The 213,133-nt window shown below is 62.9% G+C and carries 170 protein-coding genes and 1 pseudogene (1 of these 171 running past the window's edge); 77 read left to right on the forward strand and 94 right to left on the reverse strand.

Features of this window, described 5'->3' with window-relative positions; translation table 11 throughout:
• Together KLP40_RS07285 and KLP40_RS07290 are read left to right on the forward strand one after the other, a co-directional pair.
• Positions 1 to 273 carry the 3' portion of a winged helix-turn-helix transcriptional regulator gene (locus tag KLP40_RS07285; RefSeq protein ID WP_215593112.1) on the forward strand. Its footprint begins 33 nt before the window's first position, so the window shows 273 of its 306 coding nt (coding positions 34–306); the start codon falls outside the window, past its left edge; its stop codon occupies positions 271 to 273.
• Between the two features lie 155 nt (positions 274 to 428).
• On the forward strand, positions 429 to 830 hold the full coding sequence (locus KLP40_RS07290) for a nuclear transport factor 2 family protein (RefSeq protein WP_215593113.1): 402 nt from the start codon (positions 429 to 431) through the stop codon (positions 828 to 830).
• Between the two features lie 307 nt (positions 831 to 1,137).
• Here the strand turns inward: KLP40_RS07290 and KLP40_RS07295 are convergent, their stop codons facing one another.
• The 7 genes from KLP40_RS07295 to KLP40_RS07325 all read right to left on the reverse strand — a co-directional run bounded on the left by KLP40_RS07295 (position 1,138) and on the right by KLP40_RS07325 (position 10,530).
• Positions 1,138 to 1,836: a hypothetical protein gene (locus KLP40_RS07295; protein WP_215593114.1), complete on the reverse strand. Its 699-nt coding sequence runs from the start codon at positions 1,834 to 1,836 to the stop codon at positions 1,138 to 1,140.
• A gap of 374 nt (positions 1,837 to 2,210) precedes the next feature.
• Complete coding sequence (gene dcd / locus KLP40_RS07300) at positions 2,211 to 2,813, reverse strand: dCTP deaminase (protein WP_215593115.1); 603 nt, start codon at positions 2,811 to 2,813, stop codon at positions 2,211 to 2,213.
• Positions 2,813 to 3,982: a hypothetical protein gene (locus KLP40_RS07305; RefSeq protein ID WP_215593116.1), complete on the reverse strand. Its 1,170-nt coding sequence runs from the start codon at positions 3,980 to 3,982 to the stop codon at positions 2,813 to 2,815. The genes dcd and KLP40_RS07305 overlap by 1 nt, the downstream gene beginning before the upstream one ends.
• Positions 3,964 to 4,278 (reverse strand): hypothetical protein, encoded by a 315-nt coding sequence (locus KLP40_RS07310; RefSeq protein WP_215593117.1) that lies wholly within the window; start codon positions 4,276 to 4,278, stop codon positions 3,964 to 3,966. The genes KLP40_RS07305 and KLP40_RS07310 overlap by 19 nt, the downstream gene beginning before the upstream one ends.
• Positions 4,279 to 4,421: 143 nt before the next feature.
• A complete protein-coding gene (locus KLP40_RS07315; protein WP_215593118.1) occupies positions 4,422 to 6,803 on the reverse strand; it encodes a ribonucleoside-diphosphate reductase subunit alpha in 2,382 nt (793 codons plus the stop codon).
• Between the two features lie 389 nt (positions 6,804 to 7,192).
• Positions 7,193 to 8,902 (reverse strand): CotH kinase family protein, encoded by a 1,710-nt coding sequence (locus KLP40_RS07320; RefSeq protein ID WP_215593119.1) that lies wholly within the window; start codon positions 8,900 to 8,902, stop codon positions 7,193 to 7,195.
• Positions 8,903 to 9,567: 665 nt separating this feature from the next.
• Complete coding sequence (locus KLP40_RS07325) at positions 9,568 to 10,530, reverse strand: ribonucleoside-diphosphate reductase small subunit (RefSeq protein ID WP_215593120.1); 963 nt, start codon at positions 10,528 to 10,530, stop codon at positions 9,568 to 9,570.
• Between the two features lie 456 nt (positions 10,531 to 10,986).
• Here KLP40_RS07325 and rplU point away from each other — a divergent pair, with 456 nt between their 5' ends.
• Both rplU and rpmA read left to right on the forward strand, forming a co-directional pair.
• Entirely contained in the window at positions 10,987 to 11,292 is a 306-nt protein-coding gene (rplU, locus tag KLP40_RS07330) for a 50S ribosomal protein L21 (RefSeq protein WP_092739757.1), read from the forward strand.
• Positions 11,293 to 11,400: 108 nt separating this feature from the next.
• On the forward strand, positions 11,401 to 11,706 hold the full coding sequence (gene rpmA / locus KLP40_RS07335; RefSeq protein WP_215593121.1) for a 50S ribosomal protein L27: 306 nt from the start codon (positions 11,401 to 11,403) through the stop codon (positions 11,704 to 11,706).
• A 120-nt stretch (positions 11,707 to 11,826) separates the two neighbouring features.
• On the opposite strand, the gene ribD is transcribed toward rpmA, so the two are convergent.
• Complete coding sequence (gene ribD / locus KLP40_RS07340; protein WP_215593122.1) at positions 11,827 to 12,873, reverse strand: bifunctional diaminohydroxyphosphoribosylaminopyrimidine deaminase/5-amino-6-(5-phosphoribosylamino)uracil reductase RibD; 1,047 nt, start codon at positions 12,871 to 12,873, stop codon at positions 11,827 to 11,829.
• 105 nt (positions 12,874 to 12,978) lie between these two features.
• Between ribD and prmC the strand changes: the two genes are divergently transcribed.
• The 7 genes from prmC to rfbA all read left to right on the forward strand — a co-directional run bounded on the left by prmC (position 12,979) and on the right by rfbA (position 20,385).
• Complete coding sequence (gene prmC / locus KLP40_RS07345; protein WP_215593123.1) at positions 12,979 to 13,854, forward strand: peptide chain release factor N(5)-glutamine methyltransferase; 876 nt, start codon at positions 12,979 to 12,981, stop codon at positions 13,852 to 13,854.
• Positions 13,855 to 13,986: 132 nt separating this feature from the next.
• Complete coding sequence (locus KLP40_RS07350; RefSeq protein ID WP_215593124.1) at positions 13,987 to 14,598, forward strand: acyltransferase; 612 nt, start codon at positions 13,987 to 13,989, stop codon at positions 14,596 to 14,598.
• A gap of 78 nt (positions 14,599 to 14,676) precedes the next feature.
• A complete protein-coding gene (locus KLP40_RS07355) occupies positions 14,677 to 15,975 on the forward strand; it encodes a nucleotide sugar dehydrogenase (RefSeq protein WP_215593125.1) in 1,299 nt (432 codons plus the stop codon).
• Positions 15,976 to 16,065: 90 nt separating this feature from the next.
• Positions 16,066 to 17,091 (forward strand): UDP-glucose 4-epimerase GalE, encoded by a 1,026-nt coding sequence (galE, locus tag KLP40_RS07360; RefSeq protein ID WP_215593126.1) that lies wholly within the window; start codon positions 16,066 to 16,068, stop codon positions 17,089 to 17,091.
• Positions 17,092 to 17,243: 152 nt separating this feature from the next.
• Positions 17,244 to 18,296, forward strand: a complete 1,053-nt coding sequence (gene rfbB / locus KLP40_RS07365) for a dTDP-glucose 4,6-dehydratase (protein WP_215593127.1) — start codon at positions 17,244 to 17,246, stop codon at positions 18,294 to 18,296.
• 107 nt (positions 18,297 to 18,403) lie between these two features.
• Positions 18,404 to 19,411, forward strand: a complete 1,008-nt coding sequence (locus tag KLP40_RS07370) for an SDR family oxidoreductase (RefSeq protein WP_215593128.1) — start codon at positions 18,404 to 18,406, stop codon at positions 19,409 to 19,411.
• 101 nt (positions 19,412 to 19,512) lie between these two features.
• Complete coding sequence (gene rfbA / locus KLP40_RS07375; RefSeq protein ID WP_215593129.1) at positions 19,513 to 20,385, forward strand: glucose-1-phosphate thymidylyltransferase RfbA; 873 nt, start codon at positions 19,513 to 19,515, stop codon at positions 20,383 to 20,385.
• 128 nt (positions 20,386 to 20,513) lie between these two features.
• Here rfbA and chrA read toward each other — a convergent pair whose 3' ends face one another.
• Both chrA and KLP40_RS07385 read right to left on the reverse strand, forming a co-directional pair.
• Entirely contained in the window at positions 20,514 to 21,746 is a 1,233-nt protein-coding gene (chrA, locus tag KLP40_RS07380; RefSeq protein ID WP_215593130.1) for a chromate efflux transporter, read from the reverse strand.
• A 157-nt stretch (positions 21,747 to 21,903) separates the two neighbouring features.
• Entirely contained in the window at positions 21,904 to 22,881 is a 978-nt protein-coding gene (locus tag KLP40_RS07385) for an isopenicillin N synthase family dioxygenase (RefSeq protein WP_215593131.1), read from the reverse strand.
• Positions 22,882 to 23,341: 460 nt separating this feature from the next.
• Between KLP40_RS07385 and KLP40_RS07390 the strand changes: the two genes are divergently transcribed.
• Positions 23,342 to 25,333: an OmpA family protein gene (locus tag KLP40_RS07390; RefSeq protein WP_215593132.1), complete on the forward strand. Its 1,992-nt coding sequence runs from the start codon at positions 23,342 to 23,344 to the stop codon at positions 25,331 to 25,333.
• A gap of 161 nt (positions 25,334 to 25,494) precedes the next feature.
• On the opposite strand, the gene floA is transcribed toward KLP40_RS07390, so the two are convergent.
• Together floA and KLP40_RS07400 are read right to left on the reverse strand one after the other, a co-directional pair.
• Positions 25,495 to 26,496: a flotillin-like protein FloA gene (floA, locus tag KLP40_RS07395; protein ID WP_215593133.1), complete on the reverse strand. Its 1,002-nt coding sequence runs from the start codon at positions 26,494 to 26,496 to the stop codon at positions 25,495 to 25,497.
• Between the two features lie 109 nt (positions 26,497 to 26,605).
• A complete protein-coding gene (locus tag KLP40_RS07400) occupies positions 26,606 to 27,106 on the reverse strand; it encodes an NfeD family protein (RefSeq protein ID WP_449555713.1) in 501 nt (166 codons plus the stop codon).
• A gap of 75 nt (positions 27,107 to 27,181) precedes the next feature.
• On the opposite strand from KLP40_RS07400, the gene KLP40_RS07405 reads away from it, so the two are divergent.
• Positions 27,182 to 27,691, forward strand: coding sequence for a GreA/GreB family elongation factor (locus KLP40_RS07405; RefSeq protein ID WP_215593135.1), 510 nt, complete (start codon positions 27,182 to 27,184; stop codon positions 27,689 to 27,691).
• Between the two features lie 178 nt (positions 27,692 to 27,869).
• Here KLP40_RS07405 and proS read toward each other — a convergent pair whose 3' ends face one another.
• A complete protein-coding gene (gene proS / locus KLP40_RS07410) occupies positions 27,870 to 29,345 on the reverse strand; it encodes a proline--tRNA ligase (RefSeq protein WP_215593136.1) in 1,476 nt (491 codons plus the stop codon).
• 187 nt (positions 29,346 to 29,532) lie between these two features.
• Between proS and KLP40_RS07415 the strand changes: the two genes are divergently transcribed.
• Both KLP40_RS07415 and KLP40_RS07420 read left to right on the forward strand, forming a co-directional pair.
• Positions 29,533 to 30,879, forward strand: a complete 1,347-nt coding sequence (locus KLP40_RS07415) for a hypothetical protein (RefSeq protein ID WP_215593137.1) — start codon at positions 29,533 to 29,535, stop codon at positions 30,877 to 30,879.
• Positions 30,880 to 30,978: 99 nt separating this feature from the next.
• Positions 30,979 to 32,460, forward strand: coding sequence for an OmpP1/FadL family transporter (locus KLP40_RS07420; protein ID WP_215593138.1), 1,482 nt, complete (start codon positions 30,979 to 30,981; stop codon positions 32,458 to 32,460).
• Between the two features lie 77 nt (positions 32,461 to 32,537).
• Here KLP40_RS07420 and KLP40_RS07425 read toward each other — a convergent pair whose 3' ends face one another.
• Entirely contained in the window at positions 32,538 to 33,464 is a 927-nt protein-coding gene (locus KLP40_RS07425) for a hypothetical protein (RefSeq protein ID WP_215593139.1), read from the reverse strand.
• Between the two features lie 114 nt (positions 33,465 to 33,578).
• Here KLP40_RS07425 and KLP40_RS07430 point away from each other — a divergent pair, with 114 nt between their 5' ends.
• Positions 33,579 to 35,792, forward strand: coding sequence for a S9 family peptidase (locus KLP40_RS07430; RefSeq protein WP_215593140.1), 2,214 nt, complete (start codon positions 33,579 to 33,581; stop codon positions 35,790 to 35,792).
• A 161-nt stretch (positions 35,793 to 35,953) separates the two neighbouring features.
• Here the strand turns inward: KLP40_RS07430 and KLP40_RS07435 are convergent, their stop codons facing one another.
• On the reverse strand, positions 35,954 to 36,262 hold the full coding sequence (locus KLP40_RS07435) for a hypothetical protein (RefSeq protein WP_215593141.1): 309 nt from the start codon (positions 36,260 to 36,262) through the stop codon (positions 35,954 to 35,956).
• 150 nt (positions 36,263 to 36,412) lie between these two features.
• Between KLP40_RS07435 and KLP40_RS07440 the strand changes: the two genes are divergently transcribed.
• Both KLP40_RS07440 and KLP40_RS07445 read left to right on the forward strand, forming a co-directional pair.
• A complete protein-coding gene (locus KLP40_RS07440) occupies positions 36,413 to 37,879 on the forward strand; it encodes an energy transducer TonB (RefSeq protein ID WP_215593142.1) in 1,467 nt (488 codons plus the stop codon).
• Positions 37,880 to 38,089: 210 nt separating this feature from the next.
• Entirely contained in the window at positions 38,090 to 39,973 is a 1,884-nt protein-coding gene (locus KLP40_RS07445; protein WP_215593143.1) for a hypothetical protein, read from the forward strand.
• Positions 39,974 to 39,979: 6 nt separating this feature from the next.
• Here KLP40_RS07445 and KLP40_RS07450 read toward each other — a convergent pair whose 3' ends face one another.
• The 4 genes from KLP40_RS07450 to KLP40_RS07465 all read right to left on the reverse strand — a co-directional run bounded on the left by KLP40_RS07450 (position 39,980) and on the right by KLP40_RS07465 (position 45,816).
• The gene (locus tag KLP40_RS07450; protein WP_215593144.1) at positions 39,980 to 40,723 is read right to left on the reverse strand and encodes a glycosyltransferase; all 744 of its coding nucleotides are present in this window, start codon (positions 40,721 to 40,723) and stop codon (positions 39,980 to 39,982) included.
• Positions 40,724 to 40,797: 74 nt separating this feature from the next.
• Complete coding sequence (locus tag KLP40_RS07455) at positions 40,798 to 42,243, reverse strand: aldehyde dehydrogenase (protein ID WP_215593145.1); 1,446 nt, start codon at positions 42,241 to 42,243, stop codon at positions 40,798 to 40,800.
• 214 nt (positions 42,244 to 42,457) lie between these two features.
• On the reverse strand, positions 42,458 to 43,399 hold the full coding sequence (locus tag KLP40_RS07460; protein ID WP_215593146.1) for a glycosyltransferase family 2 protein: 942 nt from the start codon (positions 43,397 to 43,399) through the stop codon (positions 42,458 to 42,460).
• Positions 43,400 to 43,503: 104 nt separating this feature from the next.
• On the reverse strand, positions 43,504 to 45,816 hold the full coding sequence (locus KLP40_RS07465) for a hypothetical protein (RefSeq protein ID WP_215593147.1): 2,313 nt from the start codon (positions 45,814 to 45,816) through the stop codon (positions 43,504 to 43,506).
• 226 nt (positions 45,817 to 46,042) lie between these two features.
• Between KLP40_RS07465 and KLP40_RS07470 the strand changes: the two genes are divergently transcribed.
• The gene (locus KLP40_RS07470; protein WP_215593148.1) at positions 46,043 to 46,591 is read left to right on the forward strand and encodes a carbohydrate binding domain-containing protein; all 549 of its coding nucleotides are present in this window, start codon (positions 46,043 to 46,045) and stop codon (positions 46,589 to 46,591) included.
• 80 nt (positions 46,592 to 46,671) lie between these two features.
• On the opposite strand, the gene KLP40_RS07475 is transcribed toward KLP40_RS07470, so the two are convergent.
• A complete protein-coding gene (locus KLP40_RS07475; RefSeq protein ID WP_215593149.1) occupies positions 46,672 to 47,457 on the reverse strand; it encodes an SDR family oxidoreductase in 786 nt (261 codons plus the stop codon).
• Positions 47,458 to 47,619: 162 nt separating this feature from the next.
• On the opposite strand from KLP40_RS07475, the gene KLP40_RS07480 reads away from it, so the two are divergent.
• The 5 genes from KLP40_RS07480 (at position 47,620) to KLP40_RS07500 (ending at position 52,205) form a co-directional block, all read left to right on the forward strand.
• Positions 47,620 to 48,150 (forward strand): 3-hydroxyanthranilate 3,4-dioxygenase, encoded by a 531-nt coding sequence (locus KLP40_RS07480; protein ID WP_215593150.1) that lies wholly within the window; start codon positions 47,620 to 47,622, stop codon positions 48,148 to 48,150.
• 233 nt (positions 48,151 to 48,383) lie between these two features.
• Positions 48,384 to 49,412, forward strand: a complete 1,029-nt coding sequence (locus KLP40_RS07485) for an amidohydrolase family protein (protein WP_215593151.1) — start codon at positions 48,384 to 48,386, stop codon at positions 49,410 to 49,412.
• 34 nt (positions 49,413 to 49,446) lie between these two features.
• Positions 49,447 to 50,727, forward strand: coding sequence for a kynureninase (kynU, locus tag KLP40_RS07490; RefSeq protein ID WP_215593152.1), 1,281 nt, complete (start codon positions 49,447 to 49,449; stop codon positions 50,725 to 50,727).
• 134 nt (positions 50,728 to 50,861) lie between these two features.
• The gene (locus tag KLP40_RS07495; protein WP_215593153.1) at positions 50,862 to 51,557 is read left to right on the forward strand and encodes a hypothetical protein; all 696 of its coding nucleotides are present in this window, start codon (positions 50,862 to 50,864) and stop codon (positions 51,555 to 51,557) included.
• 51 nt (positions 51,558 to 51,608) lie between these two features.
• Positions 51,609 to 52,205 carry an alpha-ketoglutarate-dependent dioxygenase AlkB family protein gene (locus KLP40_RS07500; protein WP_215593154.1) on the forward strand — a complete coding sequence of 199 codons (597 nt, stop codon included), beginning with the start codon at positions 51,609 to 51,611 and terminating at the stop codon, positions 52,203 to 52,205.
• A gap of 162 nt (positions 52,206 to 52,367) precedes the next feature.
• On the opposite strand, the gene KLP40_RS07505 is transcribed toward KLP40_RS07500, so the two are convergent.
• Complete coding sequence (locus tag KLP40_RS07505; RefSeq protein WP_215593155.1) at positions 52,368 to 54,998, reverse strand: TonB-dependent receptor; 2,631 nt, start codon at positions 54,996 to 54,998, stop codon at positions 52,368 to 52,370.
• Between the two features lie 627 nt (positions 54,999 to 55,625).
• Between KLP40_RS07505 and KLP40_RS07510 the strand changes: the two genes are divergently transcribed.
• A complete protein-coding gene (locus KLP40_RS07510; RefSeq protein WP_215593156.1) occupies positions 55,626 to 56,999 on the forward strand; it encodes an FAD-dependent oxidoreductase in 1,374 nt (457 codons plus the stop codon).
• 330 nt (positions 57,000 to 57,329) lie between these two features.
• Positions 57,330 to 58,064, forward strand: coding sequence for a LytR/AlgR family response regulator transcription factor (locus tag KLP40_RS07515; protein WP_215593157.1), 735 nt, complete (start codon positions 57,330 to 57,332; stop codon positions 58,062 to 58,064).
• 151 nt (positions 58,065 to 58,215) lie between these two features.
• On the opposite strand, the gene KLP40_RS07520 is transcribed toward KLP40_RS07515, so the two are convergent.
• The 4 genes from KLP40_RS07520 to rpoN all read right to left on the reverse strand — a co-directional run bounded on the left by KLP40_RS07520 (position 58,216) and on the right by rpoN (position 64,670).
• A complete protein-coding gene (locus KLP40_RS07520; protein WP_215593158.1) occupies positions 58,216 to 61,833 on the reverse strand; it encodes a PAS domain S-box protein in 3,618 nt (1,205 codons plus the stop codon).
• Between the two features lie 144 nt (positions 61,834 to 61,977).
• Complete coding sequence (locus KLP40_RS07525) at positions 61,978 to 62,607, reverse strand: hypothetical protein (protein WP_215593159.1); 630 nt, start codon at positions 62,605 to 62,607, stop codon at positions 61,978 to 61,980.
• 65 nt (positions 62,608 to 62,672) lie between these two features.
• A complete protein-coding gene (locus tag KLP40_RS07530; protein ID WP_215593160.1) occupies positions 62,673 to 62,870 on the reverse strand; it encodes a hypothetical protein in 198 nt (65 codons plus the stop codon).
• 216 nt (positions 62,871 to 63,086) lie between these two features.
• Positions 63,087 to 64,670 (reverse strand): RNA polymerase factor sigma-54, encoded by a 1,584-nt coding sequence (rpoN, locus tag KLP40_RS07535; protein WP_215593161.1) that lies wholly within the window; start codon positions 64,668 to 64,670, stop codon positions 63,087 to 63,089.
• Between the two features lie 249 nt (positions 64,671 to 64,919).
• On the opposite strand from rpoN, the gene asnS reads away from it, so the two are divergent.
• Entirely contained in the window at positions 64,920 to 66,326 is a 1,407-nt protein-coding gene (gene asnS, locus KLP40_RS07540; protein WP_215593162.1) for an asparagine--tRNA ligase, read from the forward strand.
• A gap of 55 nt (positions 66,327 to 66,381) precedes the next feature.
• Here the strand turns inward: asnS and KLP40_RS07545 are convergent, their stop codons facing one another.
• From KLP40_RS07545 to KLP40_RS07555, 3 genes are all read right to left on the reverse strand, one after another.
• Positions 66,382 to 66,858 (reverse strand): hypothetical protein, encoded by a 477-nt coding sequence (locus KLP40_RS07545; protein WP_215593163.1) that lies wholly within the window; start codon positions 66,856 to 66,858, stop codon positions 66,382 to 66,384.
• 40 nt (positions 66,859 to 66,898) lie between these two features.
• Entirely contained in the window at positions 66,899 to 67,147 is a 249-nt protein-coding gene (locus KLP40_RS07550; protein ID WP_215593164.1) for a hypothetical protein, read from the reverse strand.
• 74 nt (positions 67,148 to 67,221) lie between these two features.
• On the reverse strand, positions 67,222 to 67,461 hold the full coding sequence (locus tag KLP40_RS07555; protein ID WP_215593165.1) for a hypothetical protein: 240 nt from the start codon (positions 67,459 to 67,461) through the stop codon (positions 67,222 to 67,224).
• A 129-nt stretch (positions 67,462 to 67,590) separates the two neighbouring features.
• On the opposite strand from KLP40_RS07555, the gene KLP40_RS07560 reads away from it, so the two are divergent.
• Positions 67,591 to 69,210, forward strand: coding sequence for an FAD-dependent oxidoreductase (locus tag KLP40_RS07560; RefSeq protein ID WP_215593166.1), 1,620 nt, complete (start codon positions 67,591 to 67,593; stop codon positions 69,208 to 69,210).
• A gap of 113 nt (positions 69,211 to 69,323) precedes the next feature.
• On the opposite strand, the gene KLP40_RS07565 is transcribed toward KLP40_RS07560, so the two are convergent.
• Both KLP40_RS07565 and KLP40_RS07570 read right to left on the reverse strand, forming a co-directional pair.
• On the reverse strand, positions 69,324 to 69,779 hold the full coding sequence (locus KLP40_RS07565) for a YajG family lipoprotein (protein ID WP_215593167.1): 456 nt from the start codon (positions 69,777 to 69,779) through the stop codon (positions 69,324 to 69,326).
• A gap of 108 nt (positions 69,780 to 69,887) precedes the next feature.
• Entirely contained in the window at positions 69,888 to 70,628 is a 741-nt protein-coding gene (locus KLP40_RS07570) for a hypothetical protein (protein ID WP_215593168.1), read from the reverse strand.
• 259 nt (positions 70,629 to 70,887) lie between these two features.
• Here KLP40_RS07570 and uvrA point away from each other — a divergent pair, with 259 nt between their 5' ends.
• Positions 70,888 to 74,055 carry an excinuclease ABC subunit UvrA gene (uvrA, locus tag KLP40_RS07575; protein ID WP_246558701.1) on the forward strand — a complete coding sequence of 1,056 codons (3,168 nt, stop codon included), beginning with the start codon at positions 70,888 to 70,890 and terminating at the stop codon, positions 74,053 to 74,055.
• Positions 74,056 to 74,162: 107 nt separating this feature from the next.
• Positions 74,163 to 74,381: a hypothetical protein gene (locus KLP40_RS07580; protein WP_215593169.1), complete on the forward strand. Its 219-nt coding sequence runs from the start codon at positions 74,163 to 74,165 to the stop codon at positions 74,379 to 74,381.
• 221 nt (positions 74,382 to 74,602) lie between these two features.
• Here the strand turns inward: KLP40_RS07580 and KLP40_RS07585 are convergent, their stop codons facing one another.
• Positions 74,603 to 74,836, reverse strand: coding sequence for a hypothetical protein (locus KLP40_RS07585; protein ID WP_215593170.1), 234 nt, complete (start codon positions 74,834 to 74,836; stop codon positions 74,603 to 74,605).
• 33 nt (positions 74,837 to 74,869) lie between these two features.
• Positions 74,870 to 75,448: a DUF4142 domain-containing protein gene (locus KLP40_RS07590; RefSeq protein WP_215593171.1), complete on the reverse strand. Its 579-nt coding sequence runs from the start codon at positions 75,446 to 75,448 to the stop codon at positions 74,870 to 74,872.
• Between the two features lie 192 nt (positions 75,449 to 75,640).
• On the opposite strand from KLP40_RS07590, the gene KLP40_RS07595 reads away from it, so the two are divergent.
• Positions 75,641 to 76,498, forward strand: a complete 858-nt coding sequence (locus tag KLP40_RS07595; RefSeq protein WP_215593172.1) for a hypothetical protein — start codon at positions 75,641 to 75,643, stop codon at positions 76,496 to 76,498.
• Between the two features lie 95 nt (positions 76,499 to 76,593).
• Here the strand turns inward: KLP40_RS07595 and KLP40_RS07600 are convergent, their stop codons facing one another.
• The 3 genes from KLP40_RS07600 to queA form a co-directional block, all read right to left on the reverse strand.
• A complete protein-coding gene (locus tag KLP40_RS07600) occupies positions 76,594 to 77,391 on the reverse strand; it encodes an enoyl-CoA hydratase-related protein (protein WP_215593173.1) in 798 nt (265 codons plus the stop codon).
• Positions 77,392 to 77,624: 233 nt separating this feature from the next.
• Complete coding sequence (locus KLP40_RS07605; protein ID WP_215593174.1) at positions 77,625 to 78,374, reverse strand: 2-C-methyl-D-erythritol 4-phosphate cytidylyltransferase; 750 nt, start codon at positions 78,372 to 78,374, stop codon at positions 77,625 to 77,627.
• Between the two features lie 148 nt (positions 78,375 to 78,522).
• Positions 78,523 to 79,572 (reverse strand): tRNA preQ1(34) S-adenosylmethionine ribosyltransferase-isomerase QueA, encoded by a 1,050-nt coding sequence (gene queA, locus KLP40_RS07610; protein ID WP_215593175.1) that lies wholly within the window; start codon positions 79,570 to 79,572, stop codon positions 78,523 to 78,525.
• A 140-nt stretch (positions 79,573 to 79,712) separates the two neighbouring features.
• On the opposite strand from queA, the gene KLP40_RS07615 reads away from it, so the two are divergent.
• From KLP40_RS07615 to KLP40_RS07625, 3 genes are all read left to right on the forward strand, one after another.
• Positions 79,713 to 80,972 carry an ABC transporter permease gene (locus KLP40_RS07615; protein WP_215593176.1) on the forward strand — a complete coding sequence of 420 codons (1,260 nt, stop codon included), beginning with the start codon at positions 79,713 to 79,715 and terminating at the stop codon, positions 80,970 to 80,972.
• A 295-nt stretch (positions 80,973 to 81,267) separates the two neighbouring features.
• Positions 81,268 to 82,131, forward strand: coding sequence for an LOG family protein (locus KLP40_RS07620; protein ID WP_215593177.1), 864 nt, complete (start codon positions 81,268 to 81,270; stop codon positions 82,129 to 82,131).
• A gap of 195 nt (positions 82,132 to 82,326) precedes the next feature.
• The gene (locus KLP40_RS07625) at positions 82,327 to 83,511 is read left to right on the forward strand and encodes an FAD-dependent oxidoreductase (protein WP_215593178.1); all 1,185 of its coding nucleotides are present in this window, start codon (positions 82,327 to 82,329) and stop codon (positions 83,509 to 83,511) included.
• A gap of 129 nt (positions 83,512 to 83,640) precedes the next feature.
• Here the strand turns inward: KLP40_RS07625 and KLP40_RS07630 are convergent, their stop codons facing one another.
• The 3 genes from KLP40_RS07630 to KLP40_RS07640 all read right to left on the reverse strand — a co-directional run bounded on the left by KLP40_RS07630 (position 83,641) and on the right by KLP40_RS07640 (position 86,136).
• Complete coding sequence (locus KLP40_RS07630; protein ID WP_246558703.1) at positions 83,641 to 84,381, reverse strand: ABC transporter ATP-binding protein; 741 nt, start codon at positions 84,379 to 84,381, stop codon at positions 83,641 to 83,643.
• 79 nt (positions 84,382 to 84,460) lie between these two features.
• A complete protein-coding gene (locus tag KLP40_RS07635) occupies positions 84,461 to 84,682 on the reverse strand; it encodes a DUF2795 domain-containing protein (RefSeq protein WP_019948259.1) in 222 nt (73 codons plus the stop codon).
• A 146-nt stretch (positions 84,683 to 84,828) separates the two neighbouring features.
• Complete coding sequence (locus tag KLP40_RS07640; protein ID WP_215593179.1) at positions 84,829 to 86,136, reverse strand: DUF349 domain-containing protein; 1,308 nt, start codon at positions 86,134 to 86,136, stop codon at positions 84,829 to 84,831.
• Between the two features lie 338 nt (positions 86,137 to 86,474).
• Here KLP40_RS07640 and ettA point away from each other — a divergent pair, with 338 nt between their 5' ends.
• The 3 genes from ettA (at position 86,475) to KLP40_RS07655 (ending at position 90,994) form a co-directional block, all read left to right on the forward strand.
• Entirely contained in the window at positions 86,475 to 88,142 is a 1,668-nt protein-coding gene (gene ettA, locus KLP40_RS07645; RefSeq protein ID WP_215593180.1) for an energy-dependent translational throttle protein EttA, read from the forward strand.
• A gap of 160 nt (positions 88,143 to 88,302) precedes the next feature.
• The gene (locus KLP40_RS07650) at positions 88,303 to 89,790 is read left to right on the forward strand and encodes an amidase (protein ID WP_215593181.1); all 1,488 of its coding nucleotides are present in this window, start codon (positions 88,303 to 88,305) and stop codon (positions 89,788 to 89,790) included.
• Between the two features lie 217 nt (positions 89,791 to 90,007).
• Entirely contained in the window at positions 90,008 to 90,994 is a 987-nt protein-coding gene (locus tag KLP40_RS07655) for a CgeB family protein (RefSeq protein WP_215593182.1), read from the forward strand.
• A gap of 77 nt (positions 90,995 to 91,071) precedes the next feature.
• Here KLP40_RS07655 and KLP40_RS07660 read toward each other — a convergent pair whose 3' ends face one another.
• Entirely contained in the window at positions 91,072 to 92,013 is a 942-nt protein-coding gene (locus tag KLP40_RS07660; RefSeq protein ID WP_215593183.1) for an SMP-30/gluconolactonase/LRE family protein, read from the reverse strand.
• 214 nt (positions 92,014 to 92,227) lie between these two features.
• On the opposite strand from KLP40_RS07660, the gene KLP40_RS07665 reads away from it, so the two are divergent.
• On the forward strand, positions 92,228 to 93,361 hold the full coding sequence (locus KLP40_RS07665) for a PAS domain-containing sensor histidine kinase (protein ID WP_215593184.1): 1,134 nt from the start codon (positions 92,228 to 92,230) through the stop codon (positions 93,359 to 93,361).
• A gap of 119 nt (positions 93,362 to 93,480) precedes the next feature.
• Positions 93,481 to 95,097, forward strand: a complete 1,617-nt coding sequence (gene treF, locus KLP40_RS07670) for an alpha,alpha-trehalase TreF (protein ID WP_215593185.1) — start codon at positions 93,481 to 93,483, stop codon at positions 95,095 to 95,097.
• Between the two features lie 78 nt (positions 95,098 to 95,175).
• Here the strand turns inward: treF and KLP40_RS07675 are convergent, their stop codons facing one another.
• The 5 genes from KLP40_RS07675 to KLP40_RS07695 form a co-directional block, all read right to left on the reverse strand.
• Complete coding sequence (locus KLP40_RS07675) at positions 95,176 to 95,397, reverse strand: hypothetical protein (protein ID WP_215593186.1); 222 nt, start codon at positions 95,395 to 95,397, stop codon at positions 95,176 to 95,178.
• 52 nt (positions 95,398 to 95,449) lie between these two features.
• A complete protein-coding gene (locus KLP40_RS07680) occupies positions 95,450 to 95,665 on the reverse strand; it encodes a hypothetical protein (protein ID WP_215593187.1) in 216 nt (71 codons plus the stop codon).
• Between the two features lie 149 nt (positions 95,666 to 95,814).
• The gene (locus KLP40_RS07685) at positions 95,815 to 96,069 is read right to left on the reverse strand and encodes a hypothetical protein (RefSeq protein WP_215593188.1); all 255 of its coding nucleotides are present in this window, start codon (positions 96,067 to 96,069) and stop codon (positions 95,815 to 95,817) included.
• Between the two features lie 201 nt (positions 96,070 to 96,270).
• A complete protein-coding gene (locus KLP40_RS07690) occupies positions 96,271 to 97,488 on the reverse strand; it encodes a S1 family peptidase (RefSeq protein WP_215593189.1) in 1,218 nt (405 codons plus the stop codon).
• Positions 97,489 to 97,571: 83 nt separating this feature from the next.
• A complete protein-coding gene (locus KLP40_RS07695) occupies positions 97,572 to 98,153 on the reverse strand; it encodes an RNA polymerase sigma factor (RefSeq protein WP_215593190.1) in 582 nt (193 codons plus the stop codon).
• A 134-nt stretch (positions 98,154 to 98,287) separates the two neighbouring features.
• Here KLP40_RS07695 and KLP40_RS07700 point away from each other — a divergent pair, with 134 nt between their 5' ends.
• On the forward strand, positions 98,288 to 98,530 hold the full coding sequence (locus tag KLP40_RS07700) for a hypothetical protein (RefSeq protein ID WP_215593191.1): 243 nt from the start codon (positions 98,288 to 98,290) through the stop codon (positions 98,528 to 98,530).
• A gap of 257 nt (positions 98,531 to 98,787) precedes the next feature.
• Here the strand turns inward: KLP40_RS07700 and KLP40_RS07705 are convergent, their stop codons facing one another.
• From KLP40_RS07705 to KLP40_RS07760, 12 genes are all read right to left on the reverse strand, one after another.
• Entirely contained in the window at positions 98,788 to 100,569 is a 1,782-nt protein-coding gene (locus KLP40_RS07705) for a hypothetical protein (protein WP_215593192.1), read from the reverse strand.
• A gap of 63 nt (positions 100,570 to 100,632) precedes the next feature.
• Positions 100,633 to 102,933, reverse strand: a complete 2,301-nt coding sequence (locus KLP40_RS07710; protein WP_215593193.1) for a DUF4175 domain-containing protein — start codon at positions 102,931 to 102,933, stop codon at positions 100,633 to 100,635.
• Positions 102,930 to 104,495 carry a BatA domain-containing protein gene (locus KLP40_RS07715; protein ID WP_215593194.1) on the reverse strand — a complete coding sequence of 522 codons (1,566 nt, stop codon included), beginning with the start codon at positions 104,493 to 104,495 and terminating at the stop codon, positions 102,930 to 102,932. The genes KLP40_RS07710 and KLP40_RS07715 overlap by 4 nt, the downstream gene beginning before the upstream one ends.
• A gap of 261 nt (positions 104,496 to 104,756) precedes the next feature.
• Complete coding sequence (locus KLP40_RS07720; RefSeq protein WP_215593195.1) at positions 104,757 to 105,629, reverse strand: DUF58 domain-containing protein; 873 nt, start codon at positions 105,627 to 105,629, stop codon at positions 104,757 to 104,759.
• 115 nt (positions 105,630 to 105,744) lie between these two features.
• Complete coding sequence (locus KLP40_RS07725; RefSeq protein ID WP_215593196.1) at positions 105,745 to 106,722, reverse strand: AAA family ATPase; 978 nt, start codon at positions 106,720 to 106,722, stop codon at positions 105,745 to 105,747.
• A 47-nt stretch (positions 106,723 to 106,769) separates the two neighbouring features.
• Positions 106,770 to 107,393: a DUF4159 domain-containing protein gene (locus KLP40_RS07730; RefSeq protein WP_215593197.1), complete on the reverse strand. Its 624-nt coding sequence runs from the start codon at positions 107,391 to 107,393 to the stop codon at positions 106,770 to 106,772.
• Between the two features lie 159 nt (positions 107,394 to 107,552).
• On the reverse strand, positions 107,553 to 108,878 hold the full coding sequence (locus KLP40_RS07735) for a TldD/PmbA family protein (RefSeq protein ID WP_215593198.1): 1,326 nt from the start codon (positions 108,876 to 108,878) through the stop codon (positions 107,553 to 107,555).
• A gap of 141 nt (positions 108,879 to 109,019) precedes the next feature.
• Positions 109,020 to 109,385, reverse strand: a complete 366-nt coding sequence (locus KLP40_RS07740; protein ID WP_215593199.1) for a four helix bundle protein — start codon at positions 109,383 to 109,385, stop codon at positions 109,020 to 109,022.
• Positions 109,386 to 109,543: 158 nt separating this feature from the next.
• Complete coding sequence (locus KLP40_RS07745; protein ID WP_215593200.1) at positions 109,544 to 111,193, reverse strand: TldD/PmbA family protein; 1,650 nt, start codon at positions 111,191 to 111,193, stop codon at positions 109,544 to 109,546.
• 84 nt (positions 111,194 to 111,277) lie between these two features.
• Entirely contained in the window at positions 111,278 to 112,585 is a 1,308-nt protein-coding gene (locus KLP40_RS07750) for a carboxypeptidase-like regulatory domain-containing protein (protein WP_215593201.1), read from the reverse strand.
• Positions 112,586 to 112,602: 17 nt separating this feature from the next.
• Positions 112,603 to 113,937, reverse strand: a complete 1,335-nt coding sequence (locus tag KLP40_RS07755) for a TldD/PmbA family protein (RefSeq protein WP_215593202.1) — start codon at positions 113,935 to 113,937, stop codon at positions 112,603 to 112,605.
• Between the two features lie 121 nt (positions 113,938 to 114,058).
• Positions 114,059 to 115,708, reverse strand: a complete 1,650-nt coding sequence (locus tag KLP40_RS07760; RefSeq protein WP_215593203.1) for a TldD/PmbA family protein — start codon at positions 115,706 to 115,708, stop codon at positions 114,059 to 114,061.
• Positions 115,709 to 115,963: 255 nt separating this feature from the next.
• Here KLP40_RS07760 and KLP40_RS07765 point away from each other — a divergent pair, with 255 nt between their 5' ends.
• Positions 115,964 to 118,534: an erythromycin esterase family protein gene (locus tag KLP40_RS07765; protein ID WP_215593204.1), complete on the forward strand. Its 2,571-nt coding sequence runs from the start codon at positions 115,964 to 115,966 to the stop codon at positions 118,532 to 118,534.
• A gap of 85 nt (positions 118,535 to 118,619) precedes the next feature.
• Here KLP40_RS07765 and KLP40_RS07770 read toward each other — a convergent pair whose 3' ends face one another.
• The 3 genes from KLP40_RS07770 to KLP40_RS07780 form a co-directional block, all read right to left on the reverse strand.
• Entirely contained in the window at positions 118,620 to 119,690 is a 1,071-nt protein-coding gene (locus tag KLP40_RS07770; RefSeq protein ID WP_215593205.1) for a 5-methylcytosine restriction system specificity protein McrC, read from the reverse strand.
• Positions 119,691 to 120,043: 353 nt separating this feature from the next.
• Positions 120,044 to 121,372 carry an AAA family ATPase gene (locus KLP40_RS07775; RefSeq protein WP_215593206.1) on the reverse strand — a complete coding sequence of 443 codons (1,329 nt, stop codon included), beginning with the start codon at positions 121,370 to 121,372 and terminating at the stop codon, positions 120,044 to 120,046.
• Positions 121,373 to 121,568: 196 nt separating this feature from the next.
• Positions 121,569 to 123,671 carry a sigma-54-dependent Fis family transcriptional regulator gene (locus KLP40_RS07780; RefSeq protein WP_215593207.1) on the reverse strand — a complete coding sequence of 701 codons (2,103 nt, stop codon included), beginning with the start codon at positions 123,669 to 123,671 and terminating at the stop codon, positions 121,569 to 121,571.
• 247 nt (positions 123,672 to 123,918) lie between these two features.
• Here KLP40_RS07780 and KLP40_RS07785 point away from each other — a divergent pair, with 247 nt between their 5' ends.
• The 3 genes from KLP40_RS07785 to KLP40_RS07795 all read left to right on the forward strand — a co-directional run bounded on the left by KLP40_RS07785 (position 123,919) and on the right by KLP40_RS07795 (position 127,157).
• Positions 123,919 to 125,220: a TolC family protein gene (locus KLP40_RS07785; RefSeq protein ID WP_215593208.1), complete on the forward strand. Its 1,302-nt coding sequence runs from the start codon at positions 123,919 to 123,921 to the stop codon at positions 125,218 to 125,220.
• A 213-nt stretch (positions 125,221 to 125,433) separates the two neighbouring features.
• Positions 125,434 to 125,862 (forward strand): universal stress protein, encoded by a 429-nt coding sequence (locus tag KLP40_RS07790; RefSeq protein WP_215593209.1) that lies wholly within the window; start codon positions 125,434 to 125,436, stop codon positions 125,860 to 125,862.
• Between the two features lie 191 nt (positions 125,863 to 126,053).
• Positions 126,054 to 127,157 (forward strand): HlyD family secretion protein, encoded by a 1,104-nt coding sequence (locus KLP40_RS07795; protein WP_215593210.1) that lies wholly within the window; start codon positions 126,054 to 126,056, stop codon positions 127,155 to 127,157.
• A gap of 172 nt (positions 127,158 to 127,329) precedes the next feature.
• On the opposite strand, the gene KLP40_RS07800 is transcribed toward KLP40_RS07795, so the two are convergent.
• Positions 127,330 to 127,713 (reverse strand): four helix bundle protein, encoded by a 384-nt coding sequence (locus KLP40_RS07800; protein ID WP_246558705.1) that lies wholly within the window; start codon positions 127,711 to 127,713, stop codon positions 127,330 to 127,332.
• Between the two features lie 87 nt (positions 127,714 to 127,800).
• Here KLP40_RS07800 and KLP40_RS07805 point away from each other — a divergent pair, with 87 nt between their 5' ends.
• The gene (locus KLP40_RS07805; protein ID WP_215593211.1) at positions 127,801 to 129,372 is read left to right on the forward strand and encodes a DHA2 family efflux MFS transporter permease subunit; all 1,572 of its coding nucleotides are present in this window, start codon (positions 127,801 to 127,803) and stop codon (positions 129,370 to 129,372) included.
• A gap of 250 nt (positions 129,373 to 129,622) precedes the next feature.
• Here KLP40_RS07805 and KLP40_RS07810 read toward each other — a convergent pair whose 3' ends face one another.
• From KLP40_RS07810 to KLP40_RS07820, 3 genes are all read right to left on the reverse strand, one after another.
• Positions 129,623 to 130,660: a hypothetical protein gene (locus KLP40_RS07810; protein ID WP_215593212.1), complete on the reverse strand. Its 1,038-nt coding sequence runs from the start codon at positions 130,658 to 130,660 to the stop codon at positions 129,623 to 129,625.
• Positions 130,661 to 130,839: 179 nt separating this feature from the next.
• Positions 130,840 to 132,225 (reverse strand): M56 family metallopeptidase, encoded by a 1,386-nt coding sequence (locus KLP40_RS07815; RefSeq protein ID WP_215593213.1) that lies wholly within the window; start codon positions 132,223 to 132,225, stop codon positions 130,840 to 130,842.
• Positions 132,182 to 132,619, reverse strand: coding sequence for a BlaI/MecI/CopY family transcriptional regulator (locus KLP40_RS07820; protein WP_215593214.1), 438 nt, complete (start codon positions 132,617 to 132,619; stop codon positions 132,182 to 132,184). Before KLP40_RS07820 ends, KLP40_RS07815 begins: the two co-directional genes overlap by 44 nt.
• A 403-nt stretch (positions 132,620 to 133,022) precedes the next feature.
• Here KLP40_RS07820 and KLP40_RS07825 point away from each other — a divergent pair, with 403 nt between their 5' ends.
• The gene (locus KLP40_RS07825) at positions 133,023 to 134,249 is read left to right on the forward strand and encodes an alpha/beta fold hydrolase (RefSeq protein WP_215593215.1); all 1,227 of its coding nucleotides are present in this window, start codon (positions 133,023 to 133,025) and stop codon (positions 134,247 to 134,249) included.
• Positions 134,250 to 134,362: 113 nt separating this feature from the next.
• Here the strand turns inward: KLP40_RS07825 and KLP40_RS07830 are convergent, their stop codons facing one another.
• From KLP40_RS07830 to KLP40_RS07865, 8 genes are all read right to left on the reverse strand, one after another.
• On the reverse strand, positions 134,363 to 134,710 hold the full coding sequence (locus KLP40_RS07830; protein ID WP_215593216.1) for a hypothetical protein: 348 nt from the start codon (positions 134,708 to 134,710) through the stop codon (positions 134,363 to 134,365).
• A gap of 127 nt (positions 134,711 to 134,837) precedes the next feature.
• The gene (locus tag KLP40_RS07835) at positions 134,838 to 137,339 is read right to left on the reverse strand and encodes a penicillin acylase family protein (RefSeq protein ID WP_215593217.1); all 2,502 of its coding nucleotides are present in this window, start codon (positions 137,337 to 137,339) and stop codon (positions 134,838 to 134,840) included.
• A 57-nt stretch (positions 137,340 to 137,396) separates the two neighbouring features.
• Positions 137,397 to 137,990, reverse strand: coding sequence for a hypothetical protein (locus tag KLP40_RS07840; RefSeq protein WP_215593218.1), 594 nt, complete (start codon positions 137,988 to 137,990; stop codon positions 137,397 to 137,399).
• Between the two features lie 226 nt (positions 137,991 to 138,216).
• On the reverse strand, positions 138,217 to 138,804 hold the full coding sequence (locus KLP40_RS07845; protein WP_215593219.1) for a hypothetical protein: 588 nt from the start codon (positions 138,802 to 138,804) through the stop codon (positions 138,217 to 138,219).
• Positions 138,805 to 138,946: 142 nt separating this feature from the next.
• Positions 138,947 to 140,386 (reverse strand): TolC family protein, encoded by a 1,440-nt coding sequence (locus KLP40_RS07850; RefSeq protein WP_215593220.1) that lies wholly within the window; start codon positions 140,384 to 140,386, stop codon positions 138,947 to 138,949.
• Entirely contained in the window at positions 140,379 to 143,579 is a 3,201-nt protein-coding gene (locus KLP40_RS07855) for an efflux RND transporter permease subunit (RefSeq protein ID WP_215593221.1), read from the reverse strand. The genes KLP40_RS07850 and KLP40_RS07855 overlap by 8 nt, the downstream gene beginning before the upstream one ends.
• A gap of 94 nt (positions 143,580 to 143,673) precedes the next feature.
• A complete protein-coding gene (locus KLP40_RS07860; RefSeq protein WP_215593222.1) occupies positions 143,674 to 144,762 on the reverse strand; it encodes an efflux RND transporter periplasmic adaptor subunit in 1,089 nt (362 codons plus the stop codon).
• A 242-nt stretch (positions 144,763 to 145,004) separates the two neighbouring features.
• Positions 145,005 to 145,820, reverse strand: coding sequence for a septal ring lytic transglycosylase RlpA family protein (locus KLP40_RS07865; RefSeq protein WP_215593223.1), 816 nt, complete (start codon positions 145,818 to 145,820; stop codon positions 145,005 to 145,007).
• Between the two features lie 550 nt (positions 145,821 to 146,370).
• Between KLP40_RS07865 and KLP40_RS07870 the strand changes: the two genes are divergently transcribed.
• On the forward strand, positions 146,371 to 147,285 hold the full coding sequence (locus KLP40_RS07870; protein WP_215593224.1) for a DUF72 domain-containing protein: 915 nt from the start codon (positions 146,371 to 146,373) through the stop codon (positions 147,283 to 147,285).
• 11 nt (positions 147,286 to 147,296) lie between these two features.
• On the opposite strand, the gene KLP40_RS07875 is transcribed toward KLP40_RS07870, so the two are convergent.
• A complete protein-coding gene (locus KLP40_RS07875) occupies positions 147,297 to 147,944 on the reverse strand; it encodes a hypothetical protein (RefSeq protein ID WP_215593225.1) in 648 nt (215 codons plus the stop codon).
• A 162-nt stretch (positions 147,945 to 148,106) separates the two neighbouring features.
• Here KLP40_RS07875 and KLP40_RS07880 point away from each other — a divergent pair, with 162 nt between their 5' ends.
• Complete coding sequence (locus KLP40_RS07880; RefSeq protein ID WP_215593226.1) at positions 148,107 to 150,206, forward strand: matrixin family metalloprotease; 2,100 nt, start codon at positions 148,107 to 148,109, stop codon at positions 150,204 to 150,206.
• 134 nt (positions 150,207 to 150,340) lie between these two features.
• Here KLP40_RS07880 and KLP40_RS07885 read toward each other — a convergent pair whose 3' ends face one another.
• A complete protein-coding gene (locus tag KLP40_RS07885; protein ID WP_215593227.1) occupies positions 150,341 to 151,288 on the reverse strand; it encodes a 3-oxoacyl-ACP synthase III family protein in 948 nt (315 codons plus the stop codon).
• A 169-nt stretch (positions 151,289 to 151,457) separates the two neighbouring features.
• Here KLP40_RS07885 and KLP40_RS07890 point away from each other — a divergent pair, with 169 nt between their 5' ends.
• Positions 151,458 to 152,027 (forward strand): hypothetical protein, encoded by a 570-nt coding sequence (locus KLP40_RS07890; RefSeq protein ID WP_246558706.1) that lies wholly within the window; start codon positions 151,458 to 151,460, stop codon positions 152,025 to 152,027.
• Between the two features lie 269 nt (positions 152,028 to 152,296).
• Positions 152,297 to 155,191 carry a PA14 domain-containing protein gene (locus tag KLP40_RS07895; protein ID WP_215593229.1) on the forward strand — a complete coding sequence of 965 codons (2,895 nt, stop codon included), beginning with the start codon at positions 152,297 to 152,299 and terminating at the stop codon, positions 155,189 to 155,191.
• A 94-nt stretch (positions 155,192 to 155,285) separates the two neighbouring features.
• On the opposite strand, the gene KLP40_RS07900 is transcribed toward KLP40_RS07895, so the two are convergent.
• Complete coding sequence (locus KLP40_RS07900) at positions 155,286 to 155,993, reverse strand: head GIN domain-containing protein (RefSeq protein ID WP_215593230.1); 708 nt, start codon at positions 155,991 to 155,993, stop codon at positions 155,286 to 155,288.
• Between the two features lie 196 nt (positions 155,994 to 156,189).
• Here KLP40_RS07900 and KLP40_RS07905 point away from each other — a divergent pair, with 196 nt between their 5' ends.
• Positions 156,190 to 156,663: a nuclear transport factor 2 family protein gene (locus tag KLP40_RS07905; RefSeq protein ID WP_215593231.1), complete on the forward strand. Its 474-nt coding sequence runs from the start codon at positions 156,190 to 156,192 to the stop codon at positions 156,661 to 156,663.
• Positions 156,664 to 156,833: 170 nt separating this feature from the next.
• On the opposite strand, the gene KLP40_RS07910 is transcribed toward KLP40_RS07905, so the two are convergent.
• On the reverse strand, positions 156,834 to 158,897 hold the full coding sequence (locus tag KLP40_RS07910) for a M13 family metallopeptidase (protein WP_215593232.1): 2,064 nt from the start codon (positions 158,895 to 158,897) through the stop codon (positions 156,834 to 156,836).
• 128 nt (positions 158,898 to 159,025) lie between these two features.
• Here KLP40_RS07910 and KLP40_RS07915 point away from each other — a divergent pair, with 128 nt between their 5' ends.
• Entirely contained in the window at positions 159,026 to 159,457 is a 432-nt protein-coding gene (locus tag KLP40_RS07915; protein WP_215593233.1) for a hypothetical protein, read from the forward strand.
• A 149-nt stretch (positions 159,458 to 159,606) separates the two neighbouring features.
• Complete coding sequence (arfB, locus tag KLP40_RS07920; RefSeq protein WP_215593234.1) at positions 159,607 to 160,014, forward strand: alternative ribosome rescue aminoacyl-tRNA hydrolase ArfB; 408 nt, start codon at positions 159,607 to 159,609, stop codon at positions 160,012 to 160,014.
• A gap of 187 nt (positions 160,015 to 160,201) precedes the next feature.
• Here arfB and mgtE read toward each other — a convergent pair whose 3' ends face one another.
• Positions 160,202 to 161,587: a magnesium transporter gene (mgtE, locus tag KLP40_RS07925; RefSeq protein ID WP_215593235.1), complete on the reverse strand. Its 1,386-nt coding sequence runs from the start codon at positions 161,585 to 161,587 to the stop codon at positions 160,202 to 160,204.
• Positions 161,588 to 161,821: 234 nt separating this feature from the next.
• Here mgtE and KLP40_RS07930 point away from each other — a divergent pair, with 234 nt between their 5' ends.
• The 3 genes from KLP40_RS07930 to KLP40_RS07940 all read left to right on the forward strand — a co-directional run bounded on the left by KLP40_RS07930 (position 161,822) and on the right by KLP40_RS07940 (position 165,535).
• Complete coding sequence (locus tag KLP40_RS07930) at positions 161,822 to 162,640, forward strand: cyanophycinase (protein WP_215593236.1); 819 nt, start codon at positions 161,822 to 161,824, stop codon at positions 162,638 to 162,640.
• Between the two features lie 174 nt (positions 162,641 to 162,814).
• Positions 162,815 to 164,062, forward strand: a complete 1,248-nt coding sequence (locus KLP40_RS07935) for an OmpP1/FadL family transporter (protein ID WP_215593237.1) — start codon at positions 162,815 to 162,817, stop codon at positions 164,060 to 164,062.
• A 21-nt stretch (positions 164,063 to 164,083) separates the two neighbouring features.
• Positions 164,084 to 165,535 (forward strand): SGNH/GDSL hydrolase family protein, encoded by a 1,452-nt coding sequence (locus tag KLP40_RS07940; protein ID WP_215593238.1) that lies wholly within the window; start codon positions 164,084 to 164,086, stop codon positions 165,533 to 165,535.
• A 76-nt stretch (positions 165,536 to 165,611) separates the two neighbouring features.
• Here the strand turns inward: KLP40_RS07940 and KLP40_RS07945 are convergent, their stop codons facing one another.
• The gene (locus KLP40_RS07945; protein ID WP_215593239.1) at positions 165,612 to 166,625 is read right to left on the reverse strand and encodes a YpdA family putative bacillithiol disulfide reductase; all 1,014 of its coding nucleotides are present in this window, start codon (positions 166,623 to 166,625) and stop codon (positions 165,612 to 165,614) included.
• A gap of 251 nt (positions 166,626 to 166,876) precedes the next feature.
• On the opposite strand from KLP40_RS07945, the gene KLP40_RS07950 reads away from it, so the two are divergent.
• Positions 166,877 to 167,350 (forward strand): lipocalin-like domain-containing protein, encoded by a 474-nt coding sequence (locus KLP40_RS07950; protein WP_215593240.1) that lies wholly within the window; start codon positions 166,877 to 166,879, stop codon positions 167,348 to 167,350.
• Positions 167,351 to 167,398: 48 nt separating this feature from the next.
• Entirely contained in the window at positions 167,399 to 167,878 is a 480-nt protein-coding gene (locus tag KLP40_RS07955; RefSeq protein WP_215593241.1) for a lipocalin family protein, read from the forward strand.
• 75 nt (positions 167,879 to 167,953) lie between these two features.
• On the opposite strand, the gene KLP40_RS07960 is transcribed toward KLP40_RS07955, so the two are convergent.
• Positions 167,954 to 168,376, reverse strand: coding sequence for a DoxX family protein (locus KLP40_RS07960; protein WP_215593242.1), 423 nt, complete (start codon positions 168,374 to 168,376; stop codon positions 167,954 to 167,956).
• A 74-nt stretch (positions 168,377 to 168,450) separates the two neighbouring features.
• Positions 168,451 to 171,333 carry a DNA polymerase I gene (gene polA / locus KLP40_RS07965; protein WP_215593243.1) on the reverse strand — a complete coding sequence of 961 codons (2,883 nt, stop codon included), beginning with the start codon at positions 171,331 to 171,333 and terminating at the stop codon, positions 168,451 to 168,453.
• Here polA and KLP40_RS07970 point away from each other — a divergent pair.
• The 3 genes from KLP40_RS07970 (at position 171,301) to KLP40_RS07980 (ending at position 174,905) form a co-directional block, all read left to right on the forward strand.
• Positions 171,301 to 171,633, forward strand: coding sequence for a DUF1684 domain-containing protein (locus KLP40_RS07970; RefSeq protein ID WP_317196761.1), 333 nt, complete (start codon positions 171,301 to 171,303; stop codon positions 171,631 to 171,633). The genes polA and KLP40_RS07970 overlap by 33 nt on opposite strands.
• A gap of 93 nt (positions 171,634 to 171,726) precedes the next feature.
• Positions 171,727 to 174,234, forward strand: a complete 2,508-nt coding sequence (locus KLP40_RS07975) for a hypothetical protein (RefSeq protein WP_215593245.1) — start codon at positions 171,727 to 171,729, stop codon at positions 174,232 to 174,234.
• 74 nt (positions 174,235 to 174,308) lie between these two features.
• Entirely contained in the window at positions 174,309 to 174,905 is a 597-nt protein-coding gene (locus KLP40_RS07980) for a 3'-5' exonuclease family protein (protein ID WP_215593246.1), read from the forward strand.
• 216 nt (positions 174,906 to 175,121) lie between these two features.
• On the opposite strand, the gene KLP40_RS07985 is transcribed toward KLP40_RS07980, so the two are convergent.
• The 3 genes from KLP40_RS07985 to KLP40_RS07995 all read right to left on the reverse strand — a co-directional run bounded on the left by KLP40_RS07985 (position 175,122) and on the right by KLP40_RS07995 (position 177,099).
• Positions 175,122 to 175,940 (reverse strand): TPM domain-containing protein, encoded by an 819-nt coding sequence (locus KLP40_RS07985; RefSeq protein ID WP_215593247.1) that lies wholly within the window; start codon positions 175,938 to 175,940, stop codon positions 175,122 to 175,124.
• Positions 175,937 to 176,392, reverse strand: a complete 456-nt coding sequence (locus KLP40_RS07990) for a TPM domain-containing protein (RefSeq protein ID WP_215593248.1) — start codon at positions 176,390 to 176,392, stop codon at positions 175,937 to 175,939. The genes KLP40_RS07985 and KLP40_RS07990 overlap by 4 nt, the downstream gene beginning before the upstream one ends.
• A gap of 128 nt (positions 176,393 to 176,520) precedes the next feature.
• Positions 176,521 to 177,099 carry a LemA family protein gene (locus tag KLP40_RS07995; RefSeq protein WP_215593249.1) on the reverse strand — a complete coding sequence of 193 codons (579 nt, stop codon included), beginning with the start codon at positions 177,097 to 177,099 and terminating at the stop codon, positions 176,521 to 176,523.
• Positions 177,100 to 177,326: 227 nt separating this feature from the next.
• Here KLP40_RS07995 and KLP40_RS08000 point away from each other — a divergent pair, with 227 nt between their 5' ends.
• The 9 genes from KLP40_RS08000 (at position 177,327) to KLP40_RS08040 (ending at position 190,440) form a co-directional block, all read left to right on the forward strand.
• On the forward strand, positions 177,327 to 178,328 hold the full coding sequence (locus KLP40_RS08000; protein ID WP_215593250.1) for a sugar phosphate nucleotidyltransferase: 1,002 nt from the start codon (positions 177,327 to 177,329) through the stop codon (positions 178,326 to 178,328).
• Positions 178,329 to 178,423: 95 nt separating this feature from the next.
• The gene (locus KLP40_RS08005) at positions 178,424 to 179,767 is read left to right on the forward strand and encodes a hypothetical protein (protein WP_215593251.1); all 1,344 of its coding nucleotides are present in this window, start codon (positions 178,424 to 178,426) and stop codon (positions 179,765 to 179,767) included.
• 165 nt (positions 179,768 to 179,932) lie between these two features.
• A complete protein-coding gene (locus KLP40_RS08010) occupies positions 179,933 to 180,325 on the forward strand; it encodes a hypothetical protein (protein WP_215593252.1) in 393 nt (130 codons plus the stop codon).
• Positions 180,326 to 180,432: 107 nt separating this feature from the next.
• Positions 180,433 to 181,881: a hypothetical protein gene (locus KLP40_RS08015; RefSeq protein ID WP_215593253.1), complete on the forward strand. Its 1,449-nt coding sequence runs from the start codon at positions 180,433 to 180,435 to the stop codon at positions 181,879 to 181,881.
• A 128-nt stretch (positions 181,882 to 182,009) separates the two neighbouring features.
• A complete protein-coding gene (tnpA, locus tag KLP40_RS08020; RefSeq protein WP_215593254.1) occupies positions 182,010 to 182,438 on the forward strand; it encodes an IS200/IS605 family transposase in 429 nt (142 codons plus the stop codon).
• A 215-nt stretch (positions 182,439 to 182,653) separates the two neighbouring features.
• The gene (locus KLP40_RS08025; RefSeq protein WP_215593255.1) at positions 182,654 to 186,118 is read left to right on the forward strand and encodes an acetate and sugar kinases/Hsc70/actin family protein; all 3,465 of its coding nucleotides are present in this window, start codon (positions 182,654 to 182,656) and stop codon (positions 186,116 to 186,118) included.
• 134 nt (positions 186,119 to 186,252) lie between these two features.
• Complete coding sequence (locus KLP40_RS08030) at positions 186,253 to 187,701, forward strand: hypothetical protein (protein WP_215593256.1); 1,449 nt, start codon at positions 186,253 to 186,255, stop codon at positions 187,699 to 187,701.
• Positions 187,702 to 187,867: 166 nt separating this feature from the next.
• Positions 187,868 to 189,328, forward strand: a complete 1,461-nt coding sequence (locus KLP40_RS08035; RefSeq protein ID WP_215593257.1) for a hypothetical protein — start codon at positions 187,868 to 187,870, stop codon at positions 189,326 to 189,328.
• Positions 189,329 to 189,765: 437 nt separating this feature from the next.
• A complete protein-coding gene (locus tag KLP40_RS08040) occupies positions 189,766 to 190,440 on the forward strand; it encodes a hypothetical protein (RefSeq protein ID WP_215593258.1) in 675 nt (224 codons plus the stop codon).
• Positions 190,441 to 190,523: 83 nt separating this feature from the next.
• Here the strand turns inward: KLP40_RS08040 and KLP40_RS08045 are convergent, their stop codons facing one another.
• Both KLP40_RS08045 and KLP40_RS08050 read right to left on the reverse strand, forming a co-directional pair.
• Complete coding sequence (locus KLP40_RS08045; RefSeq protein WP_215593259.1) at positions 190,524 to 191,678, reverse strand: PepSY-associated TM helix domain-containing protein; 1,155 nt, start codon at positions 191,676 to 191,678, stop codon at positions 190,524 to 190,526.
• A gap of 135 nt (positions 191,679 to 191,813) precedes the next feature.
• Positions 191,814 to 194,288 carry a TonB-dependent receptor gene (locus tag KLP40_RS08050; protein WP_215593260.1) on the reverse strand — a complete coding sequence of 825 codons (2,475 nt, stop codon included), beginning with the start codon at positions 194,286 to 194,288 and terminating at the stop codon, positions 191,814 to 191,816.
• Positions 194,289 to 194,481: 193 nt separating this feature from the next.
• On the opposite strand from KLP40_RS08050, the gene KLP40_RS08055 reads away from it, so the two are divergent.
• The 3 genes from KLP40_RS08055 to KLP40_RS08065 all read left to right on the forward strand — a co-directional run bounded on the left by KLP40_RS08055 (position 194,482) and on the right by KLP40_RS08065 (position 197,737).
• Positions 194,482 to 196,659 (forward strand): prolyl oligopeptidase family serine peptidase, encoded by a 2,178-nt coding sequence (locus KLP40_RS08055; RefSeq protein ID WP_215593261.1) that lies wholly within the window; start codon positions 194,482 to 194,484, stop codon positions 196,657 to 196,659.
• A gap of 188 nt (positions 196,660 to 196,847) precedes the next feature.
• Positions 196,848 to 197,069, forward strand: coding sequence for a hypothetical protein (locus KLP40_RS08060; protein WP_215593262.1), 222 nt, complete (start codon positions 196,848 to 196,850; stop codon positions 197,067 to 197,069).
• A gap of 161 nt (positions 197,070 to 197,230) precedes the next feature.
• Entirely contained in the window at positions 197,231 to 197,737 is a 507-nt protein-coding gene (locus KLP40_RS08065) for a GNAT family N-acetyltransferase (protein WP_215593263.1), read from the forward strand.
• Positions 197,738 to 197,871: 134 nt separating this feature from the next.
• Here KLP40_RS08065 and KLP40_RS08070 read toward each other — a convergent pair whose 3' ends face one another.
• The 8 genes from KLP40_RS08070 to KLP40_RS08105 form a co-directional block, all read right to left on the reverse strand.
• Complete coding sequence (locus KLP40_RS08070; protein WP_215593264.1) at positions 197,872 to 198,174, reverse strand: DUF4286 family protein; 303 nt, start codon at positions 198,172 to 198,174, stop codon at positions 197,872 to 197,874.
• Between the two features lie 142 nt (positions 198,175 to 198,316).
• On the reverse strand, positions 198,317 to 198,766 hold the full coding sequence (locus KLP40_RS08075; RefSeq protein ID WP_215593265.1) for a DUF6526 family protein: 450 nt from the start codon (positions 198,764 to 198,766) through the stop codon (positions 198,317 to 198,319).
• A gap of 135 nt (positions 198,767 to 198,901) precedes the next feature.
• Positions 198,902 to 200,155, reverse strand: a complete 1,254-nt coding sequence (locus tag KLP40_RS08080; protein WP_215593266.1) for an MFS transporter — start codon at positions 200,153 to 200,155, stop codon at positions 198,902 to 198,904.
• A gap of 165 nt (positions 200,156 to 200,320) precedes the next feature.
• Positions 200,321 to 201,286, reverse strand: coding sequence for a cation diffusion facilitator family transporter (locus KLP40_RS08085; protein ID WP_215593267.1), 966 nt, complete (start codon positions 201,284 to 201,286; stop codon positions 200,321 to 200,323).
• 63 nt (positions 201,287 to 201,349) lie between these two features.
• Complete coding sequence (locus KLP40_RS08090; RefSeq protein ID WP_215593268.1) at positions 201,350 to 203,812, reverse strand: TonB-dependent receptor; 2,463 nt, start codon at positions 203,810 to 203,812, stop codon at positions 201,350 to 201,352.
• Positions 203,813 to 204,079: 267 nt separating this feature from the next.
• A complete protein-coding gene (locus tag KLP40_RS08095) occupies positions 204,080 to 204,649 on the reverse strand; it encodes a hypothetical protein (protein ID WP_215593269.1) in 570 nt (189 codons plus the stop codon).
• Between the two features lie 55 nt (positions 204,650 to 204,704).
• The gene (locus tag KLP40_RS08100; RefSeq protein WP_215593270.1) at positions 204,705 to 207,107 is read right to left on the reverse strand and encodes a TonB-dependent receptor; all 2,403 of its coding nucleotides are present in this window, start codon (positions 207,105 to 207,107) and stop codon (positions 204,705 to 204,707) included.
• 150 nt (positions 207,108 to 207,257) lie between these two features.
• Positions 207,258 to 207,593: a hypothetical protein gene (locus KLP40_RS08105; protein WP_215593271.1), complete on the reverse strand. Its 336-nt coding sequence runs from the start codon at positions 207,591 to 207,593 to the stop codon at positions 207,258 to 207,260.
• Between the two features lie 533 nt (positions 207,594 to 208,126).
• Here KLP40_RS08105 and KLP40_RS08110 point away from each other — a divergent pair.
• Together KLP40_RS08110 and KLP40_RS08115 are read left to right on the forward strand one after the other, a co-directional pair.
• A complete protein-coding gene (locus KLP40_RS08110; RefSeq protein WP_215593272.1) occupies positions 208,127 to 208,624 on the forward strand; it encodes a hypothetical protein in 498 nt (165 codons plus the stop codon).
• Between the two features lie 151 nt (positions 208,625 to 208,775).
• A complete protein-coding gene (locus KLP40_RS08115) occupies positions 208,776 to 209,243 on the forward strand; it encodes an STAS/SEC14 domain-containing protein (RefSeq protein WP_215593273.1) in 468 nt (155 codons plus the stop codon).
• A 36-nt stretch (positions 209,244 to 209,279) separates the two neighbouring features.
• Here the strand turns inward: KLP40_RS08115 and KLP40_RS08120 are convergent, their stop codons facing one another.
• Positions 209,280 to 209,576: a hypothetical protein gene (locus tag KLP40_RS08120; RefSeq protein ID WP_215593274.1), complete on the reverse strand. Its 297-nt coding sequence runs from the start codon at positions 209,574 to 209,576 to the stop codon at positions 209,280 to 209,282.
• Positions 209,577 to 209,774: 198 nt separating this feature from the next.
• Here KLP40_RS08120 and htpG point away from each other — a divergent pair, with 198 nt between their 5' ends.
• Both htpG and KLP40_RS08130 read left to right on the forward strand, forming a co-directional pair.
• A complete protein-coding gene (gene htpG / locus KLP40_RS08125; protein WP_215593275.1) occupies positions 209,775 to 211,619 on the forward strand; it encodes a molecular chaperone HtpG in 1,845 nt (614 codons plus the stop codon).
• Between the two features lie 273 nt (positions 211,620 to 211,892).
• A complete protein-coding gene (locus tag KLP40_RS08130) occupies positions 211,893 to 212,849 on the forward strand; it encodes a toxin-antitoxin system YwqK family antitoxin (RefSeq protein ID WP_215593276.1) in 957 nt (318 codons plus the stop codon).
• A 66-nt stretch (positions 212,850 to 212,915) separates the two neighbouring features.
• Here KLP40_RS08130 and KLP40_RS08135 read toward each other — a convergent pair.
• Positions 212,916 to 213,133: pseudogene (locus KLP40_RS08135) on the reverse strand (IS701 family transposase); the annotation flags it as partial.

Genomic DNA, 213,133 nt, shown 5'->3' on the forward strand with positions numbered 1-213,133 from the left:
ATGGACCTGATTGGCACCAAGTGGAAGCCGCTGCTGCTGTTTCACCTGCTGCCGGGTCCCCTGCGCTCGGGCGTGCTGCAACGCACGGTGCCCCAGATATCCAACAAGATGTTCACCCAGGCCATGCGGGAGCTGGAGCGCGACCAGCTCCTCACCCGCACGGTGCATCCGGTGGTGCCGCCCCACGTCGAGTACGCCCTCACCGACCGGGGCCGCTCCCTCGCACCCATTCTTCGCGCCCTGGATGCCTGGGGCCAGCAGCTGCCGGAATAACACCGCATAACGCCAAGCAAATGGTCCTGCAGCGGTTATCAGGTTGGGGGAGCGGTTTACCGACTTTCCGACTTTCTACATAGGTTCGGTAGTTTTACCGGGCTGCTGCCGGTGGCCGTTCAGATACCATTCGTTCTCCCTTCCCGTTTCCCGTTATGCCTACCCCGCTTGCCGTTGTTGAGGAATATTTCGCCCTAGTCGATGGGTTTGAAACCAAGGCGGCCGCCTATGCCGCCGTGCTCCACCCCGAGGTGGTGCAGACCGAGTATCCCAACAGCATCTACAAAACCGTGCAGACCCGCTCGCTCACCGATATTCTGGACAACCTGCGCCTGGGCCGCGAGCTGCTGGAGCAACCGCGCTTCGACGTGCACCACAGCCGGCTCTGCGACGATGGCAGCGTGCACGTGGAGGGCCAGTGGCAGGCCACGGCCACCAGTGATGCCGGCCCGCTGCTGCGCGGCCAGCGCGTGGTGGCCCACCTCTGCCTCATCTTCGAATTCAAGGACGGCCTGATTTTCCGGCAGCGCCGCTACCCCTGCTACGAAATCCTGTAGCCCCCCTGCGGGCAGATTCCGGCTGGATAATGCAATTGACGCCAGCAGAGGCACCGCCCGGAATTCAGCGGTCAAGCAAGCGGGTCATGCCGAAAAGGAAAGCACGTCATGCTGAGCCTGCCGAAGCATCTCGCGTGCTGACGTTGGGGTACTCTTCCGGTGTCAGCACGCGAGATGCTTCGGCAGGCTCAGCATGACGTGCTTTAGGTGTGTACTCTTCCGGTGTCAGCACGCGAGATGCTTCGGCAGGCTCAGCATGACGTGCTTTAGGTGTGTGCTCTTTCCAGCCGTTGCTCCCGGTCCGGCCCTAATAGCTCTCCTTCTGGAAGCCGAAGGCGCGGAGCTGGGCCTGGTAGGTATCGGGGTAGTTGGCTTTGAGGTGGTGGATGAGGGCGCGCAGGGCCCGGCGCACCTGGGCTTCGTGCTGGTCTTTGTTGCTCACCTTGGCGCTCCGCTGCCCGGCCGACTCGGTGCTGGCCTGCACCAGCTGGGTGTACTCCTGGGCCAGCGGCTGCCAGAAGGCGGTGCCGTACTTCTGCTTATCCAGGTTGTGGTTCACGAGGGCCAGCAGCAGTTTGTTCAGGGCTTTTACCCGCTCGGCGCGGGCGCGGGGCAGGCTGTAGGCTTTGTTTTCGCGCGTGATGCCGAACTCGGGGTAGTAGCTGCGGCCCTCGTCTTCGTCGTGGGCTTCGGCGAGGTAGCCTTTCACGTAGCGGAGGTGTTTGTCGAGCAGCTTATCCAGCTGCTGGAGGCGCTGGCTTTGCGGGGTACGCTGGTCGCCGGCGGCATCGGCGGCGTCGCGGCCCTGGGCGTAGGCGGCGGCCAGCGTGGTGAACTCGGCCTTGGAGAGCCACAGCAGCGGCGGCAGCGCCGAGGTAGTCCAGGCCTCGGCCGCTTTGGTGGCCAGCGCCGACAGCGCCACATCGGAGGCCGGCAGCTGGCTGGTGCGCTGAATGGTGGAGGGTTGGGGAGCCGCGTTCGGGCCCTCGGTAGTGGGGGTAAGCATAGAGTATGGGGTAAAGTGAATACTGCCCATAAGGTATTGATTCCGCGCAAGCTGCACTATACCTGCCCGCGCAAAATCAGTTGTTTTCAGGCCGGTAGGTCGCCTCACGCAGCAAACCCATTGGTTTCGGAGCCATGAGGCCGTCTCACTGCCCGAAACCATTTGGTTCGAAGCCCTGAGGCGGCCTCACGGCCCAAAACCAATCGGTTGGAAGCCCTGAGGCCGCCTCAGGGCTTCGAACCAAATGGTTTCGGGCAATGAGGCGGCCTCAGGGGATGGAAACATTCGTTTCGGTGCTCCGGCGGCTTCTTGGGGCTACCACTGGCGCGCAAGTTGTGCTATGCTAGACTTGCACCATCTAGGAATTATGTAATCTATACGTTGTTTTCAAGCCATATTTTATTCAGTTTATGCAAATCACTGTCGAAATTAGCTGCAGATGCCTCAGGCCTAACTTGGCAAATATATTTTCTTGGATTCTCAAAATAATTCGATGGCTCATCAAGCAATGTTAATCTGGCTTGAAATAATCTAGCGCCAACAGTCAAATTTATAGGGTTTATATTAGTGTTAGTTAGTTCTAATGAAATGCACCCACAATATCCTGGTTGTAATATGGTCGATATTGTTATTCCTAATCTAGCATATGAGCTTCTCATATTTAGTTCTGCTAAGACATTATTAGGTAATTTAATGAATTCAAGACTAGTAGCTAATACAGTTTGATTAGGGTATAGCATAAAAGTATCTCCTATTTTTCTTCTTGTTTCTTGAAAAAAGCTAGTAAGTGGTTTGTGTTTGAAGTTATTTAATGAAGCATTTATAAATGGCTCTCTACTTTGCACTGATACTAGGAAATCATATCCTAAGCGAAAGTCTATCGCAGTTTCATTTATTTGTTCATTTTCGAGAAGGGGTCTTATTATTAACTCGCCATCCTCGACTAGCTTTAGTATTTTTGATTTCTGTAGAAGCATTATTTTGTCGCTTTTTTCCAGCTGGTATGAACAATATAGTTTCCTATTGATTTTTCTATTAAATTATTTACGACGTCATAGACTTTTTCATCTTCTAAAGGAGTAACTATATTATTCTGAGTTGATATATTGGGAAAGTCTGTTTTCCATATCTTCCACCCCGTTGTGAATAAGTAGTGTAATTGCGATGGTTCTGAAATATCAGCTGGCAATAAGTTTATTAAATCATCTTCTTTAAACTTTGTGTATTTAGTAGAAATGGACCTGTTTGTAATAATTTGAGTGGCATTTATGATTGTTTTTAGAACATAGCTGTCATGATTTCCGCTTAGGAAAGAATTCGACATTTCTACTCTATGTGTTGTTGCAGGATGGTTTGGGCCTGGCTTATCTTGGTTTTTAGTTATGTATAATAGGTAATCGTTTAGTGAATTATCTATGTATTGACTTGCGAATATGTCGCAGAAATATTCGGCTATATGTGATTTAAACCTTGCGAAATTGTTCTGCGTAATATATTCGTATGAACCTGTGGGTTGTTGAATGAACGGAAAAAATTTAAGCACGTCCGCTAAATCGTCGTTTATGACAGTTTGGTTGTTTAGGCCAGCTGCCATATGCCCCGCAATCCTAAATGTTATTTCATGAAAATTATCTACAAAATGACCGAGTTCGTGATATAGTGCTACGCTCGCTAAATAATCACGAACTAAAAATCTGGGTATATTAATTTGTATTAGTCTATGCGTAAATTCTAATCCATATACAGTCTTTACTATAGGATAGTAAAAATCGATTGCGAGCATTGGATCGAAACTATACGACATTAGATTGTTGACTAATGAAGTAACTATTATATATGAATCTGGTGCGTCAAGCCAATCATGTAACGCATAGCGTAAACATTCTACAATCTCAAACGGTATAAGATTTAGCGTGCTGTTTTCTAAAAATTCTAAGTTCTTGAAAAAAAAATCGATGATATAGCTCCTTTGAGTTATATCATCGATATCAAGTTGTGAAAAGTCCTCTTGTTTTAACTTTTCATAAAGCTCTGATAATTGCTTTATGTGTTCTTGTTTTTTTTGATCAGCATAATTGTTGAATTTTGATTTAGCCCAAGATTTTGACAGTTGAGCAAAGTTTAAATCTAAAATGCGCCTATCCATTCTTTTGAAATGCTTTTGTTTAAAAGTTGGTATACATGCTCATAATCTTGATGCTTTATCTGATTAACCTCTATCTCCTTAAAAAATTCTGAATCATTCTGATTTAAAAAAACTACAATAGGTGCATTTTCCTTATTTATGTTGTATATATTCTTCCTTCCATTTGCGTAATTGTGGGTTTCCTCAAAGATAGCATCTACGAAGTTTTTGTATTCGTACTTTCCCTTTAAGAGGGTTGAAAGAAGTGAAGTAAACAAGTCAAACTTGCTAGCTTCCACGCTGTGGGAATAGAACATATAGATTTCTGGTTGGAAAAGCCGGAGGTCGCCAAAAGTAGTGATTATACCCAAAGTCGCTTCATATGTTATGTATCAGCTAGACATAGTAAACAAAAAAAGCCCTCTGCTTAAGAACAGAGGGCTTTTTTTTAAAAAAAAACTTACGACCCGCAGGCCTCGCAGGCGTCGGGGTTATCCAGGGAGCAGGCCATGTCGGAGGCATTCTGGGCCGATACGTTCAGCGGCTCCAGGGTCTCGGCGGCTTGCTTCTGCACCGTGAACTTGATGGCGTCGGCGGCGGCTTTGGTGCGCAGGTAGTACATGCCCGTTTTCAGGCCCTTCTTCCAGGAGTGGAAGTGCATGCTGGTGAGCTTGCCGAAGTTCACGTTCAGCACGTGCAGGTTCAGGCTCTGGCTCTGGCAGATGTAGGCGCCCCGGTCGGCCGACATATCAATGATGCGGCGCTGGGAAATCTCCCACACCGTTTTGTAGAGGTCCTTGATGTGCTGGGGGATGCTCGGAATGTCCTGCACCGAGCCGTTGGCGGCAATGATGGCCGTCTTCATCTGCTCGTTCCAGAGGCCGAGCTTGATGAGGTCCTTGAGCAGGTGCTTGTTCACCACCATGAACTCCCCGCTCAGCACCCGGCGTACGTAAATGTTGCTCGTGTAGGGTTCAAACGACTCGTTGTTGCCCAGAATCTGGGCCGTGGAGGCCGTGGGCATGGGGGCTACCAGCAGCGAGTTGCGCACGCCGTGCTCCATCACCTGCTCGCGCAGGGTGTTCCAGTCCCAGCGGCCCGAGTCGGGCGTCACGTTCCAGAGGTCGAACTGGAACTTGCCCTGGCTCAGGGGCGAGCCGGGGAAGGTTTCGTAGTGGCCGTCGCGGATGGCCAGGTCCTTGGAGGCCGTCATGGCCGCGAAGTAGAGCGTCTCGAAGATGTCCTTGTTGAGGCCCGCCGCTTCGTCGCTCTCGAAGGGCATGCGCAGGGCAATGAACGTATCGGCCAGGCCCTGCACGCCCAGCCCGATGGGGCGGTGGCGGCGGTTGCTGCGCTCGGCCTCGGGCACGGGGTAGTAGTTGATGTCGATGACCTTGTTGAGGTTCATCGTGGCGTGGTAGGTAACGTCGTAGAGCTTCTTATGGTCGAAGAACAGGTTCCCGGCCTCGTCGGGGCGCACGTAGCGGGGCAGGGCCAGCGAGGCGAGGTTGCAGACCGCAATTTCGTTCTCGTCGGTGTACTCCATAATCTCGGTGCAGAGGTTGGAGCTCTTGATGGTACCCAGGTTCTGCTGGTTGCTCTTGCCGTTGGCGGCGTCCTTGAACAGCATGTAGGGCGTGCCGGTCTCAGTCTGGCTTTCCAGGATGGCGAACCACAGCTCCTGGGCCTTGATGGTGCGGCGGCCCTTGCCTTCGCGCTCGTACTTCTGGTAGAGCTTCTCGAACTCGGCGCCGTGGCTGGTGTCGAGGCCGGGGCACTCGTGGGGGCACATCAGGGTCCAGTCGCCGTTGGCTTCCACGCGCTTCATGAACAGGTCGGGCGTCCAGAGGGCGAAAAACAGGTCGCGGGCGCGCATCTCCTCCTTGCCGTGGTTCTTTTTCAGGTCCAGGAAGTCGAAGATATCGGCGTGCCAGGGCTCCAGGTAAATGGCGAAGGCGCCCTTGCGCTTGCCGCCGCCCTGATCCACGTAGCGGGCCGTGTCGTTGAACACCTTGAGCATGGGCACCAGGCCGTTGGAGGTGCCGTTGGTGCCCTTGATGTAGGTGCCGGTGGCGCGCACGTTGTGCACGGCCAGGCCGATGCCGCCGGCGCTCTGCGAAATCAGGGCGCAGTTCTTGAGCGTGTCGTAGATGCCGTCGATGGAGTCGTCCTTCATCGTGAGCAGGAAGCAGGAACTGAGCTGGGGCTTGGGCGTGCCGGCGTTGAAGAGGGTAGGGGTGGCGTGGGTAAACCACCGCTCACTCATCAGCTCGTAGGTTTCGATGGCGGCGGCAATGTCGTGCTTGTGAATGCCCACGGCCACGCGCATGAGCATGTGCTGGGGCCGCTCCACCACCTTGCCATCGAGGCGCAGCAGGTAGCTGCGCTCCAGGGTTTTAAAGCCGAAGTAGTCGTAGTTGTAGTCGCGGTCGTAGATGATGGCCGAGTCGAGGGTGGCGGCGTGCTGGTGCACGATGTCCCACACGTCCTGGGCAATGAGGGAGGCGTTTTCGCCCGTTTTGGGGTCCTCGTAGGTGTGCAGCCGCTTCATGGTGCTGCTGAACGACTTGCTGGTGACCTTGTGCAGGTTGCTGACGGCAATGCGGGCGGCCAGGATGGCGTAGTCGGGGTGCTTGGTGGTGAGGGAGGCGGCGGTTTCGGCGGCCAGGTTGTCGAGCTCGATGGTGGTAACGCCGTCGTAGATGCCGTCAATTACCTTCTTGGCCACCTCAATCGGCGACACGAAATTCATGTTGAGCCCGTAGCAGAGCTTCTCGATGCGGGCCGTAACCTTATCGAACTTCACGGATTCGCGGCGGCCGTCGCGTTTGATTACCAACATAAGCGTGCGGGTTGAAAAGAAAGGGGAGAAAGAGGCCCCGGCTGGGCGTGGCAGGTGTCCGGCCGGGGCTCATATATCGGGTTCGAAGCGCGGGTCCAGGGACCCAGGCGCACTCATTGATACCGGAAGATATTTCTATCTGGCGTGTACGACAAACCTTGGGTTAAGAAGTTTTCCACATACGCCTAAAGCAGTGCAGTTCAGGCGGTTTTTTAGAATTTACCCGCCCCTATATAGGCCCGTGACTACCCGTAAAATCGGGTTGGCGGATTGCGGCGGAAGTGGTATTGTCAGAAACCAGGTGCCCTCTTGGCCAGGGACAAAAAAGCGGTCCGCTACAGGGCGTAGCGGACCACTTTTCAGTCGGTGGCCAAGAGGGGGGGCGGCGGTTAGCGCAGCAGCAGGCGGGCAGTTTGCACGGTGGCCTGGCCCTGCACGGTGGCTACGTACACGCCCCTGGTCAGGTGGCCCACAGCTACCTGGCTTTGAGGGCCGCGCACCACGGTTTGCAGTACCATGCGGCCGCTCAGGTCCCGGATGCTAAGCGCGTACGGGCCGGCCGGAATTTCCACGGTCAGGTAGTTGGTGGCCGGGTTGGGGTAGAGCTGGAGCCGGGCTGTTTGCGGGGCCGTGGTAGCCGTAACGGGGGAGCAGGGGGCCGCGAAGGTGTCGTCGAGTAGTTGCAGGCGGGCCGTCAGCCAGGTCGCTATGTAGGGCATCTGGGCGGCGGAGGGCCGGAAAGCGGGCCAGGCCAGCTGCTCGCGGGCGTACACGTTGTTGCGGCGCAGCGTAGCACTATTGGCCTGCAGCAGGTCGAGCAAATGCTGCTGGGTGAGCACGGTGCGGCGCAGCGCGGCCCAGCGGGCCCGCAGCCGGTCCCGGAATCCGTCGGGCGCGCAGTCGTTGAGCAGCCGGTCGTAGAGCCCGTTGGAGAGGATGCCGTCGGTGGCGCCGGTGTGGGTGCCGGTCCAGTCGGTCCCGAATACCCCATCCAGGTCCCAGGGCACGTAGTAATAGGGCTCGCCCTGCTTGTATTTGGCGATGTAGAGGTTTTTGCCCGTGTTGTCGCCGGCGCGCAGCAGATTCAGGAAAATGAAGTAGTCTACCGCGTTGTCCAGGTGAAACTGCTGCTGGTAGGTGCGGTAAAACTCCTCGTCGGGGCTATTGAGGACAAAGCCAACAAAGCGGTGCAGGGCCGTCCAGTCGATTTGCTCGTCGGGGTGCTTGTACTCAAACCCGCTCCAGATTTCGCTGGTATTATCGAAGGGTGGCCGGGCCGTGAAAGTCGAGCCTCCCCAGCCGGCCCCCTTGTACAGCTCGCCGGTAATGCCCTGGTTGTATTTCTTGAGCTTGAGCTGCTTGCGGTCAATGCGTTCGGTAAGGGCGTACAGGCCCAGGTAGCGGCCGTTCAGGAACACTTCCGCGTATTCCATGCTGATGCCGTTCTTGGCCTCGGGCTCGGCGGCTTTGTAGTAAATCTGGTGCACCTCCTGCCAGAGGGCGTTGGCCGTTTTGCTGCGGATGCGCAGGGGTTCATTGTAAAGGGCCTGCAGATTGTACTTGTTGTCGGTGCGCATGCCCAGCAGCTGCACATCGGCCGACTGCTGGCCGGTGCTGTCGTGCCAGAAGCTCAGTTCGTAGGACTTCTTGGGGTAGGTCTGCGAGAAGCCCCCCCGGATTTCAATGCCCAGTGCCGACTCGATGACGAGGCCGTCGGGCTCGGTGAGCTGAAGCCGGGCGTACACGCTGGGCGTATCGGCAATAACGTGGCGGGTGGTCAGGCGCACTACCGGCAGCTGGGTGAAATACACGGCGTAGGTGGTGTCGGCGTACCGGGCCTGATACACCGAATCGGTGGCCACGGCCGTGAGGGGGGCGGCCAGGGCGTAGGTGTGGTCCAGACGCAGGTAACGCCGGGTCTGCCGGGTTGATACCGGCAGATCGGCCGGCCGCTGGTTAATCAGCACCAGCCGCTGCTGATGGTCGACGTGGTAGAAGGGCGGGGCGATGGTCAGCGTATCATCGGCCAGGGCCGCGGGAGCAAAGCCCACCAGCATGCACAGCCATAAAAGCAGGGTACGGGTAAAGAATGAGGACATATGGAAAAGAAAGTAAGATGGAAAGGCGGGGGAGGAACGGAATAGAAATAGCTGCCCGGGCTGCGCAGATGGCAGCCGCCGGACCGGGACGCGGGCTTAAAAGAAAAACAGGCCTGAAGGTGGCGCCGGCAGCACGACCGGGGCCAGCGGGCAGTCAGCGCCCGACCGAGGTCGGAGCGACGGGAGGCCAGTAGCAGTGGAAATAAGACGAGAAGCCGGGAGACATAGACCTGGGATACTCAGCTGTACGGGGGCGATATTGCCGGCCGTAGTAGAATAGGTTGTGGTAGCAGGAATTCAGCGAAGCGGATGAGCCTCATAGCCACCCGAGGCGGTAGGTTTTTACTAACAGGCTGCGATTTACGCAGAAATGAGCGGCCTTTGCCTCTCCATGGGCGAAGTTCTGTTTGTCGTCCAACTTTTAGTTGCTCCTGTTTAAAAACGTGGCGGTAGCTCCTTTTTGCCGGCCGCGGGTTACGGCCCGGTCTGGGCCTGCGGGCCGCCGCCGATGGCCACGGGCGGCGCTTCGCCTTCCGCACCTGCCCCAGGCATCAAGCCCGATGGGGCCAGCCGCAGCGTGGGGCAGGTGCAGTGGCTGGGGGAAACGAAAAAAGTCGGAGCGTGAGGCTCCGACTTTGCTTTCAATATCCAGGGGGTGCGGCCGCTTAAAAGTCCTCGTCGAGGGAGAAGGCGTTTTCGGTCCGCTCGCTCATCACGCCGGCTTTCTGGTACTCGGCCACGCGCTTCTCGAAGAAGTTGGTTTTGCCCTGGAGCGAAATCATTTCCATGAAGTCGAAGGGGTTGGTGGCGTTGTAGATGCGGCTGTAGCCCAGGGACTCGAGCAGGCGGTCGGCCACGAACTCGATGTACTGGTTCATGCTCTTGGCATTCATGCCGATCAGGTTCACCGGCAGCGCGTCGGTCACGAATTCCTGCTCGATGCTCACCGCGTCGCGGATGATTTCCTGGACCCGGGCCTCGGGCAGCTTGTTCTGCAGGTGGTCTTTGTAGAGCAGGCAGGCGAAGTCGCAGTGCAGGCCCTCATCGCGCGAAATCAGCTCGTTGCTGAACGTGAGGCCGGGCATGAGGCCGCGCTTCTTGAGCCAGAAAATAGAGCAGAACGAGCCCGAAAAGAAGATGCCTTCCACGGCCGCAAAGGCAATGAGGCGCTCGGTGAAGTTCTCGGAATTGATCCATTTGAGGGCCCACTCGCCCTTTTTCTTCACGCAGGGCACCGTTTCGAGGGCGTTGAAGAGGTAGTCCTTCTGCTTGGGGTCCTTGATGTAGGTGTCAATCAGCAGCGAATACGTTTCGGAGTGGATGTTTTCCATCATCACCTGGAAGCCGTAGAAGCAGCGGGCCTCGGCCATCTGCACCTCCTGCATGAAGTTGATGGCCAGGTTCTCGTTCACGATGCCATCGGAGGCGGCGAAGAAGGCCAGCACGTGGGAGATGAAGTGCCGCTCCCCATCGTTGAGGTTGTCCCAGTCCTTCTGGTCCTGGCTCAGGTCAATTTCCTCGGCCGTCCAGAAGGAGGCCTCGGCCTTCTTGTAGAACTGCCACACGTCGTCGTGCTGAATGGGGAAAAGAACGAAACGGTTCGGGTTTTCGGTGAGTAGCGGTTCCATTGACAACAGGGGTAAAAAACGTAAGATCATCCGGCTTGGCGCCGCCGGGAGTAGTGCTAGGCTAACCCAGGTTCGCCGGCAAAGTTTGCGCCCGGATTTGGATCAGCCGAACGTCAAAGATAAACCGTGCCGCCGGGAACGAAGACCCTGGCGCGGCATTTTTTCTGTGGCAAAGTCTGTCTAGGCCGCTAAGCTGCTGACGATTGGGCCAACCGGCCGGAAATAGGCGGTGAGGCTGGGGAAAACGAAAAAATAAAAAAGTTATCCACATTTTGCGTGTGGACAATTGCAGTTATCCACAAAAAAATTATTCGCGTACCCGCTGGCGCGTTCCTGCATAAGGGCGTTCCGGGGCGCTAAAGGCAGGAGTGATGATGTTTAATGAGTTAGGGTTTGCATATGTGAAAGGATCCTTCTACTTTTGCCTTCCATTTTTCAGAAACCGCCAAGACGCCGATGTACGCAATTGTCAACATAGCCGGGAAGCAGACCAAGGTCGAAGCCAATAAATTTGTATACGCCCACCGTTTGGCTGGCAACGTCGGCGACGAGGTGCAGCTGGGCAAGGCCCTGCTGACCGATGATAACGGGACGCTCACCATCGGCTCGCCGCTGCTGGACGTAGCCGTAACCGGCACCATTCTCGCCCACGTGAAGGGTGATAAGGTGCTCGTATTCAAGAAGAAGCGCCGCAAGGGCTACAAGAAGCTGAACGGCCACCGTCAGCAGTTCACTAAAGTAATGATCAACAGCATCGGCTAGTTTTAGAGCTTGGTTGTTAGTGCGTAGTGCCTGGTCGAATGTGGCTTGGCGGGCGAGGCTGGCAACAAATTCTAAGCACTATCAACGAAGCACTAAGCACTAAATACCATGGCACACAAGAAAGGCGTAGGTAGCTCCAACAACGGCCGCGAATCAGAATCCAAGCGCTTGGGCGTGAAGATCTTCGGTGGTCAGTCTATCATTTCCGGCAACATCATCGTGCGTCAGCGCGGCACCAAGCACCACCCCGGCCAGAACGTGGGTATCGGCAAGGACCACACCCTGTTCGCCATGATCGACGGCACGGTGCAGTTCCGCAAGGGCCGCAAAGACCGTTCGTTCGTGTCGGTGGTACCCGCCGCCGTAGACGCTTCGGAGGTACACACCTCGGCCAACGCTTCGGCCGCCGAGTAGTCTCCCTACCGCCCCTGGCCGTCGGTCATGGAGTGGAAAATTTGAGCAGGAGGGACCGTCCGCAAGGGCTGTCCCTTTTTGCGTTAGTGCCTGCTAGGCCCGGGTAATCTGCCGGGCCGACTATCGTCGCTGATAGACGAATACTTCGTCTTCGCCCAGCCGGAACTGCTCGTGCAGGCCGGTGAGGCCCAGGCGTGGGGCCGGCACGCCTCCGCCCAGAACCTTGGGCGCCCGGATAACCCGGGCCTCGTCCCAGAGCCCGTCCCGGAGCAGGGAGTTAAGCACGGTGGGCCCGCCTTCCACCAGCACCGACTGAATCTGCTGCTGGTAAAGGTGGCGCAGGATGCAGGGAAACAGGTCATCGGCCTCCGGCAGCGTCACGTAATCCACGTTTTCCTTGCCGGCCCGCTCGCGGTAGGTAAACACCCGCGTAGGCTGGGAGCCATCGAACAGATGGTGGGTGGGTGGCAGGCTCAGGTTCTTGTCGATGACGAGCCGGACCGGATCCTGGCCGGGCCACGCGCGCACGTTCAGGCGGGGGTTGTCGTGCAGGGCCGTGCGGGTACCCACCAGAATGGCGTGCTCCTCGGCCCGCCACTGGTGCACCGCCACCCGGGCCAGCTCCCCGCTGATGGGCACCGATTGAAAGTAGGGCCCGGCCAGGTAGCCGTCGGCCGTTTCGGCCCACTTGAGCACCACGTAGGGCCGCTGCTGCTCCTGGAAAGTCAAGAAGCGCCGGTTCAGCCAGCGGCCTTCCGCTTCCAGCACGCCCGTTTCCACGGTAATGCCCGCGTCGCGCAGCTTTTGCAGGCCCTGGCCGGCCACCAGCGGGTTGGGGTCGGGGTTGCAGATGATGACTTCGGCTACCTGCTTTTCAATGAGCAAATCGGCGCAGGGAGGCGTTTTACCGTGGTGGGAGCAGGGCTCGAGCGTCACGTAGACGCGGCTCCGGGCCAGCAGGTCCGGCTCCGTAACGCTGTGGATGGCGTTGACTTCGGCGTGGGGGCCGCCGTACTGCCGGTGCCAGCCCTCCCCGATCACGCGGCCTTCGTGGGTGATAACGCAGCCCACCAGCGGATTGGGACGGGCGTAGCCGGTGCCGAGCCGGGCCAGATCCAGGGCGCGGCGCATCATGAGCAGGTCGAATTCGGAAGCGGTAAACGGCATGAGCGGGCGGAGCGGGAATGGGAACCGGGTCGGGAGGGTGAAGATACGCGGCTCCGCCGAACCAGACCAGGGAGCGGGCCCGGCTTTCGGCCGTACTTTTGCCCCATGCCCACCCTCCGCCAGCTTTCCGCCGACCTTAGCACTGCCCTGCAAGCCCTCTACGACGTGCCCGAAGCCGAGGCCATAACTGCTCAGGTGCTCGAACACCTGCTGAACCTGACCCCGCTCCAGCGCCGGATGCGGGCGGGCGAAGAAGTGGGAGCGGAAGTTCGGCTGGCAGAATTGCCTGGAATCCAAGCCCGTTTGCTGCTTCATGAGCCGCTGCAGTACGTGCTGGGCGTAGCGCACTTTGCCGGGCTGGAGTTGGAGGTCACGCCCGCCACCCTCATTCCGCGCCCCGAAACCGAGGAACTGGTGGCCCTCATGGCCCGCGAACAGCACGGCCGCCCCGGCCTGCGGGTGCTGGACGTGGGCACCGGCTCGGGCTGCATTCCGCTGGCCCTGGCCCGGCAGCTACCCGGAGCCTGCCTCACGGCCGTGGATGTGTCGGCGGCGGCCCTGGCCGTGGCCCGGCGCAATGCAGCGCGGTACCAGGTAGCCATCGATTTTCAGCAGGTGGATATTCTCACCGATGTGCCCCGTCTGGCTGCCCCCCTGGATGTGCTGGTGAGCAATCCGCCCTACGTGCTGGAAAACGAGCGGCCCCTGATGCGGCCCAACGTGCTGGCCTACGAACCCGCCACCGCCCTGTTTGTACCCGACCACGACCCGCTGCGGTTTTACCGCCGTATTGCCGGGCTGGGCCGGGAGCTGCTGCGGCCCGGCGGCGCGCTGTACTTTGAAATCAACGAGCAGTTTGCCGCCGAAACCGTGGACCTGCTCTGGAGCCTGGGCTACCGCGAAACGGCCGCCCGCCACGACATATTTGACCGGTCCCGCATGGTGCGCGCCACCTGGCCAGGTTCCAAGACGCAGCAGTAGTGGGGCGTTGCGGTCAGCCCCGTGCTGATGGCACTTCCGGGCTTCTCTACTTTCCAACTTTCTAGCTGAAAGACTTCCCCGCTCAAACCCTTACCTTTGCCGGCTCAAGTACAGCTCACGCAATCCTCAAGCATGCCCGACGCTTCCGGCTACTACGCACACCCGACTGCCGTCCTCGATGAGGGCTGCCGCATCGGGGCCGGCAGCCGGATCTGGCACTTCTCGCACGTAAGTGGCGGCGCGGTGCTGGGCGAAGGCTGCAATCTGGGCCAGAACGTGTTTGTGGCCGACGGCGTGACGCTTGGCCGCAATGTGAAGGTGCAGAACAACGTGAGCCTCTACGCGGGGGTAGAGTGCGCCGATGACGTATTCCTGGGGCCTTCCGTAGTGTTTACCAACGTATTAAATCCGCGGGCGGCCGTGCCCCGCCGTGGCGACGCGCACTACCTGCCCACGCGCCTGCGTCGGGGCGTCAGTATCGGGGCCAACAGCACCATTGTATGCGGCGTGACGCTGGGCGAGTACGCCTTTGTAGGCGCCGGCTCGGTGGTCACGCGCGACGTGCCGTCCTATGCTCTGGTGTACGGCAACCCGGCCCGACCCCGGGGCTGGATGAGTGCCCACGGCCACCCGCTCGTTTTCGACGCCGCTGGTCGCGCTACCTGCCCCGAAAGCCACAACCAGTACCAGCTAACCGACGGCTGCGTTTCCCGTATCAGCCCCGAAGTGCCGGAAAGTTCCTGACCGCCCGCCTTATCCGTCGAATCTGCCGGCCTGGCACGCTCAGGCCTCAAGCTCTAAGTTTCTAAGACCCCAACCATCGTGTACGAGCAACTACTTCAGAAAGAGGCCAAGCTGGCCGTTATCGGCCTCGGCTACGTGGGCCTGCCTATCGCCCTCGAATTCGCCCGCAAAATCAAGGTTATCGGCTTCGATATCAATGCCAAGCGCGTGGAGATGATGCGCGGGCACGTGGACCCGAGCGGGGAACTGACGGCGGAAGATTTCGTGGGCTGCGACATTGAGTTCACCGATTCGCTGGACGTGCTGCGCGAGGCTACGTTCTTTATCGTGGCCGTGCCTACGCCCATCGACGAGCACGCCCAGCCCGACCTCAAGCCCTTGCTCGGCGCTTCGTCGTCGGTGGGCAAGGTGCTCAAGAAGGGTGATTACGTGGTGTTTGAAAGCACCGTGTATCCCGGCTGCACCGAGGACGACTGCATTCCGGTGATGGAAAAGCACTCGGGCCTGAGCTTCGCGGGCGGCGACTTCAAGGTGGGCTACTCGCCTGAGCGCATCAACCCCGGCGACAAGGAGCACACGCTCAGCAGCATCATCAAGGTAGTAGCCGGTTGCGATGCGGAGTCGTTGGAGGAAATTGCCAAGACCTACGAGCTGGTAGTGAAGGCCGGTGTGCACCGCGCCAGCAGCATCAAGGTAGCCGAGGCCGCCAAGATCATCGAAAACACCCAGCGCGACGTGAACATCGCCCTGATGAACGAGCTGTCGATGATTTTCGACCGCATGAACATCAACACCTACGAGGTGCTGGAAGCCGCCGGCACCAAGTGGAATTTCCTGAAGTTTTCGCCCGGTCTGGTGGGCGGCCACTGCATCGGCGTGGACCCGTACTATCTCACCTACAAGGCCAAGGAGCTGGGCTACGACGCCAAGGTGATTCTGAGCGGCCGCACCACCAACGACAACATGGGCGCCTACATCGCACGGAAAACCGTGCAGATGATGATCAAAAAAGGCAAGGACGTGGCCAAAAGCCGCGTGCTGGTGATGGGCGCGACCTTCAAGGAAAACGTGGAGGACATCCGCAACTCCAAGGTGGCCGACGTGATTCAGGAGCTGAAGAACTTCTCGGTGAACGTGGACATCGTGGATCCGCACGCCGACAGCGACGAGCTGCACCACGAGTACGGCTTCCGCCTGACGCCCGCCGCTGACGTCCGCACCGATTACGACGCCGTCATCGTGGCCGTCAGCCACCAGCCCTACACCCAGCACGACGAAGCTTACTTCCAGTCCATCACCAGCGAAAATGCGGTGCTGGTAGATCTGAAAGGCCTGTTCCGCGGCAAGGTGCAGGACATGCAATATTGGAGTCTCTAAAATCAGTTGTCAGTTGTCGGTTGCCAGTTGTCAGTTTCGCTCTGAAACCAACCGGCGACTGACAACTAACAACTGGCAACTGACAGCTAGATGTCTAGAACGAAAATACTGGTGACGGGAGGCGCGGGCTACATTGGCTCGCACGCGGTGGTGGAGCTGTACGAGGCCGGTTTTCAGCCGGTTATCATCGACAACTTCAGCAACTCGCGGGAGTCGGCGCTGCGCGGCGTGGAAGAAATTCTGGGCGTGAAAGTACCGCTGCACCGCATCGACTGCAATGATGCCGAGGCGTTGCGCGCGGTGTTTGCCGAGGAAGGCAGCCTGCGCGGCGTGATTCACTTCGCGGCTTACAAAGCCGTGGGCGAGTCGATGCAGAAGCCACTGGAATACTACCAGAACAATGTGGGCTCCCTGCTGACGTTGCTGCAGGTGATGCGCGAGTTTGGCGTGGAGGCCCTGGTGTTCTCGTCGTCGTGCACCGTGTACGGCGTGCCCGACGCGCTGCCCGTAACCGAGCAGACGCCGACCAAAAAGGCCAACTCGCCCTACGGTGCCACTAAGCAGATGTGCGAAGACATCCTGCGCGACGTGGCTGCTGCGCCCGGCAACATGCTGCGCACCATTCTGCTGCGCTACTTCAACCCGATCGGGGCCCACGCCTCGGCCAAAATCGGGGAGCTGCCGCTGGGCGTGCCCCAGAACCTGATTCCGTACGTGACCCAGACGGCCGCCGGTATCCGCGAGCAGCTCACGGTGAACGGTGACACCTACGATACGCCCGACGGCACCAACATCCGCGACTACGTGCACGTGGTGGATCTGGCCAAGGCCCACGTGGTGGCCGTACAGCGCCTGCTCGACCAGCAGGGCGAGACGGTAGAAACCTTCAACGTGGGTACCGGCCGCGGCAACTCGGTGCTGGAAGTGGTGCAGGCCTTCGAGCGCGCCACCGGCCAGAAGCTGAACTACAAAATCGGCCCGGCCCGTCCCGGCGACGTGCCGGCCATCTACGCCGACGTCACCCGCTCGGTGGAAACCCTGGGCTTCCAGACATCTGCCTCCCTGGAGGAAGCCCTGGCTAGCTCCTGGAAGTGGCAGCAGGCCTTGGGTAAGTAAACGAGAAAAAAGAACGTCATGCTGAGCGAAGGCGCAGCCGCAGTCGAAGCATCTCTACCGAGGGTAATCAATTACTACCACAACGAAGCGGTAGAGATGCTTCGACTACGCTCCGCTTCGCTCAGCATGACGGGCAATAAATAATTCAAGCCATGAAAATCATCATCACCGGCGGGGCCGGCTTCATTGGGTCGCACGTGGTGCGCCTGTTCGTGACCAAGTATCCGGAGTATCAGATTCTGAACCTGGATGCATTGACTTACGCCGGCAACCTCGAAAACCTGCGCGACATTGAAAACGCGCCCAACTACCGCCTGGTGAAAGGCGACATCACCGACCAGGCTTTCGTGGACAACCTGTTTGCCACCGAGGAGCCCGACGCCGTGATTCACCTGGCTGCCGAAAGCCACGTGGACCGCAGCATCACCGACCCGCTGGCCTTCGTGAAGACCAACGTGCTGGGCACGGTGCATCTGCTGAACGCCGCCAAAAACCTGTGGAAGCCGCTGGGCTACGAGGGCAAGGTGTTCTACCACGTAAGCACCGACGAGGTGTACGGTTCCCTGGACTTTGGTCCCGAGATGTTCACCGAGGAAACTAGCTACGACCCCCGCTCGCCCTACTCGGCCTCCAAGGCATCGTCGGACCACTTTGTGCGGGCCTGGCACCACACCTACCACATGCCGGTGAAGCTGAGCAACTGCTCCAACAACTACGGCCCCAACCACTTCCCCGAGAAGCTGATTCCGCTGGCCATCCACCGCATTCAGCACGGCGAGGCCATTCCGGTGTACGGCAAGGGCGAAAACGTGCGCGACTGGCTGTTCGTGAAAGACCACGCCACCGCCATCGACGCCGTGTTCCACAAGGGCAAAGTGGGCGACACCTACAACATCGGCGGCGTAAACGAGTGGGCAAACCTAGAGTTGATTCATCTGCTCTGCGACACCCTGGACGAGAAAACCGGCAAGGAGCAAGGTACCTCGCGCAAGCTCATCAAGTTCGTAACGGACCGCGCCGGTCACGACCTGCGCTACGCCATCGACTCGAGCAAAATCATGAACGAGCTAGGCTGGAAGCCCTCTGTAACCTTCGAGCAGGGCCTGAGCCAGACGGTGGATTGGTATTTGGAAAACGAGGAGTGGCTCAACAACGTCACCAGCGGCGCGTACCAGGATTACTACCAGAAGCAGTACAGTCGGTAATGTGATGCATGTGAAAATGTGCGGGATGTGAAAAATGAATTGCATTCGGCCTAGTATTTCATTTTTTACATTCATTCACATTCCGCACATTCCAACACATTAGTATCGTGTACAACACTCCTTTTCACGACCAGCCGCTCGATAATCTGAGCTTCCTCGTTACCGGCGGGGCCGGCTTCATTGGCTCGAACTTGGTGGAATACCTGCTCAAGTACGGCGCCAAAGAGGTGCGTGTACTGGACAACTTCTCCAACGGCTTCCGCAAAAACGTGGCGCTGTTCGAAAGCAACCCGGCCCTGCGCGTCATCGAGGGCGACATCCGGGACCGGCAGACCTGTATTGATGCCTGCCAGGGTATTGACGTGGTGCTGCACCAGGCGGCCCTGGGCTCCGTGCCGCGCTCCATCAACGACCCCATCACGAGCAACGACGTGAACGTGGGCGGCTTCGTGAACATGCTGGTGGGAGCCAAGGAAGCGGGCGTGAAGCGTTTCGTGTACGCGGCCTCCAGCTCCACCTACGGCGACCATAAGGCCCTGCCGAAAGTGGAGGACCGCATTGGCAAGCCCCTCTCGCCCTACGCCGTCACCAAGTACGCCAACGAGCTGTACGCCGACGTGTTTGGCAAGACCTACGGCATGGAAATCATCGGGCTGCGGTACTTCAACATCTTCGGCCCGCGCCAGGACCCGAATGGGGCCTACGCCGCCGTGATTCCGCTGTTCATTGATGCCGTGCTGGAAGGCCGCCCGCCCCGCATGAACGGCGACGGGGGACAGACCCGCGACTTCACCTTCGTGGAAAACTGCGTGCAGGCCAACATCAAGGCGGCGCTGGTGCAGAACCCTGAGGCGGTGAACCAGGTGTACAACGTGGCCGTGGCCGACCGCACCTCGCTCAACGACCTGTTCAACATTCTGAAGGCAGAAGCCGGCTCCGACATCACGCCCGAGTACGGCCCCGACCGCGCCGGCGACATCCGAGACTCGTTAGCCGACATCAGCAAGGCCCAGAACCTGCTCGGCTACCAGCCCCAGATTCGCATTCAGGAAGGTTTGCAGAAGACGCTGGACTGGTTCAAGGCCAACCAGGCGTTTATTGCCGAGCGGAATTAACTGTCAAAACGGGTAGCTGGGCGAGTGGCTGAAGAGTTGGTTACGGCCGACCAGATCCATTCAACAATTCGTCCATTTAGCCATTCAACAATCTCCCCACTATGAAAGGTATTATCCTCGCCGGCGGCTCCGGCACCCGGTTGCATCCTCTCACACTGGCCGTATCCAAGCAGATGATGCCGGTGTACGACAAGCCGATGGTGTATTATCCGCTGTCCATCCTGATGATGGCCGGCATCCGGGAAATCCTCATCATCACCACGCCCCACGACCAGGCGCAGTTCAAGAAGCTGCTCGGCGATGGCTCCAACCTGGGTTGCCGCTTCGAGTACGTGGTGCAGGAGGTGCCCAACGGCTTGGCCCAGGCCTTCGTGCTGGGGGCTGACTTCATCGGTACCGATAAAGTGGCCCTGGTGCTCGGCGACAACATCTTCCACGGCGAAGGCATGGAGGAACTGCTCAAGAGCAACAACGACCCCGACGGCGGCGTGGTGTATGCCTACCACGTGCACGACCCCGAGCGCTACGGCGTGGTGGAGTTCGATGCCAACAACAAGGCCCTCAGCATTGAGGAGAAGCCCGCCAAGCCCAAGAGCAACTACGCCGTGCCCGGCCTGTACTTCTACGACAACGACGTGGTGCAGATTGCCCGCGACCTGAAGCCCAGCCCCCGCGGCGAGTACGAAATCACCGACGTGAACCAGGAGTACCTGCGCCGCGGCAAGCTGAAAGTAGGCATCCTGGGCCGCGGCACCGCCTGGCTGGACACGGGTACCTTCGAAAGCCTGATGCAGGCCGGCGAGTTCGTGCGCGTGCTGGAGCAGCGCCAGGGCCTGAAGGTGGGCTCGATTGAGGAAGTGGCCTACCGCCAGGGCTTTATCGACGCCGACCAGCTGCGCAAAATTGCCGAGCCCCTGCGCAAGAGCGGCTACGGCGACTACCTCATGCGCCTGCCCGAGCAGCTGCTGATGTAAGCGGCGAGGTGGTGGAATAGCGAGATAGTGAAATGGTGAGTTGATGTTTCAGGAACCTGTTTGCGCCACTTGCGCAAGTGGTGTACTGAAACATCAACTCACCATTTCACTATCTCACCATCTCGCTTCTAAAACACCAGCCCCGCTACCAATGCCACACCCACGATAACGTAGGACGGGACTTTCTCCCAAAGCAGCAGCAGAAACGTAACCCCGATCAGGCCGAGGTTGATGGGGGTATCGGGGAGGGGGTGGTAGAGGAGGAAGGTGGCCGCCCAGACCAGTCCGGCCGATACGGCGTTGATGCCTTCCAGGGAAGCCTTCACCACCCGGTAACGCTTGAGCTGGTCCCAGAAGCGGATCAGAAAGAAAATCAGCAGCGTACCGGGCATGAAAATGCCCGCCGCGCCGACTACCGCGCCCAGCAGCTGCCCACTCAGGCCCTGGCCCTCCGGGCGCATGGCCAAGGCCCCGATGTAGGCGGCAAAAGCGAAGTTCGGGCCCGGCAGGGCCTGCACCAGCCCCAGGCCCGAGAGAAACTCTTCGGAACTCAGGTAGTGCTTGAACTCCACGAACTCGGTGTACAGCAGCGGGGCCAGCACCTGCCCGCCCCCGAACACAAGGCTGCCGTTGCGGTAGAAGTTTTCGAACAACCGCACGGGCAGCAACTGGGTGTACTGGCCCAGCACAGCAGCCCCAATCAGCACGCCCAGCCACAGCACGAAGTTGGCCCACTCAATCTGGAGCGGAAGCTTATCTTCCTGGGGCAGCTTGCGGTAGCGGAAAGTGGTTACGAGGCCGCCGGCCACCAGCAGCAGGGGCATCAGCCAGGGCACCTGCACCCAATACACCAGCAATGCTGCCGTAACCATCAGGCCCACGGCCGTTTTGGTGTGAATGACCTTCTGGGCAATCTTGTAGGCCGAATACGCTACGAATCCCACTGCTACCGGCTGCACGTACTGCACCAGCCGCATTACCAGGTCCTTGTCGAGGTAGCTGATGGAGAGGCCGGCTACCGTCATGATGATGACGGCTGGCAGCATCCAGATCAGCAGCGTAAGGTAGGCCAGGTTGGGTCCGCCCAGCCGGAAGCCGATGGCCGTAATGGTCTGGGTGGAGGTGGGGCCGGGCAGGATCTGACACAGGGCCATCAGCTCCAGCAGCTCGGGGGCCGTGAGGTAGCGGCGCTTGTCTACCAGCAGGCGCAGCATCATGGCCAGGTGGGCCTGGGGGCCACCGAAGGCGGTGAGGCCCAGGGCAGCCACATCTTTAAGAAAGATGAGGTTGCGTACCCGTTTTACCCGCTTGCTACGGCGGGGCGGCGGAGCCAGCTGGATGTCGTCGGGGGGCGCAATCAAGTGCGGAGGCAATAAGGGAAGGCCGACCAAGATACGGGTTGCGCACCGATTCCGGCAGACTGTTCCGCCCGACCTTCAACAAGTTCAGGAGTCGGCATACAAAAACGCCTGCTCCGGACTGGAACAGGCGTTTTCAAGGGTAGTCAGAGGGGGCGAATTACTTCTTCTTCAGGCCCAGCTCAATCAGGCGCTCATTGAGAAATTCCCCGGCCGTGATGTCGGCTTCCTTCTTGGGGTTTTCAGCCGTTACGCAGCTGTCAAGCGCCGCCAGGCTCATTTCGGAGCGGGGGTGCATGAAGAACGGGATGCTGTAACGCGAAGAGTTCATCTTCTCGCGGGGCGGGTTCACCACGCGGTGAATGGTGCTCTTGAGCACGCCGTTGGTCAGGCGCTGGAGCATGTCGCCCACGTTCACCACAATCTGGTCGGGCAGGGCCGTGATGGGAATCCATTTACCGTCGCGGCGCAGCACCTGCAGGCCATCGGCCGAGGCACCCATCAGCAGCGTAATCAGGTTGATGTCGCCGTGCTCGGCGGCGCGGACGGCATCGGCCGGCACCTCATCGGGGTTTTCGATGGGGTAGTAATGGATGGGGCGCAGGATGCTGTTGCCGTTGCGCACCTTATCGTCGAAGTAGTTCTCCGGCAGCTCCAGGTACAGAGCAATGGCACGCAGCACGTCTTTGCCGGCGGCCTCGAGCGTTTTGTAAGTCGTCAGGGACGTATCGGCGAAGCTGGCTACTTCCGAGGGCCAGATGTTGTCCGGATACTCGGCCCCGATGGGGTCGTTGGCGTCGTCAACCTCCTGGCCCACGTGGTAGAACTCCTTCAGGTCGCCGGTGTTGCGGCCCTTGGCGTGCTCCTTGCCCTTGCTCACGTAGCCGCGCTGGCCCGCCAGTTCCGGCTTTTCGTACTGCTGCTTTACGTCGTCGGGCAGGGTGAAAAAGGCCTTCACGTCGGCGTAGAGCTTATCGGTCTGCTCGTTGGAGAGGCCGTGGTTCTTGAGGGCTACAAAGCCGATGCTCTGGTAGGCTTCGCCGAGTTGCTGCACAAAGCGGGCCTTGCGCTCGGGGTCACCGGAACGGAAATCGGCCAGGTCGAGGGACGGAATGGCGTCCAGCAGTTTATCTTCCATCTGAATGCTGAAATTGTACTGATACGGGGGAGTACGTGGGCGGCAAGTTACTTAAAAACCGGCGCTGTTGCATATGGTTTCGCCCCTGACCCTTACCGGCGTGCAACAGTCCGCAGTCGGTTTACGTCCGTGTATATCGTGTCTGATAAAGGCCAGTCGGTAAAGGGGCAAAATCAAACTTTAACCGAGTGATTTGGGCCTTTCGGCGGCGGTAACGCGCAGAACACTGGATTTTTCCCCGTTATTGTTTCGCCGTTCCGGGTTGACGGGCCGCGAAACAGTACTTTCCAGATAGGCTTTCACCGGAAGGCGAAACTTCTGGTCGCGTTGGGACGTCTTGAAAGTTCGCAAGCGGGTTGACCGACATGTACATCCTCCTGGAAGCCTTTGCTTTGACCTTGGTCGTATGAATAATAAAAAGATAATATTGTCGTGGGGACTGATAGCGGGGGTATGTACGATGGCGCAGGCCCAACACGCGGTGTGGGCGGCCAAGGTGGTGGAGGTATCGTCGCAGAAAGCGGAGGGCAAAGAACCCTTTTCGCCGGAAAAGGTGCTGGGCGAACCCAATGCCACGCCGCTGGGTCAGGCCAGCAACGAAGCCTGGATTCCGAAAAAAACCGGCACCAACGAATCGATTGAGGTTCGCTTTGTGAAATCCGTTATTGCCCGGCAGGTAACGGTAGTGGAAAACTTCAACCCGGGCGCCATTACCAAAATCGAATTGGTGGATACCCGCGGCACCCGGCATCAGGTGTACGAGAACGATACGCCCGGTCCTATTCCGGAGCAGTTTCGCACCTTGCAGGTCACCTTCGCCCCGGGCACCTACCGCACCATTGGAGTGGTCGTGACGCTGAATACCAAGGCGGTGAACGGGGTGAACCAGATTGACGCCATCGGGGTGGCCGACGTGGTGGATACGATGGTGAAAAAGGAGTTCAAGAACGACGAAAGCGTCGTGAGTTTCGACTCGGCCATGGTGAACCTGGGACCGACCGTCAACTCCAAGTATGTGGATACCCACCCGGTCATTTCGCCCGACGGCCGCACGCTGTTCTTCGCCCGGCAGGAAAGCCCCCAGAACGTGGGCGGCGCCCGCGACGCGCAGGACGTCTGGCTGAGCACCCTGGCCAACGCCGAAAAGAAATCCTGGAACCCGGCCAAAAATATCGGCAGCCCCATTAACACGCCCAACGACCCCAACGGCGTGGCCTCGGTATCGGCCAACGGCCAGCAGCTGCTCGTTATTGGCGTCTACCAACCCGACGGGACCATTGTACCCAAGGGCCCCAGCATGACCCGGCGCACCGCCACCGGCTGGACCAAGCCGGAGAAAGTGGAGATTGAGGACTACTACAACGACGACGCCGACCACGTCGACTTCTTCCTGGCTACCTCGGGGAAGGTGATGCTGATGGCCGTGGACCGCAAGGATGGCCAGGGCGAGCAGGATATTTACGTCTGCTTCCTCAAGCCCGACGGCAAAAGCTGGAGCCGGCCCCGCAACCTGGGGGCCAGTATCAATACCAAGAAGCCGGAATTTGCCCCCTTTCTGGCCTCCGATAACAAAACGCTGTACTTCGCCTCCGAGGGCCACGGCGGCTACGGCAAGAGCGACGTGTTCTACTCCAAGCGTCTCGACGACAGCTGGACCAACTGGAGCAAGCCCCGCAACCTGGGCCCCACGGTTAATTCCCCCGATTTCGATGCCTATTACGTAGTGTCGGCGGCCGGTGAGGATGCGTATCTGGTGTCAGACCGCAAGGGCATTGATGGCTCCAAGGATATTTTTCGCATCAACCTCACGCCTAAATTCCGGCCCGAGGTGGTCACGCTGGTGCGTGGCCGGGTACTCGATGCGTCCTCCAAAAAGCCGGTGGCAGCCACTATCCGCTACGAAAATCTGCTCACGGGCGAGGAAATCGGGGTGGCCGAAACCAGCCCGATTGATGGTTCCTACACCATCGTGCTGCCTTCGGGCACCCAGTACGGCTACCGCGCCGAAGCTAAGGACTACCTGGCCGAATCGGACAACCTCGACGTAACCGACCGCCAGAAATATTCCGAAGTCACCCAGGATTTGTTTCTCGTGCCCTTCGCCGTGGGGCAGACCATCAAGCTCAACAACATCTTCTTCGCCCAGAGTAAGTACTTTCTGCGCGAGAATTCTTACCCGGAGCTGCTGCGCCTGGTGAAGATTCTGCGGGATTATCCGCAGGTGGAAATCAAGCTGGAAGGCCACACCGACAACCAGGGCGACCCCCAGCTGAACGTGAAGCTGAGCCTGGACCGGGTGAACGAGGTGAAAAAGTACCTGGTGCAGAAAGGCATTGCCAGCAGCCGTATCACCACCGAAGGCTACGGCGGCAGCAAGCCCGTAGCCAGCAACGACCAGGAGGAAACCCGCCGCCTCAACCGCCGCGTAGAATTCCGGATTACGAAGAAGTAATTTTTGAGGAGTCAGAAGCTAGAAGCCGGGAGCTCTGTCATCCTGAGCAAAGCGAAGGACCTTATCTTACCAAAACGAGCCGTTGCTACGGCCGTTGGGGCAGGATAAGGTCCTTCGCTTTGCTCAGGATGACAGAGCTCCCGGCTTCTAGCTTCTGACTTCTAACTCAGCCGGGTTTCGTCGCGGCCGGGTTTGGTGCTGCTGTTCTGGGTGCCGGGGTTGGCGATGGAGTCGCGCATGTCGGTGTCGGACTGGATGTTGCGCATCTTGTAGTAGTCCATGATGCCCAGGTTGCCCGAGCGGAAGGCTTCGGCCATGGCTTTCGGAATCTCAGCTTCGGCATCCACTACGCGGGCTTTGGCTTCCTGGGTTTTGGCGCGGTTTTCCTGCTCCACGGCCACGGCCATGGCCCGGCGCTCTTCGGCCTTGGCTTCGGCCACCTTGAGGTCGGCCGTGGCCTGGTCGATTTGCAGCTTGGCGCCGATGTTTTCTCCGATGTCGATGTCGGCAATGTCGATGGACAGGATTTCGAAGGCTGTTCCCGCGTCGAGGCCTTTGCTGAGCACGAGCTTGGAAATTTTATCGGGGTTTTCGAGCACTTCCTTGTGGGAGAGCGAGGAGCCGATGCTGGTTACGATGCCTTCGCCTACGCGGGCCAGAATGGTTTCCTCGCCGGCGCCACCCACGAGCTGGGCAATGTTGGCGCGCACCGTTACGCGGGCTTTGGCAATGAGCTGAATGCCGTCCTGGGCCACGGCGGCCACGTTGGGCGTGTTAATCACCTTGGGGTTCACGCTGGTGGTCACGGCCGCAAACACGTCGCGCCCGGCCAGGTCGATGGCCGTGGCCTGCTTGAAGGTGAGCGGAATATTGGCTTTGTCGGCCGAAATCAGGGCCTTGATAACGCTGGGCACGTTGCCCCCGGCCAGGTAGTGGGTTTCCAGGTCGTTGGCCGTGAGAGCCAGGCCGGCCTTGGTGGACGTAATCATGGAGTTCACAATCAGGGACGGCGGCACCTTACGCACCCGCATGAAGGCCAGCTGGAACAAACTCACCCGCACCCCCGAAAACAGCGCCGTAATCCAGAGGCTGATTGGAAAGAAGTACAGGAAAACCAGCAGGACAATGGCGCCCACAATGAGCGGAAAGAAGTTAAAATCCATCAGGAATAGGGAGTTGGTGAATTCAGTTGTTGGTGTTTAGTTGCCCGTTTTTAGTTGTCAGTTGTCAGAACAGCCTGACAACTGACAACCAAATACTGACAACTGACTGTCAGGCCACTTGCTGGACTACGATGCGGTTGTGCTCGATGCCGATGACGCGTACGTCGGCGCCGGCGGCCACGAACTCGCCGCGGGTGGTTACCTCGCGGCGCTCTTCCTCAAACAGCACGGTGCCGGCCGGGCGCAGGGCCGAGAGGGTGCGGCCCACGGTGCCGGGCAGCACGTCGGCGTGGCGTACATCCAGCACGTGGCCGTGGTTTTGCTGGGTGAGGGCTACTTTATCGAGGTTGCGGGGCCGCAGCCCCAGGTACACCAGCGCGCCAATAAACACGGCTGAGGCCGAGAGCAGGACGTGGCCCGTGGTGGCACCCAGGTCGCGGTAGCTGAACCAGATGCCGGCCGCCAGCAGCGCGAAGCCCACCAGCCCCACCACCGTAGTGCCGGGAATGAAGATAACCTCGGCCACCAGAAACGCCAGGCCAAAGAACAGAAGTAGGGCAATTGTCAGCCAGTCCATAACAAATAGAAGTTTGGTTGGGAAAAGATACACAAACCTGCGGCAGCAAGCCCGGCCGGCCGCAGTGGATACAACTACCCTGGCCTCGCCCGCGTTAGGAAAGGCACTATGAGTAGAGCATTCACCAAGGAAGACGATTCCCTCGAGATACCCATTATTCCGCCCCGGGCCGCCCTGCCGCCCGGGACGCCCAACTACGTGACGCCAACCGGGCTGGAGCAGCTGCGCCAAGAGCTGGCAGCACTGGAAACCACCCGCACCGCCGCCGAAGCCAACCGGGATAACGACGCCGACCGTACCCGCCAACTCACGCTGCTCAACGGCCAGCTCAGCGCCCTCAACGACCGGATTGCCAGCGCCCGGCTGGTGGAGCCCGCTGCTCAGCCCGCCCGGGAGGTCCGGTTCGGGGCCCGCGTTACGTTGCGGCCGGTGGCCGGAGCGGGGCCGGAGCGGCAGTTCCGGATTGTGGGCGTGGATGAGGCCGATGTGGCAGCGGGCAAAATTGCCTTCGTAGCGCCCATTGCCCGGGCCGTGCAGGGCGTCAGGCTCGGCCAGCGCGTAACGCTGCAACTAGGCCCCAAAACCGTAGAAGTGGAAGTGGCCGGCATCGAGTATTAACCGAGTTTTGCACCGGTTCAGCTTTACCAGCAGAGGCTGTTTTACCCCCGTAAAACGGATAGCCCCGGCCAGCAAGGGTCGAGGCTATCTGTTTTAGGAGGCTGGGGCGAAGCAGCACTTCGCCCTACAGTCGGCCACAAAATCCGTGGAGTCCGTTGCAATCCGCGCTAATCGGTGATTAGTAGGCCCGGGCGAAGTGGGCGCGGCGGGTGGAGGGGCGGCCGGTGAGGATGCAGACGCCGGCTTCCTCGGGCTCGTTGAGGGCCAGGCACCGGATGGTGGCCTTGGTTTCTTCCTTGATGCGCTCCTCAGTTTCGGAAGTGCCATCGTAGTGGGCCACCACGAAGCCGCCCTTGCCGTCGAGGACCTGCTTGAACTCCTCGTAGGTTTCCACGCGCGTGGTGTGCTCCTCACGGTAAGTGAGGGCCCGACGGTAGATATTCTGCTGGATATCGGCCAGCAGCTGGTCCACGCTGTTCACGATGTCGGCCAGGGGCAGGGTCATTTTCTCCTTGGTGTCGCGGCGGGCGACTTCCACGGTACCGGCGTCCAGGTCGCGCATGCCCACGGCAATGCGCACGGGCACACCTTTCAGCTCCCACTCGGCAAACTTGTAGCCGGGGCGCTCCGTGTCGCGGTCGTCCACCTTCACCGAGATGCCGCGGGCAATCAGGCCCTGCTGCATGGGGCGAATGCGCTCCAGCAGCTCCTCCAGCTGGCCGGTTTTGTAGATGGGCACGATGACCACCTGAATGGGGGCCAGTTTGGGCGGCAGCACCAGGCCTTCATCATCGGAGTGGGCCATCACGAGGGCGCCCATCAGGCGGGTGCTTACGCCCCAGCTGGTGCCCCACACGTACTCCAGGCCGCCTTCCTTGCTCTGGAACTGCACGTCGAAGGCCTTGGCGAAGTTCTGACCCAGGAAGTGGGAGGTGCCGGCCTGCAGGGCTTTGCCGTCCTGCATCAGGCCTTCAATGCAATAGGTTTCCACGGCGCCCGCGAACCGCTCATTCTCAGTTTTGACGCCTTTTACCACCGGCAGAGCCAGCCACTCCTCGGCAAACTGAGCGTACACGTCCAGCATCTGGCGGGTTTCGGCCAGGGCCTCCGGGGCGGTAGCGTGAGCTGTGTGGCCTTCCTGCCAGAGAAACTCGGCGGTGCGCAGAAACAGGCGGGTGCGCATCTCCCAGCGTACCACGTTGGCCCACTGATTGATGAGCAGGGGCAGGTCGCGGTAGCTCTGAATCCAGCCCTTGTAGGTGCTCCAGATGATGGCTTCCGAAGTGGGACGAACAATGAGCTCCTCTTCGAGTTTGGCGTTGGGGTCCACGCGCAGCTTGCCGGGCTTGTCGGGGTCGTTCTGGAGGCGGTAGTGGGTCACCACGGCGCACTCCTTGGCGAATCCTTCGGCGTTTTTCTCCTCGGCCTCGAACAGGCTTTTAGGCACGAACAGGGGAAAATAGGCGTTTTCGTGGCCCGTGCGCTTGAACATATCGTCCAGGGTGCGCTGCATTTTCTCCCAGATGGCATAGCCATAGGGCTTGATTACCATGCAGCCCCGCACCGAGGAGTTTTCGGCCAGGCCGGCCCGTTTTACCAACTCGTTGTACCACAGGGAATAGTCTTCCGCGCGCTTGGGCAAACTTTTGCTCATCTTTCGAAGTATCTTGGGGGTAAGTGAAAAAGTTCCTCGTTCTGGTACAAGATTTGAAGTGAGAAAAAGGCACCGTTTCGGCCCCAAATTACGTTATTAAATCCGGAGGAACTGGGCTTTAGCGGCCTGTGCCGCCGCGGGGTACCCAACCTTCACTTTCTGATTTCATCTTTACGTTTCTGCCGCCATGAAAAAGTTACTTCCATCCTTATTGCCGGGCCTGGCGCTGCTGACGCTTGGCGGCTGTGCCAGTACCTCGTATCTGACGACCACCGAAAACGACGGAATGTACTATTCCGCGTCCGACAAGGTGGTGGCCACGCTCCCGGCGGCTCCGGCCCTGGCCCCCGACGACCAGTCCGTCGGTGCCGGCGACGTCGCCAACCCCGACTATACCGGCAGCACCGCCAGCAGTGGCAGCCCGGCCGAGTACTACGACGACGATTACTACTACGCTTCCCGCCTGCGGCGCTTTCATAGCCCCTACCGCGGGTCGAGTCTGGGCTACTATGATTTCGCCTACACCGACCCGTTCTGGTACGGGGGCGCGGCCTACGCTTACCCGATGTACCCTGGTTTCGGCTTCGCGGATCCGTTCTACTCACCGTTTTATGGCTACGGCGGGGTGAACGTATTTATCAACGTGGGCCGGCCCTGGTTCCGGCCCTACGGCCTGGGCTTCGGCTACAGTCCCTTCGATTATTACTACAACCGGCCCTGGGGCGGCTGGGGTGGTGGTTATGGCTACGGTTACAACGGCTACTACGGTGGCGGCTGGAATGGTTTCACCGGCGTAGACAACTACCGGCCGGGCCGCTCGGCTACCTATGGCGGTCGGCGCGACCGGGCCGGGGACGGCTCCGGCCTGACCACGGCGGGCGGGGCTGCTTCCAACGGCCGGCGACGGGTGCAGGAGGGCGGCTTCACCAGCCCCCCGGTGAATGGCGTGACGTCGTCCGGAGCTACCCAGCCCGGTAGCCGGCGGCGCGTACAGGAGCCGGCCATGGTAAACGGCAGCGTACCCACCACGGGCCAGTCGCCGGACGCAACGACGCTGGGGCGGCGGGGCCGGCAGGTGGCCGATCAGGCCAGCCAGGACGTGCCCACTACCACTCCCGGCACGCCCGAAGGCGGGCGGCGCTGGCGCGTGCTCGATAACACCACCGGCGGCACCGTGGCCACGCCGGGCACGCAACCCGATAACACCACGCCCACCGACTACGGCCGCCGCCGCCGGGCCGACTGGAACCCGGGCAGCGGAACCACTACCCCCGGCACTCCCGATCAGCCACGCGTAGCGGATCAGCCGCGCCGGCAGCGTCTGGTGGAAAGTACTCCGGCGCCCGCTTCCGAGCCGGCCCGCACCTACTCCCAGCCGCGTCGGTCCCAGCCCGCCCGAACGTATTCCGAGCCTTCGCGCTCGTATTCCCAGCCCTCGCGTTCCGAATCTTCGGGTTCCTACTCGTCTCCTTCGCGCAGCTCCGGTAGTTCTTCCGGCGGCAGCTCCGGCGGCGGCGGCGGGCGGCGGCGGTAATTCCGCCGGCCGGGGGCCGGGGGTGCTGCGCTTTATTCTTCTATCTGATCTGGTACCCGACGCGCTGCGGCGGGTGGGGTACCCCTTCTCTTCCTTCCCATGAAACTGCTGAAATATGGCCTTGCCGTTGCCCTGATGGGCTCGGCCAGCCACGCCTTTGCCCAATATCAGATCGATGCGCTGCGGTACTCGCAGCAGCAGCCCACCGGCACGGCCCGTACCCTCGGCATCGGGGGCGCCAGCACCGCCGTGGGTGGCGACTACGGCTCCGTGGCCGTGAACCCGGCCGGCCTGGGGATGTATCAACGGTCAGAATTTAGCTTTTCGCCCGGTTTCAGTAACCTCAACTCCAGTAGCCTGGGCTTTGGGAATACGACCACCGACTCGCGCAGCAACCTGAACGTGGCCAGCCTGGGAATGGTGTTTGCCAACCGCCGGCCCGACGACGACGCCAACCCCTGGCGCGCCAGTACGCTGGCCATCGGTATTACCCGCACGGCCGACTTCAACCAGAGCTTCCGCTACCGGGGCCGTCCCGAGTTGGAGCAGGATATTTTCCAGCGGTTCAGCGAAGACCAGGGCGGGGCCCTGGATGATCTGGCGTATAATACCTTCCTCACCGATACGGACGCCCAGGGCACCTACATTCCAATTGACTTCGACGGAACCGGCCAGCTCGACCAGGGCGAAACTGTGCGCCGCACCGGGGCCAACACGCAGTTCGACATTGCCTACGGGGCCAGCTACCAGGACAAGCTCTACATCGGCGGGGGCATCGGCATCGTCTCGAGCCGCTACACGGCCGAAAACGTGCTGACCGCCTCCGACCCGCAACCCGTAACGCCCGTCAGTGAGGAGGACGGTACTTCCTTCGCTTCTCTCTCCCAGCGGGATAATCTGCAAACCAAAGGGGGCGGCATCAACGCCCGCTTAGGCATTATCTACAAGCCCATAGAAGCCGTGCGCCTGGGGGCCTCGGTGCAGACGCCCACCTACCTGCGGCTGACCGAAACCTACAACGCCTCCCTCGATGCCCGGTTCGACAAGCCGGTAACGGTGGATGGCAATACGTACCTGTCGGCCAGCTCTGCCCTGGACCCTAACATCTTCGACTACGCCGTAACGACACCCTTCAAGGCCACGGCCGGAGCAGCCTTCGTGCTGGGTAAGTTCGGTTTCCTGAGTGGTGACGTGGAGTACATCGACTACGCCAGCGCCAACCTGAGCAACTGGAACGGCCGGGGCGATTTTGGGGCGGACAACGATGCCATCAGAAGCCTCTACACCAGCGCCGTGAATGTGCGCCTGGGCGGCGAGGCCCGCCTGGACATCTTCCGGCTGCGGGCCGGGTTTGCCCACTACGGCAGCCCCTACCAGAGCAGCACCCCGGACCGGAGCCGCAACTACTACACGGTAGGAGCGGGCTTGCGGCAGAACAACTTCTTCCTCGATGCCGCCGGCGTGTACAGCAAGGGCACCCTGCTGTATAACCCCTATTCGCTGGCCCGGGGCAATACGCCCGTTATCAGCATCGACGACAACCGCTTCACCACCACCATCACGGCCGGTTTCATGTTCTAGCCCGCGCTCCTGCCCCCAAAGACCCCGGCCCGCTCTCCGCTATGTGGAGGGCGGGCCGGGGCCTTTCAGCGGGAACGCTACTTGCTGACCCTGACCTGCACGACCACCGAGCGGATGCCGGTGCTGACGATGGTTTGCACCAGCAGCAAACCGTATTTTTCCTCGGGCGTCTGGAAGGCAATGACCTGACCCTCCTGTAACACCCCGGTGCTGGTAGGGCGGGTAAGGAAGGCGGACCCGTTGGTAAAGGCCGTCGTCAGGGCGGCCGGGGTGCTGGTGGCCGTGAAGTCGGCGGCGGTCAGGGTGGTGCTGCGGATAAGCGTACGGCGCGGATTAAGCCATGACAGGCCCAGCGCGTCGTCGGCGGGGGTGGCGAAGGTGGGTGCCGCAGTACCGGCCTGGGGCGCGTACACCAAATCAATCAGGGGCTGATTCTGGGGCAGGTCGATGACGGAGAAATCGGGCAGGACCAGGCCTTCGCGCAGGGCCAGAAAACGGCGGCGCTTGGGGCCGGGGGCCTGCACCGTCACGGTGTAGCTATGGTAGGCCGCGGCCGAATCGGCGCGGCCCAGGCGCAGGCGCAGGCTCCGGACGCCGGTGCGGCCTTCGGCATCGGTAAACGTGTAGTTCCAGACCTCCAGCCCGGCCGTGGTGCGGGTGGGCTGCACGCTCTGGAAGGCAAACTCCTCCCGGGCGGAGGCCGGCAAAGCTAAATCAAGGTAGGTGAACGTGCGGTTCGGCGGGTCCTGAAGCGGGTCGTAAATCACCGGCTCCGGCACGGGCTCGTAATCCACGGTAATGCGCAGGCGGGTCAGGGGGCTGCCGTCGGCCTTGGCGTACACGTTGTTGGCCACCGTGTCGCCGGGGGTAGTAAGGCGGCGGTTGGAGGTGTTATAGCGCGAGCTGCCCACGAATTCTACGCGGGGGCCGGGCTCGAGGGCCGGCTGGCAGGCGGTAAGCAGCAGGGAGGCCAGAGCCGGTAGCAGAAGCAGGATACGGGACATACGCCGGTAAAGATAGGAGGGAAGCACAGGAGTTGGGCGGCGGCCGGTGCAACCTTGCGCCGGGCATTTCCTACCTTAACGACGGATTCCCGCCGACATTTTATTTGTTTCCGCATGAAGTTACGTTCCCTGGGCCTGGCCCTTTTCCTGACCACCGCCAGCCCGGCCCTGCTGCCCGCCACCGCCCCCACGGCCCAGGCCCAGCAAAAGCAGAACATTACCCTCGAAGACATCTGGCAGAAGGGCACCTTCGCCGCCAAATCGGTGCCCGGGTTCAACTGGATGAAGGACGGCCGCTTCTACTCCTCCCTGAGCCAGGGCAGCCTGGTGCAGCACGACGTAACCACCGGCCAGCCCGTGCAGACGCTGGTCAGCGGCCAGGACCTGACCCTGCCCGGCCAGCCCCAACCCCTGCCCGTAGATGGCTACAGCTTCAACGCCGACGAAACCAACATCCTGTTCAGCACCGATACCGAGCCCATCTACCGGCGCAGCAGCAAGTCCTACTTCTACGTCTACGACCGCGCCAGCAAGCAGCTCACGCCCCTGAGCAAAACGGCCGGCAAACAGCTTTACGCCACCTTCTCGCCCGACGGCAAGCGCGTGGCCTTCGTGCGCGACAACAACCTGTTCGTGACCGACCTGGCTACCCGGCAGGAAACGGCCGTAACCACCGACGGGGCTCTGAACAAGATCATCAACGGGGGCACCGACTGGGTGTACGAGGAGGAGTTCTCCTTCGCCCAGGGCTTCCAATGGTCGCCCGATTCGCGCTACGTGGCCTACTACACCTTCGATGAGAGCCAGGTGCCCGAGTACAACATGCAGGAGTGGGGCCCGCTCTACCCCAACGACTACCGCTACAAGTACCCCAAGGCCGGCGAGAAGAACTCCATCGTCAGCATCTCCGCCTACGACGTAGCCGCCGGCAAATCGACCCGCATGGACGTGGGCCCGGAAACCGACCAGTACATCCCGCGCATCCTCTGGACCCAGACGCCCGAGCTGCTCAGCATCCAGCGTCTGAACCGCCTCCAGAACAAGCTCGAAATCCTGCACGCCAACGCCCGGACCGGCCAGAGCCGCGTGGTGCTCACCGACACCGACAAAGCCTACGTCGATATCACCGATGATGTACGCTACCTGAAGGGCGGCCGGGAGTTCCTGTTCACCAGCGAGCAGGATGGCTACCGCCACCTCTACCTCTACAACATGAACGGCAAGCTGGTACGCCAGCTCACGAAAGGCAGCTGGGAAATCACCGAAATCAACGGCTTCGACGAGCAGAACGGGCAGGTGTACTTCACCAGCACCGAGGCTTCGCCCCTGCAGCGCCACCTCTACCGCGTGGATCTGAAGGGCCGCCGGAAAGTCCGCCTCAGCGAGGCCGGTGCCGGCACCGATGTGGTGAACCTCAGCCCCGACACCCGCTACTTCCTCAACTACCACTCCGAGGCCGGGGTGCCGACGGTTGTAAGCCTGCGCAGCGGCCAGAACGGCAAGCTGGTGAAAGTGTTGGAAGACAACGCCCGCCTGCGCGAGAAGCTAAGCCAGTACAACCTGGCCACGCCCGAGTTCTTCACCTTCAAAACCAGCGAAGGCGTGGAGCTGAACGGCCAGATGCTCAGGCCCACCAATTTCGACGCTACCAAAAAATACCCCGTGCTCATGCACGTGTACGGCGGCCCCGGCTCCCAGACCAACGCCGACTCCTGGGGCGGCAGCAACTACCTCTGGCACCAGCTGCTCACGCAAAACGGCTACCTGGTGGTGATTGTGGACGGGCGCGGCACCGGGGCCCGCGGCTCCGACTTCAAGAAAAGCACCTACGCCAACCTGGGCAAGCTCGAAACCATCGACCAGGGCGAGGGCGCCCAATACCTGGCCACGCTGCCCTACGTGGATAAAAGCCGCATCGGCATCTGGGGCTGGAGCTTCGGCGGCTACATGACCACCCTGGCCCTCACCAAAAACGCCGACCTGTTCAAGATGGGCATTGCCGTGGCCCCCGTCACCAACTGGCGCTACTACGACACCGTGTACACCGAGCGGTTCCTGAAAACGCCCCAGCAAAACCCCCAGGGCTACGACGACAACTCCCCCGTGCAGTTCGCCGACCAGCTCAAGGGTAAGCTGCTGCTCGTCCACGGCACCGGCGACGACAACGTGCACTTCCAGAACTCCGTGGCCTTCGTGGATGCCATGGTGAAAGCCAACAAGGATTTCCAGACCCTGTACTACCCCAACCGCAACCACGGCATCTACGGCGGCAACACCCGCCTGCACCTCTACCGCCAGATGACCAACTTCGTGCTGCAAAACCTGTAAGAAGCACCCGGCATGCCGAGCATGGCGCGCAGGCGCACCAAGCCAGTGTCGACGCAATCCTTCCTTTGCGAAGCGTCAGGCCTTGAACCAGCAGCAAGCCCTCCGGCAACAGGCCCATAACCTGCCCCCGGAGGGCTTCTTTAATTCAACAGACCGGCACCCTACCCGGTGCCTGCCTCACTCGCTCGGCTACGCCCCGAATCCATCCGCACCCCGGATATAGCAAGCATCACCTGCACGCTGCCAGACAGCTCCTGCACGCTGCCAGATGTCATCTGCACACCGCCAGATAGCTCCTGCACATAGTCAGATAGCTCCTGCACGTTGCCAGATGTCTCCTGCACGTTGCCAGATGTCATCTGCACACCGCCAGATGTCTCCTGCACATAGTCAGATAGCTCCTGCACATGGCCAGATGTCTCCTGCACCTTGTCAGTTGTCTCCTGCACGTTGCCAGATAGCTCCTGCACATGACCAGATGGCTCCTGCACGTTGCCGGCACACGTATTTCGGAGGTAAACGGCTATACTTACGGAAGCAGAACGCGTAGCTTGCCGGAAACTCACCTATTTCGTACACGCACCCTGGCCTTTTGTACGTTGGTGCGTAGACTCTCCGTAATGCGAATTACCCGGTTTTCCCTTCTCCTGCTTAGCCTGACGGGCAGCCTGCTGCTGGCCTGTCAGCCGGAGCGCCCGGACCGGCCGGCAGCGCCTCCCGCCCCCGCCCTGGCCGACACCCTGAACTACGACGCGGCCGCTGACCCGCTGGCCAATGCCCCCGTGAAGCGCGACTGGCACCGGGTGGAGCAGCCCACCAGCCGCCACGCCCCGCTGGTGGTGTACCGGCGCAGCTCCCGCCCACCCGCCCTGGCCACCAGCACCCCGCCCGCCGAGGCCCGCCTCCAGGACCTGACCCTGCAACCCAGCGAGTACTTCGAAATTGACCCCACCAAGGCTGCCGAAGTGCGCGGACAGGAAGGAACCGTGGTGCGCATTCCGGCCAATACGCTCGTCAACAGCCGGCAGCAACCCGTGACGGGCGCCGTGTGGGTGGAGCTGAAAGAGTGCTATTCGGGCGCCTCCATGCTGCTTTCCAACCTGCTCACCGAAACCACGGCCGGTACCCCGCTGGAGCTGGGCGCCGCCGTGCTGGTGCGGGCCACGGCCGGCGGTCAGCAGCTGGCCCTGGCCAAGGGCCGCGACTTTCAGCTGGAGCTTCCCGGCCACGCCCCCCATACGCCCCTGTTCTACGGGCAGGCCGCCGCCGGCAGCGGGGCCGTCGTGCGCTGGCTGGAAGCGGAAACCAGGCCCGAAGCCGTGGCCACCGCGCCGGAGCAGGTGCTCACCACTGCCCAGCGCATGCCCCGCTACGGCCAGGGCCCTGCCGACCTCAACAAGCTGATCCGCTACCCCCGTCAGGCCCGGGAAAACCACACCGAAGGCCTCGTCTTCGCCTCTTTCGTGGTCGATGAGAACGGACGCGTAACCCAGCCCCGCATCACCCGCGGCCTGGGCGACGGCTGCGACGAGGAAGTGCTGCGCGTGCTTGCCCAGACCTCCGGCCACTGGACTCCCGGCCAGCAGGACGGGCGCCGGGTAAAGGTGCAGCTGGTGGTGCCCATCCGGTTCCGGTTGCAGCCCGGCGCCGCCACCACGGCGGAGGCCGCGCCCGCCCCGCCCGACGACCCGGAGCCGGCCCCGGCAGTACCTGAAGCCGCCCCATCCGACGACCTGGCCGCGGCGCCCGCAGCCCACCGGCCCACCCGGTTGGGCTGGCTGGCCGCCGGCCGTCCCTGGAAAGGCATCACCACCCCGCTGTTCGTACCCGCCTTCGTGGCCAACGACCAGACGGCCGTGCGCGTTATTGTGCCCGGCCGGGGCATTGTGCTGGCTGCTACGGCCCAAACGGGCGGCTACCAGTTTATGGCCCTGCCCCGGGGCGGTACGGTAGTGGGCATGCGCTACGAAAACGGCACCCCCTTCCTGGCCCGCCAGCCCCACGTGCCCGGCGCCGCCCCCGATACGCTGCGCTTCCGGGAAATCTCCCTGGCCGACCTGGAAACCACGCTGGCCCGCCTGCAATAGCGGCCTGGCCCGGGCCCGCAGCGGGGGGGCGCAGTCCGGGCAGAAGGCCGGCGCCGCCCAGCCGGAAGACCCGGCGCATACCCGCCCACCGCTGCCGGAAGGAACGCGGCGGCCCTGAGCCGGCAGCAATTGCCCGCTCAGAGCCGCCGCGTATCTTTGACCGTTTCTGTCGAACCCTGGTGTAACGGTCTGCGGGCCTCTATTCGTTTTATGACATTTTCTTTAGCAGCAGTCCGGGCCTGGAAACCTGCCCGGGGGCTGCAGGTAGGCCTGAATCTATTCCTGCAGGCCCTGGTGATAGGCAAGGCGTTCCGGCTGCTGCTGTTCGAGCCCGGCCGGCATCTGCTCAGCAACCTCTACGACGGCGCCAAGAACTACTTCACGTTTCAGGCCTACGTGCAGCAGCCCTGGGAGAATGGCCTGCGGTGGTTTGGGCTGATGAACTACCCCTACGGGGAGTATATTTTCTACACCGATAACACCCCGCTGCTGGCCGTAGCCGTCCGGCTTTGGTCGCACTACCTCTTCGATCTGCGCCCCTACGCCCTGGATGTGTACCATGGGCTGCTGCTAAGCGGCTTTCTGCTCAGCACGTTGCTGCTGACACTTATTTTGCGGCGCTTCGTGCGCCACTGGGGGCTGATTACCATCTTTTCCGTGGCCTTACCCTGGCTGAACCCGCAGGTGAGCCGGCTGCTGGTCGGGCACCTGAACCTGTCCTTCAGCTGGGTGCTGCTGCTGGCTATCTGGGGGCTGCTGAACGTGTACGAACGGGCGCGGGCGGGGCAGCCGGTCCGGCGCTGGGTAGCCGGGCTGGTCATTGGCTTCACGCTCACGGGCTTCCTGCACCTGTACTACCTGCCCCTGCTGGCGGTGCTGACCGGAGGCTTCTTTGCGTGGTGGCTGCTGCCCCGGCATCGGTGGTGGTCTGCGCCGTCGCTGACCGTGGCCGGCGGGGCGCTTACGCTCGGGCCCATGGCCTTATGCGTAGCCATTATCCGGCTCGTGGATGGCTACTATCCGCAGCGCGGCAAAGGCGCCGCCGGCTTCGACTATGAGCCCTGGAAGCTGCAGGTTTCCGCCCTGTTTCGCTCGCCGGAACACAACGTAATCAACTTCTGGCTGGAGCCCAATACGCAGCCCACCTACGAGTCGGTGGCGTATCTGGGCGCTTTTGCGCTTTTTGGCGCCACGCTGCTGCTGGCTTGGTGGCTAAGCCAACCCGCCGCGCGGAAGGCCGGCTGGTCTGTTTGGCAAACTGCCCCGGCCTGGCCGTTTCTGCGGCTGCTGCTCGGGGCCGCCCTGGTGAGCCTGCTGATAGCCGTGGGCACTACCTACACCCTGGACGAAGGCAAGTACACGCTTCACAACTACCTGAACCTGTTTTTCTACGGCAAGAAAATAACCGAGGCCGTTACGCAGTTCCGGGTACTGGCCCGGTTCAGCTGGGTCTTTTTCTGGGCAGTTAACCTCTTGTTCGTGGTCGGGCTCGATTTCTGGCTGAGCAAAAGCAAGTGGCCGGCCCGGTGGCTGCTGGCCGTTGGCCTGGTGGCGCTGGCGGTGGTAGATACCCGCGATGCCGTAAAGCACTATACCTACGTGGCGCCCAACGTGCTGACCAACCCCGAATTCACCCCCGAAGTCAACACCCTGCTCTACTCCCTCGAACCGGAAAACTACCAGGCCCTGCTGCCCATTCCCTACTTCCACGTCGGCAGCGAGGATATGGAAAGAACCCTCGACGATTACGACCAGGTGTCGCGTTACGCCTACCAGATCACGCTGCGCACCAACCTGCCCATGCTGGCCAGCAAGATGTCGCGGACGCCCCCGCAGCACCTGCTGGAGCTGCGGAGCCTGTTCCTGCCCGACGGCCCGACGCCGGCTTTGCGGGCCCGTCTGCAGCAGCCGGCAAAGCCCGTGCTCGTGCTCTATGATGCAAGCTTCTACGACGGCACCAACCCGGTTATAGCGCAGCAAACCAAGCCCCAGGTACGGGAAATTCTGGATGCGGGGGCTGATTTTCCGCAACGCCAGCACCTGACGCTCCTGGCCGAAGCCGGCAGTCTGCGCCTGTACCGGTGGGATTTGTAAGCGGGCCTAATCGTCGAGGCGCCGGCCCAGGATGCGCACGAAGTTGAGGCTTTCGGTGAGCAATATGCGGGGGTTGAGCCGCGAGAATACCACGTCCGGCTTCAGCTCCACGGGCAGCGGCACTACCCGCAGCTCCCCCCGCCGGGCCGCCAGAAAGAGCATTTCCAGGTCGAAGAGGTAGCGTTTGGTAGTGGTGCGCAGAAACAGGCGGCGCCCGGCGGCATTAAAGCCCTTGAGCCCGCACTGCGTATCATCGACGGGCAGGCGCAGCACGTGACGGGTGAGGCGGCGCAGCAGGCGCGAAACCCGGCGCCGGGCCGGCGGAATCTGGGCGTAGTAGGCATCGTCGCGCACGCCCACGGCCACGTCGGCCCCGGCGAGCAGCACCTGATACAAAGCGGCCACGCTGGTTTCCTGGTACGGAAAGTCGATATCCGTGAAAAGGCAGTACGGCTCCTCTACCTGGCTGATGCCGGTGCGCAGGGCGTGGCCCTTGCCCTGGTTGAGCGCATACGTCAGGTAAGTGAAACTGCCCGGCAGCTGTTGGGTCAGCAAGTCCAGGTCGGCCGGGCTTACCCCGCTGGCATCCCCGTCGTTTACCACGTACAGGTGCAGGGTGGTGTCGGCCGGCAGCAGGGCCCGCAACCTGGCAAGGCTGGTGAGGATATTCGTCGCCCAGTGCAGGGGCGGATGATAGCAGGGAAGCACCAGCGCGAGTTGGGCGGGAGGCTGTAGCGAGGTAGCAGGCATAGAAAACTAATTCCGGGTAAAGGTAAAACTATCCTACTGTCTGCCTACAGCGGGCCTCCGGAACCCGGCCTGCGTCAGCCCAGCTTCAGGCACACGTTCTGGGGCTCGGTGAAGAAGCGCAGGGCTTCCAGGCCTCCCTCGCGGCCCACGCCGGAGTTCTTCATGCCCCCGAAAGGCGTGCGCAGGTCGCGGTGCAGCCAGGTATTCACCCACACCACCCCGGCGTGCAGCTGGTGGGCCAGGCGGTGAGCCCGGTGCAGGTCGCGGGTCCAGAGGGTGGCCGAAAGGCCGTAGTCGGTGCCGTTGGCCCAGGCCAGCACCTCGGCTTCGGTGTCGAAGGGCGTAAGCGTAACCACCGGCCCGAAGATTTCCTCCTGATTCACCCGGCACTCGGGCGCCAGCCCCTCGAACACGGTGGGCTGCAGGAAATAGCCTCCGGCACAGCGGCCCGGCACGCGCACGCGCTGCCCGCCGGCCAGCAGCCGCCCGCCTTCGGCGTGGGCCAGCTCGATGTAGCCGAGTACCTTTTCCAGGTGAGCCTCGCTCACGAGCGCGCCCTGCTGCGTAGTTTCCTCGAGCGGGTCGCCCACGGTGAGAGTTGCCACCTGAGCCAGAAATTCGGCTTTGAACTCCTCATAGATGCTGCGCTCCACAAAAATGCGGGAGCCGCACAGGCAGATCTGGCCCTGGTTGGCGAAGCTGCTGCGCACGCTGGTACGCACGGCCTCGGCCAGGTCGCAGTCGGCGAAAACGAGGTTGGGGTTCTTGCCGCCCAGCTCCAGGGAGAGTTTCTTGAACTGCGGGGCCGCCGTGCGGGCAAGGTGCGCCCCGGTGGCCGTGCCGCCCGTGAAACTGATGGCCCGGATGCCCGGGTGCTCCACCAGGGCCTGCCCGGCGCGGGGGCCGGTGCCGTGCACCACGTTAAGCACACCCGCCGGCAAACCGGCCTGCCCGACCAGCTCGCTCAGCAGAAAGGCCGTGCAGGGCGTCAGCTCCGAGGGCTTGGCCACCACGCAGCAGCCCACGGCCAGGGCCGGCGCAATTTTCCAGGTGAACAGGTACAGCGGCAGGTTCCAGGGCGAGATGCAGGCCACCACGCCCAGCGGGTGGCGCACGGTGTAGTTCACGGCCACGCCATCCTGCACGTGGGCTTCGGTAGCGAAGTGCCCGGCCGCCGTCCCGAAAAAAGCGAAGTTGCTGGCGGCCCGCGGAATATCCAGGGTGCGGGCCAGGCTCAGCGGCTTGCCGTTGTCCTGGCTTTCGGCCCGGGCCAGGGCCTCCAGGTTTAACTCAATCAGCTCCGCCAGCCGGACCAGGCGGCGGCCCCGCTCTTCGGCCGGCAAGGCCCGCCAGGCCGGCAGGGCGGCTTCGGCGGCGCGTACAGCCGCGTCCACGTCGGCCGCATCGGAGTCGGGCACACGCCCGAATACCTGGCCGCTGGCTGGTTCCACCACCGGCAGATAGTGGCCGCCGACCGGCGGCACCAGCTGGCCGCCAATAAAGTTCTGGAGCTCAAGCATGGGGGGAGGAGGTGAGAAAGTGAGGAGGTGAGAAGATGAGGAAGGGAGAAAAGGTACGTCATCCTGAGCGGAGCGAAGGACCTTATCACGTTGAAACAGGTCGTTGTTACGGTCGTTCCTGCTTGATAAGATCCTTCGCTCCGCTCAGGATGACGTACCTTTTCTCACTTCTCACTTCTCACTTCTCACTTCTCACTTCTCGCTTCTCACCTCCTCACTTCTCCGGCGGGGCGATGTTGCTGTCGGAGACGATGTAGAGGGGGCGCTGGCGGACGTTGGCCGAGAGGCGGGCAATGTACTCGCCGATGATGCCCACGGCAATGAGCTGCACGCCACCCAGGAACAGAATGCTCACCATCAGGGAAGCCCAGCCGGGCTCGTAGTCGTGGGATACGAAGCGGGCGTACAGGGTGTAGAGCATCACCAGAAAGGCAATGCCCGACACCACGAACCCGCTGACGGTAGCTGCCTTGAGCGGCACGTCGGAGAAGGCCGTGATGCCGTCCAGGGCCAGCTTGATCATCTTGCGGTAGGTGTAGCCGGTTTCGCCCCCGGCCCGCTCGGCGCGGTCGTACTCCAGGTAAGTCTGGCGGTAGCCGATCCAGGAGATCTGGCCCCGGATAAACTTGTTCTGCTCCGGCATCTGGCGCAGGGCCTCCACCACCTTGCGCGAAATCACCCGGAAGTCGCCCGTATCCACCGGAATGGATATGTTGGTGATGCTGGCCAGGATGCGGTAAAAGAGTCTGGCCGTCAGTTTTTTGGCCGCGCTTTCCCCCTGGCGGCTGCGGCGCTTGGCGTACACCACCTCGTAGCCCTCACTCAGCTTCTGGTAGAGCAGCGGAATCAGCTCGGGCGGGTCCTGCAAATCGGCGTCGATGATGACCACGGCCTGGCCCCGGGCCCGGTCGAGGCCGGCCGTGACGGCAATCTGGTGGCCGAAGTTGCGGCTGAAGGTGATAAAACGCACCCGTTCGTCACGGGCGGCCAGGTTTTCAATCAAAGCCAGCGACTGGTCGCGGGAGCCATCGTTGACGAAGATGAACTCGTAGCCGCCGGGCAGGCGCATGGGGTCCAGCACACTGCCCAGCCGCTCGTAGAGGGCCGGAATGTTGGCTTCTTCGTTGTAAATGGGAATGATGACGGACAGATCCACAGGGGCGGGCAGTAGAAGGTAGCGCGGGAGCCGCGGCATCCCGAGTGATTAGAAAAAGCAAGCAAGAAAGCACGCACGCACGCACGCACGCAGGCCGGCAATTATCAGGGGCGGTCTGCGGTCAACGGGTAGCCGTTGAGCACCGGCGTCTTGTCCGCGGTCAGCCAGTACACATCCGTATCGGCCGGGCGAATCAGCAGATCGTCCGTGAGCAGGTCCCTGCTGTCGTAGAGCACTTCGAGGCGGGATACGCCGGGCTGGACCCGGATGGGCAGGGCCAGGCGCACCCACTCCCCGAGCACCTCCCGGGTCAGCCGCCCGTCGACTACCTGGTGGTCGACCATTGCCTCGCCCACGTATTGCTTCACCTGCATGTTGCCGATGCCGTAAGCCGTCTGAGCATTCACCCAGGTGCTGACTTCGTAGCGGCCCGTATCGGCGGGGGCGGGCAGGGGGCCGTCGTAGAGGATGCTGAACATGCTCTTGGGTTCGTGGAAAGCGCCCGCTCCGAGGCGGCCCCGGCGGTCGGGCTTATCGTTGAACGGCTGGTAGAGCACGCCCTTGGCCGTGGTGGCGCGCAGGCCATCCGGGCGGGCCGGCAAGGTGGGCCAGCGCCGATGGAACTGCTCCCGCTCGCGGGCAATGGTCGTGCGGGCCAGGCTGTCGAGAGTCAGCTCATAAAGCCGGCCCTCGGGAGCGTCAATCAGCAGGTGGGATAAGCTAACCAGCCGGGTTTCCTCGGGCGAAAGCCAGGGCGAGGTAACCAGCAGCAGCAGGGGCTTGCGCGAGGGAAACGAGTGGAGCAGGGGCTTGGGCACCAGCGTACTGCTGAGCAGCTGCACGTGGCGCAGCACCTGGGTCATGGAAGGCCGCGACACGTAGGTGGACAGTTCGGGCAGGCCCGTGGTAACGGCCAGGCGGTGGGCCTGGAACATGGACTCGCCGGAGCCGTCCAGGTCAATCCGGTCACTACCTTTGTTGAAGTAGGGCAGGGGTAGAATAGCCTGAAATTCCTCGGGCCGGCGGTTGGCCCAGCTCAAACGGGCCGTCAGGCCGTTCTGCTTATTGAAGAAGTCTTCGGCTCCGGCCCCCGCCAGCACCTGCCGGGCTTTCGTGTCGAGGTTGATCCAGGCCTCGCCGGCCCACACCAGCAGCAGGGCGGGCAGCCACAGGCGCAGCAGCCACGTTTGGCCCGCCTGCTGCTGGTACTGCCAGAGCCGCCACAGCAGCCAGGCCGTAAACACGGTAGCAACGTAGTAGAAGGGCCAGGCAAAGCGGCCCAGCGCCCGGAACTGCTTGAACGGCCCCAGGTAATCTACCAGCCACCCCAGGCCGGGAAACTTCATGGGCTGGCCAAAGGAAATCAGCAGCAGAATACCGCTGGCCACCAGGCCGAGGTAGAGCGCATCAGGAATACCGGCCGGCAGCAGGCGCGAGCCGAAAGTAGGGCGGATCAGGAACTTGCGAAAAGCCAGAAACCCCACTACCAGCAGCGTAAGCGTGGTGACCAGGCCCACGTAGGCCATGGCTTCGTAGGAGGCCGCCTCAGTCTGAAACAGCGTCTGCCACCAGCCCTGGCCGGGACCCACCGAGGGGCTGAACACGCCCGTGGGCGTGGCCACGTACTCCAGCAGGCCGTAGGGGTTGGGCGGCCGGTCGGTGACGGTATCAGTGAGCCAGAGCCAGCTGCGGGTGAGCCCCAGGGGCACCAGGGCGGCTACGCTCATGCGCCACACCAGGCCCCAGGGCCGGTGCTTGCGCAGTACCAGCAGGCCCGCGTGCAGCAGCAGCAACATGCAGCCACAGGCCAGAAAATAGAGCATAATCAGTCCCATCAGGATGGAGAGGACGCCAAACACCACGTACCATTTGGCGCGGTAGGGCTCGTCCTGCATCCGGATAATGCAATACCAGAGCGCCGGCACGAAACAGGTATAGCTCAGGGACATATGGTCGCCGAGACGCTGGACCTGGGGCGACAGAAAGCCGATGAGCAGCGCCATGATAACGGCGTACACCACCGGCAGCCGGAACCGCCGCAGCAGCAGGTACATCACCGGCGGCGTCAGAAGCAAAGAGCCCAGAGCCGCCGCGTTGGTGATGCCGATGGTGTGCCGGGCAGCGGGCAGCCCCAGCCGCTGGGCCGTGGCAATGCCCCAGGCAATGAGGGGCTGGAGGTTGGGGTAGTTGAAGTTTTCTCCCACCGGGTAGTTCATGCCCGAGAAGTGCTGCCCGCCATCGTAAAAGGCGTAGTAAGCCGTTGCGAAATAGCTCTGAATGCCGTCGCCGCCGGCCTGGAAGTAGTAGTGGCCCGGGTGCAGCAGGGCGGGCCCGAAGACGGCAAGCAGAATACCCAACGACAGCAACAGCACGGCAAGGCCGCCCCAGTTCTGACGCGTTAATTGGTAAGCAGGCATACAGGAATAAGGTAAAGGAAAAGCAGCGCCCCGGAACCGGAAGCTGCCCCGCCGGAAGCGTAGCTGGCGGGGGCGGACGGGTAAAAATAGCTATTGGTGGTTACAACGGGGGCGAAACCGCCGCTTGGCCGCTAAAAATCAGGGCCGGCCGCGGGGGCAGACTGCGCCTGCTGCTGGTTATCTTCGCCCCGCGTTTTGCTCTCACTTTATTTATTCGGCCCCGTTTATGCGTCTGCTGCCTTTCCGCTCCCTTTTATCCGCCGTCTGCTGCGCTGGTCTGGTCAGCTGCTCCGATTCCAAGCCCGAGGACCTGCCCGAAAACGTAATTACCCACAACGATTTCGAATCGATGGTGGGCTGGGCCCCGGCCAACCCGTCGCTGACCACCGTGAAGGCGCACTCAGGGCGTTACTCGCTCAAGGTTGACAACGGCGTGGAGTACGGGTTGGGCTACGCGGTACCACTGGTGCAGGCCAGCCCGACCCGCCTGCAAAAAATGACGGTTAGCGCCTGGGTGCTGCTGGTCGCCAAGGATGCCAAAGCCAACCTGGTAGTTGAAATCAAGAACCCCGCCGACGACTCGCAGAAAATATTCTGGGAAGCCCTTGAGCTGGGCCAGGAAGTGAAGCAGATCAACGAGTGGAAAAAGGTAGAAAAGACGTTCACGCTGCCCACGACCATTGAGCCTACTTACGAACTGCGCGTGTATTTATGGCGGGGCGAGGCCTCGGAGCCGGTTTTTCTCGACGACATGGTGATTTCGCGGGCCCAGTAGTCGGCGGCCGGCCTGCTTACCGCACCGGCATTACCAGGCCCCCGGGCCGCTCCGGCCCGGCCGGAGCGGCCCGGCTCTTTTTACAGGCTGCCCGTCCGCCCCCCGTCCACGGGCACGTTGATGCCCGTGATGTAGGCCGCCGCGTCGGAGGCCAGGAAGGCCACGGCGGCGGCCACCTCCCGGGCCTGCCCGAAGCGCGCGGCCGGAATGCGGGCCAGCAGCTCGGCTTCCACCTGCTCGGTGGTCTGGCCGGTGGCGGCTACCTTCTTCCCGATCAGGTCGGTGTGGCGCTGCGTGACGGTGGCCCCGGGCAGCACGTTGTTGACCGTTATGCCGGCCGCGGCCAGCTCGGTGGCCAGGGTTTTGGCCCAGTTGCCCACCGCCGCCCGGATGGTGTTGCTCACGCCCAGGCCCGGCAGCGGCTGCTTCACCGAGGTGCTGATGATGTTGATGATGCGCCCCCGGCCCCGCGCGCGCATGGCCGGCACCACGGCCTGGGCCAGCAGGTGGTTGCACACCAGGTGCTGCTCAAACGCCGCCCGGAAGGCCTCCACCGGCGCGTCCAGCAGCGGTCCGCCGGCCGGTCCGCCGGTGTTGTTGACCAGCACATCGAAGCCGGCGGGGTGAGCCCTGAGGTAGGCCTGCACTCCGTCGCGAACCTGATCGGGGTAACTGAAATCGGCCACGATGAAGTCGTGCTTTTGCTGGGCGGGCGTGGGCAGGGCGGCGGCGGCTTCGCGCAGGGCGGCTTCGTTGCGGGCCAGCAGCGTAACGGTGGCGCCGCGCCGGGCCAGCTCCTCGGCCACGGCCCGCCCGATGCCCTGGGTGCTGCCGCCCACCAGGGCGCGTTGGGAAAGAAAATCCATGAGAGGTGAGGTGGTGAGGTGGTGAAATGGTGAGTTGATGTTCAAAGGTGGGCAAAAGCATGATTCCCTGACCGGGCCGCCGAAATTTCGTTATTTGCCTACGGTGCTCTGCGCGTATCCGAACGAAAACTCACCACCTCACCATTTCACCACCTCACCGTTATGCCCGTCGCCCGTCCGTTCAACTTTCAGCAGTGGATTGATGACCACCGCCACCTGCTCAAGCCGCCCGTGGGCAATCAGCAGGTGTTCAAAGACAACCAGGACTTCATCGTGATGGTGGTGGGCGGCCCCAACGCCCGCAAAGACTACCACGTGGACGAAGGCGAGGAGCTGTTCCTGCAACTCGAAGGCGACATGGTGGTCAAGATTATCGAGGACGGGAAGCCCGTCGACATCGAAATCAAGGCCGGCAGTATGTTCCTGCTGCCCGGCGGCGTGCCCCACTCCCCACGTCGGCCGGCCGGCTCGGTGGGCCTGGTGCTGGAGCGCTACCGTACGCCCGGCGAGCTGGACGGCTTCCAGTGGTACTGCGAAAACTGCGGCCACAAGCTCCACGAGGAATTCGCCGAAATCACCGACATCGTGGCCCAGCTCCCGCCCATCATGAACAAATTCTGGGCTTCCGATGACCTGCGCACCTGCTCCGTGTGCGGCACCCACATGGAAGCCCCGGCTGCGGTGAATGAGTGAAGTGGTGAATGAGTGAAGTAGTGAATGAGTGAACGGACAAGCAGGAACATTTTCTTGCCCACATTCACCACTTCACTCATTCACCACTTCACTCATTCACCACTTCACTCATTCACTACTTCACTACTTCACTCATTCACCACTTCACTCATTCACCACTTCACTCATTCACTACTTCACTCATTCACTACTTCACTCATTCACCACTTCACTCATTCACCGCTTCCCCGCCCGTGCTCACCATTGATATCCATACCCACATCCTGCCCGAGCGGTGGCCCGATTTGCGGGAGCGGTACGGCTACGGCGGCTTCATCCGGCTCGACCACCACCGGCCCTGTTGCGCCCGGATGATGCAGGACGACAAGTTCTTCCGCGAAATTCAGGACAACTGCTGGGACCCCGCCGTGCGCCTGCGCGAGTACGACGCCCTGGGCGCCCAGGTGCAGGTATTGAGTACGGTGCCCGTCATGTTCAGCTACTGGGCCAAGCCCCTGGACGTGCTCGACCTGAGCCAGCTGCTCAACGACCACCTGGCGGGCGTGGTGCAGCGCTACCCCGGCCGGTTCGTGGGCCTGGGCACCCTGCCCCTGCAGGCCCCCGACCTGGCCGTGCGGGAGCTGGAGCGGTGCATGAACATCGGGCTGGCGGGCGTGCAGATTGGCTCCCACGTGAACGACTGGAACCTGGATGCCCCGGAGCTGTTCCCGGTGTTTCAGGCCGCCGAGGAGCTGGGGGCCTGCGTGTTCGTGCATCCCTGGGACATGATGGGCCAGAGTCAGATGCCCAAGTACTGGCTGCCCTGGCTGGTGGGCATGCCCGCCGAAAGCAGCCGGGCGCTGTGCTCGCTCATCTTCGGGGGCGTGCTGGAGCGCCTGCCCAGGCTGCGGGTGGCGGTGGCCCACGGGGGCGGCTCGTTTGCCAGCACCATCGGCCGCATCGAGCACGGCTGGCAGGTGCGCCCCGACCTCTGCGCCGTGGACAACGCCCGCAACCCCCGCGACTACCTGGGCCGCTTCTGGGTCGATTCATTGGTGCACGACCCGCAGCTGCTCGACTTTCTGGTCCGCACCCTGGGGGCCGACAAAGTGGCCCTCGGCACCGATTACCCGTTTCCGCTGGGCGAGGCCGTACCGGGTGAGTTGATTCGCTCGATGAATTACCCCGAGGAGGTGCAGGCCCGTCTGCTCAGCGGCAACGCCCTCGACTGGCTGGGCCTGCCCCCGGCGCAGGTGGCCAAAATCATGGCGGCGGCCGGCTAGGTGCCCGGCTTGGGGTGTGGTATCTTTGCTGGTAATGACTTTCGAACCCACCCTCGACTTTGCCCGCCAGCTGGATGCGCAGGACCCGTTGCGCGAATTCCGTCAGCACTTCCTGATTCCGCCCGGCCCCGACGGCCAGGACTGCCTCTACTTCTGCGGCAACTCCCTGGGCCTGCAGCCCCGCACCGCCCGCGCCGCCGTGGAGCGGCAGTTTGAGAACTGGCAGAACCTGGCCGTGGAAGGCCATTTCAAGGGCGAAACTCCCTGGATGCAGTTCCACGAGCGGCTCCAGGGCGCCTCGGCCCGCATCGTGGGCGCTAAGCCCGTGGAAGTGGTGGTCATGAACAACCTCACCACCAACCTGCACCTGCTGCTCATCACCTTCTACCAGCCCACGGCCACGCGCTACAAGGTGCTCATGGAAGGCGGCGCCTTCCCCTCCGACCAGTACGCCCTCGAAACCCAGGTGCGCCAGCGCGGCTACGAGCCCGACGACGCCATTGTGGAGCTGGTGCCCCGTCCCGGCGAGCATACCCTGCGCACCGCAGACATTGAGGCCAAAATTGCGGAACTGGGCGACTCGCTCTGCACCGTCATCATGGGTGGCCTCAACTACTACACCGGCCAGGTCTACGACATGGCCGCCATTACCCGGGCCGGCCACGCCGTGGGCGCCCGCGTCGGCTTCGATCTGGCCCACGCGGCCGGCAACGTGGAGCTGCACCTGCATGACTGGGACGTGGACTTTGCCTGCTGGTGCTCTTATAAGTACCTCAACTCCAGCCCCGGCGGAGTGTCGGGGGTGTTCATTCACGAGCGGTTTGCCGACCAGCCCGAGCTGCTGCGCCTGGCCGGCTGGTGGGGCTACGAGGAGAAGGAGCGCTTTCAGATGAAGAAGGGCTTCAAGCCCATGCGGGGGGCGGCCGGCTGGCAGCTCTCCAACGGGGCCGTGCTCACGATGGCCGTGCACGAAGCGGCCCTGCAGGTGCACGAGGCCGCCGGCGGCATGCCCGCCCTGCGCCGCAAAAGCGAGCTGCTCACGGGCTACCTGGAGTTTCTTATCACGCGCCTGGGGCTGAGCGCGGAACAACTGGAAATCATCACCCCCGCCGACCCCGCCCAGCGCGGCTGCCAGCTCTCGTTGCTGGTGCACCGCAACGGCCGCGACCTGTTCGAGCACCTGATGGCCGTGGGCGTTATCGGCGACTGGCGCGAGCCCAACGTTATCCGTCTGGCTCCGGTGCCCCTCTACAATACGTTTGAAGACGTATACCGCGTAGGCGAGGTGCTGGCCGCGTGGGCCGGGCGTCAGTAAATCAGTGGGTTTTGGTTATTGGTTTTTGGTTGTTAGCTATGGATTGTCAGATTGTTGCTGCAACAGCTGGTAACCGAAAATCAGCAACTGAGAACCAGTAACCAAAAACCAATAACCAAAAACCAGCAACAATCATGGCCGAAGACTACGCGGCAAAAATGAGCCTCAAGACGGCCGCCGAGCTGCGCGACTACGTCGATAACCGCTACCAGTACCGGGAGGAAGCCGTGCTGGCGGCCCTGGCGGAGCTCGACCGTCGGGGTACGCCCGAGCCCAATGCCGCCGTGCTCATTCCCGAGCTGCAATCGAGCCGCCAGGAAACCGACCGCCGCGAAACGGCGGCCCGGGCCGCCGTGGCCGAGCAGGACCAGGCCCGGCGCGTGGCCCGCGGCGAGGTAAACCCGGAGGCCGCCGAAGCCACCGGGCCGGAGCTGTATTCGCTCGGCACAATTACCATTTTCTCCGTGCTGTTCAGCTTGCTGGCCGGAGGCGTGCTGTTACTACTGAACCTGCGGGCCCTGGGCCGCACCCGCGGCGCCCTGCTGCTGGTGGCGTTTCTGGTGGCCTACGTGGTGGGCGGGGGCTACCTGGTGCTCTGGCTCAAGCAGCTCTACGGCAACCAGTACAACTGGCTGGGCTCCGTTTTCAACCTGGTAGCTATTCTGCTCTATAACCTGTTTTTCTGGCCCCGTTACATCGGCTCCCAGCCTTACCGCAGCCGCTCCTGGTTCGGGCCGCTGCTGATTTGCGGGCTCATTATGCTGGCCTTTTACTACCTGCTGATGCGTATGCCGGGCGGACCGGCTGCCATGTCGGGCGTCGGCCTGTAGCCCGGCCGTTTTTGCCCGGGCGCTGCGCCGCCGGCCTTCTGAATCGTGCTTATGTCCCTGCACCCGCTCCCGTTACCCGCCGCCGAACTGCTCCTGGACCCCGCCTTTCTGAATCGGGCGGAGGCCGGTGCACTGCTCACCGAGCTCACCCGCGAGGTGCCCTGGCAGCAGCAGCCCATCCGCCTGTTCGGCCGGGACATCATGCAGCCCCGCCTCACGGCCTGGTACGGCGACCCGGCGGCCACCTACCAGTACTCGGGCCTGCGCCTGGAGCCCCTGCCCTGGACGGCCACCCTGCAGCAGCTGCGCCAGCGCGTGGAAGCTGCCACCGGTGCCCGCTTCAACAGCGTGCTGCTCAACCTCTACCGCACCGGCCAGGACAGCATGGGCTACCATGCCGACGACGAGCCCAAACTCGGACCTGCGCCCGTTATTGCCTCCCTCACGCTGGGGGCCACCCGCACTTTTCGGCTCAAACCCCGCCCCGGCCTCGACGCCGGAGCGCTGAGTCTGCCGCTGACTTCGGGCAGCCTGCTGCTCATGCGCGGCCCCACCCAGCAGAACTGGCTGCACGCCCTGCCCAAAACCGCCCGCCCCGTCGGCCCCCGCCTCAACCTCACGTTCCGCTGGGTAGGGCTTGATCTTTAGATTGTTAGGGCTTAGGAATTTGGGGTTGGTGGTCGGTGGAAAATGACGACGCGCAAAAACCAAAAAAACGCCCCCGCAACAACTGTTGCGGGGGCGTTTCAGTACCCTCTAAGCTCTAAGCTCTAAGCTCTAAGCTCTAAGCTCTAAGCTCTAAGCTCTAAGCTACTTGATATCGAGCTGCAGACCCACGTACACGAGGCGCCCGATTTGCGGACCGCCGTACACCTGCACGTTGGTAGCATCGAAGAGGTTGGAAGCGCCAACCTGCGCCGTGAGGCCGGTTTGCACGAAGTTGTAGCCCAGGTAGGCATCCGTGGCGCTGTAGTCGCTCAGCTGGCCCACGGCGAAGGGCGTACCGTACTCGTGGCCCTGGGCCCAGCGGTAGTTCAGCGCGTAGCTCAGGTGGTTGATGAGCGTGCCGCTGGCCCCCACGTTGTACTTGTGCTTGGGCGTGTTGAAGTAAGTCTGGAATTCGGCGTTCGTCACGTCGTTGCGGTCCTGCACGTTGAGCGTGTAGTTGGCGGCCACGTTCAGGAAGGGCGCGAAGGCGTAGGTCAGGCCCAGAGCGGCCCCTTGGGTGCGTACTTCCTGGTCGGCGTTGGTCCACACCTGCAGCACCCGGCTGCCGGCGGCGCCCGGCGTGGCGGGGCGGGTGCCGTTGGGGTTGCCGTTGAAGCGCTGAGCCCCGATGAAGTCGTTGTAGTAGTTGCGGTAGTAGTTCACGTCCACGGCCAGTTTGTCGCCGAGGGCCCCTTTGTAGCCCACTTCGTAGGTGCTCAGGCGCTCCAGGTCCAGGGAGGCAATGTTCACGGGCTGGCCGTCGGTGAGGCTGTAGCCCTGGAAGCCATTGTCCACGTTGCCCAGAATCAGCAGCTGGCCCACGTCGAGGCGGATGTACTGGTCGAGCTGGGTGGGCGAGCGGAAGGCGCGGCCGTAGCTGGCGCGGAAGTTATGCTGGCGCAGCGCACCAGCCGAGTACACGACCGAGGCCCGGGGCGAGAAAGCCGGCTGGAAGTTCTTGAACTCATCTACCCGGCCGGCCAGGGCCAGCTTCAGGCGCTCATCCAGGAATTTCTTGGTCAGCTGTCCGTAGCCTCCCAGCTCGTGGTTCTGAATGCGGCCATCGGCGTCGCTGAACAGGTTGCCGTTGGAGCCGAGGCGGAACTTGCGGTAGGCCGCGCCCACAATCAGGTCGGCGGTTTCTCCCAACTTAAAGTCGTACTGGGCGTTGCCTTCGTTGAGCAGGGAGCTGGGGTTGAGGCGGGCTCCCCGGCCGGGCGTGGCGTCGGCAATAATCTCGCTGCGCAGGTTGCGGAACGTGGCCGAGTTGGGGTCGAGCTGGAAGGGAGCCGCGGCGGCCAGCGCGGTGGTCTGCGCCTGGGCATCGGTCTGGCCCCCCTGGCGGGCTCCGGCGTAGGTGGTCAGGTAAGTGTTGAAGTACTGCTGGGCGTAGGTGGTGCTGCCGCCCGTAGCAATGGGCGACGTCTGGATAAAGGAGCCGAGCAGGTTCAGGTCGTAGGAGTTGTTGCCGTAGTCCTGCACCGACTGGCCGCGCACAAACCACCGTTCCCCTTTAATCTCGCCGTGAAACTGGTTGGTGCCGAAGTCCTTGAACCGGTAGCGGCTCGAGCTCTGGTAGCTGGCCGTGCCGCGGTTGTAGTTGAAGCCCGCCGTCATCTTGATCGAGCTGGTCAGCAGGTAGGAAAGCGTCGGATGGATTTTGAGCGACTTGGCCTGGTCGTCCTCTCCCACCAGCGTTTGCTCCTCGAAGCCGGGCATGAACAGGGTTTTGCCCCGCAGGTCCGGAATCGGGTAAGCGGCCGGCACGGTGAAGGCCACGTCGCCGTAGCGGTTCACGGCATCGAAGCCCAGCGTGGAGTTCCGGGCATTATTGCGGAATTCCACGCTGGTGCTGGTGGCCTCGTAGTTGCTGGCCAGCCAGTCGTCGGCCGTCAGATAAGCCCCGGTAATCTTGAAGGCGAACCGCTCCCCGATTTTCTGGGCGTAGCGCAGCTGGCCGTCGAAGAAGCTGCGCTGGCCGCCGCGCACGCGCACGCTCAGGCCCTCACTCACGAAAGGGTCTTTCGAGTTCTGGAGCAACACCCCATTGAAGGCGTTGGCCCCGTACAGGGCCGAGGCCGGGCCGTGAATGATTTCGATGCTCTCGATGTCGAGCTCCGGCAGGCCCGTCAGGTTGCCGGCATTCACGTTCAGCGAGGGCGACTGGGTGTCGAAGTAGTCGGTGAGCTGAATCAGGCGCTCCGATTTGGGCGAGTTGAAGCCCCGGGTGCTGAGCGAGTTCATCAGCATGCTCGTGCCGTTCACGTCGATGCCCTTGAAGTGGTTGAGGCCCACCTGCACATCGGGCGGGGGCAGGCGCAGAATCTGCTGGGAAGTCACCTTTTCCACCGTTACCGGGGCCTGCAGAATGCCTTCCTCCACCCGCGACGCCGAGGCAATTATCTCGTTGGTCTGGGTGGGGTTAATTTTGAGCTGCACCTTCACCGCGTTATCGGGCTTGGTCAGCGTCACGTCCCGGCTCTCGTAGCCCACAAAGGACACCGACAGCGTTACCGGGCCCTCGCTGAAATCGGCCCGGAGTGCAAACCGCCCGTCGCGGTTGGTGCTGGTGCCGATGAACGTGCCCCGGATGAAGATGGTGGCGCCGGGCATGGGCTCCCCGGCCTCGGTTTCCACCGTGCCGGCAATGGAACCCGTATCCTGGGCCCAACCCGTGAACACCTGGCTGAGCAGCAGCAGGAGCAGAAATAGAAAACGGTAATGTTTTCTCATGCGAAAAAATGCGAAAAATGAAAAAAAAATCGGCTTGCAATAAGGGGGCGCAAATGTAAAGTAGGCATGCCTAATAACCTACTAGCCAGATGGTGAATGTTCGCCGAGGAACCTGGGGGTCAATTTGTACTTATCCGCTATCGTTGACTGTGATAAGGAAAGAGCAGAGGTTGCCGTTGCCGGCTTAATAGCGCAAGGCGGGCAATCCGTGGAGGAACGGACAGTTTTCAGCGCCTATCAGGTAGCTGCCGATTTGCAATATCCGGCCCTGGTCGTGGCAGGTAATCAGTTCGGGGGAGGGTAGTTTGGCCGGTTGTCCGGGCTCGGGGGCCGGGGCCGGGTTGGATGCCGCGGGGAGTGCGCCGGAGGGAGTCTGGTAGGGGCGGAGTCGGGGATGGGGCAGATGGGCAGCGGAGCGGGATAGCATAGAACCGGAGGAGCTAGTCGGAGATAATTATTCGATAATACAAAGTACAGCAATAGCTGCCCGGCTATGCGGCGCGCCCACTCAGGTGCCCGATTCTCTCGTTCAACGGGCCATATCGCTCGACCAACTGATGCCAGCGGAATGGGTTACCTTCGTGGTTCCGCCCGTAGTCTTCTTGCTACCCCTTTTTTGCCTTTGCCATGACCCCTGCTGCCCCTGCCCCTGAGCCCGCCGAAACGCTTACCGTCATGGGCGGGGGGTTGGTGGGCTGCCTGTTAGCGCTGTACCTGACCCGGCACGGGCATCCGGTGGAGGTGTTTGAGCGCCGCCCCGACATCCGGGGGGCGGCCCCCGTGGAAGCCCGCTCCATTAACCTGGCCCTTTCCGACCGGGGCTGGCGGGCCCTGGAGGGCGTGGGCATTGCCGAGGCAGTGCGGGAAGTGGCCATTCCGATGACCGGCCGCGTGATGCACGACCCTGCGGGCAACCTCACCCACCAGCCCTACGGCCAGGCCGGACAGGCCATCTACTCCGTGTCGCGGGCCGGGCTGAACCGCCGCATGCTGGACCTGGCCGAGCAGGAGCCGGGCATCCGGGTGCAGTTCAACCAGAGGTGCAACCGCGTGGATGTGCGCCGCCAGGAGCTGGAAATGCAGGACGTGGCCACCGGCCAGACCCGTACCGTGCCCTACCAGCGCCTGTTCGGGGCCGATGGAGCCTACTCGGCCGTGCGCAGCGCCCTGCAGCGCACCGACCGCTTCAACTACTCCCAGCACTACCTCGACTACGGCTACAAGGAGCTCACCATTGCCGCCGGCCCCGACAACACCTGGGCCCTGGAGAAGAACGCCCTGCACATCTGGCCCCGGGGCCAGTACATGATGATTGCCCTGCCCAACCTCGACGGCTCCTTCAACTGCACCCTGTTCTTCCCCTACGAAGGCCCCGCCTCCTTCGCCGCCCTCCAGACCCCGGAGCAGGTGCGCGCCTTCTTCACCGACGTATTTCCCGATGCCGTGCCCCTGATGCCGGAACTGGAGGCCGAGTTCTTCGAAAACCCCACCAGCTCCCTCGTCACGGTGCGCTGCTTCCCCTGGACCTACCAGGATAACGTGCTGTTGCTCGGCGACGCCTCCCACGCCATTGTGCCCTTCTACGGGCAGGGCATGAACGCGGGCTTCGAGGACTGCACCGTGCTGGAACAGCTGCTCCAGCAGCACGGCTCCGACTGGGCGCGGGTGTTCCACGAGTTTGAACGCACGCGCAAGCCCGATGCCGACGCCATGGCCGATCTGGCGGTATACAATTTCCAGGAAATGCGCGACCGGGTGGCCGACCCGCGCTTTCTGCTCCAGAAGAAAATAGAAAGCAGAATCTCGGCTCAGTACCCCGACAAGTGGCTGCCCTTGTACTCCCAGGTTACGTTTTCGCACCTGCCCTACGCCGAAGCCCTGGCCAATGGCCAGGCCCAGGAAAGCGTCATGCAGCGCCTGATGCCCCACATCCAGACCGAGGACGACTACCAGCTGCCGCAGGTGCAGGAGCTAGTGGCCCGGGAAATGGCCCGGCGCTAAAGCCGCCCCCTGCGGGTTCGGAAACCCAGGCGACCTGGCCGCATGCTGCCAGCCGGACCAAAAAAGAACCGGAATTCAGATTGGGAAAATTAACCGGCAATCCGGCCGGCCGGGCCGTTGCGTAAGTCCGGGCGAACGTGCCGGCGCGCTTCAAAACGAGACGTCGGCGCCGGTTGTTTATTTAACTTGATTGGCAAGTGGCAGAACAGTAGCTTAGCTACGAGGCAGGTATGGCCCTCAGAGGGCCGCCACCCGCCCTTCGCCCGATTCTAGCTCCCATTGCGGCCCGTGGCCGCGGCTTATTTTACGTCACATTTTTCGCCCTCCGCTATGTCTGCTCCCGGCCCCTTGCTCACGTGTGCTATTATTGATGATGAAGAAATCAACCGGCTCACGCTGGAGCACTATATTTCCCTGACCGATTCGCTGCAGGTCGTCGTTTCGCTCGACGACGCGCTGCAGGGCCTGAACTACTTCCGGGCCGGCAACCGCGTGGACGTACTGTTTCTCGATATCCAGATGCCCCAGCTCAACGGCCTGGACTTGCTGCGGGTACTGCCCGACCCGCCCATCGTGATTCTGACTACGGCCCATGAGGATTTTGCCGTGGATGCCTTCGATTTGCGGGTAACCGACTACCTGGTCAAGCCCTTCGATTACGCCCGCTTCAGCCGGGCCGTGCAGCGGGCCCTGCAGCAGCATGCCGCGCCCGTGCCCGCCCCGGCCGCGCCCGTAGCCCCCGGCCCCACCGACAACGACCTGTTCGTGAAGGTGAACAGCAAAATGGTGCGCATCAACTTCGATGAAGTGCTCTACATCGAAGCCCTGTCGGACTACGTCATCATCGTGACCGATAAGCAGAAGTATATCGTGTACACCACCATGAAGTCCCTGGACGCCCGCCTGCCCTTCGACCATTTTGTGCGGGTACACCGCTCCTACATTCTCAACATGAAGCGCATTGAGGCCATTGAGGACGGGGCCGCCGTGGTGCCCGGCGGTCAGCACGTGCCCATCGGCAAATCCTACCAGGACGCCTTCTTCAGCAAGCTCAACCGCATCTGAGGTGAAATGGTGAGGTGGTGAAATGGTGAGTTTGATGTTCGGCTGGTCCTGTCTGCGCTATCTGCGCAAGTGGGACCAGCCGAACATCAACTCACCATTTCACCACCTCACCATTTCACCACCTCACCATTTCACCACCTCACCATTTCACCTATTCCACCCGGGCGTTGCCGAGCTGTTCGACGGCGGCGGTCAGGGTGCGGGCGAGTTCCTGGGTAAGGGCGAGCAGCGCCGCATCGGGTTGGGTGGTGGCGGCTGGCTCAGAGCGGGAAAAGGGCTCCAGCACATTCACTGCAGCGTAGGTACTCTCGATGCCCAGCAGCTGCAACGACGGCCGCAGCTTGTGGGCCAGGGTGCCCACGGTAGCCCAGTCGGCGGCGGCGGCGGATTCCTGGAGCTGGGCCACCACCAGGGGCGTGTGAGTCCGGAAGGAACCGATGATTTTCTGCATGAAAATGGTGCTGCCGTGGGCCGTGTCGCGCAGGCGGCTCAGGTCGAAAAGGGTGCCGACCGGTTCCGCCGGCTCGGGGGCGGGGGAGTCGGTCGGCGCTATTGCCGGGGCTGCGGGCTCAGGCCGGGCCGGCTGCTGCTCCAGCTCGGCCACCGAAACCGGCCGCAGGTTGGCTTCCAGCTTGCGGAACAGGTCATCTTCCTCAAAAGGCTTGGACAGGTAATCGAGGCCGGCGGCGCGGTACAGCTCGTTGTCGGAGCGCATGACGTTGGCCGTGAGGGCAATAACGGGGGTGTTGGCCCGGAGCGGATCGGGGTGCTGACGCAGCTGCCGGGTGACGTCGAGGCCGCTCATGCCGGGCATCTGAATGTCCATCAGTACCACATCGTAGAGGCGGGCTTCGAGCTGGTCGAGGGCTTCGTTGCCATCAGAAGCCACGTGGGTTTCCACTTCCCAGCCTTCTAAAATGAGCACGGCCAGCTGCTGGTTCACCGGGTGGTCTTCCACCAGCAGCACGCGTTTATCACGCAACACCGCGTAATCGGGCTTGGGCAGGGGCACCGCGGCGGGCAGGCTGGCGGCCCCCTTGGGCAGGGTGAGGCTGAAGAAGAACGTGCTGCCCTGGCCCTCCTCGCTTTCCACCCACATGCGGCCGCCCATCTGCTGCACCAGCCGGCGGCTGATGGTCAGGCCCAGGCCCGTGCCCCCGAAGCGCCGGGAGATGTCGGCGTAGGCCTGGGAGAAGTTTTCAAAAATGGTTTCCTGCTTGTCGGCCGAAATGCCGATGCCCGTGTCGCGCACGCAGAATTCTATGGCCAGCTCCTCGTCCGTTTCGTGCAGCAGGCGGCCGCCCAGCTCCACTGCGCCGCGGTTGGTGAACTTGATGGCGTTGCTGAGCAGATTGAGCAGAATCTGGTTGAGGCGGCCCGGGTCGCCGATGACAATGGGCCGGGGCAGCTGCAGGGGCTTGATGCGGAAATCAATGCCCTTTTCCTCGGCCCGGTAGGCCAGCGTCTGCACGCTTTCCTTGATGGACTGGCAGATGTCGAACGGCACCTGCTCCATTTCCAGCTTGCCGGCCTCAATCTTGGCTACGTCCAGCACATCGTTGATGACGGTGAGCAGGTGGCGGCCGGAGTTGCGCAGAATCCGCAGGTGTTCCTGCTGCGACTCATCGAGCGGGGTTTTGGCCAGCAGCCCGGCCATGCCCAGAATGCCGTTGATGGGCGTCCGGATTTCGTGGCTCATGTTGGCCAGGAAGTTCTCCTTGGCCAGGGCCGTGTTTTCGGCTTCTTCCTTGGCCCGCACCAGCTCCTGCTCGGCCTGAATCCGCTCCGTGATTTCCTGGCCGTAGGCAATCACGTAGGGTTCCGCGCCGGGCTCCTGCACCCGGTAGTTATCGTAAATGAGGTGATGGGAGTGGCCGTCGGGGCCGGTCAGGGTCATCAGGCCGGTGAGTTCCTGCTGCTCGTGGGCCTGCCGCAGGTACAGGTCGAGCTGGGGGTGGAAACTGGGGTTCAGCACCTGGTGCAGAGTGCGGCCCACCAGCATTTCGGGCACCACGCCCACCAGCTGGGCCGCCGCCGGATTTACCGACAGCAGCACGCCGTTCAGATCATGAGTGCAGATCAGGGCCTGGGAGTAATGCATCAGGTCGCGGTACTGCTTGGTGCTGTTTTCCAGGGTCTGCCGCGCCTTCCGCATTTCCGTGATGTCGGTGCTCACGCCCAGCACGTTGAGGCTGCCGTCGGCGCGGTAGAGGGGGCGTTTCACCGTTTGCAGGTCCATCACGGTGCCGTCGCGCAGCGTGTAGGTGGTTTCCTGCACCAGCTCCCGGCCGGTTTGCAGCACGTACTCGTCGGAGGTGACGAAGGCCCGGGCCTCAGCCGCAATCCGGCTGTCGGGGTCGTTGATGTCCACTTCGCGGTGGCTGCTCTGCTTGATCAGGTCGTCGAAGGCGCGGTTGCTGAACAGCACCTTGCCGCGGCCGTCGGTGGCCCAGATGATGTTGGGGGTGGTATCGACCACGGCCCGCACGAAGGCCTGGTTTTCCTGAAGCTCGGCCTCGCGCTGGCGCAGCTGCTCTTCGGCCGCGTGGCGCTCGGTAATGTCAATACCGTAGCCGATGACCATGCGCAGCTCGTCGGTGGCGGGGTCGAAAACGGCCTGCATGTGGCGCAGGGCCAGCCGCTCGCCCGTGGGAGTCTTGAGCCGCTCCTCCCAGGCCAGCACCGTACGCCGGCGAATGGCCTGCTCGAAGCGGGCGCGCCGGACCCGGGCCATCTTATCGGAGCGGTGGCGGTAGGCGGCGTATTCAAAGTCGTCGTGGCCGATAATCCACTGGCGCAGCGCGGGGTCGCCGATGGCGGCCGGGTTCACGAAGCGGTAGCGGTGCTGGGCATCGAATACGGCCACGTCGGCGGGCAGGTGGTTGAGGACGGTTTCGTAGAATTCCTGCTGCTCCACCAGGCGCTTTTCGGCCTCCTTGAGCGGGGTAATGTTGGTGAAGTACAGGTTGGCGTACTGGTCGTCCTCGAAGGGCATGATAGCCAGCTGAAAGCACTGGTCGGCAAAGCCCACTTCCAGCTGGGTGAGCTTGCCCGCCGCCAGGGCCGCCAGGGCCGCCTGGTAGAGCTGAGCGGCCAGCTCGGGCTGCTGGCGGGGATTAAGGTATTCCTGGCGCAGGGCATCAGCAGCGGGGTTGCTGTAGAGCAGGCGGCCGTCGGCGTGCAGGCGCAGGACCAGGTTGGGGTTCTGGCCCGGAATCCGGGATAGGGAGTGCAGGTACTGCTCGGCGCGGCGGGCCTGGGTTACGTCGCGGAAGGAAAGCATGTAGCCGGCCGCCACCAGCTCATCCTGGCCGCTGAGCGGGATAAAGTCGAGCTCCAGCACGGTGCCGTCGGCCAGCTCCAGGTCTTCGCCCAGCACCCGCTGGTCGGCCACGCGCATCACGTCCAGGCGCTGGCGGGTGAGCTCGGGCCGCTTGGAGTGGGCAACAAGGGCGTCCAGCACGGGCTGCACGGGGTGGTCGAGCATGCCCAGGGGGGGCATTTCCTCTACCCCGAACAGGTCGCAGAACTCCTGGTTGAGCAGGGCCACCATGCCGTTCTGGTGGGCCACCAGCACGGCCACCCGCAGGTTCTGGGTCAGGCGCGTGATGCTGTCGGTGAGGCGGCCCACGGTGCGCTGGGTGGAAACCAGGTGGCGGCGCAGGGTCTGCACCTGCAGCTCGGCGGCCAGCCGGCCCCGGCGTTCCTGCTCCAGCTCAGCCGTCAGGGATTCGAGCGTGGGAGGGATGGAAGAGGAAGCAGCAGGCATAGCGGCGGGGTAGAAATGGGGCGGCGGGGCCGGATAGAGAAGGACCGTAGGCAGCGGGCAGCCCAACCTACGGAAAGGGAAGATAACGTAGTTTCGGCAGCCCTGAAAATCAGGGGCCGGGACTGGCAAGGTACGCCGCCGCGCCTAACCCAGCGCCAACCCCACTCCAAGCCCGGCCACCAGCCCCAGCCCCAGGGCCAGACCGGCCCACACCTGGGCGGGCGTATGGGCCCTCAGGACCAGGCGGGCACTGCCCACGGCCCCGGCAGTAGCCGCCGTACCCGCCAGCCACCACGCTCCCGCCAGTCCGGTTTCGCCGCCCAGGTGCAGCACCAGCAGCAGCCCCAGCGCCCCGCCCATGCCCACGCCGTGGGCCGAGATTTTCCAGTAGCACGTAATGCCGAGCGTGAGCAGCACGGCCAGGGTCATGCCGGCCATCATCTGAAACAGGAGCGGGTCGAAGAGGGTGGGGCGGTGCAGCAGCCAGGCGGCGGCCCCGAAGCTGAGCGTGGCCAGCAGCAGGGGCCAGGTGCGCTGCTCCCGGGCCCGCAGTTCCACTGAGTCGGCCAGGCCCAGGTACACCAGCAGACCGGTGGCCAGGGCCGGCAGGCCCAGCGTGAAGCCGCCCACTACGGCCAGCACCAGCCACCGCTCGGGCCGGGCCGGCAGGGCCAGCACGCCCGGGAGCTGGTAGCACACTGCGTAAAACAAATAAGACGGTACCAGCAGCGGGTGAAACACCGCCGAGAGTACCGTCGCCAGAAATCGGGACAAGGGGCCGAGAAATGAAGGCGGAACCCGACGAAGATACGGCGGGGCGCCCACTCCGTGAAAGTGGTTCAGATGGGCCGGCCGCCGAGCCGCAGCAGCTGGGCAACGGGCCGGACCAAACCCGGGTTCAGACGCTCGGCTCCGGAGCGGGCCTTCAGTTGCCGACGGGCCGGCTCCGTGGCGGCGCGCAGCACCAGCGGCCCCCCGAGCAGGGCCAGCAGCAACGTAAAAAGCGAAACGGTGAGCAGGGTACGAAGCAGGTCCATGAGCACGGGGGGCTAGGTGTGTGAGAAAGGGCGGTATAATTCAACTTACGCCATCCTTTTCGGGGCCGGATTGGTCCGCCCGCCCTGGTTCGCCCAACTGGTTCTGCAGCTCTGCCAACGGCCGGCCCCGCCCAGCGAAGGTGGGGCCCCGCCCCCGCAAAACGGCCCGGACTTTCGCCCGGGCCGCCGTGGTTGGGGGGCGTTTTCAGCCTCGCCCTACAACTCCTTGCGCAGGCGGGCCACCGGAATGTTGAGCTGCTCGCGGTACTTGGCCACCGTGCGGCGGGCAATGTTGTAGCCGCGGGCGTTGAGCATCTTCTCCAGCTTGTCGTCGGAGAGGGGCTTTTTCTTCTGCTCGCCCTCAATGATTTCCTTCAGGATGTGCTTCACCTCCCGCGAGCTGGCGTCCTCGCCCGAGTCGGTGGCAATGCCTTCGGAGAAGAAGTACTTGAGCGGATAGATGCCGAACTCCGTCTGCACGGCTTTCGAGTTGGCCACCCGGCTCACGGTGCTGATGTCCATGCCGATTTCCTGGGCAATGTCCTTCAGAATCATGGGGCGCAGCTTGCTTTCGTCGCCCTCCTCAAAGAACTCGCGCTGGTAGCGCACAATGGCGTCCATGGTGCGCAGCAGCGTGTTCTGGCGCTGCCGAATGGCGTCGATGAACCATTTGGCCGAGTCGAGCTTCTGCTTGACGAACGTGACGGCCTCCTTCATCTTCTTGTCCTTCTTGGAAGCCTTGTCGTAGGCCCGGAACATCTCGGTGTAGGCCGGCGACACCCGCAGATCGGGGGCGTTGCGGGTGTTGAGCGTGAGGTTGAACTGGCCGTTGTCGTGGCTGAGCAGGAAGTCGGGTACGATGTACTGAATCTTGCCCGGACCCACCGGGCCGCTACCGCCGGGCTTGGGGTTGAGTTTGAGAATCAGGCCGATGGCTTCTTTCAACTCGTCGTCTTCCAAGTCCAGCTTCTGCTGAATGCGCTGGTAGTGCTTCTTGGTGAACTCCTCAAACGTGTCGTTCAGGATCTGCTCGGCGTGCTCCACCGTCTCGTCCTGGGGGCGGCGCTCGAGTTGCAGCAGCAGGCACTCCTGCAGGTCGCGGGCGCCGATGCCGGCCGGGTCGAACGTCTGGATCACGTGCAGGACACCCTCAATCTCGGGCACCGTGGCTTCCAGGTTCTGCGAAAAGGCCAGGTCGTTGGCAATGGCCGACAGGTCGCGGCGGATGTAGCCGTCACCGTCGATGGAGCCGATGAGCTGGCGGCCGATGGCCTTCTGGTGCTCGTCGAGGCTGGAGAAGCCCAGCTGGCTGAGCAGGTTGTCCATGAGCGAGCCGCTGGTATCGGCCAGGGGCATTTCCCGGTCGTCCTCGTCCTCGCCCGGGCCGTCGCCCTGCATTTTGTAGCCCGCTATTTCGTCGTCGTTGAGGTAGTCGCTCAAATCCAGGTCGTCGGATTCCGATGACGACTCCGGGGCTTCGGGGGCTTCGTCCTTCACGGGTAGCTCTATTTCGGGCTGTTCTTCGCCCTGCTCGCCGTCGTAGTCCTCATCGAGCGTGTTGTCGGGGTTGTCGAGCTCGGCATCGGGGTCGTCGAAATCATCGTCCGCGTCGTCGCCATCGAGGTCGTCAAACTCGTCCTCCGGCTCGTCCTCGCCCTCTTCCAGGGCCGGATTTACTTCCAGCTCCTCCTTGATGCGTGCTTCCAGCTCCGCGGTCGGAATCTGGAGCAGCTTAATAAATTGAATCTGTTGGGGGCTCAGCTTCTGCGAGAGAAGCTGCTTCATGTCCAGTCGTTGCATACGCTAAAAAACGGTACGCCCCGCCGGGTTAGGAAACGGGGGAGTTAGGCCAAATATAGGCCTTTCTGTACTTGCTTTAGGGGGAAAAAGTTGGGCCAGCCGGGCCAACCAAATCCGTTGGTCACCCTGAGTGAAGCGAAGGAGCTTGGCGGACAGGAGGGAATGGTAGTGGAGTTGATAAGGTCCTGCGCTTCGTTCAGGATGACGGATGGTTTCTCCTACCTTTGCAATTCAAATACGACTTATTCCATGTCTGACCTCCGAAAAACCAGCGTGCAGGACCTGCTCCGCAGCACCGAGCTGGACCGCGAAGTGCTGGTAAAGGGCTGGGTGCGCACCCGCCGCGGCAACAAATACGTGCAGTTCATCGCCGTGAACGACGGCTCGGGCTTCAACTCCATCCAGGTGGTAGCCAACGCCGAGCAGTTTCCGGAGGAGAAGCTGCGGGCCGACGGCGTGGAAAACGGCGCCGCCATTGCCGTGCGCGGCCAGCTGGTGGCCTCCCAGGGCAAGGGCCAGGCCGTGGAAATCCAGGCCACTGAAATTACCGTGTACGGCACGGCCGACACTACTGAGTACCCGCTCCAGAAGAAGGGCCACACCCTCGAATTCCTGCGCGGTATTGCCCACCTGCGCCCCCGCACCAACACGTTCGGGGCGGTGCTGCGCATCCGCCACGCCATGGCCTTCGCGGTGCACCAGTACTTCAACGACCACGGCTTCTACTACGTCCACACGCCCATCGTGACGGGCTCCGACGCCGAGGGCGCGGGCCAGATGTTCCGCGTGACGACCCTGCCCGACCAGAACCCGCCCCTGACCGAGGATAAATCGGCGGTGGACTACGCGGAGGACTTCTTCGGTAAGCAAACCAACCTGACCGTGTCGGGGCAGCTGGAGGCCGAGGTGGCCGCCATGGCCCTGGGCAAGGTGTACACCTTCGGCCCTACCTTCCGGGCCGAAAACTCCAACACCGCCCGCCACCTGGCCGAGTTCTGGATGATTGAGCCCGAAGTGGCCTTCAACGACCTCCAGGACAACATGAACCTGGCCGAGGACTTCCTGAAGAGCCTCGTGCGCTACGCCCTGGCCCACTGCCAGGACGACCTCAAGTTCCTCAACGAGCAGTACGACAAGGAACTGCTCACGCGCCTGCAGTTCGTGGTCGATAACGACTTCCAGCGCCTGACCTACACCGAGGCCGTGGAAATCCTCAAGAAGGCCAAGCAGAAGTTCGAGTTTCCCGTGGACTGGGGCACCGACCTGCAAAGCGAGCATGAGCGCTACCTGGTGGAGAAGCACTTCAAGAAGCCCGTTATCCTGACCGATTACCCCAAGGATATCAAGGCCTTCTACATGAAGCTCAACGACGACGAGAAAACCGTGCGCGCCATGGACGTGCTCTTCCCCGGCATCGGTGAAATAATCGGCGGCTCCCAGCGCGAAGAGGACCTGACGAAACTTAAGGCGCGCATGGCCGCCATGCACGTGCCCGAGCACGAGCTGTGGTGGTATCTGGAGCTGCGCAAGTACGGCACCGCGCCCCACGCCGGCTTCGGCCTGGGCTTCGAGCGCCTCATCCTCTTCATCACCGGCATGGCCAACATCCGCGACGTCATCCCCTTCCCCCGCTTCCCCGGCAGCGCGGAGTTTTAATCACTGATTTGCTATAAAACAGGACGCCAGCATATAAATATGCTGGCGTCCTGTTTTATAGCAAAGTCAGAATGGCCTTTTCATATATTGTTAGCAGGCGATTACGCTTTGTTCGTGTGCATAAATTAGTTGTTAAGTAAGGCCGTGCTTTTGATTTAGCTCCAAAAAGATACCGGGTACTTTGAGTTGTTAAATTGCTGTAAACCAAATAGGATTGATTAGGTACAAAGTGGCTTTCACAATCTAAGCGAGCAGCAGGAGTGGACAATGAAACAGTGTCCGTTACGACAGCACCTTTATAAACGTGTTGCACTTGAAATGTAAATTTAGTGCTCTGCTTGGTACGAATAATATATTCACCATTTCCCCTATCTGTAGAGTCTTTATAAATGAAGTTTCTTATATCAATGACCCTGCCTGTGAAGATAAGTTCAGCCTGTTTGCGGTTTTTCAGAATACCGACCTTTCCGCAGGAACAGGCCCAACTGTAACTGGAAAAGGCCAATAGCACAAAGAGTAGTAGCGCACGCATAGAAGAATCGATGAGTCTCAGGGCGTAGAGTTACATCTTTTCAGCAGTAATTCCGCAGTTCCTTGTCGTCCACGGCCAGCAGGTTATCCAGGCGCAGCTCGAAGCCGTCGGCGAGGCGCAGATATTCTACTTTATCCTGGATGTAGAGGTCCTTGATGACGCCGTGGTAGGTGCTGGGCGGGGTGTCAGGCTCGGTGCGGTAGGTGAGGGTGCAGGGCTGGCCGGTGGTGGCGCGGGCTTCCAGCTCGTCGTAGAACGAGCAGCTGATGGGTTGATAATCGGTAGACATAGCGTGGGAAGTTGGTGGAACCGGTTTTACGGGCAAACCGGCCGCCGGGATGAGCCGGCCGCGGCGGGGGCTGCTTAGGCGGCCCGGCGTTGTCCGTCCACGGCCACCAGCCAGTCGAGGCGGAGCTCACAGCCGTCGGCCAGGCACACGTATTCCACGAGGCCCCGGCGGCGCAGGCCCGCCACTACGCCCTGCACGCTGAACTCGGCGGAGGTACCGGGCGCCCGGTACACCAGCACGCAGGAGCCGCCCACCCGCAGTCCGCCCCAGGGGGCAGAATCGGTAGGTGTGGGCAGGGGGGCAGCTAAAGGCATGGGCGTGTGAACGGATTGAATACGAAAAGGATACGCGGGACAACCGGGATTTACGAAAGCCCGGCACAACCCGGTTTTCCTTCCCTGCGTTGGCTAAACATCCGATTCGCCCGTTCCGCGCCCCGCCCTATGCCTTCCGAATTCAACCTAGCCCCCGCCGATGCTCTCCAGGAGGGCGAAATGCGCACCTACGCCGCCGCCGATACCGACGTGCTGCTGCTGCGCCGCGAGGGGCAGTACCTGGCCCTGGCCGCCCACTGTCCCCACTACGGGGCCCCGCTGGAAAAAGGCCGCCTCATCGGCGACCAGCTCGTGTGTCCCTGGCACCACGCCTGCTTCCGCATCACCGACGGCCACCTCTGCCAGCCCCCGGCTCTCGATAGCCTGCCCAGCTACCCGGTGCGCGTGGCCGAGGGCCGCATCTGGGTGACGCTGCCCGCCCACCCCGCCGCCGCCGCCGACAGCCCCGATGCCACGCCCACCGCCCTGGTGGGCGGCACCGGCCCGGCCCCGAGCAGCGCCGCCCCCGATGAGCGCACGTTCGTGGTGGTGGGCGGGGGCGCGGCCGGCCAGTTCGCGGCCCAGACGCTGCGCACCGAGGGTTTCGGCGGGCGCATTGTGCTGGTCACGAGCGAAGCGGCCACGCCCTACGACCGCACCAAGCTCAGCAAGGCATATCTGGCGGGCAAGGCCGATAAAAAGGCCCTGCCGCTGCGAAAGGCTGATTTTTACGAGCAGCACCGCATCGAAGTGCTGACCGATACCCGCGCCACCGGCCTCACCCTACGTACCCGGCAGCTCAAGCTTAGCGGCCATGACTCGCTACATTACGACAAGCTTCTGCTGGCCCCCGGTTCCCGGCCCAACACCCTGCCCCAGCTCCCCGGCCACGACCTGGCGGGCGTATTCCCCCTGCGCTCCGCCGCCGATGCCGACCACATCCGGCGGGCCGCCGCCGGAGCGGAGCGGGTGGTCATCATCGGCAGCAGCTTTATCGGGATGGAGGCTGCCGCGAGCCTGGCGGACGGCAAGCGCCACATTACCGTCATTGCCCGCGACAAAGAGCCTTTTGAGCGGGTGCTGGGGCCGAAAATCGGGGCCATGTTCCGCAACCTGCACCGCCGCCACGGGGTGCGCTTCAAACCTGAAGCCGAAGTGACGGCCGTGGAGGGCGAAAACGGCCGCGTGACGGCCGTGCGCCTGGCCTCGGGCCAGCGCCTGCCCGCCGACCTGGTGGTCCTGGGCGTGGGTGTTCGGCCCGCCACCGATTTTCTGGCGCCCGCATTCGAACTGGAAAAAGATGGCGGCGTGCGGGTGGATGCCCAACTGCGGGCCGCCGAGCACGTGTATGCGGCCGGCGACGTGGCCCTGTTTCCGCTGGCGGCCGGCCTGGGTCAGCACCGGATTGAGCACTGGCGGGTGGCCCAGCAGCAGGGGGCCTGCGCCGCCCGCAATATGCTTGGGCAGGCAGTTGACTTTACCGAAATTCCCTTCTTCTGGACCCAGCAGTACGGCAAGAGCCTGCGCTACGCCGGCCATGCCACCGAGTGGGATGAAATCATCTTCCACGGCGACGTGCGCCGCCAGAACTTCCTGGCCCTCTACGCCCACCAGAACCGCCTGGTAGCCGCCGCCGCCATGGGCCGCGACGACGATATGATGGCTGTAATGGAGCTGATGCGCATCGGTCAAATGCCCACGCCTACCGCCGCCCGCCGCAAAATCAACTGGGGCAAATTGCTGGAATAAAGCGGTAAATGCTACGGCTTTGCGCTCCGGTCCGGAGCGGGAAAACCTGCTATTGCAGCAACGCGCCCATCCTACCTGGATGGGCGCGTTGCTGCAATGGCAAGAAGTGGTGACTAGTTTTTGCCTCTGCCCTTACCATTACGGTTGCCAGGGTGGCCACCGTCCAGTTTTTTGGCTTGGCCGGGGGGCAGCCCCTTGCCCCGTTCGAGGCGCTTCACCTGACCGGGAGGCAGGCTGGCCGGATACAGCTGGCGGTGCCGGCCAATGAGCGACCAGGGTTGAGTGCCGCGGTAGTCAAGCACCACGGGATGGAAACTGCTGGGATTGTAGCCGTTTAGGCTGCGTACCCGCGCCCAGCGTCCGTCGCGCTGCACAATGTATTGCTGGTTGCGCAGGTCGTAGTAGCCACCGTACTCAGGCACGTAGTAATACTGGGTGCCGGCGGGTGCCGCCGGACCCCAGGAGGGCGGGTTCACGTTGATGGTCACCTGGGCCTGGGCCGATTGGGTGAGGCTGCTGACGGAAAGCATCAGCAGGCCCGCAAAGACTATTTTGGGCAATAAATCCATGATGGGAAGAGCTTTAAGAGGGAAATCAGAGCAGCCGCCACGTTGCCGTAACGGCTGCTCTTAACGCATTACTACCTGTTTAGTTGAGCCCGGATAATGGCCGACGAACTACCGGCCCCGCCGGCCGCCGTAGGTGGGCTGACCACCCCGATTACCCTGGTTGCCCGGGCCAGGCCGGTCGGTGCCGGAGTTGCCACGCGGGTCGTAGCTGCCCCGATCCTGACGGCCACCCTGGTCGTTGCTGTCCTGGCGGTCGTTCTGGTCCTGGCGGCCATAATAACCGCCCCGGTCGTCGCGGCCCCCGCGGTTGTCCTGGTCCTGGCGGCCGTAGTAGCCACCCCGGTCGTCGCGGTCGTTGTGGTGGGCGTAACCGTTAGTGTAGCCGGCGTTGCCGTAAGCGGGGCGGTTGCCGTAGTAGGCCGGGCCGTAGCCGCCGCGTGGGGCCACTGCGTAGCCGTGGCCGGGCCAGTTGCGACCGTAGTAGCGGCCGGGCCGCACGCCCCACTGGTCGCAGTAGCGGCGGTGGTCACGCAGGTAGCCCCAGGGCTGGCGGCCCACGTACTGAATGGGCACCGGGTGAAAAAAGCGCGGGTCGTAGCCGGCGTACAGGCGGGGCAGCACCGGCGAGCTGATCCAGGCCCCGTAGCCGGGGTCGTAGAACAGGTAGGACTGGGAATACAGATCGTAGTAGCCATCAATCTCGGGCAGGTAATAGTACTGCACCTGCTGCGGTACCGCCGGGCCCCAGTAGGGGGCGTTCACGTGTACCCGCACCTGCGCCTGGGCTCCGCCGCCGAAAAGCAACAGTCCCAGTGCCAGCGTCAGACCGGATTTGAGCAAGGTTTTCATGGTTTCAGAAGCTAAGAGGAGTTCGGCAGAAGCTTAGGCAAAAGCCGCACCATAAATTCCAGAGCTTGTGCCTGCCCCGGCCCGACTTTGGGAGCGGGCGGGACTTTTCCGGCCACGGGCTTGTTATAGGCCACCTGCCCGCGCCCCGGCGGCGGCTTCCCGGCCCGTTGACGCTAAAGCAACTGGTAAATAAACTATTGGGAGTAGCCTGCCGGGCGCGTTTTACGTACTTTTGCAGACTTATCCGCTCCGCTGCCGCATGGCCAAGAAAACAACCGCTGCTTCCGCTTCTTCCCCCGCTCCCAAAGCCGCCAAGGTGCCCAAGACGGCCAAGGCCCAACCCTCAGCCCTGACCGCCGAGCCTCAGCCGGAACCGGCGGCCAAAGCGGTCAGGGTCACCAAAGCCGTGAACGCAGTTCCGGCCCCGAAAGCAGCCAAAGCACCTAAGTCGGTGAAGGCCGCCGTGGCCGACAATGCCACCGAGCACAGCACCGCCGCCGTGCAGGCCGTGCCGCGCCAGGAGCAGGTGAGCGAGGCCGTGCTGGAAAACCAGGCCCGCATCCAGGGCCAGCTGCTCGGCCCCGCCGACCTGGAAGCGCCCTACCTTGAGGTGTACGGGGCCCGGGAGCATAACCTCAAGAACGTGTCGGTGCAGATTCCGCGCGGGCGGCTGGTGGTGTTTACCGGCATTTCGGGCTCGGGCAAGTCGTCGTTGGCGTTTGATACCATTTACGCCGAGGGCCAGCGCCGCTACATGGAAACGTTTTCGGCCTACGCCCGCAGCTTCATGGGCGGGCTGGAGCGGCCCGACGTGGACAAGATTGAGGGCCTGTCGCCGGTAATCAGCATCGAGCAGAAAACCACCTCGCGCAACCCCCGCTCCACCGTCGGCACCATCACCGAGATTTACGATTTCCTGCGCCTACTCTACGCCCGCACCGCTGAGGCGTTCAGCTACGCCACCGGCCAGAAGATGATCCGGCAGAGCGACGACCAGATCATCAACTACATCCTGAAAGAGTACGACGGCCGCAAAATGGTGGTGCTGGCTCCCGTGGTGAAGGGCCGCAAAGGCCATTACCGCGAGCTGTTCCAGCAGGTGGCCAAGCTGGGCTTCACCAAGGTGCGGGTGGATGGCGAGCTGCTCGACCTCACGCCCAAGATGCAGGTGGACCGCTACAAAATCCACGACATCGAAATCGTTATCGACCGGCTGGTGGTGAAAGAGGAAGACCGGTTCCGCCTCTCCGGCTCGGTGCAGAATGCGCTTACCCAGGGTAAAGGCACCATGCTGGTACTGGATGCCGACAAGAAGAAGGACAACACCCAGTTCTTCTCCCGCTTCCTGATGGACCCGGCCACCGGCATTGCCTACGACGACCCGGCGCCTAACACGTTCAGTTTCAACTCGCCCTACGGCGCCTGCCCCACCTGCAACGGCCTGGGCGAGGTGCAGGAAATCACCGAGGAAACGGTGATGCCCGACAAGAAGCTCAGCATCAGCCGCGGCGGCATTGCGCCCCTGGGCGAGTACCGCGACATCTGGATTTTCCAGCAGCTGGGCCTCATCCTGAAAAAGCACAAAGCCAGCCTCAGCACGCCCATCGAAAAGCTGCCCGCCGACCTAGTGGAGCGGCTGCTGCACGGCGTGCCCGAAGACGAGGACGCCGACCCCAAAAAGGCCAACTACACCGAGCCCTTCGAGGGCATCATCCCATTTCTGCGCCGCCAGATGGAGTCGGAGTCCGACAACATCCGGGAGTGGATTCAGCAGTACACCCAGGCCAAGGAGTGCCCCGAGTGCCACGGCTACCGCCTCAAAAAAGAGAGCCTGCACTTCAAGATTGCCGACCACCACATCGGGCAGCTTTCGGTGATGGACCTGAGCGAGCTGGCCGCCTGGTTTGAGGGCCTGGAAGACCGTCTTTCGGAGCGCCAGAACCTGATTGCCCGCGAGCTGCTGAAGGAAATCCGCAAGCGCATCGGCTTTTTGCTGGAAGTGGGCCTCGACTACCTGAACCTGCACCGCTCGGTGCGCACGCTCTCGGGCGGCGAGTCGCAACGCATCCGCCTGGCCACCCAGATCGGGACCCAGCTGGTGGGCGTGCTCTACATCATGGACGAGCCCAGCATCGGCCTGCACCAGCGCGACAACGAGCGGCTCATCAAGGCCCTGCAGCACCTGCGCGACCTGGGCAACTCCGTAATTGTGGTGGAGCACGACAAGGACATGATCCTACACGCCGACCACGTGCTCGACATTGGCCCCGGCGCGGGCATCCACGGCGGCCAGATTGTGGCCTCCGGTACGCCCTCCGAAATCTTCACCAGCGGCTCGCTCACCTCGCAGTACCTCAGTGGGCAGAAGCACATTGAGCTGCGCAAGAAAAAGCGCGTCGGCGAAGGCAACGAACTGGTACTGCGCGGCGCCAAAGGCCACAACCTCAAAAACGTAACGGCCAAGTTCCCGTTGGGCAAGCTCATTGCCGTCACGGGCGTGTCGGGCTCGGGCAAGTCCTCGCTCATTCACGATACGCTGTACCCGATTCTCAACCAGCACTTCTTCAACGCCAAGCGCGAGCCGCTGGCCTACGAAAAGATTGAGGGGTTGGAGTTTATCGACAAGGTGATTGAGGTGGACCAGTCGCCGATTGGGCGCACGCCGCGCTCCAACCCGGCCACCTATACCGGCGTGTTCACCGAAATTCGCCAGCTATTTGCCAACCTGCCCGAGGCCAAAATCCGCGGGTACGGGCCGGGCCGCTTTTCCTTCAACGTGAAGGGTGGGCGCTGCGAAACCTGCGAGGGAGCCGGCATGCGCACCATCGAAATGAACTTCCTGCCCGACGTGCACGTGCCCTGCGAAACCTGCAAAGGCCGCCGCTACAACCGCGAAACGCTGGAAGTGCGCTTCAAAGGCAAGAGCATCACCGACGTGCTGGACATGACTGTGGAAAAGGCCGTGGAGTTCTTCGAGTTCCAGCCCCGCATCCTGCGCAAAATCCAGACCCTGAACGAAGTGGGTCTGGGCTACCTCACCTTGGGCCAGCAGGCTACCACCCTGAGTGGCGGCGAGGCCCAGCGCGTAAAGCTGGCCACCGAGCTCAGCAAAAAGGACACCGGCAAGACGTTCTACATCCTCGACGAGCCCACCACCGGCCTGCACTTCGAGGACATCAACCACCTCTCCGTCGTGCTGCACAAGCTCGCCGATAAGGGCAATACCGTCCTCATCATCGAGCACAACCTCGACCTGATCAAGGTAGCCGACCACCTCATTGACATCGGGCCCGAGGGCGGCGGGGCGGGTGGCACCATTGTGGCCCAGGGTACGCCCGAGCAGGTAGCCAAAGCCGGCAAAGGCCACACCGGCCGCTTCCTGGCCGAGGAACTCAAGCTCAGCAAGTACGCCGAGGTGGTGGAATAATAGAATAGGGCAATTCTACTATAATTTAACTCCCGGGGGTTTGTCAGGTATTGACAAGCCCCCGGGAGTTTAGTAGTTTAAGCCCTTCGACTCTATTCCCCCCCTGCATGAAAGTTCTTGTCTTCCCGTTTTTGCTGGCTATTGCCATCATTGTCGGTCCGCCCCAGCCGGCGGTTTCCAAAACCAGCACCACCCCTGTTGTGGCCGCTTCCGGATCCGTGGTCACGGAGGCTGCCCACGTAGCTTCGCCCCGGGCCAGCCAGCAGGACGGTTCCCGCAAGAATTCCGCCACCAAGCCGGAAGAGGTTCTGACGGCCCGGCGGTAAACTTTTGAGTGATTAAAGGCGGCTCCCCGGTCCCGCATTCTCTACGCCTGCTGCTTCGCCCTGCTTGTAGCCTGCGGGATTATGAACGTAAAAGCGGCCGTGCTCCAGAGCACGGCCGCTTTTACGTTCATAATCCCGCAGGCTATGCCGCAACCGACAGATAACGTGCGGACTTTGGGTTGCCACGCGCCAGAACTACGCAGCAGGGCTGGCGCGACCGACTAGCGCGCCATGCTGGTGTCGGCCGCCATTGCAGAGTCGGCGTCGGCCGTTATGGTCGGGCCGGCGTCGTTGTCAATTACAACGGCATCGGCCTTTACGCCGCCGTCGGCGGCGGCGGCATCCATGTCGCTAATGGCCTCGCCGGCAGTGCCGTCGGTGCGTTGTTCGGTGTTGCAGCTGGCCAGCGAGAGGCTGCCGCTGAGAAGCAGGAGAAAGAAAAAGCGGGTTTTCATGCGGAAAGGGTTTCAGTAGAAAAAGGAAAGGACTCAGGGGTTGATTTTTTCGTGCAAGGCCTCTGAAGCCCGGTTAAGGTCTTGTAAGACCGCCAGCTGGCGGGCGGCGGCCTGCCGGATGTCGGCGTCGTAGGCTTCCTGCGCCATGTCTTCGTTCTGGTCGCTGTCTTGGTCAATTAGCCTGGCCAGCAGCTCATCGTACTTGCGGTCGAAGGGGGTGCCGTTGAGCGCCGTCAGCTCGCCGACCTGTTCGGCCTGGCTTTCGCCCAGGCCGGTGGGCAACGTCAGGTTTTTCTGCTGAGCCAGGGTTTTAAGATTCGAAAGCAGGCCGTTGGTTTGGTTGATAACGTTCTGGGCGGCGTAGCGCACATCGGCCGAAGCTGCTTTGCGCTGGGCAATCTGGCTGATTTCGAGCAGCTGCATCTGGCGGCTGGCCGTTTCCACCACAAATTCTGCATCCTTGATCTGGCGCTGGGTTACATCTTCCTCGCCGATGCGCTTTTCGTTCTGGAATTTGGCCTGAAAAATGGGGTCCTTGTTGCTTTCACCCCCCGAGCAGGCTGCCAGCCAGGGCAACAGCAACAAAGCGCAGGCACGATAGGAAATCAACATAGGGCCAGTAGATTGAAGGTGGGGAAACGTCTGCGGGGCTATACGCGCCCGGCGGACCGGGGTTCCGCTTCCGGTTTTCAAAAAAAAGTTCCGGCCGCGGTTAAACTCTTACGAGGCCGGTACTTCTAACCCCCGAAAATCGATTTTCCAGCGCCTGTTTTCAACTGTCTTCACGCCCCTTTTCCTCTTCTTATGAAACGCTCCGCCCTGCGTACCCTGAGCCTGGCCACCTTGGCCGGCTCCGCTCTCCTGTTCGCCGCCTGCGACAAAACCAACGAGCAGCCCCAGACCCCGGATACGGCCGTGTCGGCCGAAGATCAGAGCCTGGCCGAGGATGAATCGGCTACCGTGGCCGACCTGGTAGACGCCGCCGCGCCCGCCGACGCCGCCCTTACCGGCAGTCCCGCCGCCGAACCCGCCGATCTGCTGCGCGTGGCCGGTCGGTGCGCTACCCGCACCTACGATGCGCCCACCCGCACGCTCACCATCGATTTTGGTTCCACCAACTGCGTGGGGCCCAATGGCGTGGCGCGGCGCGGCAAAGTGGTAGCCGTTTTCGGCGGACCCTACCGCCAGGCGGGCAGCACCGTTACCGTAACGCTGGTCAATTACTTCCGCAACGACAATCAGCACACCGGCACCCGCGTCATCACCAGCCTGGGCCAGGGTTCCTGGAGCCTCGACGTGCAGAACGCCAGCGTGACCACCTCGGCCGGCACCCACGCCTGGACGGCGCAGCGCACCTATACCCGTACGGCCGGCTTCGGCACCCGCACCATCACCGATGATGCGTACAGCGTAACGGGCCAGACCACCGGCACTAACCGCAAGGGCGTCGGCTACACGGCCACCATTCAGCAGCCCCTCATCAAGCAGTTTCAGCAGGGCTGCGCCCGCACTTTTGTGGCGGGCACGGTGAAAGTGCTGACCTCGAAGGAGAAGGAGCTTCTGCTCAACTACGACCCCACCGGCACCCAGGCCTGCGACAATCTGGCCTCCATCACGGTGAACGGCGTAACGCGCACCATTCGCGTCGGCCGCGGCTTGTAAGCATACAGTCACAAAACGGTCCTTCCGACGAAGGAGGCATCCGGGTTGAACAGAGCCGTTCAACCCGGATGCCTCCTTCGTCGGAAGGACTGTTTTTACTTGCCCTTGAACTCGGGCTTGCGCTTGTCCAGGAAGGCCTGCACGCCTTCGCGGTAGTCGTCCGATTCGCCGGCAATCTGCTGGCAGTAGGCTTCATAGTCCAGCATCTCATCGAGGGTGGCGGCGCCGGCCTTATTGAGCATCTGCTTGATGAGGCCGATGGATTTGGTGGGCGCGGCGGCATAACGGGCAGCCAGGCCGTAGGCGGCCTCGTCGAGCTGATCGGGGGCTACTACCTGGTTCACCAGGCCCAGGCGCAGCGCCTCCTCGGCCGTTACCTTGGAGCCCAGGGTGCAGAGCTCAAAGGCCTTGAGCGTGCCCACCAGCCGGGGCAGAAACCACGAGGACCCCGAGTCCGGCACCAGCCCGATGTTGATGAACACCTCAATCAGGGAGGCATCGGTGGAGGCCACGATGGCGTCGCAGGCTAGGGCCAGGGAGCAGCCAGCCCCGGCCGCCACCCCGTTGAGGCGGGCAATCAGGGGCTTGGGCAGGGCCCGCATGGCCCGGATGATGGGGTTGTAGCGCTTGTGGAGCGAATCGTAAAAGGAGCGGGGCTGACCCTCGGCGGCTTCGGCCTCCCTGGCCGCCTTCAAATCCTGGCCCGAGCAGAAGGCCCGGCCGGCCCCCGTCAGCACCACGGCCCGCACACTGGCATCCCGGGCGACCTGCTTGAGCGCGTCCTGCAGTTCGTAGCTCTGGGCGTCGTTGAAGGCGTTGAATACGTCCGGGCGGTTGAGGGTGATGGTGGCGACGCCGTCGGGGCGTACCTCGTAGAGCAGGCAGGAATACATGAGGCGGAGCAGTGAATGAGTGACTAGGTGAATGGGTGAGGGAAGAAACGAGTTACTCGGTGGATGAGTGACCCGGTGAGTAAAGATACCGTCTGTCATGCTGAGTGCCACGCAACTCTTCAAGCCACTGCCCGGCGGGCATAAACCATCGTCGCGCGGAACCGACTTTTGCGGTATCGGCAGGCCGTTGCCATGCTCAGTCAGCCCCCGCAACAACTCATTCATTCGCCACTTCACTCATTCACCAACTTATCCATCCGCAGAAAGGCTTCCGCCACCACCAAGTCCTCGGGGGTCGTGATTTTGAGGTTGCGGTAGTCGCCTTCCACCAGAAAAATCGGGTGCAGATCTTCCACTACGCTGGCGTCATCGGTGAACGTGGCCAGCTCCGGCAGCTGGTAGGCCCGGCGCAGCAGCTCCAGATCAAAGCACTGGGGCGTCTGCACGAGGCGCAGGCGGGAGCGGTTGAGGGCGTAGCTGCCCTGCTGGCTCAGGTTGCGCACCGAATCCTTGGGCACCACGGCCGCCACGGCCGCCCCGTGGTTGCGGGCAGCCTCGTAGGTGGCTTCAATTACGGATGGCGGGGTGAGGGGGCGCACACCATCGTGGACGGCCACCACACCCGGGGCCGCGCCGGCCAGCTGCTGCAGCCCCGCCCGTACGGAGGCCCAGCGCGTGGCCCCGCCCGTAACGATGGTGTGCGGAATCGTGATGCCGTACTGCGCGCACAGCGCCTGCCAGGTGCTCCGCTGCTCGGCCGGCAGCACCAGCACCAGCTCCCGGAGGCCCAGCGCGGGTGCCGCAAACCGCCGCAGCGTGTGCAGCAGCACCGGCTCGCCGGCCAGCTCCAGAAACTGCTTGGGTCGGTCGGCGCCCATGCGCGTGCCGCTGCCCCCGGCCACGATGATAGCATAACGGGGGTAGTGAGGGACTGAGGAACCGGGGGACTGGGAGGCCGGGGCGGGTAAGCGGGATTCGTTCATAAAAGCAGGGTGGAGGCGCAAGTAAGGCAACGACCACAAAAAAACGCCGGATGCTACCCTAAAAGCAGCATCCGGCGTAACCTGTTTCACTCCATAGAACTACAACCTAAGCTCTAAGCTCTAAGCTCTAAGCTCTAAGCTCTAAGCTCTAGATAATCAGCATGGCGTCGCCGTAGCTGAAGAACTTATATTTCTCCTTGATGGCGAGCTGATAGGCCTCAATCAGGAGCTCGTGGCCGGCGAAGGCCGAAGCCATCATCATCAGCGTGCTCTCCGGAGTGTGGAAGTTGGTGAGCAGGGCGTTGGCTATTTTAAAATCGTAGGGCGGGAAGATGAACCGGTCGGTCCAGCCTTCGTTGGCCTTCAGGCGCACATGGGCCGAAACCGACGACTCCATGGCGCGCATGGACGTGGTACCGATGGCGCACACGCGCTTCTTGGCATCGAGGGCCTTGTTGACGATGGTAGCCGTTTCGGCGGGCACCATGAAGTTCTCGGAGTCCATCTTGTGCTTGGTCAGGTCCTCCACGTCCACGGTGCGGAAGGTGCCCAGGCCCACGTGCAGCGTTACGGACGCCACGTCGATGCCTTTGATTTCGAGGCGCTTCATCACTTCCTTGGTGAAGTGCAGACCCGCCGATGGTGCGGCCACGGCCCCGATGTTCTTGGCGTAAATCGTCTGGTAACGCTCCTTGTCGGCCGCTTCGGTATCGCGCGGGATGAAGTCCTTGGGGATGGGCGTTTCGCCCAGGCTGTAGAGGGCCTTGTAGAAGTCCTCGTCGGGGCCGTCGTAGAGGAACTTGATGGTGCGGCCGCGGGAAGTGGTGTTATCAATCACCTCGGCTACCATGTCCGACTCGCCGAAGTAGAGCTTGTTACCCACCCGGATTTTACGGGCCGGGTCTACCAGCACGTCCCAGAGGTGGATTTCCTTGTTCAGCTCGCGGAGCAGGAACACTTCGATCTGGGCGCCGGTCTTCTCCTTGTTGCCGAACAGGCGGGCCGGAAATACCTTCGTATCGTTGACCACGAACACGTCGCCTTCGTCGAAATACTCCAGAATATCCTTGAACGTGCGGTGCTCTATCTTGCCGCTGGCCCGGTGCAGCACCATCAGCCGCGACTCGTCGCGGTTCTTGGCGGGATGCTGTGCCAGCAGATTTTCAGGCAATTCGAATTTGAACTCAGAAAGCTTCATGGGCCAGACAGGGCAATAGGTGGGGAACCTAGGGAAAAAATTGAACCGCGAAATTACGCAGCTTTGGGGGATTAATCGTTATTTTTCGCCCCGAATCTGCTTATTGCCCCTCCTACGCTTTCCGCTCAACCCCGGTTCCTATGAAAGCCCTGCGCCTGACCCTGGAGAGCTTCCGCTTCGCGTGGCAAGCACTCAAGTCCAACCTGCTGCGGACCATTCTCTCGCTCTTGGGCGTTACGGTGGGCATCTTCGCCATCATTGCCGTCTTCACGGTGGTCGATTCGCTGGAGAAAAATATCCGCGACAGCATGAGTTTTGTGGGCGATAAGGTGATTTACGTAGACAAATGGCCCTGGGTATTTGAGTCGAACTTTCCGTGGTGGAAGTTTTTCAACCGCCCCGTGCCCACCGTGCGCGAGTACCGGCAGCTGCAGCGGCAGTTGGGACCCAACAGCCAGGGCATCGCCATCTTTGCCAACAGCCAGGGCAATACCCTCAAAGCCGGCTCCAACAGCGTGAGCGACGCCATGCTCCAGGGCGTGAGCTACGACTTCCGCAAAATCTCCGATGTGCCGGTAACGGAGGGGCGCTACTTCACTACCCAGGAAATCGACGGGGCCCGCGGCGTGGCCATCGTGGGGGCCGATATTGCCAAAAACCTGTTCCCCAACGGCTCGGCCATCGGCCAGCAGTTCAAGGCCCGGGGCATGCGCTTTGTGGTGATTGGCGTGATGGAGAAGGCCGGCAAAAGTGTGCTCGGCATCAGCGGCAACGACAATAACTGCATTATTCCGTTTGGGGCCTTCAGCAAGATTTTTGCCATCAGCCAGGGTACCGGCGGCGGGGTGGGGGCCACCATCGGCATCAAGGGTAGTGCCGACGACCCCGGCCTGCTCGACCTGGAGTACGAAATCAAGGGCCTGATGCGCAACATCCGCGGCCTCAAGCCCCGCGAAGACGACAACTTTGCCCTCAACCGCCCCGAAATGCTGGCCAACGCCATTTCCGGCCTGTTTTCGGTGCTGGGCGTGGCGGGCGGCGTTATCGGCTCGTTTGCCATGCTGGTGGGTGGCTTCGGCATTGCCAACATCATGTTCGTGTCGGTGAAGGAGCGCACCAACATCATCGGCATCCAGAAGTCGTTGGGGGCCAAAAACTACTTCATCCTGTTCCAGTTTCTGTTCGAGGCCGTGTTCCTGTGCCTGCTGGGCGGGGCCGCCGGCATTGTGCTGGTGTACCTGATTACGCTGCTGCCCCAGGATGCGCTGCCTTTGTTCCTGTCGGCCGGCAACATCTCCCTGGGCCTCACCGTGTCGGTGGTGATTGGGGTGCTGGCGGGCATTATTCCGGCCGTGCTGGCCTCCAACCTCGACCCCGTTATTGCCATCCGGGCGAAATAGGGGAGGAGGGGAATGTGGATAATGCGGAGAATGTGCGAAATGTGGAGAATGTCATTGTTCATGCTTTCTCACATTCTTCACATTTCGCACATTCTCCACATTCTCTTCCCTGGCGCATTCTTGTGTTAACAAATTGTTAACTTGCGAGTCGCTACCTGGGGTCGCCTCTCTTCCGTGGGGCGGCTTTCTTTTTGCTATTTTCTTACCATGTACCCCGGTGCGGATTGTTCCCACCCTGGCGCGTCTGCCGTAGGCCGCCGGGCCGGTCCGCGCCCGTTTTTCTCACGCAGCTCCTATGTCGAAGCTCAAAAAAAACAGTAAAACCAAAGCCTCGGATGAGGCCTTGAACGCTGGCAGTGGCCAGACCATCATGCAGCCCAACGTCAATGATAACAAGGTGAAAACCATCAGCGACATTCGGGAGCAGACCCACGGCGAGCGGACCGTGCAGCTCGACGACGAGCAGCGCATCCGCCAGGCCTTCGTGGACAAGGACTGGAACGAAATCAAGATTGCCGACTCCTGGCAGATTTTCAAGGTGATGGCCGAGTTCGTGGAGGGCTTCGAGAAGATGTCCAAAATCGGCCCCTGCGTGTCCATCTTCGGCTCGGCCCGCACCAAGCCCGACAACCCGTACTACAAAATGGCCGAGGAAATTGCGGCCAAGCTGGTGCGCCACGGCTACGGCGTTATCACGGGCGGCGGCCCCGGCATTATGGAGGCCGGCAACAAGGGCGCCCATTCCGAAGGCGGCAAGTCGGTAGGTCTCAACATTGAGCTGCCCTTCGAGCAGTTCAACAACATCTACATCGACCCCGACAAAATCATCAACTTCGACTACTTCTTCGTGCGGAAGGTGATGTTCGTCAAGTACGCCCAGGGCTTCATTGGGATGCCCGGCGGCTTTGGGACGCTCGATGAATTGTTCGAAGCCATTACCCTGATTCAGACCAAGAAAATCGGCCGCTTCCCCATCGTGCTGGTGGGTACCAAGTACTGGCAGGGCATGTTCGACTGGATTCAGCAGGTAATGCTGGAAGACGAGCACAATATCTCGCCCGAGGACATGGACCTGGTGCAGCTGGTAGATGACGCCGAGTCGGCCGTAAAAATCATCGACGACTTCTACAGCAAGTACCTGTTGTCGCCGAACTTCTAAGCCCGGATTTTCGCGGATTATTTTCGGATTCGTCGGGTTTCGTAGCTGGCTCCGGAGGCCGCACGGAATCTGAGCGAGCCGGTTGATCCGTCTCCTGAATCAGACTTTGAGATACGGAAAGAGGCTGCTTCTGCGGAGGCAGCCTTTTTTCGTGTTCTTTTGTTTCCTGCTTACTTCCTTCACTAATCTGCCGCCGTGCGTTCTGCCCCTGTTACCATTCCGGAGTACGATTACCTGATTGTGGGCGGCGGGGCGGCGGGGCTGAGCCTGGCCTACCACCTCAGCCAGGAGCCCCGGCTGGCTGGTAAGCGGGTGCTGCTGCTGGAGCCCGAGGCCAAAGACCAGAACGACCGCACCTGGTCGTTCTGGGCCGATGCGCCCTCGCTCTTCGACGGCATTGTGGCCCACGAGTGGCGCCGGCTGGCCTTCCGCAGCCCGGAGTTCGAGCGCGTATTTGAGCTGCGCCGCCATCGCTACAAGATGATTCGGGGACTCGATTTCTACCGCTTCGTGCGGGCCGCGCTGGCCGCCCGGCCGGGGCAGTTCACGTTGGTGCAGGCCACCGTGGAAATGCTCGAAAACACGTCCCAGGGTGTGCAGGCCATTAGTTCAGCCGGCACTTACGCGGCCCGTTACGCCTTCGACAGCCGCCCGCCGCACCTGAAGCCGCAGCCGCAGAAGTACCGCTACCTGCTGCAACACTTCGTGGGTTGGGAAGTGGAAACGAAGGAAGATGTTTTCGACCCGGAAACGCAGGAGTTCATGGATTTTCGGGGCGAGCAGCACCAGGAAGCGCGCTTTCTCTACGTGCTGCCCTTCAGTAAGCGGCGGGCGCTGGTGGAGTACACGCTGTTCTCAGCCCAGGTGTTGCCGCAGTCCGAGTACGAGCAGGCCATGCGCACGTATCTGAAGCAGCTCGGTGTTACGGACTTTCGCATTGAGGCTGTGGAAATCGGGTCCATTCCAATGACTGACCACCCGCTGCCGGCATCCAACGGTCCTAACATCATCAACCTGGGTACCCGGGCCGGGCGGGCCAAGCCCAGTACCGGCTACGCCTTCCAGCGCATCCAGGCCCACTCGGCGCGGCTGGTAGCGGCCCTGGCGGCCACCGGTGCACCTCCCCCCGACAGTACGGGCGACCAGTGGCAGTTCCGGCTCTTCGATACTCTGCTGCTCGACATTATGCAGCGCCGGGGAGAACTCACGCGCGACATTTTTACCCAGCTTTTCCGGCGCAACCCGGTGGAGCGCATCTTCGACTTCCTCGATGAGCGCACCAGCTGGAAGGAAAACCTGCAAATCATGAATTCCGTCACGCCCTGGCCCTTCCTGCGCTCCATCGGGCACGTGCTGCGCCGCCGGCCGGGGCAGCGGTGAAGGGGTGAAAAGAACTGTCATCCTGAGCGGAGCGAAGGATCTTATCACGTGAGGGCGACCGTACCAACGATTCGTGCTGACGTAAGAGGATCCTTCGCTCCGCTCAGGATGACAGTTCTTTTCATCTCCTCACCTGCCCCTCAAACTCTCCTCGCTTTCCAGGAAAGCGCGTTCGGTGGCGACCAGAGCGGCGGATAACGGCTGGAGTTGGGGCTCGGGGCGGGAGAGGTTGAGCAGGTAGCCGGGCAGCTCCGCGAGGTTATCGAGGTCGTGGGTGATGCAGAGCACGGTTTTGTGGTCTTCCCGCACCCAGCGTTGCAGCAGGCTGAACACCCGGCGGCGGTAGTACACATCGAGCTGCTGGGTGGGCTCGTCGAGCAGGTAGAGGGCCGCGTCCTGGAGGCTGAGCTGAGCCAGCCACACCAGCTGCTGCTCGCCTCCGGAGAGCAAGGTAAAATCCCGGTGGGCGAGGTGGGCGGCCCCTACCTGGGCCAGCGCCGCATCGGCCAGGGCGTAATCGGGGGGGGAATAGGCGCCCAGGAAGCGGTGGTGGCGGAAGCGGCCCATGACCACCAGCTCCCGAACCGGCAGGGAAAACTCCACGCTGGCCCGCTGGGGCAGGTGGGCCAGCAACCCGCTGGCCGCCGGCCGGTGCAAGGTGCGCAGGTCCTGGCCCCGCACGGTGGCCGTGCCCTCGTAGGGCAGCTGGCCGGTGAGGGCCCGGAGCAGGGTGGTTTTGCCGCAGCCGTTATGCCCAATCACGGCCACAAAGGCCGCCTCGGGCACCGTAAAACACAAATTGCGGAGCAGGACTCGTCGTCCGTACCCCGCAATCAGGTTGTGTATTGATAGAACTGAGAAATTAGACATGAGAACTGAGATGACGTGTGAAAAGCCGGCTACCGGAACATAGTCTCAGCTCTCAGATCTGCTGTCTCAGTTCTGACTTCTAGTACTCGTCCTCGTTGAACATGAAGTCCTCCTTGGTCGGGTAGTCGGGCCATACTTCCTCGATGTTTTCGTAGGGCTGACCGTCGTCTTCCAGAGCCTGTAGGTTTTCTACCACTTCCATGGGGGCACCCGAGCGGATAGAGTAATCAATAAGTTCATCCTTGGTGGCAGGCCAGGGGGCATCTTCCAGGTATGAAGCAAGTTCCAGAGTCCAGTACATAGTCGTGAGGGGTACTAAAAAAAGTGGTCAAAAGTTGAAGCGTCGTCAGCAAAAATCCGGCCGATGATGAGGGCATGACACCATTACCGTTCCGGGGTTGCATCCTGCTGACGCCAACGTAAAATACGCTGCAAGGTTGAACGAACCTACTGCGGTTGCTGGTACATGGCAATCAGGTCGTTCTTGGTACGTATTTTCCGGTCGAAGGCCCGGATTTTGCCCTGTAGCATGCTCCGGAAGGCATCATTGGCGGCCGACTCGCTGAGCTTGTCCAGGTTGTCGGTCAGCACGTCGCGCTCCTGCTGGTCGTATTTGATGAACTCCCGCAGGGCCTGAATCCGCAGCGTCGTCTGGTCGGTCGGGTCGCCGGGCTCGGCCGTGGGCTGCCGTTTGCGCATGTAGTGCTCCAGGGCGCTCATCTCGAAGACCTTGTCGCAGGCCAGAATGAACTGTTCCCACACCCGGTCCGATTCCTCGCCGCGCACGGGGCCTACCTTCTTCCAGGCCGCCTGCAGCTCCTTGGCCCGCGTCACGGCCTCCGACATGGGCCGCTTGAGCAGGGCCTGGGCCTCGGCCACCAGGGCCCGCTTGCGGCTTAGGTTGTCTTCGCCGCTGCCGAAGCCGGGCGTGGTCTGCTCTTGGCGCTTCTTGGTTTCGATGTGCACCTTCAGGCGCTCAAAAAAGTGGTTGTGCGCCGCCCGAAAACGGGTCCACAGGTCGTTGGCCTGCTTGCGGGGCAGCGTGCCGTCGATTTCCTTCCAGGCCTGCTGCAGCTGCTTGAGCTTGCGGGTCGTGTCCTCGAACTCGTTAGAGTTCTGCAGGGCCTCCGATTTGTGAATCAGGTCCTTGTACTGGTCGTAGACACGGTTGGTCATGGCCTTTTTCTCGGCCACAAATTCCTTTTTGCGGGCGAAAAACTCGTCGGTAGCGGCCTGGAAGCGGGCTTCCAGGTCATCCACGAGGTGCTTTTCCACGGGGCCGGTCTTGATCCAGCCCTGGCGCAGGTCCTTGAGCTTCTCGGTGCCTTCCTGCCAGTCGTAGGTGTCGCGCAGGGCCTCGGCTTCCTGAATCAGGCCGAGCTTGGTGGCCAAATTTTTCTCGCGGTTGCGGCCGATGGTCAGGTTAATGGATTGCTCGGCCTCAGTCAGGCGCTGGTGCAGGCTGGCAAAGTCGCCTAAGGCGTCGTAGCTGCCCACCAGCCCGCGCAGGTGCAGGGCCTTCATCAGGAAGGAGCCCTTATTTTCCGACTCCTCAATTTTCTGGAGCAGGTCTTCCACCTTGGCGCGGAAGAGGGAAAAGCGCTGGGCGAAGTAAATCAGGGAGGCGTCAGCGGAGTCTTTGACCTGGCCCACCTGACGGGCGGGCAGATCGAGCAGCGGGCGAAGCCACACCTGGTCGCCCTCGATGTAGCCATAACGGCGGGCTTCGGCCAGCAAGTGGTCTTGTGAGTCCATAATCAGATAGTGGGAGCGAATAGGTGGAAAGGAGGGGTTCAGACCGGAAAGATGTACAAGTTTACGGGTTGTGCGCTAATTATGGCGCTTGCCCGGGGCGTGCAATGTTGGCAGCCGGTGCCTACCTTTGGTCAGCGGCCTCCCGCCACCAACGTGCCGGGGGGAGCCCGCGCCGCTGTCAGCAGCTACGAACGGGCCGCCCCGGCGGTTCGGCGGCGGGGGCGCCCGGCCCCATGGTTACGCAAAATAAAAATCGGGACGCAACTCGCAAGGCCGGTCCGGGGGCCGGCCCTCCACTCTTACCTTCTACCTAAGCCGTTTTTTCAGTCTCCCTTCCCATGAGCGACCAACCTACCATTATTTTCTCGATGGCCGGGGTAACGAAAGTGTACCCGCCCCAGAAACAGGTTCTTAAAAACATTTACCTCTCGTTTTTCTACGGGGCCAAAATCGGGGTGCTCGGCCTCAACGGCTCGGGTAAGTCGAGCCTGCTCAAAATCATTGCCGGCCTCGACAAGCAGATTCAGGGCGACGTGGTGTGGTCGCCGGGCTACTCGGTGGGCTACCTGGAGCAGGAGCCCCAGCTGGATGCGGCCAAAACCGTGCGCCAGGTGATTGAGGAAGGCGTGGCCGAAACGGTAGCGTTGCTCAAGGAATTCGAGGAAATCAACGAAGCCTTCGGCGGCGAAGACCCCGATTTCGACAAGCTGCTCGAGCGCCAGGGCACGGTGCAGGAGCGCCTCGACCAGCTCGACGCCTGGAACCTCGACAACAAGCTGGAGCGCGCCATGGATGCCCTGCGCACGCCCCCCGAGGATGCCATCATCGGCAACCTCTCGGGCGGGGAGAAGCGCCGGGTGGCCCTGTGCCGCCTGCTGCTCCAGGAGCCCGACGTGCTGCTGCTCGACGAACCCACCAACCACCTCGACGCCGAATCGGTGCTCTGGCTGGAGCAACACCTGCAGCAGTACAAAGGCACCGTCATTGCCGTTACCCACGACCGCTACTTCCTCGACAACGTGGCCGGCTGGATTCTGGAGCTCGACCGGGGCGAGGGTATTCCGTGGAAAGGCAACTACAGCTCCTGGCTCGAGCAGAAGTCCAACCGCCTCTCGCAGGAGGAAAAAACCGAGAGTAAGCGCCAGAAAACCCTGCAGCGCGAGCTGGAATGGGTGCGCATGGCCCCCAAGGCCCGCCAAGCCAAGAGCAAGGCCCGCCTCGCCGGCTACGACAAGATGGTGAACGAGGACTCCCGCGAAAAGGAGCAGAAGCTCGAGCTCTTCATTCCCGACGGCCCGCGCCTGGGCGCTCAGGTAATTGAGGCCGAGGGCCTGACCAAGTCGTTCGGTGATAAGCTGCTGTTCGAGAACCTGAGCTTCTCGCTGCCCCAGGGCGGCATCGTGGGCATCATCGGGCCGAACGGGGCCGGCAAAACCACCCTCTTCCGCCTCATCACCGACCAGGTGCAGCCCGATGCGGGCACGTTCGTGGTGGGCCCCACCGTGCAGACGGCCTACGTGGACCAGCAGCACGACACGCTGGAGCCCAACAAATCGGTGTTCGAAACCATTTCGGGCGGCACCGAAACCATGCTGCTGGCCGGCCGCCAGGTAAACTCGCGGGCCTTCGTGAGCAACTTCAACTTCCGCGGCGGCGACCAGGAAAAGAAAGTCGGCAGCCTCTCGGGCGGGGAGCGGAACCGGGTGCACCTGGCCACCACGCTCAAGCAGGGCGCCAACCTGCTGCTGCTCGATGAGCCCACCAACGACCTGGACGTGAATGCCATCCGGGCCCTGGAAGACGCGCTGGAGAACTTTGCCGGCTGCGCCGTGATTATCAGCCATGACCGGTGGTTCCTCGACCGGCTGGCCACCCACATCCTGGCCTTCGAGGGCGACTCGCAGGTGGTCTGGTTCGAAGGCAACTTCTCCGACTACGAGGAAGCCAAGCGCAAGCGCCTCGGCGACGTGGAGCCCAAGCGCGTGCGTTACCGCAGCCTGGGCTAGCGGCTGATTCCTGGTAAAAGAACGTCATCCTGACGAAGGAAGGATCCTTTTCCCGAAAAACGAGTCGTTTGTACGATTGTCGTTTTTCGGAGAAAGGATCCTTCCTTCGTCAGGATGACGTTCTTTTGGCTAACATACGGCCCCAAACCTCCCCCCGCCCATGACCTTTGCCGAATACGACCAACTCGACGGCCTCGCCCAGGCCGACCTCGTGCGCCGGGGCCAGGTCACGGCCGCCGAGCTGTGCGCCGCCGCCGTAGCCCGCGCCGAGGCCGTGAACCCCGCGCTCAACGCCGTGGTACGGCCCCTGTACGCCGAAGCCCGCGCCCGGGCCGCGGCGGGGTTGCCGGCCGGGCCGCTGGGCGGGGTGCCGTTTCTGCTCAAGGACTTCGGGGCCCAGTACGCGGGCGTGCCCCACACCTCCGGGAGCCGGGCGCTGCGGGGCTTCGTGCCGGAACAGGATGCTGCGCTGGTGCAGCGCTGGCAGGCGGCGGGCCTCAACATCCTGGGCAAAACCAACACCCCCGAATTTGCCCTCATGGGCGTCACGGAGCCCGCTTTATTCGGTCCGACGCGCAACCCCTGGAACCTGAGCCACACGCCCGGGGGCTCCAGCGGCGGGGCGGCGGCGGCCGTGGCGGCGGGCATAGCTCCGGTGGCCGGGGCCGGCGACGGGGGCGGCTCCATCCGGATTCCGGCCGCCTGCTGCGGCCTGTTCGGGCTCAAGCCCAGTCGGGGCCGCAACCCTACCGGCCCCGAGCAGGGCGAGAAGTGGCAGGGCGCGGCCGTGGAGCACGTACTCAGCCGCTCCGTGCGCGACAGCGCGGCCCTGCTCGATGCCACCGGCGGCCCCGACGCCGGCGCGCCCTACTTCCTGCCCCCGCCCACCCGGCCTTACCTGGCCGAAGTCAGCCGCCCGCCCGGCTGCCTGCGCATCGGTTTCAGCTTGGGCCATCCCCTCGATAAGCCCCTGCACCCGGAGTGCGCCACCGCCGTGCGCGAGGCCGCCCGCCTGCTCGAAAGCCTGGGCCACCACGTAGAAGAGGTGCCGCTGCCCTTCGACGGCCAGGCCGTGGCCCGGGCCTTTCTGATGCTTTACTTCGGCGAAACCGGGGCGAGTATCGCCGCCCTGAGCCAGCACCTGGGCCGCCCCGCCCGCCCCGCCGACGTGGAGCCCACCACCTGGCTGCTGGGGCTGCTGGGCCGCACCTATTCCGCCGCCGACTTCGCCGCCGCCCGCCACACCTGGAACGACAGCGCCCGCCGCTTCGGCCGTTTTCATGCAACCTACGACCTGCTGCTCACGTCCACCCTGGCCGTGCCGCCGGTGCGCATTGGCGAGCTGCAGCCCAGGCCCACCGAGCAACTGCTGCTGAAGCTGGTGAACACTTTTGGGCTGGGCGGCCTGATTCGCCGCTCGGGTCTGGTGGAGCAGCTGGCCGAGCAGAGCCTCGAAAAAACACCTTACACCCAGGTCGCCAACCTCACCGGCCAGCCTGCCATGTCGGTGCCCCTGCACTGGACCGCCGACGGCCTGCCCTGCGGCGTGCAGTTCATCGCTCCGCTGGGAGCCGAGGACGTGCTGCTGCGTCTGGCCGGCCAGCTGGAGCAAGCCCAGCCGTGGTTCAGTAAGCGGCCGGTGCTCTGAAAGCCTTCCCAATAGCCTCCCCGGCGCCGATGAGCCGGGGGCCGCAGTCGTCCGGGGCCGGCCGCCGCCGCTGGGCTGGGAAAACGGCATCCCGCCGGGCACCAGCGCGGCTCCCTCGACCATAATTAGCTGGCTAGGCCGGGCCCGATGGCCGCAGATGTGGCGGAAAGTAGCGTATTTCGCGGCGCCTGCTACTGAGTGGCGCTTCTGCTTCGTTATGAAAATACTGCTTTCTATCCCCGGTCATACCCGCACCATTCCGATGGGGTACTTCGTCGAAAAGGCATTGCGTGAGCTGGGCCACGAGGTGGTGGTGTTCAACCACGAGCGGGAAGATCAGCTGGACCGGCTGCGCGAGAAAATCAGCTTTAAACGCTTTCTGGCCCGCAAAAACCGCCTGGTGCTGGCGCTGGCCAAAACGGAAAAGCCGGACGCATTCCTCACTATTTATGGCAAGACGCACGACGCGGCCACGCTCCGCCAGCTCCGCGAGTGGGGCATCCCGGTGCTGTGCTGGTGGCTGAACGACCCGTTCGATTTGGGCACCAAGCATATTCCGGTAGCGGAGTACGACCATTTTTTCACCAACAGCCGCGGCACCCACGCTGCCTACCGCGACCAGGGCGCCCGCCACGTACACTTCCTGCCGGTGGGCATCGACCCCGACACGCACCGCCCGCTGCCCGCCGCCGACAAAAAATACGACATCGTATTCGCCGGTGACTGGCACACCATCCGCGAAAAGGTGCTCCTGGAACTGGTGCAGCACCATAAAGTTGCCCTGATGGGACCCTGGCGCCGCGTGATTCCCAAAAACTCGCCCCTGCTGCCTCATTTCATTCAGCAGGGGTATTTCACCCCTGCCGAAATGGCCGTGGCCTTCAACGAGGCTCGCGTGGTGCTGAACCTGCACACCTGGTACGGGCGCTGGGACTATGGCGTGAATCCGCGCCTGTTTGAAGCCAGCGGCTGCCGGAGCTTCCAGGTGAGCGACTGGAAAGAGGAAATCCCGGAGCTCTACGTCCCCGACCAGGAAATTGTGCTGTACCGCCACAGCCAGGAGCTGCCCGAGCTGCTCACCCACTGGCTGGCCCGGCCCGCCGAGCGGGCCGCCGTGGCCGAGGCCGCCCTGGAGCGCACCCTGCGCGACCATACCTACCCCCAACGCATGCAGCAGCTGCTGACCGTGGCCGGGCTGGACTAAGGGCGATTCTCCCGGAGCACCTTGCCCAGGGCAAGGCCCGGCCGCCGGGCGGCGAAAAGCGGCGGCTGGTGGCAGCGTTACTGCGCCCCGGCTACCCGCATAGCGAGCAGGTATACGCCTTCGGAAGCCGTGATGAACAGGGTTTTGCGGTCGGGGCCGCCGAAGCAGACGTTGGCGGTCCATTTTTCGGGCACCGGAATGCGGGCCAGCAGCTGACCGGCGGGGCTGTAGACCGTCACGCCCTCGCCGGTCAAGTACACGTTGCCCGCCCGGTCCAGGGTCATGCCGTCGGAGCCCTGGGCCACGAAGGGCTGGCGGTTGCCGAGGCGGCCGTCGGGCCCGATGTCGTAGCGGTAGGTTTGGTTGCCCTCGATGTCGGCTACGTAGAGCTGGCGGCCGTCGGGGGTGCCGATGAGGCCGTTAGGCTGGCGAAGGCCGTCGGCCACGGCCACGGGTTGGGTCTGGCCGGGGGCGAGGTAATACACCCGGCGGCCGCCGAGCAGGCTGTCGGGGGCCTGGCGGGTCCAGTAGGGGCGCTGGTAGTAGGGGTCGGTGAAGTAGAGGCCCTGGGTTTGGGGATTCACCCACAGGTCGTTGGGGCCGTTGAGACGGCGCCCGCCCGCGTCGCGCACCCGTACCGTAACGGTTTTGTCGGGGGCAATGGACCAGAGCTCGTTGCGGTTGTCGGCGCCGGCCAGCAGGTTGCCGCGTCCGTCGAAATAAAGGCCGTTGGCGCGGCCGGCCGGCTCCAGGAACAGGCTCAGCTGCTGGCTGCCGAAGTCGTAGCGCCAGATCCGGTTGTTGGGCTGGTCGGTGAAGTACACGTTGCCGGCGCGGTCGGGGGCGGGACCTTCGGTGAAGCTGAACTGCCGGGCCACCAGCCGGGGCGTAGCGCCCGCCGCTACGGGGCTGGCGGAGGCTGCCTCCGTTACCGGAGTGGTGGTACGGGGCGCGCAGGCTCCGGCCAGCAGCGTCAGACAAGCGGTGGCGCGCACCAGCAGGAGTCGGGAAGCACTCATCAGGAGGAAAATTAAGGCTATACGTCAGCAAGGTAGCGCGGGTGGGCGCGAGGTTGCACCACCCGGGGCTCTTGCCCGGGCGGCCATCGGCAGTTGCTTGGTAAACCTGATCGGCACTACCTTACCCCCTGAGCCGATGATGACATTTGGCGGCGGCTGGTCGGGCGGCGCCGCGTTGGTTTTTTTCTTCCCGAATTTTATTTCTGCGGCTTTTATGGATGCTACCCTCACGCCCTCTGCCATTGCCCTGCTCCGGCCGCTGCTGGAGCAGGGTCAGCAGCTGTTTTTTGTATTTCACCTCGAAGCCCAGCGCCTCACTTACGTGAGCCCGGCCAGCGCGGCCCTGCTGGGGGCGGCCGCCGATGTGCTCATGGGGCCGGGGGAGGCGGCAGCGGCCGCCCTGGCCGCCGTGCTGGCGCGCGTGCACCCCGACGACCAGCCGTACGCCGCCCGCTGCTTCCAGCACTTGCTGCGTAGCGGCTACCTGGAGGCAGTGGAGCTGCGGCTCCGGCGCGGGCCCGAAGGGGCAGACCAGTGGCTATCGGTTTCGGTGGCCCGGGCCGAGCAAGCCCCGGGGCAGACCTACCTGAGCGGCTCCGTCCTCGATCAGACGCCGCTGCGCGAATACCTCGACAACGCAGCCCGCTTCAACAAGAAGAAGAACGCCACGCTCGAAATTCTGGCCCACGATCTGGCCGGGCCCTTCGCCATGATGCAGCAGCTCACGGATTTCGTGACCGATAAAGTGGAACCCCTGCACGACCAGAAGCTGGAGCAGCTGCTGGGGATGATGAAATCCACTTGTCAGGACAGCATCACCCTGATCCATGATTTTGTCGACCACGAGTTTATGGAGTCTTCCAACGTGGTCCTGCGCCGGGAGCGGGTGGATCTGGTGGCGGGGCTGCGCGAAATGCTGGAGGAATACCAGCGGGCCGAAGCGAGCCTGAGCCGGCAGTTTCACTTCGAGCCCGCCCAGCCCGCCATGTACCTGCACCTGGACAATAACAAGTTCATGCAGGTGATGAACAACCTGATATCCAACGCCCTCAAGTTTACCCCCGATGGCGGCCAGATCAGGGTGGGGCTGGCAGAAACCGAAACCGAGGTTGAGGTGCGCGTATCCGACGATGGCGTGGGCATTCCGGCCGCGCTGCTGCCCCACCTCTACGAGCGGTTTACGCCCGCCCGTCGGCCCGGCCTGCGCGGGGAGCGGACCACCGGGCTGGGAATGTCCATTATCAAAACCATCGTGGAGCTGCACCACGGCCATATTTCCTGTCAGAGCACCGAGGGCGCGGGCACCACCTTCTTTATCCGCCTGCCCCGCCCGGCACCGGCCGGCTAAGGGAAGCGCCGTCCGGGCCGCGGCAATGGTCGTCGTTGGGCGGGCGCGGGCCATCCGGGTAGCCCGGGGCGCGAAAAGTGCGTATGCTTTCTATACTCCGTCCTTCTGCCTTCTGCGCCATGATCCTCCGACCCTTACTGCTGCTCACCGGGCTTCTGCTTTCGCTTTCCCTGCCGGCCCAAACCCCCACGGCGCCGTCCGTGCCGCGGCCGGCCTCGCCCCGGCAGCTGTTCCCGGGCCTGTTCGAGGCCGTGCAGCTGGGGCGCGTGTTTCCCGACAACAAAACGTTCGTGGATGCGGAGCCCCGTCAGGAGCCGGCCGTGATTCTGGCTGCTTACGCCCAGCTCAAGGACGAACCCAATTTCCGGCTGCGCGACTTCGTGGAGGCCTATTTCCGGTTGCCGGCCGCCACCGGCCCCACCTACCGCACCCACGTAGCCGCCGGCCTGCGCCACCACCTCGATACGCTCTGGACGGTGCTGCGCCGCCCGGGCCAGGATTCGGTAAGTCCGTATTCGTCGCTGCTGCCGCTGCCCCAGGCTTACGTGGTGCCGGGCGGGCGTTTCCGGGAGGTGTACTACTGGGATTCCTACTTCACCATGCTGGGCCTGCGCGAAAGTGGCCGTCCCGAGCTGATCGGGGGCATGGTGGAGAACTTCGCCTACCTGATAACCCGCTACGGCTTCATTCCCAACGGCAACCGCACCTACTATCTCACCCGCTCCCAGCCACCGTTTTTCGGGCGCATGGTGACGCTGCTGGCCGGCCTGCAAACCCGCCCCGCCGCCGCCGATTCGGTGCGCCTGGCCTACCACCCGGCCCTGCTGCGCGAATACCGGTTCTGGATGGCCGACGCCGATTCCGTGGCGCCCGGGGCCGCCGCCCGCAGCGTGGTGCGCCTGCCCGACGGCACGTTGCTCAACCGCTACTGGGACCAGAGCACCGAGCCCCGGGAAGAATCGTACCAGGAAGATGTGGCCCTGGCCGCCCGCGCCACCGGCCGCCCGGCCGCCGAGCTCTACCGCAACCTGCGCGCCGCTGCCGCCTCGGGCTGGGATTTCAGCAGCCGCTGGTTTCGGCCCGGCCAGGGCCTGGAGTCAATCCGGACCACGGAGCTGGTGCCCGTGGATTTGAACTGCCTGCTCTACGAGGTGGAAGTACAATTGGCCCACACCAGCCGCCTGCGCCAGGAGTCGGCTCTGGCTCAGCAACTCGAGACCCGGGCCCGGGCCCGGCGCCGGGCCATCCGCCGCTACTGCTGGGACAGTAAGGCCGACTGGTTCGTGGATTACGACTGGGTACGGCGGCAGCCGGCACCGGTGCGCACCCTGGCCGGGGTGGTGCCGCTCACGGTGGGCGTGTCTTCCCGGAGCCAGGCCCGGGACGTGGCCGCCGGCCTGCGCCGGGACTTTCTGCGTCCCGGCGGCCTCGTCACGACGCTTACTACCACTGGTCAGCAGTGGGATGCCCCCAATGCCTGGGCCCCGCTGCAATGGCTGGCCGTCACGGGCCTGCGCCGCTACGGAGCCACGGAGCTGGCCCAGACCATCGTCGGCCGCTGGACCGGGCTCAACGAGCAGGTGTTTCGGCAGACCGGCAAGCTGATGGAGAAGTACGACGTGGAGAACCCCGCCGTGCTGGGCGGCGGCGGCGAATACCCCTTGCAGGATGGCTTCGGCTGGACCAACGGGGTGCTGCTGGATTTTCTGCGTACTGTCCCCGCTTCCCAACGGTAACCGTTGCGGCGGTGCCCAGTCCCGAAAACAGGGCCATTCGAGCCCAGAGGGCAGGGGCCGCTTGTCGGAACGGTGCAGCTAGCGGAACAGCTCGTTGCGCTCAAGGGCGCGCGCGTAAGCCGTACGCTGCTTTTTGGCCTGCTTCTGTTGGGCTTTGGCCAGCAGCCCCGTGTGTTTGCGGGCTTTTTTGACCTTCCCGGCTTTGGTCGCGGAGGGGTCGGGTGTGGTGGCCTGCGACGGGGTGGCGGCCAGCAGGCTGGTGGTGCCCAGCACAAGGAGGAAGACGATAGCGTTTTTCATGGGACAGAGAAATACTAACAGACAAAAGAGATAAGCGGTGACAAAGGCCTGGTTAGCGGTGCCGTTTGCGCAGGCGCTGGTAAGCGGCGCGGCGGCGTTTTTTGCGCTTGATTTTGCCCCAGCCGGCGCTGCTGGTGGCCACGACCGTACCCGGATAAGTCATCGTTGCCGGGGCAGGAACAACAGGAGCCGGAGCGGCAGCGGCCGGGCAGGCTTCGGTGGCGAGTAGGGCCGCCAGGGTCAGGAGGGAGGGTAGGCGAAGTTTCATAGATCAAATCGAATTTTTTGTTGTCTTTGTGCAAGTATAAGTCAAATAAATTATTGTTAAAATGATAAAGTGAAAATTAACCATAAAAAAACCCTCTCCGGTCAGGGAGAGGGTTAGGCAGGCCGGTAGAGAGCCTTGCGTCGAACGTGTTACGCTTCGGTGCTGGCGGAATCAGCCGTTTTGGCGGCGGCGAATACGGCCACGCTGGCTACCACGGCAATGCCAATGATAAGCTGCGTGGTGGTAAACCGCCGCGAGGCCTTGCGTAGCAGCGCGCCACCGTGCTTCAGCATATCGTCGAACTGGTCCTGCTCACCCTTGAACACGCCGTAGGCGCTCTGCAGGGTGTTGATGATGTCTTCGGGAAGAATTTTTTCTACTTCGGAGGAGAGTTGGTTGCTCATAATCGGAGATGGGAGCGTCAGAATTGAAAATGAAGCCAAGTGGATCGGACGGCACCAGGCCGGACGGACTTCCTTACGGAATCCGGCTGATTTTGATACCCGACCCCGCAAAGAAGTCAGAAATTCTTCGCCCGCAAAGAAAAAACCGCCCCGCCGCCGAGGCAGCAGGGCGGTGAAAAGCACGGCCGCGCCTGCGGCGGCTTATTCGTACACCTTCACCACGAACACGTAGTCCTGGAGCTTGCGAATTTGCTGGGGCCGTGAAGTGCCGCTGAGCTGGTTGCCCCGGGGCAGGTTGTAGGGCTGGCCGGCTCCGGCCGCGCTCAGCGAGTCCACCAGCCGCATGAGGTAGGAGGATTTGGTAGCGAAGGCCGCGCTCTGCACGTCCACCTGCCGGCCACTCACCACGCCAATCAGATTGCCACGGTCGTCGAGCAGGGGGCCACCCGAGTTGCCGGGGTTTACCGGAATGCTCACCTGGTAGAAGCCCGTATCACCCTCGAAACCGGAGCGGGCGCTCAGGGAGCCATCGTTGAAGACGAGGTCTTCGCGGGGGTAGCCCAGGGTGTACACCTTCTCGCCCAGGTCCGATTCGCCGCGCTTAAAGGCGTAGGGCAGCCGCCCGAAACCGCTGAAGTCCTTGTCCTTGATCTGGAGAATCGCCAGGTCGTGGGCCACGTCCGTGAACACGGGCTCGGCGCGGAAGCGCTGGCGGGCGCGGTTCTCAATCAGCAGCGAATCGGCGCCCTGGATTACGTGGTAGCTGGTTACCAAGTAGCCGTCGGCGGTGAGGGCAAAGCCGGTGCCGCTGAATTTGCCCGGGTTGTTGCGCTCCCCGGGCTGGGTGGCGTCAATCTGGGTGAGGGTGCGGTTCATGCTACGCTGGTCGCGCTTGATGCGCTCCACTTCCCGGCGCAGCACGGTGTAGCCGTAGAGGGAAGGTTTCTGAGCGGTGCGGTACATTTCCAGGCCCAGCAGGGTCGCAAATACGGCCAGCACGGCCACGGCGGCGGCTACCATCATGGTGGCGCGGTGGCTCTGCCAGAAGGCGCGCAGCTTTTCCTCGGTGCGGGAAATGCGTAACATGGGACGGGGGGCGCGGCCGGCGGCAAACTGCTCCCGACGCTCATCTTCCTCAGCCACTTTGGCCAGGGGCAGGCGCGGTGCCGGCCCGGCAGCCGGCGCCTCAAGCGGCACGTTGGCTTCCATATCGGCGTGGATGGCCTGCAGGCGGCGGCGCAGGGCCAGGCGGCGGCCGTAGGCCGTGAGCGTACCGGTCAGGTCCTCGAATTCGCGCAGGCGCCGGGCCAGTTCCGGGTCGGCGGCGAGGCGGTGCTCCAGCGCGGAGCGCTCGGCCTCGGCCAGCTTGCCGGCCCGGTAGGCCTCAAACAGCGCGTAGTAGTCAGCTTCGGTTTTCATATCTGCTAGAAGTGAGATAGGAGACGATGTTCAAGTGGCGCTGATATCAGCAGAACGTCGGCTCACTTCTCATTATCCCATGTCTAAGTAAGCTCCTGGTACTGGGTAAAAAAGAGTTTTTTCAGCCGGACCAGGCACTTGTATTTTTGGTTTTTGGCATTGTCGGCGTTGGTGTAGCCGAATTCCGCCGTGAGTTGCTGCATCGATTTATCGAGCAGGTAAAATCCTTCCAGCAACGAGCGGCAAGGTTCCCCGATCAGGTCCAGGGCCTGGGCCATGGTGCCCAGTTGCCGGTCCCGTTCCTCGGCCAGCTCCAGGTCGGCCTCGGCCCCGGTTTCGAGGAAGGGCTCGTGGTCGTCGAGGCGGCCGTCGAAGCGGGTTTTCTCGGTGAGCCGCTTAAGCCAAAGGCGCCGGCACACGGCGTAGAGGTAGGTTTTGATCTGGCAGCTGAGCTCCAGGGAGCCGTCACGGACCTTCTCATAAAATACCATTACGCCCTCCTGGTACACGTCCTTGGCTTCGTCCTCGGTGCCGCTGTTTTGCAGCACGTAGTGCGAAATCATAGGAAAATGCAGCCGGTAAAGCTGGGCCAGCGCCCGGTCGTCGTCGCGGCGGATGGCCGCCACAAACTCCTCATCGGTGTAGGAAGGAATACCCTTACCCATTCGCTTTGTTTCTTTATACGTGAGGTCCGGTTCGGTAACCCGTAAAAAATATATTTTTCAACACAGGGTTACCTGAGGTCGATTCCGGGATGAACGACGTTTTTCGGACTAAAAATTTCAAACTCTCCTCCACAATGAAGAACCTCCTGAAGGTATCCGCTCTGGCCGTTGTATTCGCTGCTACCCTCGCTTCGTGCGAGCAGAAAGCGGCTGAAAGCACCACTACTACGGAAGTAACAGCTCCCGAAGCTACCACCACCGTAACCGACACCACGGTTGTAACTGCCGACACCACGATGGCTCCGGCTGCTACCACCACGGAAACCACCACCACGGAGGTTCCGGCTACCACCACCACTACCACGGAGGTTAAGTAATTGCCCGCCGGCCTGGTCGGTGCACAGTTGCCATAGCCCGGGTTCCGCACAGCGGAGCCCGGGCTATTTTTTTGGCCAATTGCCAAGCCGCAAGATACGGGTATCGGGTCTATTGCACCCGGGAAAGGCTGGTAAGCCGACCGGGAGAGTAGCGAAGCGGAAAGCCCGTTTTCCGATAAGAAAGACAAGCAGCTGCGCCTTGGTTTCCAACGGGTACTGTCGGGCAGCAGACTTGCGCGGTATCAGCTTCGGGCTCCTTACAGCTTCTCTTCCAGCCAGAGCAGGCCGGCCGCCAGCAGAAACAGGGCGTAGCCCCACCAACGGGGCCAGGCCGTGCGGTGGGCAGGTAGGGTGAGGACCGACCCCGCGTCGCCGAAGTTTCCGGCCGGAAGCAGTGCCGCCGCGCGCTGCCACTCCTGGCGCCGGGGGCCGGTCCACTGACCGGAATCGTACACGTAAAACCACTGGCTCGTCCGTCCGATTCGGGCCTGGTGCCAGCCGGCGGTGGCGGGCCAGTAGGTGGCCGTGGCCCATTCCGGCACCCGCTCATCGGGCCGCTGGGCCAACTGGAGCGTATCGGCAGCGGGAGCGGCCACCCGCAACGGGTTGCTGCCGGTGCCCACCGTGCGCAGGGAGAGGGGTGCAGCGGGGTGGGGCCAGGAACTCAGGACCTGAATGGCGCCGGCTACCCGCTGCATCGGGCGCGCGGCCGTGAGCAGGCGGCTCCAGTAGGCCGCGTAAGTGGCCGTCTGGTTTTGCAGGGACCAGGGAAATGTTTCGGTGATGGTGCTCACCACCACCGTGCCCAGCCCCAGCGGGCGGGCCGCCGCCACGGGCTGCCGGTCGGGGCCGGTGGTCATGAGTACGCGCAACCCTTCCGCCGGCCGCAGGGTGGCCGGCACGAGGGCCTTGGCTGCGGGGGCCGCCGGCCAGCGCAGGGACTGGGCCACGGTGGCCGCCGCGGCCGACCGCCCCTGCACCCGGAAGGCACTAGCGCCCGGCAGCTGCCGGGGCACAGTAGGCGAGTCGGCTAGTAGCAGAACGCCGTTGGTGCCTTCCTGCACGGCCCGTTGCAGGGCGGCTGCTTCGGCCCCGCCCAGGCCCGCCAGGGAGGCGGCATCGGTTACGATTACCTGGAAACGGGCCAGCAGGGCGGGGGTGAGGCTCCCCAGGGCGGGTGGGTTGGGCAGGTTGAGGAACTCGGTCTGGGTGAGGCCCCGGCTCAGGCCCGTGCGCACCGCCACGGCGTGCTGGCGGGCGGCCAGGTAATCCTTCAAAAACCGCAGCTCAAACGACGGCGCGGCGGCCAATACCAGTACCCGCAGGGGCTGGGAGGCCTGCACCTCTACCGGTACCGGCTCCTGCGCCAGCAGCCGGGCGTTCTGCCGCGCCTCCAGCCCATACACGGCCCGGCCGGTGGTGCGCGGGGTATACCGCAGCTCAAACGCGCCCCCGCCCGCCGGCAGCCGCACCGAGTCGCGGACGGCTCCGGCGGCGCGCAGACGCACCCACACCGGCTCGTTCTCGGTCCGGGCCAGCTCCCCGGCCACGATCCAGGGCTGGCCGAGCTCGGGCTGGGCATCCCAGGCGGCCTGTGGAAAGCCGGTGGCCGGCGCATCAGCGTGCAGCTGCAGGCGCAGACCACCCAGGGCGGGTACGTCGGCCGCCGCCAGGCCTTGGCCCAGTACGTGCAAGTGGCGCAGGCCGGGCAGCTGCTGGCCCAGGGCCGCGGGGTTGGCCAGCCCAATCGTATCCGCTTCGGTAGCCCCGCCCAGGCGGTACACCGGCGCAGCGGAACCGAGGCGGCGCCGGAGGGCGCGCAGGGTATCGGGCGAGTAGCCGGGGGTGAGCAGCACGGCCGTAGTGGGGCGCAGCGGACCGGTTTGCTCCCGTGCCGGCGGAAACGCGGCCAGCCCCAGCCCGGCTACGGCCCCCAGTCCGGCCCCCAGGCGCAGGGCGCGCCGCCGCGCATCGGGCCGGCGCAGGGCCAGCACCGTGAGCAGAAGAGCGAGCAGCAGGCCGGAAATCAGGAACAGCATAGGGCGAGGCAGGCGGCGGGTGGAAGGTATAGTAAGCGGCAGTATCCGGCAGAAAGGTCCGCCTCAGCGGTTCAGCTCCTGGAAATACCGGCGGGTGAGGCCGCTGGCGGGCGTGGTGGTGCGGGTGGGCGCGGGCGGCGGCAGGGGCAGCAGACTGGTCAAGGCCCGTTCCAGGGTGGGCAGCGTGGCCCGGTCCGGGGCCCGGTTGGCGCGCAGGGTAGTCGTGAGGGTCCGGAGCTGGCGCAGGGCCCCGAGGTAGCGGCCGGGCTGGCTCAGGGCGGCGCGGGACAGCTCCGGCCCGGCTTGCTCCAGCGCGGCCGCGGCTCCAGCGGGCGCCGGCCCGGCCGCGCGCAGCTGCGCCAGCACCCGCAACGCCGCCCGCAGGGTGGGCTGGGTAGCCGGGGCCGGCCGCTGGCGCTGGCGGCGGGGAGCAGTGGCCCCGGCCAGGTCGCCGGTGAGGCGGGTAGTGGCCTCGGGCATGGGTGGGGGCGTAAAGCCGGCCTTTTTCACGTAGGCCCGGGTTTGCTGCTGCACCTCCTTGAGCAGGCGCAGGGCCCGGTACTCATAAGGGCGGGCCTCCCGGAGCCGGCCGGTGCGCAGGCGCAGCTCGGCCTCCCACATTTCGCTGAGCACGGCCTGGAGCTTGGTCTTCACGGCGGGCTCCAGGAAGTCGGCGGTTTCGGCGTCGTCGTGGCGGTGGATGTAGGGCTCCAGCAGTTCGGCAGTGCGGGCCTCGTAGGCCGACTGGCCCGCGGGGGCGGGGGCGTCGTGGCTGTGGTCGTGGCCGTCGTTGGCGGAATGGGTTTCGGCGGGGGCGGGTTCGGCTTCGGTGTGGTCCTCGGCCACTACCGAGCCCATGCCCGGGGGCTCGGGCTCGGCAGCTTCGTCAGCCTCATCGGGCCGGGTGGCCCCCCCGATGCTTTCGTCGGTTTCCTCGCCCAGAAACTTGCCGTAGCGCATGCGCAGCATCTTCTGATCCACGCCGATGCCGTTGGCCCGTTCCTGTACCGTGGTGGCCGGAAGCCGGCTCTGCTCGGCCAGCAGCTTTTCGGTGTCGATGATGATCTGGCGCTGGCTGCGGAAGTAGGCCGGGGCCGTGCTCACGCCCAGGGAGGCATCGAGGGTGCTTTCCTGCACCGTCGTGTCTTCCCACTGCACGAGGTAGGTATCGGAGCGGGTCAGGTGCTGGTGGTTGTCCCAGGCCTGGAGGTAGAAGTACACTTCGTCGCCGTAAGTCAGGCCGAGGGCGGGCAGGTTGAGTACCGGCTGCAGGGTGGCGGTGGCGGGCTGGCCGCCCAGCGCCGCGCTCAGGTCGGTGACCACCTCCCGGAACTTCACGGCCTCGCCCTCGCCCTGGGCTACGGTGGCCACCAGCCGGGCCCGGGTCAGGCCGTAATCGTCGCTGAGGCGGGCGTCAATCCTCACCCGCGGGGGCTGGCCGAATTCCACCAGCGTGTAGGCTTTGGGGCTGATAACACGGATAACTGGCGCCTGATCGGGCACAACTTCGATGGAATAATCCTCCGATACCTGGCCCCCCAGCCGCAGCCGGTAAAGCGTAGATGCCAGCAACGTTTCTTCCCGCTCGAAGGCCGTGGAATCGCCCGGCACGGGCCGCAGGGGCAGGCGGCGCGCCCCCAGTTCCAGCACCGGGGCCGTACGGGTGGCCCGGCTCACCGTCACGCGCCAGCGCACCCGGCTTTCCCGGGGGCAGCGGAACGAAGCGCCGGCGGGGGCAAAGGCCGCCTGCCGGGTGTAGGCGGGCGGCTGCACCCGCAACCGCGTGGCCGTTAGGCGCGGGGCCGCGGCGGGCGTGGCCGGTGGCTCGGTGAAGCGCATCGGCACGGGCGCTTCCACGGCGGTGGCGGCGGTATGGGCCGCACCGGGCCGTTGCCCCCAGACCAGGGCCGCCAGGGCCAGCAGCAGGGCCGTGGCGCCCAGGGCCGGCCGGAAGCTCACGGGCAGCAGCGGAGCGGCCGCGGCCAGCTCGGGCAGGCGCCTGAGCAGGCGCTGCTGTTGCAGGTTTTCCAGCAGGTTTAGGTCGGAGCCCGGGCGCAGGAGTAGGGCGGTGCTGTCTTCGAGGGCCGGGTGGTGGCGGTTAAGGCGGGCGGCCACGGCGGCCGGGGTTTCGTGCCAGATGTACCAGAGCCGGGCCCCCAGCAGCAGCAGACCCGCCAGGGCCGCTCCCGCCAGCGCCGGCCCGGCCCCCGGCCAGCTGCGTGCCGCCAGCAGCAGCCCGGCCGCCGCCAGCGCCGGCAGCAGCAGCGCCAGGGTACGGCGCCGGGCCCTACTCCGGCCGGCCGCCTTCACGAATTCGGCCGGAGCCGCCGGGGTGGCGGAAGTAAGAACGGGAGCAGCCGTCATGACGAAAGCGGATTAGCGGTGGAAACCGGACGGGCCGGGCGGCGGGCGGCCAGCAAGCGCTCCAGCCCGAACAACAGCCCGGCCCCCAGCACCAACCACGGCGCCAGCGGCCGGGTGGGGCCGGCGGGAGGGGCGGAAACTTCAGTGTCCGCCGTCCCTGCAGGGCCGTGCAGCTGAGCCAGGGAAATCAGGCGGGAATCGGGCTGGAAGGCGGGCGGAGTGGGCGGCAGCAGCAGGGGCAGCAGCAGGGCGGGCAGCTCGGGACTGTCGGCCAGGCGGCTCCAGGCGGCATCGAGGCGGGTATGCAGGCGGTAGCGGCCCGGGGCCTGCCAGCTCAGCAGGGGGCGCCCGGCGGCCGTGGGCCACAGGGTAGCGGCCCCGGCGGGCGAAACGGTATCGAGCCGGGCCACGGCCAGCGCGGAGCCGGAGCCCGCGGGCCGGAACCAGATGGCCGGGCCTTTCGCCCCCGTGGGGGCCTCCTGCCAGGTTTGCAGCCCGGGGGCATTGGCCCAGCGGGCGGGCAGGGGCGCGTCGCGGAGCCAGAACAGCCAGTCGAGCGAATCGGAGGTGGCGGGTAGGGCGGGGCCGCTCACGAGGCGGGGGCGCAACGGCAGTACCGGGACCAGGGCCCGTAGGGCAGCCGTCAGCACCCGGGCCGAAGCGGCGTGGGCGGCATCGTAGCTCAGCTGCCAGCGGGGCGCGCGGGTAAGCAGGGGCAGCGGGCGGCGGCGGCCGTTTACGGTCACCACCAGCTCCCGCGGAGCCGTCAGCCGGATTTCACTGCTACCCCAGCTACCCGGCAGGGGCTGCCCCACGGCCGGCCGCCGCAGGCGCACTTGCCGGTAAGCAATGGCAGCTTCCGTCCCCGCGGCCACCAGCACCACGAGGCTATCGGGGTGGGGCTGCCAGGCGGCCACGGGCCAGCGGCTGGAATCGGCGGGGGGCAGCGGGAGCCAGCGCACGGCGGCCGGCAGGGCCACCCGCGTACCCCGGAACGAGGCCAGATCAAGCGAAGCCACCACCACCAGCGGCCGGCCGGGCAGGGAATCGGCGGCCAGCTGCACCGTGTGCCAGAGGTTGGGCGCGGGCGCGAAAACGGAATCAACCCGCAGCCGGGCCGGGGCCTGGGTCGTGTCGCCCAATCCGATGGCCGCCCACCCGACGGGCGCGCTCAGGGGCCGGCGTTCCGCCAGCTGGCGCAGCTCGTAGCCGCGCCGGCGCAGGGAGTCCAGCACGTCGCGGACGGGCGCCAGCGCCGCGGCCGTGATGCCCGGGGCCAGCAGCACCTGCCCGCGGCGCGGGGGGGGCGGCAGGCGCTGGGCGGGTTCGGCCAGGGCCAGGGCCAGCAGGCCCAGCACGGCGGAGCGCAGCAGAAAGAGCAGCAGCTGTTCGGGCTTGAGGCTGCGCAGGCGCTGGTTGGCCGCCGTCTCCAGCCACCGCACGCTGCCCACCCGCACCACCCGCCCCGGCCGACGGTTCCAGAGGTAAATGGCCAGCGGCAGGGCCAGCCCCAGCAGGGCCAGCCAGCCCGTGGCCGCATGGGAGAAGAAAATCGGGGACAAGGAACAGCGGTAAGTTTCGGAAGGTCAAGGTGGCAACGCCGCAGTACAGACGCAACTTTAGGCGGGCGGTTGTTTGTCGTTGTTCGTTATTCGATGGGGAAGAACGTCATTCTGAGCATCGCGAAGCATCTCGCGGGCTGATGTTGTGCTGCTAACCTCACGTTAGGATCACTCTGGCAACGTCAGCACGCGAGATTCCTCGGCAAGCTCGGAATGACGTTCTTTTCAGCAGCCAAAAACCAGTTACCACCTACCAACAAACTACGCCCGGTTGCGGCGGTGCAGGAATTCGCGGAGGGCGGCGGTGAGGGGCTCGGCGGTGTTGAGCTGGTGGTAATCGAAGCCGTGGGTGCGGGCGCGCTGGGCGGTGGCGCGCAGCCAGGGTTGCAAGTGCTGCTGCCAGGCCCGGCGCTGCTGGTCGGCGTTGAGCTGGAGCTGGCGGCCGGTTTCGAGGTCTTCGAACGTCACGGCTCCGCGGAAGGTGAATTCCAGCTCGTTGTGGGCCATCAGGTGGAGCAGCAGCACCTCGCCCGAGGCGGCCCGCAGGCGGGTGAGCAGGCGCTCAATCTCGCCGTCTTCCTCGTACAAATCACTTACGCAGATGGTGAGGGCGGGCTGGCGGCGGGCGGTGAGGGGGGCCAGGGTGGCCGCGTCGGGGAAGCGGCCGGCGGCTTCGGCGGTTTCCAGGGCGTGGTAGAGGCGGGGCAGCTGGCGGGCATCGGCGCGGGGTGGCAGGTGGAGCAGGCCGGCGGGTTGCAGCACCGTCAGGGCCACCGCGTCGCCCTGCTGGGTGGCCACGTAGGCCAGGGCCGCGCACAGCAGGCGGCCGTACTGCAGTTTGGTCAGGCCGTTATCGTCCTGGTGGTTCATGCTGGCCGAGGCATCCAGCACCAGGTGTACCACCAGACTCGTATCCACCTCCGACTCGCGCAGGTAGTAGCGGTCGGAGCGGGCGGCCAGGCGCCAGTCGAGGCGGCGCAGGTCGTCGCCGGGCTGGTAGGGGCGGTACTGGCTGAACTCCATGCCCGCCCCCTTGCGCCGGCTCAGGTGGGCCCCGTGCAGCAGCCCCTCAGCCGCCCGCTTGGCGGCCAGCGGCAGGTTATGCAGAGCGTGGAGGTATTCGGGGGTGAGCATAGTGAGTTGTCGGTTGGTAGTTGTCAGTTGCTAGTTGTCGGTTGTCAGTTGTCGGTGCCTTGGTTCAGCGTTTGAAAAGCTGACAACTAACAACCGACAACTAGCAACTGACAACTCAAACCGCCACCGCCTTGAGCAGGGCGACTACTGCGTCGTCGGTGGTCAGGTTTTCGGCTTCGGCGTTGAAGTTGAGCAGCACCCGGTGGCGGAGCACGGCCGGGGCCAGGGCGCGCACATCGTCGGGGGTGGCAGCGAAGCGGCCTTGCAGCAAAGCCCGGGCCTTGGCGCACAGAATCAGGGCCTGGCCGGCGCGGGGACCGGCGCCCCAGCGGCCGTAATCCTGAATGAACTTGACCTCCGAAGTAGCCGGCCGGGTAGCCCGCACCAGGCGGTTAACCAGCTGCACCAGCTCCTCACTGATGCTCACCTGCCGGGTCAGGAGCTGGAGCTGGCGCACGTCGTCGCCGCTCAGGATGGGCTGCACCTCGGGGCGGGCGGTGCCGGTGGTGCCGGTGAGCACGGCCAGCTCCTCCTGTTCGGTGGGGTAGCCGATGCGCACGTAGAGCAGGAACCGGTCGAGCTGGGCTTCGGGCAGGGGGTAGGTGCCGCTCTGCTCAATCGGGTTCTGGGTGGCCAGCAGGAAGAAGGGCTTGGGCAGGGCGTGCTCCTGGCCGGCGTAGGTCACGTGGCCCTCCTGCATGGCCTCCAGCAGGGCGGCCTGGGTTTTGGGCGGGGTCCGGTTGATTTCGTCGGCCAGCACCAGGCTGGCGAAGATGGGGCCGGGGTTGAACTTGAACGAGCGGTGGCCGGTGCCGTGGTCTTCCTCCAGAATCTCGGTGCCCAGAATGTCGGTCGGCATCAGGTCGGGGGTGAACTGAATGCGGCGGAAGGGCAGGCCGGTGGCCTGGGCCAGGGTGCGCACGAGCAGGGTTTTGGCCAGCCCCGGCACGCCTTCCAGCAGGGCGTGGCCGCCGGCCAGCAAAGCCACCAGCACTTCGTCCAGCACCTCGTGCTGGCCCACAATCACCTTTCCGATTTCCTGTTTGAGTTGGGGTAGTTTCTGCAGCAGGCGGGTTACGTCTTGTTCGGTCATAAGGAAAGAGTTGGGGAGCAGGGACGCGTGCAACGCATCCCTACCCGTCAGGCCGTGAGGGCGTACAGAATGATGTTCACGCCGAACTTGGTGTTGTCTTCGGCCAGGAAGCGTTTGTTGCGGAAGTCGTAGTCCCACTCGCAGCCGTAGTCCTTGTTGGAGTAGAGCACGCGCAGGCGGCCGTCGATTTCGATGCCCTTGAGGTAGTCGTGCACCAGGTCGTCGCCCCAGCCGTTGAGCTCAAAACCGGTGTTGGGCGGGCCTTCCGGAAACTGGAAAAACTGGGAGTAAAGCGGGTGGGAGCCCGGCAACTTCTTCAGCGCCCCCGCCCCGAAGCACACGCGCATCTGCTCCTCGAAGGAGCGCGCAAACAGCCCGTCGATGTCGTGGTTGCAATCGTCCACGAACACGAAGCCGCCCCCGCGCACGTACTGCTCGAAGTTCTTTTTTTCCGCCGCCGAAAACTGTACCAGCCGGTGCCCCGAGAGGTAGCAGAACGGGTAGCGGAACAGCTCCGGGGAATCCAGGGCCACCACTTTCTCCTTGGGCGCAACGGGTACCTTGGTGTACTGCACCAGGGAATGAAGCAGGTTGGCCGGCATGCGCTCATCCACCGCGTCCCAGTCGCCGGAGCGGTATTGCAGACGAACGAAGGTGAAGGGCGCGGGCATGCAGGCAGAGAGTGAAGAGGAAGGGAAACGGCGTAAAGACGCGGGCAGACACAAAAGGTGGCTCCCGGGCCGCGGCAACGCAAGCCCTGGCAAAACAAACCCCACCCGGAACCACCGGATGGGGCTTGCGGCAGGGCGCGTAGCGTGGCCAGCGGCTGGCTACACCGCGTCGGAGAGGCTAGTGAAGGTGAAGTCCCGGATTTTGAGCGGGGGCACCAGGTTGCCGCCGATGCGCACTGGGCGACCGATGGCTTCCAGGTTGTTGAGCATAATCACCGGCGACTCGTTGAAGCGGAAGTTCTTGATGGGAAACTTGATTTTGCCGTTCTCGATGTAGAAAGTTCCGTCGCGGGTAAGGCCGGTGTAGAGCAAGGTCTGCGGGTCCACGTCGCGGATGTACCAGAGGCGCGTCACCAGGATGCCCTTGGCGGTGCCCTTAATCAGGTCCTGCACGCTCTGGGTGCCGCCTTCCATAATCCAGTTGCCGGGGAAGGCGGTGGGCTGCTGACCGGTTTTCTGGGCCCAGTAGCGGGAGTAGTACAGGTTCGAAACCTTCCCTTTTTCCACCCAGCTCATGCGCTTCACCGGCAGGCCCTCGTAGTCGAACACGCCGCTGGGCACCTCCGCGTTGAGCGGGTCGGAGTAGATGCTGATGCGCTCATCGAAGAGCTTTTCGCCCTTGCGGTTGCCGCCGCCCTTTTTGCTGAGGAAGGAGCGGCCCTCGTCGGCTTCCCGGGCCCCGAGGCTGTACATGAGGTTGTTGAGCAGCCCTTCGTCGGAGGCCAGGGCGGCGGGCTCCAGAATGACGGTGTACTTGCCGGGTTCCAGGGCCTTGGCGTTGCGCGAGCCGGCGGCCTTGTCGGCGGCCAGCTGGGTCAGGTTTTTGGCGTTGAATTTGGCCGCGTCGGTGTAGTCGGCCGTGGCGTAGCCCGAGCCGGTGCCGTCGGGCGTGCGCACCGTGATGGAGAAGTCCACGCTGGTGCTCTGCTGGTAGGCTTCGAGGCCCTTGTTGTTGCGCAGGGCCTGGAAGTAGGCGCCGTCTTCGAGGTAGCCGGCGGCCGTCAGGTTCTTGGCCACGCACAGCCCGATACTGTCGCCGGCGGCCCGGGCCCGGAAGTCGGGGGTGATGGCGGCGGTGCTGGCGGCGTAGGCCACGGGCGTGAGGTACTGCTGGGGCCCGAGCAGGGGCATGTACTCGGGGTCTTCGGGGGCGAGGCGGGCAATTTCCTCGGCCCGCTGCACGCAGCGGCGCAGGGTGGCATCGTCGAACTCGTTGGCGGTGGCAATGCCCGCGCGTTTGCCGAAGCGCGCTTCCACGGCCAGGCTCACGTTGTCGGTGGCCCCGGCCGTGCTCACCGAGTTGCGGGCGTAGCGCACGTTGCCGGTGGTGCGCCCGTTCAGGCTGGCCTGGCACTCGTCGGCGGTGCTGAAGCTGAGTACCTTTTTAAGGATGGCCTGGGCTTCGTCTTTGGAAAGGATAGCCATGTGATGGAATGTGCGGAATGTGGAAGAATGTGTTTAATGTGCTCAATAATGGAATAGGTGGCCGTAGCCGTGTGATGGAATGTGCGGAATGTGTTTAATGTGCTCAATAATGGGATAGGTGGTTGGCGCAGCTAATGCCTCTCAGGTGCTGTTCGCATTGGCCTTACTGCTCGTGATAATGCGCGCCAGCAAACGGCGGACTTGTTGCAGCGTATCGAATATTTCGGCGGCCGGAGTTGGGTAGTTGGGGGCGTGCCGGCAGAGCTGCAGCCAGTAGTCCGTTTCCTCCGCTTCCTTGGCCGCTATCTTACACTTATGAATAAAGTCGGCCCGACTTTCGGCGTGTTGGGCCTCCCGCATACTGGCCCCGATGGATGTCGCGCTGCGCAGCACTTGTTGCGCGAGCACAAACCGACGAACTTTCTCCATCTCTTCCACAAACGCCATCACCTGCAACGACAACTCGAAAGTCAGGCGCAAAACAGGGTTATCGGCGGGGGCCAACATGGGGTATATTTTAATGTGGAGAATGTGCTCTTAATGTGGGAGATGTGGATTGAATGTGAATAGTGTAGTTGTCGGCTGATTAGGTGCGTTTTCACTTTCAACCCACATTTCCCGCATTAAAAGCACATTCACCCCACATTCTCCACATTCAAGACACATTAAATTTTCCTCGCGGTATTAATCACGTTCACGGCGTTGAAGCGCGTGGTGCTCGAGCCGTGGCTCACGGCCGAGCTCTGGCTGGGCTGGCCCTTGCCGTCGTTGAAGAAGCCCGCGAACCGGTAGTCCGACGCGTCGCAGACGGCGGCGCAGGAACCCCAGAACTCCAGCGTGTTGGTCTGGTAGGCCACGTCCTCGAGCATTTCCGTGATGCGGCCCTTCTCGATGGCGTAGAACACCTGGCCCCCGAACTGGGAGTTGTAGCGCTGCTGATCAATGGAGAACGAGCCGTTGCCGGCAATGTAGATGCCCTTGTCCACGTTCTTCACCATCTCGTCCACGCTCAGCTTCTGGGTGCCGGGCTTGAGGCTCACGTTGGGCATGCGCTGGAACTGCACGTCCTGCCACGACTGCGAATAGCAGCAGCCGTCCGACTCCTGCTGGTTCACGATGTGGGCCTGGTCGCGGATTTTCTGGTAGTCTACCAGCTTGCCCTGGTCGATGAGCATCCATTCCTTGGTCGGCACGCCTTCGTCGTCCCAGCCCACGGCGCCCAGGGAGCCGGGCTGGCGTTTGTCGGCCACGATATTCACCTGCTTGGAGCCGTAAGGCTGGTTTTTGGCCTTCCATTCCAGCGTCGCGAAGCTGGTGCCGGCGTAGTTGGCTTCGTAGCCCAGCACCCGGTCGAGCTCCAGCGGGTGGCCCACCGATTCGTGGATGGTCAGACCCAAATGGTGGGGGTCGAGCACGAGGTCGTACTTGCCGGCGGTTACCGATTTGGCGGTGAGCTTCTGCTTGGCCTGCTTGGCGGCGCGGGCCGCGTCCTCCAGCATGTCGTAGCTGTTGCGGTAGCCGATAACGTCGGAGCCCTGGGGCCCGGGTAGCTTGTCTTCGGCCTTGGGCGAGAGGTACTCGTAGCCCAGCCCCATGGGCGAGCTGAGCGCCTGGCGGCTGCGGAATTTACCCGAGCTGCGGTCCACCACCGTCACGCCGAAGGTGGGGAAGATGCGGTGAATATCCTGGTCGATGTAGGAGCCGTCGGTGCTGGCAAAGTACTTCTGCTCGTTCACCTGAAACAGCACCGAGTTCACGAACGAGGCCCCGTTGTCCATGGCCGCGGCGTTGGCGGCCAGCAGCAGGTCCACCTTCTCCTTAATAGGCACTTCGAAGGCGTTGCGCTGGATGGGCGCCTTCCACGACACCTCGCCCTGGCCTTTCTGGGGCGCCAGCTTCACCTGCTCCTTCTGCACCTTGCTGTTGGCTTTGGCAATCTGCACGGCCAGCTGAGCAGCCTTGGCGATGCCCGCCTCGGTTACGGTATTGGTGGAGGCGAAGCCCCAGGTGCCGCCGGCCAGCACCCGTACCCCGGCCCCGAAGCTTTCCGAGCTCACGATGTTCTGCACCTGCTTTTCGCGGGTGAACACGCCCTGGTTGAGGTAGCGCCCGATGCGCACGTCGGCGTAGGTGGCCCCGGCCGCTTTGGCCGCGTTGAGGGCCGCGTCGGCCAGGCGTTTTTTCACGGCCACATCCAGGCCGGGCTCCAGCAGGCGCAGCGGGTCTACCACGTCGCCGGCAAAGCCAGGAATAGCGGGCAGCCACAGGGCCCCGGCGGCCAGGCCCGTCAGGCCCACGAAGTCACGTCTTTTCATAAATCACAGATGTTGCAGATGGAAGGGATGAAAAGGATTTGTTCTGATGGACGGAATGCGCACGGCGTACTTGCTTAGGCCGTGTCAGGGAGTGAGCAGGGTGCCGAAAGCGCCTTTTTGCTCGAAGGCTTTGATGGTGGCTTCTTCCAGCGGCGTGCGTTTTACCACCGAATTGTTCTGCCAGAAAGCCGGGTCGTAGGGTAGATTTTTGATGGCTTGCAGGTCAGCCCCATCTCCCTTTTTGGCAGAGTGATAGGTGACGTTGGCGGGTGCCGTAGCCCGACCGCCGTACAAGACCGTGAAGGCGGATGCCCGCACGCTCATATCTGGTTTCAGGTGGCGCTTCAGGGTTTCCTGATGGTCTACTTTCAGATAATCCAGCACCGTAGCACCGTCTGCTGTCGGCCGGAATACCCACTCAAAAGCAGTGCTGTTATTCTGGAGCTTGAAAAGCGGATTATTGATTTTCGTGCTGAAAATACAAGTAACCAGCCGGTAGCGTAGCAGTTGATACGAGTTAGCATCAATCAGCAAGCTACCGTATTCCCGCTCCGGATTGGTCTTATCCTTGAACCCGATTTCCACCAGTTCCCGGTTCCCGTCCGAACTGATGCCCAGCAGCTGGAAAGTGCAACTGGCCGTGGGATCCAGGCTCAAGGTCTGTTTGGATTTTGTGGAATCACCACTCAGGCTCGTGACGGTTACTCCACGCGTGTAAAGTGAAAAATCCTTGAACTTCAGCAGCGCCTTCTTCTCCGCGTACCGGCCCTGATAAGGGGCGGTTTTTTCGATTCCGATGCCGCTCGCTTCAGTATGCCAGACCATTTCCTGAACTTCAACCGGGTCATTGTCGAGGCGGGTTATCTGCCGGTAAAATGCTTGGCCATAAGTCGGGCGGTTGGTGCGTTGCAAGTGGCGGTAGGCTTTGCGGATAAGCTCGGTCGTGTAAGCCCCCGGCACCACGTCGGGCAGGGCCACGGCCGCCGGTTGCAGGCGCACCACTACCGTCGTCTGGCCCGCCGTCAGGGCCACCGTATCGGCCCGGTGACTCAGCTCCGACACGATGAGCCGCGCCGGTAGCTTGCCAGCTAGCTCAAACTCGCCTTCCGCGTTGCTGGTCGTGCCCTGGCTGGTGCCGGGCACGCCCACGCTGGCATACGGTATCGGCTGACCAGTACCGGCGTCGAGCACTTTGCCACTGAGCTTCTGGGCGTGAGCACTCACGCTGACAGCAAAGCCAAGGGACAGCAAAAGGAAGTGCCTGCTCTTCATACAGTACAGCTGGTACAGATGTAATGACTTAGTCTCGATCAGAGCTGGGGCAGATGAAATGGATTCATTCGGGGAAGCGGGTAAGCAACCAGCCGAACGAATCCTTTTCATCTGTGCCATCTGCGCCATCTGTGATGCTAGACGGCGTCCGAGAGGCTGGTGAAGGTGAAGTCGCGGATTTTGAGCGGGGGCACCAGGTTGCCGCCCACGCGCACCGGCTTGCCGATGGCTTCCAGGTTGTTGAGCATGATAATCGGCGACTCGTTGAAGCGGAAGTTCTTCACCGGGAACTTGATTTTGCCGTTCTCGATGTAGAAGGTTCCGTCGCGGGTGAGGCCGGTGTAGAGCAGCGTCTGCGGATCAACGGGGCGGATGTACCAGAGGCGGGTAACGAGGATGCCTTTGGCAGTGCTCTTGATCAGGTCCTGCACGCTCTGGGTGCCGCCTTCCATAATCCAGCCACCGGGGCGCGGAATGTCGGGGATGCCGGCTTTCTGGGCCCAGTAGCGGGAGGTGTACAGGTTTTTCACCACGCCCTTCTCAATCCAGGTCATCTTCTGCTGGGGCCGGCCGTCGCCTGAGAACGTAAGGTCGGGCACTTCGGCGTGGGTGGGGTCGGAGTAGATGGTCACGCGCTCATCGAAGAGCTTTTCGCCCTTGCGGTTGCCGCCCCCCTTTTTGCTGAGGAAGGAGCGGCCCTCGTCGGCGTTGCGGGCGTCGAGGGCGCTCATCAGGGCCTGCAGCAGCGAGGCGTCGGTGTTGGCCACCAGGGCGGCGGGCTCCAGGATGACGGTGTACTTGCCGGGCTCCAGGGCCTTGGCGTTGCGCGAGCCGGCGGCTTTGTCGGCGGCAATGCGGGTCAGGGTTTTCGCGTCGAACTTGCTGGCGTCGTTGTAATCGGCCGTGGCGTAGCCCGAGCCGGTGCCGTCGGGGGTGCGCACCGTGATGCTGAACTCCAGGCCCGAGAGCTGCTGGTAGGCCTCCAGGCCCTTGCTGTTGCGCTTGGCCACGAAGCCGGCCGAGTCGTTGAGGAAGGCGGCCGAGCTCACCTTCTTCTCCTCGCAGATGGCCATGCTGCTGCCCACCTGGGCGGCGCGGTAATCGGGCGTGATGTCGGCGGTGGCTTTGGCAAAGCTCTGGGGCGAGGCCAGGTACTGCTGGGGCCCGAGCAGGGGCATGTACTCGGGGCTTTCGGGGGCGAGGCGGGCAATTTCCTCGGCCCGCGTCACGCAGGAGCGCAGGGTGGCGTCGTCGAACTGGTTGCAGGTGGCTACGCCGGAGCGTTTGCCGAACCGGGCTTCCACCACGAGGCTCACGTTATCGATGCCGCCGCTGGTGCTGATGGCGTTGCGGGCCGAGCGCACGTTGCCGCCCGACTGCCCGTTGAGCGTGGCTTCACACTCGTCGGCGGTGCTGAAGCCAATTACCTTTTTAAGGATTGCCTGGGCTTCGGTCTGGGAAAGAATGGCCATGTAATCTAATGTGTGTAATGTGGAAAATGTGCGGAATGTGGGTTGAATGTGGGAAATGTGACTGTTGCCTGATGAAGGACATTTTCACATTCAACCCACATTGCTCCACATTCAAGACACATTAAATCTTCCTTGCGGTATTAATCACGTTCACGGCGTTGAAGCGCGTGGTGCTCGAGCCGTGGCTCACGGCCGACACCTGGCTGGGCTGGCCCTTGCCGTCGAAGAAGGAGCCGAACAGGCGGTAGTCCGACGCGTCGCAGATGGCGGCGCAGGAACCCCAGAACTCCAGCGTGTTGGTCTGGTAGGCCACGTCCTCGAGCATTTCCGTGATGCGGCCCTTCTCAATGGCGTAGAACACCTGACCCCCGAACTGGGAGTTGTAGCGCTGCTGATCAATGGAGAACGAGCCGCGGCCGGCAATGTAGATGCCCTTGTCCACGCCCTTGATCATCTCATCCACGCTCAGCTTCTGGGTGCCGGGCTTGAGGCTGATGTTGGGCATGCGCTGAAACTGCACCGTGCTCCAGGAATCGGCGTAGCAGCAGCCGTCCGACTCCTGCTGGTTCACGATGTGGGCCTGGTCGCGGATTTTCTGGTAGTCCACCAGCTTGCCGTCCTGAATGATGTTCCACTCCTTGGTCGGCACGCCTTCGTCGTCGTAGCCCACCGCGCCCAACGAGTTGGGCTGGCGCTTGTCGGCCACAATATTGACCAGCTTGGAGCCGTAGGGCTGGCCCTTGGCGCGCCACTCCAGCGTGGCGAAGCTGGTGCCGGCGTAGTTGGCCTCGTAGCCCAGCACCCGGTCGAGCTCAGTAGGGTGGCCCACCGATTCGTGGATGGTCAGGCCCAGGTGGTTGGGGTCGAGCACGAGGTCATACTTGCCGGCCGTCACGGATTTGGCGGTGAGCTTCTGCTTGGCCTGCTTGGCGGCCAGGGCGGCATCGGCCAGCATGTCGAAGCTGTTGCGGTAGCCCACCAGGCCGGTGCCGGCGGGGCCGGCAATCTTATCTTCGGCCTTGGGCTGGAGGTACTCGTAGCCCATGCCCATGGGGGCGCTCAGCGCGTCGCGGGAGCGGAATTTGCCCGAAGTCCGGTCGATGGCCGTGACCGTGAAATTGGGCCAGATGCGGTGCACGTCCTGGTCGATGTAGGAGCCGTCGGTGCTGGCAAAGTACTTCTGCTCATTCACCTGAAACAGGGCCGAGTTCACGAACGAAGCCCCGTTGTCGAGGGCGGCGGCGTTGGCGGCCAGCAGCAGGTCCACCTTGTCCTTCACCGGCACCTCGAAGGCATTCACCTGAATCGGGGTTTTCCACGCTACCTCGCCCTGGCCTTTCTGGGGGGCGAGCTTCACGGGTTCCTTCTGCACCTTGCTGTTGGCCTTGGCAATCTGCACGGCCAGCTGAGCGGCTTTGGCCATCCCGGCCTCGGTCACGGTGTTGGTGGAGGCGAAGCCCCAGGTGCCGCCGGCCAGCACCCGCACCCCGGCCCCGAAACTCTCGCCGCTGGCAATGTTCTGGACCTGTTTTTCGCGGGTGAACACGCTCTGGTTAAGGTAGCGCCCGATGCGCACGTCGGCGTAGGTGGCGCCGGCCGCTTTGGCCGCGTTGAGGGCCGCGTCGGCCAGGCGTTTTTTTACGGCTACATCCAGGCCGGGCTCCAGCAGGCGGGCGGGGTCTACGAGGGTACCGCCGAAGCCGGGGAAGGAGGGCAGCCACAGGGCGCCCGTCGCCAGCCCGGTCAGGCCCACAAAGTCGCGTCGTTTCAAAATCAGTACGGGTTTGGGTGAGTGGAGAAAGGAATTCGGCAAGAAGGTAAGGCCCTTCACGCGCCAATTGCAACCCAGGGACGAAAATGCCGTAGCGGGGCTGCATTATTTCTGAAAATCCCGCCCACCCCCGGCATTTTGTCAAGGATTTCGCCAAAAGCCCGTTGCTTTACGCAATCGGCCGGCGCGGCTGGCGTTGGGTAACCACGTTGCCGCGGCCTGGTAGGCTTCTTATTCGATACATATTCTGTGACTATGAAAAAGCTATTCCCGGGCCCGCTGGCCGGGCTGTTGTGGCTACTCTTGTTGCTGGGCGGTCCGCTGGCCCCGGCGCAAACCCCGGTTCCGCCCTCCGCTATAGCCCCGCCCGCACTGCCCGTGCGCTGCCTGCCCGAAGCGCCTGGGCCCGGCCGGTACGCGGCCCTGCGCCGGGCCATCGGCGCGGCGCGGGTGGTGGCCCTGGGCGAGCAGACGCACGTCGATGGCACGACCATCGACGTGAAAGTGGACCTGATTCGTTACCTGCACGATTCGCTGGGCTTCACGGTGCTGGCCTTCGAGGCCGACATGTACGGCACCGACCGCGCCGGCCGCGACATAGAAGCCGGCCAGCCGGCCCTGCCCGCCCTCCAGGCCTGCCTCTACAACAGGCGTATCTGGTCGGGCACGGCCGAGTTCCAGCCCCTGGCTACCTACCTCGATGCCCACCGCGCGCTGCGCGTCACCGGCTTCGACTGCAACCTGCAAAGCGAGCTGACCGAGGACCGCGCCCTGCCCGAGCTGCGCGAGTTCGTGCGCCAGGACCGCCGCACCCGCTGGCGCGAACCGGATTTCTATCCGGCCGCCGAAATGCTGGGCGAGCTGCTCAACGGGGGCGACTTCCGGCAGCTACGCACCCACCCCGCCGATTCGGTGAAGCTGGCCCGCTGGTTCCAGCGCGTGGGCCAGTCGCTGACGGCCATAGCGGCCCGCCAGCCCGCGCTGGCTTCCCGGGCCGCGTTCTGGCAGCAATGGCTGGCCAGCACCCGCGCCCTGATGGAGGTGAACAAAGAAGCCTTCCGCGGTAAAAAGCCCCGGCCAGACTTCCGGGATAAGCTGATGGCCGACAACCTGCTGGCCCTGACCCGGCAGTTCAGTGACCAGAAAATCATCGTCTGGGCCGCTTCCTCGCACATTGCCAACGACCACACGTTTCTGCCAGAGGCCACGCCGCTGTCGGAAGACTACGCCCGCCGCATGCAGGCCCAGCACCCGCCCGCCCCGGGCAGCGAGGAGGATACGGTGCGCCTGGTGCGCGACGACCTGGCCGGGTTCGTGTCGATGGGGTTCTGGGTGAAGCAGGCGCTGGGTCCGCAGTACTACGCCATCGGCTTCACGGCCTACGCGGGCACCTACGGCAGCGCCGACCGGCCCGCTGAGCTGATGCGGGTGCTTGCGCCGCCGCCGGCCAGTCTGGAGCAGGCCTTCGAGAACCAGGGCTGCCGGCTGGGGTTCGTGGATTTGCGCGCCGGCCCCGATGCCGAGTACTACGCCGCGCCCCTGGGCTACCTGCCCCTGCTGGGCCGCTGGCAGCACCTGTTCGATGGGATGCTGTTCACCCGCGACATGCGCCCGGTGACGCCGTACGAGCCGGCCGCCACCTCGGCGCCGCCCCTGGCCAACGGCCGGCAGCTGCCCGGCACCGTGCACGACGCCCAGACCGGCGCGCCCGTGTCGTTTGCCAGCCTTGGGTTGCGGGGCACCACGTTGGGCACCGTCAGCAACCTGAACGGGGCGTTTACGCTGTTTGTGCCCGCGGCCCACGCCCGCGACACGCTCCAGGTTTCGTGCATCGGCTACGCCTCGGTGCGGGTGCCGCTGGCCCGGCTGGCGGCCGGCGAGCTGTTGCGCGTGCGCCTCGTGCCCCAGGCGCATCTGCTGGGCGAGGTGGTAGTGAAGGCCCCGCTCAGCGCCGTCTCCATTCTGGCCAAAGCCCGGGAACACCTGTCCGAAAACTACCCCCAGCAGCCCCACAGCGCCCGGTTCTTTTACCGCTATCAGCGCCACCGGGCCGATTCGCTGCTGCTGCGCGAAGAAGCCGCCGTGGATTTCTACGACCGGGAAGGATACCGGCGCGGCAGCTGGGAACGAACCCAGGACGGCAAGCTGACCCAGGTGCGGCAGCTGCGCCGCTACGCGGTACCCGAGCTGGCCACCTGGCCCTTCTCCTTTATGGAAGCCATCTGGGGCCACGACCCCATCCTGACCACGCGCAACCTGCTGAGCGAAGGGCCGGCAAGCCGCTATGCGCTTACGCTGCTCGGCGAAACCCAGTACAACGGCCGCCCAGTGTACGAAATTGCCTTCCGCTGCGACAAGCCCAACGCCTACACCACGCCCTACGCCTACCCCTCGCCGGCCCTGGTCGAGGGCAAAATCCACATCGACGCCGATAACTTTGCGGTGGTGAAATACGAGGCGCGCATGACCCGCGACACCCTGCTCATGAGCAAGGATAAAGTACTCCGCCGCCTGCGCCTGCCCGGCCCCGCCCGGCACGTCGACCGGGCCCACGACGTGTACCAGTACGAGGAAGTGAACGGCCGCTACTACCTCAAATACGCTCAGTTGGAATATCAAATCGATTACGTGCTGCGGGCCACCGGCGAAACGCGGCGCGACACCGAAAACCAGGAGCTGCTCATAACCGGGCTGGAGCTGGAGAAGCCCGCGGTGCTGCAAAGATCCACGCAGGATGTGCTCACCACGGTGCCCTACCGAGAAGGTTTCTGGCAGAGCTACCAGGTGATGTTGCCGGAAACAGCGGCTCCGGGAGCAGTGAAATAGGGGTAGCGCGAAGCCTTTGCTTCGCGTATCGCAGCACGAAAATACTGATGAGTCGTCCCCCGATACACGAAGCAAAAGCTTCGCGCTACTCCTGCTCGACGGGTCCGCTGGAAATTCCGCGCGCCTCCGCCAGCAGCCCCAGCAAATCGGTGGCAATGTGTTCCCAGGGCTGATTCAGGTTGATGTTGACCACGCGCACGGGGTGGCCGCCGAGGGTGTAGCGCAGGTCCACGGCCTGGGCGGCGGCGGGGTAGAGCAGAATGCCTTCGAGGCGCTGGCCGGGTTGCAGGGGCTGGTTCTGGAGGTAGGCGTAGAGCTGGTAGAGGTGGGGCGAGATGAGCCGGGCCTGGTCGTGGTGGCGCTTGAGGGCCGCGGCGTAGTACTTGGTGTCGAGGATGATTTTGCGCGCCGGACTTTCCAGGCTCGTGTCGGTTATCATGGCCGGCAGCAGGGCCAGGGCTTCGGCGGTTTCGGCCTCGGCCTGCCAGGCAATGGTTTCCGAGGCCACCCGGAACTGCTGCTGCTCGAGGCGGTAGAAGTTGCGCACGAACTGCTCAAACAGCCGGGCCATCAGCGGCTCGTCGCGCCTAAAGTCGCGGAAGCGGGCGGGGCCGGCCGCGTCGGGGGCGGGCAGGGCGCTGCGGTACACCAGCCCGCACACGTTGAGCAGAAAACCGCCCAGCCCTGCCGGCCGCTCCCGCCGGCCCCGGCGCAGGGTGGCGGCCGTGAGCGGCAGGGCCTCTACGGTCGCCGGAAACCGCCGCAGCTCCGCCCGAATCTGCCGCCGCAGCTCCGGTGGCACCGCCCGGTTTCGGCTGAGCAGCTGCAGGGTGCCGCGCAGCAGCCCCGCCAGGGGGGAAGCGGGCGTCAGCTCATCGAAGGCGCACACGGCCCGTCCCCGGGGCAGCAGCTGGCGGCGCAGGGTGGGCGTGAGCAGCACCCGCCCCCGCAGTTCCGGCAGCTCCGCGGTGCGCTCGGCGTAGCGCAGCGGCAGGCCCTGGTGGCGCAGGCGGGCGGTGCCGCGCAGCAGCACGTGGGCCAGCAGCGCCAGGGGCCGCTCAAATTCCGCCCCGCTCACCGCCTCCAGCTCCTCCGCCTCCGGCAACCGGTTCCAGGCGTAGCAGAGCAGGTAGTACAGGTTCTGGATGGGAATCATGGGCGGGGTGGGTTTTTAGTTGTCAGTTGTTGGTTGTCCGTTGTCAGTTGTTGGTTGTCCGTTGTCAGGTACCGGTTGCTCAATCTTCACAAAAGCAACGCGGCGGAGTGGCCGCGTAGCGGCCTTGGGTTTGTAGTTCAGTAGTTGGATAAAGCGGAAGCGCCGCGTAGCGGTGCCCGAATCACCGGGCGTTTCGTGCACCGCTATGCGGCGCTGGAAACAAGCTTCTGATTCTCTACAAACCCAAGGCCGCTACGCGGCCACTCCGCCGCGTTGCCTTTGTGAAGATTGAGCAACCGGCGCCTGACAACGGACAACCAACAACCAACAACTGACAACTAAAGGCCAACTACTTACAAACCCGCCAGCAGCTTCTTTTTCTGCTGGGCGGCTTTGGCGGGCTGGTCGAGCCAATAGTCGTCGAGCAGCGGGGCAACTTCCTGCTCCAGAATCAACCGCAGCCATTCCCGGGCCTGGGCGGGTGCGGCGGGCGGGTGGCAGAAGTAGCTGTGACCGAGGCAGAAGTCGGGGCCCAGGTCGGGGTCGTCGGTGATGGTGCGGTTGAGGTCCGTGAGGCGGGTGGTGAGCTGGTCGATGACGGCAGCCGGCACCCCCTGGGCTGTCAGCAGGGCCCGCAGCGGCTCTCCAAATTCGGGGTGCAGATTTACGAAGGCGAAGCGGCGGCGCAGGGCGTAATCGAGCGGGGCCAGGCTGCGGTCGGCCAGGTTCATGGTCCCGATGACAAACACGTTTTCGGGCACGAAGAAGGGCGGGCTGCCGGCCGGGGCGTAGGGCAGGCGCAGGCCGTGGGCGGGGCCGCGCTTGTCGGCTTCGAGCAGCACCAGCAGCTCCCCGAAAATGCGGGCCACGTGGCCCCGGTTCAGCTCGTCAATCAGCAGAAAATACGGGTGGCCGGGGTCCTGGGCGGCGCGCTGGCAGAAGTTCACCAGAATCCCGTTCTGGAGGCGGAACGCGCCATCCTGATCGGGCCGGAAACCCTGCACAAAATCCTCGTAGCTGTAGCTGGGGTGAAACTGCACCAGCTCGATGCGGGCCGCGTCGGTGGCGCCCAGCGCCAGCCAGGCCAGCCGCCGGGCCAGAAACGTTTTGCCCGTGCCCGGCGGCCCCTGCAACAGCAGGTTGCGCCGCCGCTGCAGCGCCGCCCGCGCCGCCGCCAGCTCATCATCCGACAAAAACAGCTCCGCCCGCGCCATTTCCAGGGTGTAAGGCTGCGGGGCGGGCCGCTGGTAAGCCGCTCTCGGCTCCTGGGCCGCCGTAGTTTCATCAGGAGTTTCGGGTGGCTCAGGGGCGGGCTGGTTACGGCGCTTACTGGCCGTGGCTTCGCGCACCGTGCCGGTATACAGCTCCTCCATCTGCTCCTGAGCGGCCACGTCGCCATTCAGCAAAGGCGAGTTTTCGAGGGTGGGGCGCTTGGTGGCAATGGTGAAATCCAGCGCCTCCAGCGCTTGGTTGGTGGGCGCCCCGGCCCGCAGCGGCCACTTCGCCGCCGCTTCCCCGGTGGCCAGCCGGTAAGCCAGCTGCGCGACTTGGCGCGGGGCGTAGCGCCGGCCCCGGTACACGAGGTCGTAGACCGTGCTCAGCGGCATCTGCGGCCCGGCCTCATCGAGCTGGCGCAGTGCCTCCAGCACCAGTTCCCGGGTTAGCTGCGGCGGATCGGTCATGGATTGTTGAATGGGTGGATTGGTGAATGGGTGAACGGTTGAATGATTGGACAGTTGAGAAAGGACCGTCATGCTGAGCGCAGCGAAGAATCTCGCGGGCGGACGTTGCTAAACTAGCCAGATGTCAGGAATTACTTTGGCACGCGAGATTCTTCGCTGCGCTCAGAATGACGGTCCTTTCTCACCATTCACCCATTCACTCATTCACCATCACCGTGCGCCGGATGCCGAGTTTTTTCATGCGGGCTTCCAGGGTTTTGGGGTTGATGTCGAGGAGCAGGGCCGCGCCGTGGGGGCCGCTGACGCGGCCGCCGGTGCGGTGCAGGGCCGCCAGAATGTGGGCGCGCTCCTGCTCGCGCAGGGTTTTGAGCGGGCCGCCGGTTTCGGGCAGGGCGGGAGCTGCTACTGCGGTGCCGGCCGCAAAGCCCTGAAACTCCAGAAACGGGCCCTGACTCACAATCACGGCTTGCTCTACCACGTGTTCCAGCTCGCGCACGTTGCCGGGCCAGCCGTACTGCTGCAGGGCGCGCAAATCCCGCTCGCGCAGCCCCCGCACGGGCTTGCCCATCTGCTTGGTGAAGCGTTCCAGGAAGTGGCGCATGAGTGGCTCCACGTCCTCGGGCCGCTCACGCAGGGCCGGCAGCCGAATCGGGAACACATTGAGGCGGTAGTACAGGTCGGCCCGGAAGCGCCCGGCGGCTACCTCTTCCTCCAGCACCCGGTTGGTGGCCGCAATGACCCGTACATCCGACTGAATAACCCGGCGGCCCCCGATGCGCTCAAACTCCTTTTCCTGGAGCACCCGCAGCAGCTTGGCCTGCAAATCCAGGGGCAGCTCGCCCACTTCGTCGAGGAAAATTGTGCCCTTGTCCGCCAGCTCGAACTTGCCGATGCGCCGGTCGTGAGCCCCGGTAAAGGCACCCTTCTCGTGGCCGAACAGCTCGCTTTCGATGAGCTGGGCGGGCAAGGCGGCGCAGTTGAGCTTGATGAGGGCTCGTTCGTGGCGGGGCGAGAGGTGGTGCAGGGCCCGGGCCACCAGTTCCTTACCGGTGCCGGTTTCGCCCGTAATGAGCACGGTGGTATCGGTGGGGGCCACCTGGGCCAGGCGGGTCTGCACCTGCTGCATGCGGGCGCTGCCGCCCACAAAATCGTCGAGGCGGGCGGCGGCGCTGGTGTTGATTTCGTCGATGAGGTAGGTGCGCTCCCGCTCCAGCTGGGTGCGCAGGGCCTCAATCTGCTCGAAGGCCAGCACGTTCTGCACGGCCAGCCGAATCTGGGGCACCAGGTTCTGCATCAGCTCCAGGTGCTCCTCAGTAAATGCCTGGGGCTGGTGGCTGGCCAGAATGAGGGCCGCGGCGGGCTCCGTGGTATTCTCCAGCGGGGCGCACAGCAACGACTGGGTGCCGCGCTGCTCCCGGATGTAGTGCAACAGGGCGTGCTGCCGGGCCAGGGCCTCAAAATCGGGGCCTACGTACACGCCGGGCCGCGAAAACAGCTCAGCCAGGGCCGGCTGGGAATCCTGGTGGTGAGGCAAATCGTCGTAGCGGTTGTTGGCCAGGGCGGCGAAGGTGCCGTCGGGCTGCTTGTTGAACTCGGCCAGGGCGCGGGCTTCCGTAGCTGAGGCCCGGGCCCGCACCCCGAAATAGTCGCAGGGCACCACCCGGTTGATTTCGGTGGCAATGGTGCGAAACAGCTCGTCGCGCTCCTTGATGCTGAGCAGGGCGTTGTTGAGGGCCAGCTGCATGGTTTTTTCCTGCTCGCGGCGGGCAATGTCCTCGAAGGCCAGCGTGTTCGTGACGGCCACCGCCACTAGGCTGCCAATCTTTTCGAGCAGGTCCGCGTCCTGGGCCGACAGCTCGGGCCGTCGCCGCGCCACCATGCTCAGAATCCCGATCAGGTGGCCGCCCGTGCGCAGGGGCACCATGGTCAGGTAGCGCATGCCGCTGGCCAGCAAGGCCTGAAACGGCCGGAAGTCGGGGTACTCCGTCAGCAGCTCTGCCAGGTCGAGCTGCTGGAGCCGGGGCGCCCGCAGAAACTTCTCGACGGGCGTATTCTCGATGCTGCTGCGGCCCTCCGACTGGGCCAGATCGGCGGAGGAGAGCAGCAATTCGCCCAGGTAGTCGCGCAGGAATACGCGGCGGTACTGGTGCTCGGCGTCGAGGGAGAGGATGGTGATGGCGTCGAAGGGGAAAATCAGCCGCAGCTTCTCGGTTACGCTCCGGAACAGATCCTCCTTGTTACGGGTGGTGGCAATGGCCTCGTTGAGGTAGAGCAGCAGGGAGTCGTCCTGATCGGGCATGGCAACGCAAAGTGATTTTTGCTCAAATGTCAGGAATTAAAATCAGTAATTCCTTATATAGCAGGAATATTATCGAATATATGGTGTTTCTACTATTTGGCTTGTGGAAATAATAAACATCTATTAGAGGCTGGAAAAGCACTTTTGGAGCTTCATTAAAATGAATTTAACGGGTTGGCACACGTTTCGGTAAAAGGCGGGCACTACCACGTCACTTCTGAGTATGTATTTCCGACCAACTTTCGCCTTGCCGCTCGTTGCCCTGGGGCTGCTGAGTGCCGGTGCCGCCCGCGCCCAACAGGGCCCGGTGCTGTCCGATTCGCTGACCCTGGACGGCACCGTGCGCTCGGTGCTGGAGGCTAACCCGGCCATTACCACCCTGGAAGAGGAAGTAAACGCGGCCACCAGCCGCGTAACCCAGAGCCGGGGCGGGTTTCTGCCCCAGGTAACGGGCACGGCCACCTACACCCGCATCGACCCGGTGGTGCAAGTACAGCTTTCCCCCGACGCGCCGGGTTTCCAGCTGGCGCCCAATAACAACTACGACGCCCACATCACGGTGCAGTACGGGTTGCTCGACTTCGGCAAGCGCGACGCCACCTACAACCTGGCCGAAAGCCGCCGCCTCGCGGCCACCGACCAGATCAACGTAACCCGCCGCGACCTGGCCTACTCGGCTGCCCAGAGCTACTACAACATCCTGTTCGTGCGGGAAAGCATCAGGGTGCAGGACGCCCAGATTGCCTCCCTGCAGCAGCACCAGCGCGAAATGGAAAAGCGCGTGGAAGGCGGCGTGAGCACCCGCTTCGACGTGACCACGACCCAGGTGCGCATCACCCAGGCCCAGAACGCGCGCATTGACCTGGTAAATCAGCTGCGCAACCAGCAGGTGCAGCTGGCCCGCCTGCTCCACAAGCCCGAGTACGTGCACGTGCCCGTGCGTGGTACGCTGACGTATCAGCCCCAGGCCGTGGATGTGAATGCGGCCCTGGCCCGCGGGATTGAGAACCGGCCCGAAGTGAAGCTGGCCCGCGACGCCGAGCAGACCGCCAACCTCAACCTCAAACTCATTGAGCGCAGCAACCTGCCCGTGCTGGGCGTGGGCGCGCAGGTGGGCGGCAAAAACGGCTACCTGCCCAACCTCGACAAGTTCCGGCCGAACTCGGTGGGCGTGGTGCAGTTCTCGGTACCCATCTACGACGGCAACAAGAACAAGAACCAGCGGGTAGAAGCCGCCGCCAACATTCGCGGGGCCCAGTCGCGCATCCAGGACACCCAGGAGCAGATCCGGGCCGATGTGCGCCAGGCCGCCAACAACCTGGAGGCCAGCTCGGCCCGCTACGACAACTCCCTGGTGCAGATTGCACAGGCCACCGACGCCCTCACCCGCGCCCAGGCCCGCTACCGCTACGGCGTGGGCAACAACCTCGACGTGCTCGACGCCGAAACCCAGCTCCTGCAGGCCCGCCTGGCCCGCCTGCAGGCCATCTATAACTACACCCTCGGCCAGTACCAGCTCAAGCGCGCCACCGGGGAAGTGATATGGTGATATAGTGAAATGGTGAGTTGATGTTTGAGCGGCGCAAGCGGCGCAGTTAGCTGAAAGACCAATTAACTGCGCGATTAGTAGTCAGACAAGCCAACACCCGCTCGTCCATACGCTACTTCAACTCCGCGTTTTCATCTTCATCCTGCGCCATTCGCGCCTCCCGCGCCATCAGAACGTCAACTCACTATTTCGCCATCTCACCATTTCACCTCCATGACCATCCTGTGTCCGATTGATTTTTCCGCTGCGACGGAGGCGCTGGTCACCTACGCGGCGGCGCTGGCGGCCGGGACGGGGGCGGAGTTGCGGCTGCTGCACGTGCTGGAACCGGAGCTGGCCCTCAGCGCCGCCCTGGCATTGCCCGACGTGTACGTGGCCCGGCAGCTGGCTTTGCACCGCGAAACGGCGTTGCAGGCCGGCGCGGTCGTCAGCACGGCCGTTACCTGCGGCGACGCGGCCCGCGAAATTGTACGCGAAGCCCGCCGGCATCCGGCCCACAGCATCGTTATCGGCGCGCACGGCCGCACCGGCCTCACGCGCTTCCTGATGGGCAGCACCGCCGAAACCGTCGTGCGGACCGCCCCCTGCCCCACGCTGCTGGTGAAGCCCGGCTGCCCCCAAACTCTGCGCCCCACGGGGTAGTGGTGAGATGGTGAGGTGGTGAAATAGTGAGTATGACGCTCAGTTCGTACCAACTATTCAGTGCCTCCCTCTCTGCTTCCCTCAATAGATAACCCCATTCCTGTAACAGTCCATAGCCTGTTCGCGCCAATAGCGCATCGCGCACCGGTAGAACAGCAACTCACCATTTCACTAGCTCACCATTTCACCTCATGGCAACTCCCGTTCAGCACGACCCGGCCGTAGCGCCCATCTCCTCCGACGCTTCCGAGCCGGTAGTTGAGGAGCAAGCAGGTAGCTCCAAACGTCCCTTTATTCTCATTATTCTGGCCCTGATTCTGCTGGTAGGCGGCTACTACGGCTGGCAGCGCTACCAGTTCGGGCTGGCCCACGAGGAAACCGACGACGCCCAGGTAGAGGGCGACGTGTACCCGATTCTGCCCCGCGTAACCGGCCCCGTGCTGGCAGTGAAGGTGGAAGACAACCAGCGCGTGAAGAAAGGCGACGTGCTGGTGACCGTAGACCCCGCCGACTACCAGCAGCGCGTGAATGCCGCCGAAGCCGCCCTGGCCGCCGCCCAGGCCAACGTAGTGGCCGCCCGCGCTGGCGTGGGTACGGCCCAGGCCAACGTGGGCGCCGCCCGCTCCGCCATCGGGGTGAGTGATGCCAACCGCGCCCGCTTGCAGAAGGACCTCAAGCGCAGCGAATTCCTGCGCAAGGAGGACATCATCCCGCAGAGCGAGTACGACGCCGTGCAGGCCAACCTCAAATCCACCAGCGCCCAGCGCGCCACGGCCCAGCAGCAGGTGAGCGTGGCCCAGCAGCAGGTAGCCGCCGCCCGGCAGCAGGTAGCCGTGGCCGAAGCCGTGGTGAAACAGCGCCAGGCCGACCTCGACAACGCCAAGCTCCAGCTCAGCTACACCACCGTCACGGCGCCCGGCAACGGCATCGTGAGCAAGAAGAACGTGCAGCCCGGCCAGAACATCAGCCCCAACCAGCAGCTGATGGGCCTGGTCGCCTCCGGCAACACCTGGATCATCGCCAACTTCAAGGAAACCCAGCTCGAAAACATGCGCGAAGGCCAGCCCGTGCGCATCGAAGTCGATGCTTACCCCAACGAGGAGTTCGAGGGTAAAATCGAGTCGCTCTCCGCCGCCACCGGTGCCCGCTTCGCCCTGCTGCCCCCCGATAACGCCTCCGGCAACTTCGTGAAGGTGGTGCAGCGCGTGCCCGTCAAAATCAGCCTCACCAAAACCGACCCCACCCACCCCCTGCGCGCCGGCATGAGCGTGAAGGCGACGGTTAAGGTGAAATAGTGAGGTGGCTCAAGGTGAAATGGTGAGATAGTGAAATGGTGAGTTGATGTTCAGGCGGCGCGAATTACGCGGCTTGCGCCAACGGCTCACATCGGGTTGGACACGCCGTCAGCGCCGCCCGAACGTCAACTCACCATTTCACCATCTCACTATTTCACCCTGAGCCACCTCACTATTTCACTTTGGGCTTTGCTTTTTTGCGGGCGGTGGCCAGTACGGCCAGAATTTCGGTGTATTCCTGTTCTAAGCTCTGCAGCCGGCTTTTAGGCAGGATACCAGCGTCGCCGAGCAGTTCGAGCCAGAACAGCATTTCGTCGGCCTCCTCCACGCAGATGCAGAGTTTGGCATACCACTCAGCGGGTGACCGGCCTCGGCAGGCGGCCCGAAAATTGGCGGCTACGGAAGTGGCTGACCGCAACAATTGCTTCCCCAGCACAGCCGCTTCCCCGGAACGCGGCAGTTGCTGAAACAAGCGGATTACGCGCAACGAAGCCTCCTTGGTCCGGCCTCGATACAACTCATTGAAGGAACTGACTGCTGACGTTTCCTCACTCATAAAATAGGTGATAGGCTGAGCCTTAGAAGTCTGATAGACAAACTAAGAACATAAACTCACCATTTCACCACCTCACCATTTCACCTCATGGAAACCGGAGCTAAAAAGTGGATTATCGTCATCACGGTGGTGCTGTGTACGCTCCTGGAGCTGATTGACACCAGCATCGTGAACGTGGCCCTGACCCAGATGATGGGCAACCTCTCGGCCACGCTTTCGGAAGTGAGCTGGGTGATTGCCGCCTACGCCATTGCCAACGTGATTGTGGTGCCCATGACGGGCTTTCTGTCCGAGCAATTCGGGCGGCGCAATTACTTCGGCTTCTCGGTGGTGCTCTTCACGCTGGCTTCCATTGCCTGCGGACAGAGCACCAACATCTGGGAGCTGGTGGCTTTCCGCTTCATTCAGGGCATCGGGGGCGGGGCGCTCATGGCCACCTCGCAGTCGATTCTGATTGACACCTTCCCGCCCCGGCAGCTGGCCCTGGGCCAGGCTCTGTTCGGGATGGGCGTCATTATCGGCCCCACCATCGGGCCCACGCTGGGCGGCTACATCGTGGATAACTACGACTGGCCCTGGATTTTCTACGTGAACGTGCCGGTGGGCATCATGGCCACCATCTTCACCTTCCTGTTCATCAAGGACCCCGAATCCATTGCCAACGCGGTGCCGCGGCCGTTGCGGGAGCTCGACTGGGCCGGTATTTTCCTGCTGATTCTGGGCGTGGGCTCGTTGCAGTTCGTGCTGGAAAAAGGCGAAACCGAGGACTGGTTCGAGTCGGGTCTGATTCTCACGTTTACGCTGCTGGCCGTCGTCGGCGTTATCGGGTTCATCTGGCGGGAGCTCACGGCCAAGCAGCCCATCGTGGATCTGCGGGTGCTCACGCGCAGCCGCAACCTGTCGTTGGGCGCTATCCTGTCGTTTATTCTGGGCTTCGGGCTGTTCGCCTCGGTGTTCATCTTCCCGATTTTCACCCAGCGGATTCTGGGCTTCACGGCGGCCCAAACCGGCCTGATGCTGCTGCCGGGCGCCCTCGTGTCGGGCTTCATGATGCCCATCATCGGGCGGGCGCTGCAGGCCGGGGTGCCGCAGAAGTACATGCTGCCCTTCGGCTTCGGCATCTTCTTTTTGTTCACGTTCTGGATGAGCCTGAAAATTTCGCCCACCGCCGGCGAGGACGACTTCTTCTGGCCCCTGATTCTGCGCGGCGTGGGTCTGGGCCTGCTGTTCCTGCCGGTCACTACCATGTCGCTACAGGGCCTGCGGGGCAAGGATGGCGCCCAGGCGGCTGGCCTGACGGGGATGCTGCGCCAGCTCGGGGGCTCGTTCGGGGTGGCCATCGTGGGCACGTATCTGGAGCGCAACATTGCCTACAACCGGGTGGCCCTGCTGCCCAACGTGTCGCTCTACGACACCGAAACCCAGCAGCGCGTGCAGGCCTTCACCCAGAACTTTATGAGCAAGGGCTTCTCCTTCGAGCAGGCCCGCCAGCAGGCCTATCAGGTGCTCGACTTCACCATTACCAAGCAGGCCTCGCTCATCACCTATGCCCAGACGTTCACCATGCTGGGCCTGTTCTTCCTGGCCTGCATTCCGCTCCTGATCTTCATCAAGCGCATCCGCAACGCCGGCCCCGTGGACCTGAACGCCGCGCACTAGCGGGGAGATGGAGAAATAGTGAAATGGTGAGTTGCTGTAAGGGGCGATAATGGCGTCGTTGGAGCGAGTGAGAAACTCATTTATAGGCTGGTTTCACCCAAACAAAAAGCCCCTGATGCCAGCACGGCGTCAGGGGCTTTTTGTTTGGGTGAAACGAGACATGTGAAAGGCAGAGGATGCTTGCTGATTGCCGCGCCGTTAGCGCCGCGTAAACAGCAACTCACCATTTCACCACCTCACTATCTCACCGCTATTGATACTGCACGTACAGGGGCGAGGGGTCGAGGGCAATGACCTCGGCGGGGGTCATAATGTGGTGGGGCTTTGGGCGGGCGTCGTACTCGTAGAAGAGCTTGAAGCCGGTGTACTGCACGGGCTCGGCCTTGATGTAGGCGTTGTAGGAGTCCTTTTTCAGGGTCGGGTCGCCGTGGCCGTCCATGTGCATGACCACTTGCACGCGGGGGTCGAGCTTGATGTTTTTGTAGTTGCTCACCATTTTACGGGTAAAGCGGTGCACCGTCAGAACCTTGGGCGGAAGCTTGTTCTCGCTCACGATGCGGGCCAGGAAGTTGATGGTGAAGTTGATGTCCTTGGCATCCAGCGTCCCGATTTTCTGGTTGGGCCGCACGCCGGGCATGGTGGCCAGGGAGAACTCGGGGTCAATGCCCAGGTGGATATCGGGCTGCTTGAGGTACTGCTCCAGCTTGGGCAGCTCGGCCTGCAGGGTGCTGTGGCCGGGCTGCACATCCAGGAACAGGATGCAATTGTGCTCCCGGGCCCAGCTGATAACTTCCTCAATAGTAGCTTTGGAGTTCATCAGGCGCCATTTGCCATCCTTGCCGGGCGTGCCCTGGGCCGTGATGGTCACGTTGTGCAGGGCGGCCTGCACGGGGCGGCTCGGGTCAGCGGCCTGCCACTCCTTGAGCACGCCCGCAAACTTGCGGAACATCTGCTCCTTGGGCTCCCGGCCCAGAATGCCCATGCCCTTCGAGCGGATGTTGCCGTAGAACGCCACGATGCGGTGGCCGGGCAGGATGGCGCCGGGCAGCTGACCGGTTTTCTTGGCAATCGAATCGGCCTTGAGCGAGTCGCGCTGCATGGCCTGCCGGGCCAGTTGGGCCGAGTCAACCACTACGGGCTGCTGCACCGTGTCGGCGGCCAGGGCGGCCGTTTCGGTATCAGTAACGGAGCGGGAGCCGCAGCCGGGCAGGGTAGTCAGGGCGAAAGCCAGGCCCAGGGAGGCCAGGGCGGGGGCCGTGAGGCGGGTAAGCGTGGACAGGTAAGGCACTAAAACAAATGGAATTAAAGGCGAATGGAACTGCTAAGGTAGGAGGTTTCCGCCCGAAATCAGCATCCCCTAACCTTGAGCTTGCCGGATATAGCGGGCCTTCCTGCCGCCCGTAACAAGCCCTAAAACGCCGCCCGCAGCAGTGCGAACGGCGTTTTGGAAGTCTATTGAATCAACGCTTATTTCAAAGCAAACGTGATGGGAACAGTGTATGAAACGGCTACTGCTTTGCCATCCTTCCGGCCCGGGGTCCACTTGCCCGGCAAGTTGCGCACAGCATTCAGGGCTATTTCATCCAACTCCTGGGCCAAGGCGGCGGGTGTGCCGGGCTTGGCCACGCCCTTCTGCACGGTGGCCGCCTGAATGGTACCATCGGCCCCCACAATAAATTTCACGAAAGCCCGGCCTTCTACTTTAGCCGCAATGGCTGCCGGAGGATACTTCACCAGCTTGCCGATATCGTCCAACAGCTTCTCCTGGCCGCCTTCGTATTCAGGCATCTGCTCCACGTAAGTGTATGGGGCGCCCGGTTGGTGCGGGGCCGGCTTCGAGCCGTCAGATATCGTCAGGACCTTAAGACTTTCAGCTTTTTGGAACCCGGGCTCTTTGAGATTTGGCTCAATAGTTTCTTGGCAAGCAACTAAGCTCAGCAGTAGGCCGGCACTCAGGGGCAGCGGGAGCCAGCGTTTCCAGCGGTGGACGGGGGCGGCAGTAGTTAGCATACGGATCCGGGTTAGGGTGAGGGATTGGGTAAAGGAATGCGTGAGGGACAGGTTGGGGCCTAGCTGCCGCAGGGCCAGGCGGGCCAGCAGCGCCGCGTAGGGAGCCGGGTCAGGCGTGGTGGCGGAAGCCTCGGTCGGTTGCAGCGCGTGCAAAGCGGTAGCATCAGCCAGAAACTCGTGGGTCTGGGCCAGGGCCCGCGGGAACAGATAAGCGAAGGGGTTGAACCAGAGCAGGGCCCGGGCCACTTCCAGCAGCAGGCGCTGGCGGGTGTGGTGCTGGCGCACGTGGGCCACCTCGTGGGCCAGCACGGTGCGGGCTTCGGCGGGCGTAAGCGGGGCGGTGTCATCCCAGAAAATCCAGCGCCCAAACGAACTGACGGGCCGCCGGCCGCCGGTGTGTACCAGCACGTAGCCAGGGCCCGGCGTGCGGGGCAGTTGCCGGGTGCTCAGCCAGAGGTGGCCCAACTGGCCCAGCAGGCGCAGCAGTAGCAAGGCTACTCCCAGCGCGTACAGGGCCGGCAGGTGCGGCGCAAAATCAATGGCCGCCCCGGGCAGCACAGCCCCGGGCCATACCGTAAGACCGGGCAACTGCGCCTGCACCAGTGCGCCGGTGGCCGCTACCGGTAGTTGGCGCAGCAGCGCGGGCAAGGCGGCTCGTACCAGCAGCGGCCCGAGCAGCGCCAGCCAGGGCAGCAGCGTCAGAAACTGTTGGTTGTAGCTGAAAAATCGCTCCTGCCGCAGCACATAACGGTAGAGCAGCCAGCCCGCGCCCAGCACCAGCGTGCTTTGCAGGCCCCAGCTAAGCAGGTCGGTCGGCGCCGTCGGGAGCAGATTCGGGAGCATCGGGCGTGGCGTTAGGGGTGGACGGGGCGGCCTGGGCGTGGCGCAGGAGTTCTTCCAGCTGGGCCGCGTCGAGGTTTTCTTCCTTCGCGAAAAACGAAACCAGCCGGCTGAACGAGCCGCCGAAGTAGCCACCCAGCAGCTTGCCCAGCGAGAAGCGCCGGTACTCGTCGCGGGCCACCAGGGCGTGGTAGCGGTGGGTGCGCCCGAAGGCTTCGTGGCCCACAAACCCCTTCTGGGCCAGAATGCGGATAATGGTGGATACGGTCGTGTAGGCCGGGGTGGGCGGGGGCAATTCCGGCACCACGTCTTTCACGAAGGAAGGGCCGCGCTGCCAGAGCACCTGCATCACCTGTTCCTCGGCGCGGGTGAGTTCGGGAAAGGAAGAATCAGCCATAAGTAGGGGGGATTTGAGTTGGTGATGGGAAGGTATAACTATTTATTTAGTTAAAAAACTAATATTTTGGCTGAATATTAACGGGCTGCGGCACGAACTTCAGTCGGTTGCCCAATGAAGTGGTTTAGAACAGATTTTGAGTCGATGTACAGGGTGTAGAGACGCAACATTTTGCGTCTCATCGTTGAACGGACCAGCTGAACAACGTCAGCAACGACGAGACGCAAAATGTTGCGTCTCTACACCCTGCACAGCAACCTGAAAACCGCTATAGTTGTCCCAAAAAAGTGGTTCAGGAGGGGGCTGTAGCACGGGGAACATGCCGGGAGGGAGTGGTGTTGAAAAAGTACTTCGGGCCGCCGCCGTTGGCGGGCCCCGGTTTCTTTCCTGCTAACTCTTTCTCGTGTCGAAACCCTTCGTTTCCCGCTTTTTTGCGCCCGGCTGGGCTGGGCTGCTGGTGTGGCTACTGGTGCTGGGCGCCGCGCCCGGCTGCAAAAGCAACTCCCCCGAACCGGGGGCTGACCCCACTGACGCGCCCGCGTCGCCCCCAACTACCGCGCTGGTCGGCAGCACCTTCATCGGCGAATACACCCCGGCCCAGCTCGCTGCCCGCGTGTCCGATATTCCGCTGGTGGGCTCCCTGGCGCGGTACTCCGTGAAAGTGTACCGCCTCACCTACACGACTCGCAACACTGACGGGCAATCTGTCACGGCTTCCGGGGCGCTGCTGGTGCCGGTGGCGCCTGCGGCGGTGCCGGTTATCAGCTACCAGCACGGCACCCTGCAGCCCGACGAGGAAAACCGCGCCCCCTCGTACTATAGTCCGAGCAGCGAAGTCTGGTCGGCGGTATCGGTGCTGTCCGCCACGGGCTACGTGGTGTCGGCACCCGATTATATCGGGTACGGGGCCTCCAAGAGCCTGCCGCACCCTTACGAGCACGCCGCCTCCCTGGCTTCGGCTTCGGCTGATATGCTGCGGGCGGCCCGCGAGTTCTGCGCCAAGGAAAAGGTGAATGTCAACCAGAAAAACTTCCTACTCGGCTACTCCGAGGGCGGCTACGCCACCATGGCCCTGCACAAGCTGCTGGAGGAAAAGTACGCCACCGAGCTGCCCGTGACGGCCAGCGCCCCGGGGGCCGGGGCTTACCACAAGTCGGCCTTCGCCAGGTACATCATCGGCTCCACCCAGCCCCTGAATTTCCTGAGTACCTACGTGTGGGTACTGCGCACCTACGACCGGGTGTATCAGCTCAACCGGCCCTTCAGCTACTACTACCAGGAGCCCTACGCCACCCGCCTCCAGGCCGACCCGTTCAGCGCCGTGCCCCGGCAGGCGGCCGAGCTGTTCGCCCCCGGTTTCCGCCAGGCCGTGCTCACCGATTCCGACGCGTCCCTGACCGCCTCCCTGCGCGCCAACGACCTCCACGACTGGCGGCCCCGGGCCCCGCTGGCCCTCTTCCACGGTACCCAGGACGACTACGTGCCCTACTTCAACTCCCAGGACGCCTACAACGCCATGAGCGCCCGCGGCGCCACCAACGTAGAGCTACGCCCCATCCAGGGCGGCACCCACTTCACCTCCGCCGCCCCCTACACCCTGGCCGCCTACGCCTTCATCTCCCAGTTTTAAAGGTGAGATGGTGAAATGGTGAGTTGATGTTCAACGGCCCTAACTGCGCCACTTGCGCAGGCAGGGCCGTTGAACATCAACTCACCATTTCACCAACTCACCATCTCACCATCTCACCATCTCACCTTCAGCCACGCGCCGCTCAGGGCGGCCAGTCCGCCGACCAGCCCCGCCAGCAGGCCCCCGAGCAGCACCAGCAGCCAGGAGTTGCCACCCAGCGGCAGCAGCGTGGCCAGGCGGGTGGCCAGCAGCTGGGCACCGTGGGTGTTCAGCCAGGCCGCCGGCAGCCACCAGCTCAGGGCCACGCCCAGCAGGCCCGCCAGAAACGCTGCCCCGGCGGCCGCCCGTCGCCAGGCGGCCAAGCCCAGGCACAGGGGGAGAACTACCCACCACGGCAGCCAGAGCTGGGCCAGAGTGGACAGCAGGAAAATCAGCAGGAATAGCAGCAGGAAGGGTTTCATGGGTCGGGAGCCGGGAATTCCCAGGGCTGAAACCCTGGGCTATGCAGTGAGAAAAGTCAGGGAGTGAGAACGGAATTGCTGCTCCGTAGCCCAGGGCTTCAGCCCTGGGGACGCAGGCCGTAAAACGCTACTGCTCCAGCCGCCAGGCGGCCTGCAGGCGGGGATGGTTTTCGTCGGCGGCGCGCAGGAATACCAGCTCATCGAGCTGGCCGGTGCGCCAGCTTTCCAGCATATCATCATAGTAGCGGGAGGCCGGGTTGCCGCTCTGGCCACCGGGGAAGATGCCGTAGGCTTTCACCTGCGGGCCCAACGCTACTACCATCCGCCAGGAGGGACCATTGCGCGCGGAGGTGGCATTTACGGTGCCGCGGCTGCCGGCACACACAATGTCCTGGTGGCCAAAGCCCGTCAGCTGGGCCAGGTGGTTGATGTCGGTGCTCTTCTGATTAGCCCAGGCCCACTTCGGCCCCAGCGGCCCGAACTTGCGGGTCAGCGAATCCACGGCGGAATGCAGGGAAGCCGCCAGTAAGTCCTGCACGGTTTCCTTCTGCGGCGTGCGTCGGTCATCAATCCAGGGGCTGGCTCCCTGAAAACAGTCGGCCTGGCTGCCGGATTGCGTCAGTAGCAGCCGATTCGTTCGGTCTTGCGAGGGAGGGCGCATTTCCAGGCCGGTAGTCGCCTTTCCAAAGTCATCATCCCAGAGGCGTTTCACTAGCTCTTGGTACCACAACTCGAATATGGTAGCGGCCACGGCGTCGGTGGTGTAGTGGTAATTCCACCGGGCCAATGCCTGCACGGCCCGGGCTTTTGGTGAATTGGGTCGGAGCGGCGGGGCGGCACACTTCGGGGCACCTGGTGTGGCGGGAGTAATGGTAGCCAGCATCCACGGCAGCATGGTTTGGGCATTGATGCCGAGGTTGTCATTCTGCAAAACCCGTAGCGAGTCGGCGGTGGCCTTCTTCAGCCGGGCCAGCTGCTGGTTGATGCGGTGGCCCCGGTCCCAGGGAGCGTAATCCCAGCCGATGTAGTACGGGTAGTCGGGGCCGGCGGAATGCTGGTTGGCCGACGACAGGAAGCCGCGCGCCGGGTTCTTCGCCCGCGGCGTCTGGCTCATCGGAATCCAGCCCTGCCAGTCCTGACGGGCATCAGAGCCGTCGAGGATGAACTTGCCCTGGTTGGGGTACTTGAGTGGGTAGCGGCCGTTGGGCCGGATGGCAATGTCGTTCTGGTTGCTGGCGAAAATGAAGTTCTGGGCCGGCGAGGCGTAGGTGCGCAGGGCTTGGTCGTAGTCGCGGTAATTGCGGGCGTGGTTGAGCTTCACGAAGGCCAGCACCTCGTCGGCCCCCTCGTGGGCCGTCCAGCGCAGGGCGTGTTGGGTGGGCGTCTGCGGGTTGAAGGGCTTTTCGTCGTGGTCGTACACGATGGGGCCGTGGTGGGTGTAAAGCACCGTGTCGAGGCGGTCGGGGAGGCCGCGCACGGCTAGGCGCTCCACTACCCGGCGCACCGGCTTCCAGCGGCCGTCGTGCCAGTATTCGCGCCGCGCGGCGTCCTTAAATTTCAGCTGGTACCAGTCGAGCACGTCGCCGCCCACGTTGGTCACGCCCCAGGCCACGCTTTCGTTGAAGCCGATGATGACGGCCGGCGCGCCCGGAATCGTGACGCCGTACACGTTCTGGCCGGGGGCGCTGAGCTGAATCTGATACCAGATGCTGGGCAGGTTGAGCTGCAGGTGCGGGTCGTTGGCCAGCAGGGGCAGGCCCGAGGCCGAGCGGCTGCCCGCCACCGCGAAGTTGTTGGAGCCCAGCTCGGCATCGGGCTCCCGCTGCGGCACCTTATCCGACAAGGCCGCCGCAAACGGGGCCGGGGCCGCCGGCACCGGCAGCGGCTTGAAATCCAGGGGCGTGCCCACGGGCACTATCGGGTCCTCGCGCCAGGGGTAATCAGGGAACAGGTCGTTCACCACCTCGGGGCCGTATTTGCGCCGGATGTTGCTCAGGCGCAGGTCGTCGGAGCGCCCGCTCAGGTCCCAGGCCATGAGCTTGAGCAACAGGGCGCACTTGAGCGGCTGCCAGGGCTCAGGCGCGTAGTCGAGCAGCTTGTATTCAAACGGGTACTCGGCCGGACTCAGTTGGCCGATATAGGCATTCACGCCCGCCGAGTACGACTCCAGCACGAGCCGTGTCGTGTCGTTTTTGAGCATCTCCCGCAACGAGTTTTCGGCCCCGTAGGGCAGGCCCATGCGTCGCTGAAACCGGTCGTATTCCAAGGTCCGGGGGCCCACCACTTCCGAAATGCGGCCGGCTGCCACCCGGGTCATGAACTCCATCTGCCAGAGCCGGTCGCGGGCCGTGAGGTAGCCCTGGGCGTAATACAGGTCGTGGTCGTTCTGGGCAAACACGTGGGGCACGCGCCGGTCATCGAAGCGCACCCGCACGGGCTGGCGCAGGCCGGGCAGGTGCAGGGTTTGCCGGGCGGGGAAGTCGGCGGCCGTTTCGCCGTTGCGCCAGAAGCCCCGGTAGGGGCTCAGCAGCCGGGCCACGGGCGGCACGTCGCCCTGTTTGGTGTTGAGCACCCAGGCCAGTACTATGGCCACCAATAAGGCCAGTCCGGCCTTCACATAACGCAGCATAAGCTATCCTAAATTCGCGGAGGCGGAAGGTAGCAAATGCTGCGTTACGGTAGGCGCTTACTGCCCCAGATAAGCCCGTAAGCCGAGGTCGAGGGCAACCGCACCCCTGTCACCGCCGGTGAAACCTCCCCGTTGGTAAGAGACCAGTGCCTCCAGCCCAATATTAGGCGTCACGAAATAGGTGTAGCCTGCTCCAAGGCCGGCCAGGTAGCCGACCTCGGTATTGCCGCTGGTTCTGACAATAGTGTCAATGCCGTCATAATAGGATCTGGTGCCGCGGTACTTATTGGCGAGTATTCCTGCCTGCACCTGTGCAAACACGCGGTGGCGGCTCTCGGACGGTACGTAATAGCGCAACCAGGGCGTCAAGCCGATGAATAGCTCATGCCCTTTGTTTACGGTGGATTTGAATTTGTAACGGCTATACCTAATAGGCGTCATCAGGCCGTAGGCCCAGTTATCGGCGAAGAATTTGCCAATCGATGGCGTGAGGCTGATTTCTAGTCTGGATCGAAAGTCGTCGGAGCTGTAATACATGTCGTTGGCCGAAACACCCAACACCCGGGTTCCTTTGGTAGTCGTGCTCTGGGCAACTGCAGGTGTAAGGGGCAAAGCCGCCGCGACGATAAGCAGGCGAAAAACCTTTTTCATCAGGAATGAAATAATGGATGAGAAATATGAAGCAGTGGGATATCTGACGGATTGATAAAGGCTCCAACGTACAGTCACTACCGAATCTGAGCAGATAGCTACGAAGCGAGACGCCTGGTCAAATATCATGCCTCCGATATGCAAATTCTTTTTCGTGCAAGAATGATCGGAAAAGTCAAGCTGAAACGCGAAGCTAACAGAGCGTTTTTCAGCCGGAGCCAGCCGGCTAGTTCTTTGGCAGGTACACCCGCAAGCCCAGGCTGAGGCCCAGCGCGCCCCGACCAAATTCCTGGCTGTTCCCGCCGTTGCGCTGGTAGGCCAGCAGGGCCTCCAGACCCACGGCCGGGGTTATGAAATAGGAGTAGCCTAACCCGGCGCTGGCCAGCAAATACGTGTCGGTGCTGGCTTGATCTCCGTTTCCGTAGTAACCGGCCTCTTTTCGGCGGTAACTGTTGAGCACCCCGCCGACGCTCAGCTCTCCGAATACGCGGTGCCGGCTTTCCGAAGGAAGGTAATACCGGAGCCAAGGCAACAACCCCACACTCAGCCCCCGACTGCGGAATTCATCCGACCGTGCTGCGAAACGCGAGTAGCTGAACGGCACATTGACTCCCAGGGCCAGATTATCGGCCACGAATACACCTGCTGTCGGGGCCAGCGTACCACTGAATCCTGTTGCAAAATCGTCGCGCTGCAGCGTGAAGTTGCCGCCGCTCAGGCCCAGTACGCGGGTGCCCTGGGTGGTTTGGGCCTGGGCTACAGAGCCGGTCAGCAACGCGGCCGCCAACAGCGGCAAAGGGATAAATCGGGTCATCGGTAGGAATAGATAAGTGGAAAAGTGCGCGAATAACGGCTTTTAAAAACGAAAATTGCCCTGCCAGCCCCGATTTTTACGGGCCGACAGGGCAATTGGCAAGCAGCCAGGAGGTACAAGCGAAGCGCTCCGGCTCCCGGCCTTACTGTTTCCAGCCGCCGCCCAGAGCGCGGTACACGTTTACAGAAGCATTGAGCTGCTGCATCCGGGTTTCGATCAGGTCGAACTTGGATTCCAGGGCGTCGCGCTGGGTGAAGAGCACTTCGGTGTAGTCGGCGCGGGCGGAGCGGAACAGGCTGCTGGAAATGGTGCTCGACTGGTTGAGGGCCTGCACGGCCCAGGCCTTTTCGTTGTAGCTCTGCTGCAGGTTATTGATGCTGGCCAGCTGGTTGGCTACTTCCACGTAGGCGTTTAGGATGGTGCGCTCGTAGTGGTAGGCGGCCTGAATCTGCACGGCGTTGGCGTTGCCGTACACGGCCTTGATGCCGTTGCGGTTCACCAGCGGGGCCACCAAATCACCAGCCAGCGAGTACAGCATCGACTCGGGCGAGGTGAACAGCAGCCCGGGCTTGAAGGCTCCGAAACCGGCCCCGCCCGTGATGCGCAGCGCCGGGTAGAAGTTGGCTCGCGCAATCTGGATATCCAGCTTGGCGGCGGCCAGCTGCTTTTCAGCCTGCCGGATATCGGGGCGGTTTTGCAGCAGTTGGGCCGGCACGCCGGCCTGCACCGGGGCGGGCAGCAGTTCATTAAACGCCGCCGAGTTGCGGGCAATGGGCTGGGGGTAGCGGCCGGCCAGGAAGTTGAGGCGGTTCTCGGTTTCGGTGATGCGCTGCTGAATGTCGTACTGCAGGCTGCGGGTGGTGTGCAGCTGCGCCTCGAAGCGCTGCACGGCCAGCTCGGTGGTGCGGGCCGATTCCTTCTGCAGCTTCACCAGCTCCAGGGCGTTGGTTTGCAGCTCGATGTTCTGGCGCACGATGGCCAGCTGATTGTCCAGGCCCAGCAGCTCGTAGTAGGAAGACGCAATTTCGCCAATCAGGTTCGTGACCGTGAAGTTGCGGCCTTCCACCGTGGCCAGGTAGCGCAGCGCGGCCGACTTGCGGGCGTTGCGCAGCTTGTGCCAGATATCCACTTCCCAGCTGGCAAACGCCCCGATCTGGTAGTTGGGCAGCGGGTCGGGGTTGCGGTGTTCGGGCCGGATGCGGATGGCTTCCTCGGTGGCTCCCTGCAGCGTGTTTTTGCTGGCTCGCGCCGTTTCGGCCTTCACGCCCAGGCCCACGAAGGGCAGGTACTCGCCCTTGCGGATCTGCACCTCGTTGCGGGCAATCTGAATTTCCTGCAGCGAGATATTCAGCTCCTGGTTGCGCTGCAGGGCCGTATCGATGAGGCCCACCAGGTTGGGGTCGGTGAAAAACTGCCGCCACTGGGTGCGGGCGGTGTTGGTGCTATCCGTGGTGGTGGTGGCGTAGGTGGTGGGTACCGGGCGGCCGGCGGCCTTGGTGGCCAACTCGGGCATTTTGCACGCGCCCACCGACAGGGCCAGCAAAGCGGCGCTCAGGCCTTGATAGAGGCGTTTGTTACGCATGACTGTGGCTCGGAATTTCTTCATCAACGAATACGTGCGGCTCAAACTCCGACAGCGGGTTTTCATTTTCATCCTGGATCAGCTTGCGGCCGGCGGACAGCGTACCAAAAATGTAGTACAGGCCCGGCACGAGGATTACCCCGAACACGGTGCCGAACAGCATGCCGCCCAGCGCCGCCGTACCAATGGTGCGGTTGCCGATGGCGCCCGCGCCGTGGGCAATAACCAGCGGAATCAGGCCGGCAATGAAGGCGAAGGAGGTCATCAGAATCGGCCGGAAACGCACTTTCGCGCCTTCAATGGCCGCTTCGCGCACCGTCATGCCTTCCTCGTGCTTCTGCACCGCAAACTCCACAATCAGCACGGCGTTCTTCCCTAGCAAACCTACCAGCATCACCAGGCCCACCTGGGCGTAGATGTTGTTAGCCAGGCCCATCATCTTAATGAGCAGGAAGGAGCCGAAAATCCCGGCCGGCAAGCTCAGAATCACGGACAGCGGCAGCAGGAAGCTCTCATACTGCGCGGCCAGCACCAGGTACACGAACACAATCACGACCAGGAAGATGTAGATGGCCTCGTTGCCGCGGCTCACCTCGTCCTTCGACAGCCCGCCCCAGTCGATGTCGTAGCCGCGGGGCAGGGTTTTGGCGGCTACTTCCTGCACGGCCTTGATGGCCTCGCCGGAGCTGTAGCCCGCCGCCGCATCGCCGCGGATGGAGGCCGTGGGGTACATGTTGTAGCGGTTGATTTCGTTGGCGCCCTGGCCCTTCACAATCTTCATGAAGGCCGACATCGGCACCATTTCGCCCTTGTCGTTCTTCACCCACATATCCAGGATGTCCTTGGGCAGGCGGCGGTACTCGGGCGAGGCCTGCACGAACACCTTGAAGAAGCGCTGGTACTTGATGAAGCCCAGCTCGTACGTCGAGCCCACCATGATGCTGAGCGTGTTCATGGCGTTGCCGATGCTCACGCCCTTCTGCATGGCCAGCTGGTTGTCAATCTGCAGCTCGTACTGCGGATAGTTGGCCGAGAAAAAGGTGAACAGCCCGGCCAGCTCCTTGCGCTTCTGCAGGGCCGCCATGAACTCCTCGTTCACTTTTTCCAGGGCCTTGTAGTCGCCGGTGGCGGTTTTATCGAGCATCTGGAGCTGGAAGCCGCCCGCCGCGCCGTAGCCCGGTACTGCTGGTGGCTCGAAGAACTCGATGGTCGCGCCGGGAATTTCCTTGGCTTTCTCTTCGAGGGCCATAATCACGTCGTGCACCGATTCCTTGCGCTCGTTCCAGGGCTTGAGGCTGATGATACAGGTGCCGGCGTTGGAGCCGCGGCCTTCGGTCAGAATCTCGTAGCCGGCCAGCGTGGAAATGCTTTCGATGCCGGGCACTTTCTCAGCCAGCTTCTGCAGGCGCTGCGAGAGGTCGTTGGTGCGCTCCAGGGTGGAGCCGGGCGGCGTCTGGAGCACGGCGTAAATCATGCCCTGGTCTTCGGCCGGAATAAAGCCCGAGGGCAGGGTAGTGGAGATGCCGAAGATGCCCAGCCCGAAGGCAATCAGCACCAGGAAGGTGAGCACGCGGCGGTCCACCACCTTTTCCAGCAGGTTGGTGTAGCGGCCGGTCAGGCGCTCGAAGCCGCGGTTAAACCAGTCGATAAACCGGTTGATAGGCGTTTTCTTCTTGGGCTGGCTGGGGTCGTGCTTTTTCAGGATCATGGCGCACAGCACCGGCGTCAGCGTCAGGGCCACAATGCCCGAAATGACGATGCTGGCGGCCATGGTAATCGAGAACTGGCGGTAGAAAATGCCCACCGGCCCGCTCATGAAGGCCACCGGCACGAACACGGCCGTCATCAGAATGGTAATGGCAATGATGGCCCCGCTGATTTCGCCGATTACCTCGCGCACCGCGCCGTAGGGCGAGAGGTGCTTCTCCTCCATCTTGGCGTGCACCGCTTCCACCACCACAATGGCGTCGTCCACCACAATGCCAATGGCCAGTACCAGCGCAAACAGCGTAATCATGTTGATGGTGAGCCCAAAGGCCTGCATGGCCATGAACGCGCCCACCAACGACACTGGCACGGCAATAATCGGAATCAGCGTGGAGCGCCAGTCGCCCAGGAACAGGAACACCACCAGGGCCACCAGAATAAAGGCGTCGCGCAGGGTGTGAATTACGTTTTCGGTGGAGGCGTCGAGAAAGTTCGACACGTCGTAGCTGATCTTGTAGTCCATGCCGGGGGGCATAGTTTTCTTGAGCTCCTCCAGCTTGGTTTTCACGCTCTTAATCACGTCGAGGGCGTTGGAGCCGTAGGTCTGCTTGAGCATGATGGCCGCCGAGGGGTAGCCGTCGAGGTTGGAGTAGATGTCGTAGAACTCCGAGCCCAGCTCCACGTTGGCCACGTCCTTCAGGCGCAGGGTTTCGCCGTTGGCGTTGGCCTTGATGATGACGTTCTTGTACTCCTCCACGTCGTTGAAGCGGCCCTTGTAGGTCAGCACGTACTCCAGCGCCGAGGCCTCTTTGCCGTCGGAGCGGCCGATGCGGCCCGGTGAGCCAATCACGCTCTGGTCGTTGAGGGCTTCCATCACGTCGTCCACCGACAGGTTGTAGGCCCGCATGCGGTCCGGCTTCAGCCACACGCGCATGGCGTACTGGCGGGAGCCCAGAATGCTGGCCCGGCCCACGCCATCAATGCGCTGGATTTCGGGCAGCATGTTCACCCCGGCAAAGTTGAAGAGGTACCGCATGTCGGTATTCTTGTCTTTGCTGTAGAGGTTGACGTACATGAGCATGTTGGGCACCACGCGGTTCACCACCACGCCCTCGCGCTGCACCAGCACCGGCAGGCGGTTCAGGATCTGGGCGATACGCGTGTTTACGTTCACCACGGCCTGCTCGGGGTCGATGCCCAGGTTGAAGACAATCTGGATGTTGGCCTCGCCGGCCGATACGGCGTCGGAGGTCATGTACTTCATGCCGGGCACGCCGTTGATGGCCTGCTCCAGCGGAATCAGCACCGATTCGGTGAGCACCTTGGCGCTGGCGCCGGGGTAGGCCGTGCTCACCATCACCATCGGCGGCGAAATCTCGGGGAATTGGGACGTGGGCAACGTATTGATTGCCAGAATGCCCAGGAATAGGATGACCACCGAAATAACGATGGCAAACACGGGGCGACGAATGAATTTACTGAACATAGCTGATGAGTTCAGTTGTTAGTTGCTGGTTGTCAGTTGTCAGTGCGCACGGAATCCCGGCACGAGCTAACAACTGACAACCAGCAACTGACAACTATTCTGAATACACTTTCAGGTGCGAAATCACCGACTTCGGCTCCGCGTAGGTGAAGCGGATCTTGTCGCCTTCCTTCACCTTGCGGATGCCTTCGAGCATGATGTTGTCGGTGGCTTTCAGGCCGGCCGAGATGATGTAGAGGTCGGGCATTTCGGACGCCACGGTTACCTCGGTCTGGTGCACCTTGTTCTTGGCATCCACCACGTACACGAACTTCTTTTCGAGCACCTCGAAGGTGGCTTTCTGCGGGATGATGACGGCGTTTTTGAGCGGCACGGTCATCAGCACCGAGCCGGTTTCGCCGTTGCGCAGCAGGCCGTCGGGGTTGGGGAAAGTGGCCCGGAAGGCAATGTTGCCGGTTTCGTTGTTGAAGTCGGCCTCGATGGTCTGCACCACGCCGGGGTACTTGAACTCCTCGTTGTCGGCCATGCGCAGCTTCACCTTGGTTTCGGCTTCGGTGCGGGCGTGGGCTTTGTAGGCCAGGTACTCGGCCTCGGGCACGTTGAAGTACACCCACATCTTGCTGTTGTCGGAGAGGGTCGTGAGCAGGTCGCCCTCATCCACCAGGCTGCCCAGCCGGGCCTGGAAATGGTCCATCATGCCGCTGAAAGGCGCGCGGATGGTGGTGAAGTCGAGGTGGGTTTTGGCCAGCCCTACTTCGGCGTTGGCTTTGTCGAGCTTGGCTTGGGCCAGCGCCAGCTCGTTTTTGGATACCACGTTCTTGTCGGCCAGCAGCTTGGTGTTCTGGTACTCGATGCCCACGTAGTTGGCCTCGGCCTTCGACTTCTGCAGCTCGGCCTTATACACCATCGGCATGATCTGGAACATGAGCTGGCCCTGCTGCACGCGCTGGCCTTCGTCCACGTAAATCTTCTGCAGGTAGCCTTTCTCCAGCGCCCGCACCTCAATATGCTGATAGGCGTGAATCTGCGACACGTATTCCTTGGTGACGGTCGTGTCCTTCTGGAGCGGGCTGGTGACCAGGAACTTCACCTGCTCCTCTTTCTCCTTGTGTTCTTTGGAGCAGCTCGTGCCGCCCGCCACTACGCCCACGCTCATGAGCGCCAATAAAAACCTTCTTTTCATATGCGTATTGCGTGCCATCCTGATTGAATGACACAAAGCAACCGCCGACTTCATGAAGGCCGTGTGAAGCCGAAAATTCTATTTGAGGCTCAGCGCGAACTAGGCGGCGGGCAATCCCCGCGTCACTTTGCGCCATCGGCCGGTGGGCAAGCCGGAGGTGGTGTTAAACGGCGCTGCCCGCCGCGCTGCACCGCAGGGGAGCAGAACGGCGGGCAGCGCCCACGCAGCAATTCGATATGCGCCTATAAATTTTCGGCCTGGCGGACGAGGCCGGCTATGCCCACGCGGGCCAGGCGGAGCCGCACCTTGTCGGCCTCCGCGGCACTGGTGAAGCGGCCCACTACCACGCGGCTCAGCTCCTTGCCCTGGGGCGCCCCGGCGGCCACCGTTGTGACCAGCAGCTTGGGCTCCAGGCCCTGGATTTTGTCCATCACGGCCCGGGCGTTGCGGGCGTCGCCGAAGGTGCCGGCCTGAATAACGTAGGTCGCGGCGGGCTCGGCAGTGAGGGCCACATCGGCCGCCTCGGTGGTGCCGGCCACGATGTTGGTATGCACATCGGCCGTTTCGGTGGGGTCGGTGGTCAGGGTCGCCAGGTTCTCGGGGGCGTCGGTGGGACCCAGGGGCGTGGTGTCGGGCACTACTTCGGCCACCACCGACACGGCGCCGTGGGTGACGATGCCCAGCGGCCGGGCCGCAATTTCGGCCAGATCCAGAATGCGCTGGTGGCGGAACGGGCCGCGGTCGGAAACGCGCACGATGACCGACTTGCCGTTGTCGGGGTTGGTGACGCGCAGGTGAGTGCCGAAGGGCAGGGTTTTGTGGGCGCAGGTGTATTTGTTGCGGTCGAACCGTTCCCCGTTGCTGGTGCGGCGGCCCTGAAATTCGCGGCCGTACCAGGAGGCGCGGCCGCGCAGCACGGTGCCTTTGCGGGCGGCAGTAGCGGCTTTTTCGTCGTCGTCGCCGCGGCGGGTGCGGGCGGCGGCCGGAGCCAGGGTGAGCAGAACCAACAGCACAACCAGCAGCAAGCCCGAGACATACAGTCGTAAATGCAACTTCATCCGTCCTCTTGGTTGGTGAGAGCGACAAATCTAGAAGCGTCTGCCAAAGCTCCGCTTTGGCCCGGGCACGCACGGGAAAGAGGGCAGGTAGGCTATTGAATTTTTCTTATAAATCTTGTATTTAAATTATTTGTTGCGAATGACACAAATAGCGGTTTGTGTTTGATTGAGACGTTTTTTGTACTCTTTTCAGATGTTGCACGCTCCTGCCAAAAAATACGACTATCGGCGGGTCATAAAATTTTGGCCTCACGCATCCAAATGTCCCGGAGGGCAGGTTGCAAATGTCCCGGAAATATGCTAAGAACAGGGAAAGATTTTTGGTTGTCAGTTGGTAGTTGTCAGTTATCAGTAGTTAGGATGTAATTCTAAGCATTCCGCGCATTAAGCGGCGACCAAGGAGCCTCTCCCGCAGTACGAACTGCTATAACGATGTCGTTCCAACGTAATAGGATCCTTCCTTCGTCAGGATGACGTTCGACAACTGACAACTGACAACCAACAACCAACAACTACCAACTACCAACCAACAACTGATTACCTTCGGGACATGGATTTTGGCCGCCTCTCCGACCTGCGCTACGTTGATTTCCGGCTGCCCGCCGACCACCCCGAAACGGCCCGGCAGCTGGCCCGGGCCCTGCCCACCCAGCCGGCTCCGCCGGCCCTGTACGTGGGCTGCCCGATCTGGACCAATAAGGCCTGGCTGGGCAGCTACTTCCCGGCCGGCATCCGCGAGGCCGACTACCTGCACCACTACGCCCGGCAGTTCAACAGCATCGAACTCAACACCACTCACTACCGCATCCCCGACGCGCCCACCGTGCGCAAGTGGCGCGAAGCCGTGCCCGATACGTTCCGCTTCTGCCCCAAAATTCCGCAAGTCATCAGCCACGACCGGGCCTTATATAATGCCGACGACCTGACGGTGAGCTTCTGCCGGGCCATTGAAGGCCTGGGGCCGACGCTGGGCCACGCGTTTCTGCAGCTGCCGCCCACCTTCGGTCCCGAGCACCTGCCGCGCCTGGAGCGCTACCTGCTCGACTTCCCGGCCTACGTGCCCCTGGCCGTGGAGCTGCGCCATCCGGCCTGGTTTTCCGACGCCGGGCTGCTGGCCGCCGTCACGGCCATGCTGGAGGCCCTGGGCAAGCCCCTGGTCATCAGCGACGTGGCCGGCCGCCGCGACGCCCTGCACCAGCGCCTGACTACGCCCGTTACCTTCCTGCGCCTCAACGGCCACGGCCTCATCGATTCCGACTTCCGCCGGGCCGACGACTGGGCCGCCCGCCTGGCCGGGTGGCTGGAAGCGGGGCTGCACACGGCCTACGTCTTCATCCACCAGAAGGACATTCTGCACTCGCCCCTCTGGGCCGAACACTTCCTGCGCCGCCTCCACGAGCTGACGGGCATGGCCGTGCGCCCCCCGCGCATCATTCCGCAGCCAATGCAGGGGAGTTTGTTTTAGCCGGCCGGTGCTCAGGGCCGGATCAGGCTCAGCTTCACGCCGGCCTCCAGGCTGATGCCGAGGCGGTGCTGGTAGGTGTTCTCAACGCCGTATACTCTGGGGTTAGCCAGTCCGCCGCTCAGGTAGGCATCGAGCAGGCCGTGGCCACCCAGGCGGCGCTGCGTGCCCCACAACAGGCTGATAGTGCTATAATCGTAGCGAAGCTGGTTGTTGCTAGAGGGAATCGGGCTGAAGATGGTGCGGGTTTGCAGGCCCACGTACGGGCCCTGGTAGGGGCCGGTGCGGTAGCCGCGCTCCTGGCGCCGGGCCTGGTGGTAATAGTGCCGGATGCCCGCGTCGAAGCTGAGCTGGGTGACAAGGGGAGAGCGGTAGCCAAGGTTGGAGAAGTCGCGCCGGCCCAGGTGCCAGCTGCTGGTACCGTTGAGCGTCAGCGTCCAGCCCGGGGTTAGTTGCTGCTCCAGGCCCACGAACACGGGCACTGAGATGCCGTGGTAACTGCTGATAGCGTGCTCATTTCCCACCACGAGGCCCAGCTTGAGCAGGGGCCGGATAGGCGCGGCGGGTGGGAGTGTGGCGGCCGGGGTTTGGGCGAGGGTTGGGGTGGCAGCCAGTAACGAGAGGGCCAGAACGACGGGAGCGGCCAGGGTATTCACACGCATAACGGATAAATAAAAAGGTGAGGTACGGCCAGAGGAGCCGAACTGCGCCGGCCGGGTTGCAGGTACGGAATCGGGGGCGAAAAAAAAGCGGGAAACCGCGCCGGGGAGGCGGGTAATTGTGGTACTTTCAGGGCCGGGCTGCCTTTTTCTGCGCCCTCCCGTATGAAACTCCCGATCTTTCTGCTGCCGGTAGTGGCCGCGCTGCTGGCCGCCTGCCCCTTGGCCGCCCAGGTGCCGGCCGCTGCCCCGGCTGTTGCTCCGCTCACCCACTGCCTGCTGCTCCCCCTCGACCCGGCCGAGCGCCCGGCCCGCGCCACGCGCATCGTGGAGGCGGCCGTAACGGAAAGTCAGGGTTTCCGGGCCGCCAATGGCCGCTTCTACACCCGTCACCGGCTGCGGGTGTTCCAGCAGTTCAAAGGCCCCGCTGATTCCGTGCTGACCCTGCTCACGGAGGGCGGCACGGTGGGCCTGAGCCGGCAGGAGCTCACCAACACGCTGCAGGTGGAGCCCGGCGAGCAGGGCATTTTCTTTCTGGAGCCCGCCACGCTGCCCGGGGCCGGACCGGGTTGGCAGGCCTATGGCAGTCAGCAGGGCTTTATCCGCTACGAGCTGCCCCAGCTGACCGCCACCGAGCCCTTCCGCCGCTACGAGCAGCTGGACGCGCCATTTTACCAGACCGTGGCCCAGGCGCCGCCGCAGCGGGTGCAGCCCAACCCGGCCCTGGCCGCGGCCCGGCTCCGGGCGGCCCGGCCCGCAGTAGCTGCCCGCGGGCAGGCCCCGGTTATTGTCGCCCTGGCCCCGCTCAGCCTGCCGGCCGGCACGGGCGCGGTGCTCACCATTACGGGCTCCGGATTCGGACCCAGCCGGGGCGCGGGCAGCGTGGAATTCCGCAACGCCGACGACGGGGGCGCTACCTTCACCAAGGTGCGGGACGACGACTACGTGCGCTGGACGGATACCCAGATTCAGGTGCGGGTGCCTTCCCTGAGTGCCTCCCGCAGCCCCGCCGGCACCGGGCCCGTGCGCGTAACTACCGCCGGCCAGCTAACTACCCTGAGTCCGGTGCCCGTAACCATCGTTTTTGCCGCCGCCAACGTGCTCGATACCAACTCGGGGCAGCGGGCCGTGCCAAACCACCGCGACCTGAACTCCGCCGGGGGGATGACGTTCCGCTTCGATGCCGGTTTCGCCGCCAATATGGCCGCGGCGGCGGCCTGGCAGCGGGCCCTGGGTGCCTGGCGCTGCCAGACGGGCATCAACTGGAACCTGGGAGCCGTTCGCACTGCTACCGGCGTGGCCAACGACGGGGACAACTCGGTGGGCTTCGATACCGGAACCAGCCTGCCGGCCGGGGTGCTGGGCCGCACTACCAGCTACTACGAGGGTTGTTACCGCCCCGACGGCTCGGTGGTCTTCTTCGTGCGCGAGGTGGATACCGAGTTTGATGACGCCACGAACTGGCAGTTCGGGCCGGCGAATCCTGCGGGCCAGCAGATTGATTTTGAAACGGTGGCGGTCCACGAACTCGGGCATGCCCAGCAGCTTTCCCACCTGATTCTGCCCAGCGCCATCATGCACTACGCCATTGCCCGGGGCCAGCGCAGCCGCGAGCTGGCCGCCGCCAGCGACGTAGCCGGCGGCCGCTTCGTGCTCCGTACCCGCAGCTTCCGGACCGAGGTCTGCGGGCCGGTGCCCATGCTGCCCGCGCCCGTCGTCGGGCAGCAGGCCACCTTCAGCGCCGGTAGTGTGGTGGTGCAGTGGGCTACCCGCGACGAGTGCAACTTGAGCGGCTTCGTAGTGGAGCGCGCCCCGGCCGATACCACGGCCGGCTGGCAGGCAGTGGCGACGGTAGTGGCCGGTAACGCCAACAATCAGTACCGCGTGACCGACGCCCAGCCGCTGGCCGGCCTGAGCTACTACCGCCTGCGGGTGCGCCGCCCCGATAACTCGCTCGACGACGCCTATGCCCTGGGCGTTACCACCGATGCCACCGCGGCCGGCCGCCTGCGCCCCTTTCCCAATCCGCTGGCCGACCAGGGCGCCGGGCTGGGGCTGCAATACGGCGGCGGCCCCACGGCCGGTACCCTGGTGGTGCGCGTCTACGATGCCGTGGGCCGCTACCTGGGCGGCACCCGCCTCGACTACCTGCCCGGCCTGAACCTGCTCCGCCTCAATCTGCCCCCCCTGCGGGCCGGCTACTACCTGCTGCGCTGGACCGACACCAACGGCCCCGCCGGCACCGAGCCCCTGCTGGTACAGTGAGGTGGTGAGATGGTGAAATGGTGAAATAGTGAGATGGTGAGTTTGATGTTCGGATGAACCTATCGGCGCAAGTAGCGCCAACTGAACATCAAACTCACCATTTCACTATTTCACCACCTCACCATTTCACTATTTCACCGCTCCAGCAGCATGGCCCCGTAGGAATAGCCGCCGCCGAACACGGTAACGACCACGTGGTTGCCGGGGTGCAGGTCAGGCCAGGTGGAGGCCAGGGCAATGGCGGCGCCGGCGCAGCCCGTGTTGCCCAGCTCCTCAATGTTGGATACGGCCCGGTCCTCGGGCAGGCCCAGTTGCTGGAGCACGTTTTTGGTGATGCGCAGGTTGGCCTGGTGCGGAATCAGGTAGGTCACATCGTCCACGCTGAGCTGGTTCTTTTCCAGAATCTGCTGCGTCACGCGCGTCATGTAGGTGCAGGCGTGAATGAACACGTCCTTGCCGTAGGGCATCACAATGCCGCGCTCCACGGGCTTGAGCGTCACCGACTCGTTGGCCTTACCGATGTTGCCGGCCCCGCCCGTGCGGATGTCGCGCACCCGCAGATCGGTGGGGGCGAGGCGCTCTTTGGAAATCAGCAGCACCGCCGCCCCGTCGCCCCAGAGGTGGCCGGCCACGGTGTCGAGGTCGTTGTTGTAGGCCGTGTTGTGCTCGCTCACCACCACCAGCGCCCGGCTGGCCTTGTTCAGGGCAAAGTAGCCTTCCACGATTTCCACCGCGTTCAGCAGCGAAGAGCAGGCCGAGGAAATGCTCACCACCGGAATATCCGACACGTCGAGTTCCCGCTGCACGGCGTGGGCTACGGTGTAAATGGTGTCGTGGGGCGTGTAGGTGCCGCCCACAATCAAATCAACGCTGGCGGCGGGAAAATCGGGGGCCTGAGCCAGGGCCCGCCGCGTGGCCTCCAGGGCCATGGTATTCGTGTTTTCGTCGGGGGCGGCTTTGCGACGCGTCCGGATGCCGGTGCGCTCCGTTATCCACTCGTGCGAGAGGCCATTTAAGCGGGTGAAATGGGCGTTGTCAATGACTTCGGCGGGCAGGTAAGCCGCCACCTGATGAATGTACACGGGCGCGAAAGGCAGAAGGTAATCGAAGCGGAAAGAAGGGGAAAGGTACGGGGTTCCCCGGAAGTGGCACGTTCTTTTCAGCCGGGGCCCGTACTTTGTGCGGCTTCGCAGCGTTCAACGCGGGGCCCCGGGAGGAGTTCAGCCGCCTGCTAACAACATTATGATGTTTTTGAATTCAGTTCGAAAGGCCACCCTGCTGGCCCTGCTACTCGGGGGCAGCAGCGCCCTGGCCCCGGCCGCCCACGCCCAGAAGTACCGCACCGCCGCCGGCCTGCGCCTGGGCAAAAACAACTACGGCCTCACCGTGCAGCAAAAGGTATTCGATAAAACCACCCTCGAAGGACTGGTGCTGGCCGGCAGCCGCGAAGTAAGCGCCACGGTGCTGGCCGAGCGCCACTTCGGCATTCTGGGTCCCAGCCTCAACTATTACTTCGGCCTGGGCGGGCACCTGGGCACCCACAAGGACACTGGCGGCTTCGGCGGCTTCGATGCCCTGGCCGGCATCGAGTACAAAGTGGCCTTCGTGCCCCTGGTGCTCAGCCTCGATTTCAAGCCCACCGTCGAAATCAACTCCGCCGACTGGGCCCGCTTTCCCACGGCCCTTTCGGTGCGCTACGTGCTCATCAAGGAGAAAACCAGCCCCTTCGGCAACCTGTTCGGGGGAGACAAGGACCGGAAAAAGAGCAAGTCGAAAGACAAGCGCAAGTCCGGCACCCGGCGCGGCCTGTTCGACTTTTAGTCGGCCCGTTTAAGAGTGCTTCCGCCCCGGCGGAGCCCGTTTTTCTGCACCAGGAAGACGGGCTCCGCCGGGGCGGTGTGCGTGATGGCCGCTTCATCGCGCCCACCACCGAGGGCGCTAGTGCAGACTGGTCAGGAAATCAACCCGGAATAGTGAAAATAGTCTGATATAATTAATACAAAACAAAATTAAAATATTGATAATTTGACAAATTATTTTACCTTAGTTGTATGGTGAATACTGTCTTTATACCATAAAATCATCTTAAGATGAAAAAGAGGCTTGCTTCTGCCGGTTACGTTCAGTTCACTTTCGGACTGGTGGTACTGCTGTGGCTGAGCAGTATGGGGGCTCAGGCCCAACCTACGGTCTGTTCGGGTACCGATCCGGGCGGGCAGCCGGCTACCAACGGATTGTACGCGGAGTATTTCAGGGGATATTTCGAAGATGACCCGGGTTTTTTCTCCGACAACAACCGGCCTGCCGGCCTGATTCGCACGGAAGCCAACGTCAGCTTTGCCACCACCGCTGCCTTTGGCGACCTGCGCCCGGTATCGGACGGCACGGCCACTGACCCCGACCGGTTCAGCTTGCGCCTGCGTGGCAGCCTCAGCATTGCCACGGCCGGGGAGTACACCTTCTACCTGACCGCCGACGATGCGGCTTACCTCTGGCTGGATGGTGAAGCGCTGGCCCTGCCGCCCGCCGTGGGCACTGCCCTCATCGACAATGGCGGACGCCACAGCAGCCAGACCCGCTCGGCCACCCTGACGCTGAGCGCGGGCCGGCACAACGTGCTGCTGCTGTACGGCGAGGATTGCTGCGACAACGTGCTGGTCTGGGAATACGAGGGACCGGGCCTGACCCGGCAGGTGGTGCCCACGGCAGCCCTGTGCACGGCCTTGGCCCCCGCGCCCCTGTCGCCCCGGGCCATTCGCTACGAGCCCGCCTCGCGCGCCCTGCCTACGGGCACCACCCGCAGCTCCGGGGTGCCCACCGTGGAGGATGGCGGGGCGGCCGTTACGGGTTTCGCCCTGGCTAACGCCGCCGGCCTGCCCGCCGGCATCAGTATCGATGCCGGCACCGGCGTGCTCACGGCCGCGGCTTCCGTGCCCGAAGGCACCTACGACCTGGAAGTAGCCGTGAGCAATGCGGCCGGGACCAGCCGCTTCCGCAATGCGTTCCGGTTTCAGGTGACGGCGCCCCTGCCCGGGGGCTGCGGCGGCCCCGACCCCGGTGGCAACCCACCCTCGGCCGGCCTCTACGCCGAATACTTCAGCGGCTACTTCGACGATGATCTGGCTTTTTTTGCCGGCAGCCCCGGCGGCCTGACCCGTACCGAAGGGCTGGTGAACTTTCCCGATAACGACAGTTTCGGGGCCCTGGCGGGCGTGGCGGGGGGGCTGGCCTCCAACCCCGATGAATTTAGTCTGCGCCTGCGCGGCAGCCTCTACCTGGCCGCTACCGCCGACTATACCTTCTACCTGACCGCCGACGACGCGGCCTACCTCTGGCTCGATAACGCGGCGCTGGCTCCCACGCCCCGGCGCAGCGAAGCCACCATCGACAACGGCGGCAGTCACCCGGCCCGTACCGTGGCCGTGACCCTGCGCCTGGGCGCGGGCCTGCACAACGTACTGCTGCTCTACGGCGACCAGACGCTTAACAATACGCTGGTGCTGGAATACGAGAGTGCGGCGCTGGGCCTGGCCCGGCAGGTGGTACCCGGCCGCCTGTTCTGCACCTCCGTGCAGCCTCTGGAGCCCCTGCCCACGGCCCTGACCTACTCGCCCAGCCTGCTGCGGATGGTGGTCGGCAACAGTACGACCTCCTCGGCGCCCACCGTTGTCAGTGCCTCCCAGGTGGTGGAATATGAGCTCGATAACGCGGCCGCGCTGCCGGCCGGCATTACCATCAACGCCGGCACGGGCCGCGTGAGCGTGGATGCCAGTGTACCCGAAGCCAGCTATACCCTCAGCGTGGCCGCCCGCAACGCCGGCGGCGACTCCGTATTCGTGAACACGCTGACGGCCCAGGTGGTGGCCCGGGCCCCGGCCGGCTGCAGTGGCCTTGATGCCGGGGGGCAGCCCGCTTCCTCAGGGCTGTTTGCGGAGTTTTTCCCGGGCTACTTCAACGATGATCCGGCCTTTTTCACAACTACCCCCGCCGCCCGGAGCCGTAACGTGCAGGTCCTCGATTTTGAAAGCGTGGCCAGCTGGGGCGACCTGTCCGGGGCGGCCACCGGTCCGCCCGACAACCCCGAAACGTTCAGCGCCCGGTTCCGGGGCCGTATCCGCATCAATACGGCCGGTACCTACACGTTCTACCTCACCGCCGACGACGGCGCGTTTCTCTGGCTCGATAACGCAGCCCTGGCGGCCACGCCCAACGTGGCCGCGGCCCTGATTCAGAACGGCGGCCAGCACCCGGCCACCACGGAATCAGCTACGATCAGCCTTTCGGCCGGCCTGCACGATGTGCTGGTGCTCTACGGCGAAAATACCGCCTTCAGCAGTCTGAAGCTGGAGTATGCCAGCCCCGATGCCGGAGTGCCCCGCCAGCTCGTGGCTGCCGCCGACCTGTGCTCGGCCGCCTCCAACGCCCCGCTGCCGGTTACGCTCACCCGCTTTGGGGTTGAAGCCCGGCCGGCGGGGGTGCTGGCCAGCTGGGAAACGGCCCAGGAGCTAAACAGCGCCCGGTTTGTGATAGAGCGCTCGGCCAACGGCCAAGTGTTTGAAGCCGCCGGGCAGGTAGCCGCCGCGGGTACCACCAGCCAGCACCAGCAGTATACCTTCCTTGATACTGCGCCCCTGCCGGGCCTGAGCTACTACCGCCTGCGCCAGCTCGACCTGGACGGCAGCGCCCACTTTTCGGGCGTTGTGACCACCCGCTGGAACGGCGCGGCAGCGCCCGCCGTGCGCCTGAGCGTGTTCCCCAATCCGGTGGGGAAAAGTGAGCTTATGGTGCGGGTGGAGCAGGCCACGGCCGCCGCTACCACCCTGGAAGTGCTGGATCTGGCGGGCCGCCGGGTACTGCGTCAGCAGCTGCCGGGCAGCACCCGGCAGGAGCAGACCCTCGACCTGCGCGCCCTGCCTGCCGGGGTGTACCTGGTGCGGCTGCTGAGCCCCGGGGGCGTGACAACCCAGCGGCTGGTGCGGGAGTAGCATCGCGCTGCTTAGCGCAAAAGCCCCTCATCCGGCCCAGGGTGCCGAATGAGGGGCTTTTGCAGATTGCTTACGGTGGTCCGGCCGCGGCCGATTAAATCTGGTGGACGCGGCCGCTGCCGGCGGTGGAGCTGCTGATGCGGGGGTTGCCGCTCACGTACACGCCCCCGGAGCCGGCAATGCGGGCGTCCAGCGTTTGGGTGGCCTGCACCCGGCAGCTGCCCGAGCCGCTGATGCGTACGTTGCACGCTTTGCTCTGCAGCTTCTCGGCCCGCAGGTTGCCCGAACCGCTGACGGCCACTTCCTGGCTGGGGGCCGCGCCGCCCAGAATGGAAAGGCTGCCGGAGCCCGAAATGGCCGAGTGAACCTTGTCGGCCGTAACGCTGGCCAAACTCAGGCTGCCCGAGCCGCTGACGGCCAGATCGAGGTTCTGGGCCCGGATAGCGTCGGGGGCTTTCAGGCTGCCGGAGCCACTCACCGCCAGACCCGTAATAGTGGGCATGGTCACGTACACCGTCACGTTGCCCTTGAAATTGGTCCAGCGCATGCCCGACTGCGGCTTGGTGCCGATGCGCAGCTTGCCGCCGCTGACGGTGGTTTCGAGGCGGGCCAAATCCTCGGCGTCGCCTTCTACTTCCACCAGCTGGGGGCTGCCCTGGCGCACAATCACGCGCATACTGCCGCCCAGGCTCAGGGCGGTGAAGGCCTCTACGCGGCGGGTTTCGCGCGTGTCGGCGGGCCGGAAGGCCGAGAAGAGCAGCACGGCCAGCAGCAGGCCAGGTAAGAGGCGGAGCGTTTTCATAAGCGCAGCAGAAAAAAAGGTGGACAGGTACGGGGGCAGATGGCGGCTCCCGCGTAACCGTTGCCTGAGTTCGGAAAATTGCGCGAGAAATCCGCTCTTGGCTGCCGGGGCTGGGCAAAGTCGGCACCCGCCCGGCCTCCATGCACTGCCGCCTTTTTGGGTAGCTTTGACCGGCCGGTCAGCTCCGGCTTCTTTCATGCACCCGCACCAGGATTTACTGCACCGCTTCTACCAGGCTTTCCAGCGCCGCGACCACGCCGCCATGGCCGCCTGCTATCATCCCGAGGCTACGTTCGAGGATGCCATCTTCGAGCTGCAGGGCCCCGCAATCGGGCAGATGTGGCGCATGCTCTGCGAGCGGGGCGGCGACCTGCGCCTCGCCTACAACGACGTAGCCGCCGACGCGCACCAGGGCCGCGCCACCTGGGACGCGCGCTACACCTTCTCCCAAACCCGCCGCCCGGTGCACAACCACGTGCAGGCCCGCTTCACGTTCCAGGACGGCCTCATCCGCACCCACCACGACCAGTTCAGCTTCTGGCGCTGGTCGCGGCAGGCCCTGGGGGCATCGGGCTGGCTGCTGGGTTGGTCCGATATGTTGCGCCGCCCGGTGCAGGCCAAGGCCCGCCAGGGCCTGGAACAGTTCATGAACCGGCCAAAGCAGGCGTAGGCGAACAAAAAGAGAACGTCATTCCGAGCGGAGCCGAGGAATCTCGCGTGCTGACGTTGGGCTGGTAACTCTGATGATAGAATTACTCTGGCAACATCAGCACGCAAGATTCCTCGGCTGCGCTCGGAATGACGTTCTTTTTCTAATCCCTAATCCCTAATCCTTACTCCCTACCAAATCTTCACCCGGGCCGAATCGGGGCGGTAGAGTTTGTCGCCGGGCTGCACGTGGAAGGCTTCGTAGAAGGCGGGCACGTCGGCGAAGGGGCCGTTGATGCGGTACTGGGCGGGCGAGTGCACATCGGTGAGGATGGCCTGGGCCAGGCGCTCGTCGCGCTGGTGCACCTGCCAGCCCAGGGCGTAGCCCAGGAAGTAGCGCTGCACCGGCGTGAGCCCCCCGATTTTCTCGCCCTTCTTGTACTGCTCGGTCTTTTTGAAGGCATCGAGCCCGATGACGATGCCGCCCAGGTCGGCAATGTTCTCCCCGGCCGTGGCCTTGCCGTTGATGTGCAGCGAATCGAGCACGGTGTAGCCGTTGAACTGGCGCACGATGCCCTTCACCCGCGCATCAAATGCCCGGCGGTCCGCTTTGGTCCACCAGCTGCGCAGGTTGCCCTTCTCGTCGAACTGGCTGCCCTCGTCGTCGAAGCCGTGGGTGAGTTCGTGGCCGATGGTGCTGGCCCCCGCGTAGCCATAGATGAGGGCGTCGTCGGCGTCGGCATCGAGCAGGCCGGGAATGGCGAAAATGGCGGCCGGCAGCACAATCTCGTTGTTGCTGGGGTTGTAGTAGGCGTTGTAGGTCTGGGGCGTCATGCCCCACTCGGTGCGGTCGACGGGCTGGCCCAGCTTGCGGGCCTCGTAGCGGTAGCGCCACTCGTTGGCCCGCATCACGTTGGCCGCGAAGGACGTGCGGTCAATACGCAGCGAGGAATAGTCCTTCCACTTATCGGGGTAGCCCACCTTGCGGGTGATTTTGCTTAGTTTCACCAGGGCCTTCTGCTTGGTGGTGTCGCTCATCCAGTCCAGGGCCCGGATATGCTCCCGGAAGGAGGCTACGATGTTTTCGGTGAGCTCCTCGTAGCGCTTCTTGGTGGCGGGCGTGAAGTACTCCTGCACGAACAACTGGCCCAGGGCCTCGCCCATGGCGTTTTCCTCGGCGTCGAGCACGCGCTTCCAGCGGGGGCGCTGCTCCTTGGCGCCCTGCAGCACGGTGCCGTAGAAGCGGAAGTTTTCCTGGTCGAAGTCCTGGCTTAGGGTGGGCGCGTAGGTGTGCACGAGCTGCCACTGCAGGTAGGCCTGCCAGTCGGCAAGCGGGGCGGTGCGCAGCAGGCGGCCGGCCTCCTGGTAGAACTCGGGCTGACCCACAATCACGGTATCGGCCCCCGCGAAGGCCATTTCGGCCAGCCAGGGCTTCCAGTTGAGGCCGGGCGTGAACTCATCCAGCTTCGCCACCGCCATCTTGTTATAGTTGGCGTAGGGGTCGCGCAGGGCTTCGAGCTTGCGGGAGGCGCCGGCCAGCTTGGTTTCCAGGGCCAGCACGCGCGTCATGTTGGCCCGGGCGGTGGCCGCCTCCTGGCCCAGCAGCCCGAACATGGTGGTCAGGTGCTTTGCGTATTCCTGACGGATGTTGCGGGTGCGGGCGTCCTGGTTGAAGTAATAGTCGCGGTTGGGTAGCCCCAGGCCCGCCTGCCAGAGATGGAGGGCCATTTTCTCGCTGTTCTTGGCATCCTGACCCACGTAGCCGCCCACCAGCGCGTTCACGCCCAGCAGCTGGAGCCGCGCAATGGCGGCCTGCACGCCCTTCACGGTGGTGATGTTCTGGATGCGGGTCAGCTCCTTCCGTAGGGGCTCCAGGCCCTGGCGGTCGATGGCGGCGCTGTCCATGCCGGCGGCCCAGAAATCCCCGATTTTCTGCTGGGCCGTGCCGGTGGCGGCATTGGCCCGGGCGGCCTCCTGGTTGAGCTGGCGCAGACGCCCGTATATCTCGTTCTGCACCTCCTTGCCAATGCCCCAGTTGCTCTCCGAAGCCGGAATGGGGTGGCCCTTGAACCAGGCCCCGTTGGCGTAGCGGTAGAAGTCGTCGCCGGGGCGCACGGTGGTATCGAGGTTGGCCTGAATCAGATCGGGCCTGTTGGCGGGGTCGGAGGAGCTACCGGAGTTGCAGGCGGTCAGGGCCAAACCCAGCAGGGGCAGGGCCAGCCGCCAGGGTCGGCGGGCAGGGAAGGGAGAAGGCATAAGCAGAAGGGTAGGGATGAGAACTCGGGCGAATGTAGCGCGGCGCGCCCATTTGCCGTACGCCCCCATAGACTCCCGCTCCCGCGTCTCCGTTGCCTTCTTGCCTTCTTCCCTTCTTCCCTTCTTCCATGACCCTGGCCCACCTGCTGCTGCTCAACTTCGGCCTCGCCGCCTACCTCACCGGCCTCATCTGGACGGTGCAACTGGTGCACTACCCCGGTTTCGCCCGCGTGGAGCCCGCGCAGTTCGAGCAGTTTCACCGGGAGCATTCGGCCCGCATCAGCTGGGTGGTGATGGCCCCGATGCTGCTGGAGCTGGGCGCGGCCGGGTGGCTGGCCTGGGAGGGCGAGGCGCTGGGCGCAACGGCCCGTTGGGGGCAGCTGGGGCTGGTGGGGCTGGTGTGGGCCAGCACGTTCTTCATCACCGTGCCCTTCCACAACCGCCTCGCCCGCGGCTACAACTACGTGGTCATCGACGGGCTGGTGCGCACCAACTGGCCCCGCACCCTGGCCTGGACCGCCCGCGCCGGGTGGCTGCTTTTCTTGACGTGGAGAAGCTAATGTGGAGAATGTGAGAAATGTGTTGAATGTGCGCGTTACGCCATCATCCGCTTACATTTACTTATCGTTCTCGCACGCATCACATCTACCATATTCAGCACATTCCCCCACATTTACCACATCCCCACATTTATCACATTTGTAAAATCATGCTGCCTCCCGCCCCCGATTTCCTGCCCGAATTGCAATTTCAGACCAGCCGCAGCAGCGGGCCGGGCGGGCAGAACGTGAATAAGGTGGAAAGCCGGGTGGAGCTGCGCTTCCGGGTGGCCGATTCCCAACTGCTCACCGACGAGCAGAAGCAGACGCTCCTCGAAAAGCTGGCTTCCCGCCTCACCGCCGAAGGCGAGCTGCTGGTAACGGCCCAGGAAGACCGCAGCCAGCTCCGCAACCGCGAAACGGCGCTGCTCAAGTTCCACCAGCTGCTCACCAAAACCCTGCACAAGCCCAAGGCCCGCCGCCCCACCAAACCCAGCAAAGGTGCCGTCCGCCAGCGCCTGGAATCCAAAAAGAAGCACGGCGACAAAAAGTCCAACCGCGGCCGGGTGGATTTCTAGGGCCGCTTGTCAGCAAGCAGAACGTCATTCTGAGCGCAGCCGAGGAATCTCGCGTGCTGAGGTCGTTAGAATAAGTCAACCTCAGCGCGCGTTATTCTTCGGCTGCGGCTGCGGTTCCGCCTTCGCTCGGAATAACGTTCTGCTTGGCCTGTGTTGTTGCGGGGAGCTTCAGCTTGCTGCTTCTAGCTTACAGCAGCGTGCCGCGCAGTACGGCCGTGGCCACCGAGAAGTAGATAATCAGGCCCGTTACGTCCACCAGAGTAGCCACGAAGGGCGCCGAGGACGTGGCCGGGTCGAGGCCCAGGCGCTTGAGCAGCATGGGCAGCATGGCCCCCGACAGCGCCCCCCAGAGCACAATGCCCAGCAGGGAGAAACCCACCGTGACGGCAATCAGGGCCCAGTAGGGGCCGAAGTAGTTGGGGTCGACGTAATTGGCCCAGAGCACGATGCGCAACGAGCCCACCACGCCCAGAATCAGGCCCAGCAGCAAGCCCGAAATCAGCTCCCGGCGCAGAATCAGCCACCAGTCCGACACCGTGAATTCGCCCAGGCTCATGGCCCGGATGATGAGGGAGGTAGCCTGGGAGCCGGCGTTGCCGCCGGCCGAAATAATGAGCGGAATAAACAACCCCAGCACGGCGGCCTTCTGCAAATCGTCTTCGAAGTGGTGCATGGCCGAGGTGGTGAGCATTTCGCCCAGCAGCAGAATCACGAGCCAGCCGGCCCGTTTCTTCACCATGTTCCAGATGGATGTGGCCAGGTAGGGCTCGTCGAGGGCTTCGGAGCCGCCCAGCTTCTGGATGTCCTCGGTGTCTTCCTCCTCCCGGATATCGAGGATGTCGTCGATGGTCACGATGCCGAACAGGACGCCCTGGTCGTTGACCACCGGCAGGGCCACCCGGTCGTTGCGCCGGAACTCGTCGATGGCCTCCTCCTGGTCCTGCATGCTGCTCAGGGAGATGAAGCGGCGGTCCATGAGCTCACTCACCCGCACGTCGGGGGCGGCCAGCAGGAACTCCCGGATGCGGATGTCGTCGATGAGCTTGCCCCGCTCGTCGGTCACGTAGAGCACGTTCAGGGTTTCCGACTGCCCGCCGTGGCGGCGGATGTACTCGAGCACCTGCTGCACTGTCCAGGTTTCGCGGATGGCAATGTAGTCGGGCGTCATCAGGCGGCCCACCGAGTACTCGGGGTAGCCCAGCAGCTCCAGCGTTACCTTGCGCTCGGCCTCCGAAAGGGTCTGAATCAGCTCCCGCACCAGCTCATCGGGCAAAAACTCCAGCAGGGCCGTCCGGTCGTCGGGCGACATCTCGTTGAGGATGTCCGAAATCTTTTCCTGGCTCAGGTTAGCCAGAAAGTGCTTCTGAATGTCGAGGTCGAGGTACTCGAACACCTCCGTGGCCAGTTGCAGGGGCAGCAGCCGGAAAATGATGAGCTGCTCGCGTTCCTCTTCCTGTTCCAGCAAATCCACCACTTCGCTGGGCTCAAAATGCTTGAGCGCCTCCTTGAGCTTGAAAAACTCGCCCTCCTGAATCAGGGACGTGATGTGGTCGAGAGTGGGGTGCTGATTCATGAAGTCGGAAAAGGCGTGTTTCTCGCTAGGCAGAAGGCGTTGGTGAAGCGGCTGGAACCGGCGCGCAAAAGTACGGCTTTCCGGGGCCAATCGGTTGCGGGAGCCGGAACTTTCTGCCCGCCGCCGCCCGGGGCCGCCGCCGTTATTTTCGGGGTCCGGCGCAGTTTCCCGGCGCCCGGAGTTGCCGAATTGCGGGCAGCGCGTACTTTTGGCCGTCCTTCCCGCTGCCTTTCTATGTCTGAGTCTTCCGTTGCCCCGCCGCTCGGCACCCTCGTCGCCCTCGGCGGCGGCGACGACGATGCGATGCTGGCCCTGCTCTGCGACCTGCTGCCGGGCCCCGATACGCCGGTGGAAATCATTACGGTAGCCTCCTGGCGCAACGCCGACCGCACGGCCGCCGCCTACGAGAAGTCGTTCCGGGAGCTGGGCTGCGCCGTGGCCCGCCACCTGCCCATCAACGAGCACCACCCCGCCGACTCGCCCTCGGCCCTGCGCCGCCTGCGCCGGGCGGGCCTCGTGTTCTTCAGCGGCGGCGACCAGGAGCGCATCACCGATTTTCTCAAGGGTACCGAGTTCCTGCGCCTCCTGCACGAGCGCTACCAGCAGGAAGCCGACTTTATGGTGGCCGGCACCAGCGCCGGGGCCGCCGCCCTCACCGAGCAGATGCTGGTGGAAGGCTACGGCTGGCGGGCCCTGCGCAAGGGCGGCATCCAGACGGCCGCCGGCCTCAGCCTGCTGCCCCGCCTGTTCATCGACCAGCATTTTGCCGAGCGCGGCCGCTTCGGCCGCCTGGCTCACGCCCTGCTGGCCCACCCGGCCTACCTGGGCATCGGGCTGGCCGAGGAAACCGGCCTGATTGTGCGCGGCGGGCAGCAGGCCGAGGTGTTCGGCGACGGCGTGGCCACCGTTATGGACGGGCGCCACCTGCACGGCAGTAACCTGGGCCGCATCGGGCGGGGCGAGCCCGTGAGCGGGCAGGGCCTGCGCGTGCACCTGCTCGTGGCCGGCCAGCACCTGAACCTGCTGACCCGGGAGGTGGCCGATTCCCGCTAACTTGCTCCTGAAATCCGCGGCCCGGGCTGCTGGCCCCACCAAACCCCTGAGCGAGTACTCACCAACCCGAAAAATAACGCCGGTCAAATTTGTTCGGCGTGCCGACTAAATCATTCTCTTTTTCCTACATTTAGGCCCTTGACCCCCTAAATTCTCACTCATCTCACTCTTTGTATGAAATTCAAGTCTCTACTTCTTGCAGGAAGTGCGTTGCTTACGGGTACCGCGGCCTCGGCGGGTGGCTATCAGGTGACGCTGGCCGGGCAGAAAAACAACGGCATGGGCGGCGTGGGCGTGGGCCTTTCCCTCGACCAGGCGGCCATGTTCTACAACCCCGGCGCGCTGGCCATGGTGAAAGACCGCGGTATTCAGCTGGGGGTGAATGCCACGCTGGCCCGCAACGCGTTTGTGGCCGAAGGCAGCAACCAGCAGCGGGAACTGCGTAATTCCATTACCACGCCCCTGAACTTTTACGCCGGCTTCGGGCCCGCCGAAGGGAAATTCCGCGCCGGTATTGCCGTGTACACCCCCTTCGGCAGCAAGCTGCAGTACGCCGACGGCTGGGAAGGCCGCACGTCGCTGACGGATATTGACCTGAAGTCGATTTTCGTGCAGCCCACCGTCAGCTACGCCATCAGCGACAAGCTCAGCGTGGGTGCCGGCCTGGTGGTACTGGCCTACGGGGCGGTTAATCTGCAGCGCGATGTGCCCTTGCCCGACGGTTTCGGCCACGTGGAGCTCGACGGCAAAGCCGATACCAAGCTGGGCTTCAACGCCGGCATCTTCTTCAAGCCCTCCGAGAAGCTGAGCCTGGGCATCAACTACCGTTCGAAAATTGACGCCGTCGTAAAAGATGGGGACGTGACGTTCACCGGCATTCCGGCCACGTTCTCCTCGCGCTTCGAGGCGACCAAGTTTGGCGCTACCCTGCCCCTGGTGGCCACGACCAGCGTCGGTATCGGCATCATGCCCACCGAAAACCTGACCATTGGTTTCGACGTGAACCTGGCCCAGTGGAGCAAGTACCGCACCCTGCGCTTCGACTTCGACAAGCAGGTGAATGGCTCGACGGTAAGCGAATCGCGCCGGGAGTACCAGGATGCGCTGACTTTCCGCCTGGGGGGGCAGTACAAGCTCACCAGCGGCCTGACCCTGCGCGCCGGTGGCTCGTACGATGAGAGCCCCGTAAAAGACGGTTTCGTGACCCCCGAAACGCCCGACAACGACCGCCTCAGCGGCACGCTTGGCGCTTCGTACGCGTTCGGCAAGTTCGGCGTGGATCTGTCGGCCCAGTACGTGAGCATCAAGAAGCGCACCCAGACCCAGCAGGAGCTGCTCAACAACGGGACCACGGACCGCATTGCCGGCACCTACAAAACCAACATCGTGATTCCCGGCATCGGCCTGAATTACACTTTCTAACCTCGTCTCACGCACTGCCCCATGAATACTTCTATTTTCTTCCGTAAAGCCGCGCCCCTGGCGTTTCTGGCCGGACTGGGACTCACGGCCTGTCAGCCGGACCTGGAAAACGATGTTAAGCCCAGCAGCGGGAGCGTCGACTTCTCAAAATATATTGCCGTCGGCAACTCGCTAACGGCCGGGTTTTCTGATGGTGGCCTATACCTGTCGGGTCAGCAACAATCTTACCCCGCCATTCTGGCCCAGCAGCTCAAAACAGTAGGTGGCGGCGAGTTCGTACAGCCCTTGTTTAATGCGCCAAATCAGGAAAACGGCTCCGGCTACCTGCGACTGGCCGGCTTCACGCCCACCGGTTCGCCCATCACGGCTAGTGTAAGCACTAACCTGGCCCTGCGCCAGGGCGCCGCGCCGGGTCGGCCGCTGTATACCAAATACACCGACCCAATCAACAATCTGGGGGTACCCGGCATTCGCCTATCGGATATTGAAACGCCGGGCTACGGCAGCATGCTGGGTAACCCGTATTTCGAGCGGATTACGCCTGATAATCAGCCACTCCAGACCTACCTGGAACGCGTGACGGCCTCAAAACCAACCTTTTTTACCAACTGGTTGGGTAACAACGATGTGCTGGGATTCGCTACTGCCGGGGGAGCTGCTAGCTTCCTGACGCCTACTGCGGATTTTGAGGACAAGAACTCCAAGCTCATCAATGCCCTGACGGCTGATGGCGCCAAGGGGGTAGTAGCTACTATCCCGGATGTGACCAATATTCCGTTCTTTACCACGGTAGGACCTGTGTTCCGGGCCACGTTGGAAGCTGCCCAAGTACCAGCTGTCGTTGTTACAACAGGTGGCTTCTCTGCCACACCAGGTGCTCCCCCTGCCCGTAAGGTAATTCCTGTTAATACAATTCGTAACGCTAACGGGTCTTCAGGAAACCAACTGTTTACCCTGACGGCATCTCCCTATCTGGCTCTCTTTGGGATGCCAAACAATGGCCGCGCGTGGCGTGATGTATACAAGCAGGCTCAGCCTGCGCTGCCCGCTTTTGTGACGCTGGAGCTGTTCCTGCAACTGCAAGGTATTGATACAGTGCAGGCCTTTGGAGCTAGTGCCGCTCACCCCATTCCGAGCACCTTGGTACTCGATGACGTTGAGCAAGGACTCGTCAGAACAGCTACCACGGCATTCAATAAGGCCATCAAAGACAAAGCAGCCGAAAAAGGCCTAGGTGTATTCGATGCTAATGCCTTCTTCTCCCGCGTCGCGGCCCGTGGTATCGTAACGAACGGGGTCAACAACACGGCTGCTTTTATCAGCGGCAACCTGTTCTCGCTGGATGGGGTGCATCCCACGCCCCGCGGCTACGCCATCGTGGCTAACGAAATGATTCAGGTAATCAACAGCACCTACGGCGCGAAGGTCCCGACCGTAAACGCCAACGATTACCGGGGCGTAGATTTCCCGTAAGGTCTGCCCTTTCCGGAAAAGCAAAAGCTCCCGCCTCAACCTGAGGCGGGAGCTTTTTTTGTGCAGTTTCCACTCATTACAGCTGTACCGTCTGCACCACGTCGGGTAGGGTGGGGGCGGCTTCGCCGGCCAGGCGGGCGGCAATAAGCTGGGCGTGGTAGCGGCCGTTTTCAATAAACCAGCGGCTGGTGTTAAGCCCCCCGCAGACGGTGCCGGCTAGGTAGAGGCCGGGGCGGTTGGTTTCCAGCGTGTCGGGATGGTGCGTCGGCGTGCGGGCGGCATCGGCTCCGCAGGTGATGCCCAGGGTGGCCAGAAACGAGAAATCGGGGTGGTAGCCGGTGAGGGCGTATACGTGCTGAGCGGGCAGGGTGCGCGGGCCTTCCGGCGTATTTACCTCCACCGCATCGGGCGTGATGCGCGCCACGGTGCTGTTGAACAGGCAGCCGATGCGGCCCTCCTGGATGCGGTTTACCAGGTCGGGCCGGATCCAGTACTTCACCGACTCGCTGATGTCGGGGCCGCGCACGACCAGGGTGGGGCGGGCGCCGGCGCGCAGCAGCTGCAACGCGGCTTTGGCCGAGGAGTTCTTGGCCCCGATAACGACCACGTCCTGGTCGGCGTGGGCGTAGGGCTCCTTGTAGTAGTGCGTGACGTGGGGCAGGTCTTCGCCGGGCACGCCCAGCAGGTTGGGCACGTCGTAGAAGCCGGTGGCCACCACCACGAAGCGCGCCCCGAGGCGGCCCTTTTCGGTCACGACGGTAAAATCTCCCTGCTCGCCTTCGAGGCCTAGCACCCGCTCGTAGAGGCGGAGCGGGAGCTTTTCGGTTTGCGCTACGCGGCGGTAGTAGTCGAGGGCGTCTTCGCGCAGGGGCTTGTAGTGCAGCGTCGTCATGGGGTGGCCCCCGATTTCGAGCAGCTCGGGCGTGGAGAAGAACTCCATGTTGGTGGGGTAGCCGATGATGGAATTCACCAGCGCGCCCTTGTCCAGCACGCACACCGAGAGGCCGCGCCGCTGCACTTCCAGCCCGCAGGCCAGCCCCACCGGCCCGGCCCCAATCACTACTACATCAAAAGAAACGAGGGTTGTCATAGAGTACTTCTACCGCCGAAGGGGGACGCATGTTTGCTGCTCCCGAATGGTTTTTCCGGCTCCGGTAAAATAATGTGGCGAGCCGCCGCCGCCGATGGCGGATTTTTCCCCACCCTTCCTATCTTCGTGCCGCAAGTGATAGGTAAGAGTCAGCAGTATAGTTAGCGCATCCGTATTTTTTTCGAAGTCATACTAAACAGAAAGCCCGTGCCTATCACGCGCGTTTTCATCCATCTTTTTTTATCCTATCAATGAAACGTATTTCATTCCTTGCCCTGGCGGTTGCCGCCAGCAGTGCTTTTGTGGGTTGCAGCAGCGACAACAAATCGGAAGACCCCACTCCTAAAACCAAAGCCGAGATGCTGGCCGCTCACGATTGGATCATGACCGGGGCGGAAGTTACGGTGAGCGGCCAAACAGTGGATGCCTACCAGGTGGGCATGTTCGAGGACTGCGAGAAGGATGACTTCTACCACTTCGTGAACACCAGCAATGGCGGCACCTACACGCTCAACGAGAATACCAACGTGTGCAGCCCATCGGGGGCCGAAGCCGGCACCTGGGCGTTGAATTCGGATCAGACCAAACTCACTCTCACCGCGCAGGGCAGTCAGGCCGAAGAAAGCACCATTACCGAGCTGACGGACTCGTCGCTGAAAGTAACCGGAACAGTGGATTTCCTGGGTACTCCCCTCACCATGACGCTCTCCTTTAAAGCAAAGTAAGCAGGCTGTTTTAACTACTTCCCCTCAATAGAATTGTACGTTAGTATCATGCGGAAATCTACCATCTGGCTGGCTTCAGCCCTGCTGTTCAGTGCCACTTTTTTCTCTTCCTGCAAGGACGACAAGGAGGATGTAGCCCCCAAAACGGCCACCAAGACGGAACTGCTTACGGCGAAGAACTGGCGCATTACCGCTTTCACTTACAAAGAGGGTAACAGCCCGGTAGAGGACGTATATACGCAGATTGACGCCTGCTCGAAGGATGACTTCTACAAGTTCAACCCCGATAAGACGTTCGTGCTGGATGAAGGCGCCACCCGCTGCAGCGCCAACGATCCGCAGACGAGCGTCAGTGGCTGGGACATCACCGCCGACGGCTCCATTCTGCTGCTGCTGGAAATGAAGGGCAGCACCAGCGCCGAGCTGTTCACCATCACGGAGCTCACGGACGGCAAGCTGCGCATCGGCCAGAGCTACACCGGCAACGGCTCAACGGAAGTGACGGAAATAACCTTCACCGCGTTCTAAGCCCCAACGGCTACCCTGCAAAATGCCCCGTTGCTATCCGGCAACGGGGCTTTTTTGCGGAGTGAAAGCAGATGACTACTTCCGCTTCCGCAACGCCTTTAGGGCTCCCGTGCTCCACAGGGCCCAGCCGATGAGCACGGGCTGGAAAAACAGGCGGGCCAGCCGCTTCTGGTCGGTATCGAGGCCAAAGGCGGAGAGGTGATGGGTGTACTGGTGGATGTTGCCCGGGAACACGGCCGCGTAGAAGGCCGCCAGCCCCAGTCCCATGCGTACACGGTTTTCGCCTTTCAGCAGCAACAGGCCCAGCCCCAGCCCGATTTCCACCACGCCCGAGGCCAAGACGGTGGTATCCTTATCGAACGGCACGAAATCGGGCACCTGGGCCCGGAAGTCCTGGCGCTGGAAGGTGAGGTGGCCGGTGCCGGCTACTACCATGAACGTGCCCAGCAGGCCGCGGGCCACGTGCTGGAGGGTAGTAGTGTGGATTTTTTCAGACATAGCGGGCGGGCCGGGAAAGGCCCGGCCCCGGCTATACGGCGAACAGCCCGGCCCGGATACCCGCCCCCGGCCGCCTAGTGGGCCTGCAGCCAGTTGCGGCCGGTGCCGACTTCCACTTCCAGGGGCACGCCGTGGGGCAACAGCAGGGCGGTGGCCATCAGCTCCTTGATTTTGGGCGTGATGTAGGCGACTTCCTCCTGCACGGCGTCGAACACCAGTTCGTCGTGCACCTGCAGAATCATGCGGGTGGCCAGTTTCTCATCGCGCAGCCACTGGTGGATGTTGATCATGGCCTTCTTGATGATGTCGGCGGCAGTGCCCTGGATGGGGGCGTTGATGGCGTTGCGCTCGGTGTAGCCGCGCAACGTGGCGTTGCGGGAGTTGATGTCGCGCAGGTAGCGGCGGCGGCCCAGCAGGGTGGTGGCGTATTCCAGCTCCCGGGCCTGGTTGATGCTCTCGTCCATGAACTGCTTCACCCGCGGAAACTCCTGGAAGTAGGTCTCGATGATGTCGGTGGCTTCCTTGCGGCCGATGCCGATGCGCTGGGCCAGTCCGAAGGCCGAAATGCCGTAGATGATGCCAAAATTCACGGTTTTGGCCTTGCGGCGCATCTCCCCATCCACCTCGCTCAGGGGCACCCGGAACACCTTGCTGGCCGTGCTGGTGTGGATGTCCTGGCCCAGTCGGAAGGCCTCAATCATGGTTTCGTCGCCCGAGAAATCGGCCATGATGCGCAGCTCTACCTGGGAGTAGTCGGCCGCCAGCAGCACGTGCTGGTCGTCGCGGGGCACGAAGGCTTTGCGGATTTCGCGGCCCTTTTCGGTGCGGATGGGAATGTTCTGCAGGTTGGGGTTGGTGCTGGAGAGGCGGCCGGTGGCCGTCACGGCCTGGTTGAAGGAGGTGTGCACCCGCCCGTCGAGCTCACAAACCAGCTGGGGCAGGGCTTCCACGTAGGTGGAGCGCAGCTTGCTGAGCTGGCGGTGTTCCAGAATAAGGCCGGCAATGGGGGCCTCGGCGGCCAGCTGGCTCAGTATTTCCTCGCCGGTGGCGTACTGGCCGGTTTTGGTTTTCTTGATTTTCTTGCCCCCGAGGTCCATTTTATCGAACAGGATTTCGCCCAGCTGCTTGGGCGAGGCAATGTTGAACTCCTGGCCGGCTTCCTGGAAGATCTGGGATTCCAGCTCCTGCACGTAGCCTTGGAGCTCGGCCGAGTATTCGCCCATGGCCTCGGAGTCGATTTTCACGCCCTCGTACTCGATGGCGGCCAGCACCGGCACCAGCGGGTTTTCCACCTCGTTGAGCAACTCCAGCAGGCCCACTTCCCGGAGCAATGGCTCGAACACGTGCTTGAGCTGCAGGGTCACGTCGGCGTCCTCGCAGGCGTAGTCCGACACCTCGGCCGGGGGCAGGTCGGCCATGGTTTTCTGGTTTTTGCCCTTGGGCCCGATGAGGCTGGTGATGGGCACCGGCGTGTAGTGCAGGTAGGTTTCGGCCAGCACATCCATGCCGTGGCGCATGTCGGGCTCCAGCAGATAGTGAGCCAGCATGGTATCAAACAGCGGGCCCCGGATTTCGACGCCGTAGTGCTTGAGGATGGTGAGGTCGTACTTGATGTTCTGGCCGATTTTGAGGATCTGCTCCGCGTCGAAGAAGGGCCGGAACTCGTCCACCAGGGCCTGGGCGGCGGCCTGGTCGTCGGTGGGCACGGGCACGTAGTAGGCTTCGCCGGGCAGCCAGCAGAAGGAGAGGCCCACCAGCCGGGCCGTCATGGTATCGAGGCCGGTGGTTTCGGTATCGAAGCTGACTTCCGTCTGCCGCAGCAGGAATTCGAGCAGGGACTGGCGCCGCTCGGGCGTATCCATCAGGTGGTATTGGTGGGCCACGTCCTGAAGCGTCCGGCGCGGCCCGGCGGGCGCCCCGAACTCGCCGGTTTCACCCTCTTCTGCGCCAATCGCCACGGCCGCGTCGGCGGAGGAACCGAACAGGCTGCCCTGGCCGGGCGTTGGCTTTTGGTTTTTGGGTTTGGGTTTCTGGGCCGCACTGGCACCGGCGGGACTGCCATCACCCAGCACGCGGGCGGCCAGCTGGCGGAACTCCAGCTCCTCGAACAGCTGGCGCAGCTGGCTTTCGTCGGGCTGATCCAGCACCAGCTTGTCGGCCTCGAACTCGATGGGCACGTCGAGGTGAATGGTGGCCAGCTCCTTGCTCATGAGACCCTGCTCGGCGAAGTTGCGCACGTTTTCCTGCTGCTTGCCCTTGAGCTGGTCCACGTTGGCAATCAGGTTTTCGACGGAGCCAAACCGCTGAATGAGGGTTTTAGCCGTTTTCTCCCCGATGCCCGGAATGCCGGGAATATTGTCGGAGGCGTCGCCCTGCAAACCCAGAATGTCAATGACCTGCTCTACCCGCTCTACCTCAAAGCGCTGGAGCACGTGGGCCACGTCGAGCACCTCGGCGGCGTTGCCCATGAAGGCTGGCCGGTAGATTTTCACGCAGTCGGTTACCAGCTGGCAGTAGTCCTTGTCGGGCGTCATCATGTACACCTCCCCGAAGCCCTGCTGCTCGGCCCGCCGGGCCAGGGTGCCAATGACGTCGTCGGCCTCGTAGCCTTCCACCATCAGGATAGGAATGTGGAAGGCTTTAATGATCTGCTTGATATAGGGGATGGCCAGACCGATGTCCTCGGGCATGGCCTGGCGCTGGGCCTTGTACTCGGCGTACTGCTCGTGGCGGAAGGTTTTCTTGGCCGCATCAAACGCCACCCCGATGTGGGTGGGCTTTTCCTTCTGGAGCACCTCCACTAGCGTGTTCGTGAAGCCCAGGATAGCCCCGGTGTTGAGGCCCTTGGAGTTCACGCGCGGATTCTTGCTGAAGGCAAAGTGAGCCCGGTAAATCAGGGCGAAGGCGTCGAGCAGGAAAAGCTTGTGGGGCTGGGTGGCGGGCGTTTCGGAAGTCATAGGGCGAAGGTACGGAAGGCAACGGGGCCGGACCAGCACAACCCGGCGCCCGGTAGAAGAGATGAGTACGCAACCCGCAGCATCGTGGCCGACGCACTACGGATTTCAAGCAGCTACTGCGGCGGCCATTACCTGGACCTGCGCCGCGGCCAGGGACTGTATGGGGCAGTATTTCTCGATTTTAACCGGGTCCGCAACCCCTGCTGCGCCTACGGCCCCGGCTGTTCCTGCCCCGTGCCGCCGCCGGAAAACCGGCTGACCAGGGCGGTAAAGGCCAGCGTGAGGAGCGACTACCAGTAAATCAGATAAAGCCTCCGCACAGGCTGCTACCGCGCTATATTCCTGGGTCCCGTTCCTTACCTTAGCGACCCGCTACCCTATATGCTCGTCCCGATGTCAACTAGGTATTCCCGGCTCCTGCAGTTACTGCTGAGCTGCTGGCTGCTGGTGCTGGCCGACACTGCCCGAAGCCAGACGATCCGTCAGCCCGATTCTACTTTCCGGACGCAGGCCCGACGCTACGCGCCGCCCTACGCCGCGGCTTATCGGCCCGACGGCAGCTGCCTGGTGCTTGGCCCCCAGACCCATGTGGCCGACCTGCGGGTGGGTAATCTGGTGTGCCTGCGGCCCGATGGCAGCGTCGACGCGGCTTTTCAGCGCCAGCTGGGCGAACTGCAGGCTTCTACCGAATATGTGGCCTTTCCGCCGCGTCTGCTGGCATACCCCGACGGCCGGGTGCTGGTGCTGGGTATCAATGGATTGGTTATCAGTGGAAATCGGCGGATAGCTGCTGCCGGCGTGCGCTTGCTGGCTTCCGGCCGGCCCGACAGCTCCTTTGTGGTCGCGGCCCGCCCGCCCGACTGGCCCCAGGTGCTGGCGGTGGCTTTGCAGGCCGATGGCAGTATTCTGCTGGGCGGCCTCAGCAGCACGGGCACAGCCCTGATCCGGCTCGGACCCGACGGCCAGCGCGACACTAGCTTCGCGCCCCGCTTCAGCAAGAGCAATGGCAGCGTGCAGGTCAACGCCCTGGCCGTGCAGCCCGACGGGCGGATTCTGGTAGGTGGGTCGTTTGAGAGCCCGGATCAGGGGCTGGTGCGCCTGCTGCCCGATGGCTCGCCCGACCCCAGCTTCCAGGCCGGGCTAGCCAAGGGGCAGAGCGTGCAGGCCCTGGCGCTACGGCCCGACGGACGCGTGGTGGTGGCAGGCGTGGCTACTCTGCAGCTACAGGGCCGGGTGGGCGGAATTCAGCAACTGCTGGCCGACGGTCAGGCCGACCCCGACTTTCAGGCACCGGCCGCGTACGGCATCGCCCAGTTTCAGGGTGCTGACCGGCTGCAACTGCAGCCCGATGGTGGCCTGCTGGTAGTGCCCACCCAGCCGGCGGGGGCACCACTGCTGCGCCTGCTGCCCGATGGCCGCCCGGATACCGGCTTCCAGTTGCCGGTCCGGTTGTCGCTGACGGTGCAGCAGCTGGCGGCGGGCAGTGGTCCGCCGCTGCTGGCAGGTGTATACAACCACCAGCCCGGCCCCCAGGGACCCTTGCTGCGCCTGCAACCCAGCGGCCTGCCCGACGATCAGTTTCACCCCCAATTGGTGCAGGCGGGCCGGGTTGAGGCCCAGCAGCTGCTCCCCGACGGGCGCGTGGCCCTGGTGGGCGAGTTCGATCTGCTCGACGGCGTACGGGCCGGCAACCTGGGGTGCCTGCTCCCCACCGGGCTGCCCGATACGGCTTTTGCCCGGCGCAGTCCCTTTCTGGCTGGTTCGCCCAGCCTGCTGGCCCTGCAGCCCGGGGGCGGACTGCTGATCGGGGGAAGCTTCCGGGTGGGTACTTCCTCCCGGGGGGCGCTGGTGCGCGTCGGCCTCGACGGCCAACTCGATACAACCCGGTTCGCCCGGTTTTCGGCCGACGATTACCTCTCCGCTTTGGCCGCGCAGCCCGACGGCCGGGTGTTGCTGGGCGGTAACCTGGCGCAGAAGCTGAGCCGGAGTTGGTTTTGCCGGCTCTTACCCAGCGGGGATTCCGACTGGTCGTTCGGACTAGACGCAGGCTTGAGCACTCGGCTGGAGGAGGCCCGGCAGGTACTGCCGCTTCCCGACGGGAAAATACTGCTGGTAGGCCGAAAGATGTATCGGGTGCAGAACTCCGGATGGCAGGATACGTCTTTCGATCCGGTCGAAGTGAACACGATGGCCAACTTTCTGGCCCGTTATACCTTGGTACTGCCCGACGGCCGGATTCTGGTCTGCGGTCAGGTACCCCGGCACGCGTCCCACACGAGTTCCCGGGCTAGCATCGCCCGGCTGCTACCCACCGGCCGCCTCGACAGTACCTTCCAGGATAATCTTTACCCCGTGTTTTTTCCCCGCAGCCTCTATGCCCAGCCCGATGGCCGCCTGCTGGCGGGCGGGGGCTTCGCGGCCAATTACTCGGCTGGTCTGGTGGCGGTGGTTCGCCTGCGGGAAGACGGAGGCTTCGACGGATCCGGGCCCGACCTGCCCGGCAGCGGGAACGTGTTCAGCATTGGCTCCGATGCGCAGGGACGAATTTTGCTGGCCGGCGACTTTGACAGCAATGCCGGGTTGGCCAAGCCGCTGCTGGGGCTGGCCCGCCTCCCGGCCGGGGGAGTGGTAACGGCCCGGGCAAGGCCACTTGCCGGGCCGGTGGCCCTGCAGTGCTACCCAAATCCGGCCCGGAACTCGTTCGGGGCTACCTGGGCCCAAGTGCCCCGGCGCCTGCAACTGCTGAACCTGCTGGGCCAGCCGGTGCGGGAGTTGCCGGTCACGGCCGGCGCAACGGGGGGGGACTGGTCGCTGCGGGGGCTGGCGGCGGGTCTGTACGTTGTGCGGGCCGATTTTGACACTGGTCCGGCCGTTAATTGCCGGCTGATGATTGAGCCGTAACAACCAGCCGGGTAGGAGCGGGCCTGGGCGCTGCACTCCAACCCCGGGGCCCCTGACGCGTACAGCCCAGCGCAATGCGTTACATCTCCCTCGACCTTGAAACCACCGGCGGCAACGCCCAGCGCCACCAGATTCTGGAGCTGGCGGCCGTGGTGGAAGACACCAAGAACCTGCGGCCCCTGCCGGAGCTGCCGGCCTTTCGGCGCGTGGTGCGCCACCCCGAGCTGACCGGCACCGCCGGGGCTCTGGCCCTGAACGCGGGGCTGCTGCGGGAGCTGGCGCAAAAGGAACCCAACCCCGAGTTGTGCCTGCCCGATGAGCTGCTACCTCAGCTACGGGAGTTCCTGCTGGCCCAGGGCTTCAAACCCGATAAAAAGGACTGCGTGGCCGTGACGATGGCCGGCAAGAACATTGCCTCCTTCGACCTGGGGTTCCTGCGCGCCCTGCCCGGCTACGGTACCCTGGTGCGCGCCGAGCCCGCCATGCTCGATCCGGCCGTTTTCTACCTCAACTGGCGCAAGGATACGCGCCTGCCCACCATGCAAATCTGCAAGGCCCGCGCCGGCTTCGCCGACGACACCGTGGCCCACCAGGCCCTGGCCGACGCCCTCGACGTCATCGAGCTGCTCCGCCCTTTTTATGACCGGCCGGTGTATAAGGTGACTGAGTGAAGTGGTGCATGAGTGAATCGTTCTGTCATTGCGAGCAGCGCGAAGCAATCCGTCCTTCACGAAGTTTGAAGTCCTGACAAACGCAAAGCCCCTGACGTACGCACGTCAGGGGCTTTTTGAATAGGTCGAAGTTGAGAAGAAGATGAGGGACGGATTGCTTCGCGCTGCTCGCCATGACAGAACGATTCACTCATGCACCACTTCACTCAGCCACCGCTACCAGCTGCCGGAGGCGCCGCCGCCGCCGCTGCTGCCGCCGCCGAAGCCCCCGAAACCGCCCCCGCCGAAACCACCGCCTCCGCCGCCCCCAAAGGTGCCGCGGCCGCCGCTGAAGTCGCCGAAGATGACGGGCGGAATCATGCTGCCGCCGAAGCCCCGGTTGCGCCGGCCGCCGCCGTTTCCGCCGCCGCGGTTACGCAGCAGAATAAACAGGATGAGCACGGCAATGATAACCCAGAACGAGATGCCCGAACCACTGCCGTCGGAGTCGCGGCTGCGGGGCTGGGTAGTCTGGTCGGCCTTGTATTCGCCCTTGGCCAGGGCAATGAGCTGGTCGGTGGCCCGGTCCAGACCCTGATAGTACTGCTCCTGCTTGAAGGCCGGAACGATGGTGTTGGAGATAATGCGCTTGGAAAGCGCGTCCGGAATGGCACCCTCCAATCCGTAGCCGGTATGAATGCGGGCTTTGCGCTCTTCCTTGGCAATGAGCAGCAGAATACCGTTGTTGCTGCCCTTCTGCCCGATGCCCCAGGTCTGGTAGAGCTGCTGGGCATAGTCGAAAATGTCGTAATCGCCCAGGGAAGGCACCGTTACAACGGCAATCTGGGAGGAAGTGGAGTCGTTGTAGGCCACCAGCTTGCGCTCCAGCTGGGCCACCTCATCGGGGCGCAGCATGCCGCCCAGGTCGTTCACCAGGCGGGGCGGGTTGGGCCGGGGCGGTACGTTCTGGGCGCTGGCCGCCAGCTGGCCGAGTACCAGCCACAGGGCCAGGAGCCAGCCGCGGTGCTGCCGCAGGGAAAGGAGTAGTTGGTTCATGGGCGCTTAGTAGGCGAGTCGCCGAACGAAATGGAATCGTCCAGCTCGTTCTCATCGGTGGCCGCGTCGTAGGGAAAATACCGCCGCAGTTGCTCTCCCACCAGCCGGACGCCCTGCTCGAGGCCGTTCACGTACTTCTCGGTCCGGAAGTGCTGCAACACGCTTTCCTTGGCCGTTTCCCAGAAGTCGTCGGGCACCGCGGAGTTAATACCGGTGTCGCCGATGACGGCAAACTGCCGGCTCTGCCAGGCCAGGTAAAACAGCACGCCGTTGCGCTGGGCCGTGTGGTGCATGCCCAACTCGGCAAACACCTGGGCGGCGCGGTCGAGGGGCTCGGGCGTGGGGCAGGTGTCTTCCAGGTGCACCCGGATTTCGCCGGAGGTGCGCAGTTCGGCCTGCCGGATGGCTTCCACCAGCGCGGCTTCCTGCTCGGGGGTGAGAGGGTTAATCATGTCAGTTGTCAGTTACCAGTTACCAGTTGTCAGTTGCCAGTTGTCGGTTGTCAGTGGCCGGGCATCAGCACAACCTGACAACTGACAACCAATACTTGGCAACTCACCACTGACAACCGGCAACTCAATTAAAACTGGACCGTCGGGGCTTTCTGCGCGGCGGCATCGGCCTCGAAGTAGGGCTTCTCGGCGAAGCCGAACAGGCCGGCGAACAGGTTGTTGGGGAAGCTCTTGATGTAGGCGTTGTAGTCGTTTACGAGGCCGTTGAACTTGTTGCGCTCCACGTTGATGCGGTTTTCGGTGCCCTCAATCTGGGCCTGCAGCTCCTGGAAGTTGGCGTTGGCCTTCAGCTCGGGATAATTTTCCGATACGGCCAGCAACCGGCCCAGGCCCGCGCCTACCTGGCTCTGGGCTTCCTGGAACTGCTTCAGGTTTTCGGGCGTCAGCTGGTCGGCGTTCAGTTGCACGCTGGTGGCCTTGGCCCGGGCTTCAATCACTTCGGTCAAAGTTGATTTCTCGAAGTTGGCAGCGCCTTTCACCGTGTTCACCAGGTTCGGAATCAGGTCGGAGCGGCGCTGGTAGGAGCTCTGCACGTTGGCCCACTGGCCTTTCACAGCCTGGTCCTTGGACACCATGGAGTTGTAGCCGCACGAGGACTGGGAAAGCAGCAGCACCAGGCCGGCAAAGTAGAGCAGAAAACGTTTCATGAGGAAGAGAGTAGAAAAATGGGAAAAGGGAGAGAAAAATGCGCGTTGGAGGGCGGGCTGACGGCTTGCCAGGGTGGCCGGTTTCACAAATCGGGACCTGCGTTGTTACCACTGCGTAAAATGCGCCGCGTTGCAAAGTACGAATTCGCGACCCAGCGGTTGTGTTAGCCCAAGCTGAGCCGCTATTGTGTATTTTGCGCTTCGGCGCCTTTTGATTTTCTCCCCCCATGAAAGCAGTTATTCCCGTAGCCGGCATCGGCTCCCGCTTGCGTCCGCATACCCACACCCAACCCAAAACCCTGGTGCCGGTGGCCGGCAACACCATCCTGGGCCACATCATCGACCGGCTGGTGGGGGCCGGCGTCCGGGAATTCGTGTTCATTATCGGCTACCTGGGCGAGAAGGTGGAGAACTACGTGCGCCGCCAGTATCCCGAGCTGCGGGCAACGTTTGTGGTCCAGGAGCCCCGCGAGGGCATCGCCCACGCCCTCTGGCTGGCCCGCGAGCAGTTCCGCCACGAGCAGGACGGCCTGCTCATCCTGCTCGGCGACACCATCGTCGACATCGACCTGCCGGCCATGATGCAGACGCCCGGCAACGTGCTGGCCGTGAAGGAAGTGAAAACGCCCTCCATGTTCGGTATCGTGGAAACCGGCCCCAACGGCCGCGTGACCAAGGTGGTAGAAAAGCCCCGCATCCCGAAGTCGAACTACGCCCTGGTGGGCCTCTACAAGCTGGCTAACCCCGACTGGCTGGCTTCGGCCCTGGAACGCCTCATCGAGCAGGACCAGCGTACCCACGGCGAGTTTCAGCTCACCGACGCGCTCATGCTCATGATTCAGGACGGGGCCGAAATGGTGACCACGCCGGTGGATAACTGGTTCGACTGCGGCCGCAAAAGCTCGTTGCTCGAAGCCAATGCCCGCCTGCTTAACCGCCCCGAGTTCCTCAAGCGCCGCGACTACCCCGACTTCCCCGATACCATCATCATCCCGCCCGTCAGCATTGGCAAGGACTGCCAGATTGCCGGCTCCATCATCGGCCCCAACGTGGCCATCGGCGACCGGACCATCGTCAAGAACACCATCCTGAGCGAATCCATCATTGGCTCCTACTCCGAGCTGCGCTCCGCCGTCATGCACGACTGCATTGTCGGCTCCGACGCCCTGTTCAAAGGCACCCGCCACAGCCTCAACATCGGCGACAACACGGAGATTGATTACAGTTAGGATGGTTGGACTGGTGAATGGTTGGATGGGTGAACTGTCATCCAACCATTCAATCCATGTATCCACTGTGGGCAGATTGTCGTTACTTTAGACCGATGCGCTATCCGACTCTCTCCCCCCGCCTGCTGCCCATCCTGGGCCTGACGCTGCTGCTGCTACCCGGCTGCTATTCCCGCTCCGATATTAAAGAGGAGCAGGAATTGGCCGTTGACATCACCGACGCCCTGCCCTCGGGCGACCAGACCCCACCCCCGGCCACCGAGGCGGCCGTCGCCCAGCCCCTGCAAGCGGTGAACGTGTTTCTGGAAGTATCGGGGTCGATGGAGGGCTTTATGCCTAAAACCGGGGCCGGGGGCGAGAACACCCGGTTTCAGCAGCACGTGGCGCAGTTCCTCTCGGAGGTGAACCGCACGCGGGCCGCGACGCGCAAGTCCTTCTTCCGCCTCAAGGAAAAGCCCTACACCGACTCGTACCAGGGTATTTCCGGCACCGTGCGCGGCGGCATCCAGCAACCCGCCAAAAGCACTGAGCTGCCCGCCGTGCTCGATACCCTGATGGCCCGCTACTACCAGCCCGGTACCGTGAACGTGCTGATTTCGGACTTCATCTACTCGCCCAAGAACGCCGGGGCCATTCCCTACATCAAAACCGATATCACCGACGCCCTCCAGCGCAACGGCGCCCAGCCGGACCTGGCCGTGTCGGTGTACGGCTTCACCTCCGATTTCCGGGGTACCTACTATCCGGCCCTCAAGGCGGCCGGCAAGCAAATGGCCTGCTGCGACACCGAAATTCCTTACTATTTCTGGGTAATTGGCCCGGCTGATGCCGTGCGCCAGTTCGATGGGGCCTTGCTGGAAGCCCCCGCCGCCCGTCAGGCCCACTTCGGCGTGACCTATCCGCGGCCGGCGTACTCTTTGCTGAGCAAGTTCCAGAACAAGGGCAGCTGGTATTACGGCGACGCCGGGGCCAGCAAGCGCGACGCCGACAGCTACCGCGTGGTGGCCGTGAGCGAGGCCTCGGCCCAGCAGCCCGTAGAGTTTGTGGTGGGCCTGGATTTGCGCACCCTGCCCGGCCAGTACCGCGACCTGGGCTATCTGCAACAGCACCTGACGCTCCAGGGTGTGGATACCGATGCCAAGCTCCTGGGCGTAACGGCCGCCACGGCACAAACCAAAGCAAGCAGTGGCCCGGAAAGCCGGTTCACGCATTTTGCGAAAATCCGACTTGCCAACATGCCCCAGGCTTCCCGCCCGTTGGTGCTGCGCCTCCAGGACCAGCGCCCCGCCTGGGTAGGTGAGTGGACCACGAAAAACGACGGCACACCCGCGCCCAAAACCTTCGCCCTCAGCAGCCTGCTCGATGGCCTGGAGCCTGCGCAGTCCGGCAAAAAAGCTCCCGTTTTCGAATTGCCCCTGACGCTGCAGCCCGGCCGGTAGACGTCTGATACCCGTTGGGCCAGGCCGGCTGGTGGGCGGTGCCCTGGCCGGAGTTGGCACGATAGTCGTTCCACGCCCCGCACCACCGGCCGGGCCGGGCCACAATTTTGGCGGTTTTCTCTCGTTTCCTCACCCCGCGAACCCCAATCCGCGTTACTTCCCTGCATGAAAGCATTCTTCCGCTTCCTCTACGAAATCATCGGCGCCCCCCAACCACCCGCCGACACCCCCGTGTACCGCGACGTTATCTTCCCCAACCTGGGGCTGCTGAACCTGGGTATTTCCGTCGGGCTGGTGGTGGTGTTCTACCTACTCATCAACCGGGCTATGGGCGTAGCCACCTTCAACAAGGGCCGGCACTGGGCGCTATTTCTGGGGCTGAATGCGCTGCTGGCCTTCTTCGTCACCATCTGGCAAACCAACGCCCAGCAGGTCACCGACCACAGCTACATCTACTGGCTGGCCACCTGGAACGCCATTCTGGGCATGTTCTGGTTTTTCCTGTTCTCGGTACTGCTCAAGCGCGCCTCCACCAACGCCAGCACCACGCCGTTTTAGTATTGAGTACCGGGGATTGAGCTTACAGCGCCGTTGGCAATAAGCCAACGGCGCTGTAAGCTCAATCCCGATTCTAACTACTCACTACTTACTACTCACTACTCCTCATGGCTAAACTCTTTTTATTCGGTATTGGCGGCACGGGTTCCCGCGTGATTCGCTCGCTCACGATGCTGCTGGCGGCGGGCGTGGACCTGCCCAACTGCGACCGGGTGGTGCCCATCATCATCGACCCCGACGCGCACAACGGCGACATGAACCGCACGGTGCAGCTGCTGCAGAGCTACCAGCAGATCTACAAGCGCCTCGGTCCCCGCGAAGAAGGCTTCTTCAAGACCGATATCAGCACGCTGAGCGGCATTTCGCAGGACGTGAACGGCTCAGTGAAGGATACCTTCATCTTCGACTTCGGCGGCATCAACCAGAGCTTCCGGCAATACCTGAGCTACGATGGTTTGTCGGTGGATTCGAAGGGGCTGGTGGACTTGCTGTTCACCCAGGATAATTTGGAAAGCCCGCTGACCATTGGCTTCCGCGGCTCGCCCAATGTGGGCAGCATCGTGTTGAATAAGCTGGTGGAAAGCCCGGAAATGCGGTTTTTCGCCGATAACTTCCAGGACGGCGACCGGGTGTTCTTCGTGTCGAGCATCTTCGGCGGTACGGGCGCGGCGGGCTTCCCGCTGATGCTCAAGAATCTGAAGGACTCGAACACCCGCCTCAGCAACGCCCGCTACCTCCGCGACGCGCCCACCGGGGCCGTAACGGTGATGCCCTACTTCGCCCTGCAGAGCGAGGACAACGCCGTCATCGACTCCAACAACTTCCTCACCAAAACCAAGGCGGCGCTCAGCTACTACGAGCATAACCTGCAGGGCCTCGACGCGCTGTACTACCTCGCCGACACGCCCGATACGCCCTACGAAAACCAGCCCGGCGGCACCCAGCAGAAGAACAAGGCTCATGTAATTGAGCTGCTGGCGGCCCTGAGCATTGTGGACTTCATGCGCTACTCGCCCGCCGAGCTGCGCACCGGCGGCCCGCACTTCCACGAATACGGCCTGAACCAGGACGCGCCGGAGCTGCAATTCAGCCACCTGCCCGACGAGACGCGGGAAATCATGGCCAAGCAGCTCACGCAGTTCCTGTACTTCACGCGCTACCACAAGCAGCACCTGCCCACCGATAAAGCGCCCTACGCCGACAACCTGAAGCTGGACTACGCCATGCGCAACGAGCCCATCTTCCGGGAGCTGAACACCTTCCTGCACAGCCAGGACTCGGGCGTGGACCAGTGGCTGCAGGAGCTGGCCCAGAACCGCCGCGCCTTCCGCCCCTTCGACCTCCAGACCGACGATTTCAACGCCATGATCCTCGGCAAGCCGGTGGAAAAGAAGTGGAACGACTTCTTCAACAAGGGCCTCAGCCACAACTACCTGCTCGACAACCTCAACAAAACCGAGAAGTCCATCCAGGAACCCGACAACTTCCGCAAGCTGCTGGAGCTGTTCTATGATGTGACGGATAAGGCGTTTGAGGAGAAGGTGAAGGTGGTGTAACCCCAGCCGTCCCAGCCGTCCCAGGGTTGAAACCCTGGGCTAGGCAGCGGAAGGACGATTATTTATTCTACAATGCTCCGTAGCCCAGGACTTCAGCCTTGGGACTCTGGTCCATCTGAACAAGACGCATGAGCCACGTTTTTCAGTCGTTGTGGGTGCATGTTACGTGGGCTACCAAAAACCGGCAGCCTTGGCTCACGGCGGAATTGAAACCAGTTCTGTTTACTCAGATTCGGCACATTGCAGAAACCGGTAACATCCACCTTAACTTCCTGAATGGCGTCCATGACCACGTGCACTGCTTACTTTCGTTGCGCACCACTGACCGTCTGGATTTGGTGATGCAACAGCTCAAGGGCAAAAGCGCGCATTGGGTAAATGAGCAGGGCCTGACGGATTTTACCTTCGGCTGGCAGAATGGTTACGGCGCGTTTTCCGTCAGTCCGTCGCATGTAGAGCGGGTGCGTAACTACATCCGCAACCAGGAAAAGCATCATCAAGAGCAGGATTACTGGCAGGAAATGGAAATGCTGGAAAAGATGGCGCGAGTGCCGTGAGGTGCAGGCGGCGCGAATGACGCGGGCGTCCCAGGGCTGAAGCCCTGGGCTAGTCAGCGAAAACCGAACAACACACTCCGTAGCCCAGGGCTTCAGCCCTGGGACGCCCGCAATAGCCGCGCCGTCTGAACTACTTGCCCAGCACCACTCCGCCAACCAAGAACAGAACCGCTAACTAGCCCAGGGTTTCAACCCTGGGAACCCCGGAAAACGATATGGCCAAAGTCCTTCGCTTACACAACAACGGCTCCCAGCAGGTGCAAGGCTGGCAGAAAACCGCCCCCGTCACCAGCACCGAAATCAACACCGTCACGGACCCCGCGGGGGGCAAGTCGCGTAACCTGGCCGTGAGCATCCCGACGCCGTTTGCGCGGATGCACCTGTTTGAAACGGCCTTCGACTTTCTGGCCCGGGAGGGGCAGCGCAACCCTGGCTCGGTGTACCACGAGCTGACCACGCACTTCTGGGATTTGCTGGAGCTGCTCTACAACTACCACCTGTACACCCAGGCCGGTCGCAAAATCACGCTGCGCCGCTGGAATGCCGAGGCCGAAATCCGCCGGATGCGGCAGGATGAGGGCACGCGCCTGCTGGGCGAAACCCTGCAGCTGTACATGCAGGACGAGCGGTTCCGCGACTTCTCCGATATGTATCTGGTGTACTATGAGTCGCCGGAGCTGGCGGGCGGCACGCGTCTGCTAGGGGGCACCTCGCCGCTGACCATCCTGTTCACCGGCCCCGCCGTGAAGCCCCTGGACCTGGAGCGGCCCCAGGCCCGCGGCCACTACTTCGACCAGCAGACCGTGCTGCTCGAAGACCGCGACCCGCAGTTCCGGGAGTTCGTGTACGAGCTGTTCCTGGCCTACCCGCAACTGCAGCGCCGCGAGTTTGCCGGCAGCGTGTACGCGGGCTTCGACCGCTCGAAAATCAACCAGCTCCAGATGCAGGGCGACCGGAGCGCTCAGCAGTTTGCCGCCCGCTACCCGGCCCTGGCCGATGTGCAGGGCAACCTGGTGAGCGTGAAAGGCGTGCCCCTGCCCGGCCGTGCCGACCAGTCGGCCGTGACCAGCTCCGACCTGTTCATCCAGCCCACCCGGGAGGCCATCAGCGGCCGGCCGCGCCCCCTGGTGCTGCGTCCGAACCTGACGATGCCCGGCGCCAACTACCTCAACGGCCAACCCTGGGACGACCGCACGCCGGTGCCCTACTACGACGAAGTGGCGCTGGAAAGCCGCGTGCTGCCCGGCAAAGGCTTCAAATACCCCTACCTCACGGTGGGCGACCTGCTGGAAGATTCTCTGGTAGAGCTGCCTTATGAGCTGAATACGCAGCGCTTCCACACCGGCAAAGTCACGTTCCAGTATGGAGCCGATGGTCAGGGCCGGGCGCGCTTCCCGTACCTGCTGCCGCTGAAACAGGCGTTTTTTGAGTATTTCACCGAAAACGAGCTGGCCGAGCTACTCACCTTTACCATCGACCTGAGCCACGTGCGCGTGCAGCTGCGGGTGCCGGTGCAGGCGGGCCGCTTCATCACCTTTGAGCGCAGCTACTACCACAATCCGCAGAACCCCAAGGATGCTCAGGGTCGCGAGATTCTGGAGAAGGGCCGCATTGTGAAAGCCGCCGTGGGCGTGGGCGTGTTCCCGTTCTACAAGGTGCGCTACCAGCCCGAGTACAACGACCTCTACAAGGTGATGCTGGTGGATGCCGACAACGCGCCCACTATGCTTAACCGCCGCTACGACCTCACGTTCTTCGTGAACGGGGAGCGAATCACGGAGCAGGGAGCCGCCCGCCGCGCCACCCGCTACGAGCGTACCCAGAAAAGCATGGCCACCGCCGGCAGCACCTACTACGAAGTCACCGGCACCCACTTCGACCTCGCTGAGCTGACCTGCCCGCCCGCTACCATCGGCGCGGAGCCGGCCCGGGGCCTGCTGGTGCCGCGCTGGCGCGAGCTGGACCGCGGCACCCGCCGCTTCACGTTTGCCGTCGACTTCGGCACCACCAACACCCACATTGCCTACGCCGATTCGCCGAGCGCCCACCCGCGCCCGCTCACCATCGGCGAGGCCGATGTGCAGGTGGAGTGGCTGCACGCGCCGGTAGCCGACCAGGGCCTCTCGGCTGCCCAGCGCTACCGCACCGGGGCCGGCCAGATCTGGGACAACATTGCTACGCTGCAGAACCGGGAGTTTGTGCCCTCGTTCGTGGGCGAAGGCGGCTCGGTGTATGAGTTTCCGATTCGGACGGCCGTGTGCGAAACCACGTCGTTTGCCAACGAGCCGGCCAAGGTGCTCAGTAACATCAACATCGGCTTCAGCATCAACACCGAAAACACGGCCGAGCTGCCTCAGAACCGGTTCGTGACCAACCTGAAATGGTCGGCCGAGCTGGACCCGCAGGGCGTGGCCCGCATTGAGGCCTTTTTCCGGGAAATTCTGCTGCTGCTGCGCCACAAGGCGGCCTTGCACGGCGGCATTCTGGAAGACACCCGCGTGGTGTGGTTTGCGCCGCTGAGCTTTGATGGGTTCCTGCGCAATCAGTTCCAGCAGGTGTGGGATGAGTCGTTCCAGCAGGTGTTCAAGACGCGCCGCCCCACCATCTGCCTCACCGAATCGGTAGCGCCCTATTATTACCTCACCGCCACCAACCAGGTAGTGCCCAACCGCGACGAAAACGTGGTGAACATCGACATCGGTGGCGGTACCACCGATTTGCTGCTGTTTGCCGACCAGAAACCGGCCTACAGCACCTCGTTCCGCTTCGCCGGCGACGACCTGTGGGGCGACGGCTACGCCCGCGTGCAGGGCGCGCCCAAGCAGAACGGTCTGCTGCGCCTCGGCGTGGGCCACGTGGAAAGCCTGCCCGACTCCGAGCAAAACCAGGAGTACAAAGGCTACCTGCGCGCCGCCCTCAGCAACACCGATTTCGGCTCGGCCGACGTGACCAGCCTGCTGTTCAAGTACGATGATGCCCTGCGCTTCACCCAGGCTTTGGGCCTCGGCAAGGGCCGGCAGCTGCGGGTGCTGTTTTACCTGCACTACACCAGCATCATCTACCACACGGCCCAGCTCACCAAGCACCTCGGCCTGAAAACGCCGCGCTACCTCTGCTTCTCCGGCAAAGGCAGCCTCTATCTGCGTCTGCTGGCCGGCGGTAGCTCGTTGGTAGCCATTGAGAAGATTACGAAAGCCATCTTCCAGGCCGTGACGGGCGTGGAGCCGCCCCACAACTTCCGCGTCATCCTGGCCGACAACCCCAAAGAAGCCACCACCAACGGCGGCGTGCTGTTCGAGGAGAAAACTACCACCGACTACGACAACATCAAGCCCGTGAAGTACAGCGGTGCCGTGGAAGGCACCGAGCTAAACCAGCAGCGCCTGAAGCTAAACCAGGTAGATGCCGAGCTGAAAAACACGGTGCTCGACAACGTGCGCAACTACCTCACCCTGGTGCTGGAAGGCGACGACGTCGCACCCTACCTGCGCGAAGTAGGCGTGGACGTGGACCGTCAGCGCGTGAAGGACATCCTGCTCCGCGAAATCGAGGACAGCCTGAGCCTGGGCTTACACCAGTTCCAGCGCCAGCTCTCCTCTGACGAAACCTTGCCGGAAACCCTGTTCTTCCTGCCGCTGAAACAGGCGCTGTACAACCTGAGCCGCGAATTGCAGGCGTAATGTACCAGCGGCCCGGTAGCCCAAGGTTGAAACCCTGGGCTATGGAGCGGTTTTTCGACTGAATGGCGTGGTCTTACCACTCACTAGCCCAGGGTTTCAACCCTGGGAACCCAGCTCATCTACCCCAACACCCTATGACCCTTTCCCGCCGCGCTGCTTCTTTGCTGACCGGTTTGCTGCTGCTGGCAGCCGGCAGCCGTGCTCAAACGCCCCTCGGGCAGCCCACGCTCGATGAGCAGAAAGTACAGGTCTGGTGCGCTGCGGTGCGCTACGTGTACGACGACAATGGCCGTGGCAACCTCAAGGACAAGCTCAACTGCAGCGGCTCGCTCAAGGCCTTCGAGAACAGCATCAAGGCCGATAGCCAGAAGGTGTACAGCCTGCTCTACCAGCCCCTGGAAGGCCGGGGCACGATGTACAACGGCCTGGGCTCGAATCCGGCCCGCCTCCAGAAGCTGACTACGGAAATCGTGAACCGGCTGAAGTCCTCGCCCGCCCGCCGCGCAGACCCGGCCCGGATGCAGCGCCTGGCCACCCTCGAAACGGCCCTCAACAGCTACGTGAACAACGGTACGCCCATCGGTGACCTGACGGCGGCCACTGCCGATGCGCCCGACACGACCACCGACCTCGACGAAGCCACCGCTTCCGCGCCCGCCGATGCGGGGCCGGACGAAGCGGGTGTGATGGCGCCCGCCCAAACCGCTGGCTCCTCGGCCGGGGAAGGGGTGATGGATAAGTTCTTCGGCCCGCTGGCCCTGATTCTGGCCCTGCTCAGCCTGGTGCTGTACTGGCTGCTGCGCCGCAACATCGGCGGCTTCCAGAAGGAGCTGGGTGCTCGCATCGACAAGCGCCGCGACGAAATCCTGGCCCTGCAAAACGCTCCCGTTGCCGGTAGCAGCGGTAAAGCTGCCGACCGGCTTACTCCGGCCCAGCAGCGCGAGGTAGAAAAACTGGTGGAGCAGCGCGTGGCTGAGGAAATGCAGAAAATCCGCCGGGACATGGCGGGCGCGACGCCGGCGCCTGCCACGCCCGCCGCCCGCCCGGTGGCGGCTCCCCAGCAGCCCGCACCGGTAATAGAAGCACCCCGTCCGCTGTCCGAAGTGCCCGCGCCGCCGGCCGCCATTCCGGCCGGTTCGCCTACGGCTTCCCCGCGCGACGAGTTCGAGAGCCTCGTGCCGCCCGTGCAGTTGCCCCAGCCCGAAATGGCCGCCGCAACGGATCCGCTGCCGATGGCCGCGCCGGTAGAGTCGGCTGGTCCGGCGCAGTACACGCGCTACGTGAAGGTGCCCGTGAACGGGGCGTTCAGCGAGTACGATTTCAGCGACGAACCCCAGCACGACAGCATCTACGAAATCCACTTCGACCCGCAGTGGCCCGAACTGGCCACGTTTAACGTGACGCCTAACCCCGCCATTCACGCCTACGCCATTCAAAGCGCCCAGTATTCCCTGCGCGAAGCCTGCCGTTATCAGCAACCCAGCAGCCCGGTCACCCGCATCGTGACGGAGGAAGAGGGCGTGCTGCGCAAAGTGGCCGGCAACTGGCAGATTGAGCAGAAAGCCGCCATCCGGTTCGAGTAGGATAGCCGAATTGATAAAAGAACTGTCATCCTGAGCGGAGCGAAGGATCTTATCACGTGAGGACTATACTGCGCAGGTGGTTGTCCTCGCCTGGCAAGGTCCTTCGCGCCGTTCAGGATGACAGTTTTGTGGCTTGCCGATCAGGAATAGCGTTATTTACGGTTCTATGCTTGAAATTGCCCTCGAAGTACTGGTGGTGGCCGTGGTGGTGGGCCTGCAGATTCGCACGTTCCTGCAAACCCGTACCAAAACCCGCCAGCTCAGCCAGCTCTACCCGCCCCGTGAAGCCCTGCGCGTGGAACAGCGCCTCGTGCTGCCCGACGGCCGCGACCTGCCCGAATACGCCGCCGACGCGCCCCCGGAGGCCTATCCGGCTACGTTGCTCAAGGCCGATAACGCCTCCACCGAGTTCGAGGAAATCCTGCTCGATACCAACGACTACCTGCGCCACAACAAGGGCGCAGCGGCCGATTTCGGGATTCTCAAGGACATTTCGGAGCGCCGCAGTCAGGTGCTCGACAACGAGGTGCAAGCCAACGTCTCGACGCCCCTGTACCTGGGGTTGCTGGGCACGTTTCTGGGCGTGATTCTGGGCCTCGTGGGCATTGCCCGCAATGGCGTGTCGGACGATAATGCGCTGACCCCCTTCCTGACCGGGGTGCTCATTGCCATGACCGGCTCCTTCGTGGGGCTGCTGCTCACGCTGCTCGGCAACGGGCTGCTGCGGGAGGCCCGCCGCCAGCTCGACGGCCGCCAGAACCAGTATTACACCGTGCTTCAGGTGCGGCTGCTGCCCATTCTGCACTCCGATATGGCTGGCAGCCTGAGCAACCTCAAATCGGTGCTCGATGCCTTCAACCAGCAGTTCGTGGGCCAGGTGGATTTGTTTAATCCGCTCATGGACAAGGTGACGGAGAACATCCGGGTACAGAGCGACTTCCTCGAACGCCTCGATACCATCGGCTACGACAAGATGGCCGCCGCCAATATTGCCGTGTTCGAGAAGGTGCGGGAGTCGGCGGAGCTGTTCGCGGCCTTCACCGGCTACCAGCAGAAGCTCAACCAGATGCTCGATACCGGTTACCAGTCGGCCCAGAGCGTGAACGGGATTCTCGACCGGCTGCGGGGCTTCGAGAAGGGCATCAACGACCTGGGCCAGTACGTGGGCGGCAACAACAACTCGGTGCAGCTGATGCTGGATTTCTTCCAGAAGCACCAGACCGAACTGCGCAACCTGCGCGACCGGGCCGAGCAGCACATCGACCAGGCCGGCGTGGGCCTCGCCGACGTGATGAACAAGCGCTTGGCCTACAATGAGCGGCAGGCCCAGCTGGCCTACGAGAAGTGGCAGCAGTATTTCGAGCAGCTCAACGCCGACAACGTCTTCGAGAAGCTGCTCAAGCAGCTGGAGCCCTTCCAGAACCTCAACGCCCAGCAGGCCGACCTCAGCCGCGACGTCACCGCCACCCAGCGTGAGCTGCTCCGCAAAGTGGAGCTGGATTCCCAGATTCAGGCCAAGCTGCTTTCTGAGCTTTCCAACCTGAACACGGTGCTGGTCAAAGCCACGTCCAAGAACAGCTTCCAGCGGTTCATGGACAAGCTTTTTGGGGGCGTGAAGCCGGTGTAACAAGTTGTGGTAAATGAAAGAGTATAGCGTTGATAAAATAATCGAGAATAATAAAAGATGGGCTGAGACACGTGCGAGATTGTCAGAATTTCCATCGCACTTTTATCCTAATAAGATAATTGAATTACTTAATCTATGCCGGGGTTCCAGCGACACTAGGTATTTGGAACCGTATATAAGTTTGGGCAGGCTAGGCCTATGGAGGTACGATCCATGCGAGAGAGAATTAGCAGACGACTTCTTGTGTCTATATTTTTACCTGAACCAGTATGTGGTTTCTACATATGATAATCATCAAAAATGGTTCTTTGAAAATCCTCCAGAAGCTATTGAATTTGTCATAAAGAACCTGGAAAAGAAAGATTCTTATAGTTGATCAGAGACATCAAAATTGAAAAAACCTTCTCTGTGATAAGTTGCTAAGATTTACTCGTTTCATGAACAACCCCTCATCCAACAACCGCCAACACAACGACTTCTTCTGGCCCAGCTACGTGGACCTGATGACGTCCTTGTTCGTGGTGATGCTGGTGCTGTTCGTGTACAGCTTCAAGCTGTTCAAGGACCGGGAGGGGGAGCTGAAACAGGCCAACGGGGAGCTCAAGGCCAAGGCCGTGGAGCTGGAGCAGATTACCAAAATCCGCCGCTCCCTGGAGCAACTCGAAGGCAAATACTTCCGCTACGACCCCGCTAATGAGCGGCACGAGCTGCTGGTACCGGTCCAGTTCAAGGCCGGCCGCGACGAAATTCAGGATGCCTACAAGCCCGCTTTGCTGCAAGCCGGCCAGCGGCTGCGCACGGTGCTCAAAAGCATCAAAACTGATCAGCCCGTGCGCTACCTCGTGATTGTGGAAGGCATGGCCGCCCGCTACCCCGCCGGCGACCCGCGCAACGCCCGCGAGGAGCAGATAACTTACCAGCTCAGCTACCGCCGGGCCCTAAGCCTGCTCAACTTCTGGAAGCAAAACGGCCTCGACTTCGGCCAGGACCGCAACATCGAGCTCATCATCGGGGGCAGCGGCTTCTATGGCACCGGCCGCTACCAGGGCCGCCGCGAAGGCGATAACAAACGCTTCTTGATTCAGGTGATTCCGAAAATCGGCCGGATGTAGAGGCGCTAGGTGCCCCAGGGCTGAAGCCCTGGGCTACGGAGCGGTTTCGTTTTGCAGATTTGGCCGCTGACTAGCCCAGGGCTTTAGCCCTGGGAGCTGAGAACCGCCTGTAGCCGCGGTTTCGTTTTGCGGGCCTTGTTGCGGCGGCCCCACCAGATGATGGTGCCGGTGACGGGCAGGCTGGCACAGATCAAACTCACCAGGAAGGCCACGAGCTTGCCGCCGAAACCCAGAATCTGGCCCACGTGCAGGTCGTAGTTCATGTCGGAGAGCTTGGTGCCGGCGCTTTTGGTAGCGTGGAAGCGGGTTTCCAGCAGCTGGCCCGATACCGGGTGAAAGGCGTACTCGTCGCGGTGGTAGTAATGCAGGGCTTTCTGGTAGGTCCAGCAGAAGGCGGGGTCCTGGCCCGTGCCGGTGGGGCCGAGCAGAATCATCTCGTGGTCGGGGGAGAGGCGGCGCGCCGTGCGGTACACGATATCGGGCAGCGGCTGGGGGGCGGTAGTAGCGGTTTGCAGGGTATCGAGCTTGGTTTTCATGATTTCCGGCGGGGCCGGCCGGCCGCCATCCACGGCCAGCACCAGCGGCTCCAGCAGCCACGGATACAGCATAAACAGCCCCGACAGCGCCAGCACCAGCCCGATGCTGGCCGCGTAGAAGCCCAGCACGTTGTGCAAATCGTAGTTGACGCGCCGCCAGCGGGCGCCCCACTTGATGGTGAAGCGCTGCTTGCGCTCCTGCTTGCGCTTGGGCCACCACAGCACCAGGCCCGTGAGCAACATCACCACAAACACGCTCACACCGCCGCCCACTACCCACTTGGCCACGGCCTCGGGCAGCAGCAGGTGCATGTGGATTTCCTGCACGATGGTGAAGAAGTGCGTGCGTAGATCTTGCTCGTGCAGCACTCGGCCGGTGTAGGGGTTCAACGACACCATGATGGGGGCGCCGGCTTTATCGGTGAAGAATACCGTAGCCGCGCGCTCTGGTCCGAAGTAAGTGACCCAGCAGTCCGTTGCCTTTACACCAGGATGCGTAGCTAACGCGGCGTTTTGCAGCTGGGAGGGTAGCACCATAGCTGACTGCTGCACTTCCACCTTGCGCCAAGGCTCCGTGAAGTCCCGGATGTCGTCCTGAAATACGAAAATAGCCCCCGTCAGGCTCACGATGAACACAATCAGCCCCGAGGCCAGCCCCAGCCACAGGTGCAGTTTCCCGACGGTTTTCTTGAACGTGCTCATAGTGGAAAAGGAAGAAACGGCGCTGTCATCCTGAGCTTGCGAAGGACCTTACCCCGATAGAACTAGCCGTTGGTACGAGAACAGTTCAAGGGTGAAAAGGTCCTTCGCAAGCTCAGGATGACAGCGCCCGATAAACTAGAATTTATATGCCACGCTGCCGGCTATGCTGCGTAGTTTCTGCGGGTTCATGGTGGTGTAGCCGATCCAGTACTGCTGGTTGGTGAGGTTATCAACCTTGGCCGAGATACGGAACCGGGGTTGGTCGTAGAACACCGAGGCATTTAGCACGGTGTAGCTGGGCAGCGTAAACACGTTGGTGCCGGTGTTCACGATTTTGTTGTCGCTGGCGTAGTTGCCGCCGAAGCCCAGGCCCAGGCCCTGCACCGGACCGGCCGGCAGGCGGTAGCTCAGCCATAGGTTGGCCAGATACGGCGAGCTGGCCGTGGCGGGGCGGCGGCCGTTCACGCCTTCATCGGCGCGAGTCAGCTTGGAGTCGTTGTAGCTGAAGCCGGCCACGGCGTTGAAGCCTTCGAACGGGTTGGCTACCACGTTCAGCTCCAGGCCCTGGCTGCGCTGGGTGCCGTCCTGGGTTTGGGCGAACTTGGCGGCGGCTTCCAGGCGCGGGTCGGTGCGCAGCAGGTTATCTACCCGAATGGCGTAGTAGCTCAAGGTGGTGGTTAGCTTACCGGCAAAGGCATCCAGCTTCACGCCGCCTTCCCACTGGTTGGCCTGTTCCAGCCGGGCCGTGCGCAGCTCGGTGCTGTCGGGCAGGGCGGCCGTGTTGTAGGCGCGGTAGGAGCCGGGGCTTCGGAAGCTGTTCTGGTAGTTGGCAAACACCGATACCTTGTCCTTTACCGGCTGATACACCACGCCAAACTTCGGCGACACGGCCGTCTGCTTGAACGGCTGCACCGAGCCGCCTACCAAACCGCCCTTGTTCTCAAACCGATCCACGCGCACGGCGGCCAGCACACTCAGCTGCTCCGTGAGGTTGAGCACATCGGAGACGAAGGCGCTGTAGGTGGTAAGCTGGGTGGTGATGGGGTACGTGAACTGCGGCGGGCCAGCCGCGTACTGGGCCGCCAGCGCCCCGCCGTTGAAATCAGTGTAGGCCTGGTTGCCCAGCCCCAGCGCCACCGGCGCCCCAAACGTGCTGCCGAAAAACGTCTGCTGGTTGTTCACGTTCAGGTAGTCGAGGCCCAGCACCACGCGGTTGCGCAGGCCCGCCACCCGGAAGTCGCCGTTGAAGAGCTGCTGCACCTCCGTCGTGAAGGCCCGGCTGTCGCGCGTCGACTGGTCGGCGCGGCTCAGGAAGTTGGTGCTGCCCAGGCGCGTCGGGTCGCCGGAGCTGAGGCTGTCGGCAATGGGCGTCACGTAGAAGTAGGCCCCGAAACCGTCGGAAAAGCTGCGGCTGTGCGTGAAATTGGTGGATGACGTGAAGCCCGGCGCCAGCTGGTAGTTCACCTGCGCGAAGTAGTTGGAGCTGCGCGAATTCAAACTCAGCCCGTTGCCGATATACGACTGCCGGTAGTCCAGGCCCAGCTCCTGGGGCCGGGTGGCCTGCAAGGCGCTGGTCGGGAAGTAAAAGAAAATGAGCTGCTTGCCCACGCCCTGGGTGCGATACAGCTCCGCGTCGAGGTTGATGGTGAGGCGCTCGGTGGGCTTGTAGGTAAGGGTCGGGGCAATGGCCAGGCTCCTGTCGAAGCCCTGGTAGCCGCGGTTCTGGAAGTTACGCTCGTACTGGCCGGCCGTGTTCAGGCGCAGCAGCACCTTCTTCTGCTTGTCCAGGGGCGTGTTCACGTCGGCGCTCAGGCGCTGCAACCCGAAGCTGCCCGCCGAGTACGCCACTTCGCCCCCAAACCGGTCGTAGGCCTTTTTCGTGACGCGGTTGATGAGGCCGCCGTAGGAGGTCAGGGCGCTGCCGAACAGCGTGGCCGACGGCCCTTTGATGACTTCCAGCTTCTCCAGGTTGGCCGCGTCGATGCTGCTGGTGACGCCGCCGGCCACGCCGTTGCGCAGCTGGCCCTGGGTAATGAAGCCGCGCAGGTTGTAGTAGCTGCCGCCGTCGCCGGCCCGGCCCGTGGCTTCCCACATGCGCTGCAAACCCGGCACGTTGCGGGTCGCCTCGTCGGCCGTGAACACCAGCTGCTCAGTGAGCAGCTCCTTGCCCACGGTGGCGTACACCTGCGGGTTTTCGAGGTTGCTGAGCGGCATCTTGCTCACGTACTCCGACTGCTTGCGGGCAAACTTGTTGGTGCGGTTGCCGCTGATGACCACTTCCCGCAGCTGCTCGGCATTCTCGGTGAGCATAAAATTGACCGTGGCGGCCTGGCCGCCACTCACCGTAACGGGCTGCTCCGTCGTTTTCAGCCCCACGGCCGATACCACCACCACGTATTGCCCGTCGCGCACGCGTTCAATGCTGTATTCGCCTTGGCTGTTGGTGATGGCCCCCTGACTATAGCCCTTCAGGCCCACCGTGACCGATTCCGCCGGCCGGCCGTCGGACGTCGTCACGCGGCCGCGGACGGCGGCGGTTTGTTGCGCCTGCGCCATGAGGGAACAGGTTACGAGGGTAGAAGTCAGGCCCAGCAGGCGAAGGTTCAGCATGGTGTGTTTCTTTAGAATCAGTCCAGATTGCTGCAAAGAAACGGCTGAAATTCTATTTGGAAAAATTCTTAATAAAAATATGTTGCTACAGACGAGTTGCCCAGCTGGTTGGAATCCAAAAGAATCGGCAGCATCCGGCCAATCTGCCGCCGCTGTGCTTTATCTTCGGCGCTTCTTCCGCTATTCCCATCCGATGCAGAAATTCATTTTTCCCATACTAGCGCTGGCGGCCCTGGCCTCGTGCCGCTCCACCCAGTCGAAAGCCCCCGGGGCCGGGGCTGCTGCCGTTGCTACTCCTACTTCCGCTCCCGTGCAATACCCCGAAACCCGGAAAGCCGACCAGAAAGACGACTATTTCGGCACCGCCGTGGCCGACCCCTACCGCTGGCTCGAAGACCTTGATTCGCCCGAAACCAAAAGCTGGGTGACGGCCGAAAACAAAGCCACCTTCGGCTACCTGGAGCAGATTCCGTTCCGCGACCAGATCCGGGAGCGGCTCACCACCCTCTGGAACTACGAGAAGTTCGGCATTCCCCAGCAGGAAGGCGACCAGCTCTACTTCAGCAAAAACGACGGCCTCCAGAACCAGGCCGTGCTCTACGTGCAGCAGGCCGGCCCCGAAGGCCAGGCTGAGGTGCTGCTCGACCCCAACAAGTTCTCCGCCGACGGCACCACGGCCCTGGCCGGCACCTTTTTTTCCCACGACCACCGCTACATGGCCTACGCCACCAGCGGCGGCGGCTCCGACTGGCAGAAAATGAAGGTGCTGGACCTGCAAACCCGCCAGCCCCTTTCCGATGAGCTGGAATGGGTGAAGGTATCGGGGGCGGCCTGGTATAAGAATGGCTTCTTCTACAGCCGCTACGATGCGCCCAAGGCCGGCGAAAACAGCCTGGCCGGCAAGAACGAGTTCCACAAGGTGTACTACCATGCGCTGGGCAAGCCCCAGAGCACCGACCGGCTGGTGTACGAGGACCCCAAGAGCCCGCTGGGCTTCCGCTACGTGGGCACCACCGACGACGAGCGGTTCTTGGTGCTCTACCTCACCGATGGCAAGGCCGACGGCAACCGTGTCTCGGTGCGTGACCTGCAGGACCGCCGGCAGGAAGGCACCTTCACGCCCCTGATCAGCAGCTACGAGTTCAACAACTCCGTGGTGGGCAACGTGGGCGACAAGCTGCTGGTGCTGACCAACCTGCAGGCGCCCAACTACCGCGTCGTGCTCATCGACCCTAAAAAGCCCCAGGAGAAAAACTGGAAAACCGTGCTGCCCGAAACCGAGCAGAAGCTCGAGGGCGTGGACCACGTGGGCGGCTACCTGGTAGCTTCTTACCTCAAGGATGCCAGCAGCCTCATCAAAGTGTACACCGAGCAGGGCGAGTTTAAGCACGACGTGGCCCTGCCGGCCATCGGGACGGCCTCGGGCTTCGGCGGCAAGCGCGACGCCAAGCAGGTGTATTACGCCTTCACCTCGTTCACCTACCCGACGACCATCTACAAGTACGACCTGGCTACCAACACCAGCACCGTGTTCCGGGCTCCGAAAGTGGACGTGAATCCGGCCGACTACGTGACGACCCAGGTGTTCTACAAGAGCAAGGACGGCACTAAGGTGCCCATGTTCATCACCCACAAAAAGGGCCTCAAGCTCGACGGGCAGAACCCCACCTACCTCTACGCCTACGGCGGGTTTAACATTTCCCTGACGCCGGGCTTCTCGGTGGCGCGGATGCTCTGGCTCGAAAACGGCGGGGTATTGGCCATTCCGAACCTGCGGGGCGGGGGCGAGTACGGTGAAGCCTGGCACCAGGCCGGCATGACGCCCAACAAGCAGAACGTGTTCGACGACTTCATTGCCGCCGCCGAATACCTGAAGGTGCAGGGCTACACCAGCACCGAAAAGCTGGCCATGGCCGGCGGCTCCAACGGCGGCCTGCTGGTGGGCGCCACCATGACCCAGCGCCCCGACCTGTGCAAAGTGGCCTTCCCGGCCGTGGGCGTGATGGATATGCTGCGCTACCAGAAGTTCACCATCGGCTGGAACTGGGCCCCCGAGTACGGCACCTCCGACAACTACGAGCAGTTCCAGAACCTTTACAAGTTTTCCCCCCTGCACAACCTCAAGCCCGCCACCTACCCGGCTACCATGATTACCACCGCCGACCACGACGACCGCGTGGTGCCGGCTCACTCCTTTAAGTTCGCCGCCGCCCTGCAGGCCGCCAACGAGGGCCCCAACCCCCAGCTTATTCGCGTCGATGTGAATGCGGGCCACGGCGCGGGCAAAAGCACCAAGCTCCAGATTCAGGAGTGGGCCGACGTCTGGTCCTTTGCTTTCTATAACATGGGCGTCAAGCCGTTCGGAAAATGAGTTGTCGGTTGTTAGTTGTCGGTTGTCGGTTGTCAGTTGTCAGTTGTCAGTTGCTAGTTGTCAGAACGAACTAACAACCGACAACCGACAACTAACAACCGACAACTAGCAACTGGCAACCACAACTGATTTGCCGTATCTTCGCGGCCGCAACGCCCGTAACTGCCTTTGTCTTTTTGCTTTCTGATATGAAAAAAATGTCCCTGTTCGGTCTGCTGGCCGCTTCGCTGATGCTGACCGTGGCTTCGTGCAGCAACCCCGAGTACAAATCGGATGAAAACGTGACGGTAAAGCCCCTGGAGTACCCCGCTCCGGTCGATACCACCGGCGGTAAAGTAGACCCCGCTACCCGCGAAATCAACGCCGTAAACGCCACCGAGGACATCAAGAAAATGCAGCCCGTGATGTAATCCGCGGCCTGCCGGAATAAGCAAAAAGAGCAACGACCCGCACCAGGGGGACGCTGCTCTTTTTGCGTTCGGGACCTTACCTTGGAATAGCCAACGCACTCTGAAGGGTCGTTCCTCGGCAAGCTCAGGCTGACGTTGTTTCACTCCTCACTCTTATCACCATGTTCATCCGCCGGGGCCGCGAGGCCGATTTGCCGCAGGTGCTGGCCCTGATTCAGGAGCTGGCCGAATACGAAAAAGCCGCTAACGAAGTCACCAATACGCTGGCCGACATGCAGCGCGACGGATTTGGTCCGGAGCCCATTTTTGGCTTTTTCGTGGCCCTGGAGGTGCCCGATGGGCCCATTGTGGGCATTGCGCTCTATTACACGGCCTACTCCACCTGGAAAGGCCGGATGCTGTTTCTGGAAGATTTGGTGGTGACGGAGAGTCTGCGCGGAACCGGCCTGGGCAAGCGGCTTTTTGAGGCCGTAGTAGCCGAGGCCCGCCATACCGGCGCCCACCGCCTGAAGTGGCAGGTGCTGGAATGGAACGAGCCCGCCATCGGTTTCTACAAAAAGCTGGGCGCCAACCTCGACCCCGAATGGCACAACGGTAACCTCACGGCCGCGCAAATCCAGGATTTCCCCTGCGACCCGGCTGTGGAAGCCGCCGTGCGCGAGGAATAGCCCCTTTCTGAATGTGAAAATGGGGGGAGAATGTGTTGAATGTGAAAAATGTGGGGAGAATGTGCTGAATGGACCTGTTTCCATATTCATCACATTCTCCCCACATTTTTCACATTCAACACATTTAAAAATCCCTATCCGACTACTTCCAGCATCGTGCGGAAGGAGGCGTAACGGCCACCGAAGTGCTTGTCCATTTCGGCCACTAGTGCCGGGGCGGCTACCTGCTGGTACTCCTGGAGCTGCTCCAGGCTCACGCAGTAATACTGGGAGGCATAGGTTACCCCGCCCTCTTCCTCGCTGAGCATGCGGCAGAGCTGGCTTTTGAGGAAAAAACCGGTAGCCATAACTTCCGGCATATGCGTTTCGCGCATGTATTCCAGCCATTGCTCCGCAATTTCGGGGTCGAGGCTGGTGGTGACGTTGTATAGAATCATGGGTAAGGAGGGTCTGGGTTGATGGGGTCTGAGGTACTGGGTTACCGGGTGCCAGGCGGAATACAACTGTGCAAAAGTCGCCGAAAAAAGTTGAGTACGGCAAGCCTTAGTCCCTCAGACCCCCATCAACCCGGCCCCCACATCACACCCGCATATCGTCGAAATGAAAGTCGCGGATGCGGGCCTGGATGTCTTTGGAGCTGAGTTTTTCACGGATGGCGGCTTGGGTGAGGTCAGCCAGCTCGGCGTCGCCGGCAAAGCGCAGGGCCAGAATCTGGCTGAGTTCCAGCTGGCTTTCGAGGGGGCGCAGGCTCTGGCCGGTTACCTCAAAGTAGCGCTGGCGCACTTCCAGCCGGAGCAGGCGGTCCTGGAGCGTGAGGGCGTAGTGCTGGCGCAGCATCAGCAGCACCCCAAACCCCACCACGGCCAGGGCGGCCACCGTGAACCAAAGGCGGGAAATCTCAGAGTCCTGACCCGCCACGTCCAGGTAACGCCGGATGCCGTAACCGGCCAGAATCAGGGCCGCAGGCAGCAGCACGAAGTGGTGCCAGGGATAGTACATCGGTTTGTTTTTGGTCGGTTGGTCGGCCATCGGAGCAGGGTTGAGAGGTAGAACAGTGGAGATGATACGCGAAAATTCCGGCCGGGGCCGGAGTTTTTACGGGGCGAGTCAGCCGTAACAGCACTTGCGTTTTAGAGTAGAGGCAGTCCGGAAGCGGTTACAGGGCTATTCTTCCACGAAATCCAGGTCTTTGCCGAAGCTTTCGGGCAGGGTGCTCACGGCCCAGAAGGCCACCAGCAGCGAGGCCAGTCCGAGCACGGCGGCTCCGTTGAGCAGGCCCAGCTCGCCCCGCAGCAGCTGAAACAGCGGCACCAGCAGGATAACCGAGCCCCGGGCGAAGTTGGGGGCCGTGGTGGCCACCGTGGCCCGCAGGTTGGTACCGAACTGCTCGGCGGCCACCGTTACGAACAAGGCCCAGAAGCCCACGGCCAGGCCCAGCACAAAGCACACCACATAGTACGTAGCAGGCGTGGCGCCCCGGATACCGAACAGGTACACGCCCACCATGAGGGTGCAGAAGCCCAAAAACAGCTGCAGCGCCCGGTTACGACTGCGCAGCACCTGGCTAAGCAGGCCGCTGGCCAAGTCGCCGAACACCAGCCCGAAGTAGCTCCAGAACACGCCCAGTCCGGCCGTGACGGGGCCCGTCAGGCCCAGGGCGCGCCCGAATTCGGGCGCCAGCGTAATCAGAATGCCCACCACAAACCACAGGGGCACGCCAATGAGCAGGCATTTCAGGTAACGGGCCAGGCGCGGGCCGTTGGTGAAGAGGGCGAAGAAGTTGCCGCGCGCCACCTCGCTCTTTTTGGCTTGCTCAAACAAGCCCGATTCGAATACGCCCACGCGCAGGGCCAGCAGCGCCAGCCCCAGTCCGCCACCCACGAAGTAGGCCACGCGCCAGCCCCAGCCCGAGCCTTCGGCCACCCAATAGGCCAGCATGGCGCCCGATACGCCCACGGTGGCCACAATCATGGTGCCGTAGCCGCGCTTTTCCTTGGGCAGGGTTTCGGCTACCAGCGTGATGCCCGCGCCCAGCTCCCCGGCCAGTCCGATGCCGGCAATCAGCCGCAGCCAGGCGTACTGCTCAATGGTCTGCACGAAGCCGTTGGCAATGTTGGCCAGCGAGTAAATCAGGATGGAGCCGAACAGCACCGACAGCCGCCCTTTTTTGTCGCCCAGCACGCCCCACAAAATGCCGCCGAGCAGCATGCCGCCCATCTGCATGTTGATGAGGTAGAGACCCTGGTCGGTGACGGCCTCGGCCGCCGTGATGCCCAGCGTATTAAGGCTCTGCACGCGCACAATGCTGAACAGAATCAGGTCGTAGATGTCCACGAAGTAGCCCAGGGACGCTACTATGACAATGGCGCTGAGCAGGCCGGTGGTTTTGGGGGGAGAGGAAGTAGGATGGGAATTCATGCGGGAAAGAGAATTAGGGGCCCGCAGATTACGAAGATTTACGCAAGACCTCACCTCCGGCCCCTCTCCTCGGGGAGAGGGGGGCGTTCTGGTGGGGTAAAGTATCAATTCGGTGGTGCCGACGCCTGGCACCCCTCTCCCTAAGGAGAGGGGCCGGGGGGGCGGTCACGCCTCGTCGCAGCAGCCGTGGGCGCCCATGGCCGGGAACTCGTCTTCCAGCTGCACGGTGCAGTGGCGGATGTTGAACTCGTGGTGGAGGTCGTGCTGGAGGTTGCGCAGGAACTGGTTGCCGTTCTCGCCGTTGGGGCGCACCAGATGCACCGTCAGGGCGGTGTCCTGGGTGCTGAGGGGCCAGATGTGCAGGTCGTGGAGGCCGGTGACGCCGGGGCGGGCCAGCAGAAACTGCCGCACCGCCGCCACCTCGATGCCGGCCGGGGCCGCCTGCAAACCCAACTGCACGGTTTCGCGCAGCAGCCCCCACGAGCCGAAGCCTACCACGGCCAGAATGATGAAGCTGATGGCCGGGTCGAGCCAGAGCCAGCCGGTGAAGTACACCAGCGCCCCGCCCACCACCACGCCCACCGACACCAGCATGTCCGTGAGCATGTGCAGGTAAGCGCCGCGCACGTTCACGTCGCCCTTCTGCCCGCTTCGGAACAGCCAGGCCGTGAAGCCATTGATGAGCACGCCCAGCCCAGCCAGGCCCATCACTACCGGGCCGTTCACCGGCGCCGGATGGCGCAGATGGTCGATGGTGTCCCATAGAATAAAGCCCAGCGCCAGGTACAGCAGCGCCGCGTTCAGCAACGCGGCCTGAATGGTAGCTCCCTTGTAGCCGTAGGTGAACCGCTCGGCGGCGCGGCGCCTGGCCAGCAGGGTAGCGCCCCAGGCCAGGGCGAGGCTCAGCACGTCGGAGAGGTTGTGGCCGGCGTCGGAAAGCAGGGCCGAGGAGTTGGCCCATAGCCCGCCAGCCGTTTCGCCGGCCACAAACAGCAGATTCAGGGCAATACCCCAGCCAAAGGCCCGGCCAAAATTGCCATCGGCCGGCGGGCCGTGGTGATGGTGAGCGTGGTCGTGGCCGGCGTGGTCGTGGGGCATATCGGAGGTAATAGGATTAAGGTAATGGGACAAGGTTGGTGGATTGGGTAGTAAAAACTACAGTCCCTTATCCTACACCCTTAATCTCTCATCCTGTTACCTAAACGACAGCGGCACAATCAGCTTCACGCTCACCGTGCGGCCCATGTTGAACACGCCCTGCCGGCCGGTGGTGTAGTTGATAGCCGTGTATTTCAGGCGGCTGAGGTGGTTTTGATACGCGACGTCGAACAGGTTGTTGGCCGCCAGGTACACCGAGAACAGCGTGCGGTCCTTGCCCGATACCACGTCGGTGCCCACGCCGGCGTTGAACAGGGTGTAGCCGGGCGTGCGGGTTTCGGTGTCGAAGGCCGAGAAAATGCGGTTCTGCTGGAAGTTGTGCTCCACCGTGCCCCGGGCATACAGGTTGCGCAGCCGCGAGTTGCGCACCTTCCGGAAGTTCACCCGCAGCTCCGACTGCAGCCTATCGGCGGGCGTAAAGGGCAGGTTGCGCTGCCCGGCGGGCTGGTTCTGCTGTACCGAGCGCACCATCGAAAACGAGTTTTCAAAGTGCAGCCAGTCCAGCGGGTGAGGGTGCAGATCCAGGCTGATTTCGCCCCCGGCCAGGCGTGCGTCGCCCTGCCCGTAGCGGAACACCCGGTCACCTTCACTGGACACCGAATCCTGGCCGGCGGGTGTGCTCAGGGCCCGGGGGAAGATGTAGTTGCTGATCTGGTTGCGGAACACGTCGGCCGAGAGGCTCACGTGGTCAGAGGTGAAGCTCACGCCCCCGTCCAGCTGGAAGCTGGTTTCGGCCTTGAGGTCCGGCTCCCCGATTTCGTAACGCACGGTGCCCTCGTGGATACCGTTGGAGCCCAGCTCGGCAATGTTGGGGGCGCGGAAGCCCCGGGCCGCGTTGGCTTTAATCAGCCACTTCTCGCTCAGGTTGTAAGCCGCCCCCACGCTGCCGCTCACGTTGCGAAACGTGCTTCGGAAGCCCGCAAACTTGGTTTCGCCCTGCCCAACGGGCACCGGCTGCTCGTCGGGCCCCAGGTCCAGGGCATCGGCCGTGATGCGGCGCAGGTCGTAGCGCAGGCCGCCGCTCAGGTCGAGCTGGCCGAAGCTCTTTTTGGTGACGCCGAACAGGCCGCCGTCGAGCAGGCGGTAGGCCGGAATCAGGAATTCCACGCCTTTGTTCTGGTTTTCCTGCCGCATGCCGCTCACGCCCACGGTGGTGTTCCAGCCTTGCATTTCGGGCAAAAACCAGCGCAACGCATAATCCACGGTGCGCAGCTGGAAAAACAACGACTTCTCGTAGTAGTCCTCGGGGTTGCCGAACTCCCGACGCAGATTCTGCTGCCAGCCCACGTTCAGGGTCACGCGGTGTTGGCCCAGGATGAAGTTGTTATCGGTGCCGATGCGCAGGTGGTTGATCTGCTGGCGGGGCACATCGAGGCCGTAGCCCGAGAAGCCACGGCCGGTCACGACCTGCTCTTCGCCCAGGCCATTCACCCGCAGAAACCGGCCCGAAGTGCTGTCCCGCTCGCCCTCAATCAGCCCCAGAATCTGGTTGAAGGAGCTGACGGTGAGGTGGGAGTAGCCCCAGCTTTTGTTGAGACCCACGTAGCCGCTGCCGTTCAGCTCCCGGAACCCCGAGTTGTACACCCGACCGTCATACTGGTTGCGGTAGTCGGCAGCTACTTTGCCCGAGCCGCGCACCTGCCAGTTCAGGCCGTTGAGGTTGCCCGCGTTCCACACCGAATAGCCCTGCTGGTAGTTGTTGGTCTGGTAGTTGGCCGTCACGGAGCCCAGAACCCGGCCGTCCTCCACGGGGTCGGGGGCCAGGAAGTTGATGACGCCGGCCAGCCCGTCGGAGCCATATAACAAGGAGCCGGGGCCTTTGATGATTTCGGCCCGGTCGATGCTGTACTCGTCGATTTCGATGCCGTGCTCGTCGCCCCACTGCTGGCCTTCCTGCTTGCTGCCGTTGTTGAGGGTGATGACGCGGTTGGTCCCCAGCCCCCGGATGATGGGCTTGCTGATGGCCGCGCCGGTAGTAATCTGGTTGAGGCCGGGCGTGTGGGCCAGGGCATCCACGGCGTTGATGGCGGCCGTCTGGCGCAGGCGGGTCTGGTCCACCACGCTGGTCGGAATGGGCGAGCGGCGCATCTCCGTACTGGCCGATACGCCCGTGACCACCACCTGCCCGATTTCGGTTTCGGCGGGCGTGAGGGCTAGGTTGAGCGGGGTTTCGGCGCCGGTGTCCACGGTGCGCACCACGGTAGTGTAGCCCACAAAGCGCACCTGCAGCAGAAACCGCCCCCGGGGCAGGTTGGCGAAGCGGAAATTACCGTTGTCGTCGGCTGAGGTGGCCTGCTTGAGGTCGGGGAAGAAGAGGGTAGCACCCGGCAGGGCCTCGCCGGTAACGGCATCGGTGATGCGGCCGGTGAGGGGCGCGGCCGCCGCCCGCGCGGGCCGGATGACCGGGGCTGCCGCCGGGGCGGGTGAAACGGGAGTTGTCTGGGCCAGAACGCTGCCCGAAAGCAGCAGCAGGCCGGTGGTGAGGGGAAGGCGGGACATAGAAACGGACATTACGCGCAGCCCATCAACGGCAAATGGCGCGGCCGGGCTGCATTCGGTCCAAAAAAGAAAGCACCGACCAATGGCCGGTGCCTTCCTGGAAAATTCTCCACAACCAAAACGGGAGAAAAAAAGGGAAGAAGCCAGTTGCAGCCGGCCTCTTCTGATAAGCGGGGAGAGGGGGAGTTTACCGTTTAAGCGGCTCTGCTGACACCGGGCGGACAGGTACAGAAGACAACCCAGCCAACTCGCCAGCTCCCCCTTTCACTATCGCACAGCAGTTGGGAAGGTCACTTCCACGTCGGTGTCGCCGGGGGTGGCGGTGCCATCTTTGGTGCCGGGCTGGTGGCGCAGCGTGATTTTGAGCGTGCCGGTGGTGCCGGTAGCGTTGGCCGCGCCGGTCACTGCCTGAGTGGCCAGGCCCACGGGCAGGTTGTTTTTGTCACGGTCAGCGGCGCTGACCGTCAGATTAACCCCCGAAGTCTGGAACACAAACAGGTGCTCGTCATCTTCCTCCTGCACCTCGGCCGAAATATCCTCGGCCGGGTTCTTGGTTTCGTCGAGCAGCACAATTTTGCCGGTGTACGTGGTGTTGGGAGCCAGCACCAGAGTGGCCGGCGTGATGGTAGCCGGGGTGCCGCCGTCGCCATCCACGTCGCGGTACTGGGCCGTGAGGGTAGTGCCGCCGCCCACGGGCGTCAGCTCGTAGCGCAGAGTAGTAATCTGCTCGTTGTCTTCGTCGGGAGTGGGGTCGTCGTTGTCTTTTTTGCAGGCGCTGAGCACGGAGGCCGAAGCCAGCAACGCCAGCAGGGCCGGCCGGAAGGAGGAAGCAACCATAAGGAAAAATGAAAAAGGGAAAAAGAAGGAAAAAAAGTGTGGAACTCGGAAAGGGTTAGTGGCTGAAATTTAGGGGCACGCGCACGCGCAGGGTCACGTTGCGGCCCATCTCGTCGGTGAAGTAGCGGTAGCGGTTCAGGTAGTCGCGGTAGCGGTGGTTGAGCAGGTTGGTGGCCATTACACCGATTTCCAGCGGCTGCCGGCCCCAGTGCACCGTGCCGCCCAACTCTAGATTGAGCAGGGCGTAGCCGGCGGGCGGGGCCAGCAGGTCCCGGGCTTCGTAGTTGTCGGGCACCCGGGTCTGGCGGGCCACGGCCACGCCGCCGACCTGGGCGTAGAAAGCCGTCAGGCGGCTGGTGGGCGCCGTGCCGGACCAGTTGCGGCGCAGGCTGGCTTCCGCCCGGTCGGCCGGCATGAGCACCTGCCATTCGTCGGCGCGCGTGTCGCGGGTGCGGACCGCCGAGCCCTTCAGGGCCAGCTGCCACTGGGGGGTAAGCAGGTAGGTGGCGCTCAGGTCGAGCCCCCGGAACGTGGCATCGGTTTGCAGAAACTGCCAGCTGATGTGGGTGCCCCGGATGGTTTGCACCAGCGGCAGCAGCGGCACCTGATAAATGAACCCCCGGATGCGGTTCTGGTACACCGTCAGTTCCCCGTTGAAGCGCGGGTTGCTGTGCCAGGTAGCCGTGGCGCCCAGGTTCAGGGCAGTTTCGGGCGTGAGCGGGGCCGCGCCGGGCACCAGGTCGTTGCCCAGCTCATACATGCCGTTGTGCACGCCGTCGCTGAACCGCTCGTTGGCGGCCGGAGCCCGGCGGGTCAGGCCGCTGTGGAGGCTCAGCGTCAGGTGGGGCGAGGCCTCCAGGGTAGCCCCCAGAGACGCGGCCGGCGTCAGGTAGCGGAACCGGCTCCGATCCACGAAGAACACGCCCGTGGAGTCCCGGTCGCCGCGGCGCACGGCCAGGTCGCGGTAGTCCAGCCGCAGGCCGCCTTCCAGCAGCCAGCGCCCGTGCTGCCATCTTTCGATCAGGAAAGCACCGCCGATCTTATTGGTATAGAAGGGGATGAACTGCCGGCTGCCCGCCGCGTAGCGGTTGGCCTGGTAAGTGCCGGCCAGCCCGAAGCTGCCCGTGAACTGCTGCCAGGCTTTATGCTCCCAGAGGAGTTCTCCCGTGCTGGTGCGGTTGATGTAGCTGAGCTCGGGCTTGCCGGCGGTAGCCCGGTTGTCGTTGCGGGGGCGGAACTTGTCGTACTCGTCGCGGTAATCGGCCTGCTGACTCAGGGTCAGGCGTAGCCGGCCGGCCGTGCCCGTGCGCAGGCTGGCCGTGAGCTTACCTACTTCGTGGCGTACCTGCTGGTAGGCCCGCTCGATGGCGTAGCTGAAATCTGTGGTTTCGAGGGGGCGGGGGCGGCCCACGGCCCGCAGCAGGTCGGCCTGGTTGCCGGCGTGGGCGGCCGGCAGAATGCCAATGCGGGTGTTGAACTGACTGTAGAAGGCTTCCACGCTGTACGCCTCGCGCTGCCATCCCGCCGCCCCGGAAAAGTTACGCTCCTCGAATGCCGAGTTTTTCAGGTAATAGCCCGGCGCCCGCATGGTGCCGGCCTTGCGCAGCGTCCCCTGCACCCGCCAGCTAAGCGCGGGCAGCCGCCGCAGGTTGCCCTCCAGCGTACCGGAGGCCGCGCCCAGGCCGTTGTTGCTCATGCCCACCGCGTTCAGCTCGCCGCCCACCCCGGCGGAGTCGCGCAGAGGCTGGGGTTCTACCAGCACCACGCCGCCCACGGCATCGGAGCCGTAGCGCACACTGGCTGCGCCCTTTACCACCGTCAGGCGGGAGGCCAGGAAGGGGTCTATTTCCGGGCCGTGCTCCACGCCCCACTGCTGGCCTTCCTGCCGGACGCCGTTGTTGAGAATAGTCACGCGGTTGGAGTGCAGTCCGTGAATCATGGGCTTGAAGATGCCCGGGCCGGTCTGGATAGCCGTCACGCCGCTCAGGCGCTGCAAGGCTTCGCCCAGGGCCTGGCCCCGGGTGGTTTGCAGCGCCTGGCCGCTGAGCGTGGCCGTGGCCTGGGTGGTGGGCGGCGCCACCCGCTCGCCCCGCACCAGCGCGCCCCGCAGCAGTACGGCGTGCGGATGCAGCCGGAAGTCGCGCACGGTGGCGCTATTCAGGCGCAGCTCAATGGTTTCGGGAGCGTAGCCCACAAAGCTGACCTGCACGCGGTACGTGCCTGCGCAGAGTGACAGATGGTAGTGGCCATCGAGGTCGGTCTGCACGGCCTGTTGGGTCTCCAGCACCACAAGCGTGGCGCCGGGCAGCGCCGTGCGCGACTCGTGGTCGGTTACCAGACCGCTCAGCGTCAGGGTGCACGCGGGCTGGGCCTGGGTTGGCAGGGCCAGTCCCAGCAGGAACAGCAGCCATAGCCAACGCGGCGCCGCCACCGGAGCAGCCGGAGCACGGAAAAGCATAAGAAGAAGGGAAAGCCGGTGAAAAGCAAAACCGGCCGCTCTGCCCACCGGTCGTATGTTCCGGCGGGGGCATTCTAAAGCCATTAGAAAAGCAGGGGGCTGCCGCTGGCCGGCCAGACCAGGGTAGCAGTGAGCGGCCCTAAAATGAGCTTAAAGCCGGCTCGGCGGGCCACGCAGGTCGGCCGTCGACGAATGGGCTGAGGCCCACACCGACGCCAGCGGCGTGCCCACCGGCACTCGAAAACCGGGGGCCAGAGCGGCCAGTTCCAGGGGCGAAGCCAGCTGGAAAGGCACATCGTAGAAGTGGTCGACGGCACAGTGCTGGTGCTGGGCGCTGAGGTGGGCCTTGTGCCGGGCTGTTGTGCTGGCCGGGGCTTCTACCGTGTGCTCGTGGGCGTGCAGGGCCAGTACCCACGCGTCCGGCACCAGCACCCGTGCAAAGCACAGGAGCAGGACAAAAGCCAGCCGGGAGCGAAGGGTACGCATTTGCAACAATGTGTCGTGTGTGAGCAAATGTACGCGAAATAATTTAGTGCTGCCGCTGCGTCCTCCAAAATCCGGTGTCACGCAAGCATAACGCTGACAACACGGTAGCGCAATATCTCCGCCCGAGCTTTGCGGTCATCAAATCAACACGTTACCGCCATGAAAAAGATAACCCGCCGGTTATTGCAACACTTAGCTGCCACCTTGCGCCCCCTCCCAAAAAGGGGCGGTTTGGGCAGCGCCGAAGCCCTTTTCGTGTAGATATGAACGGAAGCGCCCGCCCCTCTTTCGGGTACCGAGCCGGTCGGTTCGGCTACCGTTGCCTCTGCCCACGCCCGCTTGTGCGGGCCTTGCCGCCCCAGACCTCTATACCAGTTGAGACACTCCAACAGGCCGCCTAGCGCGTTGGACGAGTGAGATCCGGACTTAGTCGCGGGAATTGAACTAACAGGCGAAAGTTGCATTATTTCGGAAGCACGACGGTTACCTTAGTAACTGTCAGTCAGCTGGGCTGGCTGGTTTTGTGTTTAGAAATGGTGTACGCCTCCGATTCGCTCCGCATTCAGCTGGAGCCTACTTTACGATTACTGCGCTGGGCCTGGGCGAGTTCCCTGCCTGCAGCCGGCATTCCGGCGGCCTTTGCGCAGTTGCTGGTCTGCTCACGTCAGCATCATGTTCGACGGTGGCTGGCCGACCTGTCCAGTCTGCCCCTGGTTTCCACCGATGAGCAGGCCTGGCTGAGTGAGGTCTGGCTGCCACAGTTCGTGCGCCTGCCCATCCGGACTCTGGCGCTGGTGCTGCCCGTTAACCTGCACAACCAGCTGGTAGTGGAGAGCCTGCTGGCCGATGGCCGCCGTCTGGTTCGGGCCGATGTACAGTTCTTTTCTGACCTGCCCGGGGCTATTGACTGGCTGACGCCTTCCGCCGCCGCCGCCGAAGGGCTCGAGAGAGAATGGCAGGGCGCGTGGTCCGGCTGGAAATGCCAGCCGGACACCGTACACGGCCTACATTCCCCGATGCTGAAGAGCTGATCGTCAGCGATATTACGTTCGTCAGTATCGTGACCAGGTTGAACGACTCTTTGCCATCGTTGACCGAGTTTCGCGAACGGCTACCGACCCTACTTCCGTATTATTGCACTATGGAAAGAGTGTATAGAACGATTGAATGGGTGGCTGGTCTATGAATAAGGTAGCAGAAGAGCGGGAAGACATCTGCCCGAGCGAGTTTCTGATCCGCCGCGAGCAGTTGGGCTCCGTGCTCTATACGCAGTGGCAGATGCGGGCATCTATTCACCGGGCTTTGCCGGCCCTGGAGCAGTTACTGGCGTTGGTGCGCAGAGAGCAAACCGGAGCCTGGCTACTGAATTTGGAGGACATGCCCGATTTGCTGATGCTGGACCCGCAGTGGCTGGAATATTACTATCTGCCCCGGGTGGTGGCCCTACCCCTGCGCCACCTGGCGCTGGTGCTCAGGTCCCCGTGGCAGCATCAGACGCTGCTGGATGCCCGGGGCCTGCCACCGGCCTTCGAGGTACAGATATTCGACGACGCAACCGCGGCCCTCGACTGGCTCCGGCAGGTGGCTGGTTCCCAGGAGGGCTATCAGGACTCTGGGCTGGCACCCGATCAATGGGCCGCGTCGGCCTGAGAGAGGAGGGGGCCGCGGCCGCCTGATTGGCAATCGTTACAACCGGCGCGAAGCCGCGGGTTCGGCCACCTGTTGCACCTGCTGCCAGAGGCACTCCCGCTCAGCGTGGTAACGCAGGACGCTGCGCAGACCCAGGGCCAGGCTCAGTCCCGTTAGAACTCCACCTGCCACCAACAGACCCGGTAGCTGCGTCAGCAGTAGCGCGCCGGCCACCAAGCCGCCCCCACTCAGCAGTAACTGTTGCGAAAAACGGCGCAGAACCAGGGCGAATTGCTGCTCCAGCGTGAGCAGGGTGCTTAAGTCAGCCGGACGGAAGTAGGAGTTTTGGGCCATAGCAGCAGCTGTTACACAGGAAGTTATCGGTTGATGCAGTTAGCTACGGAGGCTCTCCCGGGCCTGGATTGCGCTGTCAAACTGGCAGCCAACGGCGAAGTGGAACAGGGTTTGAATTTGAGCAGCCAGCACGATTTGCAGGTTCATGAACTGGCAAATCGTCTGGTTTTGTTTTCATTCACTCTTTCAGATTCTGTTATGCAAGAGAAAGGTAGCATCTCGATTCACACCGAGAATATCTTCCCCATCATCAAGAAATTTCTCTACTCTGACCACGAGATTTTCCTGCGGGAGCTGGTAAGCAACGCGGTGGATGCCACCCAGAAGCTGCAAAGCCTGGCCCGGCAGGGGGAGTACCAGGGCGAGTTGGGCGAGCTGAAAGTGCGCGTGACCGTGGACAAGGAAGCCCGCAAAATCACGGTTTCCGACCACGGCCTGGGCATGACGGCCGAGGAAATCAAGAAGTACATCAACCAGATTGCCTTCTCCGGAGCCACCGAGTTCGTGGAGAAGTACAAGGAAACCGACGCCCAGGCCAAGGACCAGATCATCGGCCAGTTCGGCCTCGGGTTCTACTCAGCCTTTATGGTGGCCAAGGAGGTCGAAATCTGGTCAAAATCCTACAAGGAGGATACCCTGACGGCCCACTGGACCTGCGACGGCAGCACCGAATTCACGCTTGAGGAAACCGAAGGCGAGCACGCCAAGGCCGAGCGCGGCACCGATGTGGTGCTGCACGTGGCCGACGACTCCGACGAGTTTCTGGAGGAAGCCCGCCTGAAGGGCATTCTGACCAAGTACTGCAAGTTCCTGCCCGTTGAAATCGAGTTCGAGGGCGAGGTAATCAACCAGACCAAGCCCATCTGGACCAAGCAACCCGCCGACCTCACCGATGAGGACTACGTGAAATTCTACCAGGAACTGTACCCGTTCTCGGAGCCTCCCTTGTTCTGGATTCACCTCAACGTGGACTACCCCTTCAACCTGACCGGGATTCTGTATTTCCCCAAGGTGAAGGACGAGCTGCAACTCCAGCGCAACAAAATTCAACTCTACTCGCGCCAGGTGTTCATCACCGACGAGGTGAAGGACGTGGTGCCCGAGTTCCTGATGCTGCTGCACGGCGTGATTGACTCGCCCGATATCCCGCTCAACGTGTCGCGCAGCTTCCTGCAGGCCGATGGCGCGGTGCGCAAAATCAACCAGTACATCACCAAAAAGGTAGCCGACAAGCTGGCCGAGCTGTTCCGCAAAGACCGCGCGGGCTACGAGCAGAAGTGGTCCGATATCGGCCTGTTCGTGAAGTACGGCATGCTCTCGGACGAGAAATTCTACGAGAAGGCCAAGGATTTCGTGCTGGTGCAGAACGTGGCCGGCAAGTACTTCACGCTGCCCGAGTACCGGGAGTTTGTGCAGGCGAATCAGCAGGATAAAAACGAGCAGACGGTGGTGCTTTACACCACCGACGCCGAGGCCCAGCACAGCTTCGTGCAGGCCGCCCAGGACCGGGGCTACGACGTGCTCGAACTCACCGGCCCGCTCGATTCCCACTTCATCGGGCAGCTGGAGCAGAAGCTGGAGAAAACCACCTTCAAGCGCGTGGATGCCGAAACGGTGGGCAAGCTTATCGAGAAGGACGAAGCGCCGGAAAGCATCCTCACCGACGACGATAAAACCCGCCTGACTGACCTGTACAAGCAGGCCATCAGCAACGACCAGATGCACGTGCAGGTAGAGGCGCTTTCGCCCCAGGATGCGCCCGTCATCATCACACTGCCCGAGTTCATGCGCCGCATGAAGGACATGCAGCGCACCGGCGGCGGTGGCGGCATGCAGATGTTCGGCTCCCTGCCCGACAGCTACACCGTAAGCGTGAATGCCAACCACCCCATCACCCAGCGCGTGCTCAGCGCCGAGGGTGAGGCTGGCGGCAAGCTCGCCCGTCAGGCCTTCGATCTGGCCCTACTGGCCCAGGGGATGCTGAAAGGTGAAGCTCTGACGGCCTTTGTGAAGCGTAGCGCCGATTTGCTGGCTGCTGAGTAGCTTTAGAAAGTCTATAAAGTTCTAAGCAGTATAAAACCCTGGCAGCTCTGGCTGTCAGGGTTTTGTTTTTGAGACCCCACAGTCGGACTGCCGCAAGATAAGATGACGAGGAACAAACCGTCGGGAACAGAAATGCGCCACGTTACGTGTTCAGGTTATCCCGATAGGTTACCACCCACGGTCGGCTATGGTGCTGGGCGGGTTTCTCGGCCGGTCGGGTACCAAATCCCTTTATCTTTACGTTCGTTGCTCCGAATCTTGTCTGTTCCCCTGATGCGTCTGTTTCGTTTGTATGTCCTGCCCGTGGCGTTGCTGCTGGCGGGGGCCTGCTCCCCCAAAACGGTTTCCTTCAACAGCCGCCCCGAGCAGCCGGGCCAGCTGGCCGGGGGCGCAGACTCGCTCACCACGGCCGCCGATACGGCCGGAACGCCGTCGTTGGAGGCCAAGCGCGTGACGATGACCAAGGAACAGGAGCGGGCGGCCAAAGCCAAGGAGAAGGCGGCCCAGCGCAAGCCCAAGAAAAAGAAGAACATCTTTCTGGGAGAGCAAATCAAGAAAGGCTACACGAAATCGGGTGCCAAGGGCAAGCGTCAGGAAATCGAGGTGTTCTATTACCTCAAGAATTTCCAGCAGCCCAACCCTTACGCCCCGGCCCGCTTCTACTTCAACCCGCGCAAGCGCAAAATTTTCAAGGCCAGCGCCGACCTTGACCCCGCCGCCGATAAGGTGCTGCACGGCCCCTATAAAAAGATGCGCGGCGGCAAGGTGATTGAAACCGGTTACTTCGCCCTCGGCACCCGCCACCTGCGCTGGGAGCAGTTCACCGCCGACAACGTGCTGGTGTCGAAGAACCACTACGACATGGGCTTCCCGCGCGACGCCAACGTGACCTACTACGATGCCGACCGCAAGCAGGTAAAGGAAATTGTACCCTACCTGAACGGGGAACTGGAGGGCGACTACGCCCGCTACCTCGAAAACGGCAAGCGCGAGTGGGAAGGCCAGTTCGAAAATGGCAAGCGGGTAGGGGAGTGGGTGAACTATTGGGGTTTTCGTAATACCAAAGACCGTCGGCACTATGTGTACCAGTACGGCGAATCCGGTTTTGACCCCGAAGTGAAGGACCCTGTGCTGGTGAAGGAGTACAACCGCAACGGTGTGCTCATCTACGAGAAGGACAAGCTCGACAACCGCGACCAGGCCGACAAAAGCCGCCCCGGCTCCCGGTAAAGTGGTGAGTGAGTGAGTGAGTGAGTGAGTGAGTGAGCGAACGGCTCACTCACTCATTTATAGGACTTACGCAAACCGGAGTGTGGGCTGAGCCAGCTCGCGGCGCAGGTAGTCGTCGAGCAGTCCTTGCTTGAGTTGGTAGACGGTGGTGTTGGCCTGGTAGGCCAGGTGCTTGAGGCGGGCCCAGGTGCGCAGGGCCAGGGCGATGTGGTTGCGCTGGCTGCGCGCCAGCCGGCACTGGCACGCCTGCAAGCCGGTGAGTTGCTTGGCCTCGCGGTGAACCT

It is taken from the genome of Hymenobacter piscis (genome assembly GCF_018760735.1).
Classification (GTDB): Bacteria; Bacteroidota; Bacteroidia; order Cytophagales; family Hymenobacteraceae; genus Hymenobacter; species Hymenobacter piscis.

What these genes read in the sequence shown, in the direction of transcription:
- KLP40_RS07290 (WP_215593113.1), top strand. Translation starts at nt 429, where the DNA reads ATGCCTACCCCGCTTGCCGTTGTTGAGGAATATTTCGCCCTAGTCGAT.
- KLP40_RS07295 (WP_215593114.1), bottom strand. Translation starts at nt 1,836, where the DNA reads ATGCTTACCCCCACTACCGAGGGCCCGAACGCGGCTCCCCAACCCTCC.
- dcd (WP_215593115.1), bottom strand. Translation starts at nt 2,813, where the DNA reads ATGCTTCTACAGAAATCAAAAATACTAAAGCTAGTCGAGGATGGCGAG.
- KLP40_RS07305 (WP_215593116.1), bottom strand. Translation starts at nt 3,982, where the DNA reads ATGGATAGGCGCATTTTAGATTTAAACTTTGCTCAACTGTCAAAATCT.
- KLP40_RS07310 (WP_215593117.1), bottom strand. Translation starts at nt 4,278, where the DNA reads ATGTTCTATTCCCACAGCGTGGAAGCTAGCAAGTTTGACTTGTTTACT.
- KLP40_RS07315 (WP_215593118.1), bottom strand. Translation starts at nt 6,803, where the DNA reads ATGTTGGTAATCAAACGCGACGGCCGCCGCGAATCCGTGAAGTTCGAT.
- KLP40_RS07320 (WP_215593119.1), bottom strand. Translation starts at nt 8,902, where the DNA reads ATGTCCTCATTCTTTACCCGTACCCTGCTTTTATGGCTGTGCATGCTG.
- KLP40_RS07325 (WP_215593120.1), bottom strand. Translation starts at nt 10,530, where the DNA reads ATGGAACCGCTACTCACCGAAAACCCGAACCGTTTCGTTCTTTTCCCC.
- rplU (WP_092739757.1), top strand. Translation starts at nt 10,987, where the DNA reads ATGTACGCAATTGTCAACATAGCCGGGAAGCAGACCAAGGTCGAAGCC.
- rpmA (WP_215593121.1), top strand. Translation starts at nt 11,401, where the DNA reads ATGGCACACAAGAAAGGCGTAGGTAGCTCCAACAACGGCCGCGAATCA.
- ribD (WP_215593122.1), bottom strand. Translation starts at nt 12,873, where the DNA reads ATGCCGTTTACCGCTTCCGAATTCGACCTGCTCATGATGCGCCGCGCC.
- prmC (WP_215593123.1), top strand. Translation starts at nt 12,979, where the DNA reads ATGCCCACCCTCCGCCAGCTTTCCGCCGACCTTAGCACTGCCCTGCAA.
- KLP40_RS07350 (WP_215593124.1), top strand. Translation starts at nt 13,987, where the DNA reads ATGCCCGACGCTTCCGGCTACTACGCACACCCGACTGCCGTCCTCGAT.
- galE (WP_215593126.1), top strand. Translation starts at nt 16,066, where the DNA reads ATGTCTAGAACGAAAATACTGGTGACGGGAGGCGCGGGCTACATTGGC.
- rfbB (WP_215593127.1), top strand. Translation starts at nt 17,244, where the DNA reads ATGAAAATCATCATCACCGGCGGGGCCGGCTTCATTGGGTCGCACGTG.
- rfbA (WP_215593129.1), top strand. Translation starts at nt 19,513, where the DNA reads ATGAAAGGTATTATCCTCGCCGGCGGCTCCGGCACCCGGTTGCATCCT.
- KLP40_RS07385 (WP_215593131.1), bottom strand. Translation starts at nt 22,881, where the DNA reads ATGGAAGATAAACTGCTGGACGCCATTCCGTCCCTCGACCTGGCCGAT.
- KLP40_RS07390 (WP_215593132.1), top strand. Translation starts at nt 23,342, where the DNA reads ATGGCGCAGGCCCAACACGCGGTGTGGGCGGCCAAGGTGGTGGAGGTA.
- floA (WP_215593133.1), bottom strand. Translation starts at nt 26,496, where the DNA reads ATGGATTTTAACTTCTTTCCGCTCATTGTGGGCGCCATTGTCCTGCTG.
- KLP40_RS07405 (WP_215593135.1), top strand. Translation starts at nt 27,182, where the DNA reads ATGAGTAGAGCATTCACCAAGGAAGACGATTCCCTCGAGATACCCATT.
- proS (WP_215593136.1), bottom strand. Translation starts at nt 29,345, where the DNA reads ATGAGCAAAAGTTTGCCCAAGCGCGCGGAAGACTATTCCCTGTGGTAC.
- KLP40_RS07415 (WP_215593137.1), top strand. Translation starts at nt 29,533, where the DNA reads ATGAAAAAGTTACTTCCATCCTTATTGCCGGGCCTGGCGCTGCTGACG.
- KLP40_RS07420 (WP_215593138.1), top strand. Translation starts at nt 30,979, where the DNA reads ATGAAACTGCTGAAATATGGCCTTGCCGTTGCCCTGATGGGCTCGGCC.
- KLP40_RS07425 (WP_215593139.1), bottom strand. Translation starts at nt 33,464, where the DNA reads ATGTCCCGTATCCTGCTTCTGCTACCGGCTCTGGCCTCCCTGCTGCTT.
- KLP40_RS07430 (WP_215593140.1), top strand. Translation starts at nt 33,579, where the DNA reads ATGAAGTTACGTTCCCTGGGCCTGGCCCTTTTCCTGACCACCGCCAGC.
- KLP40_RS07440 (WP_215593142.1), top strand. Translation starts at nt 36,413, where the DNA reads ATGCGAATTACCCGGTTTTCCCTTCTCCTGCTTAGCCTGACGGGCAGC.
- KLP40_RS07445 (WP_215593143.1), top strand. Translation starts at nt 38,090, where the DNA reads ATGACATTTTCTTTAGCAGCAGTCCGGGCCTGGAAACCTGCCCGGGGG.
- KLP40_RS07450 (WP_215593144.1), bottom strand. Translation starts at nt 40,723, where the DNA reads ATGCCTGCTACCTCGCTACAGCCTCCCGCCCAACTCGCGCTGGTGCTT.
- KLP40_RS07455 (WP_215593145.1), bottom strand. Translation starts at nt 42,243, where the DNA reads ATGCTTGAGCTCCAGAACTTTATTGGCGGCCAGCTGGTGCCGCCGGTC.
- KLP40_RS07465 (WP_215593147.1), bottom strand. Translation starts at nt 45,816, where the DNA reads ATGCCTGCTTACCAATTAACGCGTCAGAACTGGGGCGGCCTTGCCGTG.
- KLP40_RS07470 (WP_215593148.1), top strand. Translation starts at nt 46,043, where the DNA reads ATGCGTCTGCTGCCTTTCCGCTCCCTTTTATCCGCCGTCTGCTGCGCT.
- KLP40_RS07475 (WP_215593149.1), bottom strand. Translation starts at nt 47,457, where the DNA reads ATGGATTTTCTTTCCCAACGCGCCCTGGTGGGCGGCAGCACCCAGGGC.
- KLP40_RS07480 (WP_215593150.1), top strand. Translation starts at nt 47,620, where the DNA reads ATGCCCGTCGCCCGTCCGTTCAACTTTCAGCAGTGGATTGATGACCAC.
- kynU (WP_215593152.1), top strand. Translation starts at nt 49,447, where the DNA reads ATGACTTTCGAACCCACCCTCGACTTTGCCCGCCAGCTGGATGCGCAG.
- KLP40_RS07495 (WP_215593153.1), top strand. Translation starts at nt 50,862, where the DNA reads ATGGCCGAAGACTACGCGGCAAAAATGAGCCTCAAGACGGCCGCCGAG.
- KLP40_RS07500 (WP_215593154.1), top strand. Translation starts at nt 51,609, where the DNA reads ATGTCCCTGCACCCGCTCCCGTTACCCGCCGCCGAACTGCTCCTGGAC.
- KLP40_RS07505 (WP_215593155.1), bottom strand. Translation starts at nt 54,998, where the DNA reads ATGAGAAAACATTACCGTTTTCTATTTCTGCTCCTGCTGCTGCTCAGC.
- KLP40_RS07510 (WP_215593156.1), top strand. Translation starts at nt 55,626, where the DNA reads ATGACCCCTGCTGCCCCTGCCCCTGAGCCCGCCGAAACGCTTACCGTC.
- KLP40_RS07515 (WP_215593157.1), top strand. Translation starts at nt 57,330, where the DNA reads ATGTCTGCTCCCGGCCCCTTGCTCACGTGTGCTATTATTGATGATGAA.
- KLP40_RS07520 (WP_215593158.1), bottom strand. Translation starts at nt 61,833, where the DNA reads ATGCCTGCTGCTTCCTCTTCCATCCCTCCCACGCTCGAATCCCTGACG.
- KLP40_RS07530 (WP_215593160.1), bottom strand. Translation starts at nt 62,870, where the DNA reads ATGGACCTGCTTCGTACCCTGCTCACCGTTTCGCTTTTTACGTTGCTG.
- rpoN (WP_215593161.1), bottom strand. Translation starts at nt 64,670, where the DNA reads ATGCAACGACTGGACATGAAGCAGCTTCTCTCGCAGAAGCTGAGCCCC.
- asnS (WP_215593162.1), top strand. Translation starts at nt 64,920, where the DNA reads ATGTCTGACCTCCGAAAAACCAGCGTGCAGGACCTGCTCCGCAGCACC.
- KLP40_RS07545 (WP_215593163.1), bottom strand. Translation starts at nt 66,858, where the DNA reads ATGCGTGCGCTACTACTCTTTGTGCTATTGGCCTTTTCCAGTTACAGT.
- KLP40_RS07550 (WP_215593164.1), bottom strand. Translation starts at nt 67,147, where the DNA reads ATGTCTACCGATTATCAACCCATCAGCTGCTCGTTCTACGACGAGCTG.
- KLP40_RS07555 (WP_215593165.1), bottom strand. Translation starts at nt 67,461, where the DNA reads ATGCCTTTAGCTGCCCCCCTGCCCACACCTACCGATTCTGCCCCCTGG.
- KLP40_RS07560 (WP_215593166.1), top strand. Translation starts at nt 67,591, where the DNA reads ATGCCTTCCGAATTCAACCTAGCCCCCGCCGATGCTCTCCAGGAGGGC.
- KLP40_RS07565 (WP_215593167.1), bottom strand. Translation starts at nt 69,779, where the DNA reads ATGGATTTATTGCCCAAAATAGTCTTTGCGGGCCTGCTGATGCTTTCC.
- KLP40_RS07570 (WP_215593168.1), bottom strand. Translation starts at nt 70,628, where the DNA reads ATGAAAACCTTGCTCAAATCCGGTCTGACGCTGGCACTGGGACTGTTG.
- uvrA (WP_246558701.1), top strand. Translation starts at nt 70,888, where the DNA reads ATGGCCAAGAAAACAACCGCTGCTTCCGCTTCTTCCCCCGCTCCCAAA.
- KLP40_RS07580 (WP_215593169.1), top strand. Translation starts at nt 74,163, where the DNA reads ATGAAAGTTCTTGTCTTCCCGTTTTTGCTGGCTATTGCCATCATTGTC.
- KLP40_RS07585 (WP_215593170.1), bottom strand. Translation starts at nt 74,836, where the DNA reads ATGAAAACCCGCTTTTTCTTTCTCCTGCTTCTCAGCGGCAGCCTCTCG.
- KLP40_RS07590 (WP_215593171.1), bottom strand. Translation starts at nt 75,448, where the DNA reads ATGTTGATTTCCTATCGTGCCTGCGCTTTGTTGCTGTTGCCCTGGCTG.
- KLP40_RS07595 (WP_215593172.1), top strand. Translation starts at nt 75,641, where the DNA reads ATGAAACGCTCCGCCCTGCGTACCCTGAGCCTGGCCACCTTGGCCGGC.
- KLP40_RS07600 (WP_215593173.1), bottom strand. Translation starts at nt 77,391, where the DNA reads ATGTATTCCTGCCTGCTCTACGAGGTACGCCCCGACGGCGTCGCCACC.
- KLP40_RS07605 (WP_215593174.1), bottom strand. Translation starts at nt 78,374, where the DNA reads ATGAACGAATCCCGCTTACCCGCCCCGGCCTCCCAGTCCCCCGGTTCC.
- queA (WP_215593175.1), bottom strand. Translation starts at nt 79,572, where the DNA reads ATGAAGCTTTCTGAGTTCAAATTCGAATTGCCTGAAAATCTGCTGGCA.
- KLP40_RS07615 (WP_215593176.1), top strand. Translation starts at nt 79,713, where the DNA reads ATGAAAGCCCTGCGCCTGACCCTGGAGAGCTTCCGCTTCGCGTGGCAA.
- KLP40_RS07620 (WP_215593177.1), top strand. Translation starts at nt 81,268, where the DNA reads ATGTCGAAGCTCAAAAAAAACAGTAAAACCAAAGCCTCGGATGAGGCC.
- KLP40_RS07630 (WP_246558703.1), bottom strand. Translation starts at nt 84,381, where the DNA reads ATGTCTAATTTCTCAGTTCTATCAATACACAACCTGATTGCGGGGTAC.
- KLP40_RS07635 (WP_019948259.1), bottom strand. Translation starts at nt 84,682, where the DNA reads ATGTACTGGACTCTGGAACTTGCTTCATACCTGGAAGATGCCCCCTGG.
- KLP40_RS07640 (WP_215593179.1), bottom strand. Translation starts at nt 86,136, where the DNA reads ATGGACTCACAAGACCACTTGCTGGCCGAAGCCCGCCGTTATGGCTAC.
- ettA (WP_215593180.1), top strand. Translation starts at nt 86,475, where the DNA reads ATGAGCGACCAACCTACCATTATTTTCTCGATGGCCGGGGTAACGAAA.
- KLP40_RS07650 (WP_215593181.1), top strand. Translation starts at nt 88,303, where the DNA reads ATGACCTTTGCCGAATACGACCAACTCGACGGCCTCGCCCAGGCCGAC.
- KLP40_RS07655 (WP_215593182.1), top strand. Translation starts at nt 90,008, where the DNA reads ATGAAAATACTGCTTTCTATCCCCGGTCATACCCGCACCATTCCGATG.
- KLP40_RS07660 (WP_215593183.1), bottom strand. Translation starts at nt 92,013, where the DNA reads ATGAGTGCTTCCCGACTCCTGCTGGTGCGCGCCACCGCTTGTCTGACG.
- KLP40_RS07665 (WP_215593184.1), top strand. Translation starts at nt 92,228, where the DNA reads ATGGATGCTACCCTCACGCCCTCTGCCATTGCCCTGCTCCGGCCGCTG.
- treF (WP_215593185.1), top strand. Translation starts at nt 93,481, where the DNA reads ATGATCCTCCGACCCTTACTGCTGCTCACCGGGCTTCTGCTTTCGCTT.
- KLP40_RS07675 (WP_215593186.1), bottom strand. Translation starts at nt 95,397, where the DNA reads ATGAAAAACGCTATCGTCTTCCTCCTTGTGCTGGGCACCACCAGCCTG.
- KLP40_RS07680 (WP_215593187.1), bottom strand. Translation starts at nt 95,665, where the DNA reads ATGAAACTTCGCCTACCCTCCCTCCTGACCCTGGCGGCCCTACTCGCC.
- KLP40_RS07685 (WP_215593188.1), bottom strand. Translation starts at nt 96,069, where the DNA reads ATGAGCAACCAACTCTCCTCCGAAGTAGAAAAAATTCTTCCCGAAGAC.
- KLP40_RS07690 (WP_215593189.1), bottom strand. Translation starts at nt 97,488, where the DNA reads ATGAAAACCGAAGCTGACTACTACGCGCTGTTTGAGGCCTACCGGGCC.
- KLP40_RS07695 (WP_215593190.1), bottom strand. Translation starts at nt 98,153, where the DNA reads ATGGGTAAGGGTATTCCTTCCTACACCGATGAGGAGTTTGTGGCGGCC.
- KLP40_RS07700 (WP_215593191.1), top strand. Translation starts at nt 98,288, where the DNA reads ATGAAGAACCTCCTGAAGGTATCCGCTCTGGCCGTTGTATTCGCTGCT.
- KLP40_RS07705 (WP_215593192.1), bottom strand. Translation starts at nt 100,569, where the DNA reads ATGCTGTTCCTGATTTCCGGCCTGCTGCTCGCTCTTCTGCTCACGGTG.
- KLP40_RS07710 (WP_215593193.1), bottom strand. Translation starts at nt 102,933, where the DNA reads ATGACGGCTGCTCCCGTTCTTACTTCCGCCACCCCGGCGGCTCCGGCC.
- KLP40_RS07720 (WP_215593195.1), bottom strand. Translation starts at nt 105,629, where the DNA reads ATGCTCACCCCCGAATACCTCCACGCTCTGCATAACCTGCCGCTGGCC.
- KLP40_RS07725 (WP_215593196.1), bottom strand. Translation starts at nt 106,722, where the DNA reads ATGACCGAACAAGACGTAACCCGCCTGCTGCAGAAACTACCCCAACTC.
- KLP40_RS07730 (WP_215593197.1), bottom strand. Translation starts at nt 107,393, where the DNA reads ATGCCCGCGCCCTTCACCTTCGTTCGTCTGCAATACCGCTCCGGCGAC.
- KLP40_RS07735 (WP_215593198.1), bottom strand. Translation starts at nt 108,878, where the DNA reads ATGGCTATCCTTTCCAAAGACGAAGCCCAGGCCATCCTTAAAAAGGTA.
- KLP40_RS07740 (WP_215593199.1), bottom strand. Translation starts at nt 109,385, where the DNA reads ATGTTGGCCCCCGCCGATAACCCTGTTTTGCGCCTGACTTTCGAGTTG.
- KLP40_RS07745 (WP_215593200.1), bottom strand. Translation starts at nt 111,193, where the DNA reads ATGAAAAGACGTGACTTCGTGGGCCTGACGGGCCTGGCCGCCGGGGCC.
- KLP40_RS07750 (WP_215593201.1), bottom strand. Translation starts at nt 112,585, where the DNA reads ATGGCACAGATGAAAAGGATTCGTTCGGCTGGTTGCTTACCCGCTTCC.
- KLP40_RS07755 (WP_215593202.1), bottom strand. Translation starts at nt 113,937, where the DNA reads ATGGCCATTCTTTCCCAGACCGAAGCCCAGGCAATCCTTAAAAAGGTA.
- KLP40_RS07765 (WP_215593204.1), top strand. Translation starts at nt 115,964, where the DNA reads ATGAAAAAGCTATTCCCGGGCCCGCTGGCCGGGCTGTTGTGGCTACTC.
- KLP40_RS07770 (WP_215593205.1), bottom strand. Translation starts at nt 119,690, where the DNA reads ATGATTCCCATCCAGAACCTGTACTACCTGCTCTGCTACGCCTGGAAC.
- KLP40_RS07775 (WP_215593206.1), bottom strand. Translation starts at nt 121,372, where the DNA reads ATGACCGATCCGCCGCAGCTAACCCGGGAACTGGTGCTGGAGGCACTG.
- KLP40_RS07780 (WP_215593207.1), bottom strand. Translation starts at nt 123,671, where the DNA reads ATGCCCGATCAGGACGACTCCCTGCTGCTCTACCTCAACGAGGCCATT.
- KLP40_RS07790 (WP_215593209.1), top strand. Translation starts at nt 125,434, where the DNA reads ATGACCATCCTGTGTCCGATTGATTTTTCCGCTGCGACGGAGGCGCTG.
- KLP40_RS07795 (WP_215593210.1), top strand. Translation starts at nt 126,054, where the DNA reads ATGGCAACTCCCGTTCAGCACGACCCGGCCGTAGCGCCCATCTCCTCC.
- KLP40_RS07800 (WP_246558705.1), bottom strand. Translation starts at nt 127,713, where the DNA reads ATGAGTGAGGAAACGTCAGCAGTCAGTTCCTTCAATGAGTTGTATCGA.
- KLP40_RS07805 (WP_215593211.1), top strand. Translation starts at nt 127,801, where the DNA reads ATGGAAACCGGAGCTAAAAAGTGGATTATCGTCATCACGGTGGTGCTG.
- KLP40_RS07815 (WP_215593213.1), bottom strand. Translation starts at nt 132,225, where the DNA reads ATGCTCCCGAATCTGCTCCCGACGGCGCCGACCGACCTGCTTAGCTGG.
- KLP40_RS07820 (WP_215593214.1), bottom strand. Translation starts at nt 132,619, where the DNA reads ATGGCTGATTCTTCCTTTCCCGAACTCACCCGCGCCGAGGAACAGGTG.
- KLP40_RS07830 (WP_215593216.1), bottom strand. Translation starts at nt 134,710, where the DNA reads ATGAAACCCTTCCTGCTGCTATTCCTGCTGATTTTCCTGCTGTCCACT.
- KLP40_RS07835 (WP_215593217.1), bottom strand. Translation starts at nt 137,339, where the DNA reads ATGCTGCGTTATGTGAAGGCCGGACTGGCCTTATTGGTGGCCATAGTA.
- KLP40_RS07840 (WP_215593218.1), bottom strand. Translation starts at nt 137,990, where the DNA reads ATGAAAAAGGTTTTTCGCCTGCTTATCGTCGCGGCGGCTTTGCCCCTT.
- KLP40_RS07845 (WP_215593219.1), bottom strand. Translation starts at nt 138,804, where the DNA reads ATGACCCGATTTATCCCTTTGCCGCTGTTGGCGGCCGCGTTGCTGACC.
- KLP40_RS07850 (WP_215593220.1), bottom strand. Translation starts at nt 140,386, where the DNA reads ATGCGTAACAAACGCCTCTATCAAGGCCTGAGCGCCGCTTTGCTGGCC.
- KLP40_RS07855 (WP_215593221.1), bottom strand. Translation starts at nt 143,579, where the DNA reads ATGTTCAGTAAATTCATTCGTCGCCCCGTGTTTGCCATCGTTATTTCG.
- KLP40_RS07860 (WP_215593222.1), bottom strand. Translation starts at nt 144,762, where the DNA reads ATGAAAAGAAGGTTTTTATTGGCGCTCATGAGCGTGGGCGTAGTGGCG.
- KLP40_RS07865 (WP_215593223.1), bottom strand. Translation starts at nt 145,820, where the DNA reads ATGAAGTTGCATTTACGACTGTATGTCTCGGGCTTGCTGCTGGTTGTG.
- KLP40_RS07870 (WP_215593224.1), top strand. Translation starts at nt 146,371, where the DNA reads ATGGATTTTGGCCGCCTCTCCGACCTGCGCTACGTTGATTTCCGGCTG.
- KLP40_RS07875 (WP_215593225.1), bottom strand. Translation starts at nt 147,944, where the DNA reads ATGCGTGTGAATACCCTGGCCGCTCCCGTCGTTCTGGCCCTCTCGTTA.
- KLP40_RS07880 (WP_215593226.1), top strand. Translation starts at nt 148,107, where the DNA reads ATGAAACTCCCGATCTTTCTGCTGCCGGTAGTGGCCGCGCTGCTGGCC.
- KLP40_RS07895 (WP_215593229.1), top strand. Translation starts at nt 152,297, where the DNA reads ATGAAAAAGAGGCTTGCTTCTGCCGGTTACGTTCAGTTCACTTTCGGA.
- KLP40_RS07900 (WP_215593230.1), bottom strand. Translation starts at nt 155,993, where the DNA reads ATGAAAACGCTCCGCCTCTTACCTGGCCTGCTGCTGGCCGTGCTGCTC.
- KLP40_RS07905 (WP_215593231.1), top strand. Translation starts at nt 156,190, where the DNA reads ATGCACCCGCACCAGGATTTACTGCACCGCTTCTACCAGGCTTTCCAG.
- KLP40_RS07910 (WP_215593232.1), bottom strand. Translation starts at nt 158,897, where the DNA reads ATGCCTTCTCCCTTCCCTGCCCGCCGACCCTGGCGGCTGGCCCTGCCC.
- KLP40_RS07915 (WP_215593233.1), top strand. Translation starts at nt 159,026, where the DNA reads ATGACCCTGGCCCACCTGCTGCTGCTCAACTTCGGCCTCGCCGCCTAC.
- arfB (WP_215593234.1), top strand. Translation starts at nt 159,607, where the DNA reads ATGCTGCCTCCCGCCCCCGATTTCCTGCCCGAATTGCAATTTCAGACC.
- mgtE (WP_215593235.1), bottom strand. Translation starts at nt 161,587, where the DNA reads ATGAATCAGCACCCCACTCTCGACCACATCACGTCCCTGATTCAGGAG.
- KLP40_RS07930 (WP_215593236.1), top strand. Translation starts at nt 161,822, where the DNA reads ATGTCTGAGTCTTCCGTTGCCCCGCCGCTCGGCACCCTCGTCGCCCTC.
- KLP40_RS07935 (WP_215593237.1), top strand. Translation starts at nt 162,815, where the DNA reads ATGAAATTCAAGTCTCTACTTCTTGCAGGAAGTGCGTTGCTTACGGGT.
- KLP40_RS07940 (WP_215593238.1), top strand. Translation starts at nt 164,084, where the DNA reads ATGAATACTTCTATTTTCTTCCGTAAAGCCGCGCCCCTGGCGTTTCTG.
- KLP40_RS07945 (WP_215593239.1), bottom strand. Translation starts at nt 166,625, where the DNA reads ATGACAACCCTCGTTTCTTTTGATGTAGTAGTGATTGGGGCCGGGCCG.
- KLP40_RS07950 (WP_215593240.1), top strand. Translation starts at nt 166,877, where the DNA reads ATGAAACGTATTTCATTCCTTGCCCTGGCGGTTGCCGCCAGCAGTGCT.
- KLP40_RS07955 (WP_215593241.1), top strand. Translation starts at nt 167,399, where the DNA reads ATGCGGAAATCTACCATCTGGCTGGCTTCAGCCCTGCTGTTCAGTGCC.
- KLP40_RS07960 (WP_215593242.1), bottom strand. Translation starts at nt 168,376, where the DNA reads ATGTCTGAAAAAATCCACACTACTACCCTCCAGCACGTGGCCCGCGGC.
- polA (WP_215593243.1), bottom strand. Translation starts at nt 171,333, where the DNA reads ATGACTTCCGAAACGCCCGCCACCCAGCCCCACAAGCTTTTCCTGCTC.
- KLP40_RS07975 (WP_215593245.1), top strand. Translation starts at nt 171,727, where the DNA reads ATGTCAACTAGGTATTCCCGGCTCCTGCAGTTACTGCTGAGCTGCTGG.
- KLP40_RS07980 (WP_215593246.1), top strand. Translation starts at nt 174,309, where the DNA reads ATGCGTTACATCTCCCTCGACCTTGAAACCACCGGCGGCAACGCCCAG.
- KLP40_RS07985 (WP_215593247.1), bottom strand. Translation starts at nt 175,940, where the DNA reads ATGAACCAACTACTCCTTTCCCTGCGGCAGCACCGCGGCTGGCTCCTG.
- KLP40_RS07990 (WP_215593248.1), bottom strand. Translation starts at nt 176,392, where the DNA reads ATGATTAACCCTCTCACCCCCGAGCAGGAAGCCGCGCTGGTGGAAGCC.
- KLP40_RS07995 (WP_215593249.1), bottom strand. Translation starts at nt 177,099, where the DNA reads ATGAAACGTTTTCTGCTCTACTTTGCCGGCCTGGTGCTGCTGCTTTCC.
- KLP40_RS08000 (WP_215593250.1), top strand. Translation starts at nt 177,327, where the DNA reads ATGAAAGCAGTTATTCCCGTAGCCGGCATCGGCTCCCGCTTGCGTCCG.
- KLP40_RS08005 (WP_215593251.1), top strand. Translation starts at nt 178,424, where the DNA reads ATGCGCTATCCGACTCTCTCCCCCCGCCTGCTGCCCATCCTGGGCCTG.
- KLP40_RS08010 (WP_215593252.1), top strand. Translation starts at nt 179,933, where the DNA reads ATGAAAGCATTCTTCCGCTTCCTCTACGAAATCATCGGCGCCCCCCAA.
- KLP40_RS08015 (WP_215593253.1), top strand. Translation starts at nt 180,433, where the DNA reads ATGGCTAAACTCTTTTTATTCGGTATTGGCGGCACGGGTTCCCGCGTG.
- tnpA (WP_215593254.1), top strand. Translation starts at nt 182,010, where the DNA reads ATGAGCCACGTTTTTCAGTCGTTGTGGGTGCATGTTACGTGGGCTACC.
- KLP40_RS08025 (WP_215593255.1), top strand. Translation starts at nt 182,654, where the DNA reads ATGGCCAAAGTCCTTCGCTTACACAACAACGGCTCCCAGCAGGTGCAA.
- KLP40_RS08030 (WP_215593256.1), top strand. Translation starts at nt 186,253, where the DNA reads ATGACCCTTTCCCGCCGCGCTGCTTCTTTGCTGACCGGTTTGCTGCTG.
- KLP40_RS08035 (WP_215593257.1), top strand. Translation starts at nt 187,868, where the DNA reads ATGCTTGAAATTGCCCTCGAAGTACTGGTGGTGGCCGTGGTGGTGGGC.
- KLP40_RS08040 (WP_215593258.1), top strand. Translation starts at nt 189,766, where the DNA reads ATGAACAACCCCTCATCCAACAACCGCCAACACAACGACTTCTTCTGG.
- KLP40_RS08045 (WP_215593259.1), bottom strand. Translation starts at nt 191,678, where the DNA reads ATGAGCACGTTCAAGAAAACCGTCGGGAAACTGCACCTGTGGCTGGGG.
- KLP40_RS08050 (WP_215593260.1), bottom strand. Translation starts at nt 194,288, where the DNA reads ATGCTGAACCTTCGCCTGCTGGGCCTGACTTCTACCCTCGTAACCTGT.
- KLP40_RS08055 (WP_215593261.1), top strand. Translation starts at nt 194,482, where the DNA reads ATGCAGAAATTCATTTTTCCCATACTAGCGCTGGCGGCCCTGGCCTCG.
- KLP40_RS08060 (WP_215593262.1), top strand. Translation starts at nt 196,848, where the DNA reads ATGAAAAAAATGTCCCTGTTCGGTCTGCTGGCCGCTTCGCTGATGCTG.
- KLP40_RS08065 (WP_215593263.1), top strand. Translation starts at nt 197,231, where the DNA reads ATGTTCATCCGCCGGGGCCGCGAGGCCGATTTGCCGCAGGTGCTGGCC.
- KLP40_RS08070 (WP_215593264.1), bottom strand. Translation starts at nt 198,174, where the DNA reads ATGATTCTATACAACGTCACCACCAGCCTCGACCCCGAAATTGCGGAG.
- KLP40_RS08075 (WP_215593265.1), bottom strand. Translation starts at nt 198,766, where the DNA reads ATGGCCGACCAACCGACCAAAAACAAACCGATGTACTATCCCTGGCAC.
- KLP40_RS08080 (WP_215593266.1), bottom strand. Translation starts at nt 200,155, where the DNA reads ATGAATTCCCATCCTACTTCCTCTCCCCCCAAAACCACCGGCCTGCTC.
- KLP40_RS08090 (WP_215593268.1), bottom strand. Translation starts at nt 203,812, where the DNA reads ATGTCCCGCCTTCCCCTCACCACCGGCCTGCTGCTGCTTTCGGGCAGC.
- KLP40_RS08095 (WP_215593269.1), bottom strand. Translation starts at nt 204,649, where the DNA reads ATGGTTGCTTCCTCCTTCCGGCCGGCCCTGCTGGCGTTGCTGGCTTCG.
- KLP40_RS08100 (WP_215593270.1), bottom strand. Translation starts at nt 207,107, where the DNA reads ATGCTTTTCCGTGCTCCGGCTGCTCCGGTGGCGGCGCCGCGTTGGCTA.
- KLP40_RS08105 (WP_215593271.1), bottom strand. Translation starts at nt 207,593, where the DNA reads ATGCGTACCCTTCGCTCCCGGCTGGCTTTTGTCCTGCTCCTGTGCTTT.
- KLP40_RS08110 (WP_215593272.1), top strand. Translation starts at nt 208,127, where the DNA reads ATGGTGTACGCCTCCGATTCGCTCCGCATTCAGCTGGAGCCTACTTTA.
- KLP40_RS08115 (WP_215593273.1), top strand. Translation starts at nt 208,776, where the DNA reads ATGAATAAGGTAGCAGAAGAGCGGGAAGACATCTGCCCGAGCGAGTTT.
- KLP40_RS08120 (WP_215593274.1), bottom strand. Translation starts at nt 209,576, where the DNA reads ATGGCCCAAAACTCCTACTTCCGTCCGGCTGACTTAAGCACCCTGCTC.
- htpG (WP_215593275.1), top strand. Translation starts at nt 209,775, where the DNA reads ATGCAAGAGAAAGGTAGCATCTCGATTCACACCGAGAATATCTTCCCC.
- KLP40_RS08130 (WP_215593276.1), top strand. Translation starts at nt 211,893, where the DNA reads ATGCGTCTGTTTCGTTTGTATGTCCTGCCCGTGGCGTTGCTGCTGGCG.